Below are 230686 nucleotides of genomic sequence, written 5' to 3'. Positions count from 1 at the left end.
AGACGTATCTGCGGCTGTACCGGGTGATCGAGTCGACGCCGGTGCTGCTCGCCGCGCATCTGCGGCGCTCGGCGGAGGTCGAGGAGACTTTGGCGCGGGTGATCGGCGAACGCGAGGGCCTCGACGTGGACGCCGATCCGCGGCCGCGGCTGGTGGTGGCCGTGTTCAGCGGGGTGATGCGGGTGACGGAACGGCAGTGGACCCTCGGCGACGACTTCAGCCTGGAGGGGGTGCGCGCGCTGACGGCCCTCAATCTGGACGGGGTGGGACCGGCCCTGCTGGGCGGCTGGCGCGAGACCTGAGAGCGCGAAGGCCTGAAGCGCTATATGACCATTCCCACGCCGAATGAAACGTGATCCCCGTCACTTGGGTCACCCGAGACCCTCCCGTTCTCCTAGTGTGTCCTTTCAGTGACTTCCTTCGACACCTCCCCTCAACTCAGCGTCTGGCGCGCCCTGGCCGCCCTGGCCGTGGTGTTCGTGATGCTGGCGACCACCGGCTGGACCGCCAACCGCCAGCACCGGGAGAGCACCGCCGTCCAGGCCGCGCGCACCGCGTGGGAGCACGGTCGACTCGCGGGCCACCAGCTGCCGGATCCCGACGCGGCCCCCGCCCGCCTCGCCCGCTTCTTCGCCTCGCTGACCGCCCCGCAGCGCACCGCGCTCGCGCAGGACTACCCGCTCGCGGTCGGCAACATGAACGGCGCCCCCGCCGAACTGCGTTACCGCGCCAACCGTGTCGCCCTGCTCCAGCAGATCCGCCTCGAGCGCACCCGCATGCACGACAGCCGCCTCACGCCCTCCGGGCAGCAGTTGGCCGGCCGCCGCATGCACCGCTACGAGGCGCTGAGCGCGGCCGGCCGGCAGATCCTCGCCTTCGACCCCGACGGCTCCGGCCGGGTCGCCGAGGTGTTCGGCAGCCTCGACAAGGCCGAGCGGATCTCCGTCGTCGTCCCCGGCGTCGACACCGACCTGCTCACCTTCCAGCGCACGAACCGCAAGTACTCGGCGCCCGTCGGCATGGCCCAGGCCCTCTACGCGGCCGAGCGCGAGGCGAGCCCCTCGACGCGTACGGCCGTGATCGCCTGGGCCGACTACACCTCCCCCGACGGCCTGGGCATCGACTCGGCCACCGCGATGCGCGCCCAGAGCGGCGCCGTCCGGCTGAACGCCCTGCTGGGCGCCCTGCCGGGGAGCGCGCCCGTCTCGATGTTCTGCCACAGCTACGGCTCCGTGGTGTGCGGGGTGGCCGCGCACGCCATGCCGGACCGGGTGGCCGACATAGCGGTGGCCGGCAGCCCCGGCATGCGGGTGGAGAAGGCGGCCCAGCTGGACACCGACGCCCGGGTGTGGGCGATGCGGGACGCCGACGACTGGATCCAGGACATTCCGCACCTGGAGTTCGGCGGCCTCGGGCACGGCGAGGACCCCATGGCGGAGGCCTTCGGCGCCCGGGTGCTGTCGGCACGGGACGCCAAGGGCCACGGCGGCTACTTCCAACCGGGCACGGACAGCCTGCGCAACTTCGCCGAGATCGGCACTGGCTCGTACCGCTCGGTGGAGTGCGCCCACGACGACGATGCCTGCACGACGGGTTTGTCCGACACGACAAAGGCCGGACGCGCGTAGAGACGCAGGAATTGCGGCGCGCGCGGGGAGGGGACGAAGAATGGGTGTCCCGCATACGATGAGCCGCATGGGTGACGTACTGGCCGGATTTCATGCCGCCTGGGAGTTCGAGTCCGACTCCGTCCTCATCCGCTACGAACGGGGGCTGCGCACGCCCAAGCTGCTGTCGGCGCTGGGAGAGCGCCGGATTCCGCTGGCGGCCATCGGCCAGGTGACGCTGGCCCCCGGCAAGCGGGGGACGGTCGTCCTGCACGCGGAACCGCGGCCGGGAGCCGACCCGTTGATGGAGGCGGCGGCGGGGCAGCTCAAGGAAGGGTGCGACCCGTACCGGCTGGTGCTGCCCGCCGAACGCGAGACGCTCGCCGAGTACTACGCGGACGAGCTGAAGTCGCGGCTGACCGACTCCGGTCCGGCGGATCGTTTCCTGGTGGACGCTCCCGAGGCGCCGCTGTCCTTCAAGGCGTACGACGGGAAGGCCTCGTTCGACGGGCGTACCGTGCGCTTCCGGTGGTTCTGGACGGGCGCGTCGTCGGCGAAGTGGAAGGCGGGCGACCAGAGTTTCGCCGTCTCCGAGCTGAGCGGGGTCGAATGGCGCTCGCCGGAGGTGTTCGAGGGGCATCTGCGGCTGCTCAACGGGGAGCCCGCGCCGGTGCAGGCCGACCAGGATCCGGCGACGGTCGTCTTCGGGCTGGGGTACGGACCGGTGCACGAGTCGCTGCCGTTCGCGGCGGCGGTCCTGGCCGCGGTCCGCGGGCGCGGGGCTGCGGCGGCCGTCCCGGCAGCGGCCGCGCCCCGCCGGGATCCCGCCGACATCGCCGAGCGGATCCGGCATCTCGGAGAACTGCACAGCGCGGGGCTCGTCACGGACGAGGAGTTCTCCGCGAAGAAGGCCGAGCTGTTGGCCGAGCTCTAGGGGCGCGCCCTTCTCTCCCTCGCCCCTCGCCTCCGGGCAGCTCTACTCGCGTCCGGCGGAGGTGGACCTCATGTCGGCGTAGCGGTCGCCTGCCACCTTGCCCGCTATCGGCTCCAGCAGGGCCAGTTGCTCCTCCGTCAGCTCGATGGTGGCCGCCGCCGCGTTCTCCTCCACCCGGCCCGGCTTGCGGGTGCCCGGGATCGGGATCACCGGCAGGCCGTGGACCTGGGACTGCTGCTGGACCCAGGCCAGGGCGATCTGGCCGATCGTCGCGTCGTGGGCCCCCGCCACCGTGCGGATGGGGTCCAGGAGCGTCACGTTCGCGGCGGCGTTCTCGCCGGTGAAGCGGGGCTGCTGGCGGCGGAAGTCGTCGGCGGTGAGGTCCTGGTCGGCGTTGGTGAAGGAGCCGGTGAGGAAGCCCCGGCCGAGCGGGGAGTACGGGACCAGGGTCACGCCCAGTTCGCGGGCCGCGGGCACCACGTGGGCCTCGATGTCCCGGCTGAACAGCGACCACTCCGACTGCACGGCCGCGATGGGGTGGACGCCCTGCGCGGCGCGCAGCTCGGCGGCCGTCACCTCGCTCAGCCCCAGCTGCTTGACCTTGCCCTCGCGCACCAGTTCGGCCATCACGCCGACGGTCTCCTCGATCGGCACGTTCACATCGCGCCGGTGCATGTAGTAGAGGTCGATGACGTCGACGTCCAGCCGCTTCAGGCTCGCCTCGACGCAACTGCGCAGGTAGGGAGCGTCGTTGCGGATGATCCGCCGGGTCGGGTCGTCCGGGTGGACCGCCAGGGCGAACTTGGTGGCGATCACGACCTCGTCGCGGTGCGCCTTGAAGAACGGGGAGAGGAACTTCTCGTTCTCGCCCGCGCCGTACGCGTCGGCCGTGTCGTAGAGGGTGACGCCGAGTTCCAGGGCGCGTTCCAGGGTGGCCCGGGACTCCTTGGCGTCCGCGGGGCCGTACGCGAAGCTCATGCCCATGCAGCCGAGGCCCTGGACGCCGACCTCGGGGCCGTCCTCGCCGAGTCGTGCCGTCGGGATCGTGCTGTCGGTCATCCGGCCTTCTCCTTCTCGTAGACGCGCCCGGCGTCCGCATAGAAACTGATTTTCCGGTCCAGTACGGCGAGGGTGTCCTGCAGTTCGGAGATCCGGTCCAGGACGTCGCGGCGGGTCGACTCGAGCAGTTCGAAGCGCTCGGTGAACGTCTGGTCGCCCTCGCGCACCAGCTCCGCGTACCGCACCATGTCGGCGACCGGCATGCCGGTGAGCCGGAGCTTGCCGACGAAGTCCAGCCAGTCCAGGTCGCGGTTGCTGTAGCGGCGCTGACCGGTGTGCGAGCGGTCGACGTGCGGCATCAGGCCGATCCGCTCGTACCAGCGCAGGGTGTGCGCCGTCAGGCCCGTGAAGGCGACGACCTCACTGATCGTGTAGCTGTCCTGCCCTGCCGGTCGCCGATGCGGGTTCGGCGGGGCGGCGCAGCTGTCGGTCCTGGTACCCGTGGTCTCCATCACCGTCATGGCCCCAACGCTATGGCCTTGGAGTGCGCTCCAAGCAAGCGGAAACGGTAAGAAAACGGGGGGACGGGGCTTGATCGCACTGGTTAGCGTGCGGGGCATGAGCCTCGTACGCCGTGCCCTGCCCGAGGACGCCGCCGAAGTGCTGCGGCTGCGTCAAGTGATGATCGACTCGATGTGGCCCGTGGACGGGTCCACCGACTGGCATGTCGAGTCGCTGCCCACGCTGCGGGCGCGGCTGGCGGAGCCCGACGGGGACTTCGCGGCGTTCGTCGTGGAGCACCCGGAGCGGGCGGGGGCGCTGGCCGCGCTGGTCGTCGGGACGATCGAGTACCGGATCGGGCGGGCCGGCGACCCGCACGGGATCACCGGGTACGTCTTCAGCGTCGCCACCGATCCGGACGCGCGCCGCCGCGGGTACGCGCGCGCGTGCATGGACGCGTTGCTGGAGTGGTTCCGCGCGCGGGGCGCCTCGAAGATCCACCTCACGGCGTCCGCCGACGCGGCGCCGCTCTATGCGTCCCTCGGTTTCAAGCCCAAGCCGGACCCGTTGATGGAGCTGCTGCTGTGAGCGTCTCGGGCAGGCTCTAGGCTCGTCGGCATGTCGTTGAAGAGTCTTGCGTCGATCGAGAACTGGCCGGTTCCCTCCGCCGCGGCGGGTGTCGTGCGGGCCGACGGTACGGTCCTGGGGACCCATGGCCCCGTCGGCCGGCGTTTCCCGCTGGCCTCGGTCACCAAGCCGCTCGCCGCGTACGCCGCGCTCGTCGCGTACGAGGAGGGGGCGCTCGAGCTGGACGAGCCGGCCGGGCCGCCCGGGTCCACGGTCCGTCACCTCCTCGCGCACACCTCCGGGCTGGCCTTCGACGAGCACCGGGTGACCGCGCCCCCCGGGGAGCGGCGGCTGTACTCCAACGCCGGGTTCGAGCAGCTCGGCGACCATCTCGCGAAGGCGACGGACATCCCGTTCGCCGAGTACCTGCGGCAGGCGGTGCTGGAGCCGCTGGGGATGACCGACACCTCCCTGGAGGGCGCGGGCTCTCCGGCCAAGGACGGGGTGTCGACCGTGACGGACCTGCTGCGGTTCGCGGCCGAGGTGCAGGCGCCCCGGCTGCTGGACCCGCGCACGGTGGCCGCCGCGATGACCGTGCAGTACCCGGGCACCAAGGGCGTCCTGCCGGGCTACGGCCACCAGAACCCCAACGACTGGGGTCTGGGCTTCGAGATCCGCGACTCCAAGTCCCCGCACTGGACGGGCAGTTCGTCCTCCCCCCGCACCTTCGGCCACTTCGGCCAGTCCGGCACGTTCCTGTGGATCGATCCGGACGCGGGGGCGGCGGGCGTCGCCCTGACGGACCGCGCCTTCGGACCCTGGGCGGTCGAGGCGTGGCCGCCGTTCACGGACGCGGTGCTCGCGGAACTCCGGTAGCTAGGGCGTGTTTCGAAAGTCCCGTCTGGCCCGCGACTTTCGAAACACGCCCTAGCCGGACATCTCCCACACCAGCAGCTCCGCCTCCGTCACCCCCACCGCCTCCAGGTCCTTCGCGTCCTCGATGCGCGCCGCGTCGCCGGGGCCCAACCGCACGCCGTCCAGCCGGACTTCGCCGCGTACGACGTGCGCGTAGACGTAGGGCGCGTCCGGTACGGCCGTCCGCTCGCCCGCGGCCAGGCGACGTACGTGGAGCATCGCGCCCGCCTCCGGGACGGCGTACGGCGTCGAGTCCGCGATGCCGTGGACGATCTCGTAGGACGGGTCGCCGCCGGGGTCCAGGGGGGCCAGCCACATCTGGACGAAGGTGAGGGGGGTCGAGCCGTCGTTGCGTTCCACGTGCCGGACGCCGCCCGCCGCACTGAGCCGCTGGACGTCGCCGGGGCGAACCAGTGTCTCGTGGCCGGTCGAGTCGCGGTGGGTGAGCTCGCCCTCGACCACCCAGGTGACGATCTCGGTGTGGCTGTGGGGGTGCTCGTCGAAGCCGGCGCCGGGAGCGAGGCGCTCCTCGTTGCAGGCGATCAGCGGGCCGAAGCGGAGGTGGTCGGGGTCGTAGTGGGGGCCGAAGGAGAAGGCGTGCCACGACTCGATGCCGGCGGCCTGGTCCCCGCCCGGGTAGCGCTCGTCGGCGCGCCGTACGTCCATCACGGGACCACCGTAGACCCGGGGAGCGGAAAACCGGCCCGTCCGGCGTTCGAGGACGACACGACCCACCGGCGCAGGCGAGCACAGCGATAAGGCAGTCTTGTCCACGTGCCCGAACCCGAAACGAGTCGCCCCGATACCGTGGCGCGCGCCGTCCACTCCCATCCCGCGACGCTGAAACGGCTGGAGAAGTCCTCCGGAAGTCTCGCCGCCCAGGCCATCGCGCGGATGGACGAGACACTGCCGTGGTACCGGGCGATGCCCCCGGAGAACCGTTCCTGGATCGGGCTGGTCGCCCAGGCGGGTATCGCCGCCTTCACCGAGTGGTTCCGGCGCCCGGACGCCCCGCAGGCGATCTCCACCGATGTGTTCGGCACGGCGCCGCGTGAGCTGACGCGGGCCATCACGCTGCGGCAGACCGTCGAGATGGTACGGACCACCATCGAGGTCATGGAGTCCGCGATCGACGAGGTCGCGGCCCCCGGCGACGAGAACGTGCTGCGCGAGGCGCTCCTGGTGTACGCCCGGGAGATCGCCTTCGCCACCGCCCAGGTCTACGCCCAGGCGGCCGAGGCGCGGGGCGCCTGGGATGCCCGGCTGGAGTCGCTCGTCGTGAACGCCGTGCTGAGCGGCGAGGCCGACGAGGGGGCCCTGAGCCGGGCCGCCGCCCTCGGGTGGAACGCGCCCGAGCATGTGTGCGTGCTCCTCGGGACCGCGCCCGACGGGGACTCCGAGCTGACCGTGGAGGCCATCCGGCGGGCGGCGCGACACGCCAAGCTCCAGGTGCTGACGGGGGTGCTCGGTTCCCGGCTCGTGGTGATCGCGGGTGGCAGCGACAATCCGCTCGGCGTCGCCAAGTCGCTGATCGGGCCGTATGCCGCCGGTCCCGTCGTCGCCGGGCCGGTCGTGCCCGACCTGCTGGCCGCGACCCGGTCCGCGCAGGCCGCCGCCGCCGGGCTCAAGGCGTGTTCCGCCTGGCAGGACGCGCCCCGGCCGGTGCTGGCGGACGATCTGCTTCCGGAGCGCGCGATCGCCGGAGATCCCGGGGCGCGTGAGCAGTTGGTGGAGGAGATCTACAGACCGCTGGAGGAGGCCGGGTCCGCGCTCCTGGAGACGCTCTCCGTCTATCTCGAACAGGCGTCCAGTCTCGAAGGGGCCGCACGGATGCTCTTCGTTCATCCGAACACCGTGCGCTACCGGCTTCGACGTGTGACTGACGTCACCGGTTGGTCGCCTTCGGATGTACGCTCCGCGTTCACGCTCCGGATCGCACTGATCCTGGGGCGTCTGGTCGATGGTGAACCCCAGACCTAGGCTTTTGTTCGAACTCCACAAAACCCCCTGCCGTTCTTCGTCCCTGTCCCCACGGGCGGCTTTGGCCGTCCCCAAGAGAGAGTGTGAGAGTGCTCGTACTCGTCGCTCCCGGCCAGGGCGCCCAGACGCCCGGCTTCCTGACCCCCTGGCTCGACCTCCCCGGTGTCGCCGACCGCCTCGCGGCGCTGTCCGCGGCCGCCGACCTCGACCTGGTGCACTACGGCACGAACGCCGATGCGGACGAGATCCGTGACACCGCGATCGCGCAGCCGCTGCTCGTGGCCGCCGGAATCGTTTCCGCAGCGGCCCTGGGCGACGAGGTGACGCCGGGCGCCGTCGCGGGCCACAGCGTCGGCGAGTTCACCGCCGCCGTCTTCGCCGGCGTCCTGGACGACACCGCCGCGCTGGCCCTCGTCCGCAAGCGGGGCCTGGCCATGGCCGACGCCGCCGCGATCACCGAGACCGGCATGTCGGCGCTGCTCGGCGGCGACCCCGAGGTGTCACTCGCGCATCTTCGGACGCTGGGGCTGACCCCGGCGAACATCAACGGCGCGGGCCAGATCGTCGCCGCGGGCACGCTGGAGCAGCTCGCCGCGCTGAACGAGAACAAGCCCGAGGGCGTCCGCAAGGTCGTCCCGCTGAAGGTCGCCGGCGCCTTCCACACGCACCACATGGCTCCGGCCGTGGAGACCCTCGCCAAAGCCGCCGCGGATCTCGCCCCCGCCGACCCGAAGCTCCGTTACGTCTCCAACAAGGACGGGCAGGCCGTCGCCACCGGCGCCGAGATCCTGGACCGGCTGGTCGGCCAGGTCGCCAACCCGGTCCGCTGGGACCTGTGCATGGAGACCTTCAAGGAGCTCGGCGTGTCCGCGATCATTGAGGTCTCCCCCGGCGGCACGCTGGTCGGCCTCGCCAAGCGCGCCCTGCCCGGCGTGCGGACGCTGGCGCTGAAGACCCCTGACGACCTGGACGCCGCTCGTGCGCTCGTCGCCGAGTTCGGCGTCGCCTAAGGAGCCCTGATGGCGAAGATCAAGCCCAGCAAGGGCGCCCCGTACGCGCGCATCCTCGGCGTGGGCGGCTACCGGCCCACCCGGGTCGTGCCCAACGAGGTCATCCTGGAGACGATCGACTCCTCCGACGAGTGGATCCGCTCGCGCTCCGGCATCGAGACCCGGCACTGGGCGAACGACGAGGAGACCGTCGCCGCCATGTCGGTCGAGGCGTCCGGCAAGGCGATCGCAGACGCCGGGATCACCGCCGCGCAGATCGGCGCGGTGGTCGTGTCCACCGTCTCGCACTTCAAGCAGACTCCGGCCGTGGCCACCGAGATCGCCGACAAGCTCGGCACGGACAAGGCCGCCGCGTTCGACATCTCGGCCGGTTGCGCGGGCTTCGGCTACGGCCTGACCCTCGCCAAGGGCATGGTGGTGGAGGGTTCCGCCGAGTACGTGCTGGTCATCGGCGTCGAGCGGCTGTCCGACCTGACCGACCTGGAGGACCGCGCGACGGCCTTCCTGTTCGGCGACGGCGCGGGGGCGGTCGTGGTCGGCCCGTCCAGGGAGCCGGCGATCGGCCCGACGGTCTGGGGCTCCGAGGGCGACAAGTCGGACACCATCAAGCAGACCGTGCCGTGGACGGACTACCGCGACGGCGAGGTCGCCAAGTTCCCCGCGATCACGCAGGAGGGCCAGGCGGTCTTCCGCTGGGCGGTGTTCGAGATGGCGAAGGTCGCCAAGGAGGCGCTGGACGCCGCCGGCATCACCGCCGACGAACTGGACGTCTTCATCCCGCACCAGGCCAACGAGCGGATCATCGACTCGATGGTGAAGACTCTCAAGCTGCCGCAGTCCGTCACGGTCGCCCGTGACGTGCGCACCACCGGCAACACCTCGGCCGCCTCGATCCCGCTCGCGATGGAGCGGCTTCTGGCGACCGGCGAGGCGAAGAGCGGCGACACCGCGCTCGTCATCGGATTCGGGGCGGGTCTCGTCTACGCCGCCACTGTCGTTACCCTCCCCTAGGCACTCCGTGCCGGATCACCTGGTCCGGTACGGGAAGCACCACTGCCACACCCTCTGGATATCTACGAAGGAGCGCCCATATGGCCGCCACTCAGGAAGAGATCGTCGCCGGTCTCGCCGACATCGTGAACGAGATCGCCGGCATCCCGGTTGAGGACGTCCAGCTGGACAAGTCCTTCACCGACGACCTGGACGTCGACTCGCTGTCCATGGTCGAGGTCGTCGTCGCCGCCGAAGAGCGCTTCGACGTCAAGATCCCGGACGAGGACGTCAAGAACCTCAAGACCGTCGGTGACGCGACGAGCTACATCCTCAAGCACCAGGCCTGATCAGCCGATCCCTGGGCTGAACTGCCCCGCCACCCGGCGGTGGCGCCGTTGAATCCTCGCAATGTTGGAGAAAGAATCCGTGAGCCCGACCAATCGCACCGTGGTCGTCACCGGTATCGGCGCAACCACACCGCTGGGTGGCGACGCAGCCTCGACCTGGGAGGGTCTGGTCGCCGGCAAGTCCGGTGTCAAGGCCCTGGAGCAGGAGTGGGCGGCCGAGCAGGCCGTCCGTATCGCGGCCCCGGTCGCGGTGGAGCCTCTTGAGGTCATTCCGCGGCCGTTGGCCCGCAAGCTGGACCGTTCGGCGCAGTTCGCGCTGATCGCGGCCCAGGAAGCCTGGAAGGACGCCGGTTTCGTCGGCAAGGCCGGCGAGGCGGGCAGCGAGGGCGACGTCGACGCCGACCGGCTCGGCGCGGTCATCGCCTCCGGCATCGGCGGCGTGACCACCCTCCTCGACCAGTACGACGTGCTGAAGGAGAAGGGCGTCCGCCGCGTCTCCCCGCACACCGTGCCCATGCTGATGCCGAACAGCCCCTCCGCCAACGTGGGTCTGCTCGTGGGCGCCCGCGCGGGCGTGCACACGCCGGTCTCGGCGTGCGCGTCGGGCGCGGAGGCCATCGGCTACGCCATCGAGATGATCCGCACCGGCCGCGCCGACATCGTCGTCGCCGGCGGCACGGAGGCGGCGATCCACCCGCTGCCCATCGCCGCGTTCGGCAACATGATGGCGATGTCCAAGAACAACGACGATCCGCAGGGCGCCTCGCGTCCCTACGACGTCGCCCGTGACGGCTTCGTCCTCGGCGAGGGCGCCGGCGTGATCGTCCTGGAGTCCGCCGAGCACGCCGCCAGGCGCGGTGCGCGGGTGTACGCCGAGGCGGTCGGCCAGGGCATCTCCGCCGACGCGCACGACATCGTGCAGCCGGAGCCCGAGGGCCGCGGCATCTCGCACGCCCTGCAGAACCTGCTGGACAACACCGACCTCAACCCGGCGGAGATCGTGCACGTCAACGCGCACGCGACGTCGACGCCGGCCGGTGACGTGGCGGAACTGAAGGCGCTGCGCAAGGTGTTCGGCGACGACGCCGACCACATGGCGGTCTCCGCCACCAAGTCGATGACGGGTCACCTGCTGGGCGGCGCGGGCGGTGTCGAGTCCGTCGCGACGGTCCTCGCGCTGTACCACCGCATCGCCCCGCCGACCATCAACGTCGAGAACCTCGACCCCGAGGCCGAGGCCAACGCGGACATCGTGCGCGGCGAGGCCCGCAAGCTGCCCGTCGAGGGCCGTATCGCCGCCCTGAACGACTCGTTCGGGTTCGGCGGCCACAACGTCGTCCTGGCGTTCCGCTCGGTCTGAAAAGCGCCTGTACGCAACTGAAGGGCCCCCACCGGCCGGTGGGGGCCCTTCACGTGTCCGGAACGTGTCCGCCGACTCGAACCGCCCGACTCGGACCGCCTGACTCAGACCACCTGGTGCAGCCAGCGCACCGGTGCTCCCTCGCCCGCGTATCTGAACGGCTCGAGTTCGTCGTCCCACGGCTTGCCCAGGAGTTTGGAGAGTTCGCTCTCCAGGTCGGTCTCGCCGCGCCTGCTGCGCAGCAGGGCCGCGCGCAGCCGGTCCTCCGGGATCAGGATGTCGCCGTGGATGCCGGTGACGGCGTGGAAGATGCCGAGCTCGGGGGTGCAGCTGTAGCGCTCGCCCTCGGCGGTGGCGCAGGGTTCGGCGGTGACCTCGAAGCGCAGCAGGTGCCAGCCCCTCAGCGCCGACGCCAGCTTGGACGCCGTGCCGGCCTCGCCCTTGAAGGAGAACTCCGAGCGCCAGGTGCCGGGCGCGGCGGGCTGCCGGATCCAGTCGAGGCTGACGCGCGTGCCGAGCACCCCGGCCACCGCCCACTCGACGTGCGGGCACAGCGCGCGCGGCGCGGAGTGCACGTACAGAACTCCACGTGTCGTCACCGGGACCTCCGGGCAGAGCGGGACAGTCTTGCAGGCTGGCGTGGCGGCGGTGGCGGGCAGCCGCGTTGATGGCGAGGCTACCCTGCGGCGGCGCAAGGAGTGTGACGTACCGTCGGTCCCAGTGCCGTGAAACCACCGCCATTCACCCGGCAGGACGCCTGTACGGGCGGGAAGCGTTCCATCTTGTGGGTGATGATTCGACGGGAACTCCCGCGCGTTGTCATAGGGGGGCGTTGTTCGAGGAGCGAGGGGAACACCAGCGGATGCGAAAGCGATACCGGCACACGCGAGCCGTGCTCGCGGGCACGACGGCGGCCGTACTGGGCCTGGCCGGATGTGACGCTCTGGGGGGCGGCGACAGCCCCGCCGCCGCGGGCACGCAGGCGCGGCAGGCGAAGCCGTCGCCGGCCTCGGTGTGGGACTCCAGCCCCGACTCGGTCGCGGCGGTGGGCGACTCGATCACCCGTGGCTTCGACGCGTGTACGGTCCTCGCGGACTGCCCCGAGGTGTCCTGGGCGACCGGCAGCAGCACCGAGGTCAACAGTCTCGCGGTACGCCTGCTGGGCGCGGCGAAGGCGGCCACGCACAGCTGGAACCACGCCTCCAGCGGGGCGCGGATGGCGGACCTGCCGGCTCAGATGACGCAGGCGGCGGCCGACAAGCCGCAGTTGGTCACGGTGATGGCGGGCGCGAACGACGCCTGCCGGGACTCCACTGGGGCGATGACGTCGGTGGCCGACTTCCGGGCCCAGTTCGAGGACGCGATGAGCACGCTGCGCCGCGCACTGCCGAAGACGCAGGTGTATGTGGCGAGCGTGCCGAACCTAAAGCGGCTGTGGTCGCAGGGGCGGACGAACGCGCTGGGCAAGCAGATCTGGAAGCTGGGCATCTGCCCGTCGATGCTGGGCGACGCGGACGCGCTGGACTCGGCGGCGACACTGCGGCGGGACACGGTGCAGAAGCGGGTGGAGGACTACAACACGGTGCTGAAGGAGGTCTGCGCGAAGGATGTGCGGTGCCGGTTCGACGGCGGCGCGGTGTACGACTACCGGTTCGGCACGGAGCAGTTGAGCCACTTGGACTGGTTCCATCCGAGCAAGAACGGGCAGGCGCGGCTCGCGGAGATCGCCTACCGCGGAGTGACGGCGAAGGCTTCGTAACGAGGGTCCGGAGGTCCGGTGACTTAGGGTTTCGCTCATGAGCGAACACTTCGGAACACTTTCCGACGGGACTCCGGTGCACCGCTGGACCCTGGAGCGGGCGGGCACGCGGGTGCGGGTTCTGTCGTACGGCGGAATCGTGCAGTCCGTGGACGTTCCGGACCGGGCCGGCCGGACGGCGAACGTGGTGTTGGGCTTCGCGGACCTGGACGGCTATCTCACGCATCCGGAGCCCTATCTCGGCGCGCTGATCGGGCGGTACGCCAACCGGATCGCGCACGCCCGCTTCCCGCTGGACGCGGTGACGTACGCGCTGGAGCCCAACAACGCGCCGGGCTCCCTGCACGGCGGCGCACGGGGCTTCGACAAGCGGGTGTGGGACGTGGAGCCGGTGGAGCACGGGCTGCGGCTGAGCCGGGTCAGCCCGCACGGCGAGGAGGGTTTCCCGGGCCGTCTCGAGGTCTCGGCGACGTACACCCTCGACGCGTCGGGGGCGCTGCGGTTCGTGTACGAGGCGGTCACGGACGCGCCGACGGTGGTGAACCTGACCAACCACAGCTACTTCAACCTGGGCGGGCCGGGCAGCGGGGAGGCCACCGGCCATGAACTGCGGCTGGCGGCCTCCCGGTACACACCGGTCGACGCCGACCTCATCCCGACCGGGGAACTCGCGCCGGTCGAGGGCAGCCCCCACGACTTCCGCACGGCCCGCAAGACCGGGTCCGGCCACGACCACAACTTCGTGCTCGACAAGGGCGTCACCGACACGCCGGAGGAGGTGGCCGAGCTGCACGATCCGGCGACCGGGCGGGTGCTGACGGTGTCGACGACCGAGCCGGGGCTGCAGGTGTACACCGCGGACCACCTCGGCGAGCCGTTCGTGCCCTGCGAGGGCGTGGCGCTGGAGACCCAGCACTTCCCCGACTCGCCGAACCGGCCGGAGTTCCCGAGCACGGTGCTGCGGCCGGGGGACGTGTACCGCTCGGAGACGGTGTACGGCTTCTCTGTCCAGTAGATGTTGCCCCGGTCCGGGGGTCAGGTCCCGGACCGGGGCTGTTCGTGCGGCGACGAGCGCCTGATCACACGGTAATCGTCGCGGTGATCCTGCGGTCCGCGATCGAGCGGCCCACCTGGATTTCGTACGAACCTTTCACAAAGGACCACCGGTGGTCCGCCTCGTCCCACACCTCGAAGGCACGGTCGCGGATGTCCACGGTGACCTCGGCGCTCTCCCCCGGGCCGGCCTCCACGGCGGCGAAGCCGGCCAGCCAGCGGGCCGGACGGTCGGGCGCGGGGGCCGTGCCGGTGGGCGCGAGGTAGACCTGCACGACCTCCCGGCCCGGACGCTCGCCGGTGTTGCGCAGACGCACCGTGACCGTGGAGCCCGCGATGTCGACCGACTCGTATGTCCAGTCGGTGTAGCCGAGACCGTGCCCGAAGGGGTACGAGGGGGTCCTGCCCTCCTTCTCCCAGGCGCGGTAGCCGATGAAGACGCCCTCGGTGTACGGGAGTTCGCCGTCCGTCGGGGTGACCTGGGTGACGGGGGCGTCGGCGAGGGAGCCCCAGGTGGTGGGGAGCCGGCCGCCGGGTTCGTGGGCACCGGTCAGCACGTCCGCCAGGGCCGCGCCGCCCTCCTGGCCGGGGAACCAGGTGAGCAGGACGGCCGCGACGTCCTCGCGCCACGGCAGCTCCACCGGGGAGCCGGCGTTGACGACCACGACGGTGTTCGGGTTGGCGGCGGCGACGGCGCGGACGAGGTCGTCCTGCCGGCCGGGCAGGCGCAGGTCCTTGCGGTCGAAGCCCTCGGACTCGACGCGGTCGGTGGTGGCGACCACGACGACGGCGGTGTCCGCGGCCCTGGCCGCCTCGACCGCCTCGGCGATCAGCTCGTCGGCGTCGCGCTGGGGCTCCAGATGGGCGAGCGCGAAGGCGACGACCTTGAAGGGGAAGTCGTCGGGGACCGCGTAGACATGGGTGAGGGAGACCTCGACCGGTTCGCCGGCGGTCAGCTCGGGATGTGCGTGGGGCACCGGGGAGCCGAAGAACGCCTCGAAGGGGTCGGTGTCGTCGGCGGGGAGCTGGACGTCGTCGAAGTACGTCGTTCCGGCGACGGTGAGCCGGAAGGCGCCGGCGCCCTTGACGCCGAAGGTGTGCGGGCCGGTGTCGCGCGGGGTGAACGTGCCGGTCAGCTCGACGGTGTGGAGGCGTTCGTGGGTGACGCCCTCGGGGAGGTCCGCGCCCGTCCACTGGATCTGGCCGCCCGGCGCGGAACCGGTTCCTAGGATGTTTCCGTCCACGTCCCGGCAGACGGCCCGTAGCGCGAAGCCCTTGTCGGCGACCGCGAGTTCCGTGGTGGGGTCGGCGCCGACGGCGTAGGTGAGGGCGCCGTCGGGGAGGACGGCGGTGAGGCCGTCGAGCGGGGAGACGGTGCGGGCGGGGAAGACGGTGGCGGAGCCGCCGCCGAGGACCCGGGCGTCGCGGGCGGCCGCGCCGATCAGGGCGACGGTGCCGTTCGGCCGCAGCGGGAGCGCCTCGTGCTCGTTGCGGACCAGGACGAAGGAGCGGCGGGCCAGTTCACGCGCCAGGGCCTCGCCGTCGACGGGGGCGGGCGGCTCGGCGACGGCCGGGGCGACGTCCGCGAGGGCGCCGACGCGGGCGGCCAGCAGCAGGACGCGGCGTACGGCCTCGTCGACCTCGGACTCCTCGACGTGGCCCTCGCGGACGGCCTGGGCGAGGGTTTCGCCGTAGACGGTCCGCGGGCCCGGCATGGCGACGTCGAGGCCGCCCTTCAGGGCGCCGACCGTGTCGCGGGCGGCCATCCAGTCGGAGACGTTGAAGCCGTCGAAGCCCCACTCGCCGCGCAGCACCTCGTTCACGAGGCGGTGGTGCTCGGTCATCGTCGTGCCGTTGACCGAGTTGTAGGCGGTCATGACGCCCCACGGGCGGGCGTTCTCGACGACGGCCTCGAAGGGGGCGAGATACAGCTCGCGCAGGGCGCGCTCGCCGACCAGGTTGTCCACGGTGAAGCGGTCGGTCTCGGCGTCGTTGGCGACGAAGTGCTTGACGGTGGTGCCGACGCCGCCTTCCTGCACGCCCGTCACGTAACCGGTGGCGATACGGCCGGTCAGGTACGGGTCCTCGCTGTACGCCTCGAAGTGCCGGCCGCCCAGCGGGGAGCGGTGCAGGTTGACGGTGGGGGCGAGCAGGACGTCGACGCCCTTGCGGCGGGCCTCCTGGGCGAGAAGGGTCCCGGCGCGGCGGGCGAGCTCCGGGTCCCAGGCGGCGGCCAGCGCGGTCGGGGAGGGCAGGGCGACGGAGGGGTCGTCGGCGGTCCAGCGCACGCCCCGGACGCCGATCGGCCCGTCGGACATGACGAGGGACCTCAGGCCGATCTGCGGCAGGGCGGGCAGCGACCACATGTCCTGGCCGGCCAGCAGCCGGGTCTTGGCGTCCAGGTCGAGCTTGCCGAGGGCCGCCTCCACGGCCGCTCCGGTTTCCGTCATGGCGGGGCCTCCTCGTTGCGCGCGGCTTTCCTTGCGTGCCCCATCGTGCACGAGTCACCTGTAGGGCAGTAGGTATCGTTATCCTGTCGTTATATCTTCTGGGTCGGATGCCGTACCGTGACGGCATGAGCGCCAGGACGACCAGGAGCGAGGAGCGGCGGGCCGAGATCGTTCGGGCGGCCCTGGAGGTGATCGCCGAGCGCGGTTACCGGGGAGCGAGCCTGGCGGCGGTCGCCGAGCGGGTCGGGCTGACCCAGCAGGGGCTGCTGCACCACTTCCCCACGAAGGACGCGCTGCTGGTGGCGGTGCTCCAGGAACGCGACCAGTGGGACGCGGTGCCGGCCGCGCAGTGGCGGGTGGATCTGCTGGCCTCGCTGGTCGAGTACAACGCGATGCGGCCCGGCATCATCCAGACCTTCTCGGCGCTGCTCGGCGAGAGCGTCACGGAGGGGCATCCGGCGCGGGAGTACTTCACTGAGCGGTACCGGCAGGGGCGGGCGAACATGACGGCGGTGCTGCGCGCCGAGTACGGCGAGCGGCTGCCGAACGGGCTGACGCCGGAGCGGACGGCCCCTCTCCTCCTCGCGGTGATGGACGGCCTGCAGTACCAGTGGCTGCTGGACCGGGAGTCGGTGGACATGCCGGCCGCGTTCCGCGACTTCCTGCGCCTGCTGGGCGAGGACCTCGACTGACGGCCGGACCGGCCCACCGCACTGCGAGGCCGCGAGGCCGCTAGTCGGCAACGGGTACCGCCGCCACCACCTCGACCTCGATCTGCGCCTCGGGGCGGAACAGCCGGGGCACCTCGAAGGTCATGCTGGTCGGCGGAGTGCCGGTGAGGAACTCCCGGCGCACGGCGCCGTATTCGGCGAGCTTGCCGATGTCCGTGAGGTACGTCCGGATGTTGATGACGTCGGCCAGGGTGGCGCCGTGGGCCTTCAGCAGGGCGTCGATCGTCTCGAAGACGCCCCGGCTCTGCTCGGCCAGAGTGGCCCCCTCGGCGATCTGACCGGAGAGGAACAACAGGGCGCTGCCGTCGGCGTGTTGGACGCGGGCGACCTGGGAGTAGTAAGGGCTGAGGGGCTGGGGCGCGGAGGCGGGGCTGTCGAGGGTGATCTCCATGTCCTCGACGCTAGGTCCGGGCTTGCGATGCGACAAGCGAATGTCCAGCATGACTGTCATGCCGGAACCGCATCGCACGGACCTGTCCGACCTCTCCACCGTCTGGCTGCGGGCGTTCCTGGAGGTCGCCCGCCACGGCTCGTTCACGGTCGCCGCACGGACGTCGGGCTGGACGCAGTCAGCGGTGTCGCGGCAGATCTCCGCACTGGAGGGGGCGTTGGGCGGCGGCCCGCTGTTCGACCGGCTGGCGCGGGGGGTGCGGCTGACGGAGGCCGGGCGGGTGCTGATGCCGTACGCGGAGTCCGTCGTCGACGCGTTGGGCGGGGCGCGGCGCGAACTGGCCGCGCTGCGGGAGGGGACGGGCGGACGACTGCAGTTCGGGGCGTTTCCGACGGCGGACGCGGCACTGGTGCCGCAGGCCCTGGCCCTGTTCCGGACCCGCCGTCCCGGCGTGGGCGTCACCAGGGAGGAGGGGCTCACTCCGGGACTGCTGGAGCGGCTGGGCGCCGGGCACCTCGACCTGGCGGTGGTGTCCACGACGGGCGGCGCGCCCCTGGAGTCGTACGTCCTGCATCACCTTCTGGACGAGTCCCTGTACGTCGCCGTCCCGGCCGTCCATCCCCTGGCCGGGCGGCCCGGACCGGTCCGGCTCGGGCAACTCGCCGACGACGACTGGGTGTCCGGGTCCGCCCGCCCCGAGGGCACCCTGCTCGACGCGGCCCTGCGGGAGGGCTTCCGGCCTCGCGTGGCGCATGTCGTCGCCGAGTGGACCGCCAAGCAGGGCTATGTCGCCGCGGGTCTCGGCGTGGCCCTGGTCCCGGCGCTGGCCGCGGCGTCCGTGCGGCCGGACGTCGTACTGCGGCCGGTGCTCGACGAGGGCGCTCCGGCGCGGGCGGTGTACGCGGCGACGGAACGGGGCCGCTCGTCGACTCCGGCGGTGGAGGCGTTCGTCGCCGCCCTGCGGGAGGCGGCCGCCCGGGTTCCGCGGTAGGTACCGGTACTCAGGCGTCCGACCGGGAGCGATCGTGGGTTACGGGTGGCCGGCCCGGCCTCACACCGGTCACCTGCCATGGCGTTGACCACTTCCGTCACGCGATACTGCCGCCGTTCGACACGACGCTCCACACTCCCCCACGGCGACGGAAGGACCGAACTCCCTTGAGTTCTCTACGTGTTCGGATCGGCATCCTCGGACTGGCCCTGCTGGCGGGGCTCGCGGCCCCCACGGTCCCGGCGGCGGCCGGGACCGCCCCCTCGCCCACCGTGGAGGAACAGCGGCTCGACCGGGCCGTGCCCCAGGAGATACTCGAACGCTCCGGATTCGACACCGTGGCACCCGGGTTCACCCGTGCGCTCGACGCCGCGCACTCCTACGCCGAGGCCCGCCGGGTCGTCGCACGGCAGGGCGCGGCCCTGTGGCGGCGGGCCGTCGACCGGGCGCAGGGACGGGGGCCGGACGATGGCGACCTCAGCCGGGACGACGACCGGCCGCTGTACTGGGCGCGTCTCGGTATGACGCGGGAAGTACGCACCTGGGAACCGAAGTTCGTACTGACGGCGGCCCAACGCGTGGCACTGCTCGGCCGGTTGGAGCAGACCTCGCGCGGACAGACCGACATCCGATACCCGGCTCCGCAGCAGCACGGCAAGGGGCTCAAGAGGGTTTTGGTCACCGGCTTCGACCCGTTCACCCTGGACCGGGACATCCGCATCTCCAACCCGTCCGGGGCGACGGCTCTCGCCCTCGACGGCACGGTGATCCGGACCGCGGACGGGCCCGCGCGGGTCGAGACCGCCGTCTTCCCCGTGCGCTGGCAGGACTTCGCCGAGGGCACGGTGGAGCGCGCCCTGCGGCCCCATCTCCCGCAGGTCGACCTGTTCACGACCGTCAGTCAGGGCCGTGTCGGCCGCTTCGACGTGGAGCGCACCAACGGTGCCTGGCGCGGCGGCTTCGCCGACAACGACGCCATCGGCCGCACGGAGACGATCCCGGTCGCCGACCCCGCCTCGCAGCCGCAGTGGACGACCACGACCCTGCCGTACACGGCGATCGTGGCCGCGGACACCGGCCGGTTCCCGGTCTACGACAACACGAGCGTCACCGAGATCCCGGCGGGCGGCACCGCCCCCGTCGTCCGGCCGGACGGACCGACGGCGGGGTCGACCGCCCGGGCCGGGGGCGGCGGCGACTACCTCTCCAACGAGATCGCCTACCGGGCCACCCTGCTGCGCGACCGGCTGGGCCTGCACGACCGCCTGCCGGGCGGACATGTGCACACGCCGGTACTGCAGTTCGCGGCCGACAACACCGATCCGACGACCGGCACGGTGACCGATCCGGAGTTCGTGCGCAACCGACTGGACATCATCGCCCAGGCACGAGCGATCCTGACGACGGCGATCAACGCACCACAGCGCGGCTGACGCCACCTTCCGCCTCGTCTGCACCGTCTGCCTCGTCCGGCTCGGCGGTTTCCTCGTTCAGCAGGTCGCGGGCCAGGAGGGTGGCGCCCGCGACCGCGCCCGGCATCAGGAACACCGCGACGAAGGGGACCAGGAAGGCCAGGCCCAGGGGGGTGCCGAAGCCCCAGACCAGGGTTTTGCGGGAACGGAGCAGAGCGAGGCGGGCGCGCAGGTCGACGTTTCGGCGCTGGAGGGCGACGGCGGTGAGTTCCTCGGTGAGGAAGAAGCCGGTGACGAAGAACCCGAGCACCGGGACGACCGTCTGTCCGGCGACCGGAATGAACCCGAGGGCGAACAGCAGCACGCCCCACAGCAGCGCGCGGACCAGGATGCGCGTGCTGTCGCGGGCGGAGATCCACAGTTCGCGCCAGAGCGGCAGCCCGGACTCGGGGGAGGTGCCGTCGGGCGAGACGTCCCGGTCGACCTTCTCGGAGAGGTTCTCGTAGAAGGGCTGGCCGACGAGGAGGGTGACGGCGGTGAAGGTGAGGACGGCGAGGAGGAGGGCGAGGGCGAACAGAACGACGGTGAGGAAGCCCCGGAAGAGGCGCTGCCAGGGGCTGGACCAGTCGTCGGCGAAGGGCGTCGCCCAGCCCACGAAGCCCTCGCCCCACACCGCGAGCGCCACCAGGGCCGCCGCGTAGAGGACGAGGGTGATCAGGCCGGGGACCAGCCCCCACCCGTACTGCCTGCCGTGCCGGGCCACCCATCGCTGGCCTTCCAGGAGGTACTTGAAACCCACCCCGAGATCGCGCATGGCCGAAACTTTACCTCGGGGGCCGCCGCGCCCGACCTCCGCCGTCGCTCCTCGACGGGCCGCCGCCCTCAAACTCCGGACGGGCGGGGCGACTTGCGGGCCCTCCTAGGCCATCCGAGGTATCGGTGACACCAACGCCCTCTTGTTGCAGTTGAGTCGAACAGGTACACCTCGCCGTACCGATCTCCGGAAGCAAGGATCGCGGCAGGTCCTAAGGAGGTACACGTGTTGGACGTGCTGTTCGTGTCGGCCGGGGGCGGTACCGGGCCCGGGCTGCTGAAGGTGACGGCCGTCGCGGGCAACGGGACGCCAACAGCGTCGTGCGGGTGGTCGACTCGGGCGGCCCGGTCACGACCGGCGCCCCGGGCCACTCCTTCGTCTACGCGCCGGTCCGGTTCACCTGTCGCACAGGCATTGATCACCATGGCACAGGCACACGCAAGCAGCGGGCGGGCCGGTTGAGGAGAGCGGTTGACTTCTCCCCCTCCTGAAGGGAGGGGGATTCTCACGGCTCGCGCTGTGAGGTTTTCTGCTTCATCGCCGACCGCCCGCCCGGAGTGCTCCGTTGAGGTCTTACACCAGCTCCACAGACTGTCACCGCCAGTCCGGCGGCCAGAAGGTTGCGTGCGGCATTCACGTCCCGGTCGTGGATCGTGCCGCAGTCGCATGTCCAGGCGCGGACATGCAGCGGCATCTTCTCCTGCAGGGCGCCGCAAGCGGAGCACAGCTTGGAGGAGGGGAAGAAGCGGTCGACCGCGACTACTTCCCGCCCGTACCAGTGGGCTTTGTACTCCAGCATGCTCCGGAAGTCCGACCACGCGGCATCACTGATGGCGCGAGCCAGACTCCGGTTCCTGACCATGTTCCGTACGGTCAGGTCCTCGATCACGAGCGTTTGGTTTTCACGCACGAGTCGAGTGGTCAGCTTGTGCAGGTGGTCACGGCGGCGATCAGCGATCCGGGCGTGGATCTCGGCGACCTTCCGCCGTGCCCTGCGACGGTTCGCTCCGTCACCCTTCGCTTTCTTCGCCAGGCGGCGCTGGGCCAGAGCGAGCCGGGAGCGGTCCTTGCGTTCGTGCCTCGGGTTGGCGATCTTCTCGCCGGTCGACAGGGTCAGCAGACGGTCCAGGCCCACGTCAATACCCACCGCCGCGTCCGTGGGCAGAAGCGGCTGGATGCCCGGGTCGTCGCACAGCATCGAGACGAACCAGCGTCCGGCCGCGTCCTGGGACACGGTCACCGTGGACGGCTCCGCCCCCTCGGGAAGGGGCCGGGACCACACGATGTCCAGCGGCTCCGTCATCTTCGCCAGGATCAGCTTCCCGTCGCGGAAGCGGAAACCGCTGGTGGTGTACTCGGCGGACTTCCGGGACTTCTTCCGGGACTTGAAGCGCGGATACTTCGCCCGCTTGCCGAAGAAGTTGGTGAACGCCGTCTGGAGGTGCCGCAGGCACTGCTGCAAGGGCACCGACGACACGTCGTTGAGGAACGCCAGTTCCTCGGTCTTCTTCCAGGCCGTCAGCATCGACGAGGTGGCGTTGTAGTTGACGCGCTCCTGCCGCGCCCACGCCTTCGTACGGGCCGCGAGGGCCAGGTTGTAGACCTTGCGGACGCAGCCGAACGTGCGGGACAGCTCTGCTGCCTGCGCATCGGTCGGATAGAAGCGGTACTTGAACGCCCGCTTCACGCACGTCTCCGTCACGCTCACAAACTAGCGGATCTGCGACTTAAAGATCAAATCTGTGTGTCGGAGCACGGTCTTTCGCCCTGGGGGCGAAACCCCGCTTGCTGCCCTGCTCCGCAGGGGTTTCGTTTCCTCCCCCGGCTGAAGCCGGGGGTATCCACGAAAGGACTCAGATGACTCGGTTGCATCGGACGGCGAAGGAGATCCACGGCACCGTCGCCGACGGTTACGAAACGGTGCGGGAGGAGTTCGCCGCGTTCGTCGCGGAGGAACAGCCCGACTACGAAGGCCAGTTGTGCGCGTACGTGCACGGCAGGCGAGTCGTCGACCTGTGGGTGCCCGGGGACGGCGCCGGCCCCGAGTCCCTCTACGGCGTCTACTCGTCGACCAAGGGCGCCGCCCATCTGGTGGTCGCGCTGCTGGTGCAGGAGGGCACCCTGGAGCTGGACCGCAAGGTCACCTACTACTGGCCGGAGTTCGCCGCCGAGGGCAAGGGCGCGCTGACCCTGCGCGAGCTGCTGGCGCACCGGGCCGGGGTGATCGGCACCGACGGCGGGTTCTCGCCGCAGGAGCTGGCCGACGACCGGCAGATCGCCGAACGTCTCGCCGACCAGCGCCCGTTCTGGCGTCCGGGCACCGCCTTCGGCTACCACGCGCTGGTCATCGGGGCGCTCACCGGCGAGGTCGTCCGGCGGGCCACGGGCCGCACGCTCCAGGAGGTGTACGAGGAGCGGGTGCGCGTCGCGTACGGGCTGGACTTCTTCCTCGGGCTGCCGGCGGTGCACGAGCCGCGTTTCCGCACCGCGCAGCCGATGGCGCCGACCCCCGAGCAGCGGGCGCTGCTGGACTCGCTGCCCGGCGGGCCGCACACCCTGGCCGCGATCGCCTTCAACCGTCACGCCGCCGAGCCGACCGACCTGGAACTCCTGCCGAACGATCCGCTGATCCGAGCCAAGGGGCCGGCCTCGGTGGGCGGGGTCGCCTCGGCGCGCGGGCTGGCCGGAATGTACGCGGCGGCGATCAGCGAGGTCGACGGGAAGGCGCCGCTGCTGAAGGAGGACACGGCGGCGGAGTTCGGGCAGCTGCACTCCGTGGGCTACGACGTGGTGGCACGCACCCACAAGGCGTTCGGGCTGGGCTTCCAGGGCACAGCGGACGTCTGGCACCCGTTCCTGGGCGCCGGGGCGTTCGGGCACGCCGGGGCGGGCGGCTGCCAGGCGTTCGCGGACCCGCGCAGCGGGCTCGCCTACGGCTACACGCGGCGCCGGTTCGCGTTCCCTGGCGGGGCGGCGCCGGAGAACGACCGGCTTGCGGGGGCCGTCCACCGGGCGGCGCTGACGCACTGACCGCCGAGCGCGCACCGCGGGCACTGGGCGCACCGCGGGCACTGAGCCCGCTGAGATACCGGTGAAGGCCGCACCCCGGTCCGGGGGTGCGGCCTTCGGCGTGTGCGGGCTCGTCGGGGGCGGGCGACGCGGGACGACGGTCAGAGCTTGACGATCATCTTTCCGGTGTTGTCGCCGCGAAGGACCCCGAGGAACGCCTCCAGGTTGTTCTCGATGCCCTCGACGACCGTCTCGCGGTACTTGAGCTCACCGGAGCGGACCCAGGCGCCGACCTCCTGGACGAACTGCGGCTGGAGGTCGTAGTGGTCGCCGACCAGGAGGCCCTCGATGCGGCCGCGGGTCTGGATGAGGCGGGCGAGGTTCTTCGGGCCGGGGGCGGGCTCGGTGTTGTTGTAGACGGAGATCATGCCGCAGACGGCGATCCGGCCGTGCACGTTGAGGGAGCCGATGGCGGCCTCCAGGTGGTCGCCGCCGACGTTGTCGAAGTAGACGTCGATGCCGTCGGGGGCGGCGGTGCGCAGCTGCTCGGCGACGGGGCCGTTCTTGTAGTTGAAGGCGGCGTCGAAGCCGTACTCCTCGACGAGGAGCTTGACCTTGTCGTCGGAGCCGGCCGAGCCGATGACCCGGGAGGCGCCCTTGAGCTTGGCGATCTGGCCGACCTGGCTGCCGACGGCGCCGGCCGCGCCGGACACGAAGACGGAGTCGCCCTCCTTGAAGGAGGCGGTGCGCAGCAGACCGGCGTAGGCGGTGAGGCCCGTCATGCCGAGGACGCCGAGGTAGGTGGACAGGGGCGCGGCCTCGGGGTCGACCTTGACGGCCTGCTTGGCGTCGATGGTGGCGTACTCGCGCCAGCCGCCGAAGTGCAGGACGTGGTCGCCGGCCGCGATGCCGTCGGCGTCGGAGGCGACGACCTCGCCGACCGCGCCGCCCTGCATGGCCTTGCCCAGCTCGAAGGGGGCGACGTAGGACTTGGCGCTGCTCATGCGGCCGCGCATGTACGGGTCGACGGAGACGTACGCGTTGCGCACCAGCACCTCACCCGGGCCGGGCTGCCGGATGTCCGCCTCGGCCAGCTCGAAGTCCTCGGGCTTCGGCCAGCCGACGGGACGGCTGAGCAGACGCCACTCGCGGCTGGTGGTGGGGAGGGCGGAGTCGGTCATGAGGGGGCTGCCTTTCACAATGTCGCACGCTTACAGATGCTTCATTACCTGAAACAACCATGCCCATGAATATTTCAGGTTGTCAAGTAAACCGGGTACCCTGAAACCATGGCCACCCCACATCCGACTTCCCCGAGCCCCCGTCCCGACGCGCTGACCATGGAGGTCGTCGAGCTGATCGGCGAGGTCGTGGCCCGTTTCCACGAGGACTACGAGGAAGCCGCCGCCGGTCACGCCCTCACCGGCGCTCAGGCCCGGCTGTTGAGTCTGCTCTCGCTGGAGCCGCTTCCCATGCGCAAGCTGGCGCAGAAGCTGAAGTGCGAGCCGTCCAACGTGACCGGCATCGTCGACCGGCTGGAGTCCCGCGGCCTGGTCGAGCGGCGTCCCGATCCGGCCGACCGGCGCGTGAAGCTGGCGGCGGCGACGGACGAGGGCCGGCGAATCGCCAAGGGACTGCGCGAATCGCTGCGGTTCGCCCGGGAGCCGCTGGCGGGGCTGGGCGAGGAGGAGCGGGTGCTGCTGCGGGGGATGCTCCAGCGGATGCTGGCGGCGTAAGAGGCGTGAGCCGCGGGCCCGGCCCGTGGGCCGCGCCTCAGCTGTCCGGGCCCGAGTCCCCGCCCGAGTCCGAGACCGGGTTCCCGCTCGACGACTTGCGGTTCTTGCTGGTCAACGCGTCGGCCACGGTGCCCGTCGCGAGAGTCGCCGCCGACGCGACGCGCGCCCAGCGCGGAGCATCGCCTCGGGCCGTCCACCAGACGCAGGCGCAGGCGCCGAGGACGAGCACGAGCAGCCCCACCAGAACGAGCACGATCACGCCTCTTCCCCTCCTTCACCGGTGAACTCGTACTGCAGCTCGTAGAGATGACCCGCCTTCACCATCACGGTGACCTCGACGGGACGGTCGTCGTCGCTGTGGACGACCCGCAGTGTACGCAGCACCGGCATGCTGCTGGTGAGGTGAAGGGCCTGGTACTGCCGCTGGGTGGGGACGCGGGCGGAGACACGGTCCGTGCTGCGGCGGGGCGGGTGACCGAGGTCGGTCAGCAGGGCGGGGGTGCCGCCCTTGATGCGGTGGCGCTCGACGAGGGGTGTGCCGCGGGCGATGTCCAACGGGTAGTAGGACTCGACGAGTTCGGCGGGTTCGTCGTCCACGAGGAGGATCTGACCGCGCAACACGGCCAGGCCGTCTGCCGGGAGGCCGAGGGCGGCGCGGACGTCGGCGGGCGGGCAGGTCTCCGTGACGTCGAGGAGCTCGGTACGGGCGTGCGTGCCGTGCTTGGCTGCCTCGGCGAGCCAGCGGTAGGGCGTTCCGGGACCGCCCGGGATCATCAGGGCGGCCGGCCGGACGGTGCGCTGGCGATGCTCGCGGACGGTGACCGCGGCGCCCGCCCTGCCGACCACCAGGCGTTCGTCCTTGAGGAGTTGCAGGGCCTTCTGGACCGTCGCGCCGGACGCCTCGAAGCGTTCCTTGAGCTGGGCGGTCGTGGGCAGGTTGGCGCCGGGGGCGAGCTCTCCGCTCATGATGTCGTCGCGCAGATCGGCCGCGATCCGCTCGTGCAGGGATCGGCGGTCGACGGCTTCCGGTTCCGCCTTGGGCACGGTCATCCGATCCTGATCTGGTAGCGCAGCCTCTGCCGTAGGGCAGGCATCACCATACGGTCGACCTGGATCGGCCGGTCGTCGCGGTCCAGCGTGAGCCGGACGAGCCGCAGGACGGGCTCCTCACGGGCGGCGCCCAGGGCCTGGCGCTCCTGTTCGTCGGGCATCCCGGCCGTCACGTCCTCCCGGACGAGGACGCCGACGTGGCCGAGTTCGGCGAGCAGCGCGAGGGCGCCGCCGGGGATCTTGGCGGTGCCGGCGAGCCGGGTGCCGGCGGCTATGGCCACCGGGTAGTAGGTGTCGGTCAGTTCGCTGGGCTCGTCGTCGAGGAGGATCAGACGCCGGCGCACGACGACCGGCTCCCCTTCCGGGACGTCGAACAGCGCCGCCACGTCCGCGGGGGCGGGCACCTCGCCGGCGTGCACGATGCGCTGGGTGCCGCGCCGGCCCCGGGCCGCGGCCTCGGCCGCCCAGGGGTCGCCCTGCCCCGTCCCCCGCGGCGTCAGATACGGCAACGACGTGCTGACCCAACCGCTCGCACCCACGACGTCCTCCTGTTACGGCCGACCGTACTTCCGACCCTGCCGCCCTACACGGTAGGCGACCCGCCTCATCCGTAGACCGCCACCCCGAGCCACCCTCAGCTACCCTGCACCACCTTGTCGCCTTTCGCGAACAACAGTAAGGTATCGCCGCAGGACGCCCCAGAACCACCGGAGGTGCCCCCGTGCCCTTGTCACGGCAACGTCGATTCCCCCGCTCGCGCGCCTCGGTACGGGCCGCCCGCACCTTCGTCCACCAGGTCCTCACCGACTGGGGCCGCGTGGACCGGCTGGACGACATAAAGCTGTGCGCGTCGGAACTCGCCACGAACGCCCTGCTGCACGGCGTCCCTCCGGGCCGGCAGTACTGCGTGACCCTCACCCTCGACGGCCCGCTGATCCGCCTGTCGGTGCGCGACACCGGAGACCGTCCCGCGCCCTCGCCCCCGCCGAACCCGGACGCCTGCTCGGGCCGGGGCCTGGATCTGGTCCGCGAACTGGCGGACGACCTGGGTGTCACCGAACACGCCATCGGCAAGACCGTGTGGGTCGCCTTCAAGTCGGACGCGTCGGAGAGCCGACCCGGAACGTCCTGAGGGCGCGACGACGCCCGGCCGTCGGGCCGGGCGCGTCGCTGCTGGCTCGGTCAGGTCTTCTCTCTCGCTCAGTTCTTCTTACGGGTCGTCATGAAGCGCTGGACCAGGATGAACGCGCACAGCAGCACACCGGTGGCGATCTTCGTCCACCAGGAGCTGAGCGTGCCCTCGAACTGGATGATGCTCTTGATCAGGCCCAGGACGAGAACGCCGAACAGGGTGCCCAGGACATAGCCGGAGCCGCCCGTCAGCAGCGTGCCGCCGATGACGACCGCGGCGATCGCGTCGAGCTCCATGCCGGTCGCGTGCAACGGGTCACCGGACTGGATGTACAGGGTGAAGAGCAGTCCGGCCAGCGCCGAGCAGAACCCGCTCACCGTGTACACGGCGATCTTCGTGCCGCCCTGCGGGAGACCCATCAGCATGGCCGACTGCTCGTTGCCGCCGATGGCGTACACCCGGCGCCCGAAGCGGGTGTAGTGCAGGACGTAGAACGCCACGGCGAGGACCACCAGCGAGACGATCGCGCCGATCGACAGGAATCCCATCCCCAGGGACACCTGCGCCGTCGCCATGCTGCTCACCGTGGAGTCGCTGATGGAGATCGACTCCTTGCTGATGACCAGGCACAGGCCGCGGAACAGGAACAGGCCGGCGAGGGTCACGATGAACGGCTGGATCTCGAAGTTGTGGATCACATAGCCCATGAGGAAGCCGCCGAAGGCTCCCACGGCCAGCGCCATCGGGACGACCAGCACGAGCGGCAGTCCCTGACGTTCCACCAGCCAGGCCGTGAACATCGTCGTGAAACCGATCATCGAGCCGACGGACAGGTCGATGCCGCCGGACAGGATGACGAAGGTGACGCCGACCGCGGCGACCAGCAGATAGCCGTTGTCGATGAACAGGTTCAGGAAGACCTGCGGTTCGCCGAAGCCGTAGTACTGGTACCGGGCCAGACCGCCGACGTACATCAGCAGGAAGAGCAGGGCCGTCACCGCGACGGGCAGCCGCCGGTCGCCGAGCAGCCGCGCGGCCTTGGACGGGGTAAGGCTGTCCGGGGCGGCCGGGGGGCTCTGGGTGGTCGTGGTCATCACGACACCTCCATCTTGGGGGCGGCCTCGGTCGCCACGGCGGTGTCCGCCTTGGCCTCGGCCGGCTGGGCGCCCGCCTTCGCGCCGAACCTGGCGGCGAACTTGGCGCCGAAGACCTTGGCGCGGAACTTCGGGGACTGCAGCAGACAGACCACGATGACGACGGCGGCCTTGAAGACCAGGTTGGTCTGGGTCGGCACGCCGATGGTGTAGATCGTGGTGGTCAGCGTCTGGATGACAAGGGCGCCGACCACCGTGCCGCCGACGGAGAACCGGCCGCCCAGGAGCGAGGTGCCGCCGATCACCACGGCGAGGATCGCGTCGAGTTCGATCCACAGGCCGGCGTTGTTGCCGTCGGCGGCCGAGGTGTTGGAGCTGATCATCAGGCCCGCGATGCCCGCGCACAGGGCGCAGAACATATAGACCATGATCTTGATACGCCGGGACCTGATGCCGACCAGCCGGCTGGCCTCGGCGTTGCCGCCGACCGCCTCGACCAGCAGGCCGAGCGCCGTGCGGCGGGTCAGCGCCACGGTGACGGCCACGACCGCGGCCACCACGAAGATCGAGAACGGCAGCGTCAGCCAGTAGCCGCCGCCGATCAGCTTGTACGGCTCGCTGTTGATGGTGATGATCTGGCCGTCGGTGATCAGCTGGGCGACACCGCGGCCGGCGACCATGATGATCAGGGTGGCGATGATCGGCTGGATGCCCATCCGGGCGACCAGGAAGCCGTTCCACAGGCCGCAGACGACCGCGGCGAGCAGCCCCAGGCCCATCGCGAGCAGCACCCCGGACAGGGCGCCCTGGTCGGACTGGTCGCTGATGTACGAGCAGGCCAGTGCTCCGGTGATGGCTACCACGGCGCCCACGGAGAGGTCGATGCCGCCGGTGGCGATCACCAGGGTCATGCCGACCGCCACCAGGATGAGGGGCGAGCCGAACAGCACGATCGAGACGAGGCTGCCGTAGAGGTGGCCGTCCGCCATCTTGATCGAGAAGAAGTCGGGGGTGAAGGGAACGTTGACGAGCAGCAGGAGGACGAGGACCGCTACCGGCCAGAACAGGTGGTGGCGGGTCAGCGCCCGCCATCGGGAAGTGGGGGTCGACGACGTGGTCACTGGTGCTCTCCGCTCGCGATGGTCTCCAGGATCCGGCTGGGGGTGATCTCCGGCCCGTTGGCGATCTGCGCCACCAGCCGGCGGTCGCGCAGCACTCCGATGGTGTGACTGAGCCGGAGTACCTCCTCCAGCTCGGCCGCGATGTACAGGACGGACATGCCGTCCTCGGAGAGGGAGACGACGAGCTTCTGGATCTCCGCCTTCGCGCCGATGTCGATGCCGCGCGTCGGCTCGTCCAGGATCAGCAGCTTGGGACTGGTGATCAGCCAGCGGGCCAGCAGCACCTTCTGCTGGTTGCCGCCGCTGAGCTGGCCGACCCTGGCCTCGGGGTTGGCGGGGCGGATGTCCAGCGCCTTGATGTACTTGGCTACGAGTTCGTCGCGCTGGGAGGCCGGGATGGGCCGGGTCCAGCCGCGCGAGGCCTGCAGGGCCAGGATGATGTTCTCCCGCACCGTCAGATCGGGCACCAGGCCCTCGCTCTTGCGGTTCTCGGAGCAGAACGCGACGCCCGCGCCGATCGCGTCGTTCGGGGCGCTCATCGAGACCTGCTTGCCCTCGATGGTCACCTTGCCGCTGTCCGGCTGGTCGGCGCCGAAGAGCAGCCGGGCGAGTTCGGTACGGCCCGAGCCGAGGAGGCCGGCCAGCCCGATCACCTCGCCCTTCTTGATCTCCAGGTCGAACGGGGCGATGCCGCCGGTCCTGCCGAGGCCTTCCGCCTGGACCAGGGTCTCGCCCGCGTCGGCGCGCAGCTGGTGTTCGTGGAGCTCGTCCAGCTGGCCCATGGCCTTGCCGAGCATGAGCTGGACGAGTCCGACCTGGTCGAGGTCGGACACCATGTGCTCGCCGACGAGGGTGCCGTTGCGCAGGACGGTCATCCGGTCGCAGACCTCGTAGATCTGGTCGAGGAAGTGCGAGACGAACAGGATCGCGACGCCCTCGTCCTTCAACCGCCGCATCAGGGCGAACAGTTGGAGGACCTCGTCGCGGTCGAGGCTGGAGGTCGGCTCGTCGAGGATCAGCACCTTGGTGGCGGGGCCCCCGGCGTCGCCGTCCGCGCCGCCGGTGCCCAACGACCTGACGATCGCGACCAGTTGCTGCACAGCCAGCGGGTAGGAGGACAGCGGGAGGCTGACGTCGATGTCGAGTCCGAGGCGGTCCACCAGCTCCGCCGCCTGCCGGCGCAGCTGCTTCCACTGGATGCGGCCCATGCGGGTGGGTTCACGCCCGATGAAGATGTTCTCCGCCACCGACAGGTTCGGGCAGAGGTTGACCTCCTGGTAGACGGTGCTGATACCGGCCTGCTGGGCCTGCAGCGGGCTGGCGATCCGTACGGACCGGCCGTCCAGCGTGATCGTGCCGCCGTCCAGGGAGTAGACGCCGGTGAGCACCTTGATGAGCGTGGACTTGCCCGCCCCGTTCTCGCCCATCAGGGCGTGGATCTCGCCGGGGAAGAGCCGGAAGTCGACGTCCGACAGAGCCCGTACCCCCGGAAACTCTTTGACTATGCCCGCCATTTCCAGGACGGGCCGCGGCTCTGCCATGGCAGTGCTCCTTGAGATTGGTTCAGGCCCGCAGGGAGCCCCGGGACCGAGGGCACTCGGTCGGCCGGAGGCTCCCTGCCGGTGGGTGCGTCGGTCAGTACTTGCGGCTCGGGAGCGCGGCCTTGGCCTGGTCCTGCATGAAGTCGCCCTCCTTGGTCTTGATCCAGCGCTCGACCGTCTGGCCGTCCTTGACCTTCTTCACGACGTCCATCAGCTGGGGGCCGAGGAGCGGGTTGCACTCGACGATGGCGTTGATCTTGCCCTCGGACATGGCCACGAAGCCGTCCTTCACGCCGTCGATCGAGACGATCAGGATGTCCTTGCCGGGCTTCTTGCCGGCCGCCTCGATGGACTGGATGGCGCCGATGGCCATGTCGTCGTTGTGCGCGAAGAGCACGTTGATGTCCGGGTTGGACTGCAGGAAGGCCGCCATGACCTGCTTGCCGCCGGCGCGGGTGAAGTCACCGGTCTGGCTGACGACGATCTTCCAGTCGGCCTTGTGCTCCGCGTCCATGATCTCCTTGAAGCCCTTGGCGCGCTCGATCGCCGGGGCGGCACCGGTGGTGCCCTCCAACTGGGCGATCTTCACCGGGGCCTTGAGCCCGGCCTTCGCGATGACCTTCTCCAGGATCTTGGCGGCGCGGCGGCCCTCGTCGGTGAAGTCGGAGCCGACCAGCGTGACGTACAGGGACTGGTCGGAGGTCTCCACGGAGCGGTCGGTGAGGACCACCGGGATCTTCGCGGCCTTGGCCTCCTTGAGCACCGCGTCCCAGCCGGTGACGACCACCGGCGAGAAGGCGATCACGTCCACCTTCTGCGCGATGTAGTTGCGGATCGCGGAGATCTGGTTCTCCTGCTTCTGCTGGGCGTCGGAGAACTTGAGGTTGTAGCCCGCCTCCTTGGCCGCGTCCTTCACCGAGGTGGTGTTGGCGCTGCGCCAGCCGCTCTCGGAGCCGACCTGGGAGAAGCCGAGCGTGATCGCCTTGCTGCCGCCCGCGGAGGTGGAGCCGGTGGAGCTGTCGTCCTTCTTGGCGCAGGCCGCCAGACCGCCCACGGCCGCCACGCCGACCGCCGCGGTGAGGAAGTTTCTTCTGCTGAGCATGTTCTTCTCCTTTGAAGAGCCGGCCCGGGGACGGACCTGCTGGTACTCGATGGGACCGGCCATACTGCGTCCAGCCTGTCGATCATCGTTCGAGATGTCGGCCACACCGCTGGGCAGGTGCGTCCGACCGATGGGGTCAAAGGGGTGCGCGCTCCGACTGGGCGGCGTACGGGAACGTACTGGCGCGCACCACGAGTTGGGGTTCGATCGCGATCCGGGAGGGGGTGGCGGGCGGGCGGCCCTCGATCAGCTCCAGGAGCAGTGCGATGCCTTGCTTGCCCACCGCCGCGAAGTCCTGCCGGACGGTGGTGAGCGGAGGGGCGAAGAACTCCGACTCCGGGATGTCGTCGAAGCCGACCACCGCGACGTCCTGGGGGGTTCGGACCCCCGCCTCCCGCAGGGCCCTCAACACCCCCAGTGCCATCTGGTCGTTGGCGACGAAGACGGCGGTCAGCCCGCGGCCCACCCAGCCGGCCAGTTCCTGGCCTGCCCGGTAGCCCGACAGCGGACTCCAGTCCCCCCGCAGCAGCATGGGCGGCTCGACGCCCTCCGCTTCGAGGGTCGCCCGCCAGCCGGCGGCCCGGTCGGCCGCCTCCTGCCAGTCCTCGGGCCCGGCGAGGTGCCAGACCGTGCGGTGGCCCGCGGCCAGCAGGTGGCCGGTGGCCAGCCGCCCGCCGAGGTGCTGGTCCACACTGACGCCGGGGATGTCCACTCCCGGCCCGCTGCCCACGATCACCACGGGGAACGGGTGGCGGAGTTCGGCCAGGGCGTCCACCGCCGACCGCTGCGGGGCGATGGCGACCACGCCCTCCACCCCGCCCTCGCTGAGGTGGTCGAGCGCCTCGGACAGGCTCTCCATGGTCAGTTTGCGCAGACTGACCGTCGAGACCAGATAGCCCTCGGCGCGGGCCGCCTCCTCGAGCGCGAACAGCGTGCTGGCCGGCCCGTAGAGGGTGGTGTCGGAGGCGACCACGCCCAGTGTCCGGGTACGCCGGGTGGCCAGGGCCCGTGCGGAGGAGTTGCGGCGATAGCCCATCTCCTCGATCGCACGCAGCACCCGGGCCCGAGTCTCGTCCCGCACGTTGGGGTGGTCCCCCAGCACGCGGGACACCGTCTGGTGGGACACACCGGCCTGGCGTGCCACGTCGGCCATGGTGGGCGGCCGAAGCTGAGTGTGTGTCACGGCCGCACCTCCTTGGCGCCGGTCTACCGATAAGTCCTGTGATGGGGCTGGATGATCCCGCGCCGCCGACGTCACGCCGGGGTTCCGGTGAGTCCAACGGCAGGGGGAATGAAAGCGAGTTGGGACACTAGGGGCACACCGCTCGAAACTCCCGTGTTCGCGTCGGACGCTGACTGGTGAAGCGGAGGTCATTGTGAGCGCTAACAATTCATGGCGGTCAAGAGGGTTGCGGCGGAAGGTCGTCACGGTTCCATAACGCGCATGACAACTATGGTGTATCTTCCCTGGTCAGAGCCCTGAAGGCCCGATCGGGCCACCCACCCCCAGCGGCGCCCCGACGACGGCCCGCACGACGGCGACGCACGCGACCTCAGTCCACGCCCAGCCGATGTGCGCGACCCCAGGACATCAACCCCCTTCCTGGACATCCCCCACGCCGTCCTGGACATCGGCCACGCCGTTTTGGACGAACGTCCAACCGGGCCGGCATCCGCCCGACGGCCCACCTGCCCGTAGCGGCCCGGAGGGGCGCAGCGGCATGGCCGAGATCGCCTTGTCCGACAACGGAGTCGTGGGAGCTACCGCCGGACGGGCGGGAAGGTGCCGCGTAGTGGCACGGACCGGATTCTCCTGCGCTCGGGCAGGAGAGGGCTCAAGAGCACCACCACAGGAAGCGTGTGCAGGTCTCGGTCGGGGACGGCTGGGGGATCGTGGTGGGGGCGGCGGTCGGTGTGGGGTTGGAGCCGGAGTCCGGGTCCGACGGGGTCGTCGATCCGGAGGAGGGCGCGAGGGTGGCCGACTGGGCTTCCTTGCCCGGGGACCGCGTGGCCTTGCCGTCCTTCGCGGACTCCGACGCCGACGGTGAGGCGGAGGAGCTCGGGGACGAGGAGGCCGTGGCCCCGCCCGGGGCAGTCCTGTGGTCCAGCGGCTGCGCAGACGCGCTCGGCTCCGGCACCTTCCCCGCCTCCCCGTCGACCTCGGACGACTCCCCCCCGGCCACCTCGGGGTTGTGGGGCGAGGAGAACCCCGGTGCGTCCACGCCGAGTTCGGCCAGGCTCAGGCCGCCCGCCGCCAGGACGAAGCCGGCGGTGATCAGCACCACGCGCCTGCGGCGCCGGCGATGGGCCGAGGCCTTGCGGTCGCGACGGCTCGCGTCCGATGCGCCAGCCGTGCCTTCAGGGCCCCGCCGGGCACCCCGGCCCTGCCCACGGCGGCGCGCGGCGCGCCCCTGGGGCTCGCCGGCGTCGACTTCGCGATCGTCATGATCGTCGCGATCGTCATCGTCGTGGTCGTCGTGGTCGTCGTGGTCACCGCGACCATCCGGGTCGCCGGGCGACTCGTGCGCCGACGCGTCCCGCGGGTACGGCTCGGGCTCCTGCGTGTACGGTTCCAGCGCATACGGCTCGGGCTCGGGCTCGGGCTCGTACGCCGCGGGCGGATACGCGCGTAGCTGCTGAGCAGGTGCGCCGCACCCCGGGCAGGCGAGGGCGCCGTTGAGGTGCCTTCGGCACGGGTGGCAGTAGTCCATGACGCGGGAAGACTAAGTTCCCGGACGGTCACGTTCCCAGGCCCGGCTGTGAAAGTTGTGTGGGAAACCGGCCATACCGGCGCGGCGACTTGAGTGACCTGTCACACACCGCCGACCCTTCGACTTTCGCAAGGGCCTCGAAAGTGTCGAAACCGTTACTCGTTCGACCCATTGACACTCCCGTCGCGCGAAACTTACTGTCTGCCCAGCATTTCGAACATGTGACGAAATCTCGAACAGCCGAAGGGTAACTTCCGTGCGCATCACCGGAATCAGCACTCACGTGGTAGGGACGCCCTGGCGCAACCTGACCTACGTCCTGGTGCACACCGACGAGGGCATCACGGGTGTCGGCGAGACCCGCATGCTGGGCCACACCGACGCGCTGATCGGCTACCTGAAGGAGGCCGAGGCCAACCACATTCTCGGCTCCGACCCGTTCGCTGTCGAGGACCTCACCCGCCGGATGAAGTACGGCGACTACGGGCGCGCCGGCGAGATCGTGATGTCCGGCATCGCCGTCGTCGAGATGGCCTGCTGGGACATCAAGGGCAAGGCCCTCGGGGTGCCGGTCTGGCAGCTGCTCGGCGGCAAGGTCACCGACAAGGTCAAGGCGTACGCCAACGGCTGGTACACCACCGAGCGGACGCCGGAGGCCTACCACAAGGCCGCGCAGGGGGTCATGGAGCGCGGTTACAAGGCGCTGAAGATCGACCCCTTCGGCACCGGCCACTTCGAGCTGGACCACAAGCAGACCCTGTACGCCGTCTCCCTCATCGAGGCCGTGCGCGACGCCATCGGGCCGGACGCCGAGCTGATGCTGGAGATGCACGGCCGCTTCTCCCCCGCGACCGCCGTCCGGCTCGCGAACGAGCTCGCGCCCTTCAAGCCCGCCTGGCTGGAGGAGCCCTGCCCGCCGGAGAACCTGAAGGCGCTGGAGAAGGTCGCCGCCAAGGTCGACATCCCCGTCGCCACCGGTGAGCGCATCCACGACCGCATCGAGTTCCGCGAGCTCTTCGAGAGCCAGGCCGTGGACATCATCCAGCCGGACGTCGGCCACATCGGCGGCATCTGGGAGACGCGCAAGCTCGCGGCGACCGCCGAGACGCACTACATGCTCGTCGCCCCGCACAACGTCGGCGGTCCGGTCCTGACCGCGGCCTCCCTCCAGGTCGGGTTCACCGCCCCGAACTTCAAGATCCTTGAACACTTCAACGACTTCGCGGACGCGGAGATCAAGAAGGTCGTCAAGGGCGCGCCCGAGGTGATCGACGGCTACTTCCACCTCTCCGACAAGCCCGGCCTCGGCGTCGAGCTGGACGTGGACGCCGCCGCCGAGTTCCCGCAGCAGCAGGCCCGCTTCGACCTGTGGGCCGAGGGCTGGGAGCAGCGCAAGCCCAAGGCCGGCAAGTGAGCACCGCCGTCGTCGTCGAGGCGCCGGGCGAGCATCGGCTCGTCCCGCACGATCCCCGGCAGCCGGAGCCCGGCGAGGCGCTGGTGCGTGTGCACGCCACCGGCATCTGCGGCAGCGACCGCGAGGTGTACCAGGGCAACCGGCCCGAGGGGTACGTCCGCTACCCGCTGACCCCCGGCCACGAGTGGTCCGGGACGGTCGAGGCGGTCGGCGCCGGGGTCCCGTCGTCGCTCGTCGGCCGCAAGGTGGTGGGCGAGGGCTTCCGCAACTGCCAGGTCTGCGACCGCTGCCACGCGGGCGAGACGACGCTGTGCACGGACGGCTACGAGGAGACGGGCTTCACCCAGCCCGGCGCGATGGCCGCCACCCTCACCCTGCCGGCCCGGCTGCTGCATGTGCTCCCCGAGGACGCCGACCTCACGGCCGCCGCGCTCCTGGAGCCCGCCGCCTGCATCGCGGCCGCCGCGATCAAGGCGCGCGCGCTGCCCGGCGAGAAGGTGGCCGTGGTCGGCACCGGCACCCTGGGCATGTTCGCCGTCCAGTTCCTGAAGGCGGGCTCGCCGGCCGAGCTGCTGGTGGTGGGCACCCGCAACGACCGGGAGACGCTTTCCCGGCAGTTCGGGGCGACCGACTTCCGCACCCGGCACCAGGAGCTCCCCGACGACTTCGACGTCGTCATCGAGACCGCGGGTTCGGCCTCCGCCGCCCGCACGGCCGCCTCGCTGCTGCGGCGTGGCGGACGTCTGGTCCTCACGGGCATCCCGGCGCCGGGCGCCGACGGGCTCGACCCGACGGACCTGGTGGTACGGCAGCTGGAGGTGCACACCGTCTTCGGAGCGCCGCCCGACGCCTGGTCGCACACCGTTCGGGTGTTCGGGGCCGGTCTGCTGGATCCGCTGCCGCTGGTCACCCACGAGCTGCCGCTCGCCGCGTTCTCCGAGGCCATCGAGCTGGTGGGATCCGGCGATCCGAAGGTGGGCAAGGTGCTGCTCCGGCCTTAGGTCACCCCTAGCCGTACGCCGGTACGGGGGCGACCTGACGGCCCCCGTACCGGCGTACATTCCAATCCCGCACCCCGCACGCCTTGAGCCGCGAACCTCGTCCGAAATATCGAACACGAAGGACAGCTTGTGACGACCGACGCCTCCGCCACGGCCCCCCGTCGACCCGGTGAGCAGGCGCTCACCACGCTCGGCCTGGGCGCGCCCGCACTCGACCCCGCCGACGCCTCCGCCCACAGTTTCCCGGGCGGCGGCCGCTGGCGCACCGAGGTCCCCTCGTGCGAGGGTCCCGAAGCGCTGGCCGTCATCCTCAAGGAAGCCTCCCGCCTCGACGTGCCGATCCACCGGATCAGCCAGGGCAGCGGCGTGTGGATGCTCTCCGACGCCGAGATCACCGAGATGGTCGAGGCCACCGGCGAGCGCGACATCGAGCTCTGCCTGTTCACCGGGCCGCGTGGCACCTGGGACATCGGCGGCTCCACCCGGACCGACTCGCGCGGCGGGGGCCTCAGAGCCCGCGGGCACGACGCCGTCGCCGGATGCGTCGAAGACGCCGTTAGGGCCACGGAGTTGGGCGTCAAGTGCCTTCTCGTCGCCGACGAGGGCGTGCTGTGGACGCTGCACCGCGCCCGCCAGGCGGGCATCATCCCGGCCGACACCACGTTGAAGGTGTCGGCGCTCATCGGCCCCGTCAACCCGGCCTCGTACGCGGTGTACGAGAGGCTCGGCGGCGACTCGATCAACGTCCCCAGCGACCTGACGCTGGACCATCTCACCGAGATCCGCCGGGTGTCGGCCGCCCCCATGGACATGTACATCGAGGCTCCCGACGATCTCGGCGGCTACATCCGGATGTACGAGGTCGCCGAGCTGATCCGGCGCGGCGCACCGCTCTATCTGAAGTTCGGCCTGTCCAAGGCCCCGGGGATCTACCCGTACGGCCACCACATGCGGGACCTGGCGCTCTCCACCGCCCGGGAACGGGTGCGGCGCGGACGGCTCGCCCTCGACCTGCTCGCGCGGCACGGAGCGGACGGCGACATGGCGCCGCTGGGCTCTCGTCTGCCGGGCGAACTGAACAGGTTCGACGCCCGGTCATAACGTTCCGGAAACCTCGCTTCACAGAAGCCACCACAGGCACCCAGAATCCCACACATCTTCTTCTCGGTCTTCCCGGCCTCACCGCCGGGAGCGCCCTTGGCACCGCGAGACCGATCCCCTGCACACACATCAAGGATGATGATCATGCGTAACCGCAGAGCCGCCCTCGCCGCCATAGCCGGAGCCGCCTCCCTCGCCCTCACCCTCTCCGCCTGCGGGCAGTCCGGTGAGGGCGGCAGCGACGAGAAGGCCGGCGACTCCAAGGGCGGGACCATCGGCATCGCGATGCCGACCAAGTCCTCCGAGCGCTGGATCACCGACGGCGCCAACGTCGAGAAGGACCTGAAGGCCAAGGGCTACAAGACCAAGCTGGTCTTCGGCGAGGACGACCCCGACCAGCAGGTCTCCCAGATCGAGAACCTGATCACCCAGGGCGTCAAGGCGCTGATCGTCGCCGCCATCGACAACAAGTCCCTGAACAACGTCCTCCAGCAGGCCGCCGACGCCAAGATCCCGGTCATCTCCTACGACCGTCTGATCCTCGGCACGAAGAACGTCGACTACTACGCGTCCTTCGACAACGAGAAGGTCGGCAAGCTCCAGGGCCAGTACATCGTCGACAAGCTGGGTCTGGCGAGCGGCAAGGGTCCGTTCAACATCGAGCTCTTCGCCGGCTCCAACGACGACAACAACACCAAGTACTTCTTCAACGGTGCGATGAGCGTGCTCCAGCCGTACATCGACAGCAAGAAGCTGGTGGTCAAGTCCGGCCAGACCAAGCTCACCCAGGTCACCACCCTGCGCTGGGACGGCGCCACCGCCCAGAAGCGCATGGAGGACAACCTCACCTCGGCGTACACCAAGGGCCGCGTCGACGCGGTGCTCTCGCCCTACGACGGCATCTCCATCGGCATCATCGCCGCCCTGAAGTCGGACGGCTACGGCACCGCGGCCAAGCCGCTGCCGGTCGTCACCGGCCAGGACGCCGAGCTCGCCTCGGTGAAGTCGATCATCGCGGGCCAGCAGTCGATGACCGTCTACAAGGACCTGCGCAAGCTCGCCCAGGTCGCCACGGACATGGTCGACGCCTCCCTCAACGGCAAGAAGCCCGAGATCAACGACACCAAGTCGTACGACAACGGCACCAAGGTCGTCCCCGCCTACCTGCTGCAGCCGGTCGGCGTCGACAAGACCAACTACGAGAAGGAGCTCGTCCAGGGCGGCTACTACACGGCGGACCAGCTCAAGTAAGTCGACCCTTAAGGATTGGAAGGCACGACCATGGCGGGACCCGTCCTGGAAATGCGCTCGATCGTCAAGACCTTTCCCGGCGTAAAAGCGCTGTCGGATGTCACACTGACCGTCCGTCAGGGCGAGGTCCACGCCATTTGCGGTGAGAACGGCGCCGGGAAGTCCACCTTGATGAAGGTGCTCTCCGGCGTCCATCCGCACGGAACCTATGAAGGCGACATCCTCTTCGAGGGAGAGGTCGTCCAGTTCAAGGACATCCGGGCAAGCGAGCAGCACGGCATCGTTATCATCCACCAGGAGCTGGCGCTGTCGCCGTACCTCTCCCTGGCGGAGAACATCTTCCTCGGCAACGAGCACGCCAAGGGCGGGTTCATCGACTGGCGGGAGACCCTGCGGCACGCCACGGAGCTGCTGCGCCGGGTCGGTCTCAGCGACCACCCGGAGACCCGCGTCGCCGACATCGGCGTGGGCAAGCAGCAGCTCGTGGAGATCGCCAAGGCCCTGTCGAAGAAGGTGAAGCTGCTCATCCTGGATGAGCCGACGGCGGCCCTGAACGACGAGGACAGCGGCAAACTCCTGGATCTCATCCTGGAGTTGAAGAAGCAGGGCATCACCTCGATCATCATCTCCCACAAGCTCAACGAGATCCGCAAGGTCGCGGACTCGGTGACGATCATCCGCGACGGGCACACCATCGAGACGCTCGACGTGAAGTCGGCGGAGACGACCGAGGACCGGATCATCAGCGGCATGGTCGGCCGCGACCTCGACCACCGCTTCCCCGAGCGCACCCCGCACGAGGCGGAGAAGGACGCGGCCCCGGCCCTGGAGATCCGCGACTGGACCGTGCACCACCCGATCGACCAGCAGCGCAAGGTGGTCGACGACGTGTCGATCCAGGTGCGCCGCGGGGAGATCGTCGGCATCGCCGGCCTCATGGGCGCCGGCCGCACCGAGCTCGCCATGAGCGTCTTCGGGCGCACCTACGGCCGGCACGCGGGCGGGACGGTCCTCAAGGACGGCAAGGAGATCCGCACGAAGACGGTCGCCGAGGCGATCGGCCACGGGATCGCGTACGTCACCGAGGACCGCAAGCACTACGGCCTCAACCTCATCGACACGATCAACCGCAACATCTCGCTGACCGCCCTGAAAAAGGTCGCCAAGCGGGGCGTGGTCGACGAGCAGGAGGAGCGGCAGGTCGCCGAGGGCTACCGCAAGTCCATGAACATCAAGGCGCCGACCGTCTTCGAGCCGGTGGGCAAGCTGTCCGGCGGCAACCAGCAGAAGGTCGTCCTCAGCAAGTGGATCTTCGCCGGTCCCGATGTGCTGATCCTGGACGAGCCGACGCGCGGTATCGACGTCGGCGCCAAGTTCGAGATCTACACGGTGATCGACCAGCTGGCCGCCCAGGGCAAGGCGGTCGTCTTCATCTCCTCCGAGCTGCCGGAACTGCTCGGCATGTGCGACCGCATCTACACCATGGCCGCCGGACGGCTCACGGGCGAGTTCCCGCGGGCCGAGGCCACGCAGGAAGTGCTGATGCGCCAGATGACGAAGGACAAAGAGGTAACGCGATGAGCACGGACGTGACCAAGAGCCCGGCGGACGCGCCGCCGGAGAAGAGCGGAGGCTCCGCCTCCGGCGGCGGGCTGCTGCAGCTGGTGCTGAACGGCCTGCGCAGCAACATGCGCCAGTACGGCATGCTGATCGCGCTCGGCCTGCTCGTGATCCTCTTCCAGGTGTGGACCGGCGGCGACCTGCTGCTGCCGCGCAACGTCTCCAACCTGGTCCTGCAGAACAGCTACATCCTGATCCTCGCGATCGGCATGATGCTGGTGATCATCGCCGGCCACATCGACCTGTCGGTCGGTTCGGTGACGGCGTTCACGGGCGCCTTCGCGGCCGTACTGACCGTGCAGCACGGTGTGGCGTGGCCGCTCGCGCTGGTGCTGTGCCTGGCGATCGGCGCGGCCGCCGGCGCGGCACAGGGCTTCCTGATCGCCTACCTCGGCATACCCTCCTTCATCGTCACCCTCGCGGGCATGCTGATCTTCCGCGGTCTGACGGAGATGTTCCTGAAGGGCCAGACGCTCGGCCCGTTCCCGGACGGTCTGCAGAAGATGGGCAACGGCTTCCTGCCGGAGGTCGGCCCGGACACCAACTACCACAACCTCACGCTGCTGCTGGGCTTCGTCCTGCTCGCGTTCGTGATCCTCCAGGAGGTCCGCGACCGCAAGCGTCAGCAGGAGTTCTCCCTGGACGTGGCGCCCACGAACCTCTTCCTGCTGAAGCTCGTCGCCATCTCCGCCGCGGTCCTCGCCGTCACGATGCTGCTCGCCAGCTACAAGGGCGCGCCGATCATCCTGATCATCCTCGGCGCGCTGGTCGTCGGCTACGGCTACGTCATGCGCAACGCCGTCTTCGGCCGGCACATCTACGCGATCGGCGGCAACCTCCCGGCGGCGAAGCTGTCGGGCATCAAGGACAAGAAGGTCACCTTCCTCATCTTCCTGAACATGGGCGCGCTCGCGGCCCTGGCGGGTCTGGTGGTCGCCGCCCGTCTGAACGCGGCCTCGCCGAAGGCGGGCCTCAGCTTCGAACTCGAGGCGATCGCCTCGTCGTTCATCGGCGGCGCGTCCATGAGCGGCGGTGTGGGCACCGTCCTCGGCGCCATCATCGGTGGTCTCGTTCTCGGTGTGCTGAACAACGGCATGAACCTCCTCAGCGTCGGCACCGACTGGCAGCAGGTCATCAAGGGCCTGGCCCTGCTCGCGGCCGTCGGCTTCGACGTGTGGAACAAGCGCAAGTCCGGCTCGTAGGTTTCACGGATCCGGATCGGGCCCCGCCGGAAGGCGGGGCCCTTCGCATGAGGAAGGCAGAGAAAGCCCGTGAAGACGCTCTTCGGCACACTCGCCGACGGCACGGAGATCCACAGCTGGACGCTGGAGAACGGCGGGACCCGCCTGAAGGTCCTCTCCTACGGCGGGATCGTGCAGTCCCTTCAGGTCCCGGACGCGGCCGGCCGGCACGCGAACATCTCGCTCGGCTTCGACACCGTCGAGGAGTACGTCGCGAACTCCCCGTACTTCGGCGCGCTGATCGGCCGCTACGGCAACCGGATCCGCGAGGGCGGGTTCACCCTGGACGGCGAGGCCCACCAGGTCGACGTCAACGACGGCGCCAACAGCCTGCACGGCGGCGCCCAGGGCTACGACCGGCACGTGTGGGACGTGGAGCCGTTCACCGAGGGCTCCGACGTCGGCCTGTATCTGCACCGCACCAGCGCCGACGGCGAGATGGGCTTCCCGGGCACGCTCACGGCGAAGGTGACGTACACCCTCACCGAGCGCGGCGAGTGGCGCATCGACTACGAGGCCACCACCGACAGGGCCACCGTCGTCAACCTCACCAACCACGTCTACTGGAACCTGGCCGGCGAGGGCAGCGGCACGATCGAGGACCACGAGCTGACGATCGCCGCCTCCCGCTACACCCCCACCGACGCGGGCCTGATCCCCACGGGCGAACTCGCCGAGGTCGCGGGCACCCCCTTCGACTTCCGCGAGCCGAAGACGATCGGCCGCGACCTGCGGGCCGGCCACGTCCAGCAGATCCAGGCCAAGGGCTACGACCACAACTGGGTCCTGGACAAGGGCGTCACCGCCGAGCCGGTGCATGTGGCCACCCTGCGCGACCCGCGCTCCGGCCGCACCCTGAAGATCGCCACCGACCAGCCGGGGCTGCAGTTCTACTCGGGCAACTTCCTCGACGGCACCCTCACCGGCACCGGCGGCCGCACCTACCGTCAGGGCGACGCCGTCTGCCTGGAGACGCAAGCCTTCCCGGACTCGCCGAACCAGCCGTCGTTCCCCTCGACGGTGCTGCGCCCCGGGCAGACATACCGGACGACCACGATCCACACGTTCGAAACCTGATCCGCCTTCACAGACGACCCACAAGTTCTTACCGATTTCCCAACGGTTGAACGGCGTCACCCCCGTCTTCGTATCTACCGGTGGCCCGCGCTCCCCCGCGCGGGCCACCCAATGACGACGGGCCCGGTCGTCCCCGCCGGGCCCGCCCCATACGGAGGTTCCATGGCCGACAACGTCTCCTCGTTGTTCCGCAACACCGCGGCGCACAGCCCGTCGATGGCGGCGCTGACTCGCGAGGGCGGCGAGGGTGTCGGCCCGGTGGACTTCTGCATCCCGTGCAACCCGTACTTCCCGACGCCGGCCATGTTCGACGAGATGGCCGCCCGGCTGCGCGACATCATCACCTACTACCCGAGCAGCGCCGACACGATCACCGCCGAGCTGTGCAGTCTGCTCCAGCTTCCGCCGCAGGCCGTGGCGATGGGCAACGGCTCGACCGAGCTGATCACCTGGATCGACCATCTGCTGGTCCGTGAGTCCCTCGCCGTTCCCGTCCCCACCTTCGGCCGCTGGACCGACCAGCCCATGGAGACCGGCAAGCGGGTCGACATGTTCCCGCTCCAGGAGTCCAGCGGCTTCGCCCTGGACCTGGCCCAGTACGCCGAGTTCATCCGCGCCCGCGGCACCCGTGCCGCCGTGATCTGCAACCCGAACAACCCCGACGGCGGCTTTCTGCACAAGCACGCGATCGTGCAGTTCATGGACGCGATGGCCGACCTGGACCTGGTCGTCATCGACGAGTCGTTCCTGGAGTTCGCGGACGCGGAGGCCGAGCCGAGCGTCGTCCAGGAGGCCATGCTCCGGCCGAACGTGATCGTGCTGCGCAGCCTGGGCAAGAACTTCGGCCTGCACGGCATCCGCTTCGGCTACCTGGTCGCCAACCCGGCGCTTGCGGGCAAGGTCCGCTCGATGCTCCCGAAGTGGAACCTCAACTCCTTCGCGGAACACGTGGTGTTCATCCTCAAGAACCACGGCGCCGAGTACGCGCAGAGCCTGATGCAGATCCGCCGCGACCGCCTCGACATGGCGAGCCAGCTCAGCGCGCTGCCGGGCCTGACGGTCTACCCCTCCCAGGGGAACTTCCTCTTCGTACGCCTTCCCGTCGGCGCCGAGGGCACCGTGGTCCGCGACCGGCTCCTCGCCGAGCACCGCATCCTGGTCCGCGAGTGCGGAAACAAGATCGGCTCCTCCAGCCGCTTCCTGAGGCTCGTGGTGCGCCCCCAGGTGGACGTGCGTCGCCTGGTGTCCGGCCTGGAACAGGTGCTCTATGGGACCAGGAGGGGAGCTCCCGTGCCCGAGCTGAGCGCCGGCGCCGGCTACAGCTCGGGCACGGCGGCGGTGGACCGGCTGGTCACCAACGGGGCGGGCATGCAGGGCCTTGCCGCTCAGGCCATGGGCATGCCGGCGCCGGGGCTGGTCGCGGCCGCGGCCGCGGCTGCCCCGGCGATGCCCGCTCCGGCGGCGCAGCCGTCTCCGTCCGACGGGGCGGGCATGCCGATGCCGGCGGCCGCGCAGATCTTCCCCCAGCCGGTACCCGCACCGGCCCCTGCCCCGGCTCCCGCCCCCGTGCCGGCGGCGGCTCCGCCGATGGCTCCGGCGGCGGCGATGTCGCCTGCGGCCATGTCCCCCGCGATGGCACCCGCGGCCATGGCCCCGGCGATGGCGCCCGCCGCCATGTCACCCGCCATGACGCCTGCGGCCATGTCACCCGCCATGACGCCGGCGGCCATGGCGCCCGCGATGGCGCCGGCGGCCATGTCACCCGCGATGGCGCCCGCCGCCCCGCCGATGGGGCCCACCCCCACCGGCGTTCCGGCCCGCGGCGGCCTCACCGCCGCCCAGGTCCGCGGCACCAACGGCCTCTCCCCCGCGGCGGCCACCGGCTGGCCCAACGCCCAGAGCTGGCCGAACGCGGCGGGGATGGGACAGGCCGGCTGAGCGGCGGGCCGGGGTCGGGTCAGTAGGCGACGGGCCAGCCGGTGTTCCAGTTCAACAGGTTGATGCCCAGCTTGGGCGTGCCGTTGTCGTTCCCGTCGTAGTAGTGGTAGACGATCAGGTCGCCGTCGGTGTCGTGCATGATCGACTGGCCGCCGGGGCCGATGTAGCGTCCGTGCGACTCCAGCACCGGGGTGCCGCCGTTGCCGGTCATCGCGACGCCGTTCCTGTCGTAGTACGGCCCGGTGACGCCGGTGGCGCGGCCGACCTTGACCTTGTAGGTCGAGCTGGTGCCGGCACAGCAGGTGTCGTACGAGGCGAAGAGGTAGTAGTACCCGTTCCGCTTGACGATGTACGGCGCCTCGACGGCCTTCGTCCCGGTGGGGCGGGCGGCGATCGAGCGGCGGGCGGTGTCGGAGGCGAGCTGTTTGCCGGTCGCCGGGTCGATGCGGATCATCTTGATGCCCGTCCACCAACTCCCGAACGACAGCCACCACTTGCCGTCGTCGTCCACGAAGAGGTTCGGGTCGATGGCGTTGTAGTCGCTGGAGGCGGTGGAGGTGTAGACGGCGCCGTAGTCGGTCCAGGAGCCGGGGAGTCCGGTCGTCGAACCGGCCAGTCCGATCGCGGACTTGTTGGAGCCGAAGGTCGAAACGGCGTAGTACATGAGGTACTTGCCGCCCTGGTGCGAGATGTCGGGCGCCCAGGCCTCCGTCGCCCCGTACGACGACCACCAGCCCGGCTTCGTGGCGAAGGCGTCGCCGCCCGCGCTGAACGCGGTGCGGTCGGTGGAGGTGCGGTAGGCGAGGCCGCCGCCGGTGGCGTAGAGCAGGTAGCGGCCGGCGGAGGTACGGATCATGGTCGGGTCGTGCACGACCGTCGACCCGGTGACCGTGCCGGGGTTGGGGTAGGCGAAGGCGGCGGTGGGGGTCAGGGCGAGCACAATCGCGGCCGGAACGGCCAGCAGCGCGGCCCTGCGCGAGGTACGGCTCATACGGACGCTCCTTCAGTGGGGGCCCACCGTTCGCGATGTCGAACAGCAGTCGCGTCATCGGACCGGACCGTAGAATCGAACCCCTTGCGCGTCAACGGCCCGCGCGGTCACTCGAAAGTCTTCGAGAACCGGACGGCCAGGCGATCAAGCTGTTGTCCTGACAGTCGCCCGGCGATCCCTTTCGCTGCGTCTGACTGGGCGTCACCTCAACTGTGGTGGCGTCCAGTCGGCGTTCGGCCAACCAGTTTCGGACAGGCGGGTTTTACGACGCCTCCGAGGTGGCCGACGATCGCCCAGGCCGGCGAAGCGACCTTGTCAGGCGCACTTTTACCAGGCCCCGCCGCATTGCCGAAACGTGCCCTTGAACCGGCGCGGCCACCCGGCCCGATGGGGTATGAACTCCCCTGTGACAGCAACGGCCGATGCTGCTGTGAGGCGAAATGGCTTGCGAGGCAACGATGTTGTGGCCAGAACCAGCCATTCCCCGAAGTGCCCTCACACCGCACCATGAGATGCATGAATAGCGACACATGCACGCGGGAACTGTCAGTGCCGAGTGTGTTGTGCCCGTTTCCGGTCACGTACGACGAGTCGGCGGCTCGCAAGGCGGACGACGACATCGTTGCCTGGGCGCTCAGCCTCGATCTCTTCCCGGGGCAGCGGAACGAGCTGGACGGATACCGGTTCGGCACGTTCGCCGCGCTGACGCACCCTGATGCGGTCGACCACGATCACCTGATGCTCGCGGCCCGCAACATGACCGCCCTGTTCGCCGCGGACGACCACTACTGCGACGAGGGCATCGAAGGCGTCCATCTCGCCATGAGCGCCTCCCGGCTCGCGGGCGCGCTCACCGCGCTGGAGAACGGCCCCCGACTGCCCGACTGCCCCTCGATCGAGACCTTCGTCGCCGGCGACCCGGTGACCCGTGCGCTCCGCGAGACCGCGGAACACGTCACCCGCCTCGGCGCGCCGGCGCAAGTGGGCCGACTGCGCCACGAGACGATCGCCACCTTCCTCGCGATGGCGGCCGAAAACTCCTGGCGTATCGCCGGGCACATACCCGAACCCGCGGAGTACCTGGCTCATCGCAAGTACAACGGGGGCATGGCGTGTCTGGTCCTCATCGACGTCGTCGGCGGCTACGAACTGTCCGTCCGGGACTGGGAAACGCCCGGCGTCCGCGACCTGTCCCTCGCCGCCTCCCTCATGATCATGCTGGTCAACGACCTGTACTCGGTCGCCAAGGAGAGCGCCGACATAGGAAGTCACAGCCTGCCCACCGTGCTCGCAGCACGCCACGGCTGGTCCATCGAACGCAGCATGCGCGCGACCGGTGAGCTCCACGACGACCTCATGCGCGACTATCTGCGTCTGGAACCCGAAGTCGGGCGCGACGCCTCGCCCGAACTCACCCGCTACCTCACCGGCCTGCGGCACTGGATGCGGGGAAACCTCGAATGGCACACCCTCACCGGGCGCCACAATAACCGCGCGGGACGCCCCACCCCCAGGACGGGGCCGCTGGGTTCCACCCACGACCGGCTCACGGCCGACGCGCGCTCCTCGGCCGCCGCGACCGGCGTCTGCCGCCACTGCGGCGACCGGCACGACCCGGCCACGGCGGTCGCGTGAACCCACCCGGAACCCGGAGGAGATCAGGGCGCTTTCTTGGCGAGGGCGAGCCGGCCCGGCACGTCGACCTCGACGCGCACGGTCTTGCCCGGCGGCGGCTCCCGGTCCACCACCTCCCAGCGGGCGGCGAGCGCGTCGACGAGGAGCAGTCCGCGGCCGGTCTCGTCGAGGGGATGCGGTGCGGGTACGGCACCGGGTCCGGGCGGACGCGGCCCACTGCGCGTGTCGGTCACCTCGACCCGGACACTTCCGGGCGGAAAGGAGAGCCGCAGCTCGAAGTCCCGTCCGGGCACCCGCCCGTGGGTGACGGCGTTGGCGGCCAGCTCGGCGACGATCGTCGCGACCGCGTCGGAGACGTCCGTGCCGTGCGGGATGCCCCAGGCGTGGAGCTGATGCAGCGCGAGACGCCTTGCCAGGCGGGCGCCGCGGGGCGTCGCACTGAGACGCTGGGTGAACACACGTACGGTGAGCAGGGGTTGGTGTGGTGCTGTCATGGGGCCAATGTGGCGGGCACGGAGACCGAATCTCCAGGTGGCGTCCGCGTACAGCGCGTGAGCGTACGCGGTGACGGACTGGACAGTACCGGTGACCGACCGTGACGATAAGTGCGGGAGGTGACCATGGTGGTCGACGGTGAGCCCGAGTCGTCGGACAGTATGCGAACGTTCGGGGCGGTGGTCCAGGCGTTGCGCGTACATCACGGGCTGAGCAGGGAGGAGTTCGGCAGCAGGGTCGGCTTCTCCAAACACACGGTGGCCTCCGTGGAGTTGGGACGCCGCATGCCGGACGAGGACTTCGTCGAGGCGGCGGAGGGGGCACTGGGGAACACGGGGGCGTTGAGGAGCGCGGCGGGCTACTTGGAGCGGCAGCCGGGTCTGGCGGCTTGGTTCCGCCGGTGGGCTCAGCTGGAGAAGATGGCGATCACGCTCTATACGTACGAGTGCCGGATGGTTCCAGGGCTGCTGCAGACAGAGGCGTATGCGCGAGCGCTGTTCACCGAGCAACTGCCGCCGCTGGACGACGAGGAAATCGAGATCAAGTGGGCTGCGCGAGCCGAGCGCCAGCGGTTGCTGCGGGAGCGGCCGAACACCGCGTTCAGTTTCATCATCGAGGAGCACGTATTACGGCGCCGAACCGGCGGGGCAGAGGTCACGGGTGAGGCGATCGAGCACTTGCTGGAGATCGGTACGTTGCGGAACGTGGAGATCCAGATCATGCCGACGATCCAGGAGTCGCATGCGGGGCTCGCCGGTCCGGTACAGCTGCTGGAGACGCCGAAGAACAAGTGGTTCGCCTACTGCGAGGGACAGCGGGGCGGTCTGCTCGTCGCCGACCCGAAAGAGATCAGCCTCCTCCACATGCGCTATGCCAGGATGCGTTCACAGGCTCTTACTCCCGGAGACTCCGCGAGCCTGTTGCGGCAGATGCGAGGAGACCAATGAACGCGTCCGAACTGGCTTGGTTCAAGAGCAGTTACAGCAGCAGTGGCGACGGGGACTGTGTCGAGGTCGCCCTGGCCTGGCGCAAGTCCAGCTACAGCAGCGCGTCGGGGGACGACTGCATCGAGGTCGCCACCTGCCCCGCCCGGATCCACGTCCGTGACTCCAAGAACAAGAGCGGGCCGAGTCTTGCCCTCTCCCCCGCCGCCTGGGCCGACTTCGTGGCCCACGCGGCGGGGTGAGACCCGGGAGGGCCGGACTACTTGCCGGGGCACTCCTTCCAGGCCATGTGGTAGATGGTGCTGAGGTCGCCGTCGGTCGAGTCCATGGTCATGAAGCTGACCTTGCTCGACGGTGACGTGCCCGCGTTGACCCGGAGTTCGGTGTTGATGTTGAAGTTGCGCTGAACTCCGCAGGGCGCCCAGACCAGTTGGGCCCAGTCGGTGGTGTCGGTCGCCTGCCAGTTGTCGCTGTACGAGCCGTTGAAGTTGTGGTTCTTGAACACCGTCTGCGACGAGCCCTGGAAGTAGTACGAGGCCCGCTGCACGGCGCTCGCGCCGGACTGCAGTGAGGCGTAACCGCGGTAGTCCGCCTTGGCGATGGCGTACGTGAAGCCCGACGGCACGTGCACGATCAGGTTGAGCTGGCAGTTCTTGCGGAACGCCGTGGGGTTGGAGCCGCCGCCCACCTGGGCGAGGTAGTCGCTGTAGGTCACCGTGAAGGCGGTGTTGTCCTCGGAGACGGCGACGGCCGCGGTACCGGCGGGACAGCCGGAGCCGTTCACCGTGGCGACGTCGATGACGATCTTGTCCGGGGGCGGGTTGTCGAAGACGGGGGACGAGTTGTGCGCGGGTATCGCCGCGGTGAGGAGCGCGGCGACCGCGCCGCCCAGGAGCAGCCCACTTGCCATGGTGATTCTCCTTGGTTCAACGGAACGCCTGTGGAGTTCCTGTGAAGAACTGGGGGGGCGCTCGCATCGTAGGGAGGCCACCGGGGCACGCCCAGGTCGAACTCCGGCCATTCACCCAGTCCCGTTCACACCACCCGACCACCGGGCCACCCGACCACCGGGCCACCGGGCCCACCGCGGGCTACGGGTTCTCCCACGCTGCCGGTTCCGCCGCCAGCTCCCTCACCGGAGTCGGCAGCGCGTCCGCCGCGATGTCGGCGATCGTGACGCCCTCCAGGATCCGCCGCACGTTCGCCCGCAGCGCGATCCACAGCGGCAGCAGCGGCTGCGCGGAGCCCGTGTAGGTCAGTCCCGTCGGACGTTCGCCGCGTACGGAGACGATCGGGCCGTCCACCGCCCTGATCACGTCCGCGACCGTGATCGCCGCCGGGTCGCGGGCCAGCCGGTAGCCGCCGCCTCCGCCGCGCCGGCTGTCGACGATCCCGCCGCGCCGCAGGTCGCCGAGGATGCCCTCCAGGAACTTGTGCGGAATGTCCTGCTCGGCGGCGATCGACTCCGCCTTCACCGGGTCCCCACCGCCCTGCCGTACGGCAAGCTCCAGTACCGCCCGCACCGCGTAGTCCGCCCGCGCCGAGATCCTCATGCGCCCATTGTGGGGTCCCGTGTGAGGTCAGGCGATCTCGTCGTAGTCCGTCGGCACGTTCTCGTCGGCACCGGGGCGGCCCGCGCCGGTCGTTCGTTTCTCCCGTGCCCGCAGCGCCGCCCACAGCAGGGCCCAGACGGGGACCAGGTACCAGGGCAGGAGCCAGGCCGTGCGCCACCAGCCGGCGCCCGGCTTGACGACGGCTTCGACGGCGGCGGACGCCATGGCTGCGGCCAAGGTCCAGCACAGGAGCCTGCCCGCCCACCGTGCCGCCAGGCCCGGACGGTTCATGACGCCAGTGTGCAGCCAACCGAGCACTGATCGGAAGCGACTGCACACTCGACGCGCAAGCCCTACGCCAGTCTGATCACGTTCCAGGACAGCGGTTCCAGTGTCGCCGTCAGCGTGCCGTCGGCCGTCAGCGCCGTGCCCTCGGCCGCGTGCGGGGTGACCCGCTCGGGGTCGGCGAGGGTGTTGCGGGCGTCCGGGTCGGCGTCCGCGAGCACGCTGTGCTCGACGACGTTCGTCAGGTCGAGGCCGTTCAGGGCGACTTCGAGGGGCAGCGCGTCGGTCCGGCTGCGGTTGACGGCGAAGACGGTGACCGTGCCGTCCTCGGCGCGGACGGCCGTCGCGTGCAGCAGATCCGTCTCGCCGTACTTGCGCGTCTCGTACGTCGGCGAGTCCACCCGGACGTCGAGGACCGTGCCCCGGCCGTACCGCGAGGCCTGCGCGAACGGGAAGAACGTGGTCTGCCGCCACGCCGGGCCGCCCGGCTCGGTCATGATCGGCGCGATGACGTTGACGAGCTGGGCGAGACAGGCGACGGTGACGCGGTCGGCGTGCCGGAGCAGTCCGATGAGGAGGGAACCGAAGACGACGGCGTCGGTGACGCTGTAGTTGTCCTCCAGCAGGCGGGGGGCCTCGGGCCAGTCGGTCAGCGTCTTGGCGTGCTCCTCCCACTCGGGCAGGTACCAGACGTTCCACTCGTCGAAGGACAGGTTGATCTTCTTCTTCGACTTCAGCCGTGCGCCCACATGGTCGGCGGTCGCGACGACGTTGTCGATGAACGACTCCATGTCGACGGCTGAGGCGAGGAAGGAGTCGATGTCGCCGTTCTCGGGCCAGTAGTAGGCGTGCAGGGAGATGTAGTCGACCAGGTCGTACGTCTCGTTCAGGACCGTGGCCTCCCATTCGGCGAAGGTCGGCATGGACTGGCTGGAGGAGCCGCAGGCGACGAGTTCGACCTTCGGGTCGATCTGGCGCATCGCGCGGGCCGTCTCGGCGGCGATCCGGCCGTACTCCTCGGCCGTCTTGTGGCCGGTCTGCCAGGGGCCGTCCATCTCGTTGCCGAGGCACCACAGTCCGATGCCGAAGGGGTCCTTGTCGCCGTGGGCGATGCGCTGCTCGGAGAGTGCGGTGCCCTCTGCGTGGTTGGCGTACTCCTGGAGTTCCAGGGCCTCGGCGACGCCCCTCGTGCCCAGGTTGACGGCCATCATCGGCTCTGCCTGGGGGCCTATCTTGCGGAGGAAGCCGATGTACTCGGAGAGTCCGAAGCGGTTCGTCTCCGTCGAGTGCCAGGCGAGGTCGAGACGGCGGGGGCGCGATTCGGCGGGACCCACCGAGTCTTCCCACTTGTACCCGGAGACGAAGTTGCCGCCGGGGTAGCGGACGGCGGTGACGCCGAGTTCGCGGACCAGGTCCAGGACGTCCTGGCGGAGGCCTTCCGCGTCCGCGGTGGGGTGGTCCGGTTCGAAGATGCCGGTGTACACGCAGCGGCCGAGGTGTTCCACGAAGCTGCCGAAGAGGCGGGGGTTTACTTCGCCGATGGCGAAGGCGGGGTCGAGGGTGAAGCGGGCCGTCGTGCTCATGAACGCCTTTCAGGATGGGTGGTTCTTGATTCCTTGGCGGGTGCGGGTGGGTGGGTGGGGGCTGGTCGCGCCCACGCGGCGGAGCCGCGCATGGACACAGCCCCGCGCCCCTAAAAGACCTTGGGCCAACCCGCCTTTGTCCAGCTGAGCCTGTTCAGCCCCAGCTTGGGCGTCCCGCCGTCCTCTGCGTCGTAGTAGTGGTACGCCAGGACATCTCTGCCCCTGTCCTTGAAGATCGATTCGCCGCCGGTGCCGATGAAACGGCCATGGCCCTCCAGCAGCAGGTCGCCGCCGCCCTCCAGCAGGGGCTTGCCCGTGCTGTCGACGTACGGGCCCGTCACCTTCGTCGAGCGGCCGACCTTGATCTTGTATGTCGAGTTCACGCCCGCGCAACAGGCGTCGTAGGACGCGAAGAGGTAGTAGTAGCGGCCGTGTTCGACGATGTACGGGCCCTCCACCGCGTACGGGGCGTCCGGGCGGGTCGCCAGGTGGGCGACCGTCGCGCCGGGGAGCGCCTTGCCCGTCCTCGGGTTCAGTTCGACCATGCGGATGCCCGTCCAGTACGACCCGAACGACATCCACAGCCCGCTGCCCGTCCGGATGATCGCCGGGTCGATGGCGTTCCAGGCGTCGGTCGTCTCGGAGGTGAAGACCTTGCCCTGGTCCGTCCAGGTACCGGGCAGGCCGGTCGGGGACGTGGCCACGCCGATCGCGCTGTGGTTGGTGCCCCACGACGACACGGCGTAGTACAGCCAGTACCGGCCCGCGCGGTAGGAGATGTCCGGCGCCCAGGGGTCGCCGGTGTCGTTGTACTCGTACCACCAACTCGGCGGAGTCGCGAAGGCGTTGCCCGCGTCGTCCCAGTGCCTGAGGTCCTTCGAGAGGCGGGCTCCGATGATGCCGCCCGTCGAATAGGCCACGTAGTCACCGGACTTGAGACGGATCACCGTCGGGTCGTGAATGATCTGCTGGCCGGTGATCGGAAGCGGATCGGGGTAACTCGGTGCGGCCTGCGCCGCGTTGGGGAGGAACGCCAGGAGGAGCGCCGCCACCACGGCCGTCACCGCTCTGCCCACTCCGCCCACTCCGCCCACTGTCACTGTCCCGCCAATCCCGTGTGGGCGACGCCCGCCACGATCTGCCGCTGGAAGAAGACGAAGACGACGATCAGCGGCAGGCCGGCCATGAGACCGCCTGCCATGAGCTGCGCCCACTGGATGCCGTAGGAGTTCATGACGGTCGCGATGCCGTTCGGCATCGTCATCAGGTCGGGGTTGTTGGTCACCATGTACGGCCACAGGAAGTTGTTCCACGAGGCGATGAAGGTGAAGATGCCGACCGCGGCGAGGGAGGGGCGGGAGAGGGGGAGCACGATGGTGAAGAAGACCCGCCAGCGGCCGGCGCCGTCGATGAACGCCGCCTCCTCCAGTTCTCGCGGGATGCCCTGGAAGAACTTGTAGAGGATGTAGACCATCGCGGCGGGCGCGCACTGCGGAAGGATCATGCCCCAGTAGGTGTCGACCATCCCCATCTGCTGGACGGTGCTGAAGAGGGGCACGCCGAGGACGGCCGGGGAGATCATCAGGCCCGTCATCATGACGCCCATCAGGACGGACCTGCCCTTGAACTCGGTGCGGGCGAAACCGTATCCGGCGAGGGCGGCCACGGTGACCACGATGGCCGTCACCAGGATCGACACCACGAGGGAGTTGACGAACCAGTTCGTGATGTTGCCGGTGTCCCAGAGGGCCTTCCAGGCCTGGACCGTCCACACCCTCGGCAGCCAGTGCGGCGGGATCTCGGCCGCCTCGGCCTCGGACTTGAGCGAGGTGAACAGGGCGGCGGCGATCGGCGCCACGAAGACGGCGGAGACGGCGACGCCGAGCAGCGTGAGGACGATCTGGCTGGGCGTCCAGGGCTTGCGGGACTTGACCTTCGGGGTGGTCGCGGCGGTGGTCATCGGCCGCCCTCCTCACGGTTGCGCAGCAGCGCCATCCGCACGAGGGCGACGGCCGCGATGATCACGAAGAAGATGATGGACATCGCGGAGGCGTAGCCCACGCGGTAGCTGGTGAAGCCCTGTTCGAGGGTGTACTGGACGAAGGAGCGGGTGCTGAGCTCGGGTCCGGGGCCGAAGTCCATCATCACGACGGCCTGGTCGAAGAGCTGGAGCGAGGCGAGGACCTGGAGCGCGATCACCAGGCCGGTGATGTGGCGCAGCATCGGCAGGGTGATGTGCACCATCCGGTGCCAGGCGTTCGCCCCGTCCAGTTTGGCGGCCTCGTAGAGGTGGTCGGGGATGCCCTGGAGCGCGGCGAGGTACAGCAGGAAGCTGAAGCCGACCGTCCACCACAGTGTCTGGATGACGATGGCGAGCATCGCGTACGACTTGTCGGTCAGCCAGGGTGTGGTGAGCCCGAAGGTCTCGTTGAACAGGCCGATCCCCTGGGTGAACAGCCACTGCCACATGTTGGCAGCGACCGTCGACGGCAGCAGGAACGGTGCGAAGAAGCACAGCCGCCACAGCCACTTGCCGCGCTCGATGTGGTGGGCGAGCATCGCGAGCAGGAAGGCCAGGACCGTGATGCACGGCACGACGAGCAGCGTGAAGTACGCGCTGTGGCCGAGCGCGTCCCACATCGCCTGGTCGTTGAGGGCGTCGCGGTAGTTGTCGAGGCCGACGAAGCTCGCGCCGTCGCCGGAGATGTTGGCGTCGGTGAAGCTGAGGTAGACGCCGCGCAGCAGCGGCCAGATCACGAACAGCGCGAACAGCAGCAGGAACGGGGCGACGAACCAGCCCCCGTGCTGGAAGCCCTGCTTGCGGCGCAGGGTCGCGGTGGCGGCGGCGGTCTTCGCCCGCGCCGGTGCGACGACGGTCTGGGCACTGGTCGTCATGCGAGCGCACCTCCCTGCGCGGCGGTCTTGCCGTCCATCGGGTTCTTCGAGGCGAGGAGCTTGGTGAGATGGGACTTCATCCGCTGGGCGACGGTGGCCGGCTTGGCGGAGCCCATGGTCGAGGAGACGACGACGGGGCCGAGGTCCTGGGCGAGGACGCCGGTGGAGCCCGCGAACCACACCTTCGGCTCGGTGGCCTGGTGGTTCATGGCCAAGACGTACTCGTTCTGCGGGGTGAGCTTCTTGTAGGCGGCCGTGGACAGCGTCGGCGTGTACGCGGGGATGTGGCCGCCGGCCGCCCACTGCAGGGCGTGCGTGACGACGTACGCGGCCAGCTCGTGCGCGGCCTCGTCGGTGGCGCCGCCGCGGCCCGCCTGGTGCGGCAGGACGAAGGCGTGCGACTCGGCGTGGGTCGCCTGCCTGCCGAAGACGGGCGGCAGCGGGGTGGCGCCGTAGTCCAGCTTCGCGCCGGAGAAGACCGGCACCGACCAGTTGCCCTCCCAGGTGAAGGGGGCGCCGTTGATGAACTGCTCGCCGGTGGGCGCGCCCGGGATGACGTATCCGTCGGTGACGTGCCTGCGGAGGAACTCCAGGACCTGGGTGGCCTTGTCGACGTCGAAGAGGACGTCGGTGTTGTCGTCGCTGAACCACCGGCCGCCGAGCTGGGTGTAGAAGGCGACGAAGAACCACCACTGGAAGTTCTGGTCGTTGGTCCACAGTCCGATGGTCTGCAGGCCCTTCTTCTGGACCTGCCTGGCCTTCTTCAGGACGTCGAACCACTCGTCGGTGGAGGTGACGGGGATCATCCGGCCGTCGTCGCCCAGCAGGTCCGCCTTCTTCAGGACGTCCTTGCGGTAGAAGCAGAGCTGTACGTGGATGTCGAGCGGCAGGGCGTAGAGCCTGCCGTCGATGACGCCGCGGTTCCACAGCGCCGGGTTGTAGTCCTCCTTGCGTATGCCGTACTTGGCGAGGAGGGTCTCGTCCCACGGGTCCAGGAGCCGTCCCGGCGAGAATCCCGCGACCCGGCCCATGTGCATGACGCCGAGCTCCGGTGCGCGGTCGCCCGCGGCGGCCATGGCGAGCTTGGTGTAGAAGGGGTTGCCCCACTGGAGGGTGGAGTCCTTCACCTCGATGTCGGGGTGTTCGCCGCGGAAGGCGTCCAGCATCGCGATCATGTTGGCGCCGTCGCCGCCGCTGAAGAGGTTCCAGTACCGCACCCGGGTGTGCGCGTCGGAGGCGAGCGCGTCGGCGCCGGTGCCGAGGGCGGCGAAGCCGAGGCTGCCCGCCACTGCCAACCCGCCTGCTGCGGCGAGAAGTTGCCTGCGATTCAGGCCAGGTTGTCCCATACCGTGCCCCTGTCGTTCGCGTGGTTCGACATTTCGAATCGTGCTCGTAACTTCGAACGGGACCGTAAGATCGAAGCGCTTGCGCGTCAATGGTTTCGACACGACTTCTGATAGCGCTTTCTATCCGTGACGCTCACGGACTTCTCGTGACGCGGACACAACCAGCCGCGTAGGCTCGAACGGGCTGCCGCAGGGCGGTCGAGAAGGGGGAGCGGATGGACATCGCGGGCGCGCGCGGCAGTGCGGCCCGGATCGCCTCGGCGCTGCGGCGCGTGCGGACCGGCCCGGCGATGCGCGAGCTGACCGCCGAGCTCTCCGCCGCGGTGCGGGCGCGCCCCTGCCGGCCGTCCGGGGTGCGGGACGTGTGCCGGGCGCTGTGCGAGGAGATGTCCGCGCGGCGCGGCGGGCGGCCCGTCGAGGTGCGGTTCGAGCGGTTTCCCGACGAGATCGAGGTGACCGGGCTGTGGGTGGAGTTCCAGGACTTCGACCTGGTCATCGTCGAGGAGCGGGCCGAGGCGGTGCAGCAACTCGTCATTCTCGGCCATGAGTTGTGGCATCTGCACGCCGGGCACCGACACCACCACCATGGCGTCGGCACGGCGGCGGCGGACGCCCTGGCCAGACGGTCGGGGCGCTCGGGACGGTCGGACGAGGTGAACGAGAGGTCCGAGAGGTCCGAGCGGTCGGAGCGGTCGGAGCGGTCGGAGCGGTCCGACTGGGACTCCATCGCGCTGGCCGTCGCCGCCCGCAGTGGCTCCCGGGCCGACGACGAGGCCGAGGCCGACGACTTCGGTCACCGGCTCGCGGCCCGCTTCCGACGCTATCTGAACGACTCCGCGACGGCCGCGGAGACGGCCGCGGTCCAGCGGACCCTGGGCTATCGCGGACGGAGGGGTTCGGCGCGGTGAGCCACGGGCTGTACATCTCGTTCTGGCTGCCCACCGTGGTCCTGGGCACCGCCCTCGCCATCAAGCTGCCCAGCATCCTCAAGCTCTGGCGGGACCCGCTGCTGCGGGCCGTCGGCGGGCTGCTGGTCTTCGCCTGCGCGGTGTTCGTGTTCGCGGCGCCGAAGACCATCGCCTGGACCAACCGGGTCACCGGCGTGCCCAACATCGCGGCGCCCTGGGTGTACTCCCTGATCACGGCGCTGTCCGCGTCCTGGCTGCTGCTGGTCATCGCCTGGCGCAACAACCTCACCGAGCGCGGGGCGCAGACGCGGCGCACGACCCGGTGGGTGGTGTCCGCGTACGCGGGGGTGGTGGTCGCGCTGTGGGTGCTCTTCGCGCTCGCCGACGTCCCGGTGGAGCGGATCCGGGACCTGGACACCTACTACGCCAACACGCCGTTCATGCGCGAGGAGATCCTGCTCTACCTGCTCGCGCACACGGTGGCCTGCTCGATCACGGCCCGGCTGGTCTGGAACTGGAGCCGCACCGAGGGCCTGGACGCCTGGCTGCGCTGGGGACTGCGCCTCCTGGGCGCCGGCTACGTGACGAACCTGCTGTTCAGCGCGGCCAAGTTGACGGCCGTCGTGGCCCGTTGGACCGGGCACGACCTGGACTGGCTGAACACCAACATCGCCCCGTCGGCGGCCTGTATCGCCGCCACCCTGGTCGCGGTCGGCTTCATCGTGCCGCACGCCGGCCAGTACCTTCAGGAGCGATGGCGCGTCCGGCGCCGGCATCGGAGCCTGCGGCCGCTGTCCCGGCTGATGCGGACCGTCACGGGCGGCCGCGAGCCCTTCGACCTGCGCGCCACCCCGGAGTTGCGGCTGATCCGCCGTGAGACGTTCATCCGCGACGCGCTCCTCCAACTGTCCCGGCACCTCGACGACGACCTGCGCACCCGCTCCTACGACACCGCCGTCGCCCTCGGCTTCGAACGCGGCCGCTCCCAGGCACTGGCCGCCGCCGTGACCCTGCTGGACGCCGTCGAGGCGAGGCAGCGGCGGCGACAGCACCCGGCCACGGACACCGAACGCCCGCCGACAGACGCTGCCGCCCCCGGCACCACCGGCACCACCGGCGACCCCGGTGCCTCCGGCCCCTCCGGCCCTTCCGGCCCGGACACCACCTACCTCCTGCGGGAGATCCAGGCCGTGTCCCAGGCCCTTCGTCACCCCGTAGACCTCCAGGCGGTCCGCGCCCGCGCGGCCGCCCCGGCAGAGAGCATGTCCACGCATGAGTGAACCCTCCAACCCCGCCAGAACCGCCGTAGTCCTGGGGGGATCCCATGCAGGCATGCTCGTGGCGCGCGCCCTGGCCGGCCTCGCCGACCGGGTCGTCGTCATCGAGCGCGACGCGCTGCCCGACGGCCCCGCCCCCCGCAAGGGCCTGCCCCAGGCCCGTCACGCCCACATGCTGTGGTCCGGCGGAGTGCGGGCGGTGGCGGACCTGCTGCCGGGCGTCACCGACGCGCTCCACGACGCCGGTGCGAGACGGGCCCCGGTCACGACGGACATGGTGGTCCTCGGCCCGCGGGGCTGGTTCCGCCGCTGGCCCGAGTCCCACCACGTGATCCTGGCCGGCCGCGACCTCCTGGACGCCACGATCCGCACCCAGGTCCTGACCGACCCCAGGATCGAACTCCTTGCCGAAACCGAGGTGTTGGACCTGGTCGGCGACGAGACAGCGGTCACGGGCGTACGCGTGAGAACACGGCGAACGACGGGGACGGCCACGGGCATGGGCACGGGTGAGGAGGCGGGTGAGGAGGCGGGTGCTGCGGGTGGGGAGTGCGTGATACCGGCCGGATTGGTCGTTGACGCCACTGGGCGGGGGTCTCGGGCCGGTAGGTGGCTGGTGGAGTTGGGGCTGGGGGAGGTGGAGCGGCGAACGGTGGATTCCGGGCTGGCGTATGCGAGTCGGCTGTATCTCGCCCCCGAGCAGGCGCGTTCCGGGTTTCCGATCGTCAACGTGCAGCCCGATCCGCGGGACGGAGCGCCGGGGCGGGCGGGGTTTCTGCTGCCCATCGAGGACGGCCGCTGGATCGTCACGCTCAACGGCACCCGGGGCGCCGAGCCCTCCACCGGGAACGACGACTTCGTCCGCTTCGCCCATGAGGAACTGCGCCACCCGGTCATCGGGGAGCTGCTCGAACAGGCCGAGCCGCTGTCCGACGTGGCGTACACCCGGGCGACCGTCAACCGCCGGCACTTCTACGAGCGGATGCCGGCCTGGCCGGAGAACTTCGCCGTCGTCGGCGACGCCCTCGCCGCGTTCAACCCGCTCTACGGTCACGGCCTCGCCGTCGCCGCCCAGAGCGCGGTGAGCCTTCGGGACGTCGTCCGGCGGCACGGCTGGGGCGCGCCGGGGCTGTCCCGTCGTATCCAGAAGGCGGTGGCCCGGCCCGCCGGCACCGCCTGGGACCTCGCCGTCGGCCAGGACGTGTTCTACCCCGGTGCGACCAAGGACGGGCCCACGCTCCGCGACCGGCTCGTGGCGGCGTACGTCGGCCGGCTGATGCACACCGCCACCGGCAACGGCCGCATCGCCCGCCGGGTGACCGACGTGACCTCGCTGGAGCGCGGGCCGGAGGTGCTGTTGAGTCCGTCGGTGCTGGCGGCGGCCGCGGTGGGGCCGTTGAAGCCGGCGTTGACCGGGCCGCCGTTGACGGGCGACGAGTTGAAGCGGGCCGGGCTGCGGTAGTCGCCCACCGCCCCCGGCCACCGCGGCCCCCGGCCGTGTCAGCCCGCGAACGCCGGCTGGGCGAGCCCCTTCCCCGCGCCCGGTACCACCAGCAGCGACCCCGCCACCGGATGCGGGGCGTCCAGGCCCACGCGGGCGGTGGTGATGTACAGGTCGGTCAGGTCGGCGCCGCCGAACGCGCAGGCCGTGATCCTCGGGGTGGGCAGGGTGATCACGCGGTCCAGTTCGCCCGCCGGGGTGTAGCGGCGTACCGCCCCCCCGTCCCACAGCGCCACCCACACACAGCCGTCGGCGTCGACGGTGAGGCCGTCGGGGAAGCCGGCGCCCTCCTCGATCTCGACGAGCGGACGGCGCTCGGAGAGCTGCCCGTCCGCCGCGTACGCGAAGACGTCGACCCGGCGCGTCGGTGAGTCGACGTAGTACATCAGCGTGCCGTCCGGGCTCCAGCCGGTCCCGTTGCTCACCGCCACGTCGTCGAGGACGACGTCCGCCGTGCCGTCGCCGGTGAGGCGGGACAGGGTGCCGCCGCCGGGCGCCTCGTCGTAGCGCATGGTGCCGGCCCACAGGGAGCCGTCGGGGGCGACGGCGGCGTCGTTGGCGCGGCGGCCCGCGACCGGCTCGTGGTGCAGCCAGCGGAAGCTGTCGTCGGGGTCGAGGAGGCCCACGCCGTCCCGCAGGTTCAGGACCAGGCCGCCGCCCGCGCGGGGCTTGGCCGCGCCCACGTGCTGGTCGGTGACCCGGACCGTGCGCCCGCCCGTCACGGGGTCGTAGGTGTGCAGGCGGGCGCCCAGGATGTCGAGCCAGAGCAGGCGGCCGGTGGCCGGGTCCCAGGTCGGGCCCTCGCCGAGGGTCGCCTCGGCCCGCACGGCCACTTCGTACGACGTCGTCATGCCACGCTCCGGTAACCGAGCAGTTCGGACAGTTCCGCTGCGCCCTTCGCGGCGAGCTGCTCCAGCTCGACCCGGCGGTCGTCGCTCCAGCGGATCATGGGGACGGAGATGGAGAGGGCGGCGACGACCTGACCGGTGCGGTCGCGGACCGGTGCGGCGACGCAGCTGACGTCCGGGTTGGACTCGCGGTTCTCGACCGCGACGCCCCGCTCCCGGATCTCCGCCAGGGCCTGCCGCAGGGCGCCGGGCTCGGTGATGCTGTTGGGGGTCATCCGGATGAGGTCGGCGTCGTCGGGGATGCGCGCGCTGAGCTCCGGCTCGGGGAGCGAGGCCAGCAGCATCTTGCCGACGGAGGTGCAGTGGGCGGGGAGTCGGCGGCCTGCGGCCGAGACCATCCGGACCGCGTGGGTGGAGTCGACCTTGGCGATGTAGATGACGTCGGCGCCCTCGAGGATCGCGACGTGGACCGTCTCGTCACACGTTTCGGCGACGGTCCGCGCGACCTGCTGACCCTCGGCGGCGAGGTCGAGCTGCTCGGCGTAGCGGCTGCCGAGCTGGTACGGGCGGACGCCGAGACGGTACCGTCCGGGCTGTCCGGGCACGGGGACGATGTAGGACCGCGCGGAGAGCGTGGTCACGAGTTCGTGCACGGTGGTGCGCGGAAGCTGGAGCTTGCGCACTATGTCGGGGGCGGAGAGCGAACCGTCCCCGTCGAGGAAGAGCTCGAGAATGTCGAGAGCTCGGGTCACGGCAGGTACGAGGCGTCCCACGACCGGCCCCCTCCCTTTGTAGTCGTTCTCAGTGCCTGTGTTCGAGATTTCAACAGGCGATCGGCATGACGAACACAGGCTGTCATAAGCCTTTGCGCCGGGCAATGGTCGTGAAAGGCGCGAGTGCGCCAGGATGGGGGCCATGCCGACTCAGAAACGCCTCGCCGGCTCCTTCACGCCTCTCGACTTCCAGCTGGTCCTGTTGCGCCGTATGGCCGACCACAACCAGGACCTGGTGGAGAACGCCCGTCATGGACTGGGCGTCTCCCTGGCCCAGATGCGAGAGGCCAACAGGCGTTGGCAGGCGATGGCCCACTCCCCGCACGCACGGGGCGCACTCTCCCGTTACCGCGCCGCCCTCGGCGAACCCGAGTCCCGCGCACCCCGCCGCGTCGGCGACGCCGACTGCGAAGTCTGGGTGTGGCCGGTGTCCCTCTGGCCCGACCTGCGCTTCGAGCTGCTGCTCGCGCCGAACGGCGGCGTCTGGAACGAGTGGCTGGTGCGCGCCCCGGGCGCCGAGCCACCGCCCCTGAACACCCTGGACGATCTCACCTCGTGGTCCTGCACCGTCGACGAGGTCGCGGCCGCCTTCGCCCCCGCCCGCCCCCTGGAGGGCACGGCCCCGACCCGCTGCGGCCTGGCCTTCAGGGCGCCCGACGCACTGGGGACGCCGCACGAGGTCGTCGCCGAGTTCACCTGGGGGCTGCTGCAACGTACGACGATCAGGGAGTAACGCCGTCCGCAGGTGGTGGCGGTCGTCAGCGCGTGCCGGCCGCCGCCGCCATGATCGCCGCCGCGACGGCCGGCACCGACTCCGGGTGCAGGAACAGGAACAGGTTCGGCTCGACCAGTTCCAGCTCCATCACGCACGGCTGCCCGTCGTCGCCGTCCACGAGGTCGACCCGGGCGTAGAGCAGCTCGGGCGCGTCCGGTACGGCGGCCAGGGCGCGCTCGGCGACGGCGGTCTCGGCCGGGGTCGGGGTCCAGGGCTCCAGGCCGGGGTGGGCGACCTTCTGCGCGTCGTAGGCGGTGCCGGGGGCCAGGACCGCCCGCTTGCGGCTGGCGTGCAGCAGCCGGCCGCCGAAGAACTGCAGGGCCCGTTCACCGCCGGCGTCTATGCCCCGCACATAGGGCTGCACCATCGCCGTCAGCCCCTCGTCGTGCATCCGCGCGAGCTGCCGTACGGCCGTTTCGTGCTGGTCGGGCGTGTAGCGGGCGGCATAGCGGGCGCCGGCCGCGGAGGTGGGTTTGACGACGTACTCGTGGTCGGTGGGCAGGTCGGCCGGATCGTCGGGCGCGAGGTAGCGCGTCGGGACGGTCGGCACTCCGGCCGCCGCGAGCTCCCCCAGATACCGCTTGTCGGCGTTCCAGCGCACGACGGCGGCCGGGTTGGCCAGCCGGGTGACATCGGCGACCTTCTGCGCCCAGGCCGTGAACTCGTCCGCGCGCCAGCTGTAGTCCCAGGTCGAACGGATGACGACAAGATCGTAGGAGGCCCAGTCGACGTCGGGGTCGTCCCAGAAGACCCCGTCCGCCGCGGCCCCGGCCCGCTCCAGCGCCGCCTGCAGCACGGGCAGATCACGGTCCCTGCTCGGCTCCGGCCGGGGGTCGTAGGTGACGAGTGCGATACGCGCCACGACGGATTCCACCCTTCGTACGAAAGTCCGACAACCCGAAGGCTAACAAGGGTTCGCGATCACACCACCGGCCCGAACATCACACTCGGTAGCCGGCGGTGGGGGGCCGGGCGACGGGGTAGGAACAGGCTTGATTGTTCCCGCAGCCGCCAAGGAGTCCCTCCCGTGTCCTCGTCCTCTCTCTTCCCGGCCCTGACGGACGCCCCGTCGGGCCGCCCCGCGCTGCGGTTCGGCGGGCGCTCCCTGACGTATGCGGAACTCGCCGGGGCGGCCGGCGCCGTCGGGGAACGGCTGCGGGGTGCGGGCGGGAGGGTCGCCGTGTGGGCCGCTCCGACGCTGGAGACGGCCGTCGGGGTGGTGGGCGTGCTGCTCGCCGGGGCGGCCGCCGTGCCGCTGAACCCGAAGTCGGGCGACAAGGAGCTCGGACACATCCTGTCCGACAGCGCGCCGGGGGCCGTACTGGCGGCTCCGGGTGATGAACTGCCTGCCGCGCTGAGGGGGTTGGAGCGGATCGACGTCGACGTGTGCGGGGTCGCAGCGGTGGAGCAGAAGGCCGTGGGGGATGAGGAGGCCGCCCTCGTCGTCTACACCTCCGGCACTACCGGGCCGCCCAAGGGAGCGGTCGTCCCGCGGCGGGCGATCGCCACGACGCTCGACGCGCTCGCCGACGCCTGGCAGTGGACCGGACAGGACGTCCTCGTGCACGGGCTGCCGCTGTTCCATGTGCACGGGCTGGTGCTGGGGGTGCTCGGACCGCTGCGCCGGGGCGGCTCCCTACGGCACCTCGGACGGTTCGACACGGAAGGCGTCGCCCGGGAGTTGAACAGCGGCGCGAGCATGTTGTTCGGGGTGCCGACGATGTACCACCGCATCGCCGAAGCGCTCCCCGACGATCCGGAGCTGGTCAAGGCGCTCTCGGGGGCCCGGCTGCTGGTGTCCGGTTCGGCCGCGCTGCCCGTGCACGACCACGAGCGCATCGCGGCCGCGACCGGACGGCGGGTGATCGAGCGGTACGGCATGACGGAGACGCTGATGAACACCAGCGTCCGAGCGGACGGGGAGGCGCGGGCGGGGACCGTCGGGGTGCCGCTGCCCGGCGTGGAACTGCGGCTCGTGGAGGACGACGGGTCGGCCGTCGAGGCGTACGACGGGGAGAGCGTCGGGGAGATCCAGGTGCGCGGGCCGAACCTGTTCACCGAGTACCTCAACCGGCCCGACGCCACCGCCGCCGCCTTCACCGCCGACGGCTGGTTCCGGACCGGCGATGTGGCGGTGCGCGATCCCGACGGGTACGTCCGGATCGTGGGGCGCAAGGCCACCGACCTGATCAAGAGCGGGGGTTACAAGATCGGGGCCGGGGAGATCGAGAACGCGCTCCTCGAGCATCCGGGGGTGCGTGAGGCCGCCGTCACCGGGGAGCCGGACACGGACCTCGGGGAGCGGATCGTCGCGTGGGTCGTGCCGGTGGACCCCGGATCACCCCCGGCGGAGGGCGAGTTGGCCGACCACGTGGCCCGTCGGCTGGCCCCGCACAAGCGGCCCCGTGCGGTGCGCTACCTCGACGCGCTGCCCCGCAACGACATGGGGAAGATCATGAAGCGGGCGCTGCCGTCCTGACGTACGGCGGCACGGGACGCTTTCCGGGCGGTTCACGAAGGCGCGGTGAACGCGGGACAAGCTCAAGTACCGTCCGTGACAATGGATGTGCACAGAGCCGCAGTTGAACGGAAAGGGTAACGGGGACACCGTGGACGGACTGATGGAGTTCAAGACCGACGACGGCGCCGTGATCGCCGTCGAAGCGCCCACGGAGAGGCGGCCCGGTTCCCGCCTGGTGGCCCGGGCCGACGGTACGGTCCAGGCGGCCCGCACCTTCGAGGGCGCGTTGGACGGCGTGCGCGCCGCCGCCGAGGCCGCGCTGCGCGTCTTCCGGGACGGGGCGTTGCGGCCGGACGGCGTGGAGATCGAGTTCGGGGTGAAGCTGTCGGCGGAGACGGGCGCGATCATCGCCAAGGGCACGGCGGAGGGCCACCTCGTCGTACGACTGACCTGGTCGCCCTCCAGCCCCTCATGAACGGCCCCCGCACGACCGGCTCCCGCCCGACCGACCCCCGCACGAACAGCCCTTTCATGAACGGCCCCCTCATGAACAGCGCCGAGTGGCACGCCCGGATCGAGAGCGCCGGCGAGGTGGTCGGCGCGGGCTTCCTCGTCACCCCGCGCAGGGTGCTGACCTGTGCCCACGTCGTGCACGAAGCCGCCGCTGACGCGCTGACGGTGACCTTCACCGAGCGCCCCGGCTCCGCCGCCGTACCGGCCCGCGTGATCGCCGACGGCGGCTGGGGCGGCGGCTCGACCGACCTCGGCGACCTGGCCGTCCTGGAGCTGGCCCACGACGTGCCGATCGCGCCCGCCGCGCTCGCGCCGGTGGACGCGGCCCACGGACAGCGGCCCGACCGGCCCCGCAAACTCCTCGTCTACGGCTTCCCGGTCGGCTTCGACGAGGGCACCCTCGCCGAATACCGCATCACCGCCGCCCAGTTGCTCAACCGCGAGTGGATCCAGCTGGAGGCCTGGCAGCCCGGCGGGCAGCCGCTCGCCCCCGGGTTCAGCGGCGCCGCCGTCACCCTCGTCGACACCGGCGAGGTCGTCGGCATGGTCACCGCGGCCGCCGGCGACCGGGGCGTGCACAACGGGCGGATGATGCCCACCGAGGTCATGGCCCGCTACTGGCCGGCCCTGAGCGGCCTGGTCCCCACCTCCGACCACCGCACCGCCGACCGTGCCCGGCTGCGCGAACTCGTCGAGCGCGCCGTCCGCGCCGGCCTGGACGACGACGCCGGGCGGCGCGTGCAGCTGTACGAGGCGTCCCGCGGCCCGCTGGACCCGGACGCGCCCGAGGAGGGCTTCGACTCCCTGTGGTCGGCGGCCCTGTTCGTGCTGTGCGAGGTCGACGGCGACGACGCGGCCACCACCGTCGCCCGCTTCACCGCCCACGTGGCCTCCGTATACCGGCCCCCTGCCGAACCCCCCGTCGAACCCCCTGCCGAGACCCCCGCCGAGACCCCCGCCGAGCCGGCCGCCGCACCGGACTGGTCGCCCATCCTCGTCGACCTCCAGCACAGCGGCGCGGGCGACGGACACGTCCGCGTCGAGGTGTCCGCGTACAGCGGGGGCCGCCGGCATCCGGTCGGCTCCGACACCGTCCCGCAGGCCGGGCTGCGCGCCTATGTGCAGGACCGCATCGAGGCCGCCTTCCGCTATCTGACTCCCGGCTGCGACGAGTTGATCACGTTCGCGCTGCCCCGCGACTGGATCGACCTGCCCGTCGACCGCTGGGCGTCCACCCCCGACGACGACACCCCGCTCGGCTGCGTGTACCCGCTGGTCGTCACCGACCAGGCCCGCCGCCGGCCGGGCGTCCGGCACCAGCTGACCCGGGTGTGGAACCGGCTCGACACCGTGCCCGGCGCGCGCGTGCACCGCGTCGAGTGCGGCAGCGCCGAGGAACCGCGCCGACTGCGCTTGCGACTGCGTCAGGACGACGCCTGTCTCGCCGGCTTCTCCACCGCCCCGGCCGCGCCCCGCACCCGCCCCCACTTCGAATCCTCGCTCAACGCGCCCGCCCCGATCGTCGTCTGGTCCCGCGAGGGCTGCGCCACCGGGCCGGACGAGCCCTGCGCCGGCGGGGACGGCTGCGCGGGCAAGGTGTTCCTGGACGAGCTCGACAGCTGCCTGTCCGGCGTGCCGCCCGCCGAACTCCCACGCCGCGTCCTGGCGTTGCGGGAGGAGGCCGACGTCGAGGACGGCCACTGGGCGCACGACATCCAACTGCTGTGGGACGACCCGCGCGTCTTCACCGACCCGCACAGCGAGGCACCCGCCCACGCCCACTCCCCCGTGGCCTGAACCACCCCACCATCAGCGCCCCCACCCAGCGCCATCTACCGCCCCAACCGCCCCACCACCCCCACTGAGCCCCCCCCTGAGCCCCACCGAGCCACACCGAGTTTCGGAGAACCATGCCGCACTGGTCCGTCTACACCGGGAACAGCGAGCCCCACGACGGCATCGACCGGCTGCCCGCGCCGCCGCCCTGGCGCGCGTTCGACGGCGAGCCCGTCGTACCGCCGCCCCGGGACGCCGACGACGAGGCTGCCGTCTCCCCCGACCGCGTCCACCGCGCCCGCTCCTACGTCGCCACCCCGGAGAGCGTCCAGCTCGTCAACGCGGCCCTGGTGCTGCGCCGCCCCCTGCTGGTCACCGGTCCGCCCGGCACCGGCAAGTCCTCGCTGGCGTACGCGGTGGCGCGGGAGCTGGGGCTCGGCCCGGTGCTGCGCTGGAACATCACCAGCCGCTCCACCCTGGCCGACGGCCTCTACCAGTACGACCCGCTGTCCCGGCTGTACGCGGCCCGACAGGCGGCCTGGCGCCAACGGACCGGCCGCTCCGGCGCCGAGGAGCCGGTCGAGCTCTCCGGCGCCGAGGGCGTCGAGGACCACCTGCGCCTCGGCCCCCTCGGCACCGCCCTGCTCCCCTACGACCGTCCCCGCGCCCTCCTGGTCGACGAGATCGACAAGAGCGACCTCGATCTGCCCAACGACCTGCTGAACGTCCTGGAGGAGGGCCAGTACGAGATCCCCGAACTCCTGCGCGCGGCCCGCCACCGCGTCGAGGACGGCACCGCCGAGGTCCTGGCCGACGGCTCGGACGCGCCGGTCACCGTCACGCGCGGCCGGGTCCGCTGCCGCGCCTTCCCGTTCGTCGTCCTGACCAGCAACGGCGAGCGCGAGTTCCCGCCCGCCTTCCTGCGCCGCTGCGTCCGGCTGAAGCTGCGCCGACCCGACCGCGCACAGCTCACCGAGATCGTCCGGGCCCACCTCGACACCCCGCCCGGCGAGGCGGAACACCTCATCAACCGCTTCCTGACCCGGGCGGCCGACGGCGAACTCGCCACCGACCAGCTCCTGAACGCCCTCTACCTCACCGGTGTCGCCGGCCTCGACGCCGACTCCCGCGACGCCCTGGCGGAACAGCTGATGCCCTACCTGAGCACGACGGCGGACGGCGATGGCTTCTGAGGACCCGCCGAGGAGAGACACGCCGAGGGGTGACCCGTCCGCCCTGGAACGGCTGAGCGCACTGCTGACGGCCGCGTCGGGCACGGCGCCCACACCCCGCGAGCTGGCCGAACTACTGTGGCTTGCCCGGGAGTCGGGCGGCCCGGAGGCAGAGCACTGCGGGGAACCGAGCGGCGTCGAGTCCGCGCCGCCGTCGGCGCCTCCGGCTCCGGCCTCCGGCCCCACGCCCGCCGACCGCGAGAACCGTCCGGCAGCTTCCCCGCCCCTCCCCGCAACCCAGCCCCCGTCCCCGGCCGACCGCGTCCCCCTGCACCTCCCCACCCCGCGACCGCACAAGGACCCCCCGCACCCCACCACCTCCGCCGGCAGGCCCGTCCTCGCGCCCGCGCCGCCGATGCTCCCCCACCCCCTCGCCCTCCAGCGGGCCCTGCGCCCGCTGAAGCGGACGGTGCCGTCGGCGCGCGCCCGGCTCCTCGACGAGCGGGCGACGGTCGACCGCATCGCCCGGCTGGGCGCCCACCCCGACGTCTGGCTGCCCGTCCTGCGGCCCGCGCGCGACCGCTGGCTGCGCCTCAGCCTCGTCCACGACACCGGGCCGACGATGCCGGTCTGGCGGCCCCTCATCCGTGAACTGCACACCGTCCTGGCCCAGTCGGGCGTCTTCCGCACGGTCACCCTGCATCCGGCCACCCCCGACGGCCGGGCCCGGCACGTCCCCGACCCGGCGGACGGCCGTACGGTCACGCTCGTCGTCAGCGACTGCATGGGCCCGCAGTGGCGCCCCGGCCCGGCGGGCGAACTCTGGTACGACACCCTGCGGCACTGGGCGACGCGGATGCCGCTGGCCGTCGTCCAGCCGCTCCCCGAGCGCCTGTGGCCGACGACGGCGCTGCCGGCCGAGCCGGGGCTGCTCACCTCCCCCACCACGGCGGCCCCGCTCTCCGCCGTCACGTTCACCCCCTACGACCCCGAGGCCGAGCCGCCGCCGGCCGCGTCCCTCCCCCTGCCCGTCCTGGAACCGGGCGCACCCTGGCTGGCCAACTGGGCGGCGCTGGTGGCGGGCCCCGGCGGCGCCCACACCCCGGGCGCGGCGGCCTGGCTCCCACCGACCCCGGCCCCGCCCCTCTCCGCCGGACCGCAGGCCCCCGACCCGGCCCGCCTCCCCGCCCAGGACCTGGTCCTGCGCTTCCGCGCCACCGCCTCCCCGGAGGCGTTCCGGCTGGCCGGCCATCTGGCCCTCGCGGTGCCCTCCGTGCCGGTGATGCGCCTGGTCCAACGCGCCGTGAACCGCGATCCGCGCCCGGCGCAGCTGGCCGAGGTCATCCTCAGCGGCATGCTGACGACCATCCCCGGCCCGCCCGGCTCCTACGACTTCCGTCCGGGCGTACGCGACCTCCTGCTGCGCACCCTGCCCCGCACGACCCGCGGCCGCACCCGCGAACTCCTGGACCGCATCGGCGGCCTGATCGACGAACGCGCGGGCCACACGACGGGCGAGTTCCACGCGGAGGCGGCCGCCGTCGAACCCGGGGGCACCGACACCGGTTCGGCGTTCGCAACGGTGAGCGAGGAGACGGTACGCCGACTGGGCGGCGGCGTGGACGAGCCCGCCCAGCCCCGCCCCGCGCGGGACCTCTCGATCCTCTTCGAGACCGACGCCGACCTCACCGCCCACCCCGAAACCCGCATCACCCTCGAACTGGCCGTCCACGAGGTCCTCGCCCGCGGCGATCTCACCCCCCAGCAGTACGAGATCCACGTCCGCGGGGACGGCTACGTCGTCCAGGTCCACCCCGACGCCTACCTGCTCCCCGTCCTCGCCGCCGCCCTGCGCTGGCTCCCCGGCCCCCTCACCGACCTGGCCGAACCGCCGCGCCTGCGCGTGACGTTCCAGAACGGCCCGCAGGCCCCCGCACCCCCGGAGAGCGGCGCCCTCGTCCTCCTCACCGTCCACCCCGACCTCTACGACGACTTCGCGCACAGTTCCGCCGCCTCCGGACCCCATCGTTTTCGGCCGCTGTACGACGATGCCCCGGACGGGCCGCCGCGCGCCTGGTACTGCCCGCTGCCCGCACCGCGCGCCGAGGACGAGGAGCGGGATCTGGTGCGGGGGCCGCTGCTCACCCAAGATCTGCGGCAGTTGGGGATACCCGCCCCCGGCCGCACCGCGATCGTGCACACGCGTCCCGACGGCCCCCTCACCCTCCTCAACCCCGTCGACCCCTACGGCGGACGCCCGCCGGGTCCGACGACGTACTACGAGGTCGACCTCGGCCCGCAGCACGCCGTCCACCGGGTCTCGCTGCCCAGCTCCGGCAAGGGCGAGTTCAGGGCGGCCGTGGAGCTGTCCTGGCGGGTGGCGGACCCGGTGGCGTTCGTACGGGCGGAGGCCACCGGCGTGTCCGGGCGGCTGCTGGCTCAGCTGCTGGAGTCGGGGTCGCGGATCACCCGTCACCACTCCGTCCGCCGGGCGGCCGGCGCACAGCGGGCGCTCAACGCCCAGCTCGGCAGGTGGCCGGTGCCGGGGCTGGCGGTGACGTGTGCGGTGACGCTGGCGCCGGACTACGCGCCACCCCCGCAGGTGCGTACTCCCGCCGCCCCCGCCGCGCGCCCGCCGGCGGAGCTGCTCGCCGACGCCGAGACCGTCCTGTTCGGCTTCGACGGCCCGCTGACCCGCCTGTTCACGGCCCCCAGCGCCCGCGCGGCCGCCCTCGACCTGCTCTCCCTCGTCGCCGAGCACCGCGACCCCGAGGACGCCCTGGCGGGTCGTCCGCCGGGCGACCCGGACGTGGCGGGGCGGGAGTTGTTCGCGCATCCGCTGGACGTGCTGCGCACCTTCGCCCGCGACCGCCTCGGCCCGCTCCTGCGCGACCGTCTCGACGAGCTGGAGCTGAGGGCCGTACCGGACGCGCCGACGACGCACCACTCCGTCGTCCTCGTCCGCACCCTGCACGCCGCCGGCCGCCGGGTGGGGGTGGTCACGGACGTGTGCGAGCAGGCCGTGCGCCGCTCCCTGGAGGCCTACCGGCTGCCCCTCGCCGGCGTGCACGGCCGCGACGACGACCTGCGGCGCCTCATGCCGGACCCGCACTGTCTGCTGCGTGCCCTGCGCCCGCTCGGCACGCCCGCCGCGACCGGCGTCCTGATCGGCTCCACGCTCGCCGAGCTCGCCGCCGCCAAGACCGTGGGCCTGCGCTTCATCGGTCTCGCCCGCAACCCCACCGCCGAGCAGGCCCTGATCGAGGCGGGCTGCGACGCGACGGTCTCCTCCCTCACCCCCGTCCTGGAGGCGGCACGCACGCTGTAGAGACGGCCCGGGGAGACCCGGGCCACGGGGACGCGACACGCACGGTGCAGGGAGGCGCAGGGGGACGCGGCACGCACGGTGCAAGGGGGCTCGACACGCACGTGACCCGTTCGGTCGCGCCCCGCCCGGCCCCCCTGAGAAGGCGACCCCGTCCGCCCGCCCGCACGATGCGAAGGAGGCCGTCCGACCGGCGGCCCGAACGGTCTGCGCTCTCGGGAGGACCCGTCATGACCGCCAACCTGGAGCAGCTGCGCCGCTGCCACTTCGCCGTCGACCTGGGAGCGGCGCGGACGCGGGTGTACGTGAAGGGGCCCGGGCTCGTCGTCGACCAGCCGTCCGCCGCCGCCGTGAACACCCGCACCGGCGCGCTGATCGCGGTCGGTGAGTTCGCCGAGAGGATGACGGGGCGCACACCGCACTACATCCGCGTGGTGCGGCCGGTCTCCGGCGGCACGGTCGTCGACATCGAGATGGCGCAGCGCATGCTGCGTCACCTCCTCGGCGACAGGATCCGCCGTCAGCTGCGTCGCAAGCCGTTCCTGCGCGCCGCGGCCTGCACCCCGCACGACGCCGACCCGCTCGCCCAGCGCGCCGCGATCGAGACACTGGTCGGGCTCGGCGCGCGGCGCGTGGAACTCGTCGACACGCTGATCGCCGCCGCCGTCGGCTGCGGGCTTCCCGTCGAACGCCCCGAGGCCACCATGATCATGGTGTGCGGGGCAGCAGCGACCCAGGTCGCCGTGCTCTCCCTCGGCTCGATCGTGACCGCCGAACGCATCCCGGTCGGCGGCGAGGCGGTGGACCACGCGATCGTCCAACACCTGCGCCACGAGCATGAGTTGATGCTGCCCAGCCAGTCCGTACGGCCCCTGCAGCTGGCCCTGTCCGGCAACGGCCTCACCTCGCACGGGCCGACGTCCACCGAGATCCACGGGCGGGACGTCGCCACCGGCCTCGCGCGCTGCGTGCGGGTCGACACCGCCGCCGTACGGGACGCCATCGAGACGCCGCTGACCGCCGTGCTCGACGGCATCGGCCGGGTGCTGCGCGAGTGCCCGCCCGACCTGGTGGCCGACCTCGCCGACCGCGGGATCATGATGGTCGGTGGCTCCGCCCTGCTGCCGGGCTTCGACCAGATGCTCCGCCAGGCCACCGGTATGCCGGTGCACATCGCGGAGCGGCCCGACATCTGCGCCGCGCAGGGGCTGGGCGCGATGCTGGAGGGCAGGATCGAGCCCCTGACGCTGGAGCCGATCGACACTGCCTGAGCGTAGGGGCAGTGCCAGGGGGCAACACCCGCAACAGGCGGCAGCAGACGTAACTCGCGTGAAACCTTGACGATCACCCGGCCGGGTGCCACGATTCCGGCGCCGCCATGTTTACGCAAACATCAGCCATTGCGGGGCTCCGATGTTTACGCAAACATCAGAGCCGAAAGGGCACGTCCATGCGCCAGTCCCCCGCCATAGCCTCCCTCTCCCCCCGCCTGCGCGCCGCTCTCGTCGCGATCGCCGTGGCCGCGGTCAGCGGCAGCACCCTCGCCGCCACTCCCGCCTCCGCCACCGCCACATCCGCTCCCGCCTCCGCCCGTCCGGCCACCGGCACCACCCAGTTCAAGGGTGTGAACTGGGCCGACCCGCGCGACAACTTCGCCGACGACCTGCTTCAGCTGTCCGGTCTGTCGACGACCGACACCTACAAGCAGACCTACGCCAAGGCGACCCGGATCATCGCGGCGTTCCGCGCGAACCTCGGCGCCAACACGGTCCGGCTGCCGATCAACCCGTACACGGTCAACGGCGCCTACTGGAAGTCCTACCGCGGAGTCATCGACGCGGCCTCCGACCAGGGCTTCAAGGTCATCGTCTCCTACTGGGAGGGCACGGGTGACCGCAAGGACGGCTTCATCGACGACGAGGCCACGTACTGGCCGATGTGGGACACCGTCGTCAAGGCGTACAAGAACGACAGCCGCGTGTACTTCGAGCCGATGAACGAGCCGCACGGCTACACGGACACCGCGTGGGCCGACATCGCGGCGAAGTGGCTGTCGACGTACTCGAAGGTCCCGCGGGGCCGGGTGTTCGTCAGCGGCGCCGGCTACAACGACCACGTGACCACGGTCTGCGCCGACCCGCGCCTCAAGGGCACCTACCTCTCCCTGCACCACTACGGGTTCTGGAAGGACTACGCGACCTACGACCAGTGGGTGGCCGACCTGAAGGTGCGCATCGGCGACTGCGCGAACCGAACCGTCGCGGACGAGTTCGGCTCCCCGATGACGACCGGCCTCAACTACAACGTGAAGACCCCGGACAACAACTTCATCAACTACCTCCAGGCCGTCACGGACACCTTCCGCGAGCTGAAGATGGGCTCCGTGTACTGGCCGGGCCTGCGCACCGACGACACGTACTCCCTGCAGAAGCTCACCGGCCCCGCCTCCCGCCCCTGGCTGGCCACCACCAACCAGTCCGGCGCGGACCGCCTCGCGTGGGGCTGGGGCCGGGGGAAGCCGGTCAAGGGCTGAGGTCCGTCGACCGTTGACGTCGGCCCCCACGACCCGATGCGGTCACGGGGGCCGACGTTCGTGTTCTGCTTCTGCGGTCGATGCACCACAGGCCCAGACCCACCAGTGCGGCCACCCCGAACGCATACGCCGGCAGCCACAGGGTCGTGGTGGCCGACAGGCAGTCGGCCACCGCCTCGTGGATCCTGGCCTCCCGCGCCTGCACCAACGCGGCTCGGTCGCGACCGGCCAGGTTCGCCAGCGCGGCCTCCGCCTGGATGCCCTCGTACGCCCCCCGCTCAGGGCATCCGCGTCGCGTGCCCGGCATCGGGAACAGCCACGCCGAGCGTTGCAGCGCAGGGGCCAGCGCGATCGCCACGCACAGGCCGACGACCAGGGAGAACGCGGTCAGATTGCGCAGGTACGGGGAGCCGGGGCCGGGCGTCCAGGCCGGCAGCCGGTAGAAGGAGAAGATCACCGCGAGCAGCGTCACCCCGATGTAGGTGGAGAACCACTGCCACGAGCCCTGCGCGAGTGCGGCCGTCAGCACGGCGGCGAGCGCGATGCCGATGACTCCCGCCTGCCCGGACGGGTCACGGCCCCGGCCCGCACCGGTGGATGTCGAGGGCGGGACTTCCCGAAGGCTGGGGCGGTCGTCCATTTTCTCTCTCCCACACGGTCGGAGGCAGGCTCTCAGCATCCGGGCAGGACGCGCCTCGCCATGACGCCATGCCGGACCTGCCCGCAAGCCCCGCCCGGTTGGCGGGGGAGAGGATCGGGTGTCCGGCCGCCGGGCGGCTGCCGATACCGGGTTTTCGCCGTTGATCAACCGTCGCCCACCCCGTAGGTTCCTGGACTTGACGCTCTCCTCCCTAAAGGAAGGAGATTCTTACGGCTCGCGCCGTAAGACTTCCTGTTTCATCGCCGACTGCCCGCCCGGAGAACTCCGTTGAGGTCTTACACCAGCTCCACAGGCCGACACCGCCCGTCCGGCGGCCAGCAGGTTCTTCGCTGCGTTCACGTCCCGGTCGTGGGTCGTGCCACAGCTGTCGCACGTCCAGGTGCGGACATGCAGCGGCATCTTCTCCTGGAGGGTGCCGCAGGCGGAGCACAGCCTGGACGAGGGGAAGAAGCGGTCCACCGCGATCACTTCCCGCCCGTACCAGGCGGCCTTGTACTCCAGCAGGTTCCGGAACTCCGACCACGCGGCATCGCTGATGGCGCGGGCCAGGCTCCGGTTCCTGACCATGTTGCGCACGGTCAGGTCCTCGATCACGATCGTTTGGTTCTCACGAACGAGACGAGTGGTCAGCTTGTGCAGGCCGTCACGCCTGCGGTCGGCGATCCTGGCGTGGATCCTGGCGACCTTCTGCCGGGCCTTGGCCCGGTTCGCCGATCCCTTGGTCTTCTTCGCCATGCGGCGCTGGGCCAGCGCGAGCCGGGCACGGTCCGTGCGCTCGTGCCTGGGGTTGGCGATCTTCTCCCCGGTCGAGAGGGTCAGCAGGTGGTCCAGGCCGACATCCACGCCCACGGCGCCTGCCGTCGCGGGAAGCGGCTTCACCGGTGCGTCTTCGCACAGCAGGGAGACGTACCAGCGCCCTGCCGCGTCCTGGGACACGGTCACCGTGGACGGCTTCGCCCCTTCGGGCAGTGGTCGCGACCAGCGGATGTCCAGTGGATCACGCATCTTGGCCAGCATCAGCCTGCCGTCACGGAAGCGGAAGCCGCTGGTGGTGTACTCGGCGGACTTGCGGGACTTCTTCTTCGACTTGAAGCGCGGGTACTTCGCCCGCCTGCCGAAGAAGTTCGTGAACGCCGTCTGGAGGTGCCGAAGGCACTGCTGGAGCGGAACGGACGAGACCTCATTGAGGAACGACAGATCCTCGGTCCTCTTCCACGCTGTCAGCATCGCGGAGGTGGCGTTGTAGTTCACCCGCTCCTGCCGCGCCCACGCCTCGGTACGGGCGGCGAGCGCCATGTTGTAGACCTTGCGGACGCACCCGAACGTGCGCGACAGCTCGGCTGCCTGCTCGTCCGTGGGATAGAAGCGGTACTTGAATGCCCGCTTCACATGCGTCGTGGGCACGCTCACAAACTAGTGGGGCTGTATATAAAGATCAAACCTGCGGGTCAGAGCACGGTCTTTCGCCCTGGCGGCGAAACCCCGCTCCCTGCCCTGCTCCGCAGGAGTCCGTTTCCTCTCCGCCGTGAACGGCGGAGTATCCACGGAGGAGCCTGATGACGAACCTACGGATCGGTGTGATGTTCGACCGCGACTGGGCGCCGGAAGGGCTCCCCGGGTTCGCGCGGCAGGTCGAGGCGCTCGGAGTGGACGATCTGTGGGTGGTCGAGGACCTCGGGTGGAACGGCGGTCTGTCGGCGGCGGCCGTCGCGTTGGGGGCGACCGAGCGGCTGCGCGTCGGCATCGGGATCGCCCCCGCCCCGTTGCGCAGTCCGGCGTTGCTGGCGATGGAACTTGCCACGCTGGCCCGGGTGTTCCCGGGGCGGCTCGTGGCGGGCGTCGGGCACGGGGTGCGGGAGTGGATGGTCTCGGTCGGTGTCGCGCCCCGGTCGCCGCTGGCCCTGCTGGAGGAGACGATCACCTCCGTGCGTGCGCTGCTGCGCGGCGAGCGGGTCGAGGTGGACGGGCGGGAAGTCCGGCTGGACGGCGTCCAGTTGGTGCATCCGCCGGTGCAGGTGCCGCCGGTGGTGGCCGGGGTGGTCCGGCCGCGGTCCCTCGAACTGTCCGGCCGGGTCGCGGACGGCACCCTGATCGCCGAGGGCCACGGCCCGAGCGACCTGGAGAACATCCGCGAGCTGACGGCGAAGGGCGGCGCCGGGAGCGACCACACCCTCACGGTGTTCTCCTTCACGTGCGTGGGTGACGACCCCGACGAGGTCGCCCGGACCCTGCACCCCCACACCGAGGGCCACGGCGCCTGGCTGGGCCGCCCGCAGGAGGAGGTCTTCACCGTCTCCGGTACGCCCGCGCAGGCCGTCGGCGACATCCGCGCCCTCGCGGCGGCCGGCGCGGACACGGTCGTCCTGCGCATCGTCGGCGCCGAACCGCTGCCTCAGCTGGAAGCCGTACTGGACGCCTTTCGCGCGGGGCCGACCGCCGACTGACGCGCGGTCGCGCGCGTATGCCTGTGCCGCGGACCACAACCCCGGGCCGCCGCACGGACGTTCCACCGCGGGCGGGCGCGGGCACGAGGGTCTGGACGGCGCAGTACGCGAGGAGTGGGGTGGGCCTGGCGCGCTTCCTGGTCATCGGCGGCGGTACGGCCGGTGCGAGGACGGCTCTGGCGCTGAGCAAGGCGGGCCGGAAGGTCACGCCGGGGCGACTCCCGCGCCCCGGCGGCCTACGGAACTCCCTTCGGGGCAAAGCCACTTACCGCCGTCCCCCGGTGCGGTGCTCGCTTACGATCCTCGGCGTGTGCGCAAACATCCTGGTCGCCGAAGACGACACGAAGCAGGCAGAGCTGGTGCGCCGTTACCTGGAGCACGAGGGACACGCGGTCACGGTCGTCGAGGACGGCCGTGCGGCTCTCGAGGAGGTGCGGCACCGGGAACCCGACCTGGTGGTGCTCGATGTGATGATGCCCCGGGCCGACGGTCTCGACGTCGTACGGATCCTGCGCGCCGAGTCCCGGGAGGTGCCGGTGCTGATGCTGACGGCCCGCAGCACCGAGGACGATCTGCTGCTCGGACTGGATCTCGGCGCCGACGACTACATGACCAAGCCGTTCAGCCCGCGTGAGCTGGTGGCCCGGATCCGCACTCTGCTGCGCCGCAACAAGCGCGTATCCGCCCCCGAGTCCGCCCCGGCTCCCGTCGAGGACGACGACGCGTTGTCGGTGGGCACGCTCAGGGTCGATCCGGTGCGGCACGAGGTGTCGGTCGGCGGGACGCCGGTCGTGTGCACGCCCGGGGAGTTCCGCATCCTCGCGGCGATGGCGGCGGAGCCCGACCGGGTGTTCTCCCGGCAGCAACTGCTGGCGGAGCTGCACGGCTTCGACAAGTTCATCAGCGGCCGCACCGTCGATGTGCACGTCATGAATCTGCGCAAGAAGATCGAGCGGACCCCGCGGCGGCCGGTCCGGCTGCTCACGGTCTTCGGCGTCGGCTACAAGCTGACCGACCCGGCGAAGGGCATACGCCGTGCGTCGTCGTGAGAAGGGTGAGCAGCAGGACGAGCGTGAGAAGCGTGATCAGCGTGATCAGCGTGACGAGCGGGACCGCCGGGCCGGGCGGGCGCGGCTGCCGCTTCGCAGGAGCCTGCTCGGGCGGCTGCTGACCGTGTCGGCGCTGGTGGCCTTCTGTTCGGTCGCCGCCACCGCCTGGCTCGCCGTGCAGACGACCACCGTCGCGATCCGCCAGGAGCAGGGGCAGAACCTCAGCGCCGACGCGAAGATCTACAACACCCTGCTGGGTTACGCGGCCGGCCATCCCGACTGGGCCGGCGCCGACGCCACCGTCCGGAAACTGGCCCAGCAGTCCGGACGTCGCATCGTGCTGACCACCGAGGACCGACGCCCGCTCCTCGACTCCGCCCGCACCGGCGGCGACTCGTCCGCCGCGTCCACCGCGTCCACCGCCTCGCTGCCGTCGCAGGCGTCGGCGGTCGTCGACCCGCTGTCGGTCGACACCGTGCTGGTGCCCGACGCCGTTCCGGTCGGCGCGGACCGCGTCGACCCACGGGCCGTGGGGCCCTTCCTGCTGCCCGCGAAGGAGCGTGCGGCCCTGCGCAGGGCCACCGCCCGCAGCGTGGGATGCCTCGCCGAGGCGGGCATCGCCGCGGACGTCGTCCAGAGCCCGAGCGGGCGGCCCCGTGTCCAGTTCGTGAACGACGCCACCGACCGCTCCCTGGAACTGAAGTGTCTGGCGATCAGCGGGGCCGCCGAGGCCACCCCCACCGAGGAGAAGGCCCTGCGCGCGCTCGAACTGCTCGCCGGCGCCTGTCTGAAACGGCAGGGCCGCACGGGCGTGAAACTGAACCTGGGCCTGTCCTGGGAGCGGGGATACGGGCAGGAGGGCACGGACGTCGGCGCGTCGGCGCCGGTCCCCGTCCCGGACACCGGCATCACCAAGGACATGACCGACGAGGAGGTGCTCCAGCGGAAGGTCGCCGAAGACCGGGAGGCCGCCGCGGCCGCCGGCCGGGGCGAAGACCGGAGTGCCGACGCGACGGACAACCCGAGGAAGGTGCGCGACAGCGGGTACGACCGGGCCGTGGCCGCCTGCGTCGGCAGCGCCCGCCGCGAGCAGCTCACGGCGTATGTGGCCGCGCCCGCACTGCTGTTCATCGACGGGCCCGGCGCCGTCAGCGTGCCCGGTTTCGACCTCTCCCCGGCCAGCACCGCCCGCATCGCGGGTGTCACGGCCCTCGTCCTCGCCCTCACCGTCGGCGCGTCGATACTCGCCGGAGCCCGGCTCGTGCGCCCGCTGCACGCGCTCACCGGCGCCGCCCAGCGGATGCGGGACGGGCTGGACTCGGCGCCCGTACCGGTCGGCGCGGACAACGAGATCGGGCGGCTGGCGGCGGCGTTCAACGACATGGCCGCGCACCGGACCCGGCTGGAGGAACAGCGCAAGGCGATGGTCAGCGACGTCGCCCACGAGCTGCGTACCCCGCTGAGCAACATCCGCGGCTGGCTGGAGGCAGCGCACGACGGGCTGGCCGAGCCGGACCCGGCGTTCGTCTCCTCTCTCCTCGACGAGGCGGTGCAGCTCCAGCACCTCATCAACGATCTGCAGGACCTGGGGGCGGCCGACGCGGGCGCGCTGCGGCTGCACCTGGAGCCGGTGCGCGTGGACGAGCTGCTCGGCCAGGTCGCCGCTGCGCACCAGGCGCCGGCCGAGACCGCGGGCGTCATCCTGCGGCACTCCGCGCCGCCCGACTCCCCCGCGCCGACGGCTCCGCCGCTGATCGAGGCCGATCCGGTGCGGCTGCGGCAGGCCGTCAGCAACCTGCTCTCCAACGCCGTACGCCACACCCCGCCCGGTGGCCGGGTGACGCTGCGCGCGTATGTGAACAAGGCCGGGGACGAGGTGGCCGTGGAGGTCGCCGACACCGGCAGCGGCATCCCGGCGGACGACCTCCCGCATGTGTTCGACCGCTTCTGGCGGGCGGAGAAGTCCCGCAACCGCAGCACCGGCGGCAGCGGGCTCGGCCTGGCGATCGTCCTCAAGCTCGCCGAGGCGCACGGCGGCACGGCGGACGTGGTGAGCACCGAGGGACTGGGCTCGGTCTTCACCTTGAGGCTGCCGGCCCTGCCCGACCCCGAAACCACCCTGATGCGATGACCACGGGGCTCTGACAGGTTCCTCACAAGTGGTCGCGAGTCTTCGGTCATGCCCGCGGCCACCGAGGCCGGGCCGGAACTGGAGTCCTACATGTCCCGCATGCCCCGCCGTCTCACCCTGCGTTTCGCGGTCCTGACCGCCGTCGCGGCCGGCGCCCTGCTCGCCCCGGCCGGCGCGGCGCTCGCCGACGACCCGACCCCCTCGGCGAGCGCCGTCACGGGAACCGACGACTCGGACGCGGCGAAGAAGAAGGAGCTCGCCAAGAAGATGGAGGAGGACGCGGCGCAGAGGCGCAAGGCGGCCGCGGTGGACGAGGCCCGCAAGGGCGAGACCGAGAAGCGGATGCCGCGCGGCGGCGTCGACGCCGGAGAGGCCGTGGTCGAGGACGGCGGTACCAGCACCACCGCGATTGCCGGTTCGGCCGCCGGAGCCCTGCTGCTCGCGGGTGCGGGCACCTTCGTGATCCGTCGCCGTGCCGCCGGACGCCGCGAGGGCTGATCCGGCCCGCCGTCCGACCGGACACATCTGTGGCGCCGTCCCTCGTCGGGCGGCGCCATCGCCTGTTGCACCCATCCCTGCTCTGGAGTCCGTCGTGTCCCCTGCACACTCTCCGGTACGGCGCTTCGGCACGCTGCCGGCCGTTGCCCGCCTCGCCCTCGTGGCACCCGTGGCGCTCGCCGTGCTCACCGGCTGCTCGTCCGCCTCCGAGAAGCCCGCCGTGCCGGTCGCCTCCGCCGCCGCCCCGTCCGCCGCCGGGGCCCCCGTGCCCGCCGGCGTCGGCACCGCGCCGAACGCGCGGCCCGCGGCCCCCGCCGAGGTGGCCATCCCCTCGCTCGGCATCACCAGTTCGCTGATGAAGCTCGGCCTCGCCACGGACGGCGCCGTCGAGGTCCCGCCCGCCGAGAAGGGCATGACGGCCGGCTGGTACACCGGCGGTTCCGTGCCCGGTGAACCCGGTGCCGCCGTCATCATCGGCCACAACGACACCCGCTTCGGCAAGGCCGTCTTCCATGACCTGCACAAGATCGCCGAGGGTGCGGACATCACCGTCACCGACGTGCGGGGAAAGTCGGCGCACTTCACGGTCACGGGCACCGAGAGCGTCAGCAAGACCTCCTTCCCCACCAAGAAGGTCTACGGCCCCACCCAGGACCGCGCGCTGCGGCTGATCACCTGTGACGGCGACTTCGACGCCCAGGGCCACCCGGTGAACAACCTCATCGTCTACGCGACGCTGACTTGAAGCGAGCTGGGCCCCGCCGGCCGCCCCGCTCAGCCCAGGCGGAGGCGTGCCGCCAGGGGGGCGAGGGTCTGGGCGGTGTCGGTCAGCGACTGCACGGCCGCCTCCAGGTCCTCGGCCAGCCGCGGCCCCGGGAGGGCGGGGGCCTCGGGCGCGGGGACCGGCGTCCCGCGATAGCCGATGGGGCCCTCGTTGTGGCGCTGGTATTGACATGCTCCTCGCCCTGAAGGGCAAGGATTCTGGCCTTCCTTGACTGGTTGCCGTGCCGCTACGCGGCACGGTTTCCGGTGCGGAATCCGTGGCTTCCTGTTTCTTTGCGCTGTGCCGGGATTGCTCCTGGTCTTACCGGCGCTCCGCAGGCCGATGCCGCCAGTCCGGCGGCCGTCTTCACGTTGATCGCGGCGTTGTGGTCCCGGTCGTGGACGGCGCCGCAGGCGGCACACGTCCATTCCCGCACGTTCAGCGGTTTGGGCCCGTCCACGGCGCCGCAGGCAGAGCAGGTCTGGGAGGTCGGAGTGAACCGGCCGATCTTCACCAGGGTGCGGCCGTACCGCTGCGCCTTGTACTCCAGCATGTCCACGAACAACGACCAGCCCGCGTCATGGACGGACTTGGCCAGGCGGGTGCGTGCCAGTCCCGCCACCGACAGGTCCTCCACCGCGATCCCTTGGTTCTCGGAGATCAGCTTCGTGGAGAGCTGGTGGTGGAACTCGCGGCGTGCGTCAGCAACTCTGGTGTGGGCGCGAGCGACCTTGAGGCGGGCCCTGGCCCGGTTCTTCGATCCCTTCTGCTTGCGGGACAGTTCCCTCTGGGCCTTCTTCAGCTTCTTCTCTGCGCGCCGCAGAAAGCGCGGGGAGTCGATCTTCGTGCCGTCGGACAGGACCGCGATGGGGGCACCCCCTCTGGGGGAGTGTGAGGCCGAGATCGATGCCGATGGTGCAGTCGGTCTGCGGCATCCGCATCGCGTCGGCGGCGGGGTCGGTGTCGATGACGAAGGAGGCGAAGAATCGCCCGGCCGCGTCCTGGACGACGGTGACGGAGGTGGGGGTGGCGGGCAGAGTCCGGGACCATTTCACCTTCACCTTGCCGATCTTCGGCAGGTTCAGACGGCCGCTGTCGGTGATGTTCCAGCGGGCGTTGGCGGTGAACCGGATCGACTGCCGGGCGTCCTTGCGGGACTTCAACCGTGATGCTCGAACCTTCGGTCCCTTGCGCGTGCCCTTGAGGGAGGCGAAGAAGTTGCGGTACGCGGTCTCGGCGTCCCGCAGGGACTGCTGGAGCACCACCGCGGAGACCTCACCCAGCCAGGACCGTTCCGCTGTCCGCTTGGCCTCGGTGAGCAGCTTGCGGGACAGCTGACCGGCCGTCGGGAAGGGCTGCTCGGCCTTGCGGGCGTCCTCACGGGCGCGGACCGCGTCGTTGAACACGACGCGTGCGCACCCGAACGCCCTGGCCAGCGCGGCCTGCTGAGCGGCGTCGGGGTACAACCTGAAGGCGTACCGCAGCTGCATGACGATCACACTAGGCACGTCGAACCCACGCCGCTATCGGGAACATGTGAACGATCCGTCACCGACACGGCAGCAGGGTCCGGCTCCGCCGGAACGACACCGCGACGCTCCGCGTCACGGCCACGAGATTCGCTTCACCTCCGGCCTGAAGCCGGAGCACTGCGAATGATGTCCGGTAGCCGGTGAACGCCTGTCCCGTGGGCGCGGCGACGAACCGGACCCGGGCGAGCTGGGTCTCGGTCGCGCCGGAGTTTCGGGAGATCTCCAGGCGGTAGTGACGGTAGACCGTGGCGTGGGGGCCGCGCAGGACGAACTCCATGTTCTGGAAGCGTCCGGCTCGGATGCGCGGCCGGCCAACCGTCCGGCCTCCCGGATCTGGTCGGGTGTCATGGACGGCGCCAGTTTGATCGCCTCGTGGACTCCGTCGCCGTTGTTCCGGTCGAGCATGGTGAGGAACCATCTGACGGCCTGCACGGGATCCACCGCGCATCCGATGCCGTCCCGGTATCAGCCGGCCGCGGCGAACATCGCGGGCGCATGTCCCGACTCGGCAGCCTTGACGTACCAGGCGAGGCTCTCTTCGTCGCTGCCCTTCCGGGCCAGTTGGTCACCGAGCACGGCGCAGGCCTCCGGGATTCCCAGCTCGGCGGCGACCCGCAGACCTGCTCCGGGGACGGGCCCCCGGCGCGTCCGGCTTTGCTCGATACTGGTTCGCCGCTGGGCAATCCGTGGACTGCCGTTCCGGCAACATTCAGTCCATCGTCGCTGCTTGCGTTCTGTGAATTCCCTAGGGTCCCTGAAGGCGCGATCGCCTTCCTTAGAAAAAGGGGACCCATGGACACCCTCCTTTCCGTCCGGGCTCGCGGGATCACCAAATGCTTCTCGGACGTCGTCGCGCTCGACGGCATCGATCTGGATGTGGCGCGGGGTCAGATACACGGTCTGGTGGGGCCGAACGGCGCCGGCAAGACGACGCTGCTCGGCCTCCTGCTGGGCCTGGCCGTCGCCGACGGCGGCCGGCTGGAGATCCTGGGCACGCCCGTCGGGCGGGGCCTCGACGCCCCCGACGGCGTCGCCGGCTTCGTGGACGGGCCCGGCCTCTACCCCTCGCTGACCGCCCGGCAGAACCTCGCCGCGCTGGCCGCGCTGCGCGGCGGCGACGCGCGCACGGCGGGCATCGACGACGTGCTCGACGAGGTCGGGCTCACCGATGTCGCCGACGACCGGACCCGCGGTTTCTCCCTCGGCATGCGCCAGCGGCTCGGGCTCGCCGCCGCCCTGCTCACCAGGCCCCGGCTGCTCGTGCTCGACGAACCCGCCAACGGCCTCGACCCGGCCGGGAAACGGCACGTGCACGGTGTCCTCACCCGGCTCGCGGCCGACGGAACCGGCGTGGTGCTCTCCAGCCACCGTATGGACGACCTGGAGGCACTGTGCTCCGAGGTCACCATCCTCGCGACCGGGCGGGTCGTCTTCTCGGGCCCGCTCGGCAAGCTGGCCGCCGAAAGCCGTGAACTCGACTACCGGTTGGTGACCTCCGACGCCCGGGCCGCCCACCGGGAGGCCGCCGCCACGGGCGGGATCCACGTCGTGGAGGACGCCGGGGCCCGGCGCGGCGTCGAGGGGCTCGTCGTGCGCGCGCTGGTGCCCGCCCTCGACGACCTCGTCGTACGGCTCGTCCGCGCGGGCATCGCGGTGCGTGAGCTGACCCCCGTGGTCTCACCGCTCGAGGCCGCGTTCCTCGCCCTCACCGATCAGCAGGAGGCCGGCAGATGACCGCGACCACAGTCGACGAGCGCGAAGACGACCGTGCTGCCGCCGCCACTGCCGGCCGGGCGGTGCGTGTCTCCGTGCCGCGCGCCTACCGCTTCGAGTTGGTCAAGCTGGTCTCCCAGTGGCGGATCCGCCTGCTGGTCCTCGCCTGCTGGATCGCACCGGCGCTCTTCGTCGCCGCGGTGCGCCGGCAGAGCACGCTTCCCACCGACACCCTCTTCGGTCGCTGGATGCACGCCACGGGGTGGGCCGGACCGCTGGTGATGCTCGGTTTCGCGGGCGCCTGGGCGCTTCCGCTGCTGACCTCGGTGGTCGCCGGTGACGTGTTCGCCGCCGAGGACCGGCTCGGCACCTGGCGCCATCTGCTGGTCGCGGTCCGCTCGCCGCGGCGGATCTTCGCGGCGAAGGCGCTGGCCGGCCTCACCGTCATCCTGCTGCTCGTGGCCGGGCTGGCCGCGTCCAGCGTGGTCGGCGGGGTCGTGGCGGTCGGCGACCAGCCGCTGGTCGGCCTCGACGGCCACCTGCTGGCGCCGGGGGACGCCGCCGGGAAGGTCCTCCTCGCCTGGGTCTGTGTGCTCGCCCCGACCCTGGCCCTCGCCGCGATCGGGCTGCTCGGGTCGGTGTTGCTGGGGCGGTCCCCGATGGGCCTGCTGCTGCCCGCGCTGGTCGCGCCGGCGATGCAGCTCGCCCAGATGCTGCCGCTGCCCGTCGCCGTACGCCTCGCCCTGCCCGGTTACGCCTTCATCGCCTGGAACGGCCTGTTCACCAGCCCCACGCAGCTCGGCCCGCTGCTGATCGGCATCGCGGTCGGCCTGCTGTGGACGGTCCTCGCGACCACGCTGGCCTACCTGCTGTTCCTGCGGCGGGACTTCACCGACCTGACCTACGACGGTTCCGGGCGCCGCGCGATCACCGTCGGGCTCCTGCCGACGGCCGCGCTGGTCGCCGTCACGGTCGCGGTCGTCGCCGTGGCGACGCCGTCCTCGGGTTCCGGGATCCGGCAGAACAAGGTGCAGCGGTCGGTCGCCACGGCCTTCGCGCACCTCTACCGCATGCAGACCGAGCAGCTTCACCGCCCCGCCGTCACGGAGGCGGAGCTGCGGGCCACGGCGGCGTGCACCAAGAGCGACGGCCGGACCGCCCAGGAGGGCGCGGGCAACGACTGGCGTTGCGTCGTGACCTGGCATCTCCCCGGGGTGTCGGTCACGGGGTCCGCCGTCTACCAACTCGACATCACCTCGGACGGGCGGTTCGTGGCCGACGGCGACGGACCGAAGGAAGTGAACGGCTACTTCCTGGTGCGGACTTCGGCAGGGGACGCACCGAACCCGCTCTGGCAGTTCGACGGCAACGTCGAGCTGCTTGACACCACCTCGAAGGGATAGTCCATGCAGGTAACACGGCAGCGCCGGGTGGGCCAGAAGGAGCAGCTCAACCTCCTCGGCAGACGTGTCGGCCGCCGCACCGTGCTGGTGACGGCGGGCATTGCGGTCGCCCTCGGTGTCACGGGCACCGCGGTCGCCTCGACGTACCGGTTCGGCACCCAGCAGGTCGCCCAGACCACCGCCGACGGCCAGGTCATCTCCAGCGACCAGTACCTCAAGCCGTACGGCAGCCGCACCGTCATCAACGACGGCAAGATCATGTCGTCGGCGGTCGGCCCGGACGGCGCCCACCTCGCGGCCGCGGTCGCCGACGGTGACGCCTCGCTGGTCGTCATGGACCTCGCGACCGGGCAGGTGAAGCAGAAGGTCGGCACCAACGCGGCCGACGACCTGCGCATCAAGAACGGCTCCGTCGGCCAGGAGGGCCCGACGTACTCGCCCGACGGCAAGCAGCTGTGGCTGGGCCAGACCGACGGCTACACCAAGTTCACCGTCGGCGCGGACGGCACCCTGTCCACCCCGGTGGCCGTCCCGATCCCGGCCGACGGCGCCAAGCACGCGCTCGTGGGCGCCGCGGTGTTCTCGGCCGACGGCTCCACCGTGTACAGCGCGGTCAACGGCCAGAACCGGGTGGTCGCCATCGACGCGGCGACCGGAACCGTCAAGCAGAGCTGGGCCGTCGGCAACGCCCCGCGCGGCCTCGCCCTGGTCGGCGGCAAGCTGTACGTCAGCAACGAGGGCGGGCGTCCGGCCAAGGCCGGCGACACCACGATCAACTCCTACGGCACCGACGTCCCGGCGAACCCGGACACCGGCGCCACCACCACCGGCACGGTCAGCGTCATCGACGTGGCCGCCCCGGCCGCCGCCGTCGCGAGCATCGACGTCGGTCTGCACCCGACCGCGGTGTACGCCAAGAAGGGCGCGGTGTTCGTCACCAACACCGCCGACAACAGCGTGTCGGTCATCGACGCCGCCAAGGGCAAGGTCGTACAGACCATCGCCACCCAGCCGTGGCCCGAGGCGTCGGTCGGCTACGAGCCCAACGCGGTGACGCTCACCGACGACGGCCGTCTGCTGGTGACGCTGGGCCGCGCCAACGCGGTCGCCGTCTACCGCTACACCTCCCCGCAGCAGCCGGCCCGCTACGTCGGTCTGCTCCCCACGGACTACTTCCCCGCGGAGATCACCACCGTCGGCAAGAAGGTCGTCGTCTCCAACACCCGCGGTATCGACGCCCGCCGTCCCAAGGCCGGCGCCGGTCACGGCACCCACGACACGACGTCGAGCCTGACGCAGTTCACGCTGCCCGCCGACAGCGTCATCAGGTCCCGGACGGCGAAGGTCTTCAAGCAGAACGGCTGGACGCCCGGATCGGTCCTGACGGCCAAGGGCAGCAGCCACGCGAGGGCGCTGCCGGTCCCAGTGCGCCTCGGCGACCCCTCGACGATCAAGCACGTCTTCCTGCTCGTCAAGGAGAACCGCACCTACGACCAGGTCTTCGGCGACATGCCGCAGGGCAACGGCGACTCCTCGCTCACGACGTTCGGCGAGAACGTGACGCCCAACCAGCACGCGCTGGCCGAGCAGTTCGGTCTCTACGACAACTTCTACGACGTCGGCACGAACTCCGCCGAGGGCCACAACTGGCTGATGCAGTCGGACAACCCGGAGTACACCGAGTCCTCGGCGGGCGAGTACCAGCGCAGTTACGACACCGAGAACGACGCCCTCGGCCACCAGAAGTCCGGCTTCATCTGGACCGGTGCGCAGGCGGCCGGCAAGTCCGTCAAGGACTTCGGCGAGTTCCAGTCGCTGGAGACCAAGCCGGCCGGCGCGACCTGGCAGAACCTGTACTGCGACAGCAGGAACATGGCCGCGACGGGGGCGCAGACCCAGTACCCCATCAAGACCGGTTCGGCGATCCCGTCGCTGAACAAGGTGTCGGTGCAGGGCTTCCCGATGTTCGACCTCGACGTCCCGGACGTCTACAAGGAACAGATCTGGCAGCAGGACTTCGACAAGAACGGTCCGGCGAACCTGAACATGTTCTGGTTCTCCAACGACCACACCGGCGGCCCGGCGAACGCGTCCGCCGCGGTCGCGGACAACGACCTCGCGGTCGGCCGGATGGTCGACGAGATCTCCCACAGCAAGTACTGGAAGGACTCGGCCATCTTCGTCGTCGAGGACGACTCCCAGAACGGCCTCGACCACGTCGACGGCCACCGTGCCCCGGTCCAGGTCATCAGCCCGTACGCCAGGCACGGCGCCGTCGACAACCACTACTACTCGCAGATCACCATGGTCCGCACCATCGAGCAGATCCTCGGGATGCACCCGATGAACCAGCTCGACAGCGCGGCCACCCCGATGTACGGCGCGTTCACCCCGAAGGCGGACACGACCCCGTTCACCGCGGTGCCCAACCGGACCTCCCTGACCCTCGGCGTCAGCCCCCAGCCCACCTGCGGCCCGGACACCCCGGCACCCCAGGACACCACGGCAGCGGCCGCGCCGACGTCCGCCGCGGTGCCGCAGGCGCAGCAGAAGCTCGCGGCGCAGTGGAAGGCCTGGGCGAAGCAGCAGCGGCTGACCGGTCCGAACGCCGTGCCCGACTACGCCAACCCCACGCAGATGAACCGCTACACCTGGTACCAGACGCACGACTGGACCAAGCCGTACCCCGGTGACAAGAAGGTCTATGCACCGGCCGACGTACCGGGCGCCTACCTCCCGTCGCCGGAGTCCGACGGCTGACACAGCCTGCCCTTCAAGGGGCCCCTGGCCGACGGCGACACCGGCGGCCAGGGGCCCACGCCTTCGCCGGGATGGGTGACTTCAGCGGCGACGGCAGCCCTGAGGACGTCACCTGCGAGGACGCCGCTGGCATCCTGTGGCTCCACCCCGGCAGGTCCGCGGTTCCTCCGTGGCATCAGCGGGCCTGCCCCGTTCCCAAGGAGTCGTACGTGACGGGTCAACGAGGCACCGACGTCGGACGCCGCCGGTTCATGCGCCTCACCGGCGGCTCCGCGCTCGGCGCGCTCGCTCTGGGCGGCAGTGCATCTCCCGTGTCGGCCGACGTCCTCGCCGTCCCCACTCCGGATCCGTCTTCGGGGATCCCCATGTCGCGGGTGCTCAGCCTGCCCATCGTCCAAGAGCCGACCACCGTCCTGGGGCCGCCGCCACAGCAGTTCACCGGCGGCAGGATCACTCCCCCGAGCAGACGGATCCCGTACACCACCCGTAGCGTCGCCCCACGGACAGCCGCGGACGCCGTGCCCACCGCCCTGCCGTTCGAGTTCAACACCACCGGCTACGCCATCGTCGACGTCCCCGAGGCACTGCGCCCCTGGCGCAACCGGCCCGTGGCCAAGGACGACGAGGGCGCCCACGTCGACGCGGCCGGGGTCCGGATGTTCTACAACGATCCGAAGGTGTTCATCAACGGCGACGGCAACCTCTACGACCATCCGGTCACGCAGATCCAGTACGGCCTGGGCTGCCTCGCCTCCTATCGCACCACCGGCGACGAGTGGTTCCTCACCCGCGCCAAGGCCCACGCCCAACGCCAGATCGACCGACGGGTCGAGACCCGCGGCGCCTGGTACTTCCCCTATCCGTTCGACTACACCCACAACGCGCACAGCGGCCTGGTCTTCACCGCCCCCTGGTACTCCGGCATGGCTCAGGGCGAGGCGATCTCCCTGTTCATCCAGCTCGCCCAGCTCGCCGAGATCACCGACGAGGAGCGCACCCGGTACCTGGCTGCGGCCGACGGCGCGTTCGCCTCGCTGCTGCTCGCCGACGACGCCGACCCATGGGTGATCAACAAGGACAGTGCGGGCTACTTCTGGATCCAGGAGTACCCCGTCGACGCACCCGGCACCTCGGACTACACCTACAACGGCATGATCTTCGCGCTGTTCGGACTGTGGGACTACTACCGGCACACCCGCAACGAGCTGGCGCTCAAACTGTGGGACGGCGGCCTGACCACCGTCAACCACCGCTACCCGCGGCTGCGCAACACCCACTGGGTCTCCTACTACTGCGACACCCACCGCATCGCCCCCCTCACCTACCACCACCATCACATCGACCTGTTCATGCAACTGCAGTGGTTCTCCGGCCACTACGCCTTCGCCCGCGGCATGGACCAGCTCCTGGACGACTACCCCTACCCCGGCCTGGTGTCCGACCGCCTGCCGGACGGCGGCACCATCGCCCTCGCCGCCGGCACCCACACGCTCCACCAGTACGCCACCACCGCCACCGGCGCCTACGACCCCGCCAAGGACGACGTCCGCACGGCCACCACGCAGGTCACCTTCACCGGGGACGTCACCGCACCCGCCACCATGCGCCGCCGCATCCACGGCCGGGGCGTTCACTACCGGATCGGCGCCGGGCCCCATGCCGGCTGGTGGGTCGGCGAGTCCTACCCCGACGCCTTCCTGCGCGGGCAGTGGTGGACGAAAAGCTACCTACCGGCCCGCACCATGACCTTCCCCGCCCACACCCCTGTCGACGTCTTCAGGTACGGCGCCGACGGCGCGGCCGGCACCACCAGGACCGTCCAGTGGGACCACCCCTCCGACGCCCCGTTCGACCAACGCGCCACCATCAACGGCCGCACCATGCTCCGCATCGGCGCCGGCGCACTCACCGGCCACTGGGTATGGCAGGACGACGTCACCACCGTCTGAACCCGATCCTCCGTGCAGGGATGAGTACGTGTACTCATCCCTGTGCGCGCTTCCTGATTCACCGTGGAGGACATCACCGGACCTGACCGAACCGAAGGATCCAGCCATGCCGCATGCCTTCCACCCGCGCCGTCTGCTCGCTCTCGCCACGGACACCTGGCTCGCCCGGGGCTATCTGGCCGTCGTCGCCGGCTGCGTCGCGGTCATGGTGCTCTTCCCGGACAGCGCCGTCGCCGCGAGTCCCCTGGTGCTCACCGCGCCCCTGTCGTTCCTGGGCGCGGTCGTCCCGTTCGGTCCCGGCACCGAGGGCGGTGGGGCGGTCGAGGCGGCGGCCCTCGGCTTCTGGGCCGTATGGCTCCTCATGTGCGCCCTCGTGAACGCCGCCGTGCTCGGCGCGCTCGCCGCCAGATCGGCGACCGCCGCACCGCCCGCCGCGCGCGAGCGCCCCCGCCTGCACAGGACTCGGGCCCTGCTGGCGCCCGCGGTGGACAACTGGCTCGGGCGCGGGTATCTCGCCGTGGTCGCGGCGGCGCTGGCGTTCTTCCTGTACGCGGTGTACGTGCTGCCGGACCCGGGGTTCGCCGGGATCTGGCCGCTCATGGCCACGGCGCCGCTCGGCATCGTCGCCCTCCTGGTGTCGGCGCCCGCGGAGCACTCCTTGCTCACCTGGCTGGGCAGCCCGTTGGTCTTCGCCGCCGGGACGGCCCTGGCCGGGCTGTTCAACGCCGCGCTGCTCGGCCGACTCGCGCACCGGCTGCGGGCGCGGGACCCGCGTCCGGCCGTCTGAGTCCGGCGCGCCGGATCAGCGGCCGGGCAGCGGGCGGAGGGGCGGACGGTCTGACGGGTTATGCCCGTTATGCCAGCGGGTCGAGGAACGTCAGCACGGAGGCGTCCTCCTCGATCAGCGGGACGAGGGCGGCGTTGAACGGGCCGCCGTACGGGGCGTTCAGGTGCGCCTGGAAGGCCTCCTCGTCCCGGTACACCTCGAAGATCCAGAAGGCCCGCGGGTGGTCCGCCTTGGTGTAGACGTCGAAGGCGATGTTGCCCTCTTCCTCGCGCACCTTCAGGGCGTAGTCGCCGATCATGCGGGCGACCTCGTCCTGCGCTCCCTCACGGGCGGTGAACTCGGCGAGCAGGGTCTTCTTCACGGTCTCGTGTCCTTCTCGGTCGTGACGCACCAGGTCGATGTCATCGTTGACTTGTGTCATCGATGACATCGAGTCGCCCGATGATGGACGCAACCCGGCCGAAGCGTCAACGGTTCGGGCGGGACCGCCCGACACGAACCGGCCGCCCCGTCAGACACCGCCGGCGATCGTGAGCTCCTCCAGCTGGTCGCGCCACGGCGGGTTGGGGCCGGCGACGGAGCAGGTCAGGGCCGCGACCCGGGCGCCGAACCGGCAGGCTTCCGCGACGTCGTCGAGGCGGAGTTCCGTCAGCCGGCCGCCGAGGAGTCCGCGGGCGCCGAGGCGGTGCAGCAGTCCGGCGGTGAAGGAGTCGCCCGCGCCGACCGTGTCGACGACCCGGGTGGCCACCGCGGGCACCTGCACCCGTTCGCCGTCGAGCGAGGCCAGGGCGCCGTCGGCGCCCCGCGTGATCACGACCAGCCGCGCCCCGGCCGCGTGCCAGCTGTCGCACGCCTCCTCGGGCGAGACGCCCGGCAGCAGGAGCGCCAGGTCGTCCTCGCTCAGCCGCAGGATGTCGGTGAGAGCGCACCAGTGCGCCAGCCGGGCGCGGTAGACCTCGGGGCGCACCAGCAGCGGCCGGACGTTGGGATCGATGCTGACGGTGGCCCGCGGAGCCGCTGCCGCCAGGAACTCCTCCACCACCGGCCCGCCGGGCTCCCGGACCAGCGCCAAAGAACCGGTGTGCACACAGGCCGATTCGGACAGATCCACCCGTGCCAGCTCCTCGGCCGTCCACTGCCAGTCGGCCGTGTTCTGCGCGTGGAACGAGAACTGGGCCTGCCCGTCGGCGTCCAGCTCCGCCACGGCCAGCGTGCTGGGCTCGGTGGCGGCGACGGCGTACGACAGGTCGACGCCGGACGCGTCCAGGTGGGCCCGGAACAGTCGGCCGAAGACGTCGCCGGACAGGCGCGCGAGGAAGCGGGCCGGCGTGCCGAGCCGGGCCAGGGACACCGCCGTGTTCGCAGGTCCGCCGCCCGGCAGCACCCTCAGGGCGAGTTCGTTGGAGGCGTCCGCCGGTTCGGTGAAGGCGTCCGCGACGCACTCTCCCAGGACGGTGATCTGACGCGGGCTCATGTGCTGCTCCCTCTCGGAAGGGCTCGGAAGGCTCGGATGGCTCGGATGGACGGGGTGCACCGGATGGACCGGATCGGGCCGGACGGGCCGGACGACAGGGCGCCGCGGCGACACCGGCGGTGACCTGCTGCGCGGAGTCGGCGGCTACGGACGTTGCCGATTTGTGACGAGTGGAAGGCATTGACGTTGCCGGGATCCGGAGTCCATCATCCTCGCCAGGCAGTGTCAACGATGACATAAGTCAACGATGACACCCCGGGGCGGCAACGCTCTGATCCCACCCCCGTGCCGCCCGCTATCTCACAGGAGTCGATCATGTCTCGCACCACTCGCCTGTCCTCCTCCCTCCTCAGAGCCGCAGCGGTCACGGGCGTCGCGGCACTCACCCTGACGGCCTGCGGGTCCGGCTCCGGATCGGGCTCCTCGAGCACCGGCTCGGGCGAGGTCAAGGTCGGTCTGATCACCAAGACCGACACCAACCCGTTCTTCGTGAAGATGAAGGAGGGCGCGGAGAAGGCCGCCAAGGAGAACGGCGTCCAGCTCTCCACCGCGGCAGGCAAGTTCGACGGCGACAACGCCGGGCAGGTCACCGCCATCGAGAACATGGTCGCCGCCGGGGTGAAGGGCATCCTGATCACCCCCAGCGACTCCAAGGCGATCGTGCCCGCGATCGAGAAGGCGAAGGCCAAGGGTGTCCTGGTCATCGCCCTGGACACGCCGACCGAGCCGCAGAGCGCGGTCGACGCCCTCTTCGCCACCGACAACCTCAAGGCCGGCGAGCTGATCGGCGAGTACGCCAAGGCCGCCATGAAGGGCAAGACGGCGAAGATAGCCGCGCTCGACCTGGCGCCGGGCGTCTCCGTGGGCGTCCAGCGGCACGACGGTTTCCTGAAGGGCTTCGGCGCCACCGACAAGGACGTCGTCTGTGCCCAGGACACCGGCGGCGACCAGGCCAAGGGTCAGACCGCGATGGAGAACTGTCTGCAGAAGTCGCCCGACATCAACGTCGTCTACACCATCAACGAGCCGGCCGCGCTGGGCGCGTACACCGCGCTGAAGGCCAAGGGCCGGGAGAAGGACGTGCTGATCGTCTCCGTCGACGGCGGCTGCACCGGCACCCAGGCCGTCAAGGACGGCAAGATCGCGGCGACGTCGCAGCAGTACCCGCTGAAGATGGCCGCCGAGGGCGTCAAGGCCGTCGTGACATACGCCAAGGGCGGCAAGAAGGCGTCCGGTTACACCGACACCGGCGTCACGCTGATCACCGACAAGGCGCAGGCCGGGGTCACGTCGAAGGACACCGCCTTCGGCCTGGAGAACTGCTGGGGCTAGGACCTGTCCCAGGCGCTCCGCGGAATGTGCCGCGATATGCCGTCGTTCTTCTGCGGCGCCATCGTGGCCGGTCGCGCAGTTCCCCGCGCCCCTACCGCTTCTTGGACGCTCCCAAGGATCGTACGAAACGTCTCTCCCTCTCAGCGGGGCGGCCGCCCCGACCCCTCCCCGACCCGGGGCGGCCGCCCCCTTGTCTTCCGACAAGGACTTTTCGCATGACAGCCACGACCACGCCCCCGAGCACGTCCTCGCCCTATGCCGAGCTCAAAGCGCCGACCACGGCCCGCAGACTGCTGACCGCGCCGACCACCGGCCCCCTGGTCGCCCTCCTGCTGGCCTGCGCCTTCTTCTCCTTCTCCTCCGACCAGTTCCTGACCGGCGGGAACTTCTCGCTGATCGTGCAGCAGGTCATGGTCGTGGGCACCCTCGCCATCGGACAGACCCTGATCATCCTCACCGCGGGCATCGACCTGTCGTGCGGCGCCGTGATGGCCTTCGGCAGCATCGTGATCGCCAAGATGGCCGCCGAGGGCTCCCTGCCCCCGCTGCTCGCCATCGCCCTGGGCATCGCCGTCTGCGGCGGCTTCGGACTGCTCAACGGGCTGCTGGTGCAGAAGATCCCGCTGCCGCCGTTCATCGTCACCCTCGGCATGCTCAACGTGGCGTTCGCGCTGACCCACATCTACTCCGCGGAGCAGACGGTCACCAGCCTGCCCGGCCCGCTGACGGCCCTCGGGGAGACCTTCCCGCTGGGCCACACGGACATCACCTACGGCTCCCTGGTCACCATCGCCCTGTTCCTGCTCCTCGCCTACACCCTCAGCAGCACCGGCTGGGGCCGGCACGTCTACGCCCTGGGCAACAGCGCCGAGGCCGCCCGCCTCAACGGCATCCGCACCTCCCGCCTCACCATCGGCATCTACACCGTGGCCGGACTGCTGTACGGCATCGCCGCCCTGCTGCTCATCTCCCGCACCGGAGTCGGCGACCCGCAGGCCGGGCAGACCGACAACCTCGACAGCATCACCGCGGTGGTCCTCGGCGGCACCAGCCTGTTCGGCGGCCGCGGCTCGGTCCTGGGCACCTTCATCGGCGTCCTCATCGTCGGCGTGTTCCGCAACGGCCTGCAGCTGATGGGCGTCGCCTCCATCTACCAGACCCTGATCACCGGCGTCCTGGTGATCCTCGCGGTGACCGTCGACCAGATCTCCCGGAAGAAGGCACGATGACCGCCACCTCCTCCCCCACGCCCGTGCTGCAGGCCCGCGGTCTGGTCAAGCGCTACGGTCACGTCACCGCCATCGACGGCGCCGACTTCGACCTGCTGCCCGGCGAGGTCCTCGCCGTCATCGGCGACAACGGCGCCGGCAAGACCAGCCTGATCAAGGCGCTCACCGGCGCGGTGGTCCCGGACGCCGGCGAGATCCGGCTCAACGGCGAACCCATCACCTTCTCCGGTCCGCAGAGCGCCCGCGCCCACGGCATCGAGACGGTGTATCAGGACCTCGCCGTGGCCGCCTCCATGGACATCGCCTCCAACGTGTTCCTCGGGCGCGAGCTGCGCCGGCCGGGCGTCCTCGGCAGTGTCTTCCGCATGTTGGACAAGAAGCGCATGCGTCAGGAGGCCGCCGAGCACATGGCCGACCTGAAGATCGGGCTGCGCTCGCTGACGCAGTCGGTGGAGACGCTCTCCGGCGGACAGCGCCAGGCCGTCGCGGTCGCCCGTTCCGTCGCCTGGGCCCGCAGCGTCGTCGTCATGGACGAACCGACCGCCGCCCTCGGCGTGAAGGAGTCCGGCCAGGTGCTGGACCTCATCCGCCGTGTCCGCGACCAGGGCATGCCGGTCGTGCTGATCAGCCACAACATGCCCCATGTCTTCGAGATCGCCGACCGGATCCACGTCCACCGGCTGGGCCGGCGCGCCGCCCTGATCAAGCCGTCCGACTACTCCATGGCCGAGGTGGTCGCCATCATGACCGGGGCGCTCAGCATCGACGAGGCCGGAGATACTGTCGTAGCGGATTCGGAGGCCGCGAAGGCCGCCGGAGTCCAGGCCACCTGACAGCACAACCCGGCTCTCGCAGTTTCCGGCCGAGGCCGCGGCCAGAAACGAGAGCCCTCAGGAGACGGTTTCCTCCATGGCAGCGAACCGCCGCCCTACCCTGGCCGACGTCGCCCGCGAAGTCGGCGTCAGCGCCAAGACGGTGTCCCGAGTCCTCAACGAGGACGGACCCGCCTCCGCGCAGACGAGGGAACAGGTGCTGGCCGCAGTGGCCAAGCTCGGCTTCCAGCCGAACCTCATGGCCCGCAACATCCGCGTCGGCGGCCCGGACACCACCATCGGTCTGGTCATTCCCGACCTCGCCAACCCCTTCTTCGGGGCCGTGGCCCGCGCCATCGAGGACACCGTCCGCGAACGCGGACTGACCCTGCTGATGGGCTCCTCGGCGGACGACCCGGCACGTGAACGCGCCCTGACGGACAAGTTCCTCGCCCGCCGCGTCAGCATCCTGATGGTCGTCCCGTCCGTCGGCGCCGACCACTCCCACCTGAAGTCCCACCGTACGGCGGGACTTCCCGTGATGTTCCTCGACCGACCCGGGGTCGGTCTCGTCACGGACAGCATCGTCAGCTCCAACCGTGCCGGAGCCCACGACGGCGTCGCCCATCTCGTCGCGCAAGGACACCGGCGCATCGGCTTCGTCGGCGATCTGCCCCCGAAGCTGTACACCCGCCGGGAGCGGCTGGCCGGCTACCGCTCGGCGCTGCAGGAGGCCGACATCCCCTACGACCGCTCGCTCGTCACCAACGCCCACGACCAGCGGGGCGCCGAGACCGCGACCGCCCAACTCCTCGGCCTGGCCGATCCACCGACCGCCCTGTTCGCCGGGAACAACATCATGGCGCTGGGCATAGTCGCCGAACTGGCCCGCAGCAGGCGCAAGCACGTGGCCCTCGTCTCCTTCGACGACGTGTCGCTCGCCGAGGCGCTCGAGCCGGCTCTGACGGTCGTCGCCCAGGACGCGGAGGCCCTCGGCCGGGCGGCCGCGACGACCGCGCTGACCCGGCTCGACGGCGACCGCTCCCGCGCCCGCACCCTCACCGTCCCCACCCGTCTGATCGTCCGGGGCTCGGGCGAGCTTCCCGTCCCCGCGCCGCAGGAGGCGCTTCAGGAGGCGCTGACCTGAGCGGCGCAGGGGGCGGCGGTCCACGCGGGCTCCGGGGCTCGCGGTGAAGTCCCGGGGCTCGAGGTGCAGGAGAACCCTGGTTTCCATAGTGTGTTAATCGCAGTTTTTCCGGGGTGTTTGTCTCCCCCGGCGGGGGGTGTGGCGACAGTCACCCGTCACCGCATGAATCACCGCACCGTCAGGAGACGTGATGGCCTCCCTTGACGTGCTCCCTGGCCTAAAGTCCAGGGATTCCGGCCTGAGTCGTCTGTCCCTTCCGGGGGCTTCCTGCTTCAACGCGCTGTGCGGGCACGTGTGCCCGTCTTACCGGCGCTCCACAGGCGTTTGGCGTCTCCACCCGTCCGGTGGCGACGATTCGGCGTCCTTCGAAGAGGACGTTGCGTGCTGCGTTGTGGTCGCGGTCGTGCACGGTGCCGCATACGCTGCACGTCCATTCCCGGACGTGCAGGGGCTTGGGGCCGTCCCTGAATCCGCAGGCCGAGCAGACCTGAGAGGACGGGAAGGCGCGGTCCACCTTGGCGAAGGTGCGGCCGTGCAGAGCCGCCTTGTACTCCAGCATGCCGACGAACGCGGACCATCCCGCATCGTGCACGGACTTGGCGAGCCGGGTACGCCCGAGACCGGACACCGCGAGGCTTTCCACGTACACCGCTTGGTTGTCGCGAATGATCTGTGTGGATGCCTTGTGGTGGAAGTCCCGGCGCCGGTCCGTCACCTTGGCGTGCTGGCGTGCGACCTTGATACGGGCCTTGGCCCGGTTCTTCGATCCCTTGGCCTTGCGCGACAGCTCCCGCTGATTTCGGCGCACCACACTAGTTCTGGAAGAGTACTTCCGGATTGTTCGGCGAGGGGCCGTCCAGCAGCGGACTGTGGATCCTCTTCAGCGTCTGGTCGAAGAACGCTGTCACGTACTCGCGGGTGATCATCACCCCGCGTTCCGGGGAGAGGGGCGGCGTCGGGAACCCGGCCTCCTCCAGAAGCAGGTCCAGGTCGCTGAAGCTGAAGTGGTCGGCGCCGGCGACCGTCAGCCACTTCTTGTAGCCGCCGAGGGCGGCCCAGGTCTGCCCCCACGTGGTGTCGTGGCCGCCGACCGGGTGGTTGTCGGCCGCACCCAGCATGAGGAACGGCCGGTTGATCTGGCCGGGCATCGGGGCCGGGTGGAAGGCGCCGTCCATGTTCACTCCGGCCCGTACTCGCGGGTCGGCGATCATCGTGGCGGCCGCCGCCGCTCCGCCGAGGGAGTGTCCGGCCATGCCGATCTCGTGCTTGTCGATGAGGTGTGCCAGGCGCCACGCGGTATTGCCATGCGTCAACTGGTCGATCACGAAGGACACGTCCAGTGCGCGGCTGGCGGCGACGGAGTCGAAGTCGAGCGCCGGGTCATCGCAGATCGCGCACGGCGGCGTCTGGCCGTTCGCCAGCGTCTCGCCGCTGTCCTCGTAGGTGTGGCCGACGAGCGCGACGACGTAGCCGTGACTGGCCAGGTCGGTCGCGAGTGAGGTGAGCACCATGCGCGGGTCCTCGTACGCGGGTGAGAGGACCGCCAGCGGATACTTGCCCCTCTGCGGCCGCGCGCCGTCGAAGGCGTGAGTGGTGACGCTGGAAAGGTTCTGCGGGGTGACGCCGGAGCTCGCCGGCAACTTCCGGCGCTGGAGGGATCCGGCTGCCTCGGCGAGGGTCATATAAGGGGCCGGAGTCCCGGTCCCGGGGACGGCCGGGTAGACCATCGTGACGGTCAGTTGGCGGGGGCCGGATGACGGCACCCACGGGTCGGGACGGCTCGCGTCGGTGAGGTGGATGACGTCCTCGCCGGCGGCGTAGGGGCCGATCGGCGCGGGGAGCGTGCCTTGGAAGGACCGCGTGTGTGCGGTGGCCGTGGCCGGTGCGGTGTCTGCCGGCGTGCTCACCCGCTGAGCGGATACCAACCCTCCGCGATCGCTTCGGGGCACCGCCCCCGCCGAGGCGGCTCCGGCCGTCACCGTCGTAGCGGCCAGGCCGGCCAGGACCATCCCGGTGCTCAGCCAACGAAACGCGGAACGTGAACTGCGTTCTGGGTATGGGGAATTCATGTCGCCGACGCTACGTACGACCGCACCCGCCTACAGCCCGGTCAGCAGGTGCATCCGCCCTGGGGCAATCCCTACCACCATCCCGGGTGCGCGCCTGACGAACCTCCCGTCAACCCCCGAAGGACTTCCGGAGCCGACCACTAAGGTGCACGTCAGAGCAGCCTTGAGATGCATTCATCCCCGGCGTGAACGACTCCGTTGGGAAAGGCGTGATTCGAGCAGTGCCGTGTCGTTCGTCTTGTCGATGGCACATTCCCCAACGGAGTCGTTCACGCCGGGGCTTTCTGCAAGACTCCCGGTAAAGCCGTCGCTCGGGCTGTCCCGGTGTACGCGTTCGCCGGCATCCGCATCGTCAACGGGGCCGCCGGACTGCTCGCACCCGAACTGCTCATCCGGCGCCTCGACCCCGACCGTGAGCCGCCCAGTCCGGCGGCCGTGTACGCGTTCCGGCTCGGGATCCGTACGATCCTGCTCGGCCTCGATCTGCTGACCCACCGCGACGAGCGGTTGCGGGAGAGCCTGCGCGACGGCGTCCTGATCCACGGCAGTGACACCGCGACGGCGGCCACGCTGAGTCTGAGCGGCCGGGTCGCGCCGCGTACCGCGGCGCTGACCACGCTGATCTCGGCCACCAACACGGTCCTGGCCGGCGTCGCGCTCGCCAACCCGGTGAAGGGGAAGCCGACATGACGGAGAAGCCGCACCACGGCGGGGGCCCGCTCGGCCTGGACAGCGTGTACAGCCGGCTGCTCGTCGGCGGGCTAGGGCCTGTCCGGCGGATCATGCCGCAGACGCGGGGGATGGCACGCCCTCCTGCGACTTGATCCGCCGGACAGGCCCTAAGCGCCCGGACAACGTGGCGGACCGAACGTGGTGCAGGTCCGCGACATCCACGGCGGCCTGGCCATGGAGTGACCGCACGTGCGGGTCACGTCCACGCCGCCGGCCTCCCGGTCCGGCCGGTTGCCTCACTCGTCCTCTCCGGCGTTCCTGCCCGGCAGGAACGTCTGGCGTGCCCAGAGGCCGAGCAGCGCCGTCCCGCCGACCCACAGCGGCACCGGGTCGCTGGCAAGGGGCGCCAACGCGTATCCCAGCGCCGTCACCGTGCACACGGTCAGGGGAATGAACGCCGCGGCGCCTTCCATCCCGGACCGCAGCGCCGGCCGGCCGGCGCCCAGGACGCTCGCCCCGCCGGGCACCCAGGCGGCGACTCCGACGACCAGCAGTCCTGCGGTATCGCAGCCGTCGGCCAGCAGGGACGTCCCCTCGGGACCGTGCGGGCCGACCGTCCACAGTCGCACGGTGTCGCCGATCAGCATGAGGGACAGTCCGACGATCGCCACCCACAACGTGGCCTGCTGGTCGCTCCGTACGAGGCGGCGCAGGGCGAGCAGAAAACTGAGGAACACCACTTCCGCAGTCCACAGTAAGCCCACCATCCCCGTCTCGGGCCGCCAGCCATCACCGCCCCTACCCAGGAGCACCCATCCCGAAAGGAACACGGCCCCGGCCGTGACGGTCCCGTCCAGCAGGCGCCGCAGCCACGCGTGTCTACCGGTGCCGGCATCGGCCGCGACCACCAGACCGGCCATCCCCAGCCCGACCGCGACCGTCACTCCGGTGACCACCGCCAGACCGACCAGGCTTCGGGAGTCCAGCCCCGGCGCCGGTCGATCCGACAGGACGGCGATCGCGACCCGATAGACACCGCCGGCGGCCGCGGAGCCGGCCAACAGCAGCAGCCGTGTCCGTACCCGTCCGTACGCGCCCCCGACCCGGATCAGCAGGGACACCGTCAGCACCCAGCAGCCGACGAACGGTCCGATCGACATCATCCGCACCGCCCGGCGCTCGCCCGCCCACCACCCTGGGCGGCTCTGGTCCAACGGCAGCCACTCGTCCGGACTCCGAGCGGGTCCGGTGCCTTCCCCAACCTCAGCATGACGCCGACCGTACGAGACTCAACCACCGGCACCGAGCGGAAAGCCGGATGATTCACTCGGGCTGTGGACGTCGGCCGCCGGAAGGTTTGCCTTTCCACCGCGCGGAGCAGGTGTGTGCGGTCCCTCGGGACGAATCGTCGCCGCGCGGCGGTCCGATCGGCCGGTGGTGGCGTGTGGTGCCGCGAACGACCGCGCAGGGCGTGCTCATCGCGCAGGGGGGCCGGTTCGGCGGCTGGTCCCTGTACGTCACCGACGGAAGACCGGCCTACGTCTACAGCTACTTCGGGATGAGCCTGTACACCGTGCGCGGCGACCGGCCCCTGACACCGGGACGGCACGAGGTGCGGACGCTCGACGTCGGAGTGGACCTGAGCACGCCGGTGACCGACGACTACCCCGTCCTCGACAACGAGTTCACGGGAACCGTCCGTACCGTGCGCATCGACCTGGACACGTCGGCCGCCGAACCCTCCGAGTCCGACGGCGGGCTGCACCGCGCGTCATGGGGGCCCAGTGAGCTGCTGCACGCCGTCCGGCGGCCGGGCGGCGGACCGGCCGCCGTCCCCGCGGGCCGGTGTCCGCCCGGCGTCCACCGAGGGCATGGTGGCCGTCTTCATACGCTGATAACGTCACCACTCCCTCATGGTTACGCACACTCAACAACCTTTCGCGGCCAGCCGCTGACAACCCCGCCGGGACCGCGACCCGGACCACCTCTTCACCACCATCGGGCACCACTTCGGCCGCGTCGAACCACGCCGCCGCATGCGGGACCACGTGCGCGCACTACTCGCCCCGGTGGCCCGAAAGAACAGCCGGCAGCTGGCTGAACAGGCAGGCCATCCCACGCCCGACGGCCTGCAGCACGCATCGATACCCGAGGAGATGGGCGGTGGGTCGAACTCCCTGCAGATCTGTCCCGATTCACGATGATCTTCCCTAAAGAACAGGCAATCGCCCTGCCGAGACGGGAGGTTGCCGGACCCCACCCCCGAACGGCCACGTCAGGCGCCCATTGCCCTCAAACCCTTGCAATTCGGACGACCGCCGGAGTTCCATAGCGGCGCCACCTCGGCACGATCAGGCCATTTTTTGGGTTTGGCTTGACCAAACCCCACTCTTCCCATACGCAGCCGGGATCGACGGCGATTCGCACCTGAGATATTCACACGCCCCCTCGGAGTGATCTTGAACAGTCACTGCCCTTGGGAGCGCTTCACACCTTGGGTGGAAAGGCCGGATTCGTGTTCGCACGTGACATTGCTGGTGGGGCCCTAGGGCCCCGTGTAAGAAGATGGGCGGCGGCGGTCACAACGACCGCCATGCTGTCCACCATGCTCGGGACGGCGCTCGCAACGCCGGCCCAGGCCGCCTCCGGGAAGAGTTCGAAGGCTCCGCTCGTGACGGAGCGGCCCGACCCGCTGTCGGCGATGATGGCGGCCCGCAAGCAGAAGACGCGGGTCGAGGTGGTCTCGGAGCGCGCCGAGACCTCGCAGACCTTCGCCAACCCGGACGGCACGTGGACCACGGCCGAGACCCCGGGCCCCGTACGGGTCAAGGACCGGGCTTCCGGGACGTGGCACTCGATCGACACCACGCTCGTCCAGGACGAGAAGTCCGGTGCGTGGCACCCCAAGTGGGCCGCGGCCGATATATCCATATCCAACGGCGGCACCGGCTCGTTCGCCTCGATCCAGCAGGACGCGCGCGCCTTCGGGGTCTCCTGGCCGGGCCGCCTTCCGCGGCCGACGGTGTCCGGCGACAGCGCCACCTACCCCAACGTCCAGCCGGGCGTGGACCTCAAGGTGACGGCGCTGCCCACCGGGTTCTCGCACGTCCTGATCATCCGGCAGGCCCCGGTCAAGCCGCTGAAGTTCGACCTGCCCACCCACACCTCCGGGCTGGCGCTCTCCAGTGACAAGGCGGGCCATCTCGGTCTGCGCAACAAGGCCGGCAAGCTGGTCGCCTCAGCGCCCGCGCCGTCGATGTGGGACTCCTCCCGTGACCCGCGTTCGGGCGGGCCGCGCAATGTCGCCACCATCCCCACCGAGGTGAAGCGCGGCAGCAAGGCCGCCGACAGTGCGCTGCTGCTGTCGCCGTCCCCCGCGTTCTTCGCGAAGCCGGACCTGACGTACCCGGTGATCGTCGACCCGGCCACGACCCTGGCCGTGACCACCGACACCTGGGTGCAGAACCCGGACTACCCGGACTCCCAGATATCCTCCGCCGAACTGAAGGCCGGCACCTACGACGGTGGTACGGACCTCGCCCGTTCGTACCTGAAGTTCGACGTGTCCAAGTTCGCGGGCAAGCACATCACCGACACGGACCTGCAGCTGTACTCGTACTACTCGTCCACCTGCTCCACCGCCGGTGCGGGTGTGCAGGTGCGCCGTATCACGACGAACTGGGACTCCTCCACGGTCACTTGGGGCGCCCAGCCGGGCACGACGACCACCGATGCCGTCACCAACACCGCCGCCCTGGGCTACAGCTCGTCATGCCCCGCGGGCAACATGCACTGGGACGTCGACAACATCGTCAGGTCCTGGACATCCGGTGCTTCGACCAACTACGGGTTCCAGGTCCGCGGCGCCTCGGAGACGGACTCCCTGACCTGGCGGCGCTTCCGCTCGGCCAACTACGTCTCCGGTGACGATTCGGTCGAGCCCCACCTGACGGTCACGTACAACTCGCTGCCCGGTACGCCGACCGGCATGGCCGCGTCCCCGCTCGTGACCACCACCGTCAACACCATCAAGTCGACGTCGGCGTCACCGACGTTCTCGGCGAAGTCCACGGACGCGGACGGCGGCAACGTCACGCTGACGTTCGAGGTCTCCCACGACCCGGCCTACACCTCCGAGGGCACCGGAGTGATGTGGACCGGCACCAAGACGGTGGCCTCGGGCACGACCGGCTCGGTCACCATGCCGTCGACCGTGATCGGCTCGACCCGCCCGCACATCCAGTGGCGGGTCCAGGCATCCGACGGCACGGACACCAGCGCATGGTCCGGCTACGGCAAGTTCGGCTTCAACGTCACCCCGCCGAACGCGCCGACCATCACCTGCCCCGACTTCACGGCCGGAGCGTGGTCCTCCCACACCGGCACCGAGATCTGCACCCTGGACAGCACGTCCACGGACGGCGCCGGCTACTACTGGTCCCTGGACAACGCCAACCCGACCACCAAGCTGGCCGACCCGAACGGCACCGGCGGTGACCCGCTCACCGTCTCGATCAACCCCGTCAACGGCTGGCACACGCTGTACGGGAAGACCTTCGACGACTCGTACAACCAGTCCACCGTCACGGCCTTCTCCTTCGGCGTGGGCACGGCGGGCTTGACCTCCCCGAAGGACCAGGACACCACCTCCACCACGTTCCCCCTGCAGGCCAACGCCCCGGCCGGTTCCGCGAAGGTCACCTTCCAGTACCGCCAGGGCGCCAGCGGGAGCTTCGTGAACATCCCCGCCGGGGACGTGAAGAACGGCACTTCGGCCGTCACCTGGCCGGTGGCCGTGAACTCCGTCACCGGCGGTGTGCAGTCGCCGGCGCTGACCTGGAGCGTCACCCACACGGTCGCCGATGACGGTCTGCTCCAGATCCAGGCGGTCTTCACCGACTCCGCCGGCAACAACGCGATCACCACGTTGCCGGTCAACGTCACCCTGGACCGGCTCGGCACCGGCGTCGACTTCGGCACCACCAATGCCGGACCGGTCACCGTGGGCCTGCAGTCGGGCAACGCCTCCGTCCGCGCGACCGACGCCACGATCGCCTCCTTCAACAGCGGTCTGACCGTCAGCCGTACCTTCAACTCCCTCGCCCCCGCGGCCCCGTCCCTCTTCGGGCCGGGCTGGACCACGACCCTGCCGGTGATCGGCACCGGCGCGGCCTGGTCCTCGGTCACCGAGTCCAGCAGCTACGTAGTGCTGACCCGCGCCGACGGCTCCGAGCTGACCTTCGCCACCGGCGCCACCGACGGCAGCGGCGTCACCTCGTACACCGCACAGGGCACCGCGGCCGGCCTCGGGCTGACCCTGACGAAGAAGTCGGGCGCCTTCACGCTGACCGGCGAGGGCGGCGTCGTCGTCACCTTCACCCACCCGGCGGGCTCCGCCGCCGGCAGCTACCTGCCGTCGTCCGTGACCCGGCCCGGCGGAGGCAACAACGCCACCGGCTACGTGTACGACGCGACGAGCACCGACCCGGCCTACGGCAAGCCCGTCCTGGTCATAGCCCCGGACGCCAACGCGCCCGCCGGCACCCCCAGCACCACGGCCTGCCCCAACCCGCCGTCGGCGAGCACCTGGGACGCGGGCTGCCGCGCCCTGCAGCTCACGTACGACAGCACGACCAAGAACGTGTCGGAAGTCGACTTCGTCACCTCCGACGGCGCCACCCTCACCCGGACCGCCGTGGCGAGCTACAGCTACGACGCCTCCGGCCGGCTCATCGCGGAGTGGGACCCGCGGATCAGCCCCGCGCTGAAGAACACGTACACCTACAACGAGACCGCCGGCAGCTCCGACTTCGGGCGTCTCACCTCGATCAGCCCCGCCCAGTCCACGGCCGGAACCCTCGCCCCGTGGACCATGACGTACAACACCACGTCGGGCAGCGCTGACTACGGCAAGCTGACCTCCGTCACCCGCGCGCATGACGCCGCGCACGGCAGCGGTTCCGCCAAGACCGTGGTCGTCTACAGCGTTCCGCTGACCACCACGGCCGGCGGCCCGGCGAACCTGGACGCGACCACCGCCGCGACCTGGGGCCAGCAGGACGCCCCGGTCTCTGCCGTCGCCGTCTTCCCGCCGGACCACGCGCCGAGCGGCACCCCGCCGTCCGACTGGACGTACGCGCAGATCCTGTACTACGACGCCAACGGCCGCGAGGTGAACACCGCCGCCTACAACAACGGCTGGAACATCACCACCACCGAGTACGACCAGTACGGCAACACCGTGCGCGAGCTGTCCGCGGCCAACCGGGCCACCGCCCTGGCCGCGGCGGACCCTGCCGGCACCGCGAACCAGCTCGACATGCGGTACCTGTACTCGGCCGACGGCAGCCAGCTGCTCGACGTCTACGGTCCCGCCCGCCAGGCGAGCACCGGTGGCGTCCTGCAGGCCATCCGCACACACACGCACAACACCTACGACGAGGGCGCCCCGAACAGCGACCGCGACGCCAACGGTCAGCCCTACGGCCTGGTGACCACCCAGACGACGACCGCCAGTGTCGGCGCCGACATCCCCGGCGCCTCCGACACCGACGCCCGGGTCACCCAGAACCTTTACAGCATCGGCACGGACAACACCGGCTGGACGCTGCACACCCCGCTGCAGACGGTGACCGACCCCGGCACCGGCCACCTCGGCATCGTCAGGACGACGACGTACAACGAGGACGCCAATCTCTACAGCGGCCAGTCCCTGCCCGTCGAGTCCCGTATGCCGAGCAACTCCGGCGGCAACGGCGCCGGCACCACGCGCACCGTCTACTACACCGCCGGCGCCAACAGCGCCGACTCGGACTGCGGCAACAAGCCCGCCTGGGCCAACCTGGTCTGCAAGACCAAGCCCGCCGCCCAGCCCGGAACCAGCGGCCTGGCAGGCCTGAAGACCACCCAGTACACCTACAACGTCTACCTGGAGCCGCTCACCCAGACCGAGACCTGGACGACCGCCGCCGGCACCACCGCGACCCGCACCGCCACCTCGACCTACGACGCGGCGGGCCGGCCGGCCGGCTCCACGCTGGCCACCGCCGGCACCGGCATGGGCACCGCGGTCCCGGCGTCCAAGAACGTCTACAGCGACACCAGCGGCCTGCCCACCTCGAGGCAGAACCTCGACGCCGGCGGCGCCGTCACGGCCGAGCTGAAGACCGCGTACGACGACTTCGGCAACGTCACCAGCTACACCGACGCCTCCGGAAACGTCAGCCAGTTCACCTACGACCTGGCGGACCGGGTCCTCACCCGTGACGACGGCAAGGGCACCGCGACCCTCACCTACAACGGTGGCTCCAACCACACCGGCGCGGTGACCACGGAGGCCGACTCCCAGGCCGGCACGTTCACCTTCGCCTACGACCCGGACGGCAGCGTCGTCACCCAGAACTACCCCGACGGCACCGTGGGCGCCTACACCTACGACGCCACGGGGACGGCCACCGACCTCACTTACACGAACAGCAACTGGACCAGCCCCCTCACCGACAGCATCGACACCAACGCCTTCGGTGACTGGGTCGACCGCTCGACGCTGAACAGCAACCAGACCTACAGCTATGACGCGGCCGACCGCCTGAGTGCCGTCACCGACACCCAGTCCAGCCAGTGCACCACCCGCGGCTACGGCTACGACGCCGACTCCAACCGGCTCTCCGCGACGACCGGACTGCCCGCGGTCGACGGCAGCTGCCAGAGCGGCACCACCACGACGGCGTCCTCGGTCTACGACGCCGCCGACCGGCTGGTCAACGCCGGCTACACCTACGACACCCAGGGAGACATCACCACCACCCCGGCGGTGGACGCCTCGGGCAGCGACCTCACCGCCACCTACTACGCCAACAGCATGCTCGCGGGCCAGACCCAGGGTTCGCGCACGCTCAACTGGCAGCTCGACCCCCAGGGCAACCGGCAGGCGTCGTACTCCGACAGCGCGACCGGCCTGACCTACACCAACCACTACGCGACCGGCGCGGACACCCCCGCGTGGACGTCCGACTCGGCGGGCGGGTGGAGCCGCAACGTCGCCACGGTCACGGGCCTCGCCGCCCAGGTCACCAACTCCGGGACGACACTCCAGCTCGTCAGCCTGCACGGCGACGTGATGGCGACGGTGGACCCGGCGGCCGCCTCCTCGGTCACCGGCACCTTCACCTACAGCGAGTTCGGCGCCGCGGAGACCGGTGCGCCTGGCACGTACGGCTGGCAGGGCGGAGCGCAGCGCTCCGGCCTGGCGCTCGGCGGCCAGATCCTGATGGGCGCTCGCGGCTACAACACGGCCACGGGACGGTTCGGTCAGGTCGACTCGGTGTCCGGCGGTTCCGCCAACTCCTACGACTACGGCGACCAGAACCCGCTCACGCAGTACGACCCCGAGGGCACCAGCACGTACGGTACGTGCTACAGCGGCACCTACCACAAGACGTGCTCGCTCTACCTGAGCGAGTACGCCACCACCATGCTGATCGACGCCCTGGTGTTCGGTGCCACGGTCGCGGGCGCCTGCGCGGCCGCCGGCCTCTTCTCGCTCATCGGTGCGCCGGCGGCGGCGGTGTGCGGGGCCATCTCGGCCGTCGCCTACGTCACGGCGGCCGGCCTGGACTGGATCGATGACGCGGGACACAACCACGGCATCTACTTCCGGGTGTACTTTGCCGCGTACTGGACCTGGTCGAACTGGAGCTGGCACAAGCACTGGGCGCCGGTCGGGGGTTACGTCTGGCACCGGTAGTCCCCCCATGTGACCGTGCCGCGGCGGGACGGTTTCCCGACTCGCCGCGGCACGATTCGAGATTCAAGCGATCAGCACAGAAATGAGGCGAGTCCGAGCATGAACACCGGCACCGCAGACGTCGTCACGTATGTCACGGGGTTCGCAGTGGGAGCTTTCCTGATCGCAGACGGCTTGCTCCGTGTGCGCGGTATCGACTGGTCACCGCGGCGCCGCAGGTCCGGGACGGCCTTTCCGGTCCGGATCAGCCTGATGGCCGGCGTGGGGATATGCCTCATCGCCGCCTCACGCATCCCCTCCGGCCACCGGCTGCTGGGGGACGCCCTCCTCATGACCCCGGGGACCCTGCTCTTCGTGTGGTCCATGGTCCTTGTGGTGAGATCGGCGAGATCTCGCGAGGAGGCATAGCCGGAAAACCCGCGTCAGCCCTGCTGACGCGGGCGTCCGCGCCCCCGCACCCGTACCCGGGTGGCGGGGGCGCGGTGTTCCACGGCCCACGGTCGGATGAGCTGATCCGCGACAACCAAGCGATCGGCGTGGAAGACCTGGCGGTCAAAGGACGCGCGCACCAGGCTGGCCAGAAGTGTCCATGACGCCGGATGGTCAGCGTTCGTCAACGGTCGTTCATACAGTCTTGACGGCGGCCGCGCGTAGGCGGTCGCGCTACAGACAGGGGGGCCATCACTCCACGTCGCGCACCGCGAGTAGTTCGATCACTGCCCCAGACGACTCCAGCAATGGTGCAGCGGTGGAACGCCGGGGATCCGCTCGGTAGGCATCGAGCGCCTCACTGTCGGGAAAGGTCACAAGGTGGGCCTCGACCCGGTCATCCAGCGTGCGCAGTCGGCGCTGAAGACACCCTCCGTACTCGGCGAGGAGTGGCAGGACGGCACTTTCATACGCGTCGAACGCACCCAAGCCTCCTTCAGGCACCCGCGCGAGCATCAAGTATGTGACGGCCATGGCCCCTCGCGTGGTCTAAAAACAGTGATCTTCTGAGCCTAGCTGGAGCGCGCGCCTTGGCTGGCCGATCAGAAGGGCACACCCGCGCGCTTGGCCAGCCGTGTCAGCCTCGGGTTGCTCCGGCGGTGCAGTGAGGTCAGTACGCGCATGAGCTCCTGGCTCGTCGGGTGGACGCGGGCCATCTCGGGAGCGACGTTCCACGCTTCTTCGAGCGATTCAAGGGCAGCGTCCCGGTCGCCCAGGGCGAGCTGAGACCGGCTGATGTTCATGTGCAACGGCCCGACCCTCGTCGCCGGAAGCGTCAGGCCACCCCGGACCAGGTCGTCGGCCGTGTCCAGCGCGCGACGGTGGTCCTCCAGATCGGACGTCGTGGAGATCACGTGCACCGCCGTGTTCTCCGGCCCGAAGTGGATTCCGTGATCCTCGATGTCCTCGGCGAACTCGTCGGCCACCCGCCATGCGGCGTCGATGTGCTGCTGGACCGTCCGCTTGTCCTTGAGGCGACCGGCCAGCGTCAGGCCGCGCAGGTGCAGGATGCCCAGGCCGTATGCCCGGTCGTGGCCCTCGAGCATCGACTCGGCCTCGACGATCGCCCGATCGACGATGGCCAGTCCTCCCGCGAAGTCACCCGAGTTGAGGAAGGCTCCGGCCTCGTCGCGAGCTGCCACCGTGGCGGCGATCGGGTGGGCACGCTCGGCCGCCAACCGCTGCTTCATCACGGCCAATTCGGCGAGGTGCATCCAGCGGTGCCGGGCGGCCAGCCAGTAGACCACCGAGTACACGTCCGCGACGCGGGTCCAGGCGTCCGGCGACTGCGTGGCGTGCGCGTAGCCGGTCGACCTCGTCAGCACCCCGGGCAGCTTCTGAAGAACGGCCCCCAGTTCGGTGCGGTAGCGGTGCTCGTTCAGCGCCGCCAGTTCGCGTGGCAGGTCCTCGGGGTGGAGCGGCGGGGCGTCCGGGATGTCGAATCGCCGGATGGCGTAGTTGAGCGCGGCCAGGCTGGCTTCATCCGTCTTGGCGACGGGTTCCGTGCCCAGCAGCTCATCGAGCGTGAGCCCCATGGCCTGCGCGAGAGAGGCCGCGATGCCCTGCGTGAGAGCGCGATCACCGATCTCGATCTTGCTGAGGAGTGAAACCGACACACCCGCCCGCCGGGCAAGGGCGACCTGGCTGATGCCACGTGCCTTGCGGCAGACGGCCACGTTCGTACCAGGTCCGGGAATCTTGATCGCGCTCATACTGTGCGTCTTCCCCGCTCGACGTCCGTTGTGTCCCATCGTCTCACTCCGCCCCTCCAGCACCCGGCCCTTGTGCAAGAGCTGTGCAAGTTGGCTTCCCTCGGCGGCAGTTGTCTTGGGTAACACACGTATGCCCAGCTGGGACGAGGGAGCATGACACAGATCGAGAACCCCGCAACAATGCTCAGTCACGGCGAGTTGCCTTATCCGCAGGGCACGCTCGTCGAAGACAAGGTCTCGGGACGCACCGGTGAACTCCAGGACGTGATCGAGGAACGCCTGAAGGACACCGGAAGGGTCATCAGCCGGACCGCGTACATCCGCCCCAAAGGGGGTGGCATCGAATGGGACGCCCCTTTGAAGCACGTCCACCCCGCAGAGCTCGACTGAACGTCCCGACGAAACGCGCGGCCCTCATCACCCCCGGTGACGTGATCGGTTACGAGGGCGTGTGGCGCACGGTCAGAACGGCGAACACCGACCGGGGACCCATGGGCGGGCTGGCCATCGTGGTCACATGGGAGGAGGGCGGCACCGCCCGCTTCCCCGCAGGCGACGAACTCCTATACGGAGTCCCGGACTCCGGCTGATACGGCCTTTCCCGGTGAGCGGTGCACGTGGGCACGTCGCCGGCCGCAGAGACTTTGGACATTGACTTGCTCCTCGCCCTTCAGCCCGAGGAGCAAGTCAAGAACGCGAACCCGCCCGCCGGCGCGGCGTCAGCGGGAGTGGCCGAGCTGGGTGAGGGCCAGGTCGAGCATGTCGGTGAAGAAGTCGGCCGCGGCGGTGTCGATGCACAGCGGTGGTTTGATCTTGAGGATGTTGAGGTGGTCCCCGGTGGGCTGGACGATCACTCCGAGGTCGAGCATGCGGTCGCAGAGTTCGGCGGTCTCCTGTGTGGCGGGTTCCAGGCCGGCGCGGTCCCGGACGAGTTCGAGGCCGAGGTAGAGGCCCGAGCCGTGGACGGCGCCGATGATGCCGTAGCGGTCGGCCAGTGCCTCGAGCCGGCTTTTCAGATGGCCGCCGACGCGCGCCGCGTTGCCCTGGAGGTCCTCGTCGCGCAGGGTGTCCAGGACGGTGAGGCCCACGATGCTGGAGACGGGGCTGCCGCCGGTGGAGGAGAAGAAGTAGCCCTGGTCGCGGTACCGGTCCGCGACCGCCCTGGACGTGATGACGGCGCCGAGGGGGTGTCCGTTGCCCATGGCCTTGGCGACACAGACGATGTCGGGGACGACCTGCTGCTGCTCGAAGCCCCAGAACCAGTGTCCCAGGCGGCCGTATCCGACCTGGACCTCGTCGGCGACGGCCAGGCCGCCGTGACGTCGTACCGCCGCGTACACCTGGGCGAGATAGCCGTCGGGAAGGGCGACTCCTCCGGCGTTGCCGTAGAAGGTCTCGCCGATGAACGCTCCCGCCGGGCGGCCGGCAGCGGCCAGTTCGTCGATCACCGCGACGGCCTCGGGTGCGTAGCGCACGGCATCCGCTCCGCGGTGGCGGCCGCGGTAGGAGTTGGGCGAGTCCACGGTGTGCACCCAGCTCGGGCGGGTGGCCAGGGCGTTCGGGTTGTCCTGGAGCGAGGTGGAGACCGCGTCGGAGGCGTACGTCCAGCCGTGGTACGCCTCGCGCAGCGCGACGACGTCGGACCGGCCGGAGGCTCCGATGGCCAGGCGAAGACCCAGATCCACCGCTTCCGAACCGGAGTTGACGAGGAACACCGTGTCCAGCGGGTCGGGGAGAAGGGCGGCCAGGCGCTCGGTGAACTCCACCACGGAGGCGTAGTGGAAGCGCGAGTTGGTGTTGAGCCGTCGCAACTGCCGGGAGACGGCCCGCTCGACGCGGGGGTGGGCGTGGCCCAGTGGGGTGACGTTGTTGACGATGTCGAGGTACGACCGGCCGTCGGTGGACAGCAGATGGTGGCGCCAACCGCGTTCGATACGCGGCGGGTTGGCGTAGTAGTGCTCCTGCACGGTGGCGAACGCGGCGTCACGCCGGTCGAGCAGGTCCCTGTCGCGCGTACGGCCGGAGTCGGCCGGGAGGCCGAGGAGCGGGGCGGGGTCGGCGGTGAGCGCGAGCCAGCCGGCGGCGTACTCCGGACGGACCAGGCGCGGGGCGGCGGGGCCGTCGGCGTCGCGCAGCGCGACGTGGACCGAGGCGCCGGGGCCGAGATGGGTGATGTCCTCGCCCGCCCGCACCGTCGCACCGGTGGTGACCAGGGGCTGGACCGTGCGGGGGAAGGTCAGCGACAGTGTCTGCGCGCCGTAGGTGAGTTCCACGTGGCCCGGCGTCGCGGCGAGGACCTTCCCCGCGGCGGGCGCCTGCACCACGGCGTCCCGGCCGAGCCAGAGGTCGAGTCCGGTGGGCACGGTGGCGCTGGACAGCGCCGACAGCGCCGGTGTCCGGGTGAGTCGCGCCTGGGCGTACCGGGTGGCGACGGCGGCCGCTCCGTCCGCGAACGCGGAGGTCACCAGCCGGGCCTCGGTGCCGGCGTCGGTCCAGGCTCCGTGGTCCATGGAATCGGCGTCGGTGGACAGGTCGAGGACGGTGATGTCGGCGGCGGAGAGGTCCCGCAGGAGAGGGCGCACCGGCGCACCGGCCTGCGCGGTCCTGGCAGGCACGTCGGCCGTGCCGGTCGCGTCCCTGATGAGGCGGGTCATCACCGGCAGGGGCAGGCGGGTGGCCTGTTCGAAGATGCGCCATTCGCGGTCGAGCGCGGCCTTGGCGTAGGCGTTGTCCTCGTCGACGGCGGCCTGGTGCCGCCCGCTGGCCGCCAGGACGGCGGCGCGCAGGACCACGAGCGGCCACACCGCCTCGGCTTCCTCGGGGCAGAGCGGCCGAACGGCGTGGAAGGCGCGGACGGCCGGCAGCACATGGTGGGGCTCCATACCGTCGTGGTGGAGTATCGAGGACAGTGACACGGCGAGTTCGCCGACCGCCCAGCTCGTGGTCACGTCACCGAAGTCGATGACCCCGTCCGGCATGGGCGGACGGCTGTCGGGACGGCGGATCAGATTGTCGTCGGTGAGGTCCAGGTGCACGGCCTGCGACGGCAGCGTGGCGGCGAGCTCGTGGACCTGTGCCCAGGCCTCGGCGGTCGCGGTCCGGACGGCGGTGCGCCGGTCGGGTTCGTCGATGTGCCCGGCGAGCTTGGCGACGACGCGATCGGCGTGCCGCGGGTCCCACTGGAGCACGCGGTCGAGGCCCGGGTGCCGGAAGTCGCGCAGGGCGGTGCTGACCTTTCCGGCGATCGTGCCCATGCCGGCCACGGCGCCGGGGGAAAGGTGCCGTGGTCCCGAGAGGGTGCCTCCGGGCAAGTGGCGCAGCAGGCGCGCGACGGCCGGGCCGTTGTCGGTGTCCACCGTCGTGCGCCGCGGGGAGCCGTCGGGGCGGCGCAGGACCGTGGCGATGCGCAGTTCCGGGCGGGCCGAGGCGATCAGGTCGGCTGCCGCGTCCTGGGCTTCGATCTCCACCGTGCCGAAGGCGGGGTTGGCGATCTTCAGAATCGCCGTGGGCGTCCCGTCGTCGGCGTGCAGCAGGAAGTTGGCGTCCTGCTGGCTGCCCAGCGCCTGCGCGCGAGCGGTGATGCCGAGGTGTTCGGCAGCGATGAGCTCGGCCTCTTCCGGCGCCAAGCGGGGTACGGGAAGGGCGTCCTCGGTGAAGAAGTCGATCGTGCGGTACTCGTCGGGCAGCATGTGGGTTCCCTCGGCTGGTGCGGGCGAACAGGGCTCGGACGCTCGAATGCCTCAGTCGACGTGCCACAGGAAGCGGTGGGTGTGAATCGCGAAGTAGGGGAAGCTCTCCACGGACGCGACACCCTCGACGGGCCGCACGACGTCGTTGACGAAGTCCAGAAGATCCCGGGGCTGAGCGCACACCACCTCGGCGAACAGGTCGAAGCCGCCGGCCGTCAGGACCGTGTACACGACTTCGTCGTGCCGGGAGAGTTCCTCGGCGACCGCCCTGGGATCGCCGTCGATGCGCAGGCCCAGGAGTGCCATCGTCTGCCGGCCCATGGTCATCGGGTCGGTCACTCCGACGACCTGGACCGCCTTGGTGTCGATCAGCCGCTGCAGCCGGAGCCTCGCGGCCGAGGGCGACAACCCCACCTTCGGACCCAGATCGGCGTAAGGGATCCGGCCGTCGACCTGCAGCTCCCGCAGGATGGCCCGGTCGATGTCGTCCATCCGACACCTCTCTCTCCTGCGTAAACGGCAGGCATTGCGCTTGTTCGAGCACAATGCCGGATCCATACGCTCGATTCAAGTGTGATGACGATTGAATCGAGCGAATCGTCGGCTCCTACGAGGCAGACGCACGGCGCGCCACAGGACTCAGGAGGCCGCGAGGAGGCTGTCGTCCAGGAACTCCCCTACGTGGCGCAGGACGTGCACCCGGTCCGTGCCCCGCAGTCCGATCGCCACATGGATGGAGAACCCGTCGAGCAGCGCCCGCAGCCGGGCGGCGAAACGGTCCGGGTCGACCGGCCGGAACTCGCCCCTCGACACCCCCTCCGCCAGCAGTGCCACCAGGTCGCGGTGCCAGGCGCCCTCGATCGCGGCCTGGCGGTCGCGGGCCGCGTCGTCGGCGTTCTGCGAGCGGTTCCAGACCTCCAGCCACAGCGTCCAGTGCGGGTCCCGGTGGCCGTCGGGCACGTACAGGTCGACGTACGCGTCAAGCCGCTCACGGGCGGACGTGGTGCGGGTCAGCAGCCGGCCGCGCTCGACGCCGAGCCGGCCCTCGCTCCACTCCAGGGCCTGGAGCAGTAGTTCGTCCTTGGAGCGGAAGTAGTAGAGGAGATGGCCGCTGCTCATCCCGACCTCACGGCCGAGCGCCGCCATGGTGAGCTTCTCCAGACCGCACTCGGCGATCATGTTCATGGCGGCGGCGAGCACGTCCTCGCGGGGCGGAGCGGGGGTGCGGCGGCGGGCTCCCGGGGCGGTCATGCCGCACGCCCCGGCGCACCGCAGCCGCCGGTCTCGGGCAGGAGCCGCGGCCGCAGCGGCCGGGTCAGCCGTGTTCCGCGGGTGACGCGGGTCAGCACATTCACCCGTAAGTTCTACCTGACCACGGCCCTGGGCTGCTGCTGCGTGATGCAGTGGATGCCGCCGCCGCCCGCGAAGATCGCCCGCGCGTCCACCAGTGTCACCGTGCGCCGCGGGAACAACCGGCGGAAGATGCCGGCCGCGAGTTCGTCCCGGGGGTCGTCGAAGCCGCACAGGAGGACGCCGCCGTTGCAGAGATAGTGGTTGATGTAGGAGTAGTCGGCCCAGCGGCCGTCGGCCTCCAGGACGGTCGGGGCGGGCACCTCGACGACCTCCAGGCGGCGGCCGCGCGCGTCGGTCTGCGCCTTCAGCAGACCGACGATCTCCCGTGTCACCTCGTGGTCGGGGTGGGCCGGGTCCGGCTGCACATGGGCCACGACCACACCGGGACGGGCGAACGCGGCGACGATGTCCACATGGCCGAGGGTGCCGAAGCCGTTGGGGGTCCCCCCACGCCTTTCGGGCAGTGGGGGAGGGTAGTCGCCGGTGAGGCCGCGCGGCAGCCAGATCGCCTTGCGGGTGCCGAGGTGGGCGTGGATCTCGGCCTCCACCTGCTCGCGGGTCCAGTGCGGGTTGCGTTCCGGCCCGAGCTGGACCGTCTCCGTCAGCAGGACCGTGCCCTCGCCGTCGACGTGGATGGCGCCGCCTTCGTTGACGAGCTCCGAGGTGTACGTCTTCGCCGAGCCCGCGAGGCCGCCAACGTACCCGGCGATCTTCGCGTCGTGCTCCCAGCGCGCCCAGTCCTGGGCGCCCCAGCCGTTGAACGTCCAGTCCACGGCGGCGAGTTCACCGGCGTCGTTGGTGAGGAACGTGGGCCCGATGTCGCGCATCCAGGCGTCGTCGAGGTCCCGCTCGACCGTGTCGACGCCGTGCCCGAGCAGAGCGCGCGCCTCGGCCGACTGTCCGGGGCCGCACACCATCGTCACCGGCTCGAAGCGGCGCACCGCGCGGGCGACCGAGGCCCAGGCGACGCGCGCGGCGGCGAGGTCCTCGGGATCGTCGAAGGTCGGGTTCGGGCCCGGCCACGCCATCCAGGTGCGCTCGTGCGGGGCCCACTCGGCGGGCATGCGGAAGCCGTCGGCGGCAGCGAACATGAGTGATCCTCACAGGCTGTGACATTCAGAGGAAATACAGGCGGTTGAGGGAGACGGACTCGGCCGGTTCGGAGCGCAGCGGCTCTCCGTCGAGCGTGACCAGCCCCGTGCGCTGGTCCACATCGACCGCTCCGGTACGGGAGTTGAGGCGCAGGTCGGCCGGCCCGATGCCGCGTGTGCCCCGTACGGCGACCCTGCGGCGCCGGGTCGGCATCGAGTCGTCGGCCTGGTCGAGGGCCGCCCGGGCGACGAAGGCGACCGAGATGTCGGCGGGCGTGGCGCCGTGGGCTCCGAACTGCGGGCCGAGGACGAGGGGTTCGCAGGTGTCGGTGGCGGCGCCCGGGTCACCGACCACTCCGTACGCGGGGAAGCCGGCCTTGAGCACCAGTTGCGGCTTGGCGCCGAAGTACTCCGGCCGCCACAGCACGATGTCGGCGAGCTTGCCGGCCTCGATCGATCCCACCTCGTGGGCGAGGCCGTGCGCGATGGCCGGGTTGATCGTCAGCTTGGCCAGGTAGCGCAGGACGCGCTCGTTGTCGTGGTCGTCGGGTGCGCCGAACTGGGCCTTCATCTTCCCGGCCATCGCGAACGTACGGCGGACGGTCTCGCCGGCCCGCCCCATCCCCTGCGCGTCCGACGACGTGATGCCGATCGCGCCCAGGTCGTGCAGCACGTCCTCGGCGCCCATGGTCCCGGCGCGGATGCGGTCGCGGGCCATGGCGGCGTCGCCGGGCAGGTCGGTCTTCAGACCGTGGACGGAGACGATCATGTCGTAGTGCTCGGCGACGGCGTCCCGGCCGAAGGGGAGGGTGGGGTTGGTGGAGGAGCCGATGACGTTCGGGACGCCGGCCATCTTCAGCACGTTCGGGACGTGTCCGCCGCCGCAGCCCTCGATGTGGAAGGCGTGGATGGTCCGCCCCTCCAGCACGCGCAGGGTGTCCTCGACCGACAGGCATTCGTTCAACCCGTCGCTGTGCAGGGCCACTTGGACGTCGTGTTCCTCGGCGACACGCAAGGCGGTGTCCAGGGCGCGCGTGTGGGCGCCCATGTCCTCGTGCACCTTGAAGCCGCACGCGCCGCCCTCGGCGAGGGCCTCCACCAAGGGCGCCGAGGAGGAGGACGAACCGCGCCCGAGGAAGCCGATGTTGACCGGCCAGGCGTCGAAGGCGTTGAACGCGTGCCGCAGCGCCCACGGCGAGTTGACCCCGACGCCCCACACGGGCCCGAACTCCTGCCCGATGATCGTGGTGACGCCGGAGGCGAGCGAGGCTTCCATGATCCGCGGCGACAGCAGGTGGACGTGGGGGTCGACGGCTCCGGCGGTCGCGATGAGCCCCTCGCCGGACACGATCGAGGTCCCGGTGCCCACGACGACGTCGACCCCGTCGAGGGTGTCGGGGTTTCCGGCCCGCCCGACCGAGCAGATCCGGCCTTCCCTGATGCCGATGGAGACCTTGCGGATCCCCAGCACCGCGTCGATCACGACGACGTTGCTGACGACCACGTCACAGGTCTCCCGGACGGCGGCCGCCTTGAGGTGCAGTCCGTCCCGGGCGGTCTTGCCGAACCCGGCGAGGAACTCGTCGCCGTAGCGCTGGGAGTCGGACTCCACGCGGATCGTCAGGCCGGAGTCGCCCAGCCGGATCCGGTCGCCCGCGCGCGGGCCGTGGGTGGCGGCGTACTCGTACGGGCTGAGGCGGCGGGCCGCTGCGGGGTGGCCGCCTGGACGGCTCATCGCTCGACCTCCTGATCAGGTGTTTCCGGTACGCCGAGGTAGCCGCAGGCGGCGGCGCGGCGCAGGGCCTCCTCGCGGGCGCCGGGCGCGTCCAGTGCCCCGTCGACCAGACCGGCGAACCCGATGGCGATCCGGTCGCCCCCGATGGGCACCAGCCCGGCCTCCAGGCTCTCCCCCGGCCCGAAGCGCACGGACGACCCGGCGGGTACGGCGAGCCGCATCCCGTAGGCCCTCTCCCGTGCGAAGTCGAGCCGCGGGTTGGCCTCGAAGAAGTGGAAGTGGGAGGTGACGGAGACCGGCACAGTGGCGGTGTTGGTGACCGTCAGCCGGACGGCCGCCTCGGGCTCGGCGTGCGGGGGACCCGGCAGCAGCGCGCCCGGGGCCCGCTCACCGAGACGCCCGCCGATCGGGTCGCTGACGACCGCGAGCCGCGAACCGTCGTCGAAGACCGCCTCGACATGCACCGCGGTGACGACGTCCGCGACCCCCGGCAGCACGTCGTCCGGGCCGAGCACGGATCTGGCGCGCTCGACGGCCTCCGTGAGCCGGGCGCCGTCGCGGGCGGCCTCGCAGACGGTGTCCGCGATCAGCGCGGTCGCCTCCGGCACGTTGAGCCGCAGACCGCGGGCGCGGCGGGCGCGGGCCAGCTCGGCGGCTCCGAAGAGCAGCAGCCGGTCCCGCTCCGTGGGAGTCAGTCTCATGCCGTGGACACCTCCTCACTTCGCTCATGTTAGAGCATCACTCTAAGCATGGAATGCCTGTATCAGAAGGGTTGGTTCAGTCACATCACTCCATCACATCGCACGTCGCTCTAATCGTCGCGGACGCCTCGGGCGGCCGATCGGGAAAGACCTGCCCGACGGGGAACGCACATCCGGTCCGTTCACGTCGTGGCGGGCTCGTCGTCGAGGCGGAACCTCGGGTCGCCCGGGACGGACGCGAGGAGTCGAGCGGTGTACGGGTGGTTCGGCTCGGCGAAGGTGGCTCCGGTCGGGCCGAGTTCGACGAGGTCCCCGTGCAGCAGGACCGCGACCGTGTCGCTGACGTGCCGGACGACGGCCAGGTCGTGCGAGATGAACAGCATCGTCAGCGAGAGCCGGCGGCGCAGATCGGCGAGCAGGTTGAGGATCTCGGCCTGGGTCGTCAGGTCGAGGGCCGAGGTGATCTCGTCGGCGATGACGAACCGGGGACGCGGTGCGAGGGCCCGTGCGATCGCCAGCCGCTGCCGTTGGCCGCCGGAGAACTCGTGCGGGTAGCGGTCCATGCTCTCCGGGTCGAGGCTCACCTGGCTGAGCAGTTCGGCGATCCGGGCCCGGGCCGGTGAGACCCTGGCCCGGACCGGATCGAGCGCCTCGGCGAGCGACTGCGCGACGGTGCGCCGCGGGTCGAACGAAGAGTACGGGTCCTGCGGGATCATCTGGACCGTCGCGGCCCCCGCCCGTCCGCGCGAGGTGCGCAGCGGGGCGCCGTCCACGAGGATCCGGCCGCCGGACGGCCTGTGGACGCCGACGAGTGTCCGCGCGAGCGTCGTCTTGCCCGACCCGGACTCCCCGACGAGTGCGAGGGTGCTGCCGCGGGGGATGTCGAACGAGATTCCCTTGAGCACCCTGCGGGCCGCGACGCCGTGGCCGAGTTCGACGGTGAGGTCCTCGACGCGCAGCAGCGGGGCGGCCGTCTGCGGGTCCGGTGTCGTGGCGGTGGCTGTGGCGGACATCAGCGGCTCCCTTCCGCGGCCTGGGGGCGGTCCGCGGTTTGGTCGGAAAGGTCGTCCGACGGCGCCCCGCTCGGCTGCGCCGCGTGCGCGTCGGCCGTCCACCGGACCGCGCTGAGGGTTCCCCCGGCCTCGACCGCGGCGGGCGTCGCCGCGAGCAACGCGCGGGTGTAGGGGTGGGTGACCGTCCCCCGGCGCAGGTCGGCGCCCGTCGTCCGGTCGACGACCCGGCCGCCGTGGAGCACCAGGACGGTGTCACAGAGCACGCCGACCACGCCGATGTCGTGCGAGATGAACAGCATCGCCGTGTCGTGCTCGCGGTTGATGCGCCGGAACTGCCGCAGCACCTCCGCCTGGACGGTGACGTCGAGGGCCGTCGTCGGCTCGTCGGCGATGAGCAGCCGCGGGTTCGTCGTCATCGCGGAGGCGATCGAGGCACGCTGGAGCATGCCGCCGCTCAGCTCGTGCGGATGCTGGCGCAGCCGCCGCTCCGGCTCGGTGACGTGGATGTCGGCCAGCGCGCGGACCATGTCCTGGGCGGCCCGGCGCCGGGGCGTCCGCAGATGCGTCCTGGCCACCTCGGTGAGCTGGGTGCCGAGCCGCAGCGCGGGGTTGAACGTGCCGATCGGGTCCTGGTAGACGATGCCGATCTCGGTCGCGAGGCGTCGCTGCGGCGGTGTTCCGAGCAGGTCGAGGTCGCCGAGGGCGAGGCGCGAGGCGTTCGCCCGCACGCCCTCGGGGAGCAGGCCCGCGACCGCCATGGCGATGGTGGACTTGCCCGAGCCCGACTCCCCGACGAGGCCGACGATCTGGCCGGCGCCGATGGTGAACGACACGTCGTCGACGAGTGTCCGATCGCCGGCCCGCACGGTCAGTCCGGCGACGGTCAGCAGGCCGTCCGGCTCCGTGCCGGCCGCTGCCCCCGCACCGCCCGACGCCTGCAGCGCCCGGGGCGCCTGTGCCGGGTCGGCCGGTCCCGCCGCGTCCGCCGTCCCGGTCGGTGCGGGCGCTGCGCCGCGGGTGCGCGGGTCGACGAGCGAGGCCACGCCGTCTCCGAGGAGCATGGCGCCGACACCGGTGACGATGAGCATGATCGACGGAGCGAGGACGACCGACGGCTGGGCGAAGATCGACGGCAGCGCCTCGTTGAGCAGCCGGCCCCAGTCGTACTGCGGGTTCTGCACCCCGAGGCCGACGAACGACAGGCTGCTGATGTCGAGCAGGGACAGGGTGAAGCTCGAACTGAGGAGCACCAGCAGCGGCCCGCTGATGTTCGGCAGGACATGCCGGCCGAGGATGCGCAGGCCGGGAACGCCGAGCAGGCGCGCGGTGAGGACGTAGTCCTTGTCCGCGACGGTCGCGGCGAGATTCGCCGTCAGCCGGGCGAACCCGGGGACGCCGGCGACGGCGATCGCGACGATCGCGGACCCCGTGCCCGGTCCGAGCACCGCCGCGATGACGAGGGCGAGGACGAGCGAGGGGAAGGCCACCGCCGAGTCGATGAGCCGCAGACAGGTCTCGCGCAGCCACCCGGGGGCCAGGTGGACCAGCGCGCCGATCGCGACGCCGACGACGAACGAGGCGGCGGTGGCGGCGGCGGCCATGAGCAGGGTGAGCCGGGTCGCGACGAGCGCCCGCGCGAGGACGTCACGGCCGAAGGCGTCGGTGCCGAGGAGATGCCCGGCGCCGGGCCCCAGGCGGGCGTCGTCGGTGAGGGTCTCGGCGGAACCGCTCAGCAGCAGCGGGGCGACGAGGGCCACGACGAGGAGCAGTCCGAGGAGCACGGCGCCGGACAGCAGCGACGGGTTGCGGAGCCGGCGGCGCGCGGTCGCTTCAGTGGCCACGACGACCTCCCTCGAGGGTGCGGGGGTCGACGATCCCGAGGACGACGTCGACGAGGAGGTTGACGAGCAGGGCGAGCATGCCGACGACGAGGATGATGCCCTGGATCACCGGATAGTCCTTGTAGATGATCGCCTGGACGACCTCGGTGCCGAGCCCCGGGTAGGTGAAGACGTTCTCCAGGATGATCGTCCCGCCGAGCAGGGACGTGAGGACGAGACCGCTCAGGGTGAGGACACTCGTCACGAGGTTGGGCAGCGCGTGGCGGAGGTGGAGACGCACGGATCCCAGGCGGTGGCCGCGGGCGGTCCTCATGTAGTCCTGGGCGAGCACGGAGGCCGTCTCCTGCCGGACGACCCGGGCGATGGCGAAGGCCGGGCCGATGCACAGCGCGGCGATCGGCAGGACGAGCGCGCTCGGTGTCGTGGCGCCGCCGGACGGCAGCAGCCCGAGGCTGATCGAGAACAGGACGATGAGGAGGGTCGCGACGACGTAGACCGGCGCCGACGCGAGGAGCCCGGCGACCGTGCCGAAGCCGACGCCGAGCCGGCGGCGGCGGCCGTCACGCGTGAGGACACCGACGGCCATGCCCAGCGGGACGGCGATGACCAGGGAGAGCAGGACGGCCGGGATGACGAGCTGGACGGTGTACGGCAACCGGGTCGTGACGATGTCCGCGACCGGGGTGTCGAACCGGAACGAGGTGCCGAGCCGCCCGGACACGATGTCGCCGAGGTAGTGGACGAACCGCGTCGCCATCGGCTCGTCGAGGCCCAGTCGTGCGCGTATCGCCGCGAGCGTGGCCGGGGACGAGCTGGTGCCGGCGATCGCGCGGGCCGGGTCCCCGGGCAGCAGGGGCACGATGAGGAACGTCACGAGGACGAGCAGCAGCATGGACATCAGCAGGCCGCCCGCCCGGCGGACCGCGAACCCGGCCCAGCCACCGCCCAGCCGCAGCCGGGGAACGCGCCGGACGGCCGCGGCCGGCAGCGGCCCGGTCGGGACCGCGGACGGGGCGCTCACAGCACCGCCCCCGCCAGCGCCGCGTCGTCGGGGTGCCGCTCGTACCAGCGGAACCGTGGTTCGAGCTGGGCGGACAGGCGCAGCAGCGTGGCCTCGTCGTAGGGTGCGCCGACGAGTTGCGCGCCGACCGGCAGTCCGTTCGCGGTCGTGTGGACGGGCAGCGAGATGGCGGGCAGCCCGGCGATGTTGACGAACGCGGTGAACGACACCATCCGGGTCTCGGTGGCCCGCGGGCCGTCCGGGTCGGAGTTCGCCTCGTCGTACACGGGGCCGACCGGTGGCGCCACGACCGCCGTGGTCGGGGTGAGGAGAACGTCGAAGTCCCTCCCCCACTGGGCGACCACCTCGCGTGACTCGGCCTGCAGGCGCGCCGCCGTCCGGGCGTAGTCGCCCGCGGTGACCTCCAGGGCGGTCTCCCGGCGGCGCCGGATGTAGGGGTCCACGGCATCGGGATCGTCGACTTCGATGGCGTAGGTGGAGGCACTGATGATCGTCCAGGTGAAGCCCATGATCGCCTCATAGGTGAACATCTTCGGGCGGGCCTCGACGACGTCGTGTCCCAGGTCGCGCAGTGCCTGCGCGGCCGTCAGCGCCGCCGTGCGGCACTCCTCGTCGACCGGCAGCCCGGTCGGCGCGTCGAGGAGCAGGCCGATCCGCAGCCGCCCTGGGTCGGCACCGATCTCCTCGATGTACGGGCGGCCCGGTTCGGGTGCGCTGTACCAGGCGAGCCGGTCGGCGCGGCCCATGACGTCGAGCATGAGGGCCGCGTCGCGCACGGTGCGGGTGATCGCGCCTTCGGTCGTCGAGTGCTCCCAGCCCCGGACGAACGCGGGCACGCGTCCCCGGCTGGGCTTGAGGCCCACCAGGCCGGTGACGGACGCCGGGACCCGGATCGATCCGCCGCCGTCGGAGGCGTGTGCCACGGGGGCGAGGCCGGCCGCGACGGCCGCCGACGCGCCGCCGCTCGACCCGCCGGAGGTGTGCGCCAGGTTCCACGGGTTGCGCGTCTTGCCGTGCCGGGCGTTCTCGGAGACGGTCAGCGCGCCGAACTCCGGCGAGTTCGTCCGGCCGAGGGGGATCGCGCCGGCGTCGAGGAGGAGCTGGACGTCGGGGTCCGTGACCGTCCGCGGGGTGTCCCGGATCGCCATTGAGGACATCGTGTTGGGTTGTCCCGCGAGGGAGTTGAGGTCCTTGATGGGGACGGGGACGCCGTGCAGCGGGCCGAGCGGATCGCCGCGCAGCACCGCCTGCTCGGCCCGGACGGCCGCCGCGCGCACGGCGTCGGCGTCGAGCCAGACGACGGCGTTGACGGCGGGGTTGATCCGCTCGATGCGGTCGAGGTAGGTCTCGGCCACCTCCACCGGGCTGACCTCTTTGGTGCGCACGAGGTCGGCGATCTGCTGGGCGGTGCTGAATGGGTCGATCACCAGGGGACTCCTGTCGGAACGGTGCGAGGGTCTCGGGGCGGGGCGCCGGAACAGGGCGGGGATTCTCCGTGCCGGACGGCCGGGTCCGGCCACGTGGGTCTGCGCCACGTGGATCTGCGCCGCGTGCGTCTCCGCCGCGTGCGGGCGGCCTGTCCGTCAGTCGGTGATGCGCAGGATGGGGTCGTCGAGCGAGCCGCCGAGCATCTGCGCGCTGAATCCCTTGCGCAGTGCGTAGATGAACGGGTCGTTGACCAGCGGCACCGCGTCCACCTGCGAGATCAGGGCTTTGGCGGCCGTCTGGTAGGCGGCGCAGCGGGCCTTGTCGGTCGTCGCCTCGGCGCCCTGGGCGAATGCCTTGTTCACGACGGGGTTCTTCACCGCGCCGAGGTTGCCGCCGCCTTCGGGGACGGTCGGACCCACGAAGTGGGCGAGCGGGTTGGCCACGCTGCCGAGGAAGTTGAGGTCGGCGAAGACCGTGAGGTCCCAGGCGTCGGGCTTGCCGAACACGGTCCCGACCCAGGCCCCGACGTCGACGTTGGAGAGGGTGACGTCCGCTCCCGCGGCCCGCAGCGCCTCCTGGATGTACTGGTTTCCGGCGCCGGCGGGCCCGACGACCTGGGGGCCGACGAGTCGGATCTTCTTGCCCTTGAGCACGTCGGCCGCCGCGGCCTTGTCCGTCGGTACGAGGAAGGAGGAGCCGGGGTCGTTGCAGGGGATGGCCTTCTGCACGAACATTGTCGACGGCTCACCCGTGTCCTTCGAGACGACCTTGGTGAAGGCGGCGCGGTCGACGGCCTGGGCGACCGCCCGGCGGGTGGCGACGTCCGCGAAGACGGTGCCGGGTCGTTCGTTGAAGAGCATGTAGAAGTCGGAGAACCGGCTGATGCTCACGCTGTGGCCGCCCACGTTGTCGAAGCGCGGGATGCCGGAGGCGTCGATCTTGCCGATGTCGAGCTGGCCGCTGGTCACGAGGTTGCCGGTCGCCGTCGGGTCGGGCGAGACCAGGTACTGCAGCGTCGTGGCGACCTTGCCGGGGATCTTCGTGCGCCAGGCCGGCCATGCCTTGTACTCCGGGCGAAGCGTGTAGGAGTACGAGACCCCGGACTGGGACTTCTGAAGAAGGTACGGGCCGGACTGGGAGCCCTTGGCCTTACCGGCGGCAAGGGCCTTGAGGTCCTTGAGTCCCGCCGGACAGACGATGCCCGTGCTCGCGACCGACAGACCGGTGACCATGTCGCCCCACGGTCTGGCGAGCGTGATCTTCACCGTGTGCGCCGCGTCGTCGGCGGTCACTTTCACCGTGTTGCCGGGGCCGAAGACCGTGGGGAGATCGGGCGCCGCCGTCTTCGGGTCGATGTAGCGGTCGAGGGAGCCCTTGACGACCGTCGGCGTGATCGGCGTCCCGTCGGCGCAGGTCGCGTCGGCGCGCAGGGTGAACGTGGCCGAGGTCGGCGTGTTCGTCCACTTGGTGGCGAGCCCGCCGACGAGCCCGCCGTCGTCCTTGCGCACGAGCGTGTCGTAACTGTCCCGGGCGAGCTGGTAGTCCGGCAGGGACAGAGCCTTGGCCGGGTCGAAGCCGGCCGGCACGTCGATCGTCGTGCGGATCTTCGTCGCCGTGGCGGCATCGCCGCCGCTCGGGTCTCCGGTCGTCGATCCCGTGGTGGTACAGCCGGCGAGTACGGCCGTCATGGCGACGGCAGCGGTCACCGGGACCGCGCGGGTACGGGTCTGGCGCATGGGTGCTCCTGGAGAGGGATGTCGCGCTCTGCGCAGGTCTCAAGGAATCGGGCTGGACGAGCGCGAGCAGTTCGGGGGGGGGAGGCGGTGCGCGCGGCGCTCGGTGGACGCCGCTGAGGCAGCGAGCCGTGGAGCACTTGGTGTGGAGAGGATGCAGCCAAGTGAACGACGTAGTCAATAGCGTTAACTATCTTTCCGCGTGCCACAGCTGCCGCCGGTTTCGGCCGCTGGAACGCTGCTGGACGGTGGCCGCGAGGACTGACGCGTGTCAGTCGCGCGGAAGCGTCGCCGCCTCCGCCTCGAGGGCCGCGAGGAGAATGTCCATCTGCCGGTGGAAGACGTCGGTCATGTCGATGCTGCGCAGGTGCTCCTTCGCCGCCTCGGCGAAGGGGTACGCGTCAGGATCCGCCGGCTGGTACTCCTGCACCCAGTTCACCTCGGCGCCGAACCGCTGGTTGACGAGCCGCCAGGCGTTGTTGCTCGCCATGGCGAGGATGAAGTTCGAGAACGCCTGGTAGTGCAGGACGGCCGCCCGGCCGCGCCAGCCGCCGCGGTGGAACGCTTCCAGGACGGCGTCGACGGCACGCAACTCGTGCGCGCCCCGGGTGACTCTCCCCATACAGAGCGCGGCAGCCGCCGGGTGGTCCAGCGCGGTGTTCCAGGCACGGATCGCCAGGTCCCGCAGTGACTCGGTCCACGACTCGTGCGGCTCGTACCCCTCGAGAGAGATCCTGTCGAGCTCGTCCGCGACGGCGACCATGAGGTGGTCGCGACTCGCGAAGTGCCGGTAGACCGCGGTCGCGGAGGAGGACAGCTCCTTGCCGAGTCGCTGGAAGGTCAGCGCGTCCGGCCCGTCCTCGTCGAGGATCCGCAGCGCGGTCGCCATGATGAGCCCCCGGGAAAGAGTTCCCCGCTGGAGCCGCTTCGCCGACCGGCCTCCGGCAACTGCCACGCGAACGCCTCCCTCGGACGGACGGCGAGCTCAGGCCGCCGCGGCCTGCGCCTTCTCACCGGCGACAAGGAAACCAGCCTAAGCGACCGGTGTTGAGCGGATCGCCCTGGGCCCGGTCACCGTCTCCACGTCCTTGAGGACCCGCGCCCCTCGCCGACACGAGAAGGGGCCGGTCCGCAGCGCACGCTCCGGACCGGCCGTGAGGGGTGTGTCAGTCGGCGGCGGGCACCGGCTCACGGTCCGCCCCTGTCGCCGCCTTCGGGTCGGCCTCCTCGACCGCCTCGGGTTTCGCGTCGGGCGTCGGTTCCGCCTGCGGTTCGGGGATGTGGTCGCCCTCGGGCGCGGCGGTGAACGACAGGTCGCCGCGGCGGACGGCCCTGGCGCCGAGGTCGATGCCGAGGAAGACCGAGCCCATGGTCAGGCAGCCGGCGGTGCCGTCGAGGTTGAAGGAGTACCCGGCGGGCAGCGTGATCCCGACGACGGACTTGGAGGCGCCCGCGTGCTGCAGACCGACGGCGCGCGCGTTGCCCATGGAGGCGATGCCGTGGACGACCGTACAGAAGATGACGGGCGCGATCATCACAGTGCGCCAGGAGTGAGCCCAGGGGATCCGCGTGGGCCGCTCCTCGGGCGGCGCCCCGCACCCTTCGTCCGTTCCGCGCTTTCCGTTATGGCCCGACGCACCAGCGCGTCTCCCGTGCGTACGACCCCGCACAAGACCCCGCATACGACCCCGCATACGACCCCATCCTGAGCACAGACCGAGGCAACGCGCCGCTCCTCTCGCCGCCTCCCTCTTGACACCGGCACTTACCCTCTTCTAACTTTTCGCCGAATTTACGAACAATGTGCGACATTTCGAACACGGTGCGTGCTCGCTGAAAGCTTTCGACTCACCTCCGCTCCCGCTCCCGCTCCCGCTCCGCGGGCGCGGACAAGGTCACGCGCCTGGCATTCCGCTTTCCCCGTCCCGGCACCCGCAGAAAGACAGGAAACGCACATGGCAAGGTTTCTCACCCGGGTCGCGGCGATATTGGTCGCCGTCGGCCTCTTCTTCACCTCGCAAACCCTGACCGCACCCCAGCGGGCAGCCGCCGCCGACCCCGGCTACCTGATGGTTCACTTCACCGGGGAAGGGTCGACCAACCAGCAGATGTACCTCTCGCACAGCACGGACGGCGTGCACTGGAGCGACCTCAACGGCGGTGGCATGGTCCTGCGCTCCACCGTCGGCACGAAGGGCGTGCGCGACCCCGCCTTCGTGAGATCCCCCGACGGCAGCAAGTACTGGATCATCGCGACCGACCTGTGCATCTCCTGCGGACAGACCTGGAGCCAGTCCATCAACGACGGCAGCCGCAACCTCGTGGTGTGGGAGTCCACCGACCTGGTCACCTGGTCCCAGCCGCGGCTGCTGAACGTCGCCGGCGCGATCCCCGACGGGCGCAACGCGTGGGCGCCGGAGGCGATCTGGGACCCGGCCAGCAACGACTACGTCCTGTACTGGGCGACGAACGTGCCCCTCAACGGCGCGACGAAGCACCGCATCTTCTACGCCCACACCAGCGACTTCCGCACCATCAGCACCCCGCAGATCTACATTGACCGCCCCGGCACCCAGGAGATCATCGACACCCAGATCATCGAGCTGCCCTCCGGAGTGGGCAACTACCGCTACGTGCGGGCCTCCGGGGACGGACAGATCACGCTCGAGGGCAGCAACTCGATCCTGGGGACCTGGACCAGACTCGGCGACCTCTCCGGCATCGGCCTGACCGGGTCGATGGTCGAGGGCCCGATGTGGATGAAGTTCAACGGCACCAACAAGTGGGCGCTCTACCTCGACCAGTACGCCACCGGTGGCGGCTACATGCCGGTCCTGACGACCGACCCGTCCAACCCCGCCGCCTACCAGAAGCAGACGTCGAGCAGCTACAACATGGGCGGCACCAAGAAGCGCCACGGCTGGATCATGAACCTGACGGCCGCCGAGGAGAGCCGTGTCCTCGCCCGCTGGCCCAACACCGCGGCCCAGCGACTGCAGTCGTTCAACTTCCAGGACCGCTACGTACGGCACACCAACTTCGACGTGCGCATCGACCCCAACGTCAGCCCCGTCGAAGACTCCCGGTTTCGGCTGCGGACCGGCCTGGCGGGCTCCGGCACCGTCTCCTTCGAGTCGGTGAACATGCCCGGATACTTCCTGCGCCACTCCAACTTCGACTTCCAGCTGGCCTACAACGACGGCAGCAGCCAGTTCGCCCAGGACGCGACCTTCCGGCAGGTGGCCGGGCTGGCCGACTCCACCTGGTCGTCGTTCCAGTCGATCAACTACCCCGACCGCTACATCCGCCACTACGCCTACGAGCTGCGGCTCGACCCGATCACCACCTCGACCGCGCGCAGCGACGCCACCTTCCGCGTGACGAGCTGACCCGACCGCGCCGCCGGCGCCCGGGAGGGCGCCAGCACGCGTGCGGAAGGCCGTGCACCGCCCGACGCCGCCGCGGCGGGGACCCGCCCGCCGCCCCCGAGTGGAGGGTGCCGCCCCGCCGTGCGGCTGGAGCCGCGGCTCACCGGGGCGCCCCGGGGTCTGAGGGTCAGCCCCGCAGCTGTTCGGTCAGACCCAGCTGGCTCATGATGGCGCCGGTGTCCAGATAGACGCGTCCCTCCTTGATCTTGTTGTTCTCGACCTCGTAGATGTCGCACGCGTGCACCGTGACCTGACGTCCCGTGGCGGGGACGGTGCCCGCGTGCAGGACCAGGTCCCCGGTCTGGGTGCCGCTGCCCGTGTACTCGACGACCACCGTGTCCCCCTGGGACGTGAGGTGGTCGAGGGTGAACCTGCCGTCGGGCATCGCGTCGAACATGGCTCTGGCGAGCTGGGTGAAGCCCTTCGGGCCTTGCAGCGTCCTGCCACTGCCCTCCTCGACCAGGGTGCAGTCCTGGGCGACGGACCCGGCGATGGACTCGTAATCCCGGTCGTTCCAGGCCCGGAAGAGATCGCGTACGAGAGTCTCGTTGTCAGTCATGGCAAACTCCGCTCGGATGCATTCCCCCTCTTTCCATGCTGACCCGCCGTGTCCGACCGCGCATGCCGTGCGCAACGGACCGGTTGTGCCGGCACGGGAGGTCGCGGACGGCGGCAGCCCTGTGTATTGCCTGGCGCCAGGGCTCGTGACGCTTCGTCGGAGAGCGGAGACCCTCGCGATCGACGTCGTCGAGGCCTCGGCGAGGCCGGATCACCCGGCGCCACCCGGCGCCACCCGGCACTTACCCGGACGCGACGCCCGCTGCGGCCGGGCCGCCTACGGTGCGGTCCGGGTCCGGCGGGGCATGAGCAGGTATGCCGCCACAGCCAGGGCGATCGGCAGGAGGCTCACGAACAGCATGGTGAGCCGCAGGCCGTTGGTGAAGTCCAGCCCGAGGTCCAGTCCGGACTGTTTGAGCAGGTTCGGGTCGTATCCGGCGGTGCCCGGACTGTGCGCCATCGCGCTTCGCGTCGCGTCCACGGCCTCGGTTGCCTCGGTCACCGACAGACCGCGCGCGTCGGCGTCGTTGAGCCACTGCCGATGGAAGAAGAGGTTGAGGAGCAGGAGGTAGACGGCGGGGCCGAGCGCGTAGCCGGTCATTCCGAACGCCGGCTGGACGGAGGCGACGGCGCCGGACTTTCCGGGCGGGGCGTGCGAAAGGATGGTCTCGGCCACCGCGGAGGAGGTCACCAGCGACCCCAGGTTGGTGAGCCAGGTCGCCAGTACGACGATCCACAGAGCCATCGTGGGCGTGGCGGTGGCCGCCATCAGCAGCCCGCTCGCGGCCATCACCAGCAGGCCGGTGATGAGGACCGGCCGGGGGGTGTACTTCCCGATCAGGCGCCCGGCGTAGACGACGGCGACCGCGATCGCCGCCGTGCCGGGCAGGAACAGCAGGCCGATGGTGCGCGGGGGCAACGAGAGGATCACACTGCCGAACTGCCCGAGGGCGAAACTGAAGCCCGCGACGAGGAAGTTGAGCGTCAGGCTGGCCAGCGCGGCCACGGCGAACGGACCGCTGCGGAACAGCGACAGGTCCAGGACCGGCTCCGGGGTGTGGCGCTCGCGGAGCACGAACAGCACGCCGGCGACCGCACTGATCGTCAGTGGCAGCCAGGCCTGGGGCTGGGAGATCCCGTTCTCCGCCTCGGCTACGCCGTGGACGAGGGTCAACAGGGTGACGCCGACCAGGCTGACGCCGACGACGTCGACTGCGCGGCGCTCCAGGACGGGGGGCTCGGTGACGTACCGGGCCGTCAGCCCCAGCGCGATCAGCGACAGCAAAGGGGCGAGCAGGAACAGCCACCGCCAGCCGACGGCCTCCACCACCCATCCCCCGATCGCGGGGGTCACCCCGCACAACACCATGTCCATGGCCATGAAGATGCCGATGGCGGCCGGTCGTCTCTCCGCAGGCACCGACACCTTGAGCAGGGCCATCGCCACGCCCAGGACCGCGGCCAGCGCCAGGCCGTCGAGGAGTCGCGTCACCAGCAGGAACGTGTAGCCGGGGGAGATCGCGGAGAGCAGGTTGACAGCGATGTCGCCGACCAGCCCCAGCGTCAGCATCCGCTTGAGCCCGAAGGCGTCCCCCAGACTGCCCACGGCGAGCACGGCGGCGGCCATGACCAGCGTCGCCGCGCCTCCGAGGAACCCGACGACGTCGGGCGGCACGTGGAGCGCCCGGCTGACCTGCGGCATGTTCAGGCTGAGGACCAGCGGGTCGATCGCCGTGACCGTGAAGGCGATGGCCAGTCCCGAGATGACCGGAAGGATCGCGACGATGGATCGCGGTTCCGCAGTCGACACAGCATCACCCTCCGCAAGTGTCGGCCGACGTCGGCCGACGCCGGCCGCTCGTCGACCGACCGTAACGGGGCCACCGCTTCCCCTCCGCCGTCCCCGGGCTGACGCACCCGGTTCGCACCTGTTCGGACCAGGACGATCAGTCGTACGCCGACGGTCGCCGAGCCGCCGGACAGAGCCTGCCGCGTTGACGTGCTGTTGCCGGGCCCAGACCGCGGTGATCTACTCGGATCGCACCCGGCTCGCACAGGACGGCCCGCCGCCTGTCCGATGTGGCACGGCGAGCGAGAGCGGCCGTCCCCCACGGAGAGCCACAGGCGGCTCACCGACGGCCCGGCCCCGACGCCGACCCCGTCGCAGTGCCGCCGAGTCGCAGGAGAGGAGCGCGGTGATGGCATCCGCAGGTACGGGCCCCGCGCCGCGATCGACCGCCGACCGGAGTCGCGCACACGCCGTCCTGCGCGTGTACCTCCCCCACCCCGAAGTCGTCGACGCGTGCCGGCAGTGTCCTCCGGTCAGCCGCGTCGGCTGACCGGCCGGCGCCGCTTCTCCGCCCTGCCGGTGGCCGACTGGGCACACGGCTACCAGCGGGGGCTGCTGCGCGGTGACGTACTGGCCGGCCTGACGGTGTGGGCGCTGATCGTGCCGGAGTCGGTGGCGTACGCGCAGATCGCCGGAGTCCCTCCGCAGAACGCGTTCTACGCCGCTCCGATCGCTCTCGCGGGCTACGCGCTGCTGGGGGGTTCGCGCTTCCTGATCGTGGGGGCTACGTCGGCCGCGGCCGTGCTGTCGGCGTCCACCGTCAACGGCGTCAGCGGCGATCCGGGCGCCGCCGTCGGGCTGTCGGCGGCGCTGGCGGTGGTCGTGGGCACGGTGCTGATGGCAGCCGGAGCGGCCCGGCTGGGGTTCCTGACCAACTTTCTGGCGGAGCCCGCCCTGGTCGGCTTCCTCTTCGGCATGGCGTTGACGATCATGGTGCGGCAGACGGGGAAGATCCTCGGTGTCTCCAGCGGCGAGGGCGACTTCTTCCAGCGTCTGGCGAAGCTGCTGAGCCAGGCGGGCGACTGGTCGTGGACCACGATCGCCGTCGGCGTGGCCGCCGTGGTCGCGCTGCTGCTGCTGGAGCGCCTCCTGCCACGGCTTCCGGCCTCGCTGATCGTGCTGGCCGCCGGCCTGCTCCTGTCCAAGACCCTGAACCTGGACGCCCACGGCGTGGACACGGTGGGCCGGATCCCGGCGGCCGTTCCGGTCCCTCACCTGCCCGACGTCACGTCCGCCGACTGGGCCGAGCTCGCCGGCGGCTCCCTCGGGGTGGCGCTGGTCGTCTTCGCCGAGTCCTACAGCATCGCCGGCCGCTTCGCCCGCGTCCACGGCGACGAGGTGAAGGCCGACCGTGAGATGGTCGCCGTTGGCGCGGCCAACCTCGCCGCGGGCCTCTTCCGCGGCTTCGCGGTCTCCGGCAGCGCCTCGCGCAGCGCCGCCGCCGAGGGCGCGGGCGGCCGCAGCCCCATGGTCTCCCTGGTCGCGGCAGCGCTGGTGCTGTTCACCGGGGCCTTCCTGACCTCGCTGTTCACCCCGCTGCCCGAGGCGGTGCTCGGCGCGATCGTGATCGTGGCCGTGAAGGGGTTCCTGCGCGTCGGGGAACTGCGCCGCTACGCCACGCACGACCGGCCCAGCCTCTGGATCGCCCTGACCGCCCTGACCGGTGTCCTGGTCCTCGATCTGCTGCCCGGACTGCTGCTCGCGGTACTGACGTCGCTGCTGATGTTCATCGCCTATTCCAGCGCCCCGCGAGTGGCGGCCCTGGGGCTGCTGCCCGGCACCGGCGTCTGGGGTGACCTGCGGGAGCACCCACGAGCCGTGGCCGCACCGGGCATCCTCGTGGCCCGGCCGGACGGGGCGCTGTTCTTCGGCAACGTCAACCGCGTCCGCACGGCCGTGAAGGAGCTGACAGCGGCGTCCGACAGGCCGCCGCACGCCGTGGTGGTGGATCTGACGGCGAGCTACCGGCTCGGCCTGCCCGTCCTGGACACCCTGGCGGACCTCGCCTCGGACCTCGACCATCACGGAGTCGAGCTGCATCTGGCCCGGGTCCGGGCCGGGCCCACACGCTCGCTGTCCCGGCACCCCCTGCACGCGACCCTCAGCCCGGATCGCCTCCACCCGACGGTGACCGACGCCGTGAACGCGCTGGGCGGCGGACCGGGGCCGTCGTGACCTGCGAACCCGGTTGCCGGGGTATGGACGCGGTGATCTACTCGAAAGAGGAGGTGCGTGCAGAGCACCCGGCCCGCTAACCCCACGAAGCAAGGCGCGGACCGCCGCCGCGTGGCGCACCGGGAGGAACCGGGATGTGTCGTCGACGGTGACCGGTTTCCCCGATTCGCGCTCTGAGACCGCGTGGTGACCCCAGCCCGTGCTGCCCAGCCTCAGGAGAGGAACGCGGTGATGGCATCCTCAGCCAACAACAACCAACCCGGTCGACGTCTGCGCCACGATCTCGCCGTGGCGGCGGTCGGCATCGGTCACGCGGCGGCCGCCACCGGAAAGGCCACCGCGGCCGCAGTACGTCACCCGGGGGACGCCATCGACCGCGCCAGGAAGATGACGCGGGCGCTGCCCGTGGCATGGCACTCGGTGAAACCGGCGCTCACCGGCGGGGTGGACGACTGGCGTCGCGAGTACGCGTACACGCTGGGGGAGCAGGCCTTCGTCTACGGCTTCCCCTACATCTACAACGCCGGGCTCCGTCACCGCTGGGTGACCCAGAAGCCCGAGACGGAATCGACGCCCTACATGGCCGTCAACCACTTCTGGCATGCGAGCAGGCTCTGGGACGTCTCGGACCGGGAGGGCCTGTCGCCCAACATCGACACGCTGTACTCCTGGGCGTGGGTGGACCTGCGCGAGGAACCCCTCATCCTCTCGCACCCGGACATGGGAGACCGCTACTTCACCTTCGAACTGGTCGCCTTCACCTCGGACAACTACGACTACGTGGGCATGCGGGCGACCGGATCGAAGGCCGGTGACTTCGCCCTCATCGGCCCGGACTGGAGCGGGGACCTCCCGAACGGCGTACGCCGCACGGCGAGCGCCCCCACTCCGTGGGTCCTGGTGGTCGGGCGGACCCTCGTCGAGAGCGAGGAGGACATCCCGGCCGTCCACGCGTTGCAGCAGCAGTACCGGCTGACGCCGCTTCACCTGTTCGGCGTGGAGGGCGCCGAACTCCCGGAACGCCGCGACGTACCGGTGCCGGTCGACCCCGCCGAGGATCCGCTCGGTCCGTGGAAGACACTCAACGCCGTGCTGGCCGAGAACCCGCTGCCGAAGCACCACGCCGTTCTGCTCCGGCAGTTCGCGGAGATCGGCATCGGTCCGGGGCTGGACGTCGAGGCACAGCCGGAGCCCGTGAAGGAGGGCCTGATCCGGGCCGCCGCCACCGCCCTGCCGATGCTCGAACAGCAGCTGCTCAGCGGCCAGTGGGCCGAGCAGATCAACGGCTGGCGCTACCCTCCCGGGGAGGTCGGCCACTACGGGGACGACTTCCTCAGGCGGGCCGCGGAGCAGTCCCTGGTGGGCATCGCCGTCAACGATCCCGAGGAGGCGGTCTACCTGACGGCCTTCAACGACGGGGCCGGCGAGACGCTGTCCACCGGCCGCTACGAGCTGCGCTTCGACGCGGGGACGCAGCCCCCGGTAGACGCGTTCTGGTCGCTGACCGCCTACGACGAAAACCGGAACCTGATCCCGAATCCGATCGACCGGTACGCCATCGGAGACCGCACCCGGGGGCTGGCCAGAGACGATGACGGGGGTCTGACCCTCTACCTTCAGCCGGACTCGCCCGGACCCGAGCGGGAGTCCAACTGGCTGCCCACACCGAAGCGGGGCGTCTGGTACGTCGCGCTGCGCATGTACCTCCCGCGCCCCGAGGTCATAGACGCCCGGTGGCACTGCCCGCCGATCAACCGCGTCGGCTGACGCGAGGCGGCCACCGGACGCCACGAGGATCACAGCTTGTCGCTGCGGGTCGACACTCTCGGCTTCGCCCTCCTCCCCCGGCGAGGGCGTCCCCACCGGGGGCCGTGAACTCGCGGCGAACGGCTTCGACGTCTACTACTCCTACGACCAGCTCGGCGCCGGCCGCTCCACCCGGCTGCGGGCTCTCACCGGATACACCGTCGCCCGCCAGGTCGCCGACCTGGAAGCGATCCGGCGCACACTCGGTGCCGACCGGATCATCCTGGTCGGCCAGTCGTGGGGCGGATCACTCACCGCCCAGTACCTGGCCGCCCATGGCGAGCACGTCGCCAAAGCGGTCTTCACCTCGCCGGGCGCGCTGTGGGGCCGCCAATACCCCGGCTCCCAGGCCGGGGAACCCTGGCACCGCCTCTCCCCCGCACAGAAGGCCCGGCTCGACCGGCTGAACAGCGCAACCCGTTATCGCGGCGAGCCTGCTCCTCCGGATCAACCCCGGTGCCGCGCACGCGCTGGTCGGCGACCGCGAGGTCCGCGAAGCTCCCCCCGACCCGACCCGACCCGACCCGACCCGACGTGTCCGGCTCCCTTGACGGTCATCTGGTTGCGAGGGCGCGTGGGTGCGCAACCGCGGGCCCATCTCAGGCGGACAGCCCGACCGTCAGGAGGAAGGCCCGCAGCAGTGCGGTATAGCCCCTCGAACCTTGCCGCCCGGGAGGCACCGGCCGCCGACCCCGGGTGGGGCGACGCACAACCCCGCGTCCTGCGGCCGGTACCCCGGGTCAGGTCACCGGTTCGGGTGCAGGACGACCTTGGTGTAGCCCTCGACGCGCTTGTCGAACTTTTCGTACGCCGACGGCGCCTCGTCGAGCGACAGCTCGTGCGAGACGACGAAGCCGGGCCGCGCGCGCCCTTCGATGATCATGTCGCGCAGCTGCCGGTTGTACCGCTTGACGTTGCACTGGCCGGTACCCAGCCGCAGCCCCTTCTCGAAAAGCCTGCCGACCGCCACCAGCAGCATGCCCTGCTTGGCCTGCTCGTCAGGGCCGCCGGGGTCGGAGGGAACGTACAGGCCCGGAATGCCGAGCGCTCCGGTAGGTCGCACCGTCTCGACAAGCGAGTTCAGGACGGTCGCCGGTTCCTCGCGCTCCTCGCCCCGTGCCTGGGCCTGGTAGCCCACCGCATCGATGCCCTTGTCGGTGCCTTCTCCCTCCGTCTGGTCCTTGATCTGTTCCACTGGGTTGCCCTCGCCGAAGTTGACGGGGATCGCGCCGATCTCCTCGGCCTTCTGCAGCCGCTCGGCGACCCGGTCGACGACGAACACCTTCCTGGCTCCGCGCAGCATGGCCGAGTAGGCGGCCATCAGGCCCACCGGACCGCCGCCGTACACCGCGACGCTCTCGCCCGGACGGACGTCGGCCAGTTCGTTGCCGTGGTAGCCCGTCGGGAAGATGTCGGCGAGCAGGACGAAGTCGCTCTCGTTGGCGTCGCCCTCCGGCAGCTTCAAGCAGTTGAAGTCGGCGTACGGCACCCGTACGTACTCGGCTTGGCCTCCGCTGAACGGACCCATCGCGACGTAGCCGTACGCGCCGCCGGCGAACCCGGGGTTCACGGTGACGCAGAAGCCCGTGAAGCCGGTCGTGCAGTTCTTGCAGAATCCGCAGGCGACGTTGAAGGGCATGACCACCCGGTCGCCCGCCTTGAGGGACGAGACGCCGTCCCCGGTCTCCTCGATGATCCCAAGGTTCTCGTGGCCGAAGACGATGCCGGGCTCGGCGGCCGTACGGCCCTCGTACATGTGCAGGTCGGAACCGCAGATCGCCGTTGACGTCACGCGGACGATCACGTCGTTCGGGTGTTGGAGTCCGGGCTTTTCCACTTGCTCGACCGCTACTTCGAACGGTCCCTTGTAGACGACGGCCTTCATGCCTACGCACCTCCGCTCGGCACTGCTGGTGTCACACCTCGGACATTTGTGCTCTATATCATGTTCCGTCCGTTGTGCGCCTTAAGCCAAATTGGCTACTGTCATCACGTACGTGCGGATCACGAGAGCCCGCAGACCAAGCCCCGGGAAGGGGAAGCCCACAGTGACGCCACGCCTCGGGACCCTGCTCGTCCCCGTGTCCGGACTGTCCGGCACCACCTACCCCCCCGGAACCGCCGTGTCGATCAACGGCCGGGGGTCGGCAGTCGACGGTTTCGTCAATGGAGACTGGCTCCCCCTCGCCTGGTGGGAGTTCGCCGAGGGGCGTGGAGAAGACGCCGCCGAAGCCTGACCGTCGACATGTCCGGCAGCCACGTGGGCCGATGGACACGGCGAAGGCCGCCGCCAAGCTGTCGCTGTCCGCACTGAACGACGGACCCGCCCCCAGTCCTCACGACGAGCTGTCGCAGGCCCGACCGGCTCGCCCGTGTCGCCGTTCCCTGAAGTCGAGATCCCTGGGCGACGGCGCGACCGGTCCGCACAGGACACGGTCCCCGGGCGCCACTAGCGTCTCCGCAGAGGCTTGACGATGCGAGGAGGGGGTCCTACGGTCCCCTAGACCGCCGTACGATCGGTCGATCTACCGAAACATTCGACGAGCGCCACACCCTTCAGGGGTCAGTCCGTCGAACGTCGAACTCCACGCACGTATCAGCACGGCCCTAAAAGGCGCGGAGCGCAGATGCCGATATGAGCGCCGGGCGCAGACAGACGGCCCGGCCCGCAGGCGGCGAATTCCCTGCACGTTGTCAGAACACGGCACGACGAGGCAAAGCGGTTACCGACACGGGGACGAGAAAGCACAGATCAGTGCCAAGTCCCAGAGGGAGGAAACACATGTCGTTACAGCGTGGTGCATCCAGGGACAGGGAGGGGTCGGGATTACCGAGTCGTCGGGCCGTTCTGGCGACGATGAGCGCCCTGCCGGTCCTCGCGGCCACAACGCCGGCCATGGCGGCATCCCGAACAGCGTCCGCGGCGGCGGTGACCGTCGACCCGTCGGCGACGCGGCAGACCATCCGGGGATTCGGCGGTATGAACCACCCCCTCTGGATCGGTGACCTGACATCTGCCCAGAGGGACACGGCGTTCGGTAACAGCGAAGGACAGCTCGGGTTCTCCATGCTGAGGATCTTCGTCTCCGAGGACCGGGCGAACTGGAACCGCGAGGTCGCGACGGCGAAACGCGCGATCGAGCTCGGGGCGACCGTCTTCGCATCGCCGTGGAATCCCCCCGCTCAGATGGTCGAGACCTTCGTCCGCGGCCAGCAGACCAACGCCAAGCGGCTTCGGTACAACATGTACGGCGCTTATGCGCAGCACCTGAACGACTTCGTCGCGTTCATGCGGACCAACGGAGTGAACCTGTATGCCATCTCCGTGCAGAACGAGCCGGACTACGCTCATGACTGGACGTGGTGGACTCCGAGCGAGATGACCAGGTTCCTGCGGGAGAACGCCGGCTCCATCAGTACCAAGGTCATCGCCCCGGAATCCTTCCAGTACGTGAAGAGCTTCTCGGACCCGATCCTCAACGACGCGGGAGCACTCGCCAACCTGGACATTCTCGGAGCGCACCTTTACGGCACGTCGTTCCAGAATTTCCCCTACCCCCTTTTCAAGCAGAAGGGCGGGGGCAAGGAACTGTGGATGACCGAGGTCTACTACCCCAACAGCACCGATTCGGCCGATCTGTGGCCCCAGGCGCTCGACGTGGGAGAACACATCCACCGCGCGATGGTGGATGCCGAGTTCCAGGCGTACGTGTGGTGGTACATCCGGCGCGGCTACGGCCCCATGCGGGAGGACGGGCGGATCAGCAAACGCGGTGCGAGCATGGCGCACTTCTCGAAGTTCGTCCGCCCAGGGCATGTGCGGATCGCCGTGCCCCCGAACCCGCAGGCGAACGTCTACTTCTCGGCATACAAAGGGAGCGGCTCCCGGATCGTCATCGTCGCCGTCAACAAGGGAAACTCGCAGGTCAATCAGCAGTTCACCCTACAGAACAACACCGCGTCCGGCGTGTCGTCCTGGGTGACGGACGCGAGCAGAAATCTCGCGTCCCAGGGCAGGATCGCCGTGTCGAACGGCTCCTTCACAGGGCAGCTTCCCGCTCAGAGCCTGACGACCTTCGTGACCGGGTAGAAAGCAGTTGTCCTTCCGGGCGTGATCGCCGGGTTTCCGCTGGTCGGGGATAGGAGTGGTGGTTCCGTGGGAAGCGGTGGTCTGTCGGGTTGTGCCGAGCCGGCCGCGGCGGCGCTGGAATAGCGGGACCTGGGTAGGGGGCTGCCGCGTCCCGTTGTCGGCGGCCCAGCATGACCTTGTCGGTGTGGGACCGCGCCGGCGGCGGCTGGCCCTCGGTACGCCAGCCCATGTCGCGCGCGACCTTGCCCAGGTACTTCACGAGCGCCCCGCTGTCGACGTAGCCGGTGTGGCGAGCCTGCACGACAGCGAGTTGTCCAACCTCATCGGCGAACTCGCGACCCGCAGCGACGCCTTCCACGCCCTATGGGCCGTCATGGCGTCCGTCCCCCCTACCCGCCCGAGCTTCGTGAGCGTGCCGTGCGCAAGGTTGCGGAGAGGGTCACGCCTGGCGCATGAGCGAGGCCCGTCGTCGGCATTCTGGCAAAGTCAGGCTCACGGCAGCACCCGCTCGTTTTCGATGTGCGCGAGTACCCGCTCCAGCCAGGCCAGCAGGTCGCCCTCGACTTCGGCGCGGTTGGTCTCGTTGAACAGCTCGTGCCGCGCTTCGGGGTAGACGCGGTAGGTGATGTCGGTGAGGCCGGCCTGCCGGTAGCGGTCGACGAGCAGGTCACTCAGCGCGAGCCCGGCGTTGAGCGGGTCCCGGTCGCCGACCAGGACGTAGACAGGCAGGTGTGCCGGGATGCCCCGGGGCTGCGCGAGTGCTGCCGAAGCGGCGGCGACCTGTCGCATTCCCTCGGCGTCGAGGCTGGAGCCGCAGAGTGGGTCCGCGAGGTAGGCGTCGACGGCTTCGGGGTCCCGGCTGAGCCAGTCGAACAGCGTCCGAGCGGGTTCGAAGCCCTTGTTGAGGGCGACGAGCGGGTCCCCGGTGTCGGCCGCCTGGTTGGCGAGCATCGCGTCGACCGCGGTGGTGCCGGCCAGAGCCAGGGCGTCGATGAGGTGGGAGTGGTGCAGTACGTACTGCTGCGCGGCGAAGGAGCCGAGGCTGTGACCGAGCAGCACCAGGGGCAGACCGGGGTGCCGCTCCCGGATGGTCTCGGAGAGTGTCACCAGGTCGCCGACGAGGCTGTTCCAACCGTCCTCGCCGAGATGGCCGGGGGCGGCGTGTCTGCTGAGCCCGTGTCCCCGGTGGTCGCCTGCGTACACGGCGAAGCCCTGGGCCGTCAGCGCCTCGGCGAGCGCGGCGTATCGGCCGGCGTGTTCGCCCATGCCGTGCGCGATCTGCACCACACCGCGCGGCGGGTCGGCGGGCTGCCACACGTGCACGTGGATGCGTACGCCGTCCTTGCCGCTGTCGAAAGTGAACATGATGCTCCTGGGAGAGGTGAGTGGTGAGGCGTGGTCGGTGCCGGTTGAGCGGTCAGGAACCGGCGCCCAGGTAACCGGCCACGATCCGGGACCGGTCCGCTCTCAGTTCCCGGGCCGTGGCCTGCACGGTGAGTTCGCCGTGGGAGAGGACGCAGCCTCGGTCGGCGATTTCCAGGGCGAGGCCGACGTGTTGCTCGACGAGCAGCACCCCGCAGCCGGAGTCGTCGGCGAAGCGCCGGACGACGGGCAGCAGTTCCTCGACGATGACCGGGGCGAGGCCGAGACTGAGTTCGTCGAGCAGCAGCAGCTTGGGACGACGGGCCAGGGCCCGTCCGAGAGCGAGCATCTGCTGTTCTCCGCCGGACAGCAGGCCGGCCTTGCGGTCCCGCAGGCGGGTCAGGACCGGGAAGTACCCGTACGCCGCCGCCTCGTCGAGCCGTTCTCCCCGGTGTCCCAGCCGCAGGTGTTCCGCCACGGTCAGCCCGGAGAAGATGCCTCTGCCCTCCGGGACGTGTGCGATGCCCCGTCGCGCGCGGGCCGCCGCAGGCACCTGGTCGAGGGGTGTTCCGGTGAAGGTGATGGTGCCGCCGGAGGGGCGCAGCAGCCCGGAGACGGCCTTGAGCGTGGTGGTCTTGCCCGCGCCGTTGGCGCCCAGCAGGGCGACGACCTCGCCTGCGCCGACGGTGATGTCGAGGTCGCGGACGACGGGGGCTCCGTCGTAGCCGGCGGTGAGTCCGGCCACTTCCAGGACGGGTGTGTTCATGATGTCTCCGGTGCGGTGCTGGTAACCCCGGGTCGGCCGGTGGTGAGGGAGTAAGGAGTGCCGCCGTCCGGTACGGGTGCGTCGGCGGGCTGGACGGCGGACGCGCCGAGGTAGGCGGTGATGACGGCGGGGTCGTCGCGGACCCGGCTCGGGGATCCCGCCGCGATCACCTTGCCGAACTCCAGGACGACCAGGTGGTCGCAGATGCCCATCACCAGGCCCATGTCGTGGTCGATGAGGAGCAGTGCGGTGCCGGCGTCGGCGACGGCGCGCAGGCGGCGGCCGAGTTCGGCGCTCTCGGCGGTGTCCAGGCCGGCGGCGGGCTCGTCGAGGCAGATGATGCGGGGGCGGGCGGCCAGGGCCCGGGCCACGCCGACGAGTTTGCGCTGTCCCTGGGACAGCTCGGCCGGGGATGCGTCGGCGAGATCCTGCAGGCCCACAGTGGTGAGGGCATCGGCGACGGCGGAGGGCGGCGGCGTGCGGCGGCCGAAGGTCTCGCCGAACGCCCTGACCCAGGTCGGTCGTTCCGCCGTCACGCGCAGGTTCTCCGTCACCGTGAGGTCCTCGAAGAGTTCGCTGCTCTGGAAGGTGCGGGCGAGACCTCGGCGGGCCCGGGCGTGCGGTGGCATGCCGGTCAGGTCCTCGCCGTCCAGTTCCACCCGGCCCCGGGCGCCGACCAGTCCGCTGACCGCGTCCACGAAGGTGGTCTTGCCCGCGCCGTTGGGGCCGATCAGTCCCACCAGTTGGCCTTCGGCGACATCCAGGGTGACGTCGCTGAGTGCGTGGACGCCGCCGTAACTGACACCCAGGGAGCGGACCTTGAACATGCTCATCGTGCGACCTCCTCGGGGGCGGGCGCCGTTACGGTCCCGGCGGTGTCCGGCATGGCGTTTTCGGCGAGGGCGGCCTGGGCGGCTTTCGCTGTGCGGGCGGCTCTTCTGGCCTTCTTACGGCGGTGGTTGGCGCCCGCGATGCCGTCCGGGTTCGCGATCAGCGTCACGATCAGGGAGACGCCGGCGAAGAGCAGGGCCCAGCTCCCCTTGATGCCGAACCACTTGTCCAGGGCGTGCGGAATGAGTGCCTCGGTGGACATCAGGCCGGCGATGACGGCTCCGGACACCATGGTGATGCCGCCGATGTAGGCGAAGCCGATGAGGCCGAGTGCGGCCAGCGCGGTGAACCGGACCGCGCTGACGGAGCCGAAGTTGTAGCCGTACAGGGTCCCCGCGGCGCTGGCGATGAAGGAGCTGATGGCGAACGCCGCGATCTTCACCCCGCGTACGTTGACGCCTGCTGCCGCGGCCGCGCGCTCGTTGGAGCGGACGGCGAGCATCCGCCGGCCCAGCCCGGTGCGTCTGAGGTTGGCCACGTACAGCCCCAGGGCGGCGGTGACGGACAGGACGAGGAAGCCGAAGAGGGGGCTGGGTTCGTTGCCGTCCAGGCCGCGGAAGGCCGCCCCCGGACCGAGGTCCACCCCGAACAGACGGGGAGGGGGCACGGTCACTCCGGCGGTGCCGCCGAAGGAGGTGTTGGTGAACAGGGCCTGTTCCATCGCGAGGGCGGCGGCCAGCGTGACGACGGCCAGGCTCACGCCGCGGACCCGCAGGGCGGAGATGCCGGCCGCCACACCGAGCAGGGTGGCCAGCAGGGTCGCGCCGAGGGCGTTGAAGGGGAAGGGGATGTGCAGTCCGGTCGCCAGGTGGGACAGGGCGAAACCGGCGGTGCCGGAGAGCGCGAGCTGCATCACGGAGATCTGTCCCACGTAGCCGGTGATGACGACGTACGAGAGGACGATGATCGCGCCGATCAGCGAGTTCGTCAGCGCCTGGCGGAAGTCGAACGGCAGCACGACCAGGGCGAGGGCGGCGGCGGCCGTGGCCAGGACGGCCGGTCGCAGCAGTCGGTCCGGCAGCGGTACGGCGGGCAGCCGCTGCTCGACGAGTTCACCGCGGCGCGGCAGGCCCGCGCCCTTCACATAGAGCGCGATGATCATCAGGATGAAGATCAGCAGTTGCTGGAGTCCGGGCATGGCGTTGCCGTTGTCGGTCGGGAACCAGCTCTGGGTGGACAGGTAGTAGACGACCGACTGCATGACGCCGATGAGGATGCCGGCGGAGCAGGCGATCCACAGTGAGGTGAATCCGGCGAAGAGAGCCGCCGCCAGGGCCGGGACCACCTGGAGCGGGAGCGTGACGGAGTCGACCTGGACGATGGGTGCGGCCAGGACGCCGAGCAGCCCCGCGATCAACGCGGACAGCAGGGTGTTGGCGAGGGAGACGCTGTTCGGTGACAGACCGGCCAGCAGGGCCGCCTGTTCGTTCTCCGAGGCGGCGCGGGTGGCGAGCCCGAACCGGGTCCACCGGTACAGGGCCCCGAGGGCGAGCGCGACGGCGATCACCAGCCCGGTCAGGATGAAACGGTCGACGGGCGTGGTGACGCCCAGGACGGTGACGGCGTCCGAGGGCAGGATGCTGGGGGCCTGCTGTGGCTGGGTTCCGAACACCAGCAGCACGGTGGCCTGCAGGGTGAGCAGAATGCCGAGTGACGCCGCGAGTTTGGCCAGGGGTGAGACCGCGCGCAGGGGCTTGAACACCGCGACCTCGGTGAGCACACCGACCGCGAGCGCCGCCATGAGGGCCCCCGCCAAGGCGGCGGCGGTCGGCAGCGCGAAGCCGAAGAAGCCGGTGCTCAGGGCCCAGAAGGTGTAACCGGCGACCATCGCGACGGCGCCGGTCGACAGGTTGATGATGCCCGAACCCCGGTAGGTCGCCACGACGCCGAGTGCGATGCCGGCGATCAGCGCCCCCTGGCCCAGGCCGAGCACGGCGAAGAGCAGGATCTGTTCCATTTCTTACTCCTGGAGCGCCGTGTTCCTCAAGGCCGCAGGGAAGCCGTCGGGCCTGAAGGAGCACGGCACGGGAAGGTCTGTCGCGGGCCGGAGGCGACCCGGGCGGACGGTGGGGACGATGGTCACCGGGGCGGGCGGAGCCAGTCGGTCAGCGGCTGGAAGGCGCCCTTGCCCTTGTACTGGTAGAACCGCGCCTGGTCGTTGCAGACCGCGGGGGCGTCCGGGTACTTGGCGCACTTGACCTCGGCGGCGCCCATGACGACCGGCCCGGTGAACTTCTTCAGCTGCGCGGAGACGGCCGCCGGGGTGATCTTGTCGGCTCCCACGGCGTCGAGCGCCTTGGCGTACGTCAGGATCGTGCTCCAGCCCAGGGGGGCGAAGACCTGGGAGGCGGTGGCCTTGTCCAGCCCCACCTGGCCGGATGCCGCCAGGAACGCCTTGGAGTCGGCGGCCGAGGAGTCGGTCGGCAGCGTCTGGGCGACGCCGTACGTCCATGTGGGCAGATCCCCGCCCAGGCCCTTGGCCACGTCCGGTGACATGCACAGGGGCGTGGACACCACGGGCTTGTCGATGCCGAGCTGCTTGATCGCCTTGGCGACTCCGACGCACCCGGAGCCGATCGTGATGGGCACGATGACGTCGGCGGAGTTGGCGCCGGCGGCGGTGACCGGGCCGATCAGGTCCGTGGCCTGCGCGTCGAAGCCGACCGACTTGACGGTGAGGCCGGCGGCCTTGAGTCCTTCGACGGCTGCGCTGGAAGCGATCTTGTCGCCGGGGGTGTTCGTGTGGATGACCGCCGCCGTCTTCGCCTTGAGGACGTCACGCGCGTACGTGCCCCAGGTGCCGAAGATGTGCGGCAGGTCGCCGAAGGTGCTGTAGGTGTTCTTCGCCGTGGGCAGGGTCGGCCCCGTCGCCACGCCGACCAGAACCGGCTTCTTGCCCGCCACCACGGAGTTGAAGGAGGCGTCGCCCAGGTACAGATTGCCGAGGCCGATGGCGGAGACGGCCTTGTCACCGAGCAGTTGCTGACCGCACTTCTGCCCCTCCTCCTCGGCGGAGACCACCGTGCAGACGTTCAGCGCGATCGGGTGGCCACCGATTCCGCCGAGCTTCTCGTTGACGTACCGAACGGCTGCCTTGGCGCCCAGCGTCGCCTCTGGGCTGCCGCCGGGGCCGCCCTCGACGTTCACCCAGCCGAGAGTGACCGGGGACAGGCCGGAGTCGGCCTTGCCCGCCTTGCCTCCCACGTAACTCTGATAGTCGGTCACCACGGCGGCCGACGGGCGGGTGTCCGCGGCGGCCGACGACTCGGCTGCGGCAGCTCCGGCCGAGGCAGAGCCTTGGCTCTGCGCGCCACTGCAGGCGGTGAGGCCCAGGACGGGCGCCATGAGGGAGGCGATCAGGCACAGTCCTCGGACACGCGGATGGGTAGGCATACGAAACCTCCGTGAGCGGAGCGAAGGGAAGTCACGCCGAGGGCGTGCGCAACAGGGGGTTGAACGGCTGGCCGGGGACCTGGAGCGCACGGGGTGACCAGCGCGAAGGGCGGCTCGGAGCACCCGGAAAGGCCTGTTCAGGCGGCCTTCCCGAGGTTTCGTAACTTTCTTACGAACCGGGAATCTAGGTGTAGGCTTACCCCCTGTCAACGCCTTGGTTCACTTTGATTTAACGATCAAGCAGCTCGATTTAACGCTCAAGCAGTGGAGGGGGAGGGTGTGACGACGCAGGCCGGAAGGCGCAGGCTGCCTCGGCGATCGCTCGAGGAGACCCGGGCCCTCATGCTGGAAGCGGCGACCAAACTCGTCTGTGCGGGAACCGCCGACACCAGCGAGGCCGCAGTCTCCGCCGCACTGGCCCACGTGCGGGTCAAGCAGGTGACGGAAGAGGCCACCCGCATCATCCGGGACCGGCTGGGCGACACGGCGGCACCGGCGGTCACCACGGGATCGATCTACCAGATCTGGCCGGCTCAGGCCGACTTCCAGGCCGAGCTGTTGTTCCACCTCACCTCCCGGCAGGCGGAACTGGTACCGGGCCTGCCCGACAGCATCCGGCGCTTCCAGGAAGCCGTCGAGAAGGGCATCACCTGGCAGGAAGCCCTCAACGACGTACTGACGGACAACCACAGGAACCACCGGGTGGACCCGATCTACCGGGTGATGCTCGGTTTCTACGCCAGCGCCGCGAACCCCCGTGTGCGTGAGGCCCTCGGGCACTACGGCGAATCGTTCACGAAGGTGGCCTGCGAGGCGTACCAGGCCCTGCTCGACACCTACGGGCTGCGCATGCGTGCGCCCTACCGGGTCGATCACCTCGCCACCAGCATCGCGTCCCTGCTGGACGGCTTCCACATGCGGTGGATCGCCGGCTACGGGGACCTGGCGGACCCGCACGGCGACGAGAACTGGTCCCTTGTCACAAGGGTTGCCGTCATGCTGTTCGACCAGTTCACCGAACCCGTACCCGCTGACGGCACTTCCTGAGGTCCCTGCCCCTGCCTGCGACCCGCACGGGGCGGCGCTGGACATCGTGTCCGGGAGGCCGAGCCCGGCCGTGGAACCGGGACGGAGGGCAGAGTGGCAGCGGGGGTCGGCCAGGCCGGGAACGAAGGTGAGGCTTGACGCCTGACGGTGGCCTCGGGGCTGGTGGCCGGGCCGGGCCCAGGAGCCGAGTCGGCCGGACCGGCTCGCGTAGTCACCGTGGTGGTCGACCGACCGTAGGGCATGCCGTCCCGAGACTCGCGCCTCGGCCTTCGTCACCGGCGCTGCTTTCGGCGTCGATGTCGGTGTCGGTGAGGCGGACGCTCTCGGGGACGGCGGCACGGGCGATGCGGGCGGGCGACAACGGCGGGCCGCGGGGCCGACTCGTGCGGCCCACAGGCAGTGCTCAGCCCGTACGACGGAGGCCCACATGCCCACCACCGCGCCGCCCTCACTGAGGGCTCCAGCCGCTGAACTCGCCACGCTGCGCCCCCACATGGAGGCGGTGAGCCTGGCGATCCACGCGCGGCCGGAGCTGAAGTTCTCCGAGTCCCACGGACATCCTGGCCCGCACCCGGCTCGCAAGCGCCCTCTACGCCGGCTTCACCCACTCCGACAACCTGCTGCGCATGACGTTCCTGGACCCGGCCGCGCGGCACTTCCACCGCGACTGGGACCGGTCCGCCGAGTCGACCGTGGCCACGCTGCGACGGACGGCCGAAATCGACCCCGAGGACCCGCGGCTGAGCCGGCTCGTAGGCGAACTGTCCGTGAAAAGCGCCGAATTCCGCGTACCGTGGGCGCGCCACGACGTGCGCGGCAAGACCCGCGCGGCCAAGCTCTTCCACCACGCCCAGGTCGGCGGCCTGGAACTGCACCACGAGTCCTTCACCGTCAACAGTGCACCCACCCAGCAGCTCGTCGTCTACCAAGCCGAACCGGACAGCACCTCCGCCGACGCCCTCGCCCTGCTCGGCTCGCTCAGTGTCGGCCCCGTACCCGCACAGGACACGGCGACAGGCGCCGTCTCCGACTGAACGCGCGCTCGCGGCTGTGAGAGGCCCGGCCACGGCCCGGCGTTTCCTGGATGTGCCAGGGCTGGGCCCACCGCTCCCCACCCCGAGCGGATGCAAGGAGAATGACGCCATGACCAGGACGGTGGAGCCGGGAGAGCGGGTGATAACACCAGCTCGGAGGTGGGTTTCGAACCCGTCCGCAGCGGATCTCCATTCCACCACGAAGAGGCTCACGAAGGATGAACCCTCCAGCGGGACCGGCTCCGGCCTGATGCCGGTGCGCAGCCTGAGATCCCGGCGTGTCGGAGGTAGTACGGCCGCTGGGCCAGGCCGGTGGCCCGCAGGGCTTCGCGGTGCGGGCCACCGGGCGAGCGCAGAGCGCGGTCAGGTCCAGGGGCTGATCGGCATGAAGGAACTGTCGGCGCGGAAGGTGGCGGTGTCCTGGTAGGTGTCGATGCGCAGTTCGTAGTTGTAGTGGCGGAGGTAGCGGCCGGGGTAGTTGTACGACTCCAGGCTGACCGATCCGGTGGCCGAACCGGGCCGGGCGCAGTAGGTGGCGTCCTTGTTGAAGAGCGTCGTGCCGTTGCTCGCGTCGGCGCGGATCCGGAGGTCCTTGTGGCGCAGGTAGCGGCCGGAGGAGTCGCGGAAGGAGTAGCAGCTTCCGTCGGCCAGGCCGGGGACCACGGTGAAGGTGGCGCTCTGCTTGACCGCCGTGGTGCTGGAGGAGGTCACCGGGTCGAGGTAGCCGAGGCTGTCCGACCGCACGACGGCATAGCGGCCGGGGAAGTTGACCGACCGGAGCGAGCGCGTGGTGTTCACCGGCAGGGTGACGCCACTGGTGACCGGGGTGATGCTGCTCAGGGTGGGGACGACCTTCTTGATCAGACCGTCGGCGTCGAACTCCATCCTGTCGATGGTGGTTTCGCGGTGGGTGCCGTCACCGCCGGGGATGGCGAAGCGGTGGTAGGCGATGTACCAGTCGTCGGTGCCCGGAACCTGCACCACCGAGTGATGGCCGGGCCCCTTGATGCCGAGCGAGAGATCCTTCTCCAGGATCACGCCCCGCTTGGTCCAGGGACCGGTGGGCGAGGAGCCGGTGGCGTAGGCGACCCGGTAGTTCTCGTCCCGGGTGTCGTTCTCCGACCACATGAGGTAGTAGGTGCCCTGGCGCTTGATGACGAAGGAACCCTCGTTGTAGCCGCTGGGGGTGATCTCGGTGATCTTGGAGGCGTCGAACGAGACCATGTCATCGTTCAGCGGGACCACGTAGGCGTGACCGTTTCCGAAGTAGAGGTACGACTGGCCGTCGTCGTCGGTGAAGACGTCCGGGTCGATCATCTGGCCGGCGTGGGAGCCGCGGGCGATCAGCGGCTTGCCCAGGGGGTCCTTGAACGGGCCGGTGGGCGAGTCGGAGACCGCGACGCCGATGTTGGTGTCGGCGGAGTAGTAGAGGTAGTACTTCCCGTTCTTCGCGGTCGCCGTCGGGGCCCAGGCCCGGGTGTCGGCCCAGCTGATGTCGGGACCGAGGTCCAGGATGACGCCGTGGTCCGTCCAGTGGACCAGGTCCTTGGACGAGTACGCCTTGAACTGCGTACCGCTCCAGCCCGCGAAGCCGTCCGTGGTCGGGTAGATGTAGTACGTGTCCCCGAAGCGGACGATGTTCGGGTCGGCGGTGAGCCCCGGAAGCACCGGGCTCCTCATGGTCAGCGCGGAGACGGTCCAGGTGCGCTTCACCCCGTCGGAGCCGGTCACCTCGTATGTCACGGACTGGGTGAAGTCGCGCCGAGTACCGGAGGTCGGGCTGATGGACGCGCCCTGGGCGAGGGTGAACTGCGGGGCGAGCGCGGTGAGGTCCGTGCCCTCCTTGACCGGCAGCGTGATGGTGCCGTTGGTGCCGTCGACGATGGCGGCGATCTTCAACGAGGGTTCGGTGGCCGTGGCGATGCCCGTGGTGTTCCCGCTGACCGTGAGGACCTCGGCGGGCGTCAGCGCGCGGTTGTAGACGCGGAAGTCGCGCATCTTGCCCTTGAAGAGCTTGTCATTGCTGTAGAGCGACTTGCCGATGAAGTCGGCCGTGGTGGTGCCGGTCCCGATGGAACCGGGGGTGACGGTGACCGACGTGTTGCGGGCCACCTCCACACCGTCCTGGTAGAGGACGCCCGTGGTGCCGGTCTGCGTGTAGGTGACGTGCTTCCAGACCGAGCGCGGCAGTGCGGCGGAGGCCCGGGTGTTCTGCTCGGTGGAGAAGCTCCCGGAGGCGATGGCGGTCCGGAGGGTGTCGCCGGTGGTGAACAGGTACCCGTTTCCGGCGCCGTTGCTGGTGTTGCCGAAGCCGTAGAGGAAGTACGGCGTGGCCTGGGCGGCGTCGATCTGCACATCCATCGAGACGGTGATGGAGTTCATGCCTCTCATGAGGTTGTCCGGCACCTTGATGTAGGTGTCGGAGCCGTTGAACGTCAGTCCCTGCCCGGTGCCCGACCAGCCCGCGGTGCCGTTGACGGTGCCGTTGTGGCCGTTGCCCGAGGAGTCCACCGCCACGTTGCCCGAGGTGGCGTCGAGTTTGTACCAGAGGGCCAGGCCGTCGGTGATCTCCGCCGCCTGGGCGGGGGCCGACAGGCCGACGGCACCCGCCAGGAGCACGGCGGCGGCCAGGGCGGCAGCGGCACCTCGCCGGAGACTTCGGCGGCCCTGCGGTCTCACTCCGTGCATGGGTTCACATCCCGTGATGAAGACATGCCTGAGAAGGGGGCTCGCGACCTTGGCCCGCGACCCTGGCCGAGGTGCTGACGTGCCTCCCGAATGACATCGCGCTGCGTGAGTGTGAGTTGGAATGCGAGCCAACGTCAATACTTTTCGAACAACATCCGATATGCCGAACAACAATGACCTGCGGGGACGGTTTGCCGTAACGGCCTTCGGCGAGCTCGTCGCCTCCACGACCAATGGACCATTCCCGACTCTCTTGACAGTTTCTTACCGTCCCTATAGCGTCTGGCCGAATTTTCGAAGGCCTTTCTAAATATCGAACAATGGGCCATCGGTTCCCGTCTTGTATCCGCTCTCAAGACACAAGCAGTCCCCGAGCGTGCGTCACTGAGGAAAGAGCACCGAGCCGCCTTTGCCGCGCGATGACGCGACCAGGCCGTGTGACGGCTGGGCTCCCCCTCCCCGCTGGTGGCACCCGCAGAAAGACAGGAAACGTACATGCGCACGCTTCTCTCCCGGCTGTCGGCGCTACTGGCCGCCGCCTGCCTCCTGTTCACAGGCCAAGTCCTGACCGCACCCGAGCGGGCGGCCGCAGCCGACCCCGGTTACCTGATGGTGCACTTCACCGGGGAGGGGGCGACCAACCAGCAGATGTACCTCTCGCACAGCACCGACGGCCTGCACTGGAACGACCTCAACGGCGGCGGCATGGTCCTGCGCTCCACCGTCGGCACCAAGGGCGTGCGCGACCCCGCCTTCGTGAGATCCCCCGACGGCAGCAAGTACTGGATCATCGCCACCGACCTGTGCTGGGGCTGCGGGTCGACCGTGGACGGCTCCATCAACAACGGCAGCCGCAACATCGTGGTGTGGGAGTCCACCGACCTGGTCACCTGGTCACAGCCGTGGCTCCTCAACGTCGCCGGCGCGATCCCCGACGGCCGCAACGCCTGGGCACCCGAGGCGATCTGGGACCCCGAGAGCAACGACTACGTCCTGTACTGGGCCACGAACGTGCCCTTCAACGGCGCGACGAAGCACCGCATCTTCGCCGCCCACACCAGCGACTTCCGCACCATCACCACCCCCCAGCTCTACATCGACCGCCCCGGCACGCAAGAGATCATCGACACCCAGATCATCGAGCTGCCCTCCGGTGTCGGTAACTACCGCTACGTGCGGGCCTCCGGCGACGGGCAGATCACCCTCGAAGGCAGCAACTCCATCCTGGGGACCTGGACCAGACTCGGCGACCTCTCCGGCATCGGTCTGACCGGGTCGATGGTCGAGGGCCCGATGTGGATGAAGTTCAACGGCACCAACAAGTGGGCCCTCTACCTCGACCAGTACGCCACCAAGGGCGGCTACATGCCGGTCACCACGACCGACCCGTCCAACCCCGCCTCCTACCAGCAGCTGGCATCGACCAGCTACAACATGGGCGGCACCAAAAAGCGCCACGGCTGGATCATGAACCTCACGGCCGCCGAGGAGAGCCGCGTACTCGCCCGCTGGCCCAACACCCCGGCCAACCGGCTCCAGTCGTACAACTTCCAGGACCGCTACGTACGCCACACCAACTTCGACGTGCGCATCGACCAGAACGTCACCAGCGATGACGCCAAGTTCCGGCTGCGGCCCGGATTGGCGGGCACCGGCACCGTCTCGTTCGAGTCGGTGAACTACCCCGGCTACTTCCTGCGTCACGCCAACTACGACTTCCAGCTCGCCTACAACGACGGCAGCAGCCAGTTCGCGGCGGACGCGGCCTTCCGGCAGGTCGCCGGGCTCGCCGACCCGACCTGGTCGTCGTTCCAGTCGTACAACCACCCGGACCACTACATCCGCCACTACGCCTACTACCTGAAGCTCGACCCGATCACCACCGCGACGGGGCGCAGTGACGCCACCTTCCGCGTGACGAGCTGACCCGACACCGACAGGGATGCCGGCGCCTCCATGAGAAAGCGCCGGCATCCGCACGCCATGGAGAGGAGAGGCAGCGCGTCTCCTCGTAGCCCCGAGAGAGTGCTCTCATTGAATGCGCCGGGCGATCCCGGTCGCCCTCCTCATCAGCCATTCGAGCGGCCCCCGTGGGAAGAAGCGGGACCAGAGGTTGGCGAAGGGGAGGCGACCAGCATCCCGACGGGGGTGTCGCCGAAGATGCCGTCACTGCCGGGCGGTGTGGAGGACATGGTCGGCATGGCCGACATGCCCGGTCCCCCTGCGGCTCCCCGGATGGCTTCGGCGACGCCGGGCACGAGACGCAGTGCCAGCCAGGAACCGCCGTAGCCGGTGACGGCGAGGGCGACGCCGGTGAGGGCGAGACGTGTCCGGACGGCCGTGGCAGCCAGGTCGAGGCGGGCGACCGCCATACCGGCGATGACGAACGAGGCCCAGGTCAGCGCCGGGTAGCCGCCGGTGAAGAGCAGCGAGACGATGCCGTCGGCGTGGCCGACGGTGGGGAACGCGCGGCCGCCGACCACCGGCTTGAGCGCGCACAGCAGCTGCGGGCCCACCAGAGCCCAGCCAGTCCGCGTGATGTCTCATGCCCTTCAGGCTGGAGACCGGGCCGATCATGGACTATCCGGCAGCGTCTGTGATGTCCCTGCCGACTGGTGGGTGCTCGCCGCAGGCGGCTACGCCACCGTCTACCCCACCAGCACCGGCAGACCCGCCACCAGCAACCTCGACTGGGGCGTCGGCGACACCCTCGCCAACCTCACCCTCACCCCCACCGACAGCAGCGGACAGATCAGCATCTACAACCACAGCTCCGGTAGCACCGACCTCGTCGTCGACTGCAGCGGCTACTACACCTGACCAACCCACCCCGCTGAACCCAAAGGGTCGGAAGTAGGTCCGCAGACGGCGCTTCCCGTTCCCTGCGTCCCATCAGCGTCCCAACTTGTGCGTCCAGACCCCGCGCAGGTCGCCAATCACGGCTCCCCTCGACCATGAACCCACGCATCCGGCCAGGTCAGCGCATCGTGAACCCTCGTAGCCCCAACCGCCGTCGAACTCACGAGCAGCGGATCCAATCCGTTGGGCCAAAGTTCTGAACCCGAACTCGCGATGACACGTTTTCGCAGGTCAGAAGCCTGCACAGTGGGGCGGGTGGGACTCGAACCCACGGCCGACGGAGTAAGAGTCCTTTGAGGATCTTGGCGGGCCTTGTCGATCCGCGCCAATTCAAGGCGTTCTTCCAGGTCAGGCGTGTATGTCTCTGTCGGCCTTGCATAGTCTTTGTCGGTTGGTTCCTGTCCTTGCGGTCCATCTGTGGTCCCTGACGCTCCCTGAGCAGGGTCGGGGACCGGCGCGGTGGCTGATGCTCCGTTTTTCCAGTCCCCGACCTACTCAGGAGTGCTGTGTGCCCGGCATCGTGTCCCAGAACGCGCACTGGTGTTCCGTCGAGTACCGGTCGTCGTCAATCAGGGCGCTCCTGCCCCCCGCCCGCAGCGACAGCGTCAGGCCCTTGCCCCTGTGATAGCCGGGCCAGACCGTCTGCCGGGCGACGGCCGGCCGGCCGGTCTTCGTGAACGCCCCCCAGTACCGCGTCATCTCGCGGGCGAGCCGACGCTCGTCGGCGTTGAACAGCGGAGCGATGGGTGTGCCGTTGTCGAAGCTGGGCCAGATGTAGGCGAGTTCCGCGGCGTGGCCGGCCCCCCAGACGTAGCCGGGGATCTGCGTCAGGCCAGGGCCGGTCCGGTGGTCGAACTCGTACGCATAGGTGGGGGCGTACCGCTCAAGGGTCCGGGCGAGCGAGCGGAGCCCACACCCGCCGATCCCCGCGATCATCCCCGAGTCGGTCATGATCCCGCCGATGAGGTACGCCGCGGTGTACCGGTCGGACGTATCGGGCCAGGGGTAACGGGCGAGGACCTCGTCGGCGCGGGCGCCGGCGATGCCCTGGACGAAGGCGAGGTAGGCCTCCTTGCCCGCGCCTATGTAGCCCGCGGCGAAGGTGCGGCCCTCGTCACGGTTGGCACCGACGACCACGGGCACACGGGTGAATCCCCCGCTGTCCAGCGCCTCGCCTGCTCCGGTCGGGAACGTCGCAGTCCCGTCCACGAAGCCGGCCGGGAAGGTCCGGCTCGCGTCGAGGAGCGTACCCACCGAAGCCGACCGCAGACAGCCGAGGACGGCCGCCTGAGCCGTGCCGTCGCAGCCCGCCTGCCGGGCGAACGCCGTCCCGGCGGCCTCCGCCCGGTCCTGCGGCCCGCTGACACAGGAGCCGCTCTGGATCATGGCGCGGGCGAACAGCCCACGCGATCCGGGCGACACCAGATGACCGCAGACGGACCAGCCGCCCGCGGACTCGCCGTCGATGGTGACCTCACCGGGGTTCCCGCCGAAGGCTGCGATGTTGCGCTGCACCCAGCGCAGCGCAGCCTGCTGGTCCATGAACCCGTAGTTGCCGGACTCGCCGCCCTCCTCGGTGAGGGCCGGCAGGCCGAGGAAGCCGAAGGCGCCGAGTCGGTAGTTGAGCGAGACGCCGACGACACCCGTCTCCTTGACGAGCTTCGACTCGTCGTTCTGCGAGCCGCTGCCGTTGGTCAGGCCACCGCCGTGGATGAAGACGTGCACCGGAAGACGGGCGCCGGCCCGCACGCCCGACGGCCGCCACACGTTGACGTCGAGGCAGTCCTCGGTCTCGCTGCGTGGTCCGTTGCCGCTGGACAGTACGGGGCAGGGATTGCCGAAGTCGGCCGCCTCCCGAACGCTGGTCCACCGCGCCGCGGGCCGCGGCGGCTTCCAGCGCAGGGAGCCGGTGGGCGCCGCCGCGTAGGGGATGCCGAGGAACCTCTCGACGCCGTTCGAGGTGGCGCCGCGCACGGCGCCCTTGTCGGTGGGCACCACGGTCGGCGCACTCGCGGACGCCGTCGGGGGCAGCAGCCCGACGACGGCGAGAGACATGACTAACGCGCCGCCCAGAACAGTACGGATTCTGCTGGCAATCATGGATGGGGACCTCTCTGGCCGGTGCCGGCCGCGGCGGTGCGGCCGACACCCTTGGTGGTAGGGGGAGGGAGCCGGGCCGGGGGCGGCCCGGCATCAGGCACCGTTCGTCACCCGGCCGAGGTTGCGAGCCGGGCGGTCAGCGGGTGACGTCGACGCCGCCGTGCAGGGGGAGCGTCCGTGACAAGGAGCCGACTCACACCTCCCTGTGCCCGGTGCCGAGCACCCAGGCGTGGGAGGACATGACTGGGTTGTGTCCGCCACGGTGGTGGACCGGGTGACCGCCGCGTGCGGCCGGCTACCGGGACTGTTCGAAGAGCCAGTCGATGACCACGTCGTTCTCGTATGTCTGGGCCCATGCGAAGTGTGGGCTCACCGGTGTCGTTCCGGGCGTATAGCTCGTGAACAGGACGTGACTGCGCGCGGCCCGGGCCTGCCGTAGGAGCTCGCGTGACCGGGCCTCGAATTGCGCCTTCGGCAGATCGTTGGCCCACTCTCCGCGGCTGACCGGTGCACCGGCGGTCTCCAGCGCGTTCATCAGTGTCCAGGTGCCGGGTTTACCGAACCGGCCCTCCCGGTAAGGGACGACGGGGTCGTCGACGGAGTGGTCGGCCCACATCGGAATGTGCGTGATCCTCTCCATGACGGCCGGGTCGCCCCAGCCGGCCGTGGGCAGGGCAGCCGCGAACACCTCGGGTCGCTTCGCCAGCAGGCTGTAGATGCCACGCCCGCCTGAGGACAGGCCGACGACGTAGAGCCGGTCTGTGTCCACGTTGCGGGAGTGCTCGCTCACGAAGGTGTCGATGAGTTCGATCAGCGCGGCCTGGACCTTGGCGTTGGTCCAGTCCGTGCCGTCGGGTCCGTCCATGGGACGGGGCAGGGGGATCTGCGGGGAGAGGACAAACGCGGGGTTGCGGCGCTGTCGTTCCGGTTTGGCGAACGTGACCGCGATCCGGTTGGCAGTGAGCTGGGTCATGTTGTTGTCGGCGACTTCGCCTCCGCCGTGCAGGGTGACCACGAGCGGGTAGCGCGTGCGCGTCCGAGGATTGCCTACGAATCCCTCGGGCTGGTACAGCCGGAAGTCCAACTCGAAACCCGCGGAGTCGGTGAAGGAACCGGCGGCGAAGTCGTCGACCACGGGAGTGATGGTGTCGTTGTTCCGGCTCGCGAACGGACCGGCCTTGAGCACCGGTTCGCCTCCTGGGGTGCGCACGTCCGCGACCTGTCTGACGGAGTAGGCGCAGTCGAGCGGAAGGGGATCGGTGCCGGCGGCCCGCGCATTGGAGTCGTTCGGGTCGAGCTCGACGATCAGGCGGTCCCCCGGCCGTCCGGGATCGGACCGGTCGTCCACTTCGGCGGCGGTGTTGGGGTAGACCCGGGTCACCGTGCGAGCCGCTGTCTGCCCGCCCACAGTGGCCTTCACCTGGAAGGCGGAGGGCGGGATCACCCCGCCGCGTAAGTCGATACGATGCGAGTACTGGATGGCGAGGGCTGTCACCAGCCAGTTGTTCCTCGGCGTCACCCGCGTGACGAGGTCCGTTCGCACGACCGGATTGGGTCCGGAGGCCGCCTGCCGTCCTTCGGATGTGGCTGTCGTGGTGTCGACGGCCGCGGCGGTCGCCGTGCTCACGGCCGGCACCGTGACCGCACCTGCCGTGACGGTGAGCACCGTGCGTCTGGTGATCCCTCTCATGGGTCCTCGTCTCAGTCGGTGGGGCACCCGGACCAGGTGCCTGTCGTGTGGATCCGGTCGCCCGGCTCCGGACTCCCGGAAGCGGGCGGCACGTTGTGGGCACGAGCGGCATGTGCGGTGGCCGCCGGGGTCCGCGGCGGCCAAGGCACCGCTCAGGCCCGGGGCGCAGGTCACAGGGAGAAGGCGCCGGTCACCAGGGCACCGACGGTCATGACGAGGGTGGTGGCGAAGGCCCAGCGGAAGATGAAGCGCTGATGTTCGCCGAGGGACACACCGCTCATGCCGACCAGGATGAACGTGGACGCGGTGAGCGGGCTGAGCGGGAACCCCGTGGTCATCTGGCCGAGGACGGCGGCCCGGGCTACCTCGGCCGGGTCCGTGCCGAACCCGTTCGCGGTCTCGGCGAGTACCGGCAGCACCCCGAAGTAGTAGGCGTCCGGGGTGAAGAGCAGGCTCAGCGGCATGCCGGTGACGGCCACCGCGACGGGCAGGTGCGACCCGAAGGAGTCGGGGACGACGGAGACGAGCGCCTCGGCCATCTCGTCGAGCATCTTGGTGCCGCTGAGGATCCCGGTGAGGACGCCGGCCGCGAAGATCATCGTGGTGACCAGGACCACGCTCTTGGCGTGCTTGTCGAGCAGCGCCTGTTGCTGTTCCCAGGTGGGGTGGTTGACCAGCACCGCGATCGCGAACCCGAGGACGAACAGCACCGGAAGCGGCAGCACTTCCTGAATCAGGCAGACCACGAGGGCGATGGTGAGCAGGAGATTGAAGATGTTCAGCCAGGTACGCGGCAGCGGCGGGACCCGGACGGTGCCGGGCCCGTCCCCGGGGGATCGGAGGGCCTGCCGCTCGTGCCCGTCGGCCGTCGTGGGAGTGGCCTGCCCGCTCGACTCGGCAGTCGTGGCAGTCGTGGCAGTCGTCGAAGCGGCGGGTTCACGGTCGTCCCACTCGTCCTCGTCCTTGCGCACGTCCGTGGCCGGACCCCGCGGGGACAGCGCGCCGAGACGGTTGCGCTCCCGGCGGCCGAGCAGGTAGGAGGCCACCAGCACCCAGGCGATGCCGAAGCCCATCGCGGGCAGCACGGGGTTGAAGACCTCGGAACTGTCCAGTTTCAGCGCCGCCATGGCGCGTACGGTCGGGCCACCCCAGGGGATCATGTTCATCACGCCCGCGCCCAGGCAGACGACTCCGGACAGCACCAGGGGGTTCATACCGAGCCTCTTGTAGACCGGCAGCAGCGCGGAAACGGCGATGAGGAAGGTGGAGGCGCCGTCGCCGTCCAGGGCCACGCACAGCGTGAGGACGGCCGTGGCGACGGTGATCCGCAACGGGTCGCCCCGCGCCACGCGCAACAGACCGCGGATCAGCGGATCGAAGAGCCCGGCGTCCACCATCAGGCTGAAGTACAGGACTGCGAAGGCGATCATGATGCCGGTGGGGGCCACCTTGGACAGCCCGCCGAGAATCAGCTCGCCCAGATCGCCCGCGAAGCCGCCGATGAGCGCCGCCAGCACCGGAAGCAGGATCAGAGCGACCAGCACCGAGGCGCGTTTGGTCATGGTGAGCAGCAGTATGGCGGCGATCGTGGCGAAGCCCAGGGCTGCCAGCATGGCGGCGCTCGCTTTCTCGGGGACGGCCCTCGGCGGCGGTGGGCGGAGGCTGGCGGGGACAGACCGAGGTGTTACGCGAGAGTTTCGAAGCACCAACGGATCGGTGTCCAGCATCAAACCGAGATCTGTTCATGCGATAAGCGCATCAATTCAAGCGGGCGCGCCCTATGCTCGTGGGCCATGGAGGCCACCACCTTGCGTCAACTGGCGGCGTACACGGCCGTCGCCCGGGCTGCGAGCTTCACCGCGGCCGCCGCGGAGATGCACGTGTCCCAGTCCTCGCTAAGCCGCGCGGTCGCGGACCTGGAGCGACTGCTCGGCGTCCGACTCCTCGAACGGGACACCCGTAATGTGCAGTTGACCGCGGCGGGCGACGAGGCCCTGCGTATAGCCGAGCAGATCGTCACCGCTCACCGGGCGGGCATGAAGGAGCTCAGGCGATTCCTGCTCGGCGAGTCGGGAACAGTCGCCGTGGCCACCCTTCCCTCGGTTGCCGCGGTGCTCCTGCCGCAGGTGATCTCCGACTTCCGCGAGCGGCGGCCGCAGGCGGCGGTACGCCTCCTCGACGGCCTGGAGCAGCTGGTACTGGACCGGGTCCTGTCCGGTGACGCCGACTTCGCGATCACCACCGTCGGGAACCCGCCCGAGCAGTTGGAGCACCGCCCCCTGGCCAGGGACCGCTTCGTCGCGGTGCTGCCGGAAGGCCACCCGCTCGCCGACCGCCACGAGATCGCCTGGGACGACCTGGCTCGTCAGCCGTTCCTGGCCGTCGGGCGCGGCTCGAGCGTGCGCCGGCTCACCGATGCGGCGTTCGCCCAGATCGACGCGCACGCGGTACCGGCGGCCGAAGCGGGCAGTATCGCGACCGTGGGCGGACTGGTGGCCGCCGGCCTCGGGGTGTCGGCGATGCCCGCCCTCGTGCTCCCGCTGATGGGTGCCGGGCCCGTCGTCTGCCGTCCCCTGGTGGACCCCGTGGTGTACCGGCGCCTGGACATCGTGCTGCGCGTTCGGCGAACGCTCCCCACCGTGACGGAGCGGTTCCTGGATACGCTCGAAAAGTTCCGCCTCCAGGGCCGCTCTCTTCCGCCCGGGGTTTCCTGGGCATGAGGCCGCCTGGGGTGTGCCGGGGCCCGAAGCTCCGCACCACCCGGGTCGTCCAACGCACCCACCCCTTCCCGATTCATGCGTTCTTCGCATTGATTGATGGCCTTCTGTTGCTCGACAGGCATTTCTCTGCTCCTGCAATCTGAAGACCCGAACCGCGACGACCGTGTTGCACCAACGCGGACGACGCGGTCGGAAACCAAGGCGAACTGCAGGGGCGAGGGAGCACATCGGTGTGGGACGACGAGCGGAACACCACCGGACGCGGGCAGTTGCAAGGGCTGAAAGTGGTCGAGTTCGCCCATGTGGTGGCCGGTCCGCTGGCGGGCTCGATGCTCGCCGACCAAGGGGCCGACGTCGTACACGTGGAACCCCCCGGCACCGGAGACGCGGCCCGCGCCATGGGGCCGCAACGTGACGGTGTCCCCCTGTGGTTCAAGGTCGCCGGCCGTAACAAACGCTCGGTCACCCTCGATCTGCACCACGAGGCCGGCCGGACCGTCGCCCGCCGACTCGTCGCCTGGGCTGACGTCGTCATCGTCACCCTGCGCGCCGGACGCCTGCGCAGCTGGGGACTCGACTGGGACTCCGTGCACCGGATCAACCCCCGGGCCGTACTACTGCAGATCTCCGGCTTCGGCGCCACCTCATCACAGGCGGACGCCCCAGGCTTCGGCAAGATGGGTGAAGCTCGCAGCGGAGTCGTCCACCTGACCGGCTTTCCCGACGGCCCGCCCGTCCACACCGGCTTCTCGCACGGCGACGCCGTGACCGGCCTGATGGGCGCCTACGCCGTCCTCGCCGCCCTGCACCGCCGTGACCACGACCCCGGGTTCGACGGCGAGTGGATCGACCTCGCTCTCTTCGAGTCCCTGTACCGTCTCGTCGAGTGGCAGGTCATCGTCCACGACCAGTTGGGACAAGTGCCCGAACGCTCCGGCAACCAGCTGGCGGTCGCCCCCGCGGCCGTGATCAACACCTACCGCTCCCTCGACGGCGAGTGGATCACGGTGACCTCCGCGACGCTGCGCTCGGTCCGCAACATCGCCTGCCTGCTGGGACTCCCCGAGAAGGAGTTCGCCACGGCGCGGCAACAGCACGACCGGCGGGGACAACTGGACGAGGGCCTGCGGAACTGGGTGGCGGAACGTGGCACCGGCGAGTGCCTCGAAGAGTTCGCCCGCGCCGAAGTCGTGGCCTCACGGGTGTTCGACGCCGCGGACATCGCCGCCGACCCTGTGTATGCCGAACGCGAAGACATCGTCACCGTCGACGACCCCGACCTCGGCCCGGTGCGCATGCAGGCGGTGATCCCGCACTTCCGGCAGCGGCCCGGCCGGGTCTGGCGGACGGGTCCCGCCCTCGGGCAGGACAACCACCTCGTCTACGGGCAGTGGCTCGGACTCAGCGAGAACGAGCTGGCCGACCTGGAGAAGAGCGATGTCATCTGAAGCGTCTTCGAAGAGGCTTGCCGAGGTGGACGCGGCAGCGGTCGACCGGCCCCCGCTGCGCTCCCTGCTCTTCGTCCCCGGCACTAGAACCGACTGGCTGCCCAAGGCCCAAACGGCGGGCGCCGACGCGGCCATCCTCGACCTGGAGGACGCGGTGCCCGCCCCGGGCAAGCTCGCTGCCCGTGCGCAGGTGGCCGACGCCATCGCGCGGGCCGCCGCCGCGCCGGCGGATCAGGCGGGACGGATGGCGCTGTTCGTCCGTGTCAACCCGCTGGACGGTTGGGCGGGGGCCGAGGAACTGCGCGCGGTCGTACGGCCCGGGCTCGCCGGTATCGTGCTCCCCAAAGTCTGCTCCGCCCAGGACGTGAAGCTTGCCGACCGGCTGCTGGGCTGGTGCGAACAGGAACAGGGCCTGTCCCCGGGACAGGTCGCCCTGGTGCCCCTGCTGGAGACGGCCCGTGGCTTGCGCGAGGCCTACGACATCGCCCGAGCCGTCCCGCGTATCGCCTACTTGGGCGCTCTCACCGCACCCGGCGGCGACGTGGAACGCGCCGTCGGATACCGCTGGAGCCCAGAGGGAACCGAAACGGTGGCACTGCGCTCCCGCGTTCTGCTGGACGCCAGGGCAGCCGAGGTGCCGTGCCCGGTCAGCGGATTGTGGACGCGCATCACCGACCTGCCGGGGCTCCGCGCCTTCGCCGAACAGAACCGCTCCCTCGGCTACGAGGGGATGATGGCGATCCACCCTTCCCATGTCCCCGTGATCAACCAGGTGTTCTCTCCCAGCCCCGACGAACTGGACCGCTGCGCAGAGCTGATAGCGGCGGTCGAGGCGGCGCAGGAGGACGGAAGGGGCACTGTGACCTTCCAAGGCGAGATGGTCGACGAGGCCATGGCCTCTACGGCACGCCTTGTTCTCCGACGACACAGGGCGCAGATTCGGATGACTGATGAACTCCCGCCGTCCGGCCTGTGATCACGTAAACGCCGCCCGCTACCAGCGAGGAGATGATCTGGTGGTCGATGGGCAGGCGGACGGACCGGCGGCATGGCGACGGGCCGTCGGCCGACGCTGAACCTGTGGCAGACAGCGGCGCGTACCCCCAGGGCCCGTTGTACGCGCCGGTGACCGGCTACGCCTCCCAGACATACGGCACCACGCTCCTGGAGAGCGCCGAGGACGACCTGCTCTCCGGCACCGACCCGCTGCTCGCGCCGTTCCCGCTGTGGAACGACCTGAGCCGGGACCGGCAGCCCGGCGGAGACGTCATCACCACGATCCCGGGCCAGGATGCAGCAGGCCGCCTTCCGCGGCCTGGCCGGCAAACGGGGCGGGGTGGTGGCGGTCGAGCCGTCGAGCGGCCGGATCCTGGCCCTGGTCTCCTCGCCCTCGTACGACCCGGGCGTGCTGTCCGGCACGGGCCACGCGGTCACCGCCGCGTGGCGGCGGCTCAATACCTCGCTGAGCCAGCCGATGCTGGCCCGGGCGATCCGGCAGACCTATCCGCCCGGCTCCACCTTCAAGATCGTGACCGCGGCGTCCCTGGACGCGGGCGTGGTCACGGACGTCGACGGGCCGACCATCCCGTCCTGGGTGGCGAAGTCGAACTTCGACACCGACATGAGCGACGACCAGCTGGCCCTGTCGTCCATCGGCCAGTTCGACACGGCTGCCACCCCGCTCCAGATGGCCCTGGTCGCCTCGGCCGTCGCCAACAACGGCGAGATCGCCCAGCCGCACCTGGTCGAGCGCACCACGACCTCCGGCGGCACGACGGTCGAGACCACGGGCCGCCGCAGCTACCCCCAGGCCATGTCGCCGTCCACCGCGATGCGGCTGCGCGAGCTGATGGTCCGCGCGGTCGAGGACGGCACCGGCACCAACGGGGCCATCCCCGGCGCCGTGGTCGGCGGCAAGACCGGCACGGCCCAGCACGGCCTGGGCAACGCGGGCACCCCGTACGCCTGGTTCATCGCCTGGGCGCCGGCGGCGGACTCGGCGCAGCCGGCGGTGGCGGTCGCGGTGGTGATGGAGGACGCGGAGACGAACCGTACGGACATCAGCGGGGGCGGGAGCGCGGCGCCGATCGCGAGGGCGGTGATGGAGGAGGGGCTGAGGCTGGAGGCGGAGGCGCGGATAGTCGGCACGAGACCGGTTGGACGCGGAAAGCAGAAGGTCCGCCGGATTAGCTCCGACGGACCTTCTGCCTACCTCACCTGAGGGCGATGACGTGCAGCACGTAGGGCTGCCATCGGGAACCGCACGTCGGACATGCCGCGACGAATCTGTGGTGTCGTAGCCGAGTCGCCACGTCCGTAAGAAGTGGCGTTCCCGTGTCGGCCACGATGCCGACGAATCTCGCCTCGCAGTTCCGACAGCGGAGCGGGACATCGGTGCCCACCAGAGCGCCGGCGAAGAAACCGTCGCTCGGCAGGTCAGCGATGATCCGCTCGTCAAGCTCTTCCAGCTGCGTACCGTCGGCCCAATGCAGAAACAGCCTCACCTGTCTTCCACCCGGAACGGGCATGATGATGCGTCTCATGCTGTCGGGCCGAGCGAGGAGCTGTTCCCGGTCCGCGTCCTGACCGGGCAGAAGGTCTCCCACGTCCAGGACGCTCGCCCCCGGGTAGTAACGCACCGGGAGCAGACCGAGAACAATCTCCACGTACATCTACAGCCTCGTCACCCTCACCATGTGCGAGATCAGCACTTCTGCCTCTCCCGCACCTTCCAGTGTCTGGAAGAAGACCGAGCTACGGGGAACCCGTGCGACGTAGACGGTCCCGCCGAAGCTTCGTGCCACCTTGGGATCGGTGGTGAACGACATCATCGACCGGGGACCGATCTCGGCCATCTCCGTACCGAAGGATGCATGCGCCTGGGCGTAGCTGTCCATGTCGCCCCAAGCAGCGAGGTGGTCCGCGTGAGCCTGCTGGGATGCCTTCATGGCGTCATCGAGCGAACCGCCACCCGCATAGACGGAACGGGCCGCATCGCTCATGAGGTAGCCCGACTCGTCGGCGATCATGTTCTCCAAGGTGAAGTCCGTACCCCGGTACACCTCGATCATGTCGTCGTCGCCGCCACGGCCGCCGCCGCCACCGCTCTCACACGCGGAGGTGTTGTGGGTGAGGACAGAGGTCCCGCCGTCCACCACGTAGTACGTGTGAAGGTCGCCGACGGTCAGGTTGTGGACCGTGGTGTCCTGGGCGGTCCACCGCTGGATCGAACGGATCTGGACACGGGTGCCGGCGCTGGTCCGGAGCCACTGGCCTTGCTGCAGGTCGGTGGCCTTGACCCACTTACCCAGCTCGGGGACCCAGAAGGGGTGGCCGTCGGTCGCGGTGACCTGGGCCGTCTTCGAGCCAGCCTTGCCGTCGGTGTCGATCGTGACCTTGACCAGGTGCTTGACGCCGTGGCCCTTGATCAACGCCGAGACCGTCTCGACGCGGGTCTCCCCGGTCTTGGGGTCGGTGGCGACGACCTTGTCACCGGTCTTGATCTTCTCGATGGCCTTGGTGGAGGCATCGGCCATCAGCACCTTGGTGCCGGGCAAGAAACTGTTGCAGCCGGTCTTGCCGGAGCCGGCACCGCCGCTCGAACCGCCGTGGCTGCGCGAGGAGCCGCTGGCCTTGGGCTCGGTCTTCCCACCGCGGCCGCCGCCACCGCCATGGGCGGAGGACTTGGGTGCCGCCTTGGCCTGGGCCGCCTTGTGGACCGGGTTACCGGTCTTCTTGGCGCGTTCGGCGGCGCGGTCCGCCGCTCTCTTGGCCGCCTCGGCGGCCTTCTTCCTCGCTCTTTGGATGGCCTCGTGTTTGGCCTTTTCAATGGCCAGCTTCTTGGCCCGTAGCGCCGCTGTCTCGGCCGCCTTGGCCGCCTTGAGGACGATTTCCGCCGCCCGCTTGGCCACCTTGAAGGCCTTGATGGCCTCGATCGTGCGGTCGACCGCCTTCATGACGGCCGGGATCTTGCCGAGCTTGCCCCATGGAATGGCGTCCATGATGACGCTGGCGCAGGACCACATGTCACCGCCGAAGCAGGCGATGGCGTCGTTGATGCCGATGAAGTCCTTCAGCGTCTCCCAGGCCACGGCGAGGATCACCGAGGTCAGGGACTTGCCCTGCATCGACTGCGCCTGCGCGACCTCCGCGGCCGACAGGCCCGCGCCCGCGAGGGCCGCGGCCGTCTCGGAGGCGGTGAGGGCGATGGACAGACCCGAGGGGTCGGAGAACGTCTCCGGGTTGTTGTTCGCGTATGAGTACCCGTTGGACTGCATCGGGTCGTTCAGGTCGAGCACCGGGTCCGCGGACAGGAAGCGGCCCACGACCGGGTCGTAGAGCCGGGCGCCCAGCGGCTGGTAGCCGGAGGCGTCGTCCCGGGTCTTGCCGAGGAATCCCTTGTGGCTCTGCAGGTTGCCGGCGAGGGTGCCGCGCTCGTTGCCGAACGGGTCCTGCTTGCGGATGCGCACCGACATGCCGCCGTAGAGGGCGACCTCCGCGTACGCGCTGCCCTGGTGGTCCGTGGTCTGGGCGACCAGGGTCTCGGAGCCCGTGCCGTAGGAGTAGCGCATGACCGCTCCGCCGGGCGCGGCGTAGGTGCGCTGGGTGTTGACGAGGACACCGCCCTGCTGGACGGTCACCTCGGCCTCGCCCAGGTACAGGGTGGCCTGCTTGCCCTTGATGGTCAGCAGCCGGTTGCCGTCGGGGCCGTAGATGTGACGGGTGTCGTTCTGCGGCAGCCACAGCTGCGCGGCGTTGGCCGCGTCACAGGTCGCGAGCACGATCGGGGTGCCGTTCGCGGTGGCCCCGTTCTGCGCCGCGAGGCACAGGTTGGAGTTCCTGTGGGTCAGCTGACCGGCGGCGTTACGGAGCAGCTCCTGCGCGGACGACCCGTCGCACTTCTGGATCTGCACCGCGGAACCGACGGCCGTCCCGGTGGGCTGGAGGCACCAGTCACCGGAGACGGACAGCGTGCCGCGGTTGGGGTCGGGCTGCGGGACCGTCGCCGTGGCCGGGGTGGGCGTGAACTTGAAGTTCTGCGGCGACGACGCGTTGCAGCCGTACAGCTGGATCGGCTGCGAGGCAGCGGCGAGCCCGGACTTGAGGTCGAGGCACTTCTGCGCCGGACCCACGTACGGGGTCTTGCCGCCGGTTCCCGCGCCGGTGATCCGGTCGACCTGGCCGTCATAGGTCCAGGTCAGGTCCTGCTTGTCACCGGTCTCGACGGACGTGACCGTCTTGGTCTCGCCGGTGAGTTCGTACAGCCGGGTGGCCTCGGCCGTGACGTCGGCGCCCGCGGGGCTCTTGTACTTCTTGGTGACCTTGGTCAGCGTGCGCGGCTGGGTGCCATCCGCCTTGCCGTACTTGTAGTCGGCGACAGCGTCCTTGGTGGTGTCGCCGGCGAGGTTCCTCTGGGTCAGCTTGGTGCGGTTGCCCAGGAGGTCGTACTCGTACTCCTGCCAGTAGCCGGACTGGTCCGTGCCGGAGGCCACGTTGAGCGTGCCGTCGGCGTTCTTCGGGGCGGCCGAGCACTTGGCCTGGTTCTTGTCGGTCCACGCCGTCTTCAGCTGGCCCAGCGGGTCGTAGCTGAAGCACTGGTTCTCCGCGATCCCGGTCGAATTCTCCTGGATCGAGGTGACGTTGCCGGCCGCGTCGTACGTGTACGCCCGGTTGGAGACGAGGTTGCCGCCGACGACGGACTTGTCGGTGGCGGGGTCGGTGGCCCCCTTCTCCCGGTAGACCTGCTGGTCCTTCAGCTCACCGCTGGACTCGTCGTAGTCGTTCTGCGTCCACACCCGGTAGGGCTGGGCGCCCAGGGTGGAGCGCAGCACCTGGCCGAACGGGTCGTACATCGTCTCGGAGCCGTACCAGTCCTTGCCGGAGATGGAGAGCGGCTTGCCGTCCTTGTTGTAGCGGACTTCGAGCTTCTCCGAGGCGAAGTTGCCAACCGCGGGAAGGGTGGTGTCCTCAAGGGCACCGGTGTCCGAGTACGTGTAGTTGTAGGTGTAGTTCTTCTTCAGGCCCCATGTGCTGACGAGGGAGTCGGGCAGGGTGAGTGTGGTCGAGGTCGGCTGGTAGTCCTTGGTGTAGCCGTCGACCGACTGCGTGTACGCATCGCGGTCCGTGTAGCGGACGGCGGTGGCGGGCATGCCCTTGCCGCCCGGGGCGGTGTCGTACGTGAACTCCGAGAGCAAGGTGCCGGCGGCGTCGTTCAGACGCTGCTGCTTCGGCCGCGACAGCTCGTCGTAGGCGCTCCAGACCTTGATGCCGCGAGCGTTCGTGGTCGTCAGGACCCGGCCGCGGTCGTCGTACTCCGTGGTGGTCGTGCCGGTGTCCGGGTCGGTTGCCGTCTCCACCAGGCCCTTGTGGTTGTACGTCCACGTCCACGGGTGCGTCTCGTCCGCTGACTGGGTCGCCTTCTTGACCTGGCTGCGCGAGTCGTACTCGTAGGCCGTCGAGGTGTAGCGCTCGTGGACGCCCGCGGGGTTGACCTGGTCGGGCGCCGCCGGGTTGAAGGTGTCCGTGCGGACGGTGCGGCCGAGGGCGTCGGTGTAGACCCGGTAGGAGGAAGCCCCCTGCGGGTTGATGACCTTCGACCAGTCCTCGCCGTACTCGTACTTCGTGGCCCGGTCCTCGTACGCCTTGGAGTAGGACTTGCCGTCGGCGGGGTCGACCCACTTCATCCACGGCGTCTCCTGCGTGACGCGGCCGAGGCCGTCGTAGGAGTAGCGCGTGATGTTGGGGATCTGGAGGTCGGAGACCGGGGTGAAGAGCAGGCCCGGCGTGGACTCCTGGGTGAGGTAGGCGTTGTTGGTCTGGTAGACCTCGCCGGTTCCGTCGTAGAGGGTGTCGGTGATCAGCCAGCCGGCGTCGTTGTCGGCCTCCTCCTGCGTCTGCCGCTCACGGCCGAGGCCGTCGTAGAGCGTGACCGACTGCTCGACCCGGTCCTCGTAGCCACGGGCGTAGGTGGTGACGTACGGAGGCTTGCGGATCTTGATGTTGGAGTCGGTCGGGTCGGTCTCCTCCGCGGGGACCGTGTAGACCGCGCGGAAGTCCGGCACCGAGTTCGGCGACGGGGTGCGGCCCGGGATCCAGGCCTCGGCGAGGCGGCCCAGCGGGTCGTACACGGCCTCGCTGACGAGGTTGTTGGCGTCGGTCGTCTTCAGCGTGGTCGAGCGGCCCGGCTCCAGCTCCTGGATCTGGGTGTGACCGAGCACATTGGTCGTGGTGACCTTGAAGATCTGGCCCGTGGCCGGGCCTATGGACTCGTAGCTGATCGTCGACGACTTCGGGAACGCCTGCTTCATCTGGTCCGGGTCGGTCTGCTTGACCACCCGGCCGACCGCGTCGAAGCCGATGGTGCCGCTGGTCTCGAAGCCGGTGCCCTTGTCGTTGAGCGACCAGGACTCGGTGGCCAGGCCTCGGGTGCCGGAGCCGAGCGCGGTGCCGTAGGCCGTGCCGTCGTACGCGGTGCGGCTGCCGCCGCTGAGCGTCGAGAGGTCGCTGAAGTTCGCCGCCGCGCAGGTCGTCGGCGAGACCAGCACCTCCTTGGACAGACCGATGAGGTTCTTGTCGGTCCGGTTCAGGTAGGTGGACTGGGTGCAGGACTCGTCACCGGTCTTGCCCGTGTCGCCGAGCGACTCCACCTGGGTCGGATAACCGTAGGTCGGGTCGTACGTGGTCGTCGTCTTGACCTGGCGCATGGTGCGCGTGTCGTTCGTGTTGGTGCCCGACGACTTGCTGTACGCGATCTCCGTCGGCTCCGTGACCCGCCACGCCCGCAGCGGGCTCAGGCCGTCGTCGCGGTTGCGCCTGGCGAGCTCGGTGGCATCCGGGACGGTGATGGAGCGGGAGAGCCAGTCGGTGTCGGCCTTGGAGGAGTCGGTGTACGTGAGCTCCTCGGCGATCCGGCCGGCGAACGGCTCCTCGTCCTTGGCGATCTCGGTACCGGTGATGTCCTTGACGGACACGGTGCTGCCGAGGCCGCGGAAGAAGCGGGTGACGGCCTTGGACTGCTTCAGCTCCGGGTGCTCGGTGCTGGGCGCCTGGCCGGTGAGGACGGTGGTCTGCTCGAAGCCCGCGAACTGCGAGTACGTACGCGTGGACTTCTTGGTGAACTCGGCCTCGGCCAGCTTCCAGGCCGGGTTCGCGTACACATACTGCGTCTGCATCGGCTGGGCGCCGTCGACGTTCGGCGACTCCTCGATGGAGTCGACGACGTACTTGTGGAACCAGTCGATGTCCTCGACCTCGGGGTCGGGGTTCCAGTACACCGGGTAGCAGAGCCGGTTGTTGGCCTTCAGCGCCGCTGTGTCCGTCTTGGCGGGCAGGTTGCCGGTGAGGCAGTCGCCCTCGATGGGCTTGTAGGTGACGAAGGTCTCGCCACCGTACTCGTTGACGACGTGGGCGATGCGCAGCCGGGAGAAGCCGGGTCGCTGGGGGTTGACCGCCTTGACGCGGTTCGGCATGTCCTCGACGTTGGGCTCGAACCGGATCGGGTTCATGGTGACGCTCGCGTCGGTGGAGCCTTTACGGGCGTAGCCGGTGCGCTGGACCGACTCCAGCCAGAGGGCCGTGTTCGGGCCGGTCTTCAGCTGCGCGAAGCTCTGCTTGAGCTGGTACACGTCGACGACCTGGCGGGCGGAGGTGTCCGTGAGCCGCTGGGCCGAGGTCGTAATCTTGTCGAGGCGCTTACGGGTCCAGAAGGACGGGCCCGCGTTCCAGCACTTCTTGTTCGCGACGCAGTTCAGGTCGGCCGGCGTGTCGAACCAGGGTCGGTACTGGCCGGGGTCCTTGGACGCGAAGTTGGCGTCGGTGCAGGTGACCGAGCCGACGGTGTAGCAGCGCTCGGCGACGGTGAAGCCGACCCGGGCCGGGGCGGTCGCCGTGAAGATGTTGTTGTTGCGCTGGCCGTAGTAGATGTGGTCGAGCCAGCCGTCCCGGTCGTAGGCGATCGGGTCCTTGAAGTTGAAGTTCGGGGCGTAGTAGTTCTGGTCCTTCTTCCACCACAGCGACATGGCGTTGCCGTGGACGTCCTCGACGTAGTCGAGGCCCCAGCGCCAGCCCTGGTCGCAGTAGGAGTTGGTCCAGTCGGTGGTCGTCGGACCCTTGTAGCAGTCCTCGCCACTGTGGTTGCCGTAGACGCGGACGGTGAGCACCGAGTCGGTGGTCGGGTCGTCCGGGTCGGTGCCGTGGTCGGACCAGCCGGGCAGCTTGTTCTTGCCGAAGTAGTACTTCGTGCCGTCCTTGGTGGTGACCCGCCAGTACTCGCCGTCCTTGGCACCGTTGCCGGTGGCCTCGCCGCGGACCTGCTCGACCTTGGAGCCGTCGCCGTTCGCGGTGAACCACTGGCCGACGGGCTTGCCATCGGTACCGAGCGGGCCCTTGGTGTCGTCCCAGACCAGCTCGGTGGTCATGCCGCCGAGCGAGAGGGTGGCGTTGTTCGAGCCCCAGCACAGGTCCGCGGTGCGGTGCGTGGAGTTGTTGGAGCCGGCCTTCTTGGAGTCCTGACGGCAGTTGGCGTACGTACGGGTGATGGAACCCGCGTTGTAGTCCCAGCCGTCGCCGATCCAGGAAGCCTGGTTGTTCGACGAGGAGGTCCGGCCGTCCACGGTCTGCGACGAGTACCCGAGGGACACCTTCGGCATCAGGCCGCCGGCGGTCTCCGGGACCTGGATGTCGTAGTTGTAGGTGAAGGCGCCCGAGGAGGAGCCCGCCGACCAGGAGCCGGAGGACAGCAGCGGCGAGGCCGTGAAGTCACCGGAGACGGAGCTGCCGGTGTCGAGCATGCCGAGGGCGGCGCCGCCGTTCGCGGCCACCGCGGGCTGGACGCCGTCCTGGTAGGACGCCTTGGTCGCCGTCTTGTTCGTCGACGAGGCGAAGCCCGCGTCGAGGAGGGCGGAGACCGGGACGGTACCGGTGACGATCTTGTGAACCGTCGCGTTCTTCGGCGCGGGGGCCTTGGTGGGCGCGTCCTTGGCGGGCACCGTCTTGACCGAGCTGCGCAGCCGCTGGAAGTGCTGCTTGCCGTTCTTGACGTCCTTGTCGCCGTCGGCGAGGGACATCGGCGCGATGCCGCCCATCGGCGCGATGCCGCCCATCGGCGCGGTGCCGCCGCCGTCCGCGCAGTCGCCGGTGGTCGGCGAGGAGTAGACGCAGTCGGGCAGCAGCATCAGACCGAAGCGGTCGGCGGCCTGCGGCCCGTAGAGGTCGGCGAAGCCGGTGGTGTCGACGCTGATCGCCACCTCGGCGTTCGGGTCGACCGTGGCCGGCGGGGTGACCTTCATGACGATGCCGGAGGCGCCTGCGTCCACCGAGGTGGTCTGCGGAGCGACACCCACGGTCCAGTCACCGGCGAGCGCGTTCGGGTCGCCGCCCGCGGGCACGCCGATGGCGACCGGGGTGGTACCGACCGGCTTTGTGGTGCCGGGGGTGTCGGTCGCCTGAATGGTGACCGGGAGTCCGGCCTGAGCGGTGGAGTTCCACGGCGCGACGCCCGTGGGGGCGTACGGGTCGATCGGGGTCTGCGGCGCCAGGTCAAGAGTCGTGGAGGCGCCGGCATCGCCGTCGGTCTCCGTGCTCTTCGGCAGGGCCGGCAGGTCGACCTTCGCGACCTCTTCCGTGCGGTTCATGCCGGGACCAGGGATGGCGAGCGCCTCCCCGCCCAGACTGGTCACGGTCAGTGTCGAGGACAGCAGAAGGATTGTCGCCGTGCGGCTTCGCCACCGGCGCCTTCGTTGTGACTCTGTCAAGGCTGGGCGTCCCCGCCCCAGCCATGACAGCGAACCTGAAGCACGCATACGCGTCGACTCCCACCCTGGCGGATCATTCAACGGACGAGGTGCGGAAACACCAAAGGGCACACGTCTGGCTCAGGCGCGTGCGTGCGCACTCTCTGCCATATCCGGCGCAGAGATCAAGATCGATCCGAGGGCCGGAACGAACACGCGGGTGATCCGCGTCACGCGACGAAACGGATCAGAGCACTCCGCTCACGGCCTTTCAGATCCTTCGGGAGAAGGGGGCGTTAACGTTTATTGCAGCCCAGAAAAGTGCTGAAACCGACTCAGTTGATGCGACACTGACCGGGTTCCGTATCTGCGTAACGGATTTACAACATCGACACGCATAGACGTGAATCTTCGCATGTGTGATCGTGTGCGCGCCTTCTGCCCCGCGGCCTGCCGACCGGGGCTGTCTGTGCTGTCCTCAATCCGCTTGGTTCCCACGGGAGTAGACCGCCGTGACCGCGCCGCCCCGATATCCCCGATATCTCAGCCCATTCGTGCGCACGCGCACGCGGCTGTCACTGACCCTCGGCCTCGTGCTGGCCGCCCTGACCGCCGCCCTGCTGCCCTGGTGGCACCCCGGCGGCACGACCCCCACCACCGCGGGCGGCGCCACCGACGCCACCCCCGCCTCGACCGGACCGCGCGACGAGGCCGCCGCCGTGACGGAGGCCCTGCGCACCCACAAGCAGGTCCTGGTCGACACCGCGACCAGCGCCACCTCGCTGACCTGGGCGCTGCCCAACGGGCAGTTCAAGACCCGGGTCAACGCGGCCCCGGTCCGGGCGAAGAACGCCGCGGGCCACTGGGCCCCGATCGACAACACCCTCAAGCGAACGGCCAAGGCCTCCAAGGACCTTGGCATCGCGCCGGTGAACGCGGCCGTTCCGCTCCGCTTCGCGAGCGGCAACGCTCCGCATGTCCGCGCCGACCGCTCCTTCGCCCGCGGCGAGGCGCCGGGCGAGACGCTGCTCGCCGAGGTGGAACTCGCCGGCCACACCATCGCGTACACCTGGCCGGGCCCGCTGCCCGAGCCGGTGCTCGACGGCCCCCGCGCCCTCTACTCCGAGGTGCTGCCGGGCGTCGACCTGCTGCTCGTGGCCCGCGAGGAGGGCGGTCTGGCCCAGGCCCTGATCGTCAAGACGCCCGCCGCCGCGCACAGCAAGGCGCTGGCCACCGTCTCGTACGGGCTGCGCGCGGACGACGTCACCTTCGCCCGCGACGACAAGGCCCAGCGGGTCCGGATACTCGACAAGGGCGGCAAGGAGATCGGCTCGGTCCCCACGCCGTTCGCGTGGGATTCCAGCGGCCGTGACCCCGAGCTGCCCGGGGGCACCGAGCACCGCACCGCGGCCGGCACCCCCGCCGAGGTCCTGAAGCTCTCCGGCCTCACCGGCGTCGAGCCGGGCGCCCAGTCCGCCCCGATGACGATGGGCCTGGACGGCGAGGGCACCGGCACCGTGCGCCTGAAGGTCGGCTTCGCCGCGACCGGCCTGGCCGACCGCAAGGACGTCACCTACCCGCTGTTCGTCGACCCGTCGCTGAACCCGGGCTGGCAGGCGTGGACGGTGGCCTACAAGCCGTACCCGAGCACCAGCTTCTACAACGGCACCAACTTCTCCTCCGGCACCTCCGACGCCCGCGTCGGCCACGAGAGCGACACCGGCGGCACCGCCCGGTCGTTCTGGCGCATGGACTGGGACAGCAAGATCAAGGGCGCGGACATCACCTCTGCGACCTTCAAGGTGCTCAACAACCACTCCTGGTCCTGCACGGCCCGCGAGTTCCAGCTGTGGCGCACCGGCGCGATCTCGTCGAGCACCACGTGGAACGCCCAGCCGAGCTGGTCGGACGAGATCCAGCGCAAGTCCTTCGCGCACGGCTGGTCGACCTCCTGCCCGGACGACTACGAGGCCTTCAACGTCAAGACCGCCGCCCAGTACGTCACGGACAAGGGCTACTCGACCCTGACCCTGGGCATGCGGGCCACCAGCGAGTCGGACGTCCAGACCTGGCGCAAGTTCAGGGCGACCTCCGCGGTTGTCGAGGCCACGTACAACCGCAACCCGAACGAGCCCTACAGCGGCACGTCGAAGCCCGGCGGCGTCTGCACCCCCGGCCCCGGCAACGGCGTGACGGTCGGCAAGACCAACATCACGCTGACGGTGACCGCCAAGGACCCCGACAACAACCTGAGCAAGGTCCGCTTCCGCTTCTGGAAGACCGGCGGCACGGTCCCGGCCGGTGACTACGTCTCGTTCGCCGCGGCCGGCGACACCAAGTCGTTCACCATCCCGGTCACCGACCCGCTGCTCAAGGACATCACGACCAACACCACCTTCTCCTGGGACGCCATGGCCCAGGACGCGGCGGGCGCGACGTCCACCAACTACCCGCCGGGCACCGAGCCCTGCCGCATCACGGTCGACCCGAGCGGCCCCTCGCAGCCCATCGTCACCAGTGACACGTGGCTCCGGGCCACCTCGGACGGCGCCACCTGGGCGACGGTGAACTTCGGCCAGACCGGCCCGATCACCTTCGACTCCCCGGGCGCCGTGAAGTTCACGTACGCCTGGGGCGGAGTCAACGCGCAGCCGATCAACGCCGACGCCAACGGCGTCGCCACGGTCCCCAACCTGGCGCCGCTGAACGCAGGCCCGAACACGCTCCAGGTCTACGCCTACGACAACCTGGGCAACGCGAGCGCACGGACCGACTACACGACCTACGTCCCGCCGAAGAACACCGCCGACGGCCCCGGCGACGTGGGCGGCGACGGCACGCCCGACCTGATGGTCATCGACAACACCGGCGTCCTGCGCACGTACCCCGGCCAGCCGGGCGGCGAGCTGTACGGCCAGCTGACCTCGTCCTACACCGTCGGCGCCGACGGCAAGTCGACGCTCACCCCGCCGGGCCACTGGTACGACGCGACCAGCGGCAAGGCGGCGCTGATCGCGCACTACGCGGACGCCTACCCGGGCGACGGCACCACGGACCTGTTCGCCCGCACCCCGGACGGCGGCTTCTGGCTCTACCCGGGCGACGGCTACGGCTCCTTCGACGTCGGCAAGCGGATGAAGGTCCGCCTCCCGTCGAACGCGCCCGCCCCGTCCACCTGGGACACGCTCAAGGCCGTCGGTGACATCACCGGCGACAAGATGCCCGACTTCACCGTGAAGGCCGGCACCGCCTTCTGGATCCTCTCCGGCTACAGCGGCGGCAGCATCCAGACGGCCACCCTGGAGGAGGGCACCGCCTGGGCCCGCCGTGACATCGTCAACCTGGCCGACATGAACAAGGACGGCACGCCCGACCTGCTCTGGCGGAACCTGGACAACGGCAATATGTACCTGCGCCGCGGCAAGCCCGGCACGGGCACGAACAGCGTCGACCTCAACTCGATCGCGCTGGCCGCCAACTCCGTCGCCGGCGACGAGTCCTTCGGCACCAACTGGACCGATACCGACGTCAAGTACGCGATCGGCATCCCGGACATCAACAACGACCAGATCCCGGACATCTGGGCTCTGTTCCCCTCGGACGGCCACATGGCGATCTACAACCCGTCCACGACGAACACCAACCCTCCGGTGAAGACCGTCATCGGATCCGGCTGGAACGACAAGCTCGCCTTCGGCTGATCCGGCAGCACTTCGGCCGGTACGAGTGAGCCCCCGGCGCCAGAGCACGGGACGCTGTTGGTTAATTCGGGTCCTGGCTACTTCGCCCCGTCGATCATGTGGTCGGCGGGGCGAAGTGCTGCGAAGTGGCTGGTGCGGGTGCGGGCTCGGGGTGTGCCGGTGAGGTGGGCGTCGATGCGGGCGAGGTTGATGGCGGCGCCGGTGAGCTGGTGCTGGAGGCTGGTCTTCGCCAGGCCGCGGTAGCGCGATCGGCGCAGGCCGCAGCGCTGGACGCCTTGCGAGATGGTGCCCTTGACTCCGGCACGGCTCTTGTAGCGGTCCTTCCAGGTGTCGGTGTCTTGGTCGGCGCGGGCCTGGCGGAGTGCTTCGTGTTCTTCGCGGGGCCGCAGGGTCAGGCGCCTACCGAGGCTGGAAGTGGTGCACTGCTCGCGGACCGGACAGGGCCGGCACTGGCCGCCGTTGAAGCGGACCCGGACAACCGTGGTGCCTTCGGGTGAGCGGTCGGGGTTCCAGCGGGTGGTCGTCGTCCCGCCGGGACAGGTGACCTCCTAGTCTCAGACGCGTGAGCTCTGGCAGGCGTGGCGAGCCGCCCAGACCGAGGAGCGCGAGTCGTGGGATCGCGACCAGGCGTGGGTCGAGACCAACCGGGTCTGGACGCACGAAAACGGCGCCCCTCTGCATTCCGACTGGATCAGCCGTCGATTCAATCGTCTCGTGGAGCTGTCGGGCCTCCCCCCGATCCGGTTGCACGACACGCGGCACCTGTCAGCGACGCTGGCGCTGCTGGGCAAGGCGGACATCAAGGTCGTCCAGGAGCGGCTTGGGCACAGCTCCCGGCAGATCACTTCGGACACGTACACGAGCGTCCTGCCTCAACTGCTCACGGCGGAGGCGGAGTCCACGAGCGCAGTCGTGCCCCGAGCCAAGAAGCGGGGTCGGGGACGAGCGAAGCCCTCCAAGCAGGAAGGCGACCACCTCCCGAAGGCGGGGCCGGAGACCGACGGCGATGGGCCGGACGAGGGACTGAATCCTGCGACGTGACCCGCGTCCCCAATTCGTCCTCACGATCGTGAAACCATGATCGTCAGGGAGCCGCCAAGATCCCCTCACGCCCACCCCGACCCGCAAAGACGCTGGTCAGAAGGATTCTTCTCGCGTAGCGAGTGGTGGGGCGGGTGGGACTCGAACCCACGGCCGACGGATTATGAGTCCTTTGAGGATCTTGGCGGTCCTTGCCGATCAACGCTCATCCTTGACGTTTTCGCAGGTCACATGCGGTTATCCATGTGGGGGCTAGTCAGCCCTTGTCAGTCTGTTCCTGTCCTTGCGGCCTCAACTCGGCCTCAATGAGGCCCGACAGGATCGTGCCGAAGGCATGAAGGGCGATCGCGCCAGCTCAAGGACGGCCTTCGAACCCGCCCGCAGCGGATTTTCATTCCAACGCGCAGAGGCTCCGCCCCTCTGCTCGGGGCGGAGCCTCTGTGGCCTTTTCCACAGGCCAGACGTTGTCTCGTCAGCCTATCCGGCTCAGTCGCCTTCTTCCAGAGTGAGCTGAAGCGATCGGGCGGGCTGCAACTTCGGACACACGGTACGGAGGACGCCTCCGTCACAGGCTTCCCCACCTCGTGCCAACCAGAGCATGGTTCGACGTACAGGCGGGACTTCGGATGGTGTCCCGCTGGTTGGACACAAGGATCGGAAAAGACTGACGGGGGCCGAGAAGGATGAGGCGTCAAACCGCGCCTGAACTGGGCCTGCCGCGGTCGCCGTCATGGCCCCGGCGCCGAGCACGGCGTCCAGGCTGACCAGCCGCTCATGGCGGGTGGGGCGGCCCGCCGCCGTCCCACCCGCCATCCCCTTTGGCGTCAATGGTCACGTCGCGGAGGCGCTGTCCCGCGCCGAAGGCAGCTCACCGCGCGCAGCCGGGGGAGCTGAATTTCTTCGTCCGCGCACTCAATCTCTCATGTAGAGCGATGGAGGCGTGATTCTTCTCCTCGCGCTCAGCATGTGCTCCCGCCGAGGCCCTGTCGTGACCGGCCTGCGGGAGAGTGCCGGAGGAGGCGGCCACGACGATTCCGACCGTCTTCCCGCCATCGAGTGCTCGCTCGACGAACAGCACCCCGTCCAGTTCCTGCACCAACGCCTGCGCAATCGACAAACCACGGCCGTGAAGTGATCCGACGTCACTCTGCACGGGTACCGGGCTCCCCGGGTGGCTGTCGTGTACTCCCAGGCGCATGCGGAAGTCGTCGAGCATCTCCATCGTCACGACTGCTTCCGCGGTAGCAGCGGAAGCGTGGAGCACGACGTTCGTCACCAGCTCCGAGACGATCAACCGCACCGTCTGGACGGCATGTTCGTCCACTGTTCCCCATGCGCGGAGCGTGTCGCAGACGGCTCCGCGCACACGAGGAACTCCGCGGGCGTCTGCGGGAACGGTGATGGACCAGGTGCGGCCGCGCTGAGCGTTCATGGCGAGAACTCCTCTGCTCGCCCGAGGCACGAAGGCTCTCGGATGCGCCAACGCTAGAAGTTCCATGCGCATCGACGACGACGCTTGCCGCGGCGAGGACAAGCATCGGCAGCTCCTGCGCAAGCGGGTTCCGCGCGCTGCACCCGCGTGGGCTCGACCGGTCGAACTCAGTGGAACAGGACGGTCAGGAGATCGTCGCCGAGGCGGCGTACCCGTTCGAGGTCGAGCTGGTAGTAGGCGCGACGGCCGTCACGCACTACCGTGACGAGGCCGGCCTCACGCAGCCGGGCGAGGTGGCGGGAGACCTGCGGAAGGGACATACCTCCGCGGTCGGCCAGTTCGGACGGGGTGAGCGGTTCTCTCGCGATGGCACGGACGATGCGCTGCCGGCCTGCGTCGCACAGCACTTCGAGGCGGCGGTTGACGACGGGGTGAGCAGGCTGGTCGCTCCCCTCCGCAAGCAGGGGGTACTGGACGACCGCGGCGAAGCCGGACTCGTGCTTCACCAACAGGTGCGGTCGCCCAAAGACCGACGGCACGATGAGCACCGGAGTGGTGGCTACGTTCACGATCCCGTGGTGGAACTTGTCGAAGACGACACGGGGCGGCTCGTCGCGGTAGGACGCCGAGGGGTCCAGACCGGCGAGGGCCGGGCCCGGACCCTCTCGCTGGATGCTCTTGCACAGTCCCGGCAGCTGTTCGGTGATCACCCGCTCGGCACGGGCCAAGTCCGCTTCCAGGGCCCGGGCGGCGCAGATCAGCAGATCAAGCAGGTCCGTACGCAGGCTGCCGGGGTCGCCCAGAAGTCTGTCGGCGAGCTCGGCTCGTACGGTGGAGCGGCGCTCGGCCGACGCCAGCAGTTCTGCGCGCTGCCCGGCGTCCCTGAGAAGCCGGTTCAGCGGGGGTCCGGAGTTGCCGCCCCTGATCGCGTACCCGGTCAGCTCCGCGAAGAGCGGGAGGGGCAGCCGCTCGATGTCTGCGAGCTCCTCGGCGAGCGTGCGGTCTCCCACCGGACTCAGCGGAAGCAGGTAGCGGGCCCGGTAAGAGGCCCACAAGGGTGCCCATTCCCGGATGTGGCGCCGCGTCTCGGAACTGAGGGTGGAGACGCTCGCTCTGGTGCCGACCAAGGTGTCGCCACGGTCCGGCTCGGCTTCCAGACCACGTGCCCAGCGAAGAGCCCAGTGGTGGTGCTCGGTCTCGGTGTAGGCATGGAGTGCTGCCGTCAGCTCCGCGAGGGGAGATGCGCCCGCCACGACGTGGGTCGGACCGGCGCCGGCAAGTGTGAGTACGACGCTCACGCTCACCTCCGCTCCACGACCTGTCGCTTATCGCGCCCCCGGTAAGCATTCTAGGTACCGCTCCCCGCACCGCCTACGGTTCCGGCAACCCAAACAGGACCAGCCCGGAGTTGCCATGACCCTTCGTGTCCCCGCCGACCTGTGTGCCGCCGTGCGCGAGCGCCGGGCGGCACTGGACCAGCTCAGCCTCGATCTGCACGGAACGCCGGAGACCCGGTTCGAGGAGCACTACGCCGTCGAGCAGCTCGCCGCGCGTTTGGCGGTTGCGGGTTTCGAGGTGGACAAGGACGTGGCGGGCCTGCCGACGGCGTTCACCGCGACTCACCGGGGCTCCGCGGACGGCCCGACGATCGCGGTGTTGCTGGAGTACGACGCCCTGCCGGACATAGGTCACGGCTGCGGGCACAACCTGATCGCGGCCGGCGGTCTGACCGCCGCCGTCGCCGCGGCTTCCGTGCGTCCCGGCCATCGAGGCACGCTCAAGGTGATCGGCACCCCGGGAGAGGAGGGCGGTGGCGGCAAGATCCTGATGCTGGAACGCGGTGTTTTCGACGGAGTCGACGCCGCGGTGATGTTCCATCCCGCGGACCGGAGCCTGCGCGCCCGGCACGCTCTCGCCGCGAGCCATCTGCGGGTCGTCTTCCGGGGAGTCTCCGCGCACGCGGCCAAGGCGCCCTGGGACGGCCGTTCGGCAGCCGCGGGGACCCAGCTCTTCCTCACGGCGGTCGACTCGCTGAGGCAGTTCATCCCCCCGACCGCCCGGGTGCACGGCGTCGTCGTGCGGGGCGGCGGCGCACCCAACGTCGTACCCGACCACGCCGAGGTGGACATCTTCGTCCGCGAGGCGACATCCGCGGCCCTGGACACCCTGCTGCCCCGCGTGCTCGCCGCCGCCGACGGAGCGGCGCTGGCCACCGGCACGACCGTCGACTACGCGGAGACCGCGCCCCGGTACACAGAACGCAACAACAACATGGTGATGGCCGACCGGCTCGCCGCCTACACCGCCGGCCTCGGGCTGGAACTGGAGCCGCCGTCGCCGCAGAATCCGGCCGGTTCTTCAGATATCGGTAATGTATCGGTCAAAATGCCGGTAATTCATCCATATATTCAGATATGCCCGCGCGATACTCCCGGTCACTCCGTCCGGATGCGCGAAGCCGCCCGCAGCCCGTACGCACATGATGCGGTCGAGACCATCACGACCGCCCTGGCCGCGCTGGTTCTGGATCTCCTCGATGAGCCGGAGCTGCTCGACGAGGTCCGGGCCGAATTCCGGGCCTCCCTGCCCGTCCGCACCCATGGTCAGGAATCGCCATGAATGCCTCATCCCCGGTGTCCCTCGCGTCGAACGCCCTGGTCAACACGTTCTTCAACTGGGACCTGATCGCTCAGACCTTTCCCCGGCTGATCACCGAGGGCCTTCTCAACACCCTGATCATCGCCGCCGGTGCCATCGTCGTGGGCGTCGTCATCGCACTGCTCGCCGCCATGCTGCTGCTGTCACACCGATGGTGGATGCGCCTGCCGGCACGGATCTATGTCGACGTCTTCCGCGGCCTGCCCGTGATCATCACGGTGATGCTGGTGGGGGTGGGCTTGCCGGCCGCGGGCATCCGTCTCTTCGGTACCGATCCGTTCGGGTACGCGATTCTGGCGATCGGGATCATCTCCGGTGCCTACACCGCTGAGATCTTCCGTTCCGGGATACAGAGCGTCGATCCCGGTCAGCTGCAGGCGGCCCGCAGTCTCGGCATGAGCTATCTGCGAGCCATGCGCCTGGTCGTGGTTCCCCAGGGCATCCGGCGCGTGCTGCCCGCCCTGGCCGGCCAGTTCGTCAAGGACATCAAGGAAAGTTCGCTGGTCTACCTCCTCGGCCTGGCCGTGGGACAGCGAGAGCTGTACTTCATCGCCCAGGAGGAGGTCGCGCGGACGTACAACTCCTCACCACTGATCGCGGCCGGCATCTGCTACCTCGCCCTGACCATCCCCTTGACCTACTTCGTCAACCACCTCGACGGGCGGCTGCGCGAAGGGCCGCGCCCCCAGAGCACTCCGGCTCCAGCAGATCCCGACCTGCCCGACACCCCGGTTGCAGCAGCAGGAGGAGAGAGCCGATGAGCCCCACCACCACCGGAGGAGAACCGATGCCCAGCGCAGCCGAGGCGCCCCCCGCCTCCGCGGCCTTGCGCGTCACCGCTCTGAGCAAGAGCTACGGCTCCACGACCGTCCTGCGTGACATCAGTCTGGACATCCGACGAGGAGAAACGCTCTGTCTCATCGGACCGTCCGGGTCCGGCAAGTCCACGCTGCTGAAGTGTCTCAATCTGCTGGAACGGCCCGACACGGGTGACATCTGGCTCGGTGAGACCTGCCTGACCGCCCCCGGCACCGACGTGGACGCGGCCCGCGCCCGCATCGGCATGGTCTTCCAGCACTTCAATCTCTTCCCGCACATGAGCGTCGAGCGCAACATCACCGTTGCCCTGACCTCGGTCAAGGGCCTCACCCGCGAACAGGCCAGGTCGGTTGCGCGACGCCGTCTGGACGAGGTGGGCCTCGCAGCGTTCGCCGACCAGAGGCCCGGCCGCCTGTCGGGCGGGCAGCAACAGCGCGTGGCCATCGCCCGTGCTCTCGCCATGGAACCCGAGGTCATGCTCTTCGACGAGGCGACCTCGGCGCTCGACCCCGAACTCGTCAAGGACGTGCTCGCCGTGATGCGTGACCTCGCTCAGGGCGGCATGACCATGGCCGTCGTCACCCACGAAATGGGCTTCGCCCGGGAGGCCGCCGACCGCGTCGCCTTCATGTGCGACAGCCGCCTCGCCGAGATCGACACCCCTGACCGGATCTTCGAAGGCGCCCAGCACCCCCGGCTGCGCCAGTTCCTCAACCAGGTCCTGTGAACGCCCCTCCTCAGCAGAAAGCCCAGCCCATGCTTCCCTGTTCCCGTAGATCCCTGCTCGCCGGCACCGCGGCCACCGCCCTGCTGCTCACCCTCACCGCCTGCGGCGGCGACAGCGAGGCGGCAGGCTCCTCGGCCGCCAGGTACAAGCTCGTCCAGTCCGGCGTGATCACAGCCGGCACCCAGGCCGAACAGCCGCCCTTCGCCGTCACCGACGCCTCAGGCAAGCCGAGCGGGTTCGCCGTAGACCTGATGAACGAGGCCGCCGAGCGTCTCGGCGTCAAGGTCCAGTACAAGACAACGAACCTCCAAGGCATCCTCGCAGGCCTGTCCGCCGGCCAGTACGACATCGGCGTCGCGGGGGTCGGCGCCACCCCCGAGCGCAAGAAGCAGGTCGCCTTCACCACCCCGTACTACTGGGGCTTCACCGATGTCCTCACCCTCATGGGCAGCAAGCAGACCAGGCTCTCCGACTTCGACGGCAAGCGGATCGGTGCCGTCAGCGGATCCGTGCAGGAAACGTTCGTCAATCGCGAGATGCCCCGCGCCGAACTGGTCAAGTTCAAAGACCAGACAGCACTGATCACCCAGCTCCTCTCCGGTGGTGTCGAAGGAGTGGTCCTGGGCGGCGCCGACGCCGACGAATACGCCCAGAAGCAGCCGGTGCGCATCGCGGTGGAACTCGACAGCCTGCAGGGCAGCGCCTTCCCCCTGCGCAAGGACGGCGACCCGAAGCTGCTGAAGGACATAGACGCCGCGATCGACGCGATGATCGAGGACGGCACCTACGTCCGGCTATACAAGAAGTACTTCCACGATCCCATTGCCAAGGACATGCTCAGGGAGCGCCCGAAGCTGGTCTGGCAGATCAACAAGCACCCAGACCTGTCCCCGACAGCAAACTGACGTCACAGCCGACGGATCCAGTCTCCGGTCCTCCCCTCGGGACGATGCCACCGGGCCGGGTCACGGAAATCGTTCCGTGCCCGGCGACCGGCGTATCCACCGGCGCCGTGCTGGCGACCACACGGCCGCCGTGGGTGCTCACCACCATCTTCAGCAGCTTGAGGGAACCGCCCACGTGGGACGGCATCAGATCCATCACCTGGGCGGGTCTGACCGACTGGACTCCGTTCTCCAGGCGGCCCCGAGACCATTGACTCGCTGAGCGTCACCGCACAGATCATGCTGTTCAGTGTCGCCTTCCAGCTGACCGTCAGCCTGCTGCCGGGGGTCTTCACTGCCGGCTGGCAGAAGTACCGGGCGGTCGCCGTCCTCGATCTCAGCTTCGGACGGGCCGCGGACGGGACCGGGTTCAGTGGTCGCCTTCGTCCTCTCCTGGCAGCGCATTCCCATACCAGCACGAATCGCATTGCGGGCGGGTCCACGACATAGTCCAGGCTCCGGCGCCCGGCCTGAGTCAGCGTGGTGCACTGGGTGTCCGCTCTGCAGCTCGTTCAGGCCGAATACCCATGCTGGGGCAGTGACCTGGGGTGTCGGTCATCGAGAGGTCTACACACCGACAGCGTGAACTGGCTCCAGAAGATCAGGCTCGTGCGTCTCGCTGCTGCACTTCCTTGAGGACTCCGGCCACCGTCACGAAATCGTTGTCCACGTGGAGCACGGTGTGCCCATGATGCACAGCTGTCGCACACACCAACAGGTCGATCGCTCCAGCCGCGCGGTGCTGGCCCCGTTGGGTCAGTTTGTACTGCGCGGTGTCGACCCAACGCCAGGCGTTCTTCGGAACCGGAGAGAGCAGGCAGAGCGCGTCCAGTTCCTCTGCGAGATCATCCCGATGGGACGGACTGGTTGCCGAGTAGAGAAATTCGGCCCGTGTCGGCTCGCAGAGGTGGAACACCCCGGCAGCAATGTGCCCCTCCCAGGGACGCAACGCACCTGGGGTGCGAAACAGGTGCCACAGAGCCGAGGTGTCCACCAGATACGTGATCACTCGAAGGCCTCGCGTCGCGCACGCTTCTCCGCGTCATGCGCCGCCGCAGCCTGCTCGAACTCGCCGCGCGCGCCTCGCTCGGCCAGCTTCTCCGCAGCCTCAAGCCGCTTGATCCGCGCAACGTAGTCCCGCAGGGCCGAGTTGACGGTCTCCTTCTTCGTCGTGGCACCCATGAGCCGCATGGCCTCGGCCAGCGCCTCGTCGTCGAGATCGATCTGCGTGACGGACATCGGGCACCTCCATTATCCACGATGTATGCACCCAGGATACATCACCAACATCGACACATGCATGGGCCACAACGAGGCCACCCGAGGGCAGCGTGCCGGATGCCGGGGCCCCCATGGGCCTGTTCCCGCTACGCGACGAGCCGACGGGAGACCCGCTCGACGCCGACACGAACCAGGTCATTGGCGCCATACCGACTTGGCCGGAATCGGCACAGGTGATGCGGACCACGCCGCCAGCGGCGCTCAGGAGACTTCCGGGGGCGTTTCAGGTTTCTCGGGCGAGGATCGGCGCGTCGGCTTCGTCGGTGCTCCGGTGGACGAGGGTGCTGGGGACGGTGACGGTACGCGGCGGTCGCTCGGGCTCGGCGATGCGGTCGACGGCCAGCCGTGCCGCCTGGCGGCCGACTTCCTGGGGATCCCGGACGACGGCGGAAACGCCGAGGCCTCTGGTGAGGTCGTTTTCGTCGAGCCCGATGAAGGCGAAGGAATGGTGGCCGGAGAGGCGCTCGATGAGGATGCCGGTGCTGATGCCGAGGTTGAGGCCCAGCACTGCGGTCGGCGGTGCCGGTGCGCGCAGGAGGCGGACGACCGCGTCGCGGGCCTGTTCTGCGGTGGTGAGATCGCCGACGACCAGACGCGGGTCTTCGGCGAGCCTGCGCCCGGCGAGGGCCGCCCGATAGCCGTCGAGGCGCTGCACGGAGCGGAAGTTGTCCAGGCGGCCCGCGAGTGCGGCGATACGACGGTGACCAAGGTCCATGAGGTATTCGGTCGCCTCCTGCACGGCACGGTCGTCGTCTGTCATGACGACATCGGCGGCCAGGCCCCCCGCGGGGCGTCCGACCAGGACGACCGGAGTGCCGTAGGTGTGCTCGGGGGCGAGGAAGTCGCGATGGCCGCCGTCGGGCATCATCAGCAACGCGCTGACCCGGCGGTCGATCATGAGGCGGGCGAGGTCCGGTTCACGCTCGGGGGTGTCGTCCGTGGAGCCGATGATCAGCTGGAAACCCGCCCTGCGCAGTTCTCGTTCGGCACCGGAGGCGACACCGGCCTGGAAGAGGTTGGTGAAGTCTGCGGTGACCAGCCCCACGGCAGCCTCTCGGCGTCCGTAACGGAGGTCCTGAGCGATGGGATTGGGCGAGTAGCCCAGACGTCGGACTTGTTCCAGCACCCGTTGGCGGGTGGCGGGCTCCACGCGCGGAGAGTTCTGCAGTGACCGGGTGACGGTGGCGGTACTCACCCCGGCCGCCTTGGCGACATCACGCAGGGTCACTCGTTGCTCTGACCCGCCCGGCATCGAGCCCCCTCGGATGTGACTTCTCAGCAGTTTACTGCCATGTAACCGTTGACATGCCTTCACGGGGAGCTTAACACTGGGGGCGTGTTGACGTTTACATCGCCATGTTGACGTTTACATGGCGCAAAGTAATCGCTCGTACGGGAGATCCTGCATGAAGCCCCTGCTGACCGATGGCCGTCTAGGCGCAAGGCCCGACGACGCCTTGGTGGACCACGTCAACGCTGTCGAACTGGACGACGAGGTCGCCGCCGCCGAGCATTTCGTCCGCATCGATCTGGCCCACGCGCTCATGCTCACCCAGCAGCAGGTCTTCGGCCCCGAGCAGGGGCGCAGTCTCGTGGGTGCCCTCCTGCGGCTCCTCGACGGGGACGCCCGGCAGGTTCTCGCGGGTGACGCGGCCCTCGGCACCATCACGCTGCAGCTGGAGCGGTACCTGGAGGACCAGTGCGGCCCGCAGGGCCTGGACATCCAGCGGGCCCGCAGCCGCATCGACCAGAAGGCCACCGGCGTACGCATGGCCGACCGGGCGGCACTGCTGCACGTGATGGATGAGTTGCTGCGCCTCGGAGAGGTTCTGCTGGAGGCGGCCGACGAGCACGACGCCGTGATCGCTCCTGGGTACACCCATCTGCAGCACGCGCAACCCACTACCCTGGGGCACTACTTCAACGCCCACTACTGGACGGTCTCACGCAATCTGGCCCGTCTGGCGCAGCTGTACGAGCGGATCAACGAATGCCCGCTGGGCGGCGCCGCACACAGCGGGACCGACTGGCCGATCGACCGGCACACGACGGCCGCCTACCTCGGATTCGCCCGGCCCGTCCACAACGCGCGGGACGCAGGTCTGTCGGCGCTGGACTCCGGCGCGGAACTCGCCGCGGTCCTCGGACTGGTCCTGTCCGGGATCAGCCGGTGCGCGTCGGACCTGTTCTACTGGTCGTCCTCCGAAGTCGCCCACATACGGCTGCACGCGTCGCTGTGCGGCACGTCGAGCATGATGCCGCAGAAGCGCAACCCGATCGTGCTGGAACGCATCCGCGGTCTGGCCGGCGACGCGGCGGGCTGGGGCGCGAGCCAGCTCGGCCTGCTGCACTTCGCCACATCCACCGACGCCGACCAGGGATACGTGCACAACCGCCTGCCCGGGTACTGCCGTGAGACGGCCGGAGCCATTCGCCTGCTGGCACGGACCGTCGCCACCCTGGAGATCGACACGGACCGGCTGCGAAAGTCCGCCGCTCGTCACTGGTCCACCGCCAGCGGCCTCGCCGACGACCTCGTACGCACCCGTCACATGAGTTTCCGCAGCGCGCACGAGACCGTCGCCCGATTCATCGCGGCCCACGAAGCGGCCGGTGTCGCCGACGGAACGATCCTCCCCGAACTCGCCGACGCCCCTTTGCGCGACTACACGCCGAAGCGCCTGCACGAGATCCTCGACGTGCAGGCCTTCGTCGACGGCCGCCACAGCGCCGGCGGAACCAGCCCGGCACGACGCGCGGAGCTGGCCACCACCGCGGCGGACGATCTCAAGCGCCATCAGGAAACCGTCACGGCTCTCCGTGCCTCGGCCGAACGGGCCCAAGCCCGCCTCGTGCGCGACGCGGCGGCCCTTCTGGCCCAGCAGCGCGCCTCCCCCCGGGACCCCGCCGACGCCCAGGAACAGGGCTGACGCCGTGCCGCCTCCTCGGGCGGTGTCGCCCGGCTCAGCCGACCTCGTCCCCCCGGGGCCGGACATGGTGGGCCCGCCATCAGCACGGCCCGCACAGCGTGCCTGGCCGGTCCTGCTTCCTCGACACCGCTCCTACACCCGACCACGACGCACCGCCCCTCCCCCGTAATGATCAAGGAGGCACCATGTCGCGGCATCCGCCCCGCGCTGCTCCCCACCACAGCGAAGTACGTTGCGAGCACCTGGCGCGGCCTGCGCGCCCGCGCAGGCCGGACGCGAGGTCGGCCCGCCCATCCGCACCGGCACAGGACCCATGTGCGCCGTCGGCAGGTCGTCCGGCGCGTCCAGCGGCCTGACCGTGGGAATTCAGGGCCGGTCGAACCGCTTCGGAGGAGCGGCCCGCGCAGGTTCTGTACGTAGCTCCGGCTCACGCCGCCCGGCCACTCGGCAGGACCGACGGGGGCCCCAGGGAGGACCGGCTCCCTCGTCATCACACTCTCGACAGCCACACCTTCAGGTGCTGAGACCGCCTGTGCGGCACGGTCCTGACCCCGTGCCGCACAGGCACCCGCAGACAGTCCACGAGGGTCCCCCCGTACGACGGACCATCCGCCCAGCCGGGGTGTCCCACCCCGGAATGTCATCTCGGGCTTCCCGCCACCGCATTGGAAACCATACGAACCGTCCCGGCGCAACGGCGTGCCGGGAAGACAAGGACGACGACGATGTCGACAACGACACGACCCCGCCCCGCACGCCGCTCAGCGGCCGTGTTCGTGGCCGGCCTGCTCACCCTCACCGCCGCGGCCTGCGGCACGAGCGGCCCCGGCAGCTCCGGCAAGGCCGGGGACGCCACGATGTGGGCGCTGCAGACCGGTGATCAGCCCGTTCTGGAAGGGGCGATCAAGGAGTGGAACGAGCAGCACCCGGACGCCGGGATCAAGGTGAACTTCTTCTCCAGCGACGCCTACAAGCCCAAGATCCGCACGGCGGTGGGCGCGAAGCAGGCACCGACGCTGATCTACAGCTGGGGCGGCGGCGTGCTCAAGTCGTACGTGGACGCCGGCGCGGTCGCGGACCTGTCGGGATACCAGAAGAAGTACCCCGAGCTCTTCAAGCGGTACCTGCCCTCGACGCTCAAGAACAACCAGTTCGACGGGAAGACCTACGCTCTGCCGTTCAACAAGGTCAACCCGGTGTTCCTCTACTACAACAAGTCCGTGTTCGCCGACGCGGGCGTGCAGCCGCCAAAGACCTGGGACGACCTGCTCAAGCTCGTCCCGGTGCTCAAGAAGAAGGGCATCGCGCCGCTGGCGCTGGGCGGACAGTCGAAGTGGCCGTCACTGATGTACCTGGAGTATCTCGTCGACCGCATCGGAGGATCCGACGTCTTCCAACGTGTGCTCGACGGGAAGCCCGGGGCCTGGTCGGACCCGGCCGTCATCAAGGCGACCACCATGATCCAGCAACTGGTGAAGGCGGGTGGGTTCGCGGACAGCTTCGCCTCCACGCCGTCGGACTCGGGATCCGAGCTCGCACTGATGTACACCGGCAAGGCGGCGATGGTCCTGCAGCTCTCCTCCCAATACCAGATGATGAAGGAGACGGCCCCCGACTTCATGGACAGCGGTGACCTGGGGTGGGTTCCGTTCCCCACGGTCGAGGGCGGCACCGGCGACCCGCGCTATCTGGTCGGCACCCCGGCCAACTCCTTCGCGATCTCCAGCGACGCGACCGAGGCACAGCGGAACACCGCCATGGACTTCCTCGCCGACAAGGTGCTCGACAAGGAGTACTCCAAATCGATGATCGACAGTGGGGGCGTACCTCCCACTGTCGATGTCGGCGACAGTCTCAAGGACTCCGACGACAAGGATTTCCTGGGCTTCACCTACAACCTGGTCCACAAGGCCCCGGCCTTCCAACTGTCCTGGGACCAGTCGCTGAGCCCCGGGCACGCCGACACACTGCTGTCGAACCTGGAGCGGGTCTTTCTGCTCCAGATGACGCCGCGCCAGTTCTCCGCCGCGATGGACAAGACACTGTGACCGCCGTCATCGGAACGACCGAGGACCACGGACGCCCGACCGGCGGAGGCGTCCTGCGACAGCATCAGCGGCGGCGCCGCGCCGGCGACCGCATGCTGGTCCTGTTGCCGCTGCCCGCCCTGTTCGCGTTCGTGGCGTTCGCCGTGCTTCCGCTGCTCGGTGTGCTCGCGCTGAGCTTCGCCTCGTGGGACGGCATCGGATCCATCACCTGGACCGGTCTGACCAACTGGACCTCCGTTCTCCAGGCCCCCGAGACCATGAACTCGCTGAGCGTCACTGCCCAGATCGTGCTGTTCAGTGTCGCCTTCCAGCTGCCCGTCAGTCTGCTGCTGGGTGTCTTCACCGCCGGTCGGCAGAAATACCGGGCGTTCCTGGCCGTCGTCTACTTCGTGCCGCTGCTGCTGTCCTCGGCAGCCGTCGCGATCGCGTTCCTCGCCGTCCTCGAACCCAACTTCGGGCTCGCCGCGGCCGGGATCGGGTTCATGAAACAGAACTGGCTCGGTGATCCCGTACTCGCCCGGGGCGTGGTCGTCTTCGTCCTCTCCTGGCAGCACATCCCCTTCCACACCCTGATGTACCAGGGAGCGGTACGGCAGATTCCCGCGTCGATCTACGACGCCGCCGAGATCGACGGGGCAGGCCGCGTCCGGAAGTTCCTCTACATCACCCTGCCGCAGCTGAAGTACACGATGATCACCTCCACCACGCTGATGGTGGTCGGCTCACTCACCTACTTCGACCTGATCTTCGTGCTGACCGGCGGCGGTCCCGGGTTCGCCACCCGAGTGCTGCCGCTGCAGATGTACCAGTCCGGGTTCCAGGCCGGCGACATGGGCACCGCGGCGGTGTACGGAGTCCTGCTCGCGTTCCTCGGCCTGGTCATCGCCCTGCTCCTGCAGCGACTCGGTGGCCGCAACCGTCAGGCGAGCCAGTTGGAGGGAATGTGACCACGATCCAGAAGCGACGGGCAGACCACTCTCATCAGCCTGCGCAAAGGCGCACACCGCCACCGAAGACGGCCCCCGCCGGCCGTCCGGAAGGGCGACACAGGCCGAACCTGCTCGGCTCGGCACTGGGCTGGCTCTGGCTGGTGGTGATCATCGTGCCGCTCTACTACGTCGTGATCACCAGCTTCAAGGACCAGCGGGGGTTCTTCGACAGCAACCCGCTCCTGCCAGCCGGCTCCCCCACCCTCGACAATTACGTGCTGGTGCTGCGCAACGACTTCGCCCGCTACTTCTTCAACAGCGTGGCCGTGGCCGTGGGCACCGTCGTACCAGCCGTCTTGCTCTCCTTCATGGCCGCCTACGGAATCGTCCGCTCCCGTGGTCGAACGGCTGGAGCCACCAACACCCTGTTCATCCTGGGGCTTTCGATTCCGCTTCAGGCGACCGCCGTTCCGCTCTACTACCTCATCACCCGGCTCAACCTCTACGACAGCCTCCTCGCGCTGGTACTGCCCTCGATCGCCTTCTCGATCCCGGTGTCGGTGCTCGTGCTGAGCAACTTCCTCCGGGACGTGCCGAAGGAACTGTTCGAGTCGATGCGGCTGGACGGCTGCTCGGAGTGGCAGATCATGTGGCGTCTCGCGCTTCCCCTGACCCGGCCGGCGGTCACCACCGTCGCCATCTACAACACGCTCAACAACTGGAACGCCTTCCTCCTGCCGCTCATCCTCACGCAGAGCCCGGAGCGCCGAACCCTGCCACTGTCCCTGTGGACCTATCAGGACGAGTTCACCGTCAACACCCCGGCGCTGCTCGCCGCGATCGTGCTGTCCGCACTGCCGCTCGTGGTCCTGTACGTCTTCGGCCAGAAGCAGCTGGTCAGCGGGATCAGCTCGGGATTCGGCAAATAGGCCTCCTGGCTCATGGACGCCGGCGCGCGCCCCCGGACGCGCGAGTCCGTGCGCCGGTTCCTCCCCTCGACAACGAACGAGGCGCAGTCGCTAGGGCTTCGGCAGCCGGACGCCCGCCCGGCATCGGCGTGACGGCATCCACTCCGTGACTGCTCCCTGCCGATCAGCCTGCGGCACAGCCTCCGCAGATCATGAACGCGCTCCTCCTCAGGGCAGCGACATGGTTCGTCGTCTGCTGCCCCGTCCCGGCGGCAAGGCACAGGTCACGTGCTCGCCGCCCGTCCACCGACAGAGCCGACTCCGAGGCACCGGAGAGGTCGAGCACCCTCAAAGGGCATTTTCGAAGAGGTTCCCTGACTCCTTGGCCACCCCGCGAGACCCACTCCGCGCGGAGCTGCAACCCCAGGCAGCCGCCACCTGCAACGCCCTATGCCGTATGCGGACGACTCTTCGGGGGCCCTCCGCAGTGCTCCACCCGATGCCTCCGGCCTCAGGACGGCCTCAATCAATCCTCCAGCCACGGCGGAGCCGGGCAGAACGTCTCCCAGTGGCAACGCATCCCCATGCGTCCATGCAGGTCAGAAGAACATCAGCTGACACGGACCAGCCCGGCCCCAAACTCACGAGCAGCGGATTCAGTCCGTTCAGACAAAGTTGACGATCCGACAGGACAAAATGAACGTTTCCGCAGGTCAGGAGCCTGCACAGGTGGGGCGGGTGGGACTCGAACCCACGGCCGACGGATTATGAGTCCTTTGAGGATCTTGGCGGCCCTTGCTCGTCCACGCTCATTCATGACGTTTTTGCAGGTAAGAAGGGGCGGGCCGTGTCGACACCCCTTCGACTTTGTCAGTCTGTTCCTGTCCTTGTGTCCCGACTGCGTCCCGACACCGCCCAGATTGGGCGACGCCACCGGCCTGACGGGCACGTAGCGCCAGCTCGGCCAGATGACTCGAACCCTGCCGCAGCGGATTTCCTTTCCACTGCCACAGGTCAAACGTCCACACAGAGCGAAGCCGAGTTCTGGTGTGGCCAACCGTTAGGCCACCCGCTTCAGCCCTTGAATGCCGGAGAGAAAGTCAGTGCTGATCTGCCGTCAGAGGGTCCACCCATCGAAGCGCCGCCGACACCCGTTCCAGGGTGTCGCGCTGGTCGGCGTACTCGGACGGCCCCATGGCCGGTCCACGCTGGTGGCTCGCGTAGGCCTCCGAGGCTTCGACCCACCCCGAAAAAACCTGGCCCGTCACCACTCTGCGAGGGCACGGCTATCGTCTGGGACTCTGGAACGCGGCCCGACCGGCCGATCACTGTTCCCCGGTTCAGTCCACGCTGGGCCGGGCGAGGCCGTGGTCGTAAGCGAAGATCACGGCCTGGATGCGGTCGCGGGCTCCGATCTTGGCCAGGACGCGGCCGACGTGGGTCTTGATGGTGGACTCGGACAGGACGAACCGGATGGCGATCTCGCCGTTGGTCCACCCCTTGCCGACCGCGACGAGGATCTCGCGCTCGCGGTCGGTGAGGGAACTCAGCCGCGGATCTTCGGCTGAGTCACTTACGTGGGCGGGGACGTACTGGGCGTACTCGTCGAGGAGGCGGCGGGTGAGCGCGGGTGCGATGACCGCGTCGCCGTCGGCGACGGCGCGGATGCCGGCGAGGAGTTCCTCGGGGCGCGCGTCCTTGAGGAGAAAGCCGCTGGCGCCGGCGCGGAGAGCGGCGTGGACGTATTCGTCGAGGTCGAAGGTGGTGAGTACCAGGACGCGCGAGCGGCCGCCGGCGGCGGCGATGCGGCGGGTGGCCTCGATGCCGTCCATGCCGGGCATGCGGACGTCCATCAGGACGACGTCCGGGCGCAGTTCGGCTGCCTTGCGGACGGCCTCGGCACCGTGGGCGGCCTCACCGACGACGTCGGTCTCGGGGACGGAGTCCAGGAGCAGGTGGAAGCCGTAGCGTTGCAGCGGTTGGTCGTCCACGATGAGGACGGTGGTCACCGGGCACCACCTTGGGGTGTGAGGTCGAGGACGGCTTCGACGCTCCATCCTCCGCCGCCCGTCGGCCCCGCGCTGACGGTTCCGCCGTACAGAGCCGCTCTCTCCCGCATGCCCACCAGGCCGTGTCCTTCCTCGTTCGGTGGTCCGGACGGTGTGGCCGGGCCGGTGTCCTGGACCCGGATGGTCAGCCGACTGTCCTCGACGAGGATCGCCAGGTGCACCCTGGTGCCGTTGTCTGCGTGCTTCAGTGTGTTGGTGAGTGCTTCCTGGACGATGCGGTACACCGTCAGCTGGACTCCGCCGTCCAGGGTGTCCGCGTCGCCGGAGGTCCGGTAGACGACCTCCAGTCCGGCGGCGCGCACCGTGGCGCACAGGGCACCGAGGTCCAGGATGCCGGGCTGCGGGCTGAGCTCGGGACCGCCCGGGGGACCCTCCGCGGTCTCGCGCAGCACGCCGAGCACGCGCCGTAGCTCGCCGAGGGCCTGTCGCCCGGTGTCGCCGATGAGCTGAAGAGCTTCCTTGCCCCGTTCGGGGGCGATGTCGGTGGCATACGCGCCGGCGTCGGCGAGCGTGATGATGACGGACAGGTTGTGGCCGACGATGTCGTGCATCTCGCGGGCGACCCGGGTGCGTTCGGTGGCCGTGGCCAGCCTGTTGCGCTGGTCGCGCTCGATCTCCAGCCGGGCGGCCCGTTCCCGCAGCCCGGCGAGCTGGGCCCGGCGGATCCTTACCATCAGGCCGAGCGCGACGGCCGCGGTCGCCGTGCTCAGCAGGAAGAACAGCGCGTCCCCGACGGACACCGCCGACGACACGCGGACCGCGACCAGCCCCATGGAGCCCGCCATGGCGGCGCAGGCCCACGGCAGCTGCCGCAGTCTCCCGTGCAGGGCCAGGCTGTACAGGGCGACGAAGAGGGCGACGTCCGCGCGCAGTCCGGCGCCCAGGGACCACTGGAGGACGAAGACCGCCGTGATGGCGGCGAAGGCCGCCGCGGGTCTGCGCCGCCGCCACAGCAGGGGCAGCACCAGGCCGGCCTGTACCGCCAGCATGCCCGCTACGGGCAGCTCGGTGAAGGCGAGCCGCAACCTGCGCGGACCGTCACCGTCACCATCGCCCGCAACGTCGTGGAACAGGTCGGGCACGCAGAACATCAGGAAGACCAGGACCACGACCGCGGTGTCCAGCACCCACGGATGTGTCCGGTCGGCCTGCCGCAACCGCTGGCCGCCCCGCGTCAGACGGGCGACCAGCGGTCCCATCCCGCTGATGTCATCGGTGGTCACGGATGTCACGCTGCCATGGTGCGGCCGGTCAGACGTCGCTGCGCGCGAGCCGGTAGGCCGCGCCCGTCAGCGCCAGTGCCGTCCAGCCGAGGAAGACCAGCAGCCCGGCCGTGGGGGACAGGGCGGTGCTGTCGTGGGTCAGGGCGAACAGCGACTCGCCCGCGTTACTCGGCAGGTAGGGGCTGATGTCGTTCTGCCAGGAGCTCGGCAGCAGGGAGATGAGCCCTGGGATGAGCATGAACGTGGCGACCAGCACGGAGATGCCGCCGGCCACCGACCGCAGCAGCGCGCCCAGCGCGGCCCCGATCACGCCGACCAGGCCCAGGTAGAGTCCGGCGCCCAGCAGGCTGCGCAGCACTCCCGCGTGCGACAGGCTCATCGCGGCCGGCGTGCCGGAGACGATGCCGCTGCCGAACCCGAAGGCGACGAACGCGCCGAGGGTGCCGACCACCAGCGCGACCAGTCCGAACACGGCCGCCTTGGACCACAGCACGGGCAGCCGGCGCGGTACGGCCGCGAGCGTGGAGCGGATCATGCCGGTCGAGTACTCCCCCGCCGTGACCAGCACGCCGAGCACGCCGAGGGCGAGTTGGGCGAAGTTCGTGCCGAAGAGGGACAGGCTGACGGCCGTCGAGGCGGCGAAGTCCGGGTCCATGTGGCTGGAGCCGATCTGCGACTTGTAGCGACTCGCGGCGATCAGCCCGAAGGCCACCAGGAACAGCAGACCGAGGCCCAGGGTGATCCAGGTCGAGCGCAGGGACCACAGCTTGGCCCATTCGGAGGCGAGCACGCGCCGTCCGGTCACCCGGTAGACGGGGCGGGCGGGGGTGGTGCGGGGTTCCTCGGCGGTTGCGGTGAGGGTGCTCATGCGGGCCTCCCGGCGGCCTCGAGGGTCTCGATCCCGGTCGTGGTGCCGTGGTACTCCACGGCATCCCTGGTCAGGTCCATGAACGCCTCCTCCAGCGACACCGTCCGCGCGCTCAGCTCGAACAGCGCGATCCCGTGTTCGGCGGCCTTCAGTCCGATCTCGCGGGCGGTCAGCCCGGTCACCTGGAGCTCCTCGGAGCCGATCCGGCCGGTGACGTCGACGCCCGGCCCGGCCAGCACGTCCCGCAGCCGCGCCGGGTCCTGCGTCGCCACCTTCACCGTGTCGCCGCCCGCCTCGCGGATCAGGTCCGCCACGGTCGTGTCGGCCAGCAGCCGCCCGCGCCCCACGATGATCAGGTGGTCCGCGACCAGGGCCATCTCGCTCATCAGATGCGAGGACACGAACACCGTCCGGCCCTCGTCGGCGAGCCCCTTGAGCAGATTGCGGATCCAGAGCACGCCCTCCGGGTCCAGCCCGTTGACCGGCTCGTCCAGCATCACCGTCTGCGGGTCGCCCAGCAGCGCCGCCGCGATGCCCAGCCGCTGGCCCATGCCGAGGGAGAAGGCCCCGGCCCGCTTCTTGGCCACGCTGCCGAGGCCGGCGAGGCCGATGACCTCGTCGACCCGGCTGCCCGGAATGCCGTGGGTCAGCGCGAGGGCCCGCAGGTGCTGGTAGGCCGAGCGGCCCGGGTGGATCGACTTCGCCTCCAGGAGGGCGCCGACCTCCTGAAGCGGCGCCCGGTGGCGGGCGTAGGGGTGGCCGTTCACGGTGACGGAGCCGCTCGTCGGGGCGTCCAGGCCGACGATCATGCGCATGGTCGTGGACTTGCCCGCGCCGTTGGGCCCCAGGAAGCCCGTCACCGTGCCGGGCTTCACCACGAAGTCCAGCCCGTCGACGGCCGTCTTCTCGCCGTACCTCTTGGTCAACCGCCGTGCGTCGATCATTCACGTTCTCCCTGTCGGGGTGCGGCGTCCACACCTTCGACGCCTCACCCGCAACGCTAAGCGCCGGTTCACCCCGATCCGGTGGTACCGGGAGGCTCAACCGCGCCGTGCGCGTAGTACCGCGGTACTACGCGTCTACCTGCGGTGACTCCGGTGTTCGCCGGCTCCGCCATGGTGGCAGCAGGCGTCCGGCCGCCGCGGAGGGTGGGCCGCCCTCGCCGCGCCCGGCACCTCGGCGTCCGCGGCGCACTGGGCCCGTTCTGCGCTCTCGACCAGGCTCTCGCTGTCCGATGCAGCGTGGGCCAGGCTGGCGCAGCACAGGGTGAGCAGGAGGGCGCCCGCCGCGAAGGGCAGGGTGCGGCGCGGGGGTGGCGGGGCCAGCAGGGCCTGCACTCGCTGGGGCACGGCCCCGCCGGTCGCGGCCAGAGTGGCGGTGCGTGGCAGGCCGGCAGAGGCGAGAGCCGCCCGACCGACGGCGCGGGCGACGACGGTACGGCTGCCGATCCGGGCTGCGGCCTCCTCGTCGGCCCATCGCTCCAGGACAAAGCCACCGGCCTCCGCCAGCGGTCGCAGCAGCGGGTTGACGGCCGCCGTGAGTCGCCACACAGTCTGGAAGTGGTGGTGGCGGCCTCGGAGATGGGCCCGTTCGTGCGCCAGGAGGGCCTCGCGCTCCGCGTCGCCGAGGCAGCGCAGCATCCCCCGGGACACCACGATCCGTCCGGGAGCGCCGGGCAGCGCGAACGCCTGTGGGGCCTCGTCGTCGAGCACCACCAGTTCGGTGGCTCTGGGAGTCCGGCCGCATTCCCGCCGGGCCCACAGGACGTGGCGCCCCTGCCGTGCGGCGGCCACCCCCAGGGACACGAGTCCCGCCGCCAGGCTCAGGGCGCTGAGAGCTGCGACGGCCAGAGAGACGGGGTCCTGCGTACGCAGGACGGTCACCGACCAGTGGCCCTCCTCCGCGACCTCGGGGATCTGCGCGAACCCGGTGAACGCCAGCAGGGCCAGTGAACCGAGCCAGCCGGCCGCCGTCACGAGCGCGGCACACGCCAGGGACCAGGCCGCGGGCCGCGGTGCCGGCCGGCGGGCCGCCCGGGGGGCGAGCACCGCGAGGACCACGGTGATTATGAGGGGGATGTAGACGCTGATCGTCACCGGCTCACGGCCCGTCGTCGCCGCGCCCGGCGTCCTGCTCACCCAGCAGACGGTGCAGCAACTGCTCCTCCTGCGGGGACAGTTCGGACACGAATCGAGTGAGCACCGCTTCCGGGTCCGAGCCGCGCTCCAGCAGGCTGTGCATCCGGACGGCAGTGTCGGACGCCTCGTCCCGGACCGGCGCGTAGGCGTATCCGCGGCCAGCGGGGTGCCGTACGAGCATGCCCTTGTCGTGCAGGCGCGACAGGATCGTCAACACCGTCGTGTAGGCGAGGTCCCCGGGCAGCCGCCCCCGGACCTGCCGCGCGGTCATCGGCTCGTCCACCGCCCAGAGCGCGGCGAGGACGCCGCTCTCCAGCTCACCGCGTGCTCTCCTGCCGGTCGCCCCGCCGCTTTCGTCGCTCTTACGGTCGCGCACCGTTCACCAACCTTCCCGCTCGGCATGCCAGCCTACCGGCGGATCTACTACAGCTCGTAGAACGCCGACTGGATCGCCGCCACAGGAGCCCTGAGGGATCTACTACATCTCGTACGAGGTTACCTACTACATGTTGTAGAGTTCGGCCGCCACGCCACCTGCGGAGGAACGAGCCCCATGCCCTACCTCGGAAGTCCGGTGCATCTGCGCGCCCTGGCGGCCGCCGCCCTGCGCCCTGAGCCGGTGCCGGCCTCGGCCCGGGCCGAGCGCGTCGCGATCGTCTCGGCGAGCATCGGCGCCGGCCACGACGGCACCGCCGCCGAACTGGCCCGTCGGCTCACGGCCCACGGTCTCGTCGTCGACCGGTTCGACCTGCTGGACCTGTTGCCCGCCCGGATCGGACGACTGGTCCGGGACGGCTACCACCGGATGCTCGTCCGGGCACCCTGGGCCTACCAGCGGATCTACCGCAGCACCGAACGCGCCGGTGGTGGCGGGCCGTTGGCGAGGGCGCTGTTGCGGACCGCCGAGGAGCGCATGCTGCGTGCGCTGCACCCCGGCACCGGCGTGGTCGTCTCCACCTACCCGGGAGCCAGCCGTGTCCTGGGCAGTCTGCGGCTCCGCGGGCGGCTGGCCGTCCCCGTCCTGACCTATCTCACCGACTTCTCCGTGCACCCGCTGTGGGTGGCCGACGGCGTCGACGTCCACCTCGCCGCACACGCCGTACCCGCGGCCCAGGCCCGGGCCGCCGGGGCGCGGGACATCCGGGTGTGCGGGCCGGTGGTCGATCCGCGGTTCCGTCCCGGCAGCGCGCGGGAGCGCAGCGCGGCCCGGGCCCGCTTCGGGCTGCCGGAGAACGCCCCTCTGGCGCTGCTGGTCGCCGGTTCCTGGGGGGTCGGACCGGTCCGGGAGGTCGCCCTGGAGCTGCGCGACTGCGGTGTGGCCGTCCCCGTGGTCGTGTGCGGCCGCAACGAGGCGCTGGCTGAGCAGTTGCGCGCGGACGGCATCGAGCACGCCTACGGCTGGGTCGACGACATGCCCGCTCTGATGCACGCCGCCGACGTCCTGGTCCAGAACGCGGGCGGGCTCAGCTCCCTGGAGGCGTTCGCCGTCGGCCTGCCCGTGGCGAGCTACCGGTGCATACCGGGCCACGGTCTGACCAACGCTTCCGCTCTGGAGGAGGCCGGTGCGGCGGTCTGGATCCGTGACCCCGCCCGTCTCAAGGCCGTGCTGTGCGACCTGATCGACGGCCCGCTCGGACTGCGCCAACGCGCCACCGGCCGCGCACTCTTCGCTACCGAGCCCGACGACGGACCCGCCGCGGAGACAGTGCGCGTCCACCGCGCGGGACTGCCGCCGTTGCCTCCCCAGCCCGCCGCCCGACGACTCCGTCCGGCGGCACGCCGGCTCGTCGCCACCACCGCCGCGGCATGCGCGGTGTGGGCCTGCGCCGTCGGCACGGGAATCGCCACCACATACGACAGTCCGGGCCTCATTCACACCATCGGGCACAGCCTCGACCTGGACGACTCCCTCCCGGGCCACGCCCCCCGCCCGGAAGGCCACCACTCGTGACCGCCGCCCGGCTGGTCCGCACCGCCGCTCTCGCCGCCCTGCCCGCCCTCGTAGCCGCCCATGCCGCACCCGCCGTCTCGACCTTCGGGCCACTACGCAACCGCGTCATGCCCCGCCTTTCTGGCCGGGGCCGCCCGGACCACATCGCGCTCACCTTCGACGACGGACCCGACCCGCTGTCCACCCCGCACTTCCTGCGCCTCCTCGCCGAACGCCAGCTACGGGCAACCTTCTTCCTGCTCGGGCGCGAGGCGCACCACTCGCCCGGCCTGGTCCGCGAGATCGCCGCGGCGGGACACGAAATCGGCGTCCACGGCTGGCTGCACCGCGCACTGCTGCTGCGCGGCCCGCGCGCGACGTACGACGACTTCGCCCGCGCCCGCGACACCATCGCCGACATCACAGGACGTCGACCCACGCTCTTGCGGCCCCCGTACGGCGTCATGTCGACCGCTGCCCATCTGGCTGCCCACCGGCTCGGGCTCACTCCGGTGCTGTGGACCTGCTGGGGCGAGGACTGGACCGCCCGCGCCACACCCGAGTCCGTCCACCGCACCGTTACCTCGGACCTGGATGCAGGCGGGACGATCCTGCTCCACGACTCCGACTGCACCTCGGCTCCAGGTGCGTGGCGCTCGGCTCTTGGCGCCCTTCCCCTTGTCCTCGACTCATGCGAGAGAGGCGGCTACAAGGTCGGCCCGCTGCGCGACCACGGATGACCTCCCACCTCATGGCGCGCCGAGGCCGCTGATGCCGTGTCTGCCGGTTGCCCCATCCCGACTGCGGGGCATCGGCCCCGCAGTCGGGATCCCCGTACCCCGTCGGCAGCCGATCGGATCCCCAGCGCCGGTCACGGCCAGAGTGTTCGGGCGGGCACCGCCTTGGTAGCTGACGAGACCGAACGCTCCTGCCGACGAAGGTGGCCGCGGCCGGCGCCGGGGTACCGATGCCCGCATGGTGTGCGCGCCGTGGAAAGACACCTTGCCCGCGCTGCTCGCCTGCGCCGCGACCGTACCGCTCTGGCTCAGCGTGTGTGCCGGGGCCAGGCCTTCGATCTAGCCGTAGACCGCGTTGGTGGCCGGGTCGACGAGTCAGACCTCGGAGGTGTTGTGCGTCTGGAAGGTCAGCCGGTTCGGTCTGGCGTGGGGTCAGGTTGTTGCCGCACTCCGTTTAGGAGAGGACGACCGCCTGGGCGTCGGCGGGCTCGGAGTCGCCGAAGGCGACCCCGAAATGCGGCGAGGACCGCGGGTGGGGCGGCCAAGACCGCGCGGCAGCCGGGTACGGCAAGCGATCAGCGGGATTCTTCACCCTGAGCGACCTCGACGTCATGGTGGAAGGTGAGGGTGCCGGTCGTCGCGGCGGTGGCTGACAGGACCGCACAGGCGGCGAGGAGGAGGGCGGCCCAGCACACCGACCGCCGAGCGTGTCCCGCGGGAGCGGCGAGGAGCGCCGCGACGCGCCGGGGAACGGGACCGGTGGTCGCGGCGGGGGCGAAGTCCGGGCGGCTGGAGCGCGCGGTCCGGCCGGCGAGGGCGGCGCGGGCGATGGCGCGGGCCAGCAGGCGGCGATCACCCACGGCGGTGGCGGCGGCTTCGTCGGCGGCGCGTTCCGCGGCCAGCCTGATGGCGGCGCGTGCCGGACGCAGTGCGGGGTGGCAGTGGGCGGCGAGTTCGGCGGCGGCCAGGAAGTAGTGGTGGCCGCCCTGGTTGTGGGCTCGCTCGTGGGCGAAGAGGGCCTCGCGCTCGTCCGGACCGAGGCTGCGCAGCATGGCGGTGGTGACGACGATGCGGTGCGGGCGGCCGGGCAGGGCGTACGCGTCCGGCTCGGGCGAGTCGACCACGCACAGGTCGCCCGCGGCGGGCCGCCGGCCGGCCTCGGCACGGGCGGTGCGGAAGGCGCGCGTCTGGCGCAGGGCCGAGCGGGCGAGGGTCCAGATGCCCATGGTGAGCAGGCCGGTGGCGATCGCGGCCACGGGCAGGACCAGGTGGTCCGACGGCGTGCGCAGGGGGTGGACGAGTTCGCCGAGCGCCGCGAACGCCGGCAGCTTGAGCAGTCCGGTCAGGACGAGGGAGCCCAGGGCGGCCACACAGGCACCCGCCAGCACCAGGGCAGCGGCGGTGAGCGCCCACAGAGCGGTGACGGGGGCCAGCCGGTCGAGGGCTCGCCCGGCGAGCAGCGGCATCACGAAGGGCAGCAGGAGCGGGATCAGCAGCAGGGTCGTCATCGATCCTCGGCCTCCAGCAGTTGGCGCAGCAACTGTTCGTCGTCCGGATTGAGCTGGGCGACGAAGCGGGCCAGGACGGTCTCGCGGTCGCTGGCGCGGTCGCGGTCGAGTTCGGTGTGCATGCGCCGGGCGGTGAGGCCTGGGGCGTCCTGCACGGGGTGGTAGGCATAGCCGCGCCCCCGCTGACGGCGGTCGACGACGCCCTTGTCGTACAGCCGGGACAGGATCGTCGTCACCGTCGTGCGGGCCAGGTCGGAGGCGAGTTCGGCCTGCACCTCACCTGGAGTGAGAGCCGCGTCGGCGGCCCACAGGGCCGCCATGACGGCGGCCTCCAGTTCTCCGGCCGGTCGGCGTTCGTCCTTCGCGTCGGTCATGGGAACGACCCTCACCCCATCTTCGTCTACAGTTCAGTAGACCGTCTACAGAATTGTAGTCACGCGGGTGGCGTCTTCGCGTGCCCCCGCACATCCAGTATGGGAGGGCCCGCGTTCATGACCGCGCACTTGTTCGCAGCCTCACAGCTCGCGGTGAATGTCCTGAGCGCGCAGTCCCTGCTGGCCGCCTTTGGTGTGCTGGGAGTCGGCGCGGTGATGTTCGCGGAAACCGGGCTGCTGATCGGTTTCTTCCTTCCCGGCGACTCGCTGCTGTTCACCGCGGGGCTGCTGTGCACGGGGAGCGGCCAGCACGGGGTGAAACTGTCGCTCGCCCCGCTGCTCGTGGCCGCGGCCGTGGGCGCCCTTGCGGGTGCGCAGTGCGGCTATCTGCTCGGCCGGAAAGCGGGAGGGGCTCTCCTCTCACGCAGCCGCTCGCCGCGCCTGCATGACGGTGCGCACCGGGCCGAGGAGTTGTTGGAGCGGTACGGGCATGCGAGAGCGATCGTGCTCGCGCGGTTCGTGCCAGTGGTACGCACGGTCCTGAATCCGATGGCGGGTGCGCTGGGTGTTCCGGCGCGGACCTTCACCGTGTGGCAGGTCGTCGGCGGTCTCGTGTGGAGTCTGGGGCTGACGCTGGGCGGATACGCGCTGGGCTCCTCCGTCCCGAATGTGGATCGCTATCTGCTGCCCATGGTCGCCGTGATCGTGGCCGTGTCCTTGATTCCGCTTGCCTCCGAGCTGTACCGCTCCCGCCGCGCGGCCAGAGCGAAAGGGGCACGCGGATGATCCTCGCCTTCGACGGCGCGCCGATCGACGGCTCCGCCTACACCGACGTAGTGGACCTCGCTCACCGCTCCCCGGGCTGGCTGGACGACGTCGTGGCGGCCTGGTCGACGTACGGACTGGCGGTGTTCGCAGCACTGATGGCCATGGCCTGGTGGCGGGCTCGGCGAGTGAGCGCCACGGCCGCGCTCCTCGCACTGGCCGTTCCCGTGGTCGTCGTCGCCGCGTACGGGGTGGACGCGGTCCTGAAACTGCTGGTGCGCGAGGAGCGGCCCTGTCAGAGCCTGCGCGTGGCCACCCTGGAAGCGTGTCCGGCACCAGGTGACTGGTCCTTCCCCAGCAACCACGCGGCCATCGCCGCCGCAGCCGCGGTGGCCCTGTGGTTCGTCTCGCGTCGGCTCGGTGCCGTCGCGGCCGTGGCCGCCTGCGCGATGGCGGTTTCGCGGGTGTGGGTCGGCGCGCACTATCCGCACGACGTCGCGGCCGGAGTTGTCGTGGGAGCCCTCTTCGCGGCGCTCGCGATGACCGCGGTGCGCCGCCGTCCGGATCCCCTGGTCCGGCGGATCACCGGCTCACGGCTGCGTCCGCTGGTACTGGCGTCATGAAGCGCGGCGACCTCCGCGAGCTGGCCGGCAGCGTCGGCCTGGGCGCGTGGACGGCGTTCGGCGTACTGACCATGACCGTGATCGGCGACGGCCGGCCACTGTACGGGGACGAGGACCTGCTCTCCTGGTGCGTCGGCCACCGCCCGGACGTGGCGGTGGCGCTGGCCCGCGGGCTGACCGCCACCGGAACCGGCGCCATCCCCTACGTCCTCTGCGTGCTGGCGGGGATCATCGCCGGGCGCACCGTGCGCCGACGGGCCGTCGCCGCCGCGCTCTGCCTCGTCTGCCTCGGCGCCGGGCAGGCGGCGCGGTACGGCGTGATGGCGCTCGTCGCCCGGCCCCGTCCCGCCCACGTGGAGTGGGCCACGCACGCCTCAGGGTTGGCGTTCCCCTCCGGCCACACCACCACGGCCGCCCTCACCGCAGGACTGCTCGTCATCGCCGTGCACATCCGCGCCCTGCGCGGCGGGATCCTGCTCGCTCTCGTCTTCGGCTGCTGGGGCGCGATGGTCGGGCTCACCCGTGTCTACCTCGGGGTGCACTGGTTCACCGACGTCGTCGGCGGCTGGCTCTTCGCCATCGGCTGGCTGGGACTGTGCCTGAGGGCCGCCGCCCGGTGGCTGCCCGAGGGGTTCATTCCACGTACGAGGGACACAGACCACGAGGCTACGGAGGGCCATGCGCCACAAGATCCTGGTCGTCGAGGACGATCACGGCCTGCGTGACGTGCTGCGTCGCGGCCTGCTCGACGAGGACTTCGACCCCGTGCCCGCTGCCGACGGCGCCACCGCCCTGCGGCTCGCCACCGCCGACATCGCCGCGGTCGTCCTGGACGTCGGGCTGCCCGACGCGGACGGCCGGGACGTGTGCCAGGCGCTGCGTGCGGGCGGGTTCGCCGCCCCGATCATCTTCCTGACGGCCCGCCATCACCTCACGGACCGGCTGTCCGGGTTCTCCGCCGGAGCCGACGACTACCTGTCCAAGCCGTTCCATCTCGCCGAACTCGTCGCCCGGCTGAGGGCCGCGATCAAACGGGCCGCGCCCGCGGCCTTGGCCACCGCCGGAGACCTGGTCCTGGACGCGACCCGGCACAGCGCGCACGTCGGCGACGTCGACATCGACCTGTCTCCCACGGAGTTCCGTCTGCTGGCCACGCTCATGGCCGCAGGCGGGACCCTCGTGTCCCGCCGCGACCTGGTCAGGGCCGCCTGGCCGGACGGGGCGCAGGTCAGCGAGAACACCCTCGACCAGTATCTGAGCCGACTGCGCCGCAAGCTGCGCGAAGCGGGCAGCGGCCTCGGCCTCACCACGACACGCGGGATCGGACACCGGCTGTCATGAACCGGATCGCGCGCCGTCTGGCGCCCCGCACGTTGCGCGGTCGGCTCTCGCTCGTGGCGCTGACCACCGCCGCGCTCCTGATGACCGTGCTGACCGTCGTGTTCAACACCGCGATGGACCGGCACCTCCAGCACCAGGCTGACGACGAACTACGCAACCGCGCCGCCGCCGTCGCCACCACCGTCGACACCAGCGGGCCCCGAGTGCGGGTCCTGGAGACGGTCAACGACAGCCTGCTCGACGCGAACGTGTGGATCTACACCGGGACACGGCTGCTGGAGAAACCACCGTCCGCCGCGGCCGACAGTGCGCTGACCCGGGTTGCCGACCGGCTCGCCGCGCGGGGCCGGCCGGTCTGCGCGACCGTGCAGACCGGCAACCCCCGTTTCGTCCGCCTGTGCTCCCGACCCGTGTCCGGCCTTCGCAGCAGCGCCACCGTCGTCACGGCCGTGGATCTCGCCCCCTTCCGCAGCTCCGCCGGCACCCTGCTGTCGGGCTCGCTGATCCTGGACGCTGTCATGCTCGCGTGCACCTACGCGCTGACGCGGCTGGCCGTCGGGCGGGCGCTGCGCCCCGTGCGCACCATGACCGACCAGGCCACCCAGTGGAGCGCCGTCGGTTCCGGCCAGCGTTTCGGCGTCGAGGACCAGCCGGCCGAACTGGCCCGCCTGGGCACCTCGTTGGACGCACTGCTGGACCGCATCCGCACCGTGCTGCGTCACGAGCAGCAGCTGACCGGGGAGTTGTCCCACGAACTGCGCACCCCGCTCACCCGGATCGTCGTCGAGCTCGACTGGTGGCGGGCCCGCCCTCGCTCGGCGGCCGAGACCGAAGCCACCCACGAGGTGATCGCGGAGGCCGCCCAGTTTATACGCACCATCTGCGACACGCTGTTGAACGACGCCCGCGAAGGCGGGCAGACCACCAGCACGGCCGTGGGTGCCGCCGCTGTCGCTCCCGTGCTACGGCGGCTGGTCGAGGACCTCGACGCACGGAAGCAGCTGAAGACCGTCGTCGACGTGCCGGACCAGGAGCTTAAGGCGGGCGTCGCTTCCGCTCTTCTCGAACGCATCGTCAGCCCGCTGCTGGCCAATGCCGTTCGCTATGCCGACTCCACGGTGACCGTGTCCGCACGGCAGTTGCCCAGCGGCGTCCGCATCGACGTCACAGACGACGGTCCTGGCGTACCGGAGGAGTTCCTCGACCATCTCTTCCAGCCCGGCCGGCGCGCGGACTCCGGCGACGGGCACGACGGGGCGGGCCTGGGACTGCCGCTCGCGCGGCGCCTGGCCCGCGCCGTCGGCGGCGAGGTCTCCCACGACCCCGAGCACACACCCGGGGCACGTTTCCTGGTCGACCTGCCCGCCGGATGACGTGATTCAGTCGGCCCGCCGGGAGACCGGCTCCCACTCCGTCATCCGCGGTGTTCTGCGCTCCTGCACCTGCGCGTACGCCATCAGCCCGACCAGAACGGCCAGCAGCACGGCGGAAGATCCCGCAGTACCGAGGTCCAGGCCGCCCTTGGCGACCGGCTTGGTCAGAAAGTCCCCGGCGGTCGCACCGAGTGGCCGGGTGAACACGAAGGCGATCCAGAACAGCAGCACGTTCGGCACGACCGGCACCTTCATCAGCAGGACGAGGACGGCCAGTGCGCCCGTCACGAGCAGCGCGCCACCGGCGTAACCGAGGCCGGAGCTGTCGGAGAGGAAGTCGCCCATGGAGGTGCCGAGGGTGTTGGAGACGAGGATCGCCGACCAGAACAGGGCCTCGCCGCGGAAGGTGACGATGTCGCGGATCTGGAAGGTCATCCCGGTCGCCTTCCAGACGGCGAAGACGACCAGCAGGATCGAGACGAGGATCGCCGCCCCGGTGGGGTAACCGAGGCCGAGACCCTGCGGGCCCCAGCCGAGCGACGTGACTCCGCCGGAGAGGAACTTGGTGCTGGCGTCGCGGTTCATGAAGTCGGACATCGTGGTGCCGGCCATGCTGGTCGACAGGATCACGGTCCAGTAGAAGAACGGGTTGTAGTGGCCGGCCCTGAGCTGTACGACCAGGGTCACCACGAAGACCATGAACAGGGCGGTCGTCGTGAGGAAGTAGCCGAGTTTCAGGGTCTGCGCGAAGAGGTCGCCGGCCGTCTCGCCGAGGGTGGTCGCGGCGATCTTCATGATCCAGAACGCCAGGGTGACCTCGGGGAGTTTCTTCATGGCCGACTTCGTCGTGCTCGCCACGTCGAGGTCGGTGAGCATTTCCGGTTTCTGCAAGGTGGGGGGCTCCCATGCGGTCGAACAGCAGGGCGCCCGCCCGCGACGCGAGCAAGCACCCTGCGCGATCGAATGACTCCGAAGAGTGATCGCCGGAGTCGACCTTGGCAGCGTCACCCTGAACGCTTCCTGAACGCCTGCCGCGTGCCTGCTCAGGTCGCCTGTCGGGCGGCATGCTGCGGCTGTGCCACGTCCTTTCGGGTCACCGAGAGGTAGATGACCAGGCCGAGAATGACCGCGAGGAAGAGCGCGCTGGTGATGACCGTGCCCAGGCCCAGGCCGCCGTCTCCGCCGGGCTGAGGGAGGTAGTCGCCGATGGACGCGCCGAGCGGACGGGTGCGGATGTAGGCGATCCAGAAGCTCCACACCGCGTCCAGGCCGAGCTTGAAGTGCGCGAGGGCGACTGCGGCGATGGCCAGGCCGAACAGGACCGCGGAGAGCCAGTAGCCCAGGTCCATGCGCTCCGAGACCAGGTCACCGGCCGCGGTGCCGAGGGCGAAGGTGAACAGCACGGCGAGCCAGTAGTAGGACTCGCGGCTCGTGGTGTCGATGTGGTGGATGGACAGGGCCTGCTCACGCCGGTACCAGACCACGAAGACGATCGCCAGGACGACCGCGAAGACGGTGGTGCTGGTATCCAGCGGTACGCCCATGTTGTCGGTGAGGTTGTCGCTGATCAGCGTGCCGACGACGCTGATCAGGGCGACGGCGGGCCAGTACACCCCCGCGCGGTAGGCGCCGGTGCGGAACTGCACCACCAGGACGACCGCCAGCAGTGACCGGCCTTCTCGTTGAGCAGGTCGGCCGCGGTCTCGCCGACCGTCGTGCACAGCACCTTGATGACCCAGAAGTAGACGGTGACTTCGGGCACCTTGTTCCGGCCCAGTCGGCGACCGGACGGTGACACCTGGGAGTCGGCCGCCGAGAGCCCGGGCGTCTGTGCGGTCTCGTATGGCATGAGGCCCGACCGTGCCACGGGATACCTGAACGCATCCTGACTGCCGTGCGTCACCGGCTGCCCCATCCGCCTCACCCGAGCACCATGAGTGCCATGACGACTCGTGATCACGGCGCCTGCATAGCGGCGTTCCGCCCCGTCCCCTCCGCCGCCATGGAAGAAGGCCGCCTTGAACCGTCCGCCAGCCTCCCCACCGCCTGCCGACCGGGTGACGGCCTGGCTGCGCCACCGGCTCGGCCGGGCCGTAGTGCTCTCCTACGTCGCCGCCCTCTTCCTTCCCGGCCCCGGCCTGTGGCTGCGCAGCGACCACACCGTGCCGATCGGCACCGTGACCGGCCTGCCCCTGAGCACCGCCCCGCTGCTGCTGTCCCTGGTGCTCTTCTCCGCCGGACTCCAGGTACCGGTCCGCGAACTGGGCCGCCTGCTCCGCAAGCCGATCGCCCTGCTGGCCGGGATGGTCCTCCACCTCGTGATCCCGCTTCTGGTCATCCCCGTCGTCGCGTTCGGACTGCACCGCACCCCTGACAGCGACGGCGGCAGCGGACTGATCACCGCGATGATCCTGATCGTGGCGATGCCTGTGGCCGCCGGAGCCACCGTCTGGACCGGCAAGGGTGACGGTGACCAACCCACCATGGTGGGACTCGTCCTCGCCTCCACCCTCCTCAGCCCGCTCACCATCCCGCTGGTCATCACCACTTTGGTGCCACTCCTGGACGAGAGCTACGCGGACACGCTGGCAACGACCGGCCGCACGGCCAACGGCGGCTTCGCCCTCGTCACCGTGGTCCTCCCCTGTGCCGTCGGCATCCTGCTCCGACTCGCGCTGCCGACGACGTGGCTCAACCGGGCCCTGCGCGTGATCGTGCCCGTGACGCTGGCCGGATCGCTCGTCCTGACCTACGTCAACGCCAGTGGCGCCCTGGGCTCCTTCCTCGCCCACCCACGCCCCCTCCTGTTCGCCGCCGCACTGACCGTGGCTGCGCTCGTCTGCCTGCTGTCCTTCGCGTTGGGCCGGACCGCCGCGCGGCTCCTGCATCTGGACGGCCCCGTCTCCTCCTCGCTGACGCTCGCCTGTGGCATGAACAACAGCAGCGCGAGCGCGGTGCTGATCACCACCACGCTGCCCGACAAACCACACCTGCTCCTGCCAGTGCTCGCCTACGGGCTGCTGCAGAAGACAGCCGCGAGCCGGGTCGTGCGGACAGCGGGTCGTCGGCACCCGCCCTGCCCCGCGTCACCGTGAACGGGCTCGATGAACAACAACGTCCGCTCAGTGCGTGATGCGGTAGAGGTGCTCGGGGCGGCCGGTGGTCCCGTAGCGAAGTTCGAGCCGGACCATGCCCTCCCTGACCAGGTAGGAGAGGTAACGCTGGGCCGTGGCGCGGGAGACGCCGGTGCGTTCGGCGGCCTCCGCAGCCGACAGAGCGTCGTGCGCGCCGCGCAGGGTCTGGTGCAGCAGGGCAAGCGTCGGCGCGGAGTGCCCCTTCGCCGGGACGCGGGGCACGGCCGGCGGCCGGGCGGCGCTGAACAGAGCGTCCACGTCAGCCTGGTCGGTCTCGGGGACCGTCTCCAGGGCGTCCATACGGTGCTGGAGCTCCCGGTAGGCGGTGAGCCGCTCGGCGAGGTCGGGCGCGCCGAAGGGCTTGACCAGGTATCCGACGGCGCCGAGCTTCATCGCGATCCGTACCGAGGTGATGTCCCGGTCGGCGGTGATCATGATGGCGTCGGGGCGGTCGCCGCCCTCGTCGCCGCTGAGCCGGCGCAGCACGTCCAGTCCGCTGCCGTCCGGCAGGAAGATGTCGAGCAGCAGCAGGTCGGGGTGGAGGTCGCGCACCGCGGCCAGTGCCTCGGCCACGGTCGCTGCCTGGCCGACCACCTCGAAGCCCCGGACGCGGGACACGTAGTCGCAGTGGATGCGGCTCACTCGGAAGTCGTCGTCCACCACCAGGGTCCGGATCACCAGCGATCACCTCCTGCCACGCCGTCCAGTACCGGTGAAGCGGTCGTGAAGAGCGCGCCCCGTGGGCCGGGCGCGGTATCGGGCACCGGCAGCATCACGGTGAAGACTGCGCCGGGCCCTTCACTGACGGCAATCGTGCCGCCGTGCCGCTGCACCAGCCGGTGGACGAGCGCCAGGCCGAGGCCGCGCCGGGCGGTGCCGCGGTCCGGACGGGTCGACCAGCCGTCCTCGAAGATGGACTCGGCGGTGTCCGGCGGGATGCCGGGGCCGGTATCGGCCACCTCCATCCGCACCGCGTCGACGGCCTCGATCAGCGACAGACAGACCTCGGCACCGCCCGAGGGCGCCGGTCCGGTCGCGGACGCGTCGATCGCGTTGTCCAGCAGGTTGCCGATGATGGTCAGCAGCCGAGGCAGATGCGGCGGGTCCTCGCCGAGGGCGGAGTCCTCGCTGAGGACGATCCGCACCCCGCGTTCCGCGGCCACCGTGGTCTTGGCGACGATCAGTCCCACGAGCAGCGGGTTGCCGATCCGTTCCCGTACGGATTCGGTCAGCGCCTGCTCGGCGCCGGCCGTGTCGACGGCGAACTCGTAGGCGGCGTCGTGGTCGCCGATGTCCAGCAGCCCGGCCACGGTGTGCATTCGGTTGGTGAACTCGTGCTGCTGGGCGCGCAGCGCGTCCGTCAGCCCGCGCACCGAGTCCAGCTCGCGCAAGAGCCCGATCATCTCGGTGCGGTCGCGCACGGTGACCACGGCGCCCAGTTCCCGTCCGTGGAGGGCGACCGGCATCCGGTTGACGACCAGGCAGTGGTCGTCGGTGAGCACGCTGATGTCGCTGCCCACCAGGGTGCCGTCCAGGGCGCGGCGCAGCCGCCCGTCGGGCAGGACTTCCGCCAGCGTGCTGCCGAGCGCGGTGCCCAGTCCGAGCAGGTCGCGTGCCTCGTCGTTGACCAGCGTGATCCGGCCGTCCGGGTCGAAGGCGACGACTCCCTCACGGATTCCGTGCAGCATCGCCTCCCGGTCCTGCAACAGCCCGGCGATCTCCTCCAGCTCCAGCCCGAACGTCGTCCGCTTGAGCCGTCTGGCCAGCAGGAACGCGGCCGTCGAGCCGAGCGCGACGGCGATGGCGCTGTACAGGCCGAAGGTGGGCAGCTCACGCCACAGCTCACCCAGCACATAGTGCTCGGGGATCCCTGCGGACACCTCGCCGACCAGCTTGCCGGTGGGCCCGTACAGCGGGGCCTTGCCGTTGGCGGAACGCCCCGTCGCGCCCTGGTCGGTGCCGACATGCGTCCTGCCGTCCAGCACCACGATCCGATCCCCCGTCGGTTCACCGACCAGTGCCGGGTCGGGGTGCGAGTGGCGGACACCGCGCAGGTCGAGCACGACCACGTACGACGCGCCCGACGCCTTGCGGATCCTCTCGGCCACCGTCTGTACGACGTCGCCACCGCCCCCGTACTGCATGGCGCGGCGGATCTGTGGTTCCGCGGCCGTGGTCTCGGCGATGGCCAGGGCTCGCTTCTCGTAGGCACGGTCGATCTCGCCGCGCTGCGCGAAGGCGAACAGCACGAAACCGATCAGCCCGGTCAGCGCCAGGATGGCCAGCTGGTTGGCCAGAATTCGCGCGGAGAGCCGCCCCTTCCCACCGCGGCCGATCGGGATACGGATGCGTCTCACGGGTGTCTCTGCCTGTCGTACGGGGCCCGGGCGCGGCCCCTGCGCCGTACCCGTGGTGGCGTGATTGTGCTCCCGGCACCGGCCTTCTGCCCACCCCAGGCCGCTGAGCAGAACGAGCAAAAGCATGGCTAACACGACTAACGCGGGATACGGATGAAACAGCGACGTAACACCCGCCGGCCCCTAGCGTCTGCCTTCCTCGACCTCCGAGGTCAGGAAGGAGACAGCCTCAGATGGCTTCGCGAAACGATGCGGCGATGAGCCCGGTCGCCGAGAAATCCGGCCAGGACAGCGCGCGAGTCGAGATTTCCGGACTCACCAAACGATTTCTGACTCCCGCGGGTGAGGTGTTCACGGCGCTGCAGGACGTTTCGTTCACCGTGGAGCCCGGCCAGTTCTGCGCGGTGGTGGGCCCGACCGGCTGCGGGAAGTCCACGACGCTCGGCATGGTGTCCGGGCTCGACCGGCCCAGTGAGGGATCGGTCAAGGTCGGCGGCCGTGAGGTGAGCGGCGTCACCGACGGCGTCAGCTTCATGTTCCAGGCCGACGCCCTGCTGCCCTGGAAGACCGTCCTGGGCAATGTGCTGATGGGCCCGGTCTTCCGCAGGGTGCCCAAGCAGCAGGCCCAGGCCTCGGCGCGCGACTGGCTGCGCCGGGTGGGTCTGTCAGGGTTCGAGGACCGCTACCCGCACCAGCTCTCCGGCGGCATGCGCAAGCGCGTGGCGATGGCCGCGGCGCTGATCAACGAACCCCGGATCCTGATCATGGACGAGCCGTTCGGCGCCCTGGACGTGCAGACCAAGGCCATCATGTCGACCGAACTGCTCGGTCTGTGGGAGCAGATCCGCCCGTCGGTCATCTTCATCACCCACGACCTCGACGAGGCGGTGGCGCTCGCCGACCGGGTCGTCGTCATGACGTCCAGCCCCGGCTCGGTCAAGGCGGTCTTCGACATCGACCTGCCCCGTCCACGCGGCTCGGTCCAGGAGATCCGTTTCCAGCCGCGGTTCATCGAACTCCAGCACCAGATCTGGGACTCGCTGCGCGAGGAGGTGGAGCGCGCCTACGCACGCACCGCAGGAGGTACCGCATGAGCACGACGTCCGCTGTTTCGCCCGCTCCCGTCAAGGTCGGCGCGCCAGGCTCGGGCGCGTTGGCCGCCAAGCGCGCTCTGCGGCGCCGCGTCGCCCTGGTGTGGGCGGGCCGTATCGGCCTCGCGGTCCTCGTCGTCGGCGGCTGGCAGGCCTTCACGACCTGGGGGATCGTCGACCCGTTCTTCTTCGGGCAGCCCTCCGGCATCGCCAAACGGCTGGTCGACCTCTTCCAGCAGGGCACCGAGTTCGGGTCCTTCTACGCCAATATCTGGACGACGATCCAGGAGGCGCTCGCCGGCTTCGCCCTCGGAGCCATCACCGGAGTGGTCTTCGGTGTCGCCCTCGGTCAGAGCCGCTACCTCTCCGACGTCCTCGGCCCCTACATCAAAATGGTCAACGCGATCCCGCGCATCGTCCTCGGCTCGATCTTCATCGTCGCGTTCGGCATCGGCGTGCTGCCCAAGATCCTGCTCGCCGCGGTACTGGTCTTCTTCATCGTCTTCTTCAACGCCTTCCAGGGCGTGCGTGAGGTGGACCGCAACATCCTGGCCAATGCCAAGGTGCTCGGCGCCTCGCAGATGCAGATCATCCGGCACGTCATCGTGCCGTCCGCGCTGACCTGGATCATCGCCAGCCTGCACAGCGCCTTCGGTTTCGCCATCGTCGGCGCGCTGGTCGGCGAGGTGCTCGGCGCGCAGAGCGGCCTTGGCCTGGTCATCAAGACCGCGCAGAACAACTTCGACCCCAACGGCGTGTTCGCCACGATGCTCGTCATCTCGGTCATCGTGCTCGGCGCCGAGTGGCTGATCGGCAAGCTCGAACACCGGCTGCTGTCCTGGCGGCCGCCGGCCCCCTCCGAGGCCTCGAACGCCCTCTGACCCCCTGTCTCCCCTCCTCTGTTCCACCTAGCAAAAGGAATGTGGCCAGCCATGCCCAGACGACCCGTCGCCGTCGCCGCGTCTCTCCTCACCGTCCTCGCCCTCGGCGGAGTCAGCGCCTGTTCCGGCAACTCCTCGGCCTCAACCAGCAGTTCGGGCTCCACGCCGACCGTCAAGCTCATGGCCGGCGGCCTCGACAAGCAGATCTACCTGCCGTACCAGCTCGCCCAGCAGCTGGGCTTCTACAAGAAGTACGGCGTCGACGTCCAGCTCAGCACCGAGCAGGACGGCGGCGTCGGCGCTGAGGAGGCCATGGCCTCGGGGCAGGTCGACATGGCCGGCGCCTGGTACAACCACACCATCGAGTTCCAGGCCAAGGGCAAGGCGGTCGAGGACGTCGTCCAGCTCTCCGGCGCGCCGGGCGAGCGCGAGATGTGCACCAAGAAGTCGGGCGTCACTTCGGGCGCCGACTTCAAGGGCAAGACCCTCGGCGTCACCGACCTGGGCTCGGGAACCGACACCCTCACCCAGTTCCTGGCCGCGAAGAAGGGTGTCAAGACCGGCCAGTTCCACCGGATCGGGGTCGGCGCGGGCTCCACGGCCATCGCCGCGCTGCAGAACGGCAAGGTCGACTGCGTCATGACGACACAGCCGACGGTCGCCGCGATCGAGAAGAAAGGCGTGGGGACGTCCGCGATCGACCTGGCCACCACGCAGGGCGCGACAGCGGCGATGGGCGGCGCCTATCCCGCGGCCGGCGTGCTCGCCCGCACCGACTGGGTGAACTCGCACAAGGACACCGTGCAGAAGGTCGTCGACGCGCTCGTCGCCACCATGCACTGGATCAACACCCACAGCGCGGCCGACATAGCGAACAAGCTGCCGACATCATTCGTGTCGAACCAACTGGTCAGCAAGGCCGACTACATCACGGCCCTGACCCAGGACAAGGGGCAGTTCCTCCCGGACGGCATCATGCCGGCCGGCGGCCCGAAGACCTCCCTGGCGACGGAACAGTTGGTCGGCAACGTGAAGGGCTCGGTGGATCTCAGCAAGACGTTCACCAACAAGTTCGCCCTCCAGGCCAACAAGACCGAGGGCTTCAAGACCACCACGACCCCGGCAGGACCGACCGGCTGATTCTCCTACCCGGCACGATGCCGCCCAGGTGACTTCCACCTGGGCGGCGAGCTGTCGTCATCCCGAAGTTCCGTAGCCCCGAACGAGCGAGGTCGTCAGCGGACCGGCAGCACCCTGGTGTGCTCCTCGCGCACAGCCTGCAGAAAGCGGGGGTTCAGACCGAGCAGGCTCAGGATCGTCGGTGCGATCTGCTTGGTCTGCACGCTCGCGGAGTCGCGCACGCCGTCCGGAACCGAGGCGCCCGACACCACCAGCGGAACGTCGAGGTCGTCAGCGTGGGCGCCGCCGTGCTCGGCGATCTTCTTGGTGCCGCCGGTGTAGACGACGCCGTACTGCGCGAGGCCGAAGATGTCCGGGACACGGGTGTCGCCGGCTTCGACGTGGAAGTAGTGGGCCGCGGCCTTCCCTGCGTAGACCTTGCTGAGCCCGCTGCGGGTGAAGGTCCTGGGCGCGGCGTTGATGTCGGTGCCGGTGCCGCTCTGCGCCAGCAGGTACCTCTTTGCGAACTCGGTGGCGGCTTGCGAGCGGTCGGTCAGCCAGAGCAGCATCGCGTCGTCGTCCACGGAGTGCGCGACCAGATCACCGGCGGCGGGATGGAGTTGCTTCCAGGCGGCGTTGAGTCCGTCCAGCAGCGGGCCGTCGTCGATCCGGGTGAGCGCGGTGGGGTCGGTGGGCGACTGACCGTGCTTGGCGGACAGGATGACCGTGGTGCTGCCGGCCAGGTGCCGCTTGGCGATCTCAGAAGTCAGGGCACCGATCTGCGCGTTGACGAAGTCCAGGTTCTTCGCCAGCAGCGGTCCGGGCACGTTCTTGGCGGTATAGCCGCCCTTGAGGCCGTCGGAGGCGGGCAGCTTCTGCGCGGTGGACACCGACTGGAAGTTGAGGCCGAAGATCGCCGGGGTGCCGACCCTGTGGGTACGGCTGTGGTCGTAGCCGTCGATCTCGTTGAGGACGGCCTTCACCTTGTAGCCGTCGTACTGTTCCGTGGCCTGGTTGTCCTTGGTCCAGTCGTCGCCGGCCGGGTAGCCCAGGGCGTCGCTGTTGATCTCGGGCGTGAACAGGTCCTGGACGCCGGTGCCCGAGGGCCCGTTGAGGATTTCGTACGCCGCGTGCTTGTCCGACCACGCGGTGCGCAGGCCCGCGCTGCGGGCCACCTCGAAGACGGTGTTCACCTTGAGGTAGGAGTGCGGGTAGACCGGTTTGCAGGTCTTGGGGTCGACCGGCAGCTTGGAGGCGTTGATCAGGCTCGCCGGGTTGCCCGTCATCGACAGGATACTGTCCGGCAGGCCGGTGAGGCCCTGACCGGCGTCGATGGATGCCTGGTTCTTGTCCAGGTCCTCCGTGAGGTCCACCTCGACACCGGGCTTGGCGGCCTTGCAGCTGGTGGTCCCGGCGGGCAGGAGCGCCGCGTTGTAGGTGTCGTCGTAGTAGACGCCGGTGGTGCCGGGGCCGCCACCGGTCGCCTGGGCGACCATGCCGGGGAAGGAGTCGGACGGCGTGGTGGTCCTGGCGTGGGTGTACTCCACGCCGCCGCCGACCAGCCGCGCCAGTGCCGAGTTCGGGTGCCGGGAGACGTACCAGGCCAGGTCCGACTGGTGCAGTCCGTCGACCGAGATCAGCAGGACGTGCTTGGCAGGGGCCTGGTGGTGGGAGGCGGCGAACGCCGAGGGCTGGACGGCGGTCACGCCGGTCAGGGCTCCGGCGGCAGCGAGAACGGCTGCGAGTCTGACATGACTTCTGGACATGTGTACATCTCCCGGCTCTTTGGGGCGATTTGCGAGGCGGGCCCATCAGAGTCGCGTCTTGCGTACCGGAAACGGCACATGTGTGAACGCACACGGAAGAAGCGGTCGCGCCTTCATCAAGCAGGTCTGTTTTTCTTCAAGACCGACGGACGGCCACAGACCTGTCGAGCAGCCCGGTCCGTGAGAGAGCCACGACCGGGAGGGCGGCGCAGGACGGTCCTCTCACCCAGACGACTCCTGTGCCTCGTCCCGGTCGACGGGAATGAGCAAAGTGAAGGTGGCAGGGCGAGCACTGGCCAGGGAGATCCTGCCGCCGAGCGAGACGGCCAGGTCCCGGGCGAGAGCCAGGCCGATACCCGCTCCCGGTCCGCCCCCGGTGTGGCCCCGGTCGAACAGCCGGGCCGGCTCGCCCGCCACGGCACCCTCGTCGCTCACGTCGATGGCGAGGGCGTCCTCCAGGTCCCGCACGGTGACCCGGACGGTGCCGCGCCCATGCACGCGGGCGTTGTCCAGCAGGATGCCGAGCACCTCCGACACGGGCGCGCCTGGGACCAGGACATCGGTCGGTGTGTCCCGTGCGGCGCACTCCAGGCGTCTGCCGTCCCTGGCGAACAGGCCGTGCCAGCGTGCCTCGGCGTCCCGCAGCAGTTGCCCCACCGCGATCTTCCCGGCGGCGGAGGGGGACACCTTGCTGGCACCCGACAGACGCAGCACCTCCTCCACCGTGTGGTGCAGTCGGTGGGTGGTGGCCAGTGCTTCGGTCAGGACGGGTCGCAGCCCGGCGTCGTCGTCCTCGGCGAGGCCCGCCTCCAGGGCGAGTTGCAGACCGGTGAGGGGGGTGCGCAGCTGGTGGGAGGCGTTGGCGGTGAAGTCGCGTTCGTGACGGAGGAGTTCGGAGAGGCTGTGCAGCATCTCGTTGTGGGTGCGGGCGACCTGGTCGATCTCGCCGATGCTGCTGGGGGCGGCACGGGCGTTCAGGTCGCCCTCGGTCACGGCCCGGCAGTGGCGGGACAGATCCTCCAACGGGGCTGCTAGGGCCCGTGCCTGACGGCGGGCCACGACCACCGCGACGGCCAGCGCCAACACCGCCACCCCCAGCAGCACCGCCCACGCGACGAGGACGCGGTCGCGCACGGAGGCTGCAGGGGACGAGACCCGCACGACGCCGATCACCTGCTCGGCGTGGGAGACGGGCACGGTGACCACCAGGTCGCCGCCCGAGTGGCCCCGTACGGCCTCACCGCCCAAGGCTCGACGGACCGGGGCGTCGCCCGAACGGGGGCCGCTGCCCGCCCGCAGCCGCGACTGCGGGTCGTACAGACCGAGGTGGCCGCCTGCCGGGGGGCTCGGCAGTTCCGCCGGGTCGCCGGTCGCGTAGTCCGGGCTCACGCGTACGGCCGCGGCCAGGGCGGACCGCTCCAGGGTGTCGCGCTGGTCGGCGTACAGGGACGACCTGATGGCCAGGGCGAGCGGGACGGCGAGGAGGACGACGGCGACCAGAGCGGCGGTCAGGGCGACTCGCACCACACGCTGTCTCATGACCCCATCATGCGGGCCGTTCACCTGGGCGGACGTGCTGCGCCACACGGTTTTGCCGTCCTCTAACCCGCGGCGAGCAAGGCGTTAACCGGCCTCTCCCTAGCGTCGGTGCTGTGGATCTACTGGTCCGAGGACTCCCCTGGAGGGCAGTGGTCATGGCAGCACGCACACGGACGTACGCGGTCGTCGGACTGGCCTTGGTGGCAGCGGTCACCGCGGGGTGTTCCGGGACGGGTTCGGGCTCCGGTTCGACGACGTCCCCGGCCGGTTCCTCCTCCGGAGGCGGCGGGCAGAACAACGCGGCGCCCACCGAGTCCAACCCTCCCGGGGACATCCCCGACAACCAGGCCTTCGTCGCCTACCGGCCGAGCGGCGGTTCCTTCACCGGCTTCACGGTCAAGGTGCCCGAGGGCTGGGCCCGCACCGGCCAGGGCGGCACCACCGTGTTCACGGACAAGCTCAACACGGTCAAGATCACGGCGGTTTCCGCCGCCGCGCCGACCACCGGCTCGGTCACCAGCAAGGTGATACCGCAACTGCGTTCCCAGGTACCGAAGTTCGCCGCTCCCAAGGTGTCTGAGGTGACGCGACACGCCGGCCGTGTGGTCCTGCTGACCTACCAGGGCGACTCGGCGAAGGACCCGGTGACCGGCAAGGTCGTGCGGGACGCGTTCGAACGGTATGCCTTCTATCGCGCGGGACACGAGGTCGACCTGACCCTGTCCGGCCCGGTCAATGCGGACAACGTCGATCCATGGCGCATCGTCAGCGACTCCTTCGCGTGGCGGTGAGCGCGATGCCGGTCGACTCGTACGACTCCCGCGGCCCGGCCGACGATGTGTTGACCGCCCGAGAGCTGTACCGCTTCTATCGGGCCGGCGAGGAGGAGACGCTCGCGCTGCGCGGGGTGTCGCTGACGGTGCGACGCGGTGAGACCGTCGCGGTGGTGGGACCCTCCGGGGCCGGAAAGTCGACTCTGCTGGCGTGCCTGGCCGGACTCGACGAACCCTCCGGCGGCGAGGTCCACGTGAGCGGCATACGGATCAGCCACCGGCCGGAGGCCGAGCGGGCCCGGCTGCGCGCCCGCCACATCGGCGTCCTGCTGCAGACCCGCAATCTGCTGCCCCACCTGAACGTGCTCGACAACGTCCGCCTGCCGCAGCGGGCGCAGGGCCGCAGGGCCCCCGTCCCGGCCCAGACCCTGCTGGCGCAGGTCGGGCTGGCCGGGCGGGCACGTGCCCTGCCCCGGCAGCTGTCGGGTGGCGAGCTGGCGCGGGCTGGGCTCGCCGTCGCCCTGGCCAACGCGCCTGCCGTGCTGCTCGCCGACGAACCGACCGGCGAACTCGACGGCGAGACAGAACAGTTGGTGCTTTCGCTGCTGCGGGAGCGGGCCGCGGAAGGCTGCGCGGTGCTGCTCGTCACGCACAGCGCGGAGGCGGTCCGGGTCGCGGACCGGGTGATCACCCTGACGGACGGCAGGGCCACCGGTGCCCCGCCGCCGAACGACCGCGAGGAGGCACACGATGTCGTCGGATGACGTGCTCGTCAGCTGCACGGACGCGGCCCTGACCTTCGGCCGGGGAGTCCAGGCGGTGGTGGCCGTGCACGGCGCCGGCCTGACGATCCGGGCCGGGGACCGGCTCGCGGTGGTCGGCCCCTCGGGATCGGGCAAGAGCTCGCTGCTCCATCTGATCGCCGGACTCGAACAGCCCACCAGCGGCACCGTCACCCGCGCCGCCTCCCTCGGGCCGTACGACATCGGCCTCGTCTTCCAGGGCGACAGCCTGATCCCCGCCCTGAACGTGGCAGAGAACACCGCCCTGCCCCTGGTCCTCACCGACTGCGCGGAGGACGAGGCCAGGCGGGCCGCGCTCGCCGCGCTCGCCCGGGTGGACGCCGCCGACCTCGCCGAACGGCTGCCCGAGGAGATCTCCGGCGGCCAGGCCCAACGGGTGGCCGCCGCCCGGGTGCTGGCCCAGGCGCCTCGCCTGATCCTCGCCGACGAACCCACCGGCCGCCTCGACCACGCCACCGGCGCCCGTGTCCTGGACGCCCTGCTGACGGCCGCCGACCACACCGGTGCGGCCCTCGTCGTCACCACCCACGATCCGGCCGTCGCCGCCCGGCTCGCCGTCCGGCGCAGCATGCACGACGGACGGCTGCTCGCACCCGAGGAGGTGTCATGATCACCGCATGGGCGCACGGCCTGGCCCGCCACCGCACAGGTCGGCTGCTGGCCGCCCTGGCAGGCGTCACGCTCGCGGTCGCCCTCGTCGCCGCGCTCGGCTCCTTCCTCACCGCGTCCAAGGCGACCATGACCCAGCGCGCCCTGCGCTCGGTCGCCGTGGACTGGCAGGTCCAGGTGCAGCCCGGCGCCGACCCGAACGCCGTCCTGTCGCTCGTCCAGAAGACTCCCGGCACCCGCACCGCGCTGCCCGTCGGCTTCGCCCACACCAGCGGCTTCACGGCCCGTGTGCAGGGCAGCACCCAGACCACCGGCCCCGGTGTCGCCCTCGGGCTGCCCGACGGCTACCGTGCCCGCTTCCCGGACGCCGTCCGTACGCTGTCGGGCTCCTCCACCGGCGTCCTGCTGGCCCAGCAGACCGCCTCCAACCTGCACGCCGCCCCGGGCGACACCATCGGCATCCAGCTTCCCGGTGCCGGCACGCGCCAGATCAAGGTGGACGGCGTGGTCGACCTGCCCCAGGCCGACTCCCTCTTCCAGACCGTCGGCGCCCCCAGCCAGTCGCAGCCGACCGCGCCCCCGGACAACGTCGTCCTGCTGCCCGCCGCCCGGTTCGCCTCCCTCACCCGCGGTGCCACGGCCGTGACCACCCAGATCCACGCCGCCCGCGGCAGCACCGGGCTGCCCTCCGACCCGGCCGCCGCGTTCTCCTCGGTCACCGGTGCCGCCCACAACCTGGAGGCTCGCTCGGCAGGCACCGCCCTGGTCGGCAACAACATCGGCGCCGCCCTCGACTCCGCCCGCCAGGACGCCCTGTACGCCCAGATCCTCTTCCTCTTCCTCGGCGTGCCGGGCGCGGTCCTGGCGGCCGCGCTGACGGCGGCGGTCGCCTCGGCCGGCGGTGAACGGCGGCGCCAGGAACAGGGGTTGCTGCGACTTCGCGGGCTGCGGCCCCGTCAGATCACCGGCCTTGCGAGCCTGGAAGCCTCCCTCATCGGCCTCGCCGGGGGCCTGGCGGGGCTGGGTGTCGCGGCGCTCACCGGCCGTCTCGCGTTCGGTGCGGCCTCGTTCGGCGCGAGCGCGGGGCAGTGGGTCGTCTGGTACGCGATCGCCTTCGTCCTGGGAGCCGCGGTGGCCGCCGGTGCCGTTCTCGTCCCCGCGCTGCGGGACCTGCGCTCGGTCACCGTCGCCGACACCCGCAAACAGGAGGGCGTACGCCCCTCCCGGTCGCCCTGGTGGCTACGGTACGGCCTGGACTTCGTGCTCCTGATCGGCTCGTGGCTGGTCTTCCGTGCCTCCTCCGGCAACCAGTACGCGCTGGTCCTCGCCCCCGAGGGCGTTCCCAGCATCTCCGTGTCGTACTGGGCCTTCCTCGGCCCCGCCCTGCTGTGGATCGGCGCGGCCCTGCTGCTGTGGCGCCTGACCCTGCTGGTCCTCACCCGTGGCCGTGCCGTGCTGACCCGGCTGGCCCGCCCGCTGACCGCGACCCTGGCCGGGACCACCGCGGCCGTCCTGACCCGGCGCCGGCGACCGCTCGCCCGCTCGGTGGTGCTGCTCGCCCTGGCCGTCTCCTTCGCCGTGTCCACCGCCGTCTTCAACGCCACGTACCACCAGCAGGCCGAGGTCGACGCCCGGCTGACCAACGGCGCCGACGTCACCGTCACCGAACCGCCCGGGGCCCGGGTCCCGCCTGCTTCCGGAGCGGCCCTGAAGATCTCGGGTGTCCGCCACGTCGAACCCCTTCAGCACCGCTTCGCCTATGTCGGCTCCGATCTTCAGGACCTCTACGGCGTCCGCCCGGACACCATCGCCGGGGCCACGTCGCTCCAGGACGCCTACTTCGCCGGCGGCACCGCCCGGCAGCTGATGCAACGCCTTGCCCAGCATCCGGACAATCTCCTGGTCAGCGTCGAGACCGTCCACGACTTCCAGCTCTCCCCCGGCGACACCGTCAACCTGCGCGTCCAGGACGCCCGCACCAAGGTCCTGCACACGGTGCCCTTCCACTACGCGGGCATCGCCAAGGAGTTCCCCACCGCGCCCAAGGACAGTTTCTTCGTCGCCAACGCCTCCTACGTCGCCAAGGCCACTGGCAGCGACGCGGTGGGCGCCTTCCTCCTCGACACCGGCGGCAGCCACCAGAAGCAGATCGCCGCACAGCTGCGCGGGCAGCTCGGCACAGGTGCCAGCGTCACCGACCTCACCCAGACCCGCGGCACCGTCGGCACCAGCCTGACCTCGGTCGACCTGGCGGGCCTGACGCGCATCGAACTCGCCTTCGCGGTGCTGCTGGCTGCGGGAGCCGGCGGGCTCGTCCTCGCCCTCGGACTCGCCGAACGCCGCCGTACCTTCGCCATCGCCACGGTCCTCGGCGCGCGGGCACGTCACCTGCGCGGCATGGTCCTCACCGAGGCCCTGCTGCTGGCCGCCGGCGGTCTCGCCGGAGGCGCCCTGATCGGCTGGGCCCTGTCACAGATGCTGGTCAAGGTCCTGACCGGCGTCTTCGATCCGCCACCCGCGGGCCTCTCGGTCCCCGGCGCCTACCTCGCACTCACCGGCGCCGCCGCCGTCGCCGCCATCGTCGCCGCGGCCCTCAACGGCATCCGCAGGACCCGACGCCCCGCCGTGGAGGAGCTCCGCGACCTGTGAACACTCCCCGCGCGCGACGGGCTCGTCGCCCTGTCCGCTCCTAGGCTGTCGTCCATGCGCACGCCCGCCGCACCGGCCCACCACCACCGTGTCCTCGTCGTCGAGGACGACGACACCATCGGCCGCCATCTGGAAGCCGGCCTGCGCGGCCACGAGTACGCGCCGACCTGGTGCCGTACGGGGGCGGGCGCCCTGGCCGAGGCCGCGCGGGCACCGTACGACGTGCTGCTGCTGGACCTGGGACTGCCCGACATGGACGGTCTGGACGTGGCCCGGGATCTGCGGGCCCGCCTGCCCGATCTGCTGATCGTGGTGCTGACCGCGCGGACCGAGGACATCGACGTCATCGCCGGACTGGATGCCGGGGCCGACGACTATCTCGTCAAGCCGTTCAGCATGACCGTGCTGCTCGCCCGGCTGCGAGCGCATCTGCGGCGGCAGGCAGTGGCCGCCCCGGTCCGGAAGCCGGTGCGGCTGGGCGATCTGGTCGTCGACGTCTCCGCCCGCCGATGCGCGCTGCACGGTGTCGAGATCCCCCTGCGGGCCAAGGAGTTCGACCTGCTCGCGGTGCTGGCCGAGCGGGTCGGCGAGGCGGTGTCGCGGGAGACGTTGATGGCCGAGGTGTGGGACGAGAACTGGTTCGGGCCCACCAAGACTCTCGATGTGACGATGGCGGGTCTGCGGCGCAGCCTGACCGAGGCGGCGCAGGCCAGGGGCGGTCCTGTCAGCCTGCCGGAGATCACTACGCTGCGAGGGCATGGATACCGGCTGGACCGGCCGCCGGATCCGGTGGGTTGAGAATCGGCTGACGTGTCCGCGAGCAAGGACAGGTGGGGAACGTGACGTCGAGTGCGACATCCCTCGTACCGGTCGACATCACCCTCGGCGTCCTGCTCGCCGCTCTGCTCCTGGCGGCGGCCGTGGTCGCGGCGCGGTTCCGTCTCGACCCGCACCCGTACCGGAGCCGAGCCCGGGAGATCATCGTTGCCGGACTGAGGGCCGCGACCCAGCTGGCCGTCGTGTCGGTGGTCATCACGTGGGCCGTCAAGTCCGTGGCAGGGCTGTTGGCCTTCCTGGTCGTCATGTTCTCGGTGGCGGTGCGTACGGCCGGACGGAGGATCACCAGCGACCACACCTGGTGGCTCACGGCCGCCCCGATCGCCGCAGGCGTGGTTCCGGTCGTCGCGGTCCTGCTGCTGACGGGGCTCGTCCCGCTGCGGGGCATAGCACTGATCCCGATCACGGGCATCCTCATCGGCGGCGCACTCACGGTGACCGTCCTCGCCGGACGTCGTGCCCTGGACGAACTGACCCAGCGCCATGGGGAGGTGGAAGCCGCGATGGCCCTGGGCTTCCCGGACCGGGACGCACGGATGGAGATCGCACGGCCGGCGGCATCGGAGGCACTGCTGCCCGGCCTCGACCAGACTCGGACGGTGGGGTTGGTCACCCTCCCTGGTGCTTTCGTCGGCATGCTGATGGCAGGGGCGAGTCCCGTGATGGCCGGGGCGGTGCAGTTGTTCGTCCTGATCGCGCTCATGACAGTGCAGTCCGTCGCGGTCGCGGTGACGCTCGAACTCATCGCCCGCGATCACCTGCACCGCCCGGTAGCCAGCGCGCCGACGGGATCGCCGCGCAAGGCGAGGTGGCCGATGAAACGGCTGCCGCGTCGCTGAGGACAGGGACGTGCGGGGCCGCTGGAGGCGACCGAGTGAGGGCGTTCCGCCGTCTCAGAGCGCCGACCGGCGGGCAAGCAACCCCAGGACCAGCAGTCCCGGTGCCATCGGCAGCCAGCCGGTGAGCAGGCGGTAACCGATGACCGCCGAGATCGCCGTCTGCCCCGGCGCTCCGGCGGCCGTGAGCGCGAAGGCGAGCGCAGCGTCCAGCGACCCCAGTCCACCGGGCGTGGGAAGCAGAGCCGCCGCCCCGCTGGCCACAAGGTACGCCATCACCACATGGCTCGTGGGCAACGCGAGCCCGAGCGCGTGGACCACGGCCACGACCACAGCCGCGTGCAGCAACGCGAACGCGACCGAGCCGCCCCACAGCGCGCAGGCCCGCCCTCGGGAGCGATGCACCTCCCGCACGTCGGTCACGGCCCGCCCCACCGCCCGCCTGATCCGACCGCTGGCCATCACCGCCGGCACGACGGCCGCCGCCACCACCGGGACCAGGACCAGGACGTGCGGGATCCGCGCCGACAGCGGGACAGCGCCCGGTGACGCCACCAGCAGGACGACGCCCAGCACGCACCGGACGATCCCGCCGACAGCCGCCTTCACCGCCAGCGCGGTCGCCGAGCGCCTGCTGGACAGGCCGCACCGCGTCAGGAACCGCAGGTTGACCAAGCTCGCCCCGGCCCCTGCGGGCAGGATGTGGTTGGCGGCGCACGCCGCGAACTGAGCGGCCACCAGCCGTCCCTTCGGCAGCCGCTCGACGACCGCCCCCTGCTGCGCCACGGCAGCGGACACCCACGTGGCGACAGTGGCGAAGCAGGCGAGCACGAGCCATTCCCCGTCGGCGGCGGCCAGTTGGTCGGTACCGCTGTCGAGGGTGGCCCGGTGCGCCGCGAGGATGCCGCCGGCGGTGACGAGCACCGCGAGGGTGATGCCCAGCCGGACGTAGGGGCGCCTGCCCGCGGTCGCGGTCACGCTGTCGGACACGGTCACCACGGTCACCGCCCCTGCCGGACGAAGGGAGCGACGTAGGCGTGGAGAACGCCGGCCCGCTCCATGGACCAGGTACGCGCGTAGGCGGGCGGGCGGTCGCCGGACCGGGTGAGGACGGCGAGGGGGGTCCGGTGGGCGGCCCGGGCCAGTGCGGCCGCGGTGGTGCTGGTGTCGTGGCCGTCGGTCTGTGCCGAGCCGCAACCGGTGTAGAAGGCGATGGGCACGGCCTCGTAGCCGCTGAGCAGGCACGGCGGCCGTACGCCGAGCGTGTGGAGGGCCGAGGCGGTGCGGAACCAGTTGTCACGGGTCGCGGCGGAACTTCGCAGAGTACGTTCCAGGACGACGTACTGCACGGCCAGATGAGCCGCAAGGCAGGATGCGACGAGGCCCACAGCGACGGTGCGCCCGGTCCTCCGACGTGGGGTGCTGACCAGGTGAGCGAGGCCATGGGCGACGGGGAGGGCGAGCAGGGCGTAGGCGGGCAGCAGGAAGCGGGGGGCCGCGTAGCCGATGAGGAACAGGTAGGGGACGGCTGCCGTGGCCGCGCAGGCCAGCGGCAGCAGGACGGGCAGGGCGCGGCGGGCGCGGACGGCGCCGAGCGCGGCGAGGACGGGCAGCGCGAACCACCACAGGGTCTCCACCAGGTTGGGGGCCGATCTGGTGCAGGGACGGCAAAGGGTACGCCCGCCGAGACTGTGCCACTGGTCGACGACCGCCAGGTGCAGACCGAGACCGCCCTGGATGCGGGAGGCGTCGGAGAGGCGTTGCGCGAGGCCGCCGTAGCTCACGTACGCCTCGATCACCCACTCACCAGCACCTGCCAGCAGGCCGGCGGCCAGTACGACGAGGAGGCGGGGGCGGCGCAGGGCGAGGGCGAGCAGGGGAAGCACCACGTAGACGGCGTCCATCGGGCGCATCCACGCCATCAGTGCCGCGCCCGCGAACACACCCCACAGTCCTGCCCGGTCCCCTGAGTCCGCGCGGGCACGCAGGAAGCAGCCGACGCAGGCCAGGGCGCCGAGGGCGACCCAGTAGTTGGGCATGGCCTGCGGGCCGTAGAACAGGGTCACCCAGAGGGAGGCGAACAGGGCACCCGCCAGCGCCAGGACGCGCGGCATGACCTGGCCTCGCCAGACGCGCAGGGCGAAGTAAAGGGCCAGACCGGAGAGGACCGCCAGGTAGATCCTGAGGAGGGCGGTGGAGTCGGACCACGACGCGATCGGCGCGGCGAGCAGAGAGACGCCGCGGGCGCGGGGCGCGCTGAAGAAGGCGGCGGGAACCTGGCCGCTGACCTGGCTGACGTAGACCGTCTCGTCCCAGCCGAGACCAAGATCCGGTCGTACGAGGACGACCTGGGCGAGTGTGAAAGCCCCCGCGATCGCCGCGAGCCAAGGTTCGCCCCACCGGCGCCGAGGCCGGGCCGACCAGGGCGGGCAGCCGGTGCGGATGGCACCGGTCATCGTGACGTTCGAGCCGTCGGCCATCCTGCACCTTTCGTCGTCACGCGCCCCGGAAGCATGAGCTCCTACACGTCGTAGGAGGTCAATTCGCCGTACGGCTCGTCGGTTGGAGACGGGTGAGAGGAGTCGTCTCCCTCATCCCTGTCCACGGTGAGGGGAGGGCGGGCCGCAGCCCACGCGGGAGGCCCGAACGGCGTAGGGGACCGTTCAGGTTGCGTTCATGCTCGGAGTGCGATCGTGCGGATCATGACCGCGGAACCTGTCCTCGACGAGCGCCCCCTCACCCCCGCACGCCGACTGGCGAACAAGGTGCCGG

Annotated in this window: 188 protein-coding genes and 10 pseudogenes (2 of these 198 running past the window's edge); 104 read left to right on the top strand and 94 right to left on the bottom strand. The window is 70.3% G+C overall.

Annotated features, from left to right (window positions below):
• The 3 genes from ACIBTS_RS06845 to ACIBTS_RS06835 form a co-directional block, all read left to right on the top strand.
• Positions 1-302, top strand: the end of a protein-coding gene (locus ACIBTS_RS06845) for a TetR/AcrR family transcriptional regulator (protein ID WP_399317102.1). It extends 325 nt beyond the left edge of the window; only the last 302 of its 627 coding nucleotides appear in the window; its start codon lies off the left edge, out of view; the stop codon is at positions 300-302.
• A gap of 108 nt (positions 303-410) precedes the next feature.
• Positions 411-1628 carry an alpha/beta hydrolase gene (locus ACIBTS_RS06840; RefSeq protein WP_319672874.1) on the top strand — a complete coding sequence of 406 codons (1218 nt, stop codon included), beginning with the start codon at positions 411-413 and terminating at the stop codon, positions 1626-1628.
• A gap of 58 nt (positions 1629-1686) precedes the next feature.
• Positions 1687-2541: a DUF4429 domain-containing protein gene (locus ACIBTS_RS06835; protein ID WP_399317214.1), complete on the top strand. Its 855-nt coding sequence runs from the start codon at positions 1687-1689 to the stop codon at positions 2539-2541.
• A gap of 42 nt (positions 2542-2583) precedes the next feature.
• On the opposite strand, the gene ACIBTS_RS06830 is transcribed toward ACIBTS_RS06835, so the two are convergent.
• Entirely contained in the window at positions 2584-3600 is a 1017-nt protein-coding gene (locus ACIBTS_RS06830; protein ID WP_399317100.1) for an aldo/keto reductase, read from the bottom strand.
• Positions 3597-4061, bottom strand: coding sequence for a MerR family transcriptional regulator (locus ACIBTS_RS06825; RefSeq protein WP_399317098.1), 465 nt, complete (start codon positions 4059-4061; stop codon positions 3597-3599). Before ACIBTS_RS06825 ends, ACIBTS_RS06830 begins: the two co-directional genes overlap by 4 nt.
• Positions 4062-4158: 97 nt before the next feature.
• On the opposite strand from ACIBTS_RS06825, the gene ACIBTS_RS06820 reads away from it, so the two are divergent.
• Positions 4159-4629: a GNAT family N-acetyltransferase gene (locus ACIBTS_RS06820; RefSeq protein WP_399317096.1), complete on the top strand. Its 471-nt coding sequence runs from the start codon at positions 4159-4161 to the stop codon at positions 4627-4629.
• A 30-nt stretch (positions 4630-4659) separates the two neighbouring features.
• Positions 4660-5484, top strand: coding sequence for a serine hydrolase domain-containing protein (locus ACIBTS_RS06815; protein ID WP_319672871.1), 825 nt, complete (start codon positions 4660-4662; stop codon positions 5482-5484).
• A gap of 51 nt (positions 5485-5535) precedes the next feature.
• Here the strand turns inward: ACIBTS_RS06815 and ACIBTS_RS06810 are convergent, their stop codons facing one another.
• Positions 5536-6189, bottom strand: a complete 654-nt coding sequence (locus tag ACIBTS_RS06810; RefSeq protein ID WP_399317212.1) for a pirin family protein — start codon at positions 6187-6189, stop codon at positions 5536-5538.
• A gap of 108 nt (positions 6190-6297) precedes the next feature.
• Between ACIBTS_RS06810 and ACIBTS_RS06805 the strand changes: the two genes are divergently transcribed.
• From ACIBTS_RS06805 to ACIBTS_RS06785, 5 genes are all read left to right on the top strand, one after another.
• Complete coding sequence (locus ACIBTS_RS06805) at positions 6298-7503, top strand: PucR family transcriptional regulator (protein WP_399317093.1); 1206 nt, start codon at positions 6298-6300, stop codon at positions 7501-7503.
• Between the two features lie 89 nt (positions 7504-7592).
• Positions 7593-8513: an ACP S-malonyltransferase gene (locus ACIBTS_RS06800; RefSeq protein WP_319672870.1), complete on the top strand. Its 921-nt coding sequence runs from the start codon at positions 7593-7595 to the stop codon at positions 8511-8513.
• 9 nt (positions 8514-8522) lie between these two features.
• Positions 8523-9524: a ketoacyl-ACP synthase III gene (locus tag ACIBTS_RS06795; protein WP_079662607.1), complete on the top strand. Its 1002-nt coding sequence runs from the start codon at positions 8523-8525 to the stop codon at positions 9522-9524.
• An 80-nt stretch (positions 9525-9604) separates the two neighbouring features.
• The gene (locus tag ACIBTS_RS06790; protein WP_057583001.1) at positions 9605-9853 is read left to right on the top strand and encodes an acyl carrier protein; all 249 of its coding nucleotides are present in this window, start codon (positions 9605-9607) and stop codon (positions 9851-9853) included.
• Positions 9854-9932: 79 nt separating this feature from the next.
• A complete protein-coding gene (locus ACIBTS_RS06785) occupies positions 9933-11213 on the top strand; it encodes a beta-ketoacyl-[acyl-carrier-protein] synthase family protein (protein ID WP_319672868.1) in 1281 nt (426 codons plus the stop codon).
• A 104-nt stretch (positions 11214-11317) separates the two neighbouring features.
• On the opposite strand, the gene ACIBTS_RS06780 is transcribed toward ACIBTS_RS06785, so the two are convergent.
• Positions 11318-11812 (bottom strand): DUF3145 domain-containing protein, encoded by a 495-nt coding sequence (locus ACIBTS_RS06780; protein WP_319672867.1) that lies wholly within the window; start codon positions 11810-11812, stop codon positions 11318-11320.
• A 263-nt stretch (positions 11813-12075) separates the two neighbouring features.
• Here ACIBTS_RS06780 and ACIBTS_RS06775 point away from each other — a divergent pair, with 263 nt between their 5' ends.
• Both ACIBTS_RS06775 and ACIBTS_RS06770 read left to right on the top strand, forming a co-directional pair.
• On the top strand, positions 12076-12972 hold the full coding sequence (locus ACIBTS_RS06775) for an SGNH/GDSL hydrolase family protein (RefSeq protein WP_399317090.1): 897 nt from the start codon (positions 12076-12078) through the stop codon (positions 12970-12972).
• 37 nt (positions 12973-13009) lie between these two features.
• Positions 13010-13987, top strand: a complete 978-nt coding sequence (locus ACIBTS_RS06770) for an aldose epimerase family protein (RefSeq protein ID WP_399317089.1) — start codon at positions 13010-13012, stop codon at positions 13985-13987.
• A gap of 64 nt (positions 13988-14051) precedes the next feature.
• Here the strand turns inward: ACIBTS_RS06770 and ACIBTS_RS06765 are convergent, their stop codons facing one another.
• Entirely contained in the window at positions 14052-16475 is a 2424-nt protein-coding gene (locus tag ACIBTS_RS06765) for a beta-glucosidase (RefSeq protein WP_399317087.1), read from the bottom strand.
• Between the two features lie 107 nt (positions 16476-16582).
• Here ACIBTS_RS06765 and ACIBTS_RS06760 point away from each other — a divergent pair, with 107 nt between their 5' ends.
• Positions 16583-17167 (top strand): TetR/AcrR family transcriptional regulator, encoded by a 585-nt coding sequence (locus ACIBTS_RS06760; protein ID WP_399317086.1) that lies wholly within the window; start codon positions 16583-16585, stop codon positions 17165-17167.
• A gap of 40 nt (positions 17168-17207) precedes the next feature.
• On the opposite strand, the gene ACIBTS_RS06755 is transcribed toward ACIBTS_RS06760, so the two are convergent.
• Complete coding sequence (locus tag ACIBTS_RS06755) at positions 17208-17597, bottom strand: RidA family protein (RefSeq protein ID WP_399317085.1); 390 nt, start codon at positions 17595-17597, stop codon at positions 17208-17210.
• Positions 17598-17655: 58 nt separating this feature from the next.
• Between ACIBTS_RS06755 and ACIBTS_RS06750 the strand changes: the two genes are divergently transcribed.
• A complete protein-coding gene (locus ACIBTS_RS06750) occupies positions 17656-18588 on the top strand; it encodes a LysR family transcriptional regulator (protein WP_399317084.1) in 933 nt (310 codons plus the stop codon).
• 167 nt (positions 18589-18755) lie between these two features.
• A complete protein-coding gene (locus ACIBTS_RS06745; RefSeq protein ID WP_399317083.1) occupies positions 18756-20021 on the top strand; it encodes a pyroglutamyl peptidase in 1266 nt (421 codons plus the stop codon).
• On the opposite strand, the gene ACIBTS_RS06740 is transcribed toward ACIBTS_RS06745, so the two are convergent.
• Entirely contained in the window at positions 19999-20814 is an 816-nt protein-coding gene (locus ACIBTS_RS06740) for an EI24 domain-containing protein (protein WP_399317081.1), read from the bottom strand. The two genes, ACIBTS_RS06745 and ACIBTS_RS06740, sit on opposite strands and share 23 nt — an antisense overlap.
• 505 nt (positions 20815-21319) lie before the next feature.
• Complete coding sequence (locus ACIBTS_RS06735) at positions 21320-22522, bottom strand: RNA-guided endonuclease InsQ/TnpB family protein (protein WP_399317080.1); 1203 nt, start codon at positions 22520-22522, stop codon at positions 21320-21322.
• Positions 22523-22671: 149 nt separating this feature from the next.
• On the opposite strand from ACIBTS_RS06735, the gene ACIBTS_RS06730 reads away from it, so the two are divergent.
• On the top strand, positions 22672-23844 hold the full coding sequence (locus tag ACIBTS_RS06730) for a serine hydrolase domain-containing protein (RefSeq protein ID WP_399317079.1): 1173 nt from the start codon (positions 22672-22674) through the stop codon (positions 23842-23844).
• A gap of 140 nt (positions 23845-23984) precedes the next feature.
• Here ACIBTS_RS06730 and ACIBTS_RS06725 read toward each other — a convergent pair whose 3' ends face one another.
• The gene (locus tag ACIBTS_RS06725; RefSeq protein WP_319672855.1) at positions 23985-25004 is read right to left on the bottom strand and encodes an NADP-dependent oxidoreductase; all 1020 of its coding nucleotides are present in this window, start codon (positions 25002-25004) and stop codon (positions 23985-23987) included.
• Between the two features lie 108 nt (positions 25005-25112).
• On the opposite strand from ACIBTS_RS06725, the gene ACIBTS_RS06720 reads away from it, so the two are divergent.
• A complete protein-coding gene (locus ACIBTS_RS06720; protein ID WP_399317077.1) occupies positions 25113-25559 on the top strand; it encodes a MarR family winged helix-turn-helix transcriptional regulator in 447 nt (148 codons plus the stop codon).
• A gap of 37 nt (positions 25560-25596) precedes the next feature.
• Here the strand turns inward: ACIBTS_RS06720 and ACIBTS_RS06715 are convergent, their stop codons facing one another.
• From ACIBTS_RS06715 to ACIBTS_RS06705, 3 genes are read right to left on the bottom strand one after another with little or no spacing between them, the layout of a single operon-like run.
• Entirely contained in the window at positions 25597-25818 is a 222-nt protein-coding gene (locus ACIBTS_RS06715) for a hypothetical protein (RefSeq protein ID WP_399317075.1), read from the bottom strand.
• The gene (locus tag ACIBTS_RS06710; RefSeq protein ID WP_399317073.1) at positions 25815-26609 is read right to left on the bottom strand and encodes a GntR family transcriptional regulator; all 795 of its coding nucleotides are present in this window, start codon (positions 26607-26609) and stop codon (positions 25815-25817) included. Before ACIBTS_RS06710 ends, ACIBTS_RS06715 begins: the two co-directional genes overlap by 4 nt.
• Positions 26606-27148 (bottom strand): GntR family transcriptional regulator, encoded by a 543-nt coding sequence (locus tag ACIBTS_RS06705; protein WP_399317072.1) that lies wholly within the window; start codon positions 27146-27148, stop codon positions 26606-26608. The genes ACIBTS_RS06710 and ACIBTS_RS06705 overlap by 4 nt, the downstream gene beginning before the upstream one ends.
• A gap of 182 nt (positions 27149-27330) precedes the next feature.
• On the opposite strand from ACIBTS_RS06705, the gene ACIBTS_RS06700 reads away from it, so the two are divergent.
• Entirely contained in the window at positions 27331-27741 is a 411-nt protein-coding gene (locus tag ACIBTS_RS06700; RefSeq protein WP_399317071.1) for an ATP-binding protein, read from the top strand.
• A 68-nt stretch (positions 27742-27809) separates the two neighbouring features.
• On the opposite strand, the gene yjfF is transcribed toward ACIBTS_RS06700, so the two are convergent.
• The 6 genes from yjfF to ACIBTS_RS06670 form a co-directional block, all read right to left on the bottom strand.
• Positions 27810-28835, bottom strand: coding sequence for a galactofuranose ABC transporter, permease protein YjfF (yjfF, locus tag ACIBTS_RS06695; RefSeq protein ID WP_399317070.1), 1026 nt, complete (start codon positions 28833-28835; stop codon positions 27810-27812).
• The gene (locus tag ACIBTS_RS06690) at positions 28835-29956 is read right to left on the bottom strand and encodes an ABC transporter permease (RefSeq protein ID WP_399317067.1); all 1122 of its coding nucleotides are present in this window, start codon (positions 29954-29956) and stop codon (positions 28835-28837) included. Before ACIBTS_RS06690 ends, yjfF begins: the two co-directional genes overlap by 1 nt.
• On the bottom strand, positions 29953-31497 hold the full coding sequence (locus ACIBTS_RS06685; protein WP_399317066.1) for a sugar ABC transporter ATP-binding protein: 1545 nt from the start codon (positions 31495-31497) through the stop codon (positions 29953-29955). Before ACIBTS_RS06685 ends, ACIBTS_RS06690 begins: the two co-directional genes overlap by 4 nt.
• Positions 31498-31591: 94 nt before the next feature.
• Entirely contained in the window at positions 31592-32599 is a 1008-nt protein-coding gene (locus tag ACIBTS_RS06680) for an ABC transporter substrate-binding protein (protein ID WP_079665108.1), read from the bottom strand.
• Between the two features lie 136 nt (positions 32600-32735).
• Positions 32736-33782 carry a LacI family DNA-binding transcriptional regulator gene (locus ACIBTS_RS06675; protein ID WP_319676887.1) on the bottom strand — a complete coding sequence of 349 codons (1047 nt, stop codon included), beginning with the start codon at positions 33780-33782 and terminating at the stop codon, positions 32736-32738.
• 652 nt (positions 33783-34434) lie between these two features.
• Complete coding sequence (locus tag ACIBTS_RS06670; RefSeq protein WP_399317064.1) at positions 34435-34884, bottom strand: hypothetical protein; 450 nt, start codon at positions 34882-34884, stop codon at positions 34435-34437.
• Positions 34885-34902: 18 nt separating this feature from the next.
• Between ACIBTS_RS06670 and ACIBTS_RS06665 the strand changes: the two genes are divergently transcribed.
• The 9 genes from ACIBTS_RS06665 (at position 34903) to ACIBTS_RS06625 (ending at position 45953) form a co-directional block, all read left to right on the top strand.
• Positions 34903-35232, top strand: coding sequence for a hypothetical protein (locus ACIBTS_RS06665; RefSeq protein ID WP_399317062.1), 330 nt, complete (start codon positions 34903-34905; stop codon positions 35230-35232).
• A 334-nt stretch (positions 35233-35566) separates the two neighbouring features.
• Positions 35567-36724, top strand: coding sequence for a mandelate racemase/muconate lactonizing enzyme family protein (locus ACIBTS_RS06660; protein WP_319340068.1), 1158 nt, complete (start codon positions 35567-35569; stop codon positions 36722-36724).
• Positions 36721-37725 carry a zinc-binding dehydrogenase gene (locus tag ACIBTS_RS06655; RefSeq protein ID WP_399317060.1) on the top strand — a complete coding sequence of 335 codons (1005 nt, stop codon included), beginning with the start codon at positions 36721-36723 and terminating at the stop codon, positions 37723-37725. The genes ACIBTS_RS06660 and ACIBTS_RS06655 overlap by 4 nt, the downstream gene beginning before the upstream one ends.
• 129 nt (positions 37726-37854) lie before the next feature.
• Positions 37855-38826, top strand: a complete 972-nt coding sequence (locus tag ACIBTS_RS06650; protein ID WP_399317059.1) for a hypothetical protein — start codon at positions 37855-37857, stop codon at positions 38824-38826.
• Positions 38827-38970: 144 nt separating this feature from the next.
• On the top strand, positions 38971-40077 hold the full coding sequence (gene chvE / locus ACIBTS_RS06645; RefSeq protein ID WP_399317057.1) for a multiple monosaccharide ABC transporter substrate-binding protein: 1107 nt from the start codon (positions 38971-38973) through the stop codon (positions 40075-40077).
• Between the two features lie 30 nt (positions 40078-40107).
• Positions 40108-41658, top strand: coding sequence for a multiple monosaccharide ABC transporter ATP-binding protein (gene mmsA, locus ACIBTS_RS06640; protein ID WP_319673787.1), 1551 nt, complete (start codon positions 40108-40110; stop codon positions 41656-41658).
• Positions 41655-42899: a multiple monosaccharide ABC transporter permease gene (mmsB, locus tag ACIBTS_RS06635; RefSeq protein WP_399317055.1), complete on the top strand. Its 1245-nt coding sequence runs from the start codon at positions 41655-41657 to the stop codon at positions 42897-42899. Before mmsA ends, mmsB begins: the two co-directional genes overlap by 4 nt.
• 69 nt (positions 42900-42968) lie before the next feature.
• Positions 42969-44015, top strand: coding sequence for an aldose epimerase family protein (locus ACIBTS_RS06630; protein WP_399317053.1), 1047 nt, complete (start codon positions 42969-42971; stop codon positions 44013-44015).
• 162 nt (positions 44016-44177) lie between these two features.
• Complete coding sequence (locus ACIBTS_RS06625) at positions 44178-45953, top strand: pyridoxal phosphate-dependent aminotransferase (RefSeq protein ID WP_399317052.1); 1776 nt, start codon at positions 44178-44180, stop codon at positions 45951-45953.
• A 19-nt stretch (positions 45954-45972) separates the two neighbouring features.
• Here ACIBTS_RS06625 and ACIBTS_RS06620 read toward each other — a convergent pair whose 3' ends face one another.
• The gene (locus ACIBTS_RS06620; RefSeq protein ID WP_399317051.1) at positions 45973-46944 is read right to left on the bottom strand and encodes an arabinan endo-1,5-alpha-L-arabinosidase; all 972 of its coding nucleotides are present in this window, start codon (positions 46942-46944) and stop codon (positions 45973-45975) included.
• A gap of 516 nt (positions 46945-47460) precedes the next feature.
• Here ACIBTS_RS06620 and ACIBTS_RS06615 point away from each other — a divergent pair.
• Positions 47461-48579 carry a terpene synthase gene (locus ACIBTS_RS06615; protein ID WP_399317049.1) on the top strand — a complete coding sequence of 373 codons (1119 nt, stop codon included), beginning with the start codon at positions 47461-47463 and terminating at the stop codon, positions 48577-48579.
• A gap of 23 nt (positions 48580-48602) precedes the next feature.
• On the opposite strand, the gene ACIBTS_RS06610 is transcribed toward ACIBTS_RS06615, so the two are convergent.
• Positions 48603-49073, bottom strand: coding sequence for an ATP-binding protein (locus ACIBTS_RS06610; protein WP_399317047.1), 471 nt, complete (start codon positions 49071-49073; stop codon positions 48603-48605).
• 126 nt (positions 49074-49199) lie between these two features.
• Between ACIBTS_RS06610 and ACIBTS_RS06605 the strand changes: the two genes are divergently transcribed.
• A complete protein-coding gene (locus ACIBTS_RS06605) occupies positions 49200-50021 on the top strand; it encodes a helix-turn-helix domain-containing protein (RefSeq protein WP_399317045.1) in 822 nt (273 codons plus the stop codon).
• A complete protein-coding gene (locus ACIBTS_RS06600; RefSeq protein WP_399317044.1) occupies positions 50018-50260 on the top strand; it encodes a DUF397 domain-containing protein in 243 nt (80 codons plus the stop codon). The genes ACIBTS_RS06605 and ACIBTS_RS06600 overlap by 4 nt, the downstream gene beginning before the upstream one ends.
• A 17-nt stretch (positions 50261-50277) precedes the next feature.
• On the opposite strand, the gene ACIBTS_RS06595 is transcribed toward ACIBTS_RS06600, so the two are convergent.
• The 8 genes from ACIBTS_RS06595 to ACIBTS_RS06560 form a co-directional block, all read right to left on the bottom strand.
• Complete coding sequence (locus ACIBTS_RS06595; protein ID WP_399317042.1) at positions 50278-50928, bottom strand: DUF4360 domain-containing protein; 651 nt, start codon at positions 50926-50928, stop codon at positions 50278-50280.
• A 181-nt stretch (positions 50929-51109) separates the two neighbouring features.
• Complete coding sequence (locus ACIBTS_RS06590) at positions 51110-51571, bottom strand: RrF2 family transcriptional regulator (RefSeq protein WP_399317039.1); 462 nt, start codon at positions 51569-51571, stop codon at positions 51110-51112.
• Positions 51572-51598: 27 nt separating this feature from the next.
• On the bottom strand, positions 51599-51862 hold the full coding sequence (locus ACIBTS_RS06585) for a hypothetical protein (RefSeq protein ID WP_399317038.1): 264 nt from the start codon (positions 51860-51862) through the stop codon (positions 51599-51601).
• Between the two features lie 62 nt (positions 51863-51924).
• Positions 51925-53439, bottom strand: coding sequence for an alpha-N-arabinofuranosidase (locus ACIBTS_RS06580; protein WP_399317036.1), 1515 nt, complete (start codon positions 53437-53439; stop codon positions 51925-51927).
• A 110-nt stretch (positions 53440-53549) separates the two neighbouring features.
• Positions 53550-54515 carry an arabinan endo-1,5-alpha-L-arabinosidase gene (locus ACIBTS_RS06575; RefSeq protein ID WP_399317035.1) on the bottom strand — a complete coding sequence of 322 codons (966 nt, stop codon included), beginning with the start codon at positions 54513-54515 and terminating at the stop codon, positions 53550-53552.
• 20 nt (positions 54516-54535) lie between these two features.
• On the bottom strand, positions 54536-55399 hold the full coding sequence (locus tag ACIBTS_RS06570) for a carbohydrate ABC transporter permease (RefSeq protein ID WP_399317033.1): 864 nt from the start codon (positions 55397-55399) through the stop codon (positions 54536-54538).
• The gene (locus tag ACIBTS_RS06565; RefSeq protein ID WP_399317031.1) at positions 55396-56334 is read right to left on the bottom strand and encodes a carbohydrate ABC transporter permease; all 939 of its coding nucleotides are present in this window, start codon (positions 56332-56334) and stop codon (positions 55396-55398) included. The genes ACIBTS_RS06570 and ACIBTS_RS06565 overlap by 4 nt, the downstream gene beginning before the upstream one ends.
• Positions 56331-57680, bottom strand: coding sequence for an extracellular solute-binding protein (locus ACIBTS_RS06560; protein WP_399317029.1), 1350 nt, complete (start codon positions 57678-57680; stop codon positions 56331-56333). Before ACIBTS_RS06560 ends, ACIBTS_RS06565 begins: the two co-directional genes overlap by 4 nt.
• Positions 57681-57895: 215 nt before the next feature.
• Between ACIBTS_RS06560 and ACIBTS_RS06555 the strand changes: the two genes are divergently transcribed.
• From ACIBTS_RS06555 to ACIBTS_RS06545, 3 genes are read left to right on the top strand one after another with little or no spacing between them, the layout of a single operon-like run.
• Positions 57896-58588: a toxin-antitoxin system, toxin component family protein gene (locus ACIBTS_RS06555; RefSeq protein WP_399317028.1), complete on the top strand. Its 693-nt coding sequence runs from the start codon at positions 57896-57898 to the stop codon at positions 58586-58588.
• Positions 58585-59868, top strand: coding sequence for an MAB_1171c family putative transporter (locus tag ACIBTS_RS06550; protein ID WP_399317026.1), 1284 nt, complete (start codon positions 58585-58587; stop codon positions 59866-59868). The genes ACIBTS_RS06555 and ACIBTS_RS06550 overlap by 4 nt, the downstream gene beginning before the upstream one ends.
• Entirely contained in the window at positions 59861-61327 is a 1467-nt protein-coding gene (locus ACIBTS_RS06545) for an NAD(P)/FAD-dependent oxidoreductase (RefSeq protein ID WP_399317024.1), read from the top strand. Before ACIBTS_RS06550 ends, ACIBTS_RS06545 begins: the two co-directional genes overlap by 8 nt.
• Positions 61328-61365: 38 nt before the next feature.
• On the opposite strand, the gene ACIBTS_RS06540 is transcribed toward ACIBTS_RS06545, so the two are convergent.
• Positions 61366-62217, bottom strand: a complete 852-nt coding sequence (locus tag ACIBTS_RS06540; RefSeq protein WP_399317022.1) for an SMP-30/gluconolactonase/LRE family protein — start codon at positions 62215-62217, stop codon at positions 61366-61368.
• The gene (locus ACIBTS_RS06535; RefSeq protein ID WP_399317020.1) at positions 62214-62987 is read right to left on the bottom strand and encodes an IclR family transcriptional regulator; all 774 of its coding nucleotides are present in this window, start codon (positions 62985-62987) and stop codon (positions 62214-62216) included. Before ACIBTS_RS06535 ends, ACIBTS_RS06540 begins: the two co-directional genes overlap by 4 nt.
• A gap of 133 nt (positions 62988-63120) precedes the next feature.
• Here ACIBTS_RS06535 and ACIBTS_RS06530 point away from each other — a divergent pair, with 133 nt between their 5' ends.
• A complete protein-coding gene (locus tag ACIBTS_RS06530; protein ID WP_319677558.1) occupies positions 63121-63720 on the top strand; it encodes a hypothetical protein in 600 nt (199 codons plus the stop codon).
• A gap of 25 nt (positions 63721-63745) precedes the next feature.
• Here ACIBTS_RS06530 and ACIBTS_RS06525 read toward each other — a convergent pair whose 3' ends face one another.
• Entirely contained in the window at positions 63746-64624 is an 879-nt protein-coding gene (locus tag ACIBTS_RS06525; RefSeq protein WP_399317018.1) for a RimK family alpha-L-glutamate ligase, read from the bottom strand.
• A 165-nt stretch (positions 64625-64789) separates the two neighbouring features.
• On the opposite strand from ACIBTS_RS06525, the gene ACIBTS_RS06520 reads away from it, so the two are divergent.
• The 7 genes from ACIBTS_RS06520 to ACIBTS_RS06490 all read left to right on the top strand — a co-directional run bounded on the left by ACIBTS_RS06520 (position 64790) and on the right by ACIBTS_RS06490 (position 75542).
• Positions 64790-66241 carry an acyl-CoA synthetase gene (locus tag ACIBTS_RS06520; RefSeq protein ID WP_399317016.1) on the top strand — a complete coding sequence of 484 codons (1452 nt, stop codon included), beginning with the start codon at positions 64790-64792 and terminating at the stop codon, positions 66239-66241.
• A gap of 130 nt (positions 66242-66371) precedes the next feature.
• Positions 66372-66698 (top strand): CU044_2847 family protein, encoded by a 327-nt coding sequence (locus ACIBTS_RS06515; protein WP_399317210.1) that lies wholly within the window; start codon positions 66372-66374, stop codon positions 66696-66698.
• 71 nt (positions 66699-66769) lie between these two features.
• Positions 66770-68533: a trypsin-like peptidase domain-containing protein gene (locus ACIBTS_RS06510; protein ID WP_399317208.1), complete on the top strand. Its 1764-nt coding sequence runs from the start codon at positions 66770-66772 to the stop codon at positions 68531-68533.
• A 113-nt stretch (positions 68534-68646) separates the two neighbouring features.
• A complete protein-coding gene (locus ACIBTS_RS06505) occupies positions 68647-69705 on the top strand; it encodes a MoxR family ATPase (RefSeq protein ID WP_319677891.1) in 1059 nt (352 codons plus the stop codon).
• Positions 69695-73012: an SAV_2336 N-terminal domain-related protein gene (locus ACIBTS_RS06500; protein WP_399317014.1), complete on the top strand. Its 3318-nt coding sequence runs from the start codon at positions 69695-69697 to the stop codon at positions 73010-73012. Before ACIBTS_RS06505 ends, ACIBTS_RS06500 begins: the two co-directional genes overlap by 11 nt.
• Positions 73013-73239: 227 nt before the next feature.
• Complete coding sequence (locus ACIBTS_RS06495; protein WP_399317013.1) at positions 73240-74280, top strand: rod shape-determining protein; 1041 nt, start codon at positions 73240-73242, stop codon at positions 74278-74280.
• 179 nt (positions 74281-74459) lie between these two features.
• Positions 74460-75542 carry a glycoside hydrolase family 5 protein gene (locus tag ACIBTS_RS06490; RefSeq protein WP_399317011.1) on the top strand — a complete coding sequence of 361 codons (1083 nt, stop codon included), beginning with the start codon at positions 74460-74462 and terminating at the stop codon, positions 75540-75542.
• Here ACIBTS_RS06490 and ACIBTS_RS06485 read toward each other — a convergent pair.
• Both ACIBTS_RS06485 and ACIBTS_RS06480 read right to left on the bottom strand, forming a co-directional pair.
• On the bottom strand, positions 75532-76182 hold the full coding sequence (locus tag ACIBTS_RS06485) for a hypothetical protein (RefSeq protein ID WP_399317010.1): 651 nt from the start codon (positions 76180-76182) through the stop codon (positions 75532-75534). The two genes, ACIBTS_RS06490 and ACIBTS_RS06485, sit on opposite strands and share 11 nt — an antisense overlap.
• A 228-nt stretch (positions 76183-76410) precedes the next feature.
• Entirely contained in the window at positions 76411-77607 is a 1197-nt protein-coding gene (locus ACIBTS_RS06480) for an RNA-guided endonuclease InsQ/TnpB family protein (protein ID WP_399317009.1), read from the bottom strand.
• A 152-nt stretch (positions 77608-77759) separates the two neighbouring features.
• Here ACIBTS_RS06480 and ACIBTS_RS06475 point away from each other — a divergent pair, with 152 nt between their 5' ends.
• The 5 genes from ACIBTS_RS06475 (at position 77760) to ACIBTS_RS06455 (ending at position 83070) form a co-directional block, all read left to right on the top strand.
• The gene (locus ACIBTS_RS06475; RefSeq protein ID WP_399317007.1) at positions 77760-78647 is read left to right on the top strand and encodes an LLM class flavin-dependent oxidoreductase; all 888 of its coding nucleotides are present in this window, start codon (positions 77760-77762) and stop codon (positions 78645-78647) included.
• 308 nt (positions 78648-78955) lie between these two features.
• Positions 78956-79696, top strand: coding sequence for a response regulator transcription factor (locus ACIBTS_RS06470; protein ID WP_399317005.1), 741 nt, complete (start codon positions 78956-78958; stop codon positions 79694-79696).
• Positions 79697-79781: 85 nt separating this feature from the next.
• Positions 79782-81827: a sensor histidine kinase gene (locus ACIBTS_RS06465; RefSeq protein ID WP_399317206.1), complete on the top strand. Its 2046-nt coding sequence runs from the start codon at positions 79782-79784 to the stop codon at positions 81825-81827.
• A gap of 99 nt (positions 81828-81926) precedes the next feature.
• On the top strand, positions 81927-82325 hold the full coding sequence (locus ACIBTS_RS06460; RefSeq protein ID WP_399317204.1) for a sortase-dependent protein: 399 nt from the start codon (positions 81927-81929) through the stop codon (positions 82323-82325).
• A 94-nt stretch (positions 82326-82419) separates the two neighbouring features.
• On the top strand, positions 82420-83070 hold the full coding sequence (locus tag ACIBTS_RS06455) for a class F sortase (RefSeq protein WP_399317003.1): 651 nt from the start codon (positions 82420-82422) through the stop codon (positions 83068-83070).
• 265 nt (positions 83071-83335) lie between these two features.
• Here ACIBTS_RS06455 and ACIBTS_RS06450 read toward each other — a convergent pair.
• The 3 genes and pseudogenes from ACIBTS_RS06450 to ACIBTS_RS06440 form a co-directional block, all read right to left on the bottom strand.
• Positions 83336-83896: pseudogene (locus ACIBTS_RS06450) on the bottom strand (RNA-guided endonuclease TnpB family protein); the annotation flags it as partial.
• Complete coding sequence (locus ACIBTS_RS06445; RefSeq protein ID WP_399317002.1) at positions 83790-84578, bottom strand: RNA-guided endonuclease InsQ/TnpB family protein; 789 nt, start codon at positions 84576-84578, stop codon at positions 83790-83792. The gene ACIBTS_RS06445 and the pseudogene ACIBTS_RS06450, both read right to left, overlap by 107 nt.
• A 58-nt stretch (positions 84579-84636) precedes the next feature.
• Positions 84637-84897: a hypothetical protein gene (locus tag ACIBTS_RS06440; RefSeq protein WP_399317001.1), complete on the bottom strand. Its 261-nt coding sequence runs from the start codon at positions 84895-84897 to the stop codon at positions 84637-84639.
• 515 nt (positions 84898-85412) lie between these two features.
• Between ACIBTS_RS06440 and ACIBTS_RS06435 the strand changes: the two genes are divergently transcribed.
• From ACIBTS_RS06435 to ACIBTS_RS06415, 5 genes are all read left to right on the top strand, one after another.
• Positions 85413-86354, top strand: a complete 942-nt coding sequence (locus ACIBTS_RS06435; protein WP_399316999.1) for an ABC transporter ATP-binding protein — start codon at positions 85413-85415, stop codon at positions 86352-86354.
• A complete protein-coding gene (locus ACIBTS_RS06430) occupies positions 86351-87736 on the top strand; it encodes an ABC transporter permease (RefSeq protein WP_399316997.1) in 1386 nt (461 codons plus the stop codon). The genes ACIBTS_RS06435 and ACIBTS_RS06430 overlap by 4 nt, the downstream gene beginning before the upstream one ends.
• 3 nt (positions 87737-87739) lie before the next feature.
• Positions 87740-90496 (top strand): phosphoesterase, encoded by a 2757-nt coding sequence (locus ACIBTS_RS06425; protein WP_399316995.1) that lies wholly within the window; start codon positions 87740-87742, stop codon positions 90494-90496.
• Between the two features lie 209 nt (positions 90497-90705).
• Positions 90706-92445 carry a D-glucuronyl C5-epimerase family protein gene (locus ACIBTS_RS06420; RefSeq protein ID WP_399316994.1) on the top strand — a complete coding sequence of 580 codons (1740 nt, stop codon included), beginning with the start codon at positions 90706-90708 and terminating at the stop codon, positions 92443-92445.
• 106 nt (positions 92446-92551) lie between these two features.
• Positions 92552-93232 carry an SCO4225 family membrane protein gene (locus tag ACIBTS_RS06415; RefSeq protein ID WP_399316993.1) on the top strand — a complete coding sequence of 227 codons (681 nt, stop codon included), beginning with the start codon at positions 92552-92554 and terminating at the stop codon, positions 93230-93232.
• Positions 93233-93299: 67 nt separating this feature from the next.
• On the opposite strand, the gene ACIBTS_RS06410 is transcribed toward ACIBTS_RS06415, so the two are convergent.
• Positions 93300-93593: a putative quinol monooxygenase gene (locus ACIBTS_RS06410; RefSeq protein WP_399317202.1), complete on the bottom strand. Its 294-nt coding sequence runs from the start codon at positions 93591-93593 to the stop codon at positions 93300-93302.
• Positions 93594-93743: 150 nt separating this feature from the next.
• Positions 93744-94706: a carbohydrate kinase gene (locus ACIBTS_RS06405; protein WP_399316991.1), complete on the bottom strand. Its 963-nt coding sequence runs from the start codon at positions 94704-94706 to the stop codon at positions 93744-93746.
• A 315-nt stretch (positions 94707-95021) separates the two neighbouring features.
• On the opposite strand from ACIBTS_RS06405, the gene ACIBTS_RS06400 reads away from it, so the two are divergent.
• The 4 genes from ACIBTS_RS06400 to ACIBTS_RS06385 all read left to right on the top strand — a co-directional run bounded on the left by ACIBTS_RS06400 (position 95022) and on the right by ACIBTS_RS06385 (position 99226).
• Positions 95022-96038 carry a sugar ABC transporter substrate-binding protein gene (locus tag ACIBTS_RS06400; RefSeq protein ID WP_079662533.1) on the top strand — a complete coding sequence of 339 codons (1017 nt, stop codon included), beginning with the start codon at positions 95022-95024 and terminating at the stop codon, positions 96036-96038.
• A 215-nt stretch (positions 96039-96253) separates the two neighbouring features.
• Positions 96254-97267 carry an ABC transporter permease gene (locus ACIBTS_RS06395; RefSeq protein ID WP_319671719.1) on the top strand — a complete coding sequence of 338 codons (1014 nt, stop codon included), beginning with the start codon at positions 96254-96256 and terminating at the stop codon, positions 97265-97267.
• The gene (locus ACIBTS_RS06390; protein WP_079662531.1) at positions 97264-98100 is read left to right on the top strand and encodes an ATP-binding cassette domain-containing protein; all 837 of its coding nucleotides are present in this window, start codon (positions 97264-97266) and stop codon (positions 98098-98100) included. The genes ACIBTS_RS06395 and ACIBTS_RS06390 overlap by 4 nt, the downstream gene beginning before the upstream one ends.
• A gap of 76 nt (positions 98101-98176) precedes the next feature.
• Complete coding sequence (locus ACIBTS_RS06385; protein ID WP_399316989.1) at positions 98177-99226, top strand: LacI family DNA-binding transcriptional regulator; 1050 nt, start codon at positions 98177-98179, stop codon at positions 99224-99226.
• Between the two features lie 217 nt (positions 99227-99443).
• On the opposite strand, the pseudogene ACIBTS_RS06380 reads toward ACIBTS_RS06385, so the two are convergent.
• Positions 99444-100034, bottom strand: a pseudogene (locus tag ACIBTS_RS06380) (RNA-guided endonuclease TnpB family protein); the annotation flags it as partial.
• 4 nt (positions 100035-100038) lie between these two features.
• Entirely contained in the window at positions 100039-101133 is a 1095-nt protein-coding gene (locus ACIBTS_RS06375) for an alpha/beta hydrolase (RefSeq protein ID WP_334580358.1), read from the bottom strand.
• Between the two features lie 486 nt (positions 101134-101619).
• Between ACIBTS_RS06375 and ACIBTS_RS06370 the strand changes: the two genes are divergently transcribed.
• Positions 101620-101985 (top strand): hypothetical protein, encoded by a 366-nt coding sequence (locus tag ACIBTS_RS06370; protein ID WP_399316987.1) that lies wholly within the window; start codon positions 101620-101622, stop codon positions 101983-101985.
• Positions 101986-102263: 278 nt separating this feature from the next.
• Here ACIBTS_RS06370 and ACIBTS_RS06365 read toward each other — a convergent pair whose 3' ends face one another.
• The gene (locus ACIBTS_RS06365; protein ID WP_399316985.1) at positions 102264-103127 is read right to left on the bottom strand and encodes a hypothetical protein; all 864 of its coding nucleotides are present in this window, start codon (positions 103125-103127) and stop codon (positions 102264-102266) included.
• Positions 103128-104560: 1433 nt separating this feature from the next.
• Here ACIBTS_RS06365 and ACIBTS_RS06360 point away from each other — a divergent pair.
• The 3 genes and pseudogenes from ACIBTS_RS06360 to ACIBTS_RS06350 all read left to right on the top strand — a co-directional run.
• Complete coding sequence (locus ACIBTS_RS06360; protein WP_399316983.1) at positions 104561-110713, top strand: DNRLRE domain-containing protein; 6153 nt, start codon at positions 104561-104563, stop codon at positions 110711-110713.
• Positions 110714-110812: 99 nt separating this feature from the next.
• Positions 110813-111121, top strand: coding sequence for a hypothetical protein (locus ACIBTS_RS06355; RefSeq protein WP_399316981.1), 309 nt, complete (start codon positions 110813-110815; stop codon positions 111119-111121).
• A 77-nt stretch (positions 111122-111198) separates the two neighbouring features.
• Positions 111199-111343, top strand: a pseudogene (locus tag ACIBTS_RS06350) (RNA-guided endonuclease TnpB family protein); the annotation flags it as partial.
• Between the two features lie 51 nt (positions 111344-111394).
• On the opposite strand, the gene ACIBTS_RS06345 reads toward ACIBTS_RS06350, so the two are convergent.
• Positions 111395-111631 (bottom strand): hypothetical protein, encoded by a 237-nt coding sequence (locus tag ACIBTS_RS06345; RefSeq protein WP_399316979.1) that lies wholly within the window; start codon positions 111629-111631, stop codon positions 111395-111397.
• Positions 111632-111744: 113 nt separating this feature from the next.
• On the bottom strand, positions 111745-112914 hold the full coding sequence (locus tag ACIBTS_RS06340) for a helix-turn-helix domain-containing protein (protein ID WP_399316977.1): 1170 nt from the start codon (positions 112912-112914) through the stop codon (positions 111745-111747).
• A gap of 153 nt (positions 112915-113067) precedes the next feature.
• Between ACIBTS_RS06340 and ACIBTS_RS06335 the strand changes: the two genes are divergently transcribed.
• Both ACIBTS_RS06335 and ACIBTS_RS06330 read left to right on the top strand, forming a co-directional pair.
• Positions 113068-113304, top strand: coding sequence for a hypothetical protein (locus ACIBTS_RS06335; protein WP_399316976.1), 237 nt, complete (start codon positions 113068-113070; stop codon positions 113302-113304).
• A gap of 41 nt (positions 113305-113345) precedes the next feature.
• Positions 113346-113504 carry a hypothetical protein gene (locus tag ACIBTS_RS06330; protein ID WP_399316974.1) on the top strand — a complete coding sequence of 53 codons (159 nt, stop codon included), beginning with the start codon at positions 113346-113348 and terminating at the stop codon, positions 113502-113504.
• 129 nt (positions 113505-113633) lie between these two features.
• Here the strand turns inward: ACIBTS_RS06330 and ACIBTS_RS06325 are convergent, their stop codons facing one another.
• From ACIBTS_RS06325 to ACIBTS_RS06265, 13 genes and pseudogenes are all read right to left on the bottom strand, one after another.
• Complete coding sequence (locus tag ACIBTS_RS06325) at positions 113634-116603, bottom strand: aminotransferase (RefSeq protein WP_399316972.1); 2970 nt, start codon at positions 116601-116603, stop codon at positions 113634-113636.
• A gap of 51 nt (positions 116604-116654) precedes the next feature.
• Entirely contained in the window at positions 116655-117095 is a 441-nt protein-coding gene (locus ACIBTS_RS06320) for an Lrp/AsnC family transcriptional regulator (RefSeq protein WP_399316971.1), read from the bottom strand.
• A 147-nt stretch (positions 117096-117242) separates the two neighbouring features.
• Complete coding sequence (locus tag ACIBTS_RS06315) at positions 117243-117854, bottom strand: TetR/AcrR family transcriptional regulator (RefSeq protein WP_399316969.1); 612 nt, start codon at positions 117852-117854, stop codon at positions 117243-117245.
• Between the two features lie 113 nt (positions 117855-117967).
• Entirely contained in the window at positions 117968-119047 is a 1080-nt protein-coding gene (locus ACIBTS_RS06310; RefSeq protein ID WP_399316968.1) for an agmatine/peptidylarginine deiminase, read from the bottom strand.
• A gap of 25 nt (positions 119048-119072) precedes the next feature.
• Entirely contained in the window at positions 119073-120782 is a 1710-nt protein-coding gene (locus ACIBTS_RS06305; RefSeq protein ID WP_399316966.1) for an urease subunit alpha, read from the bottom strand.
• A complete protein-coding gene (gene ureA, locus ACIBTS_RS06300) occupies positions 120779-121483 on the bottom strand; it encodes an urease subunit gamma (protein WP_399316965.1) in 705 nt (234 codons plus the stop codon). The genes ACIBTS_RS06305 and ureA overlap by 4 nt, the downstream gene beginning before the upstream one ends.
• 182 nt (positions 121484-121665) lie before the next feature.
• Complete coding sequence (locus tag ACIBTS_RS06295; protein ID WP_399316963.1) at positions 121666-122496, bottom strand: ABC transporter ATP-binding protein; 831 nt, start codon at positions 122494-122496, stop codon at positions 121666-121668.
• Entirely contained in the window at positions 122496-124337 is a 1842-nt protein-coding gene (locus tag ACIBTS_RS06290) for an ATP-binding cassette domain-containing protein (protein WP_399316961.1), read from the bottom strand. Before ACIBTS_RS06290 ends, ACIBTS_RS06295 begins: the two co-directional genes overlap by 1 nt.
• On the bottom strand, positions 124327-125358 hold the full coding sequence (locus tag ACIBTS_RS06285; protein ID WP_399316959.1) for an ABC transporter permease: 1032 nt from the start codon (positions 125356-125358) through the stop codon (positions 124327-124329). Before ACIBTS_RS06285 ends, ACIBTS_RS06290 begins: the two co-directional genes overlap by 11 nt.
• Positions 125355-126785, bottom strand: a complete 1431-nt coding sequence (locus tag ACIBTS_RS06280) for an amidase (protein WP_399316958.1) — start codon at positions 126783-126785, stop codon at positions 125355-125357. Before ACIBTS_RS06280 ends, ACIBTS_RS06285 begins: the two co-directional genes overlap by 4 nt.
• Positions 126786-126941: 156 nt before the next feature.
• Positions 126942-128522, bottom strand: a complete 1581-nt coding sequence (locus tag ACIBTS_RS06275; protein ID WP_399316956.1) for an ABC transporter substrate-binding protein — start codon at positions 128520-128522, stop codon at positions 126942-126944.
• 268 nt (positions 128523-128790) lie between these two features.
• Entirely contained in the window at positions 128791-129474 is a 684-nt protein-coding gene (locus ACIBTS_RS06270; protein ID WP_399316955.1) for a TetR/AcrR family transcriptional regulator, read from the bottom strand.
• Between the two features lie 211 nt (positions 129475-129685).
• Positions 129686-129982, bottom strand: a pseudogene (locus tag ACIBTS_RS06265) (C4-dicarboxylate transporter DctA); the annotation flags it as partial.
• Between the two features lie 492 nt (positions 129983-130474).
• On the opposite strand from ACIBTS_RS06265, the gene ACIBTS_RS06260 reads away from it, so the two are divergent.
• Positions 130475-131908 carry a glycoside hydrolase family 43 protein gene (locus ACIBTS_RS06260; RefSeq protein WP_399316954.1) on the top strand — a complete coding sequence of 478 codons (1434 nt, stop codon included), beginning with the start codon at positions 130475-130477 and terminating at the stop codon, positions 131906-131908.
• A gap of 166 nt (positions 131909-132074) precedes the next feature.
• Here ACIBTS_RS06260 and ACIBTS_RS06255 read toward each other — a convergent pair whose 3' ends face one another.
• Both ACIBTS_RS06255 and ACIBTS_RS06250 read right to left on the bottom strand, forming a co-directional pair.
• Positions 132075-132506, bottom strand: coding sequence for an ester cyclase (locus ACIBTS_RS06255; RefSeq protein ID WP_399316952.1), 432 nt, complete (start codon positions 132504-132506; stop codon positions 132075-132077).
• Positions 132507-132782: 276 nt separating this feature from the next.
• Positions 132783-134315, bottom strand: coding sequence for an MFS transporter (locus ACIBTS_RS06250; RefSeq protein ID WP_399316950.1), 1533 nt, complete (start codon positions 134313-134315; stop codon positions 132783-132785).
• A 492-nt stretch (positions 134316-134807) separates the two neighbouring features.
• On the opposite strand from ACIBTS_RS06250, the gene ACIBTS_RS06245 reads away from it, so the two are divergent.
• The 3 genes and pseudogenes from ACIBTS_RS06245 to ACIBTS_RS06235 all read left to right on the top strand — a co-directional run.
• Positions 134808-136529 carry a SulP family inorganic anion transporter gene (locus ACIBTS_RS06245; protein WP_399316949.1) on the top strand — a complete coding sequence of 574 codons (1722 nt, stop codon included), beginning with the start codon at positions 134808-134810 and terminating at the stop codon, positions 136527-136529.
• A gap of 231 nt (positions 136530-136760) precedes the next feature.
• Complete coding sequence (locus ACIBTS_RS06240) at positions 136761-138296, top strand: DUF1254 domain-containing protein (RefSeq protein ID WP_399316948.1); 1536 nt, start codon at positions 136761-136763, stop codon at positions 138294-138296.
• Between the two features lie 28 nt (positions 138297-138324).
• A pseudogene (locus tag ACIBTS_RS06235) lies at positions 138325-138663 on the top strand (alpha/beta fold hydrolase); the annotation flags it as partial.
• Between the two features lie 417 nt (positions 138664-139080).
• Here the strand turns inward: ACIBTS_RS06235 and ACIBTS_RS06230 are convergent.
• A complete protein-coding gene (locus ACIBTS_RS06230) occupies positions 139081-140220 on the bottom strand; it encodes a glutathione-independent formaldehyde dehydrogenase (RefSeq protein ID WP_399316946.1) in 1140 nt (379 codons plus the stop codon).
• Positions 140221-140383: 163 nt separating this feature from the next.
• Here ACIBTS_RS06230 and ACIBTS_RS06225 point away from each other — a divergent pair, with 163 nt between their 5' ends.
• On the top strand, positions 140384-140572 hold the full coding sequence (locus tag ACIBTS_RS06225; protein WP_079662502.1) for a hypothetical protein: 189 nt from the start codon (positions 140384-140386) through the stop codon (positions 140570-140572).
• 659 nt (positions 140573-141231) lie between these two features.
• Positions 141232-142425, top strand: a complete 1194-nt coding sequence (locus ACIBTS_RS06220) for a glucuronoxylanase (protein WP_399316945.1) — start codon at positions 141232-141234, stop codon at positions 142423-142425.
• Between the two features lie 492 nt (positions 142426-142917).
• On the opposite strand, the gene ACIBTS_RS06215 is transcribed toward ACIBTS_RS06220, so the two are convergent.
• From ACIBTS_RS06215 to ACIBTS_RS06195, 5 genes are all read right to left on the bottom strand, one after another.
• A complete protein-coding gene (locus ACIBTS_RS06215; protein WP_399316944.1) occupies positions 142918-143790 on the bottom strand; it encodes a lysophospholipase in 873 nt (290 codons plus the stop codon).
• Between the two features lie 52 nt (positions 143791-143842).
• Positions 143843-144553 (bottom strand): ABC transporter ATP-binding protein, encoded by a 711-nt coding sequence (locus ACIBTS_RS06210; RefSeq protein WP_399316943.1) that lies wholly within the window; start codon positions 144551-144553, stop codon positions 143843-143845.
• Positions 144550-145386: an ABC transporter ATP-binding protein gene (locus ACIBTS_RS06205; RefSeq protein ID WP_399316942.1), complete on the bottom strand. Its 837-nt coding sequence runs from the start codon at positions 145384-145386 to the stop codon at positions 144550-144552. Before ACIBTS_RS06205 ends, ACIBTS_RS06210 begins: the two co-directional genes overlap by 4 nt.
• Positions 145383-147401, bottom strand: coding sequence for a branched-chain amino acid ABC transporter permease (locus ACIBTS_RS06200; protein ID WP_399316940.1), 2019 nt, complete (start codon positions 147399-147401; stop codon positions 145383-145385). Before ACIBTS_RS06200 ends, ACIBTS_RS06205 begins: the two co-directional genes overlap by 4 nt.
• A gap of 122 nt (positions 147402-147523) precedes the next feature.
• A complete protein-coding gene (locus ACIBTS_RS06195) occupies positions 147524-148837 on the bottom strand; it encodes an ABC transporter substrate-binding protein (RefSeq protein ID WP_399316938.1) in 1314 nt (437 codons plus the stop codon).
• 342 nt (positions 148838-149179) lie between these two features.
• Between ACIBTS_RS06195 and ACIBTS_RS06190 the strand changes: the two genes are divergently transcribed.
• Positions 149180-149884, top strand: a complete 705-nt coding sequence (locus ACIBTS_RS06190; protein WP_399316937.1) for a hypothetical protein — start codon at positions 149180-149182, stop codon at positions 149882-149884.
• A 557-nt stretch (positions 149885-150441) separates the two neighbouring features.
• Positions 150442-150918, top strand: coding sequence for a hypothetical protein (locus ACIBTS_RS06185; protein ID WP_399317200.1), 477 nt, complete (start codon positions 150442-150444; stop codon positions 150916-150918).
• Positions 150919-151281: 363 nt separating this feature from the next.
• On the opposite strand, the gene ACIBTS_RS06180 is transcribed toward ACIBTS_RS06185, so the two are convergent.
• The gene (locus ACIBTS_RS06180; RefSeq protein ID WP_399317199.1) at positions 151282-153597 is read right to left on the bottom strand and encodes a family 43 glycosylhydrolase; all 2316 of its coding nucleotides are present in this window, start codon (positions 153595-153597) and stop codon (positions 151282-151284) included.
• A 504-nt stretch (positions 153598-154101) separates the two neighbouring features.
• Here ACIBTS_RS06180 and ACIBTS_RS06175 point away from each other — a divergent pair.
• The gene (locus ACIBTS_RS06175) at positions 154102-155532 is read left to right on the top strand and encodes a glycoside hydrolase family 43 protein (RefSeq protein WP_399316935.1); all 1431 of its coding nucleotides are present in this window, start codon (positions 154102-154104) and stop codon (positions 155530-155532) included.
• A gap of 105 nt (positions 155533-155637) precedes the next feature.
• Here the strand turns inward: ACIBTS_RS06175 and ACIBTS_RS06170 are convergent.
• A pseudogene (locus tag ACIBTS_RS06170) lies at positions 155638-155700 on the bottom strand (hypothetical protein); the annotation flags it as partial.
• The gene (locus tag ACIBTS_RS06165; RefSeq protein ID WP_399316934.1) at positions 155676-156122 is read right to left on the bottom strand and encodes a hypothetical protein; all 447 of its coding nucleotides are present in this window, start codon (positions 156120-156122) and stop codon (positions 155676-155678) included. The gene ACIBTS_RS06165 and the pseudogene ACIBTS_RS06170, both read right to left, overlap by 25 nt.
• A 103-nt stretch (positions 156123-156225) precedes the next feature.
• Here ACIBTS_RS06165 and ACIBTS_RS06160 point away from each other — a divergent pair, with 103 nt between their 5' ends.
• A complete protein-coding gene (locus tag ACIBTS_RS06160) occupies positions 156226-156426 on the top strand; it encodes a hypothetical protein (protein ID WP_399316932.1) in 201 nt (66 codons plus the stop codon).
• 534 nt (positions 156427-156960) lie between these two features.
• On the opposite strand, the gene ACIBTS_RS06155 is transcribed toward ACIBTS_RS06160, so the two are convergent.
• From ACIBTS_RS06155 to ACIBTS_RS06145, 3 genes are all read right to left on the bottom strand, one after another.
• Entirely contained in the window at positions 156961-158565 is a 1605-nt protein-coding gene (locus ACIBTS_RS06155; protein ID WP_399316930.1) for a carboxylesterase/lipase family protein, read from the bottom strand.
• 295 nt (positions 158566-158860) lie between these two features.
• Positions 158861-160255 (bottom strand): prolyl oligopeptidase family serine peptidase, encoded by a 1395-nt coding sequence (locus tag ACIBTS_RS06150; protein ID WP_399316928.1) that lies wholly within the window; start codon positions 160253-160255, stop codon positions 158861-158863.
• A gap of 170 nt (positions 160256-160425) precedes the next feature.
• Positions 160426-161868 carry a CitMHS family transporter gene (locus ACIBTS_RS06145; protein ID WP_399316926.1) on the bottom strand — a complete coding sequence of 481 codons (1443 nt, stop codon included), beginning with the start codon at positions 161866-161868 and terminating at the stop codon, positions 160426-160428.
• A gap of 180 nt (positions 161869-162048) precedes the next feature.
• Here ACIBTS_RS06145 and ACIBTS_RS06140 point away from each other — a divergent pair, with 180 nt between their 5' ends.
• From ACIBTS_RS06140 to ACIBTS_RS06125, 4 genes and pseudogenes are all read left to right on the top strand, one after another.
• Positions 162049-162975, top strand: coding sequence for a LysR family transcriptional regulator (locus tag ACIBTS_RS06140; protein ID WP_399316925.1), 927 nt, complete (start codon positions 162049-162051; stop codon positions 162973-162975).
• Positions 162976-163205: 230 nt separating this feature from the next.
• Positions 163206-164423 carry a CaiB/BaiF CoA transferase family protein gene (locus ACIBTS_RS06135; RefSeq protein WP_399316923.1) on the top strand — a complete coding sequence of 406 codons (1218 nt, stop codon included), beginning with the start codon at positions 163206-163208 and terminating at the stop codon, positions 164421-164423.
• Positions 164413-165399, top strand: a complete 987-nt coding sequence (locus ACIBTS_RS06130) for an HpcH/HpaI aldolase/citrate lyase family protein (protein WP_399316922.1) — start codon at positions 164413-164415, stop codon at positions 165397-165399. The genes ACIBTS_RS06135 and ACIBTS_RS06130 overlap by 11 nt, the downstream gene beginning before the upstream one ends.
• An 80-nt stretch (positions 165400-165479) precedes the next feature.
• Positions 165480-166539: pseudogene (locus ACIBTS_RS06125) on the top strand (penicillin-binding transpeptidase domain-containing protein); the annotation flags it as partial.
• Positions 166540-166636: 97 nt separating this feature from the next.
• Here ACIBTS_RS06125 and ACIBTS_RS06120 read toward each other — a convergent pair.
• Together ACIBTS_RS06120 and ACIBTS_RS06115 are read right to left on the bottom strand one after the other, a co-directional pair.
• Positions 166637-167095 carry a hypothetical protein gene (locus tag ACIBTS_RS06120; RefSeq protein WP_399316920.1) on the bottom strand — a complete coding sequence of 153 codons (459 nt, stop codon included), beginning with the start codon at positions 167093-167095 and terminating at the stop codon, positions 166637-166639.
• A complete protein-coding gene (locus ACIBTS_RS06115) occupies positions 167096-175054 on the bottom strand; it encodes a ricin-type beta-trefoil lectin domain protein (RefSeq protein ID WP_399316918.1) in 7959 nt (2652 codons plus the stop codon).
• A gap of 653 nt (positions 175055-175707) precedes the next feature.
• On the opposite strand from ACIBTS_RS06115, the gene ACIBTS_RS06110 reads away from it, so the two are divergent.
• Positions 175708-178854, top strand: a complete 3147-nt coding sequence (locus ACIBTS_RS06110) for a DNRLRE domain-containing protein (RefSeq protein ID WP_399316917.1) — start codon at positions 175708-175710, stop codon at positions 178852-178854.
• A 77-nt stretch (positions 178855-178931) separates the two neighbouring features.
• On the opposite strand, the pseudogene ACIBTS_RS06105 reads toward ACIBTS_RS06110, so the two are convergent.
• A pseudogene (locus ACIBTS_RS06105) lies at positions 178932-179402 on the bottom strand (transposase); the annotation flags it as partial.
• Positions 179403-179505: 103 nt separating this feature from the next.
• On the opposite strand from ACIBTS_RS06105, the pseudogene ACIBTS_RS06100 reads away from it, so the two are divergent.
• Positions 179506-179895, top strand: a pseudogene (locus ACIBTS_RS06100) (tyrosine-type recombinase/integrase); the annotation flags it as partial.
• Between the two features lie 868 nt (positions 179896-180763).
• On the opposite strand, the gene ACIBTS_RS06095 reads toward ACIBTS_RS06100, so the two are convergent.
• Positions 180764-181327 carry an ATP-binding protein gene (locus ACIBTS_RS06095; RefSeq protein ID WP_399316915.1) on the bottom strand — a complete coding sequence of 188 codons (564 nt, stop codon included), beginning with the start codon at positions 181325-181327 and terminating at the stop codon, positions 180764-180766.
• A gap of 167 nt (positions 181328-181494) precedes the next feature.
• Positions 181495-182625: a DUF5937 family protein gene (locus ACIBTS_RS06090; RefSeq protein ID WP_399316913.1), complete on the bottom strand. Its 1131-nt coding sequence runs from the start codon at positions 182623-182625 to the stop codon at positions 181495-181497.
• Between the two features lie 115 nt (positions 182626-182740).
• Between ACIBTS_RS06090 and ACIBTS_RS06085 the strand changes: the two genes are divergently transcribed.
• From ACIBTS_RS06085 to ACIBTS_RS06065, 5 genes are all read left to right on the top strand, one after another.
• Complete coding sequence (locus tag ACIBTS_RS06085; RefSeq protein WP_399316911.1) at positions 182741-183946, top strand: amidohydrolase; 1206 nt, start codon at positions 182741-182743, stop codon at positions 183944-183946.
• Positions 183943-184746 carry an amino acid ABC transporter permease gene (locus tag ACIBTS_RS06080; protein WP_399316910.1) on the top strand — a complete coding sequence of 268 codons (804 nt, stop codon included), beginning with the start codon at positions 183943-183945 and terminating at the stop codon, positions 184744-184746. The genes ACIBTS_RS06085 and ACIBTS_RS06080 overlap by 4 nt, the downstream gene beginning before the upstream one ends.
• A gap of 26 nt (positions 184747-184772) precedes the next feature.
• Positions 184773-185531, top strand: a complete 759-nt coding sequence (locus ACIBTS_RS06075) for an amino acid ABC transporter ATP-binding protein (RefSeq protein ID WP_399316907.1) — start codon at positions 184773-184775, stop codon at positions 185529-185531.
• Positions 185532-185560: 29 nt separating this feature from the next.
• A complete protein-coding gene (locus ACIBTS_RS06070; RefSeq protein WP_399316905.1) occupies positions 185561-186436 on the top strand; it encodes a substrate-binding periplasmic protein in 876 nt (291 codons plus the stop codon).
• Between the two features lie 279 nt (positions 186437-186715).
• Complete coding sequence (locus ACIBTS_RS06065; RefSeq protein ID WP_399316903.1) at positions 186716-186925, top strand: hypothetical protein; 210 nt, start codon at positions 186716-186718, stop codon at positions 186923-186925.
• Between the two features lie 151 nt (positions 186926-187076).
• Here ACIBTS_RS06065 and ACIBTS_RS06060 read toward each other — a convergent pair whose 3' ends face one another.
• The 3 genes from ACIBTS_RS06060 to ACIBTS_RS06050 all read right to left on the bottom strand — a co-directional run bounded on the left by ACIBTS_RS06060 (position 187077) and on the right by ACIBTS_RS06050 (position 189008).
• Positions 187077-187484, bottom strand: a complete 408-nt coding sequence (locus ACIBTS_RS06060; protein WP_280844028.1) for a PIN domain nuclease — start codon at positions 187482-187484, stop codon at positions 187077-187079.
• A complete protein-coding gene (locus tag ACIBTS_RS06055; RefSeq protein WP_280844029.1) occupies positions 187481-187714 on the bottom strand; it encodes a type II toxin-antitoxin system VapB family antitoxin in 234 nt (77 codons plus the stop codon). Before ACIBTS_RS06055 ends, ACIBTS_RS06060 begins: the two co-directional genes overlap by 4 nt.
• Before the next feature lie 265 nt (positions 187715-187979).
• A complete protein-coding gene (locus ACIBTS_RS06050) occupies positions 187980-189008 on the bottom strand; it encodes a LacI family DNA-binding transcriptional regulator (protein ID WP_399316901.1) in 1029 nt (342 codons plus the stop codon).
• Between the two features lie 154 nt (positions 189009-189162).
• On the opposite strand from ACIBTS_RS06050, the gene ACIBTS_RS06045 reads away from it, so the two are divergent.
• The 4 genes from ACIBTS_RS06045 to ACIBTS_RS06030 all read left to right on the top strand — a co-directional run bounded on the left by ACIBTS_RS06045 (position 189163) and on the right by ACIBTS_RS06030 (position 194592).
• Positions 189163-190686: an argininosuccinate lyase gene (locus ACIBTS_RS06045; protein ID WP_399316899.1), complete on the top strand. Its 1524-nt coding sequence runs from the start codon at positions 189163-189165 to the stop codon at positions 190684-190686.
• Between the two features lie 725 nt (positions 190687-191411).
• A complete protein-coding gene (locus ACIBTS_RS06040; protein WP_399316898.1) occupies positions 191412-192734 on the top strand; it encodes an ABC transporter substrate-binding protein in 1323 nt (440 codons plus the stop codon).
• Positions 192735-192826: 92 nt separating this feature from the next.
• The gene (locus ACIBTS_RS06035) at positions 192827-193681 is read left to right on the top strand and encodes a carbohydrate ABC transporter permease (RefSeq protein ID WP_280846181.1); all 855 of its coding nucleotides are present in this window, start codon (positions 192827-192829) and stop codon (positions 193679-193681) included.
• Positions 193678-194592 (top strand): ABC transporter permease subunit, encoded by a 915-nt coding sequence (locus ACIBTS_RS06030; protein WP_391315035.1) that lies wholly within the window; start codon positions 193678-193680, stop codon positions 194590-194592. The genes ACIBTS_RS06035 and ACIBTS_RS06030 overlap by 4 nt, the downstream gene beginning before the upstream one ends.
• Before the next feature lie 1319 nt (positions 194593-195911).
• Here the strand turns inward: ACIBTS_RS06030 and ACIBTS_RS06025 are convergent.
• The 6 genes from ACIBTS_RS06025 to ACIBTS_RS06000 form a co-directional block, all read right to left on the bottom strand.
• Positions 195912-196580, bottom strand: a complete 669-nt coding sequence (locus tag ACIBTS_RS06025) for a response regulator transcription factor (RefSeq protein WP_334478236.1) — start codon at positions 196578-196580, stop codon at positions 195912-195914.
• The gene (locus ACIBTS_RS06020) at positions 196577-197863 is read right to left on the bottom strand and encodes a sensor histidine kinase (protein ID WP_399316895.1); all 1287 of its coding nucleotides are present in this window, start codon (positions 197861-197863) and stop codon (positions 196577-196579) included. Before ACIBTS_RS06020 ends, ACIBTS_RS06025 begins: the two co-directional genes overlap by 4 nt.
• A 28-nt stretch (positions 197864-197891) precedes the next feature.
• The gene (locus tag ACIBTS_RS06015) at positions 197892-198731 is read right to left on the bottom strand and encodes an ABC transporter permease (protein WP_398431688.1); all 840 of its coding nucleotides are present in this window, start codon (positions 198729-198731) and stop codon (positions 197892-197894) included.
• Entirely contained in the window at positions 198728-199675 is a 948-nt protein-coding gene (locus ACIBTS_RS06010) for an ATP-binding cassette domain-containing protein (protein WP_398431689.1), read from the bottom strand. Before ACIBTS_RS06010 ends, ACIBTS_RS06015 begins: the two co-directional genes overlap by 4 nt.
• A gap of 135 nt (positions 199676-199810) precedes the next feature.
• Positions 199811-200869 (bottom strand): M56 family metallopeptidase, encoded by a 1059-nt coding sequence (locus ACIBTS_RS06005; RefSeq protein WP_398431690.1) that lies wholly within the window; start codon positions 200867-200869, stop codon positions 199811-199813.
• Positions 200832-201245 carry a BlaI/MecI/CopY family transcriptional regulator gene (locus ACIBTS_RS06000; protein ID WP_398431691.1) on the bottom strand — a complete coding sequence of 138 codons (414 nt, stop codon included), beginning with the start codon at positions 201243-201245 and terminating at the stop codon, positions 200832-200834. The genes ACIBTS_RS06005 and ACIBTS_RS06000 overlap by 38 nt, the downstream gene beginning before the upstream one ends.
• Before the next feature lie 177 nt (positions 201246-201422).
• Here ACIBTS_RS06000 and ACIBTS_RS05995 point away from each other — a divergent pair, with 177 nt between their 5' ends.
• Positions 201423-202820 carry a glycosyltransferase gene (locus ACIBTS_RS05995; RefSeq protein ID WP_398431692.1) on the top strand — a complete coding sequence of 466 codons (1398 nt, stop codon included), beginning with the start codon at positions 201423-201425 and terminating at the stop codon, positions 202818-202820.
• Entirely contained in the window at positions 202817-203539 is a 723-nt protein-coding gene (locus tag ACIBTS_RS05990) for a polysaccharide deacetylase family protein (RefSeq protein WP_398431693.1), read from the top strand. Before ACIBTS_RS05995 ends, ACIBTS_RS05990 begins: the two co-directional genes overlap by 4 nt.
• Positions 203540-204111: 572 nt before the next feature.
• Here the strand turns inward: ACIBTS_RS05990 and ACIBTS_RS05985 are convergent.
• Positions 204112-205044, bottom strand: a complete 933-nt coding sequence (locus ACIBTS_RS05985) for a M48 family metalloprotease (RefSeq protein WP_399316892.1) — start codon at positions 205042-205044, stop codon at positions 204112-204114.
• Positions 205041-205418: a BlaI/MecI/CopY family transcriptional regulator gene (locus ACIBTS_RS05980; RefSeq protein ID WP_398431695.1), complete on the bottom strand. Its 378-nt coding sequence runs from the start codon at positions 205416-205418 to the stop codon at positions 205041-205043. Before ACIBTS_RS05980 ends, ACIBTS_RS05985 begins: the two co-directional genes overlap by 4 nt.
• A gap of 117 nt (positions 205419-205535) precedes the next feature.
• On the opposite strand from ACIBTS_RS05980, the gene ACIBTS_RS05975 reads away from it, so the two are divergent.
• From ACIBTS_RS05975 to ACIBTS_RS05955, 5 genes are read left to right on the top strand one after another with little or no spacing between them, the layout of a single operon-like run.
• The gene (locus tag ACIBTS_RS05975; protein WP_398431696.1) at positions 205536-206204 is read left to right on the top strand and encodes a DedA family protein; all 669 of its coding nucleotides are present in this window, start codon (positions 205536-205538) and stop codon (positions 206202-206204) included.
• A complete protein-coding gene (locus tag ACIBTS_RS05970; protein ID WP_398431697.1) occupies positions 206201-206806 on the top strand; it encodes a phosphatase PAP2 family protein in 606 nt (201 codons plus the stop codon). Before ACIBTS_RS05975 ends, ACIBTS_RS05970 begins: the two co-directional genes overlap by 4 nt.
• Positions 206803-207531 (top strand): phosphatase PAP2 family protein, encoded by a 729-nt coding sequence (locus ACIBTS_RS05965; RefSeq protein WP_399316890.1) that lies wholly within the window; start codon positions 206803-206805, stop codon positions 207529-207531. Before ACIBTS_RS05970 ends, ACIBTS_RS05965 begins: the two co-directional genes overlap by 4 nt.
• Positions 207485-208147 carry a response regulator transcription factor gene (locus ACIBTS_RS05960; RefSeq protein ID WP_399316888.1) on the top strand — a complete coding sequence of 221 codons (663 nt, stop codon included), beginning with the start codon at positions 207485-207487 and terminating at the stop codon, positions 208145-208147. Before ACIBTS_RS05965 ends, ACIBTS_RS05960 begins: the two co-directional genes overlap by 47 nt.
• Complete coding sequence (locus ACIBTS_RS05955) at positions 208144-209520, top strand: sensor histidine kinase (protein WP_399316886.1); 1377 nt, start codon at positions 208144-208146, stop codon at positions 209518-209520. Before ACIBTS_RS05960 ends, ACIBTS_RS05955 begins: the two co-directional genes overlap by 4 nt.
• 6 nt (positions 209521-209526) lie before the next feature.
• On the opposite strand, the gene ACIBTS_RS05950 is transcribed toward ACIBTS_RS05955, so the two are convergent.
• Positions 209527-210411 carry a hypothetical protein gene (locus ACIBTS_RS05950; RefSeq protein ID WP_398431701.1) on the bottom strand — a complete coding sequence of 295 codons (885 nt, stop codon included), beginning with the start codon at positions 210409-210411 and terminating at the stop codon, positions 209527-209529.
• A gap of 152 nt (positions 210412-210563) precedes the next feature.
• Positions 210564-211369 (bottom strand): annotated as a pseudogene (locus ACIBTS_RS05945) (hypothetical protein).
• A 169-nt stretch (positions 211370-211538) separates the two neighbouring features.
• Here ACIBTS_RS05945 and ACIBTS_RS05940 point away from each other — a divergent pair.
• Entirely contained in the window at positions 211539-212615 is a 1077-nt protein-coding gene (locus tag ACIBTS_RS05940) for a sodium-dependent transporter (protein ID WP_398431702.1), read from the top strand.
• Between the two features lie 27 nt (positions 212616-212642).
• Here ACIBTS_RS05940 and ACIBTS_RS05935 read toward each other — a convergent pair whose 3' ends face one another.
• Together ACIBTS_RS05935 and ACIBTS_RS05930 are read right to left on the bottom strand one after the other, a co-directional pair.
• A complete protein-coding gene (locus tag ACIBTS_RS05935) occupies positions 212643-213332 on the bottom strand; it encodes a response regulator (RefSeq protein ID WP_398431703.1) in 690 nt (229 codons plus the stop codon).
• A complete protein-coding gene (locus ACIBTS_RS05930) occupies positions 213329-215011 on the bottom strand; it encodes an ATP-binding protein (protein ID WP_399316885.1) in 1683 nt (560 codons plus the stop codon). The genes ACIBTS_RS05935 and ACIBTS_RS05930 overlap by 4 nt, the downstream gene beginning before the upstream one ends.
• Before the next feature lie 233 nt (positions 215012-215244).
• Here ACIBTS_RS05930 and ACIBTS_RS05925 point away from each other — a divergent pair, with 233 nt between their 5' ends.
• Genes ACIBTS_RS05925 through ACIBTS_RS05915 form a run of 3 tightly spaced genes read left to right on the top strand, consistent with a single transcriptional unit; the run spans position 215245 to position 218123 of the window.
• Complete coding sequence (locus ACIBTS_RS05925) at positions 215245-216105, top strand: ABC transporter ATP-binding protein (RefSeq protein WP_398431705.1); 861 nt, start codon at positions 215245-215247, stop codon at positions 216103-216105.
• The gene (locus ACIBTS_RS05920; RefSeq protein ID WP_399316883.1) at positions 216102-216983 is read left to right on the top strand and encodes an ABC transporter permease; all 882 of its coding nucleotides are present in this window, start codon (positions 216102-216104) and stop codon (positions 216981-216983) included. Before ACIBTS_RS05925 ends, ACIBTS_RS05920 begins: the two co-directional genes overlap by 4 nt.
• A gap of 51 nt (positions 216984-217034) precedes the next feature.
• Positions 217035-218123, top strand: a complete 1089-nt coding sequence (locus tag ACIBTS_RS05915) for an ABC transporter substrate-binding protein (RefSeq protein WP_398431707.1) — start codon at positions 217035-217037, stop codon at positions 218121-218123.
• Positions 218124-218218: 95 nt separating this feature from the next.
• On the opposite strand, the gene ACIBTS_RS05910 is transcribed toward ACIBTS_RS05915, so the two are convergent.
• Positions 218219-219868 carry an alkaline phosphatase family protein gene (locus ACIBTS_RS05910; protein ID WP_399316881.1) on the bottom strand — a complete coding sequence of 550 codons (1650 nt, stop codon included), beginning with the start codon at positions 219866-219868 and terminating at the stop codon, positions 218219-218221.
• A 222-nt stretch (positions 219869-220090) separates the two neighbouring features.
• The gene (locus tag ACIBTS_RS05905; RefSeq protein WP_398431709.1) at positions 220091-221407 is read right to left on the bottom strand and encodes a HAMP domain-containing protein; all 1317 of its coding nucleotides are present in this window, start codon (positions 221405-221407) and stop codon (positions 220091-220093) included.
• A 155-nt stretch (positions 221408-221562) separates the two neighbouring features.
• Between ACIBTS_RS05905 and ACIBTS_RS05900 the strand changes: the two genes are divergently transcribed.
• From ACIBTS_RS05900 to ACIBTS_RS05875, 6 genes are read left to right on the top strand one after another with little or no spacing between them, the layout of a single operon-like run.
• Entirely contained in the window at positions 221563-222198 is a 636-nt protein-coding gene (locus ACIBTS_RS05900; protein WP_398431710.1) for a hypothetical protein, read from the top strand.
• A 5-nt stretch (positions 222199-222203) separates the two neighbouring features.
• On the top strand, positions 222204-222944 hold the full coding sequence (locus tag ACIBTS_RS05895; RefSeq protein WP_398431750.1) for an ABC transporter ATP-binding protein: 741 nt from the start codon (positions 222204-222206) through the stop codon (positions 222942-222944).
• A complete protein-coding gene (locus tag ACIBTS_RS05890) occupies positions 222931-223593 on the top strand; it encodes an ABC transporter ATP-binding protein (RefSeq protein WP_398431711.1) in 663 nt (220 codons plus the stop codon). The genes ACIBTS_RS05895 and ACIBTS_RS05890 overlap by 14 nt, the downstream gene beginning before the upstream one ends.
• Positions 223590-226241, top strand: a complete 2652-nt coding sequence (locus tag ACIBTS_RS05885) for an FtsX-like permease family protein (RefSeq protein ID WP_399316878.1) — start codon at positions 223590-223592, stop codon at positions 226239-226241. The genes ACIBTS_RS05890 and ACIBTS_RS05885 overlap by 4 nt, the downstream gene beginning before the upstream one ends.
• Before the next feature lie 54 nt (positions 226242-226295).
• Positions 226296-227039 (top strand): response regulator transcription factor, encoded by a 744-nt coding sequence (locus ACIBTS_RS05880; RefSeq protein WP_398431713.1) that lies wholly within the window; start codon positions 226296-226298, stop codon positions 227037-227039.
• A gap of 41 nt (positions 227040-227080) precedes the next feature.
• Positions 227081-227917, top strand: coding sequence for an ABC transporter permease (locus tag ACIBTS_RS05875; protein WP_398431714.1), 837 nt, complete (start codon positions 227081-227083; stop codon positions 227915-227917).
• Positions 227918-227971: 54 nt separating this feature from the next.
• On the opposite strand, the gene ACIBTS_RS05870 is transcribed toward ACIBTS_RS05875, so the two are convergent.
• Together ACIBTS_RS05870 and ACIBTS_RS05865 are read right to left on the bottom strand one after the other, a co-directional pair.
• Positions 227972-228910, bottom strand: coding sequence for a YbhN family protein (locus tag ACIBTS_RS05870; RefSeq protein ID WP_399317198.1), 939 nt, complete (start codon positions 228908-228910; stop codon positions 227972-227974).
• A 5-nt stretch (positions 228911-228915) separates the two neighbouring features.
• On the bottom strand, positions 228916-230394 hold the full coding sequence (locus ACIBTS_RS05865) for a hypothetical protein (RefSeq protein WP_399316877.1): 1479 nt from the start codon (positions 230392-230394) through the stop codon (positions 228916-228918).
• A 222-nt stretch (positions 230395-230616) separates the two neighbouring features.
• On the opposite strand from ACIBTS_RS05865, the gene ACIBTS_RS05860 reads away from it, so the two are divergent.
• A protein-coding gene (locus ACIBTS_RS05860) for a hypothetical protein (RefSeq protein WP_398431717.1) crosses the window boundary here: on the top strand, positions 230617-230686 show its beginning. It continues 722 nt past the right edge of the window; 70 of the gene's 792 nt are visible here — the first part of the coding sequence; its start codon is at positions 230617-230619; its stop codon lies off the right edge, out of view.

Source organism: Streptomyces sp. NPDC050121 (assembly GCF_044460385.1).
Taxonomy (GTDB): domain Bacteria; phylum Actinomycetota; class Actinomycetes; order Streptomycetales; family Streptomycetaceae; genus Streptomyces; species Streptomyces soliscabiei.
This window is presented reverse-complemented; position numbering and strand designations above follow the sequence as displayed.

Bases quoted from the DNA above. Each gene is read 5' to 3' on its own strand.
- ACIBTS_RS06835 (WP_399317214.1), top strand. From the start codon at position 1,687: ATGAGCCGCATGGGTGACGTACTGGCCGGATTTCATGCCGCCTGGGAG.
- ACIBTS_RS06830 (WP_399317100.1), bottom strand. From the start codon at position 3,600: ATGACCGACAGCACGATCCCGACGGCACGACTCGGCGAGGACGGCCCC.
- ACIBTS_RS06825 (WP_399317098.1), bottom strand. From the start codon at position 4,061: ATGACGGTGATGGAGACCACGGGTACCAGGACCGACAGCTGCGCCGCC.
- ACIBTS_RS06820 (WP_399317096.1), top strand. From the start codon at position 4,159: ATGAGCCTCGTACGCCGTGCCCTGCCCGAGGACGCCGCCGAAGTGCTG.
- ACIBTS_RS06815 (WP_319672871.1), top strand. From the start codon at position 4,660: ATGTCGTTGAAGAGTCTTGCGTCGATCGAGAACTGGCCGGTTCCCTCC.
- ACIBTS_RS06810 (WP_399317212.1), bottom strand. From the start codon at position 6,189: ATGGACGTACGGCGCGCCGACGAGCGCTACCCGGGCGGGGACCAGGCC.
- ACIBTS_RS06795 (WP_079662607.1), top strand. From the start codon at position 8,523: ATGGCGAAGATCAAGCCCAGCAAGGGCGCCCCGTACGCGCGCATCCTC.
- ACIBTS_RS06790 (WP_057583001.1), top strand. From the start codon at position 9,605: ATGGCCGCCACTCAGGAAGAGATCGTCGCCGGTCTCGCCGACATCGTG.
- ACIBTS_RS06775 (WP_399317090.1), top strand. From the start codon at position 12,076: ATGCGAAAGCGATACCGGCACACGCGAGCCGTGCTCGCGGGCACGACG.
- ACIBTS_RS06770 (WP_399317089.1), top strand. From the start codon at position 13,010: ATGAGCGAACACTTCGGAACACTTTCCGACGGGACTCCGGTGCACCGC.
- ACIBTS_RS06765 (WP_399317087.1), bottom strand. From the start codon at position 16,475: ATGACGGAAACCGGAGCGGCCGTGGAGGCGGCCCTCGGCAAGCTCGAC.
- ACIBTS_RS06760 (WP_399317086.1), top strand. From the start codon at position 16,583: ATGCCGTACCGTGACGGCATGAGCGCCAGGACGACCAGGAGCGAGGAG.
- ACIBTS_RS06755 (WP_399317085.1), bottom strand. From the start codon at position 17,597: ATGGAGATCACCCTCGACAGCCCCGCCTCCGCGCCCCAGCCCCTCAGC.
- ACIBTS_RS06750 (WP_399317084.1), top strand. From the start codon at position 17,656: ATGCCGGAACCGCATCGCACGGACCTGTCCGACCTCTCCACCGTCTGG.
- ACIBTS_RS06740 (WP_399317081.1), bottom strand. From the start codon at position 20,814: ATGCGCGATCTCGGGGTGGGTTTCAAGTACCTCCTGGAAGGCCAGCGA.
- ACIBTS_RS06730 (WP_399317079.1), top strand. From the start codon at position 22,672: ATGACTCGGTTGCATCGGACGGCGAAGGAGATCCACGGCACCGTCGCC.
- ACIBTS_RS06725 (WP_319672855.1), bottom strand. From the start codon at position 25,004: ATGACCGACTCCGCCCTCCCCACCACCAGCCGCGAGTGGCGTCTGCTC.
- ACIBTS_RS06720 (WP_399317077.1), top strand. From the start codon at position 25,113: ATGGCCACCCCACATCCGACTTCCCCGAGCCCCCGTCCCGACGCGCTG.
- ACIBTS_RS06710 (WP_399317073.1), bottom strand. From the start codon at position 26,609: ATGACCGTGCCCAAGGCGGAACCGGAAGCCGTCGACCGCCGATCCCTG.
- yjfF (WP_399317070.1), bottom strand. From the start codon at position 28,835: ATGACCACGACCACCCAGAGCCCCCCGGCCGCCCCGGACAGCCTTACC.
- ACIBTS_RS06685 (WP_399317066.1), bottom strand. From the start codon at position 31,497: ATGGCAGAGCCGCGGCCCGTCCTGGAAATGGCGGGCATAGTCAAAGAG.
- ACIBTS_RS06680 (WP_079665108.1), bottom strand. From the start codon at position 32,599: ATGCTCAGCAGAAGAAACTTCCTCACCGCGGCGGTCGGCGTGGCGGCC.
- ACIBTS_RS06665 (WP_399317062.1), top strand. From the start codon at position 34,903: ATGGGCCGAGGCCTTGCGGTCGCGACGGCTCGCGTCCGATGCGCCAGC.
- chvE (WP_399317057.1), top strand. From the start codon at position 38,971: ATGCGTAACCGCAGAGCCGCCCTCGCCGCCATAGCCGGAGCCGCCTCC.
- mmsA (WP_319673787.1), top strand. From the start codon at position 40,108: ATGGCGGGACCCGTCCTGGAAATGCGCTCGATCGTCAAGACCTTTCCC.
- mmsB (WP_399317055.1), top strand. From the start codon at position 41,655: ATGAGCACGGACGTGACCAAGAGCCCGGCGGACGCGCCGCCGGAGAAG.
- ACIBTS_RS06625 (WP_399317052.1), top strand. From the start codon at position 44,178: ATGGCCGACAACGTCTCCTCGTTGTTCCGCAACACCGCGGCGCACAGC.
- ACIBTS_RS06620 (WP_399317051.1), bottom strand. From the start codon at position 46,944: ATGAGCCGTACCTCGCGCAGGGCCGCGCTGCTGGCCGTTCCGGCCGCG.
- ACIBTS_RS06615 (WP_399317049.1), top strand. From the start codon at position 47,461: ATGAATAGCGACACATGCACGCGGGAACTGTCAGTGCCGAGTGTGTTG.
- ACIBTS_RS06610 (WP_399317047.1), bottom strand. From the start codon at position 49,073: ATGACAGCACCACACCAACCCCTGCTCACCGTACGTGTGTTCACCCAG.
- ACIBTS_RS06605 (WP_399317045.1), top strand. From the start codon at position 49,200: ATGGTGGTCGACGGTGAGCCCGAGTCGTCGGACAGTATGCGAACGTTC.
- ACIBTS_RS06600 (WP_399317044.1), top strand. From the start codon at position 50,018: ATGAACGCGTCCGAACTGGCTTGGTTCAAGAGCAGTTACAGCAGCAGT.
- ACIBTS_RS06595 (WP_399317042.1), bottom strand. From the start codon at position 50,928: ATGGCAAGTGGGCTGCTCCTGGGCGGCGCGGTCGCCGCGCTCCTCACC.
- ACIBTS_RS06590 (WP_399317039.1), bottom strand. From the start codon at position 51,571: ATGAGGATCTCGGCGCGGGCGGACTACGCGGTGCGGGCGGTACTGGAG.
- ACIBTS_RS06585 (WP_399317038.1), bottom strand. From the start codon at position 51,862: ATGAACCGTCCGGGCCTGGCGGCACGGTGGGCGGGCAGGCTCCTGTGC.
- ACIBTS_RS06580 (WP_399317036.1), bottom strand. From the start codon at position 53,439: ATGAGCACGACGGCCCGCTTCACCCTCGACCCCGCCTTCGCCATCGGC.
- ACIBTS_RS06570 (WP_399317033.1), bottom strand. From the start codon at position 55,399: ATGACCACCGCCGCGACCACCCCGAAGGTCAAGTCCCGCAAGCCCTGG.
- ACIBTS_RS06565 (WP_399317031.1), bottom strand. From the start codon at position 56,334: ATGACGACCAGTGCCCAGACCGTCGTCGCACCGGCGCGGGCGAAGACC.
- ACIBTS_RS06560 (WP_399317029.1), bottom strand. From the start codon at position 57,680: ATGGGACAACCTGGCCTGAATCGCAGGCAACTTCTCGCCGCAGCAGGC.
- ACIBTS_RS06555 (WP_399317028.1), top strand. From the start codon at position 57,896: ATGGACATCGCGGGCGCGCGCGGCAGTGCGGCCCGGATCGCCTCGGCG.
- ACIBTS_RS06545 (WP_399317024.1), top strand. From the start codon at position 59,861: ATGAGTGAACCCTCCAACCCCGCCAGAACCGCCGTAGTCCTGGGGGGA.
- ACIBTS_RS06540 (WP_399317022.1), bottom strand. From the start codon at position 62,217: ATGACGACGTCGTACGAAGTGGCCGTGCGGGCCGAGGCGACCCTCGGC.
- ACIBTS_RS06530 (WP_319677558.1), top strand. From the start codon at position 63,121: ATGGGGGCCATGCCGACTCAGAAACGCCTCGCCGGCTCCTTCACGCCT.
- ACIBTS_RS06510 (WP_399317208.1), top strand. From the start codon at position 66,770: ATGAACAGCGCCGAGTGGCACGCCCGGATCGAGAGCGCCGGCGAGGTG.
- ACIBTS_RS06505 (WP_319677891.1), top strand. From the start codon at position 68,647: ATGCCGCACTGGTCCGTCTACACCGGGAACAGCGAGCCCCACGACGGC.
- ACIBTS_RS06500 (WP_399317014.1), top strand. From the start codon at position 69,695: ATGGCTTCTGAGGACCCGCCGAGGAGAGACACGCCGAGGGGTGACCCG.
- ACIBTS_RS06495 (WP_399317013.1), top strand. From the start codon at position 73,240: ATGACCGCCAACCTGGAGCAGCTGCGCCGCTGCCACTTCGCCGTCGAC.
- ACIBTS_RS06490 (WP_399317011.1), top strand. From the start codon at position 74,460: ATGCGCCAGTCCCCCGCCATAGCCTCCCTCTCCCCCCGCCTGCGCGCC.
- ACIBTS_RS06485 (WP_399317010.1), bottom strand. From the start codon at position 76,182: ATGGACGACCGCCCCAGCCTTCGGGAAGTCCCGCCCTCGACATCCACC.
- ACIBTS_RS06475 (WP_399317007.1), top strand. From the start codon at position 77,760: ATGACGAACCTACGGATCGGTGTGATGTTCGACCGCGACTGGGCGCCG.
- ACIBTS_RS06460 (WP_399317204.1), top strand. From the start codon at position 81,927: ATGCCCCGCCGTCTCACCCTGCGTTTCGCGGTCCTGACCGCCGTCGCG.
- ACIBTS_RS06445 (WP_399317002.1), bottom strand. From the start codon at position 84,578: ATGCAGCTGCGGTACGCCTTCAGGTTGTACCCCGACGCCGCTCAGCAG.
- ACIBTS_RS06440 (WP_399317001.1), bottom strand. From the start codon at position 84,897: ATGGAGTTCGTCCTGCGCGGCCCCCACGCCACGGTCTACCGTCACTAC.
- ACIBTS_RS06435 (WP_399316999.1), top strand. From the start codon at position 85,413: ATGGACACCCTCCTTTCCGTCCGGGCTCGCGGGATCACCAAATGCTTC.
- ACIBTS_RS06430 (WP_399316997.1), top strand. From the start codon at position 86,351: ATGACCGCGACCACAGTCGACGAGCGCGAAGACGACCGTGCTGCCGCC.
- ACIBTS_RS06425 (WP_399316995.1), top strand. From the start codon at position 87,740: ATGCAGGTAACACGGCAGCGCCGGGTGGGCCAGAAGGAGCAGCTCAAC.
- ACIBTS_RS06415 (WP_399316993.1), top strand. From the start codon at position 92,552: ATGCCGCATGCCTTCCACCCGCGCCGTCTGCTCGCTCTCGCCACGGAC.
- ACIBTS_RS06405 (WP_399316991.1), bottom strand. From the start codon at position 94,706: ATGAGCCCGCGTCAGATCACCGTCCTGGGAGAGTGCGTCGCGGACGCC.
- ACIBTS_RS06400 (WP_079662533.1), top strand. From the start codon at position 95,022: ATGTCTCGCACCACTCGCCTGTCCTCCTCCCTCCTCAGAGCCGCAGCG.
- ACIBTS_RS06395 (WP_319671719.1), top strand. From the start codon at position 96,254: ATGACAGCCACGACCACGCCCCCGAGCACGTCCTCGCCCTATGCCGAG.
- ACIBTS_RS06390 (WP_079662531.1), top strand. From the start codon at position 97,264: ATGACCGCCACCTCCTCCCCCACGCCCGTGCTGCAGGCCCGCGGTCTG.
- ACIBTS_RS06385 (WP_399316989.1), top strand. From the start codon at position 98,177: ATGGCAGCGAACCGCCGCCCTACCCTGGCCGACGTCGCCCGCGAAGTC.
- ACIBTS_RS06365 (WP_399316985.1), bottom strand. From the start codon at position 103,127: ATGTCGATCGGACCGTTCGTCGGCTGCTGGGTGCTGACGGTGTCCCTG.
- ACIBTS_RS06360 (WP_399316983.1), top strand. From the start codon at position 104,561: ATGCTGTCCACCATGCTCGGGACGGCGCTCGCAACGCCGGCCCAGGCC.
- ACIBTS_RS06355 (WP_399316981.1), top strand. From the start codon at position 110,813: ATGAACACCGGCACCGCAGACGTCGTCACGTATGTCACGGGGTTCGCA.
- ACIBTS_RS06340 (WP_399316977.1), bottom strand. From the start codon at position 112,914: ATGAGCGCGATCAAGATTCCCGGACCTGGTACGAACGTGGCCGTCTGC.
- ACIBTS_RS06335 (WP_399316976.1), top strand. From the start codon at position 113,068: ATGACACAGATCGAGAACCCCGCAACAATGCTCAGTCACGGCGAGTTG.
- ACIBTS_RS06325 (WP_399316972.1), bottom strand. From the start codon at position 116,603: ATGCTGCCCGACGAGTACCGCACGATCGACTTCTTCACCGAGGACGCC.
- ACIBTS_RS06320 (WP_399316971.1), bottom strand. From the start codon at position 117,095: ATGGACGACATCGACCGGGCCATCCTGCGGGAGCTGCAGGTCGACGGC.
- ACIBTS_RS06315 (WP_399316969.1), bottom strand. From the start codon at position 117,854: ATGACCGCCCCGGGAGCCCGCCGCCGCACCCCCGCTCCGCCCCGCGAG.
- ACIBTS_RS06310 (WP_399316968.1), bottom strand. From the start codon at position 119,047: ATGTTCGCTGCCGCCGACGGCTTCCGCATGCCCGCCGAGTGGGCCCCG.
- ACIBTS_RS06305 (WP_399316966.1), bottom strand. From the start codon at position 120,782: ATGAGCCGTCCAGGCGGCCACCCCGCAGCGGCCCGCCGCCTCAGCCCG.
- ureA (WP_399316965.1), bottom strand. From the start codon at position 121,483: ATGAGACTGACTCCCACGGAGCGGGACCGGCTGCTGCTCTTCGGAGCC.
- ACIBTS_RS06295 (WP_399316963.1), bottom strand. From the start codon at position 122,496: ATGTCCGCCACAGCCACCGCCACGACACCGGACCCGCAGACGGCCGCC.
- ACIBTS_RS06275 (WP_399316956.1), bottom strand. From the start codon at position 128,522: ATGCGCCAGACCCGTACCCGCGCGGTCCCGGTGACCGCTGCCGTCGCC.
- ACIBTS_RS06260 (WP_399316954.1), top strand. From the start codon at position 130,475: ATGGCAAGGTTTCTCACCCGGGTCGCGGCGATATTGGTCGCCGTCGGC.
- ACIBTS_RS06255 (WP_399316952.1), bottom strand. From the start codon at position 132,506: ATGACTGACAACGAGACTCTCGTACGCGATCTCTTCCGGGCCTGGAAC.
- ACIBTS_RS06240 (WP_399316948.1), top strand. From the start codon at position 136,761: ATGGCATCCTCAGCCAACAACAACCAACCCGGTCGACGTCTGCGCCAC.
- ACIBTS_RS06230 (WP_399316946.1), bottom strand. From the start codon at position 140,220: ATGAAGGCCGTCGTCTACAAGGGACCGTTCGAAGTAGCGGTCGAGCAA.
- ACIBTS_RS06220 (WP_399316945.1), top strand. From the start codon at position 141,232: ATGGCGGCATCCCGAACAGCGTCCGCGGCGGCGGTGACCGTCGACCCG.
- ACIBTS_RS06215 (WP_399316944.1), bottom strand. From the start codon at position 143,790: ATGTTCACTTTCGACAGCGGCAAGGACGGCGTACGCATCCACGTGCAC.
- ACIBTS_RS06210 (WP_399316943.1), bottom strand. From the start codon at position 144,553: ATGAACACACCCGTCCTGGAAGTGGCCGGACTCACCGCCGGCTACGAC.
- ACIBTS_RS06205 (WP_399316942.1), bottom strand. From the start codon at position 145,386: ATGAGCATGTTCAAGGTCCGCTCCCTGGGTGTCAGTTACGGCGGCGTC.
- ACIBTS_RS06200 (WP_399316940.1), bottom strand. From the start codon at position 147,401: ATGGAACAGATCCTGCTCTTCGCCGTGCTCGGCCTGGGCCAGGGGGCG.
- ACIBTS_RS06195 (WP_399316938.1), bottom strand. From the start codon at position 148,837: ATGCCTACCCATCCGCGTGTCCGAGGACTGTGCCTGATCGCCTCCCTC.
- ACIBTS_RS06190 (WP_399316937.1), top strand. From the start codon at position 149,180: ATGCTGGAAGCGGCGACCAAACTCGTCTGTGCGGGAACCGCCGACACC.
- ACIBTS_RS06175 (WP_399316935.1), top strand. From the start codon at position 154,102: ATGCGCACGCTTCTCTCCCGGCTGTCGGCGCTACTGGCCGCCGCCTGC.
- ACIBTS_RS06155 (WP_399316930.1), bottom strand. From the start codon at position 158,565: ATGATTGCCAGCAGAATCCGTACTGTTCTGGGCGGCGCGTTAGTCATG.
- ACIBTS_RS06150 (WP_399316928.1), bottom strand. From the start codon at position 160,255: ATGAGAGGGATCACCAGACGCACGGTGCTCACCGTCACGGCAGGTGCG.
- ACIBTS_RS06145 (WP_399316926.1), bottom strand. From the start codon at position 161,868: ATGCTGGCAGCCCTGGGCTTCGCCACGATCGCCGCCATACTGCTGCTC.
- ACIBTS_RS06140 (WP_399316925.1), top strand. From the start codon at position 162,049: ATGGAGGCCACCACCTTGCGTCAACTGGCGGCGTACACGGCCGTCGCC.
- ACIBTS_RS06130 (WP_399316922.1), top strand. From the start codon at position 164,413: ATGTCATCTGAAGCGTCTTCGAAGAGGCTTGCCGAGGTGGACGCGGCA.
- ACIBTS_RS06120 (WP_399316920.1), bottom strand. From the start codon at position 167,095: ATGTACGTGGAGATTGTTCTCGGTCTGCTCCCGGTGCGTTACTACCCG.
- ACIBTS_RS06115 (WP_399316918.1), bottom strand. From the start codon at position 175,054: ATGAACCGCACGGAAGAGGTCGCGAAGGTCGACCTGCCGGCCCTGCCG.
- ACIBTS_RS06095 (WP_399316915.1), bottom strand. From the start codon at position 181,327: ATGAACGCTCAGCGCGGCCGCACCTGGTCCATCACCGTTCCCGCAGAC.
- ACIBTS_RS06085 (WP_399316911.1), top strand. From the start codon at position 182,741: ATGACCCTTCGTGTCCCCGCCGACCTGTGTGCCGCCGTGCGCGAGCGC.
- ACIBTS_RS06080 (WP_399316910.1), top strand. From the start codon at position 183,943: ATGAATGCCTCATCCCCGGTGTCCCTCGCGTCGAACGCCCTGGTCAAC.
- ACIBTS_RS06075 (WP_399316907.1), top strand. From the start codon at position 184,773: ATGCCCAGCGCAGCCGAGGCGCCCCCCGCCTCCGCGGCCTTGCGCGTC.
- ACIBTS_RS06070 (WP_399316905.1), top strand. From the start codon at position 185,561: ATGCTTCCCTGTTCCCGTAGATCCCTGCTCGCCGGCACCGCGGCCACC.
- ACIBTS_RS06065 (WP_399316903.1), top strand. From the start codon at position 186,716: ATGCTGTTCAGTGTCGCCTTCCAGCTGACCGTCAGCCTGCTGCCGGGG.
- ACIBTS_RS06055 (WP_280844029.1), bottom strand. From the start codon at position 187,714: ATGTCCGTCACGCAGATCGATCTCGACGACGAGGCGCTGGCCGAGGCC.
- ACIBTS_RS06050 (WP_399316901.1), bottom strand. From the start codon at position 189,008: ATGCCGGGCGGGTCAGAGCAACGAGTGACCCTGCGTGATGTCGCCAAG.
- ACIBTS_RS06045 (WP_399316899.1), top strand. From the start codon at position 189,163: ATGAAGCCCCTGCTGACCGATGGCCGTCTAGGCGCAAGGCCCGACGAC.
- ACIBTS_RS06040 (WP_399316898.1), top strand. From the start codon at position 191,412: ATGTCGACAACGACACGACCCCGCCCCGCACGCCGCTCAGCGGCCGTG.
- ACIBTS_RS06035 (WP_280846181.1), top strand. From the start codon at position 192,827: ATGCTGGTCCTGTTGCCGCTGCCCGCCCTGTTCGCGTTCGTGGCGTTC.
- ACIBTS_RS06015 (WP_398431688.1), bottom strand. From the start codon at position 198,731: ATGAGCACCCTCACCGCAACCGCCGAGGAACCCCGCACCACCCCCGCC.
- ACIBTS_RS06010 (WP_398431689.1), bottom strand. From the start codon at position 199,675: ATGATCGACGCACGGCGGTTGACCAAGAGGTACGGCGAGAAGACGGCC.
- ACIBTS_RS05995 (WP_398431692.1), top strand. From the start codon at position 201,423: ATGCCCTACCTCGGAAGTCCGGTGCATCTGCGCGCCCTGGCGGCCGCC.
- ACIBTS_RS05985 (WP_399316892.1), bottom strand. From the start codon at position 205,044: ATGACGACCCTGCTGCTGATCCCGCTCCTGCTGCCCTTCGTGATGCCG.
- ACIBTS_RS05980 (WP_398431695.1), bottom strand. From the start codon at position 205,418: ATGACCGACGCGAAGGACGAACGCCGACCGGCCGGAGAACTGGAGGCC.
- ACIBTS_RS05975 (WP_398431696.1), top strand. From the start codon at position 205,536: ATGACCGCGCACTTGTTCGCAGCCTCACAGCTCGCGGTGAATGTCCTG.
- ACIBTS_RS05970 (WP_398431697.1), top strand. From the start codon at position 206,201: ATGATCCTCGCCTTCGACGGCGCGCCGATCGACGGCTCCGCCTACACC.
- ACIBTS_RS05965 (WP_399316890.1), top strand. From the start codon at position 206,803: ATGAAGCGCGGCGACCTCCGCGAGCTGGCCGGCAGCGTCGGCCTGGGC.
- ACIBTS_RS05960 (WP_399316888.1), top strand. From the start codon at position 207,485: ATGCGCCACAAGATCCTGGTCGTCGAGGACGATCACGGCCTGCGTGAC.
- ACIBTS_RS05955 (WP_399316886.1), top strand. From the start codon at position 208,144: ATGAACCGGATCGCGCGCCGTCTGGCGCCCCGCACGTTGCGCGGTCGG.
- ACIBTS_RS05925 (WP_398431705.1), top strand. From the start codon at position 215,245: ATGGCTTCGCGAAACGATGCGGCGATGAGCCCGGTCGCCGAGAAATCC.
- ACIBTS_RS05920 (WP_399316883.1), top strand. From the start codon at position 216,102: ATGAGCACGACGTCCGCTGTTTCGCCCGCTCCCGTCAAGGTCGGCGCG.
- ACIBTS_RS05915 (WP_398431707.1), top strand. From the start codon at position 217,035: ATGCCCAGACGACCCGTCGCCGTCGCCGCGTCTCTCCTCACCGTCCTC.
- ACIBTS_RS05910 (WP_399316881.1), bottom strand. From the start codon at position 219,868: ATGTCCAGAAGTCATGTCAGACTCGCAGCCGTTCTCGCTGCCGCCGGA.
- ACIBTS_RS05905 (WP_398431709.1), bottom strand. From the start codon at position 221,407: ATGAGACAGCGTGTGGTGCGAGTCGCCCTGACCGCCGCTCTGGTCGCC.
- ACIBTS_RS05900 (WP_398431710.1), top strand. From the start codon at position 221,563: ATGGCAGCACGCACACGGACGTACGCGGTCGTCGGACTGGCCTTGGTG.
- ACIBTS_RS05895 (WP_398431750.1), top strand. From the start codon at position 222,204: ATGCCGGTCGACTCGTACGACTCCCGCGGCCCGGCCGACGATGTGTTG.
- ACIBTS_RS05890 (WP_398431711.1), top strand. From the start codon at position 222,931: ATGTCGTCGGATGACGTGCTCGTCAGCTGCACGGACGCGGCCCTGACC.
- ACIBTS_RS05885 (WP_399316878.1), top strand. From the start codon at position 223,590: ATGATCACCGCATGGGCGCACGGCCTGGCCCGCCACCGCACAGGTCGG.
- ACIBTS_RS05880 (WP_398431713.1), top strand. From the start codon at position 226,296: ATGCGCACGCCCGCCGCACCGGCCCACCACCACCGTGTCCTCGTCGTC.
- ACIBTS_RS05865 (WP_399316877.1), bottom strand. From the start codon at position 230,394: ATGGCCGACGGCTCGAACGTCACGATGACCGGTGCCATCCGCACCGGC.